General features: G+C 55.5%; 168 protein-coding genes, 1 tRNA gene and 1 pseudogene (1 of these 170 only partly in view). 73 read left to right on the forward strand and 97 right to left on the reverse strand.

The features are described from left to right. The 3 genes from H8B13_RS03175 to H8B13_RS03185 form a co-directional block, all read left to right on the forward strand. On the forward strand, window positions 1-662 hold the 3' portion of the coding sequence (locus tag H8B13_RS03175) for an NAD-dependent epimerase/dehydratase family protein (RefSeq protein WP_187309358.1). 13 nt of this gene lie to the left of the window's left edge; 662 of the gene's 675 nt are visible here — the last part of the coding sequence; its start codon lies beyond the left edge, outside the window; the stop codon is at window positions 660-662. Window positions 663-726: 64 nt separating this feature from the next. Then, entirely contained in the window at window positions 727-1,410 is a 684-nt protein-coding gene (locus H8B13_RS03180; RefSeq protein ID WP_187309359.1) for an HAD family hydrolase, read from the forward strand. A gap of 32 nt (window positions 1,411-1,442) precedes the next feature. Then, window positions 1,443-1,763, forward strand: coding sequence for a DUF6984 family protein (locus tag H8B13_RS03185; protein WP_187309360.1), 321 nt, complete (start codon window positions 1,443-1,445; stop codon window positions 1,761-1,763). A gap of 6 nt (window positions 1,764-1,769) precedes the next feature. Here H8B13_RS03185 and H8B13_RS03190 read toward each other — a convergent pair whose 3' ends face one another. Together H8B13_RS03190 and H8B13_RS03195 are read right to left on the reverse strand one after the other, a co-directional pair. Beyond that, entirely contained in the window at window positions 1,770-2,228 is a 459-nt protein-coding gene (locus H8B13_RS03190; RefSeq protein ID WP_187309361.1) for a nuclear transport factor 2 family protein, read from the reverse strand. Window positions 2,229-2,420: 192 nt separating this feature from the next. Next, a complete protein-coding gene (locus H8B13_RS03195; RefSeq protein WP_187309362.1) occupies window positions 2,421-3,773 on the reverse strand; it encodes a vanadium-dependent haloperoxidase in 1,353 nt (450 codons plus the stop codon). A 449-nt stretch (window positions 3,774-4,222) separates the two neighbouring features. Between H8B13_RS03195 and H8B13_RS03200 the strand changes: the two genes are divergently transcribed. From H8B13_RS03200 to H8B13_RS03215, 4 genes are all read left to right on the forward strand, one after another. Then, on the forward strand, window positions 4,223-4,396 hold the full coding sequence (locus H8B13_RS03200) for a DUF6728 family protein (RefSeq protein WP_165963537.1): 174 nt from the start codon (window positions 4,223-4,225) through the stop codon (window positions 4,394-4,396). Between the two features lie 7 nt (window positions 4,397-4,403). Next, a complete protein-coding gene (locus H8B13_RS03205; protein WP_187309363.1) occupies window positions 4,404-4,760 on the forward strand; it encodes an MmcQ/YjbR family DNA-binding protein in 357 nt (118 codons plus the stop codon). 209 nt (window positions 4,761-4,969) lie between these two features. Beyond that, complete coding sequence (locus H8B13_RS03210) at window positions 4,970-5,287, forward strand: hypothetical protein (RefSeq protein ID WP_187309364.1); 318 nt, start codon at window positions 4,970-4,972, stop codon at window positions 5,285-5,287. Further along, window positions 5,284-6,903: an FAD-binding protein gene (locus H8B13_RS03215; protein ID WP_187309365.1), complete on the forward strand. Its 1,620-nt coding sequence runs from the start codon at window positions 5,284-5,286 to the stop codon at window positions 6,901-6,903. Before H8B13_RS03210 ends, H8B13_RS03215 begins: the two co-directional genes overlap by 4 nt. 285 nt (window positions 6,904-7,188) lie before the next feature. On the opposite strand, the gene leuS is transcribed toward H8B13_RS03215, so the two are convergent. The 4 genes from leuS to H8B13_RS03235 form a co-directional block, all read right to left on the reverse strand. Continuing rightward, on the reverse strand, window positions 7,189-9,972 hold the full coding sequence (gene leuS, locus H8B13_RS03220; RefSeq protein ID WP_187309366.1) for a leucine--tRNA ligase: 2,784 nt from the start codon (window positions 9,970-9,972) through the stop codon (window positions 7,189-7,191). Between the two features lie 395 nt (window positions 9,973-10,367). Beyond that, complete coding sequence (locus tag H8B13_RS03225; RefSeq protein WP_187309367.1) at window positions 10,368-11,573, reverse strand: porin; 1,206 nt, start codon at window positions 11,571-11,573, stop codon at window positions 10,368-10,370. A gap of 56 nt (window positions 11,574-11,629) precedes the next feature. Further along, entirely contained in the window at window positions 11,630-12,343 is a 714-nt protein-coding gene (locus tag H8B13_RS03230) for a spheroidene monooxygenase (protein ID WP_261990207.1), read from the reverse strand. 360 nt (window positions 12,344-12,703) lie between these two features. After that, a complete protein-coding gene (locus tag H8B13_RS03235) occupies window positions 12,704-13,339 on the reverse strand; it encodes a pyridoxamine 5'-phosphate oxidase family protein (protein WP_261990208.1) in 636 nt (211 codons plus the stop codon). Here H8B13_RS03235 and H8B13_RS21490 point away from each other — a divergent pair. Beyond that, on the forward strand, window positions 13,322-13,936 hold the full coding sequence (locus tag H8B13_RS21490; RefSeq protein ID WP_187309368.1) for an ACP phosphodiesterase: 615 nt from the start codon (window positions 13,322-13,324) through the stop codon (window positions 13,934-13,936). The two genes, H8B13_RS03235 and H8B13_RS21490, sit on opposite strands and share 18 nt — an antisense overlap. Before the next feature lie 57 nt (window positions 13,937-13,993). Beyond that, on the forward strand, window positions 13,994-14,581 hold the full coding sequence (locus H8B13_RS03245) for a hypothetical protein (protein WP_187309369.1): 588 nt from the start codon (window positions 13,994-13,996) through the stop codon (window positions 14,579-14,581). Window positions 14,582-14,681: 100 nt separating this feature from the next. Here H8B13_RS03245 and H8B13_RS03250 read toward each other — a convergent pair whose 3' ends face one another. After that, complete coding sequence (locus H8B13_RS03250; RefSeq protein WP_187309370.1) at window positions 14,682-15,197, reverse strand: peptidylprolyl isomerase; 516 nt, start codon at window positions 15,195-15,197, stop codon at window positions 14,682-14,684. A gap of 224 nt (window positions 15,198-15,421) precedes the next feature. Here H8B13_RS03250 and H8B13_RS03255 point away from each other — a divergent pair, with 224 nt between their 5' ends. After that, window positions 15,422-16,561, forward strand: a complete 1,140-nt coding sequence (locus H8B13_RS03255; protein ID WP_187309371.1) for a hypothetical protein — start codon at window positions 15,422-15,424, stop codon at window positions 16,559-16,561. A gap of 56 nt (window positions 16,562-16,617) precedes the next feature. On the opposite strand, the gene H8B13_RS03260 is transcribed toward H8B13_RS03255, so the two are convergent. From H8B13_RS03260 to H8B13_RS03285, 6 genes are all read right to left on the reverse strand, one after another. Next, window positions 16,618-18,600: an AAA domain-containing protein gene (locus H8B13_RS03260; RefSeq protein WP_187309372.1), complete on the reverse strand. Its 1,983-nt coding sequence runs from the start codon at window positions 18,598-18,600 to the stop codon at window positions 16,618-16,620. A 125-nt stretch (window positions 18,601-18,725) separates the two neighbouring features. After that, window positions 18,726-21,137 carry a glycoside hydrolase family 2 TIM barrel-domain containing protein gene (locus tag H8B13_RS03265; protein ID WP_187309373.1) on the reverse strand — a complete coding sequence of 804 codons (2,412 nt, stop codon included), beginning with the start codon at window positions 21,135-21,137 and terminating at the stop codon, window positions 18,726-18,728. Window positions 21,138-21,205: 68 nt separating this feature from the next. After that, window positions 21,206-21,556 (reverse strand): hypothetical protein, encoded by a 351-nt coding sequence (locus tag H8B13_RS03270; protein ID WP_187309374.1) that lies wholly within the window; start codon window positions 21,554-21,556, stop codon window positions 21,206-21,208. A gap of 211 nt (window positions 21,557-21,767) precedes the next feature. Next, window positions 21,768-22,352 carry a hypothetical protein gene (locus tag H8B13_RS03275; protein WP_187309375.1) on the reverse strand — a complete coding sequence of 195 codons (585 nt, stop codon included), beginning with the start codon at window positions 22,350-22,352 and terminating at the stop codon, window positions 21,768-21,770. A 25-nt stretch (window positions 22,353-22,377) separates the two neighbouring features. Continuing rightward, window positions 22,378-22,968 (reverse strand): hypothetical protein, encoded by a 591-nt coding sequence (locus H8B13_RS03280; protein ID WP_187309376.1) that lies wholly within the window; start codon window positions 22,966-22,968, stop codon window positions 22,378-22,380. 101 nt (window positions 22,969-23,069) lie between these two features. After that, entirely contained in the window at window positions 23,070-25,370 is a 2,301-nt protein-coding gene (locus H8B13_RS03285; protein WP_187309377.1) for an efflux RND transporter permease subunit, read from the reverse strand. A gap of 154 nt (window positions 25,371-25,524) precedes the next feature. Between H8B13_RS03285 and H8B13_RS03290 the strand changes: the two genes are divergently transcribed. The 7 genes from H8B13_RS03290 (at window position 25,525) to H8B13_RS03320 (ending at window position 30,695) form a co-directional block, all read left to right on the forward strand. Beyond that, window positions 25,525-25,743 (forward strand): hypothetical protein, encoded by a 219-nt coding sequence (locus tag H8B13_RS03290; protein ID WP_166072391.1) that lies wholly within the window; start codon window positions 25,525-25,527, stop codon window positions 25,741-25,743. A gap of 96 nt (window positions 25,744-25,839) precedes the next feature. Beyond that, window positions 25,840-26,136: a TIGR03643 family protein gene (locus tag H8B13_RS03295; protein WP_187309378.1), complete on the forward strand. Its 297-nt coding sequence runs from the start codon at window positions 25,840-25,842 to the stop codon at window positions 26,134-26,136. A 118-nt stretch (window positions 26,137-26,254) separates the two neighbouring features. Further along, entirely contained in the window at window positions 26,255-27,373 is a 1,119-nt protein-coding gene (locus H8B13_RS03300) for a type I restriction endonuclease (RefSeq protein WP_187309379.1), read from the forward strand. A 247-nt stretch (window positions 27,374-27,620) separates the two neighbouring features. Beyond that, on the forward strand, window positions 27,621-28,481 hold the full coding sequence (locus H8B13_RS03305; protein WP_187309380.1) for a hypothetical protein: 861 nt from the start codon (window positions 27,621-27,623) through the stop codon (window positions 28,479-28,481). 187 nt (window positions 28,482-28,668) lie between these two features. Continuing rightward, complete coding sequence (locus H8B13_RS03310; protein WP_187309381.1) at window positions 28,669-29,463, forward strand: thymidylate synthase; 795 nt, start codon at window positions 28,669-28,671, stop codon at window positions 29,461-29,463. Window positions 29,464-29,724: 261 nt separating this feature from the next. Next, on the forward strand, window positions 29,725-30,315 hold the full coding sequence (locus H8B13_RS03315) for a hypothetical protein (RefSeq protein WP_187309382.1): 591 nt from the start codon (window positions 29,725-29,727) through the stop codon (window positions 30,313-30,315). A 158-nt stretch (window positions 30,316-30,473) separates the two neighbouring features. Next, window positions 30,474-30,695: a hypothetical protein gene (locus tag H8B13_RS03320; protein ID WP_187309383.1), complete on the forward strand. Its 222-nt coding sequence runs from the start codon at window positions 30,474-30,476 to the stop codon at window positions 30,693-30,695. On the opposite strand, the gene H8B13_RS03325 is transcribed toward H8B13_RS03320, so the two are convergent. The 3 genes from H8B13_RS03325 to H8B13_RS03335 form a co-directional block, all read right to left on the reverse strand. Beyond that, window positions 30,689-31,516, reverse strand: coding sequence for an aminotransferase class IV (locus tag H8B13_RS03325; RefSeq protein WP_187309384.1), 828 nt, complete (start codon window positions 31,514-31,516; stop codon window positions 30,689-30,691). The two genes, H8B13_RS03320 and H8B13_RS03325, sit on opposite strands and share 7 nt — an antisense overlap. Before the next feature lie 87 nt (window positions 31,517-31,603). Further along, on the reverse strand, window positions 31,604-32,725 hold the full coding sequence (gene dprA, locus H8B13_RS03330) for a DNA-processing protein DprA (protein WP_187309385.1): 1,122 nt from the start codon (window positions 32,723-32,725) through the stop codon (window positions 31,604-31,606). 220 nt (window positions 32,726-32,945) lie between these two features. Continuing rightward, complete coding sequence (locus H8B13_RS03335) at window positions 32,946-33,302, reverse strand: MerR family transcriptional regulator (RefSeq protein ID WP_187309386.1); 357 nt, start codon at window positions 33,300-33,302, stop codon at window positions 32,946-32,948. A 262-nt stretch (window positions 33,303-33,564) separates the two neighbouring features. Between H8B13_RS03335 and alaS the strand changes: the two genes are divergently transcribed. From alaS to H8B13_RS03355, 4 genes are all read left to right on the forward strand, one after another. Continuing rightward, window positions 33,565-36,249: an alanine--tRNA ligase gene (gene alaS, locus H8B13_RS03340; protein WP_187309387.1), complete on the forward strand. Its 2,685-nt coding sequence runs from the start codon at window positions 33,565-33,567 to the stop codon at window positions 36,247-36,249. Window positions 36,250-36,416: 167 nt separating this feature from the next. Further along, the gene (locus H8B13_RS03345) at window positions 36,417-37,160 is read left to right on the forward strand and encodes an energy transducer TonB (protein WP_187309388.1); all 744 of its coding nucleotides are present in this window, start codon (window positions 36,417-36,419) and stop codon (window positions 37,158-37,160) included. A 57-nt stretch (window positions 37,161-37,217) separates the two neighbouring features. Beyond that, window positions 37,218-38,681 (forward strand): Asp-tRNA(Asn)/Glu-tRNA(Gln) amidotransferase subunit GatB, encoded by a 1,464-nt coding sequence (gene gatB / locus H8B13_RS03350; RefSeq protein ID WP_187309389.1) that lies wholly within the window; start codon window positions 37,218-37,220, stop codon window positions 38,679-38,681. A gap of 202 nt (window positions 38,682-38,883) precedes the next feature. Next, window positions 38,884-40,044 carry a TlpA disulfide reductase family protein gene (locus H8B13_RS03355; RefSeq protein WP_187309390.1) on the forward strand — a complete coding sequence of 387 codons (1,161 nt, stop codon included), beginning with the start codon at window positions 38,884-38,886 and terminating at the stop codon, window positions 40,042-40,044. A gap of 269 nt (window positions 40,045-40,313) precedes the next feature. On the opposite strand, the gene H8B13_RS03360 is transcribed toward H8B13_RS03355, so the two are convergent. From H8B13_RS03360 to H8B13_RS03370, 3 genes are all read right to left on the reverse strand, one after another. Beyond that, window positions 40,314-41,087 (reverse strand): hypothetical protein, encoded by a 774-nt coding sequence (locus H8B13_RS03360; RefSeq protein WP_187309391.1) that lies wholly within the window; start codon window positions 41,085-41,087, stop codon window positions 40,314-40,316. A 100-nt stretch (window positions 41,088-41,187) separates the two neighbouring features. Then, window positions 41,188-41,706: an acyl-CoA thioesterase gene (locus H8B13_RS03365; protein WP_187309392.1), complete on the reverse strand. Its 519-nt coding sequence runs from the start codon at window positions 41,704-41,706 to the stop codon at window positions 41,188-41,190. 488 nt (window positions 41,707-42,194) lie between these two features. Then, window positions 42,195-42,851 carry a protein-L-isoaspartate(D-aspartate) O-methyltransferase gene (locus H8B13_RS03370; protein WP_187309393.1) on the reverse strand — a complete coding sequence of 219 codons (657 nt, stop codon included), beginning with the start codon at window positions 42,849-42,851 and terminating at the stop codon, window positions 42,195-42,197. A gap of 190 nt (window positions 42,852-43,041) precedes the next feature. Between H8B13_RS03370 and H8B13_RS03375 the strand changes: the two genes are divergently transcribed. Further along, window positions 43,042-44,460, forward strand: a complete 1,419-nt coding sequence (locus tag H8B13_RS03375; RefSeq protein ID WP_261990209.1) for a sugar transferase — start codon at window positions 43,042-43,044, stop codon at window positions 44,458-44,460. 2 nt (window positions 44,461-44,462) lie between these two features. Here H8B13_RS03375 and H8B13_RS03380 read toward each other — a convergent pair whose 3' ends face one another. The 5 genes from H8B13_RS03380 to H8B13_RS03400 form a co-directional block, all read right to left on the reverse strand. Then, a complete protein-coding gene (locus H8B13_RS03380; protein ID WP_187309394.1) occupies window positions 44,463-45,764 on the reverse strand; it encodes a cation:dicarboxylate symporter family transporter in 1,302 nt (433 codons plus the stop codon). 92 nt (window positions 45,765-45,856) lie between these two features. Beyond that, window positions 45,857-46,765: an AEC family transporter gene (locus H8B13_RS03385; RefSeq protein ID WP_187309395.1), complete on the reverse strand. Its 909-nt coding sequence runs from the start codon at window positions 46,763-46,765 to the stop codon at window positions 45,857-45,859. A 97-nt stretch (window positions 46,766-46,862) separates the two neighbouring features. Further along, entirely contained in the window at window positions 46,863-49,946 is a 3,084-nt protein-coding gene (locus tag H8B13_RS03390) for a TonB-dependent receptor domain-containing protein (protein ID WP_187309396.1), read from the reverse strand. A gap of 78 nt (window positions 49,947-50,024) precedes the next feature. Beyond that, window positions 50,025-51,140 (reverse strand): FecR family protein, encoded by a 1,116-nt coding sequence (locus H8B13_RS03395; protein ID WP_187309397.1) that lies wholly within the window; start codon window positions 51,138-51,140, stop codon window positions 50,025-50,027. Window positions 51,141-51,310: 170 nt separating this feature from the next. Continuing rightward, on the reverse strand, window positions 51,311-51,919 hold the full coding sequence (locus H8B13_RS03400; RefSeq protein ID WP_187309398.1) for a sigma-70 family RNA polymerase sigma factor: 609 nt from the start codon (window positions 51,917-51,919) through the stop codon (window positions 51,311-51,313). Between the two features lie 245 nt (window positions 51,920-52,164). Here H8B13_RS03400 and H8B13_RS03405 point away from each other — a divergent pair, with 245 nt between their 5' ends. Continuing rightward, complete coding sequence (locus tag H8B13_RS03405) at window positions 52,165-52,755, forward strand: riboflavin synthase (RefSeq protein WP_187309399.1); 591 nt, start codon at window positions 52,165-52,167, stop codon at window positions 52,753-52,755. A gap of 56 nt (window positions 52,756-52,811) precedes the next feature. On the opposite strand, the gene H8B13_RS03410 is transcribed toward H8B13_RS03405, so the two are convergent. After that, window positions 52,812-53,393: a phosphatase PAP2 family protein gene (locus tag H8B13_RS03410; RefSeq protein WP_187309400.1), complete on the reverse strand. Its 582-nt coding sequence runs from the start codon at window positions 53,391-53,393 to the stop codon at window positions 52,812-52,814. A 25-nt stretch (window positions 53,394-53,418) separates the two neighbouring features. Next, window positions 53,419-54,390, reverse strand: a complete 972-nt coding sequence (gene hemF / locus H8B13_RS03415; protein WP_187309401.1) for an oxygen-dependent coproporphyrinogen oxidase — start codon at window positions 54,388-54,390, stop codon at window positions 53,419-53,421. A gap of 224 nt (window positions 54,391-54,614) precedes the next feature. On the opposite strand from hemF, the gene H8B13_RS03420 reads away from it, so the two are divergent. After that, on the forward strand, window positions 54,615-56,741 hold the full coding sequence (locus H8B13_RS03420) for a thiamine pyrophosphate-dependent enzyme (RefSeq protein WP_187309402.1): 2,127 nt from the start codon (window positions 54,615-54,617) through the stop codon (window positions 56,739-56,741). Between the two features lie 100 nt (window positions 56,742-56,841). On the opposite strand, the gene H8B13_RS03425 is transcribed toward H8B13_RS03420, so the two are convergent. Continuing rightward, window positions 56,842-60,111: a T9SS type A sorting domain-containing protein gene (locus H8B13_RS03425; RefSeq protein ID WP_187309403.1), complete on the reverse strand. Its 3,270-nt coding sequence runs from the start codon at window positions 60,109-60,111 to the stop codon at window positions 56,842-56,844. 334 nt (window positions 60,112-60,445) lie between these two features. Beyond that, window positions 60,446-62,938: a BamA/TamA family outer membrane protein gene (locus H8B13_RS03430; protein ID WP_187309404.1), complete on the reverse strand. Its 2,493-nt coding sequence runs from the start codon at window positions 62,936-62,938 to the stop codon at window positions 60,446-60,448. Here H8B13_RS03430 and H8B13_RS03435 point away from each other — a divergent pair. After that, window positions 62,929-63,078, forward strand: coding sequence for a hypothetical protein (locus tag H8B13_RS03435; RefSeq protein WP_187309405.1), 150 nt, complete (start codon window positions 62,929-62,931; stop codon window positions 63,076-63,078). The two genes, H8B13_RS03430 and H8B13_RS03435, sit on opposite strands and share 10 nt — an antisense overlap. A gap of 275 nt (window positions 63,079-63,353) precedes the next feature. After that, complete coding sequence (locus tag H8B13_RS03440; protein WP_187309406.1) at window positions 63,354-63,863, forward strand: gluconokinase; 510 nt, start codon at window positions 63,354-63,356, stop codon at window positions 63,861-63,863. A gap of 50 nt (window positions 63,864-63,913) precedes the next feature. Here the strand turns inward: H8B13_RS03440 and H8B13_RS03445 are convergent, their stop codons facing one another. The 5 genes from H8B13_RS03445 to H8B13_RS03465 form a co-directional block, all read right to left on the reverse strand. Further along, window positions 63,914-65,014 carry a pepsin/retropepsin-like aspartic protease family protein gene (locus H8B13_RS03445; protein ID WP_187309407.1) on the reverse strand — a complete coding sequence of 367 codons (1,101 nt, stop codon included), beginning with the start codon at window positions 65,012-65,014 and terminating at the stop codon, window positions 63,914-63,916. A 535-nt stretch (window positions 65,015-65,549) separates the two neighbouring features. Beyond that, complete coding sequence (locus tag H8B13_RS03450) at window positions 65,550-65,963, reverse strand: LytR/AlgR family response regulator transcription factor (protein WP_187309408.1); 414 nt, start codon at window positions 65,961-65,963, stop codon at window positions 65,550-65,552. A 781-nt stretch (window positions 65,964-66,744) separates the two neighbouring features. Continuing rightward, window positions 66,745-67,236: a lipocalin family protein gene (locus H8B13_RS03455; protein WP_187309409.1), complete on the reverse strand. Its 492-nt coding sequence runs from the start codon at window positions 67,234-67,236 to the stop codon at window positions 66,745-66,747. Between the two features lie 156 nt (window positions 67,237-67,392). Further along, the gene (locus H8B13_RS03460; protein WP_187309410.1) at window positions 67,393-69,534 is read right to left on the reverse strand and encodes an ATP-binding protein; all 2,142 of its coding nucleotides are present in this window, start codon (window positions 69,532-69,534) and stop codon (window positions 67,393-67,395) included. Window positions 69,535-69,698: 164 nt separating this feature from the next. Next, a complete protein-coding gene (locus H8B13_RS03465) occupies window positions 69,699-70,520 on the reverse strand; it encodes a hypothetical protein (RefSeq protein ID WP_187309411.1) in 822 nt (273 codons plus the stop codon). Between the two features lie 175 nt (window positions 70,521-70,695). Here H8B13_RS03465 and H8B13_RS03470 point away from each other — a divergent pair, with 175 nt between their 5' ends. The 4 genes from H8B13_RS03470 (at window position 70,696) to H8B13_RS03485 (ending at window position 73,341) form a co-directional block, all read left to right on the forward strand. Then, window positions 70,696-71,094, forward strand: a complete 399-nt coding sequence (locus H8B13_RS03470) for a BLUF domain-containing protein (protein ID WP_187309412.1) — start codon at window positions 70,696-70,698, stop codon at window positions 71,092-71,094. 80 nt (window positions 71,095-71,174) lie between these two features. Next, entirely contained in the window at window positions 71,175-72,314 is a 1,140-nt protein-coding gene (locus tag H8B13_RS03475) for an alpha/beta hydrolase (protein ID WP_261990210.1), read from the forward strand. Between the two features lie 114 nt (window positions 72,315-72,428). Next, window positions 72,429-72,608 (forward strand): hypothetical protein, encoded by a 180-nt coding sequence (locus tag H8B13_RS03480; protein WP_187309413.1) that lies wholly within the window; start codon window positions 72,429-72,431, stop codon window positions 72,606-72,608. Further along, window positions 72,598-73,341, forward strand: a complete 744-nt coding sequence (locus H8B13_RS03485) for an RNA methyltransferase (RefSeq protein WP_187309414.1) — start codon at window positions 72,598-72,600, stop codon at window positions 73,339-73,341. The genes H8B13_RS03480 and H8B13_RS03485 overlap by 11 nt, the downstream gene beginning before the upstream one ends. Window positions 73,342-73,541: 200 nt before the next feature. Here H8B13_RS03485 and H8B13_RS03490 read toward each other — a convergent pair whose 3' ends face one another. Next, window positions 73,542-75,020: an FG-GAP-like repeat-containing protein gene (locus tag H8B13_RS03490; protein ID WP_187309415.1), complete on the reverse strand. Its 1,479-nt coding sequence runs from the start codon at window positions 75,018-75,020 to the stop codon at window positions 73,542-73,544. Window positions 75,021-75,995: 975 nt separating this feature from the next. Here H8B13_RS03490 and H8B13_RS03495 point away from each other — a divergent pair. After that, window positions 75,996-76,211, forward strand: coding sequence for a hypothetical protein (locus tag H8B13_RS03495; protein ID WP_187309416.1), 216 nt, complete (start codon window positions 75,996-75,998; stop codon window positions 76,209-76,211). Window positions 76,212-76,339: 128 nt separating this feature from the next. Here H8B13_RS03495 and H8B13_RS03500 read toward each other — a convergent pair whose 3' ends face one another. The 5 genes from H8B13_RS03500 to H8B13_RS03520 form a co-directional block, all read right to left on the reverse strand. Next, a complete protein-coding gene (locus tag H8B13_RS03500) occupies window positions 76,340-78,424 on the reverse strand; it encodes a glycoside hydrolase family 65 protein (RefSeq protein ID WP_261990211.1) in 2,085 nt (694 codons plus the stop codon). Window positions 78,425-78,477: 53 nt separating this feature from the next. Beyond that, entirely contained in the window at window positions 78,478-80,244 is a 1,767-nt protein-coding gene (locus tag H8B13_RS03505; RefSeq protein WP_187309417.1) for a glycoside hydrolase family 13 protein, read from the reverse strand. A 108-nt stretch (window positions 80,245-80,352) separates the two neighbouring features. Beyond that, entirely contained in the window at window positions 80,353-81,918 is a 1,566-nt protein-coding gene (locus H8B13_RS03510; RefSeq protein WP_187309418.1) for a RagB/SusD family nutrient uptake outer membrane protein, read from the reverse strand. 18 nt (window positions 81,919-81,936) lie between these two features. Continuing rightward, window positions 81,937-84,987, reverse strand: coding sequence for a SusC/RagA family TonB-linked outer membrane protein (locus H8B13_RS03515; protein WP_187309419.1), 3,051 nt, complete (start codon window positions 84,985-84,987; stop codon window positions 81,937-81,939). Window positions 84,988-86,025: 1,038 nt separating this feature from the next. After that, entirely contained in the window at window positions 86,026-86,331 is a 306-nt protein-coding gene (locus tag H8B13_RS03520; protein WP_187309420.1) for an NADPH-dependent F420 reductase, read from the reverse strand. 17 nt (window positions 86,332-86,348) lie between these two features. On the opposite strand from H8B13_RS03520, the pseudogene H8B13_RS03525 reads away from it, so the two are divergent. Beyond that, window positions 86,349-86,549: pseudogene (locus tag H8B13_RS03525) on the forward strand (TrmH family RNA methyltransferase); the annotation flags it as partial. 130 nt (window positions 86,550-86,679) lie between these two features. Here H8B13_RS03525 and H8B13_RS03530 read toward each other — a convergent pair. Both H8B13_RS03530 and H8B13_RS03535 read right to left on the reverse strand, forming a co-directional pair. After that, the gene (locus H8B13_RS03530; RefSeq protein ID WP_187309421.1) at window positions 86,680-88,323 is read right to left on the reverse strand and encodes a DUF4394 domain-containing protein; all 1,644 of its coding nucleotides are present in this window, start codon (window positions 88,321-88,323) and stop codon (window positions 86,680-86,682) included. 350 nt (window positions 88,324-88,673) lie between these two features. Beyond that, window positions 88,674-89,528, reverse strand: coding sequence for a universal stress protein (locus H8B13_RS03535; RefSeq protein WP_187309422.1), 855 nt, complete (start codon window positions 89,526-89,528; stop codon window positions 88,674-88,676). A gap of 340 nt (window positions 89,529-89,868) precedes the next feature. Between H8B13_RS03535 and H8B13_RS03540 the strand changes: the two genes are divergently transcribed. Then, window positions 89,869-90,870, forward strand: a complete 1,002-nt coding sequence (locus H8B13_RS03540) for a sodium:calcium antiporter (RefSeq protein ID WP_187309423.1) — start codon at window positions 89,869-89,871, stop codon at window positions 90,868-90,870. Here the strand turns inward: H8B13_RS03540 and H8B13_RS03545 are convergent. The 7 genes from H8B13_RS03545 to H8B13_RS03575 form a co-directional block, all read right to left on the reverse strand. Continuing rightward, a complete protein-coding gene (locus tag H8B13_RS03545) occupies window positions 90,867-93,557 on the reverse strand; it encodes a cation-translocating P-type ATPase (RefSeq protein ID WP_187309424.1) in 2,691 nt (896 codons plus the stop codon). The genes H8B13_RS03540 and H8B13_RS03545 overlap by 4 nt on opposite strands. A 174-nt stretch (window positions 93,558-93,731) precedes the next feature. Beyond that, complete coding sequence (locus H8B13_RS03550; RefSeq protein ID WP_187309425.1) at window positions 93,732-94,556, reverse strand: universal stress protein; 825 nt, start codon at window positions 94,554-94,556, stop codon at window positions 93,732-93,734. 38 nt (window positions 94,557-94,594) lie between these two features. Continuing rightward, window positions 94,595-95,419, reverse strand: a complete 825-nt coding sequence (locus H8B13_RS03555) for a universal stress protein (protein ID WP_187309426.1) — start codon at window positions 95,417-95,419, stop codon at window positions 94,595-94,597. A gap of 95 nt (window positions 95,420-95,514) precedes the next feature. After that, a complete protein-coding gene (locus H8B13_RS03560; protein ID WP_187309427.1) occupies window positions 95,515-95,955 on the reverse strand; it encodes a hypothetical protein in 441 nt (146 codons plus the stop codon). Window positions 95,956-96,255: 300 nt separating this feature from the next. Continuing rightward, window positions 96,256-97,761 carry an MBL fold metallo-hydrolase RNA specificity domain-containing protein gene (locus H8B13_RS03565; protein ID WP_187309428.1) on the reverse strand — a complete coding sequence of 502 codons (1,506 nt, stop codon included), beginning with the start codon at window positions 97,759-97,761 and terminating at the stop codon, window positions 96,256-96,258. Between the two features lie 354 nt (window positions 97,762-98,115). Continuing rightward, entirely contained in the window at window positions 98,116-98,979 is an 864-nt protein-coding gene (locus H8B13_RS03570) for a universal stress protein (protein ID WP_187309429.1), read from the reverse strand. Window positions 98,980-99,038: 59 nt separating this feature from the next. Further along, on the reverse strand, window positions 99,039-99,860 hold the full coding sequence (locus H8B13_RS03575; protein WP_187309430.1) for a universal stress protein: 822 nt from the start codon (window positions 99,858-99,860) through the stop codon (window positions 99,039-99,041). A gap of 381 nt (window positions 99,861-100,241) precedes the next feature. Between H8B13_RS03575 and H8B13_RS03580 the strand changes: the two genes are divergently transcribed. Continuing rightward, the gene (locus H8B13_RS03580) at window positions 100,242-100,985 is read left to right on the forward strand and encodes a TIGR00730 family Rossman fold protein (protein WP_187309431.1); all 744 of its coding nucleotides are present in this window, start codon (window positions 100,242-100,244) and stop codon (window positions 100,983-100,985) included. On the opposite strand, the gene H8B13_RS03585 is transcribed toward H8B13_RS03580, so the two are convergent. Further along, complete coding sequence (locus tag H8B13_RS03585) at window positions 100,986-101,816, reverse strand: DUF6544 family protein (protein WP_187309432.1); 831 nt, start codon at window positions 101,814-101,816, stop codon at window positions 100,986-100,988. Window positions 101,817-102,042: 226 nt separating this feature from the next. On the opposite strand from H8B13_RS03585, the gene H8B13_RS03590 reads away from it, so the two are divergent. Together H8B13_RS03590 and ppsA are read left to right on the forward strand one after the other, a co-directional pair. Beyond that, the gene (locus H8B13_RS03590) at window positions 102,043-102,861 is read left to right on the forward strand and encodes a universal stress protein (RefSeq protein WP_187309433.1); all 819 of its coding nucleotides are present in this window, start codon (window positions 102,043-102,045) and stop codon (window positions 102,859-102,861) included. A 289-nt stretch (window positions 102,862-103,150) separates the two neighbouring features. Continuing rightward, entirely contained in the window at window positions 103,151-105,553 is a 2,403-nt protein-coding gene (ppsA, locus tag H8B13_RS03595; RefSeq protein WP_187309434.1) for a phosphoenolpyruvate synthase, read from the forward strand. A gap of 116 nt (window positions 105,554-105,669) precedes the next feature. Here the strand turns inward: ppsA and H8B13_RS03600 are convergent, their stop codons facing one another. The 3 genes from H8B13_RS03600 to H8B13_RS03610 form a co-directional block, all read right to left on the reverse strand. After that, window positions 105,670-106,494: a universal stress protein gene (locus H8B13_RS03600; RefSeq protein ID WP_187309435.1), complete on the reverse strand. Its 825-nt coding sequence runs from the start codon at window positions 106,492-106,494 to the stop codon at window positions 105,670-105,672. 48 nt (window positions 106,495-106,542) lie between these two features. Next, on the reverse strand, window positions 106,543-107,001 hold the full coding sequence (locus tag H8B13_RS03605; protein WP_187309436.1) for an Hsp20/alpha crystallin family protein: 459 nt from the start codon (window positions 106,999-107,001) through the stop codon (window positions 106,543-106,545). A gap of 164 nt (window positions 107,002-107,165) precedes the next feature. Beyond that, window positions 107,166-107,375, reverse strand: a complete 210-nt coding sequence (locus H8B13_RS03610) for a DUF2892 domain-containing protein (protein WP_187309437.1) — start codon at window positions 107,373-107,375, stop codon at window positions 107,166-107,168. 497 nt (window positions 107,376-107,872) lie between these two features. On the opposite strand from H8B13_RS03610, the gene H8B13_RS03615 reads away from it, so the two are divergent. Beyond that, on the forward strand, window positions 107,873-109,315 hold the full coding sequence (locus H8B13_RS03615) for a Gfo/Idh/MocA family oxidoreductase (RefSeq protein WP_187309438.1): 1,443 nt from the start codon (window positions 107,873-107,875) through the stop codon (window positions 109,313-109,315). 136 nt (window positions 109,316-109,451) lie between these two features. On the opposite strand, the gene H8B13_RS03620 is transcribed toward H8B13_RS03615, so the two are convergent. From H8B13_RS03620 to mgrA, 9 genes are all read right to left on the reverse strand, one after another. Next, on the reverse strand, window positions 109,452-111,065 hold the full coding sequence (locus H8B13_RS03620) for a DUF4394 domain-containing protein (protein ID WP_187309439.1): 1,614 nt from the start codon (window positions 111,063-111,065) through the stop codon (window positions 109,452-109,454). A 306-nt stretch (window positions 111,066-111,371) separates the two neighbouring features. Next, entirely contained in the window at window positions 111,372-112,301 is a 930-nt protein-coding gene (locus H8B13_RS03625) for a DUF4394 domain-containing protein (protein ID WP_187309440.1), read from the reverse strand. A gap of 192 nt (window positions 112,302-112,493) precedes the next feature. Beyond that, window positions 112,494-113,630: an outer membrane beta-barrel protein gene (locus tag H8B13_RS03630; RefSeq protein ID WP_187309441.1), complete on the reverse strand. Its 1,137-nt coding sequence runs from the start codon at window positions 113,628-113,630 to the stop codon at window positions 112,494-112,496. A 13-nt stretch (window positions 113,631-113,643) separates the two neighbouring features. Then, entirely contained in the window at window positions 113,644-114,483 is an 840-nt protein-coding gene (locus H8B13_RS03635; RefSeq protein ID WP_187309442.1) for a hypothetical protein, read from the reverse strand. Next, window positions 114,464-115,042, reverse strand: coding sequence for an RNA polymerase sigma factor (locus H8B13_RS03640; protein WP_187309443.1), 579 nt, complete (start codon window positions 115,040-115,042; stop codon window positions 114,464-114,466). The genes H8B13_RS03635 and H8B13_RS03640 overlap by 20 nt, the downstream gene beginning before the upstream one ends. 191 nt (window positions 115,043-115,233) lie before the next feature. Further along, window positions 115,234-115,593: a CoA-binding protein gene (locus H8B13_RS03645; RefSeq protein WP_187309444.1), complete on the reverse strand. Its 360-nt coding sequence runs from the start codon at window positions 115,591-115,593 to the stop codon at window positions 115,234-115,236. A gap of 103 nt (window positions 115,594-115,696) precedes the next feature. Continuing rightward, on the reverse strand, window positions 115,697-117,268 hold the full coding sequence (locus H8B13_RS03650; RefSeq protein WP_187309445.1) for an NAD(P)/FAD-dependent oxidoreductase: 1,572 nt from the start codon (window positions 117,266-117,268) through the stop codon (window positions 115,697-115,699). A 303-nt stretch (window positions 117,269-117,571) separates the two neighbouring features. Further along, window positions 117,572-118,642, reverse strand: coding sequence for an NADH:flavin oxidoreductase/NADH oxidase (locus tag H8B13_RS03655; RefSeq protein WP_187309446.1), 1,071 nt, complete (start codon window positions 118,640-118,642; stop codon window positions 117,572-117,574). Between the two features lie 285 nt (window positions 118,643-118,927). Next, complete coding sequence (gene mgrA, locus H8B13_RS03660) at window positions 118,928-119,920, reverse strand: L-glyceraldehyde 3-phosphate reductase (RefSeq protein WP_187309447.1); 993 nt, start codon at window positions 119,918-119,920, stop codon at window positions 118,928-118,930. Window positions 119,921-120,232: 312 nt separating this feature from the next. On the opposite strand from mgrA, the gene H8B13_RS03665 reads away from it, so the two are divergent. Continuing rightward, a complete protein-coding gene (locus tag H8B13_RS03665) occupies window positions 120,233-120,802 on the forward strand; it encodes a DUF2911 domain-containing protein (protein WP_187309448.1) in 570 nt (189 codons plus the stop codon). A 95-nt stretch (window positions 120,803-120,897) separates the two neighbouring features. Here the strand turns inward: H8B13_RS03665 and H8B13_RS03670 are convergent, their stop codons facing one another. Then, window positions 120,898-121,881: a tryptophan 2,3-dioxygenase family protein gene (locus tag H8B13_RS03670; RefSeq protein WP_187309449.1), complete on the reverse strand. Its 984-nt coding sequence runs from the start codon at window positions 121,879-121,881 to the stop codon at window positions 120,898-120,900. A gap of 189 nt (window positions 121,882-122,070) precedes the next feature. On the opposite strand from H8B13_RS03670, the gene sdaAB reads away from it, so the two are divergent. The 4 genes from sdaAB to H8B13_RS03690 all read left to right on the forward strand — a co-directional run bounded on the left by sdaAB (window position 122,071) and on the right by H8B13_RS03690 (window position 127,289). Next, entirely contained in the window at window positions 122,071-122,751 is a 681-nt protein-coding gene (gene sdaAB, locus H8B13_RS03675; protein ID WP_187309450.1) for an L-serine ammonia-lyase, iron-sulfur-dependent subunit beta, read from the forward strand. A gap of 187 nt (window positions 122,752-122,938) precedes the next feature. Further along, a complete protein-coding gene (locus H8B13_RS03680; protein ID WP_187309451.1) occupies window positions 122,939-124,480 on the forward strand; it encodes a TolC family protein in 1,542 nt (513 codons plus the stop codon). 217 nt (window positions 124,481-124,697) lie between these two features. Then, a complete protein-coding gene (locus H8B13_RS03685) occupies window positions 124,698-126,107 on the forward strand; it encodes an efflux RND transporter periplasmic adaptor subunit (RefSeq protein WP_187309452.1) in 1,410 nt (469 codons plus the stop codon). 192 nt (window positions 126,108-126,299) lie between these two features. Continuing rightward, on the forward strand, window positions 126,300-127,289 hold the full coding sequence (locus H8B13_RS03690) for an NAD(P)H-dependent glycerol-3-phosphate dehydrogenase (RefSeq protein WP_315985101.1): 990 nt from the start codon (window positions 126,300-126,302) through the stop codon (window positions 127,287-127,289). Window positions 127,290-127,298: 9 nt separating this feature from the next. Here H8B13_RS03690 and H8B13_RS03695 read toward each other — a convergent pair whose 3' ends face one another. Beyond that, a complete protein-coding gene (locus H8B13_RS03695) occupies window positions 127,299-127,694 on the reverse strand; it encodes a DUF3592 domain-containing protein (protein ID WP_187309453.1) in 396 nt (131 codons plus the stop codon). Window positions 127,695-127,739: 45 nt separating this feature from the next. Here H8B13_RS03695 and H8B13_RS03700 point away from each other — a divergent pair, with 45 nt between their 5' ends. Next, window positions 127,740-128,135: a DUF4259 domain-containing protein gene (locus H8B13_RS03700; RefSeq protein WP_187309454.1), complete on the forward strand. Its 396-nt coding sequence runs from the start codon at window positions 127,740-127,742 to the stop codon at window positions 128,133-128,135. 10 nt (window positions 128,136-128,145) lie between these two features. Then, window positions 128,146-128,574, forward strand: a complete 429-nt coding sequence (locus tag H8B13_RS03705; RefSeq protein WP_187309455.1) for an EamA family transporter — start codon at window positions 128,146-128,148, stop codon at window positions 128,572-128,574. Between the two features lie 69 nt (window positions 128,575-128,643). Here the strand turns inward: H8B13_RS03705 and H8B13_RS03710 are convergent, their stop codons facing one another. Beyond that, entirely contained in the window at window positions 128,644-129,249 is a 606-nt protein-coding gene (locus H8B13_RS03710; RefSeq protein WP_187309456.1) for an HdeD family acid-resistance protein, read from the reverse strand. A 328-nt stretch (window positions 129,250-129,577) separates the two neighbouring features. Here H8B13_RS03710 and H8B13_RS03715 point away from each other — a divergent pair, with 328 nt between their 5' ends. After that, the gene (locus tag H8B13_RS03715; RefSeq protein ID WP_261990212.1) at window positions 129,578-130,252 is read left to right on the forward strand and encodes a flavin reductase family protein; all 675 of its coding nucleotides are present in this window, start codon (window positions 129,578-129,580) and stop codon (window positions 130,250-130,252) included. A gap of 18 nt (window positions 130,253-130,270) precedes the next feature. Here H8B13_RS03715 and H8B13_RS03720 read toward each other — a convergent pair whose 3' ends face one another. From H8B13_RS03720 to pdxH, 3 genes are all read right to left on the reverse strand, one after another. Beyond that, a complete protein-coding gene (locus H8B13_RS03720; RefSeq protein ID WP_187309457.1) occupies window positions 130,271-130,858 on the reverse strand; it encodes a Maf family nucleotide pyrophosphatase in 588 nt (195 codons plus the stop codon). Further along, window positions 130,855-132,159 carry a DUF1015 domain-containing protein gene (locus tag H8B13_RS03725; protein WP_187309458.1) on the reverse strand — a complete coding sequence of 435 codons (1,305 nt, stop codon included), beginning with the start codon at window positions 132,157-132,159 and terminating at the stop codon, window positions 130,855-130,857. The genes H8B13_RS03720 and H8B13_RS03725 overlap by 4 nt, the downstream gene beginning before the upstream one ends. A 77-nt stretch (window positions 132,160-132,236) precedes the next feature. Then, window positions 132,237-132,887 (reverse strand): pyridoxamine 5'-phosphate oxidase, encoded by a 651-nt coding sequence (gene pdxH, locus H8B13_RS03730; protein ID WP_187309459.1) that lies wholly within the window; start codon window positions 132,885-132,887, stop codon window positions 132,237-132,239. A 69-nt stretch (window positions 132,888-132,956) separates the two neighbouring features. Between pdxH and H8B13_RS03735 the strand changes: the two genes are divergently transcribed. The 9 genes from H8B13_RS03735 to H8B13_RS03775 all read left to right on the forward strand — a co-directional run bounded on the left by H8B13_RS03735 (window position 132,957) and on the right by H8B13_RS03775 (window position 141,707). Beyond that, complete coding sequence (locus H8B13_RS03735; RefSeq protein ID WP_187309460.1) at window positions 132,957-133,109, forward strand: hypothetical protein; 153 nt, start codon at window positions 132,957-132,959, stop codon at window positions 133,107-133,109. Between the two features lie 190 nt (window positions 133,110-133,299). Further along, entirely contained in the window at window positions 133,300-133,857 is a 558-nt protein-coding gene (locus H8B13_RS03740) for a YqgE/AlgH family protein (protein WP_187309461.1), read from the forward strand. 52 nt (window positions 133,858-133,909) lie between these two features. Further along, window positions 133,910-136,348, forward strand: a complete 2,439-nt coding sequence (locus H8B13_RS03745; protein ID WP_187309462.1) for a DUF349 domain-containing protein — start codon at window positions 133,910-133,912, stop codon at window positions 136,346-136,348. A 43-nt stretch (window positions 136,349-136,391) separates the two neighbouring features. Continuing rightward, window positions 136,392-136,464 (forward strand) — tRNA-Thr (locus H8B13_RS03750). Between the two features lie 112 nt (window positions 136,465-136,576). Then, the gene (locus H8B13_RS03755) at window positions 136,577-137,083 is read left to right on the forward strand and encodes a hypothetical protein (RefSeq protein ID WP_187309463.1); all 507 of its coding nucleotides are present in this window, start codon (window positions 136,577-136,579) and stop codon (window positions 137,081-137,083) included. Between the two features lie 473 nt (window positions 137,084-137,556). Continuing rightward, complete coding sequence (gene kaiC, locus H8B13_RS03760; protein ID WP_187309464.1) at window positions 137,557-139,302, forward strand: circadian clock protein KaiC; 1,746 nt, start codon at window positions 137,557-137,559, stop codon at window positions 139,300-139,302. Between the two features lie 15 nt (window positions 139,303-139,317). Beyond that, entirely contained in the window at window positions 139,318-139,650 is a 333-nt protein-coding gene (locus tag H8B13_RS03765; RefSeq protein ID WP_261990213.1) for a circadian clock KaiB family protein, read from the forward strand. Window position 139,651: 1 nt separating this feature from the next. Continuing rightward, window positions 139,652-139,987: a circadian clock KaiB family protein gene (locus tag H8B13_RS03770; protein ID WP_187309465.1), complete on the forward strand. Its 336-nt coding sequence runs from the start codon at window positions 139,652-139,654 to the stop codon at window positions 139,985-139,987. After that, window positions 139,980-141,707, forward strand: coding sequence for a sensor histidine kinase (locus H8B13_RS03775; protein ID WP_187309466.1), 1,728 nt, complete (start codon window positions 139,980-139,982; stop codon window positions 141,705-141,707). Before H8B13_RS03770 ends, H8B13_RS03775 begins: the two co-directional genes overlap by 8 nt. Window positions 141,708-141,823: 116 nt before the next feature. Here the strand turns inward: H8B13_RS03775 and H8B13_RS03780 are convergent, their stop codons facing one another. Both H8B13_RS03780 and H8B13_RS03785 read right to left on the reverse strand, forming a co-directional pair. Then, window positions 141,824-142,399 (reverse strand): fasciclin domain-containing protein, encoded by a 576-nt coding sequence (locus tag H8B13_RS03780; RefSeq protein WP_187309467.1) that lies wholly within the window; start codon window positions 142,397-142,399, stop codon window positions 141,824-141,826. A gap of 191 nt (window positions 142,400-142,590) precedes the next feature. Then, a complete protein-coding gene (locus H8B13_RS03785; RefSeq protein ID WP_187309468.1) occupies window positions 142,591-143,706 on the reverse strand; it encodes a porin in 1,116 nt (371 codons plus the stop codon). A 209-nt stretch (window positions 143,707-143,915) separates the two neighbouring features. Here H8B13_RS03785 and H8B13_RS03790 point away from each other — a divergent pair, with 209 nt between their 5' ends. After that, window positions 143,916-145,097, forward strand: coding sequence for a hypothetical protein (locus H8B13_RS03790; protein ID WP_187309469.1), 1,182 nt, complete (start codon window positions 143,916-143,918; stop codon window positions 145,095-145,097). Between the two features lie 79 nt (window positions 145,098-145,176). Here H8B13_RS03790 and H8B13_RS03795 read toward each other — a convergent pair whose 3' ends face one another. After that, complete coding sequence (locus H8B13_RS03795) at window positions 145,177-148,125, reverse strand: TonB-dependent receptor (protein WP_187309470.1); 2,949 nt, start codon at window positions 148,123-148,125, stop codon at window positions 145,177-145,179. Window positions 148,126-148,462: 337 nt separating this feature from the next. Between H8B13_RS03795 and H8B13_RS03800 the strand changes: the two genes are divergently transcribed. Further along, the gene (locus tag H8B13_RS03800) at window positions 148,463-149,263 is read left to right on the forward strand and encodes a DUF547 domain-containing protein (RefSeq protein WP_187309471.1); all 801 of its coding nucleotides are present in this window, start codon (window positions 148,463-148,465) and stop codon (window positions 149,261-149,263) included. Between the two features lie 225 nt (window positions 149,264-149,488). Beyond that, window positions 149,489-151,903 carry an endonuclease MutS2 gene (locus H8B13_RS03805; protein ID WP_187309472.1) on the forward strand — a complete coding sequence of 805 codons (2,415 nt, stop codon included), beginning with the start codon at window positions 149,489-149,491 and terminating at the stop codon, window positions 151,901-151,903. Between the two features lie 221 nt (window positions 151,904-152,124). Here H8B13_RS03805 and murB read toward each other — a convergent pair whose 3' ends face one another. Further along, the gene (gene murB / locus H8B13_RS03810) at window positions 152,125-153,159 is read right to left on the reverse strand and encodes a UDP-N-acetylmuramate dehydrogenase (RefSeq protein ID WP_187309473.1); all 1,035 of its coding nucleotides are present in this window, start codon (window positions 153,157-153,159) and stop codon (window positions 152,125-152,127) included. 87 nt (window positions 153,160-153,246) lie between these two features. Next, window positions 153,247-154,653: a sugar MFS transporter gene (locus H8B13_RS03815; RefSeq protein WP_187309474.1), complete on the reverse strand. Its 1,407-nt coding sequence runs from the start codon at window positions 154,651-154,653 to the stop codon at window positions 153,247-153,249. A gap of 175 nt (window positions 154,654-154,828) precedes the next feature. Between H8B13_RS03815 and H8B13_RS03820 the strand changes: the two genes are divergently transcribed. After that, window positions 154,829-156,013, forward strand: coding sequence for a class I SAM-dependent RNA methyltransferase (locus H8B13_RS03820; RefSeq protein WP_187309475.1), 1,185 nt, complete (start codon window positions 154,829-154,831; stop codon window positions 156,011-156,013). A 193-nt stretch (window positions 156,014-156,206) separates the two neighbouring features. Beyond that, entirely contained in the window at window positions 156,207-158,069 is a 1,863-nt protein-coding gene (locus H8B13_RS03825) for an alpha-amylase family glycosyl hydrolase (RefSeq protein WP_187309476.1), read from the forward strand. A gap of 120 nt (window positions 158,070-158,189) precedes the next feature. On the opposite strand, the gene H8B13_RS03830 is transcribed toward H8B13_RS03825, so the two are convergent. Beyond that, window positions 158,190-158,543: a four-helix bundle copper-binding protein gene (locus H8B13_RS03830; RefSeq protein WP_187309477.1), complete on the reverse strand. Its 354-nt coding sequence runs from the start codon at window positions 158,541-158,543 to the stop codon at window positions 158,190-158,192. Window positions 158,544-158,841: 298 nt separating this feature from the next. Between H8B13_RS03830 and recQ the strand changes: the two genes are divergently transcribed. Further along, the gene (recQ, locus tag H8B13_RS03835; RefSeq protein ID WP_187309478.1) at window positions 158,842-161,085 is read left to right on the forward strand and encodes a DNA helicase RecQ; all 2,244 of its coding nucleotides are present in this window, start codon (window positions 158,842-158,844) and stop codon (window positions 161,083-161,085) included. Window positions 161,086-161,312: 227 nt separating this feature from the next. Then, window positions 161,313-162,116, forward strand: a complete 804-nt coding sequence (locus tag H8B13_RS03840; RefSeq protein ID WP_187309479.1) for a LexA family transcriptional regulator — start codon at window positions 161,313-161,315, stop codon at window positions 162,114-162,116. A gap of 108 nt (window positions 162,117-162,224) precedes the next feature. Here the strand turns inward: H8B13_RS03840 and H8B13_RS03845 are convergent, their stop codons facing one another. After that, window positions 162,225-162,722 (reverse strand): peptide deformylase, encoded by a 498-nt coding sequence (locus H8B13_RS03845; RefSeq protein WP_187309480.1) that lies wholly within the window; start codon window positions 162,720-162,722, stop codon window positions 162,225-162,227. Between the two features lie 168 nt (window positions 162,723-162,890). On the opposite strand from H8B13_RS03845, the gene H8B13_RS03850 reads away from it, so the two are divergent. Next, window positions 162,891-163,610 carry a pirin family protein gene (locus H8B13_RS03850; RefSeq protein WP_187309481.1) on the forward strand — a complete coding sequence of 240 codons (720 nt, stop codon included), beginning with the start codon at window positions 162,891-162,893 and terminating at the stop codon, window positions 163,608-163,610. Between the two features lie 585 nt (window positions 163,611-164,195). Beyond that, a complete protein-coding gene (locus H8B13_RS03855; protein ID WP_261990215.1) occupies window positions 164,196-165,389 on the forward strand; it encodes an MFS transporter in 1,194 nt (397 codons plus the stop codon). 62 nt (window positions 165,390-165,451) lie between these two features. Here H8B13_RS03855 and H8B13_RS03860 read toward each other — a convergent pair whose 3' ends face one another. The 7 genes from H8B13_RS03860 to H8B13_RS03890 form a co-directional block, all read right to left on the reverse strand. After that, window positions 165,452-166,486: a Brp/Blh family beta-carotene 15,15'-dioxygenase gene (locus tag H8B13_RS03860; RefSeq protein WP_187309482.1), complete on the reverse strand. Its 1,035-nt coding sequence runs from the start codon at window positions 166,484-166,486 to the stop codon at window positions 165,452-165,454. Window positions 166,487-166,700: 214 nt separating this feature from the next. Then, the gene (locus tag H8B13_RS03865) at window positions 166,701-167,468 is read right to left on the reverse strand and encodes a bacteriorhodopsin (protein ID WP_187309483.1); all 768 of its coding nucleotides are present in this window, start codon (window positions 167,466-167,468) and stop codon (window positions 166,701-166,703) included. Between the two features lie 292 nt (window positions 167,469-167,760). Continuing rightward, complete coding sequence (locus H8B13_RS03870) at window positions 167,761-169,623, reverse strand: M2 family metallopeptidase (RefSeq protein WP_187309484.1); 1,863 nt, start codon at window positions 169,621-169,623, stop codon at window positions 167,761-167,763. A gap of 123 nt (window positions 169,624-169,746) precedes the next feature. Then, the gene (locus H8B13_RS03875; RefSeq protein WP_187309485.1) at window positions 169,747-170,691 is read right to left on the reverse strand and encodes a zinc-dependent peptidase; all 945 of its coding nucleotides are present in this window, start codon (window positions 170,689-170,691) and stop codon (window positions 169,747-169,749) included. A 146-nt stretch (window positions 170,692-170,837) separates the two neighbouring features. Then, entirely contained in the window at window positions 170,838-171,473 is a 636-nt protein-coding gene (locus H8B13_RS03880; RefSeq protein WP_187309486.1) for an NUDIX hydrolase, read from the reverse strand. Between the two features lie 68 nt (window positions 171,474-171,541). Continuing rightward, window positions 171,542-171,874: a low molecular weight protein tyrosine phosphatase family protein gene (locus tag H8B13_RS03885; protein WP_187309487.1), complete on the reverse strand. Its 333-nt coding sequence runs from the start codon at window positions 171,872-171,874 to the stop codon at window positions 171,542-171,544. Window positions 171,875-171,903: 29 nt separating this feature from the next. After that, on the reverse strand, window positions 171,904-173,286 hold the full coding sequence (locus tag H8B13_RS03890) for a DEAD/DEAH box helicase (RefSeq protein WP_187309488.1): 1,383 nt from the start codon (window positions 173,284-173,286) through the stop codon (window positions 171,904-171,906). Between the two features lie 189 nt (window positions 173,287-173,475). Between H8B13_RS03890 and H8B13_RS03895 the strand changes: the two genes are divergently transcribed. Further along, complete coding sequence (locus tag H8B13_RS03895) at window positions 173,476-174,705, forward strand: MFS transporter (protein WP_315985102.1); 1,230 nt, start codon at window positions 173,476-173,478, stop codon at window positions 174,703-174,705. Between the two features lie 9 nt (window positions 174,706-174,714). Here the strand turns inward: H8B13_RS03895 and H8B13_RS03900 are convergent, their stop codons facing one another. Further along, a complete protein-coding gene (locus tag H8B13_RS03900; RefSeq protein ID WP_187309489.1) occupies window positions 174,715-175,674 on the reverse strand; it encodes a YihY/virulence factor BrkB family protein in 960 nt (319 codons plus the stop codon). A gap of 236 nt (window positions 175,675-175,910) precedes the next feature. Here H8B13_RS03900 and H8B13_RS03905 point away from each other — a divergent pair, with 236 nt between their 5' ends. Next, a complete protein-coding gene (locus tag H8B13_RS03905; protein WP_187309490.1) occupies window positions 175,911-176,438 on the forward strand; it encodes a DUF2062 domain-containing protein in 528 nt (175 codons plus the stop codon). 10 nt (window positions 176,439-176,448) lie between these two features. On the opposite strand, the gene H8B13_RS03910 is transcribed toward H8B13_RS03905, so the two are convergent. The 5 genes from H8B13_RS03910 to H8B13_RS03930 all read right to left on the reverse strand — a co-directional run bounded on the left by H8B13_RS03910 (window position 176,449) and on the right by H8B13_RS03930 (window position 179,684). Further along, a complete protein-coding gene (locus tag H8B13_RS03910; protein ID WP_187309491.1) occupies window positions 176,449-177,381 on the reverse strand; it encodes an enhanced serine sensitivity protein SseB C-terminal domain-containing protein in 933 nt (310 codons plus the stop codon). A 172-nt stretch (window positions 177,382-177,553) separates the two neighbouring features. Beyond that, window positions 177,554-177,979: a c-type cytochrome gene (locus H8B13_RS03915; RefSeq protein WP_187309492.1), complete on the reverse strand. Its 426-nt coding sequence runs from the start codon at window positions 177,977-177,979 to the stop codon at window positions 177,554-177,556. Further along, window positions 177,976-178,674: an SCO family protein gene (locus tag H8B13_RS03920; protein WP_261990216.1), complete on the reverse strand. Its 699-nt coding sequence runs from the start codon at window positions 178,672-178,674 to the stop codon at window positions 177,976-177,978. The genes H8B13_RS03915 and H8B13_RS03920 overlap by 4 nt, the downstream gene beginning before the upstream one ends. Continuing rightward, a complete protein-coding gene (locus tag H8B13_RS03925; RefSeq protein ID WP_187309493.1) occupies window positions 178,671-179,108 on the reverse strand; it encodes a hypothetical protein in 438 nt (145 codons plus the stop codon). The genes H8B13_RS03920 and H8B13_RS03925 overlap by 4 nt, the downstream gene beginning before the upstream one ends. Window positions 179,109-179,186: 78 nt before the next feature. Beyond that, window positions 179,187-179,684: a DUF4112 domain-containing protein gene (locus tag H8B13_RS03930; RefSeq protein WP_187309494.1), complete on the reverse strand. Its 498-nt coding sequence runs from the start codon at window positions 179,682-179,684 to the stop codon at window positions 179,187-179,189. Between the two features lie 201 nt (window positions 179,685-179,885). Between H8B13_RS03930 and H8B13_RS03935 the strand changes: the two genes are divergently transcribed. Then, entirely contained in the window at window positions 179,886-180,875 is a 990-nt protein-coding gene (locus H8B13_RS03935) for an aldo/keto reductase (RefSeq protein ID WP_187309495.1), read from the forward strand. Window positions 180,876-181,136: 261 nt separating this feature from the next. On the opposite strand, the gene H8B13_RS03940 is transcribed toward H8B13_RS03935, so the two are convergent. After that, window positions 181,137-182,582 carry a diadenylate cyclase gene (locus H8B13_RS03940; RefSeq protein WP_187309496.1) on the reverse strand — a complete coding sequence of 482 codons (1,446 nt, stop codon included), beginning with the start codon at window positions 182,580-182,582 and terminating at the stop codon, window positions 181,137-181,139. Window positions 182,583-182,808: 226 nt separating this feature from the next. Here H8B13_RS03940 and H8B13_RS03945 point away from each other — a divergent pair, with 226 nt between their 5' ends. Beyond that, window positions 182,809-183,057 carry a hypothetical protein gene (locus tag H8B13_RS03945; RefSeq protein ID WP_187309497.1) on the forward strand — a complete coding sequence of 83 codons (249 nt, stop codon included), beginning with the start codon at window positions 182,809-182,811 and terminating at the stop codon, window positions 183,055-183,057. 12 nt (window positions 183,058-183,069) lie between these two features. On the opposite strand, the gene H8B13_RS03950 is transcribed toward H8B13_RS03945, so the two are convergent. Further along, window positions 183,070-184,299: an NAD(P)/FAD-dependent oxidoreductase gene (locus H8B13_RS03950; RefSeq protein ID WP_187309498.1), complete on the reverse strand. Its 1,230-nt coding sequence runs from the start codon at window positions 184,297-184,299 to the stop codon at window positions 183,070-183,072. 216 nt (window positions 184,300-184,515) lie between these two features. Here H8B13_RS03950 and H8B13_RS03955 point away from each other — a divergent pair, with 216 nt between their 5' ends. Then, window positions 184,516-185,703 carry a cation:proton antiporter gene (locus tag H8B13_RS03955; RefSeq protein WP_187309499.1) on the forward strand — a complete coding sequence of 396 codons (1,188 nt, stop codon included), beginning with the start codon at window positions 184,516-184,518 and terminating at the stop codon, window positions 185,701-185,703. A 58-nt stretch (window positions 185,704-185,761) separates the two neighbouring features. Here H8B13_RS03955 and H8B13_RS03960 read toward each other — a convergent pair whose 3' ends face one another. From H8B13_RS03960 to H8B13_RS03995, 8 genes are all read right to left on the reverse strand, one after another. Next, window positions 185,762-187,111 (reverse strand): DUF2254 domain-containing protein, encoded by a 1,350-nt coding sequence (locus H8B13_RS03960; protein WP_187309500.1) that lies wholly within the window; start codon window positions 187,109-187,111, stop codon window positions 185,762-185,764. 61 nt (window positions 187,112-187,172) lie between these two features. After that, the gene (locus tag H8B13_RS03965; RefSeq protein WP_187309501.1) at window positions 187,173-188,951 is read right to left on the reverse strand and encodes a chloride channel protein; all 1,779 of its coding nucleotides are present in this window, start codon (window positions 188,949-188,951) and stop codon (window positions 187,173-187,175) included. A 101-nt stretch (window positions 188,952-189,052) separates the two neighbouring features. After that, window positions 189,053-189,877 carry a mechanosensitive ion channel family protein gene (locus H8B13_RS03970; protein WP_187309502.1) on the reverse strand — a complete coding sequence of 275 codons (825 nt, stop codon included), beginning with the start codon at window positions 189,875-189,877 and terminating at the stop codon, window positions 189,053-189,055. Window positions 189,878-190,042: 165 nt separating this feature from the next. Further along, window positions 190,043-190,999, reverse strand: a complete 957-nt coding sequence (locus H8B13_RS03975) for a DUF5694 domain-containing protein (RefSeq protein ID WP_222841320.1) — start codon at window positions 190,997-190,999, stop codon at window positions 190,043-190,045. A 138-nt stretch (window positions 191,000-191,137) separates the two neighbouring features. Beyond that, on the reverse strand, window positions 191,138-191,515 hold the full coding sequence (locus tag H8B13_RS03980) for a hypothetical protein (protein WP_187309503.1): 378 nt from the start codon (window positions 191,513-191,515) through the stop codon (window positions 191,138-191,140). Window position 191,516: 1 nt separating this feature from the next. Further along, window positions 191,517-191,837, reverse strand: coding sequence for a hypothetical protein (locus tag H8B13_RS03985; RefSeq protein WP_187309504.1), 321 nt, complete (start codon window positions 191,835-191,837; stop codon window positions 191,517-191,519). Between the two features lie 121 nt (window positions 191,838-191,958). Continuing rightward, on the reverse strand, window positions 191,959-192,393 hold the full coding sequence (locus H8B13_RS03990) for a nucleoside deaminase (RefSeq protein WP_187309505.1): 435 nt from the start codon (window positions 192,391-192,393) through the stop codon (window positions 191,959-191,961). A gap of 90 nt (window positions 192,394-192,483) precedes the next feature. Next, window positions 192,484-195,504, reverse strand: a complete 3,021-nt coding sequence (locus H8B13_RS03995) for a PD-(D/E)XK nuclease family protein (RefSeq protein ID WP_187309506.1) — start codon at window positions 195,502-195,504, stop codon at window positions 192,484-192,486. A gap of 114 nt (window positions 195,505-195,618) precedes the next feature. Between H8B13_RS03995 and H8B13_RS04000 the strand changes: the two genes are divergently transcribed. From H8B13_RS04000 to H8B13_RS04020, 5 genes are all read left to right on the forward strand, one after another. Next, entirely contained in the window at window positions 195,619-196,131 is a 513-nt protein-coding gene (locus tag H8B13_RS04000) for a hypothetical protein (RefSeq protein ID WP_187309507.1), read from the forward strand. A 286-nt stretch (window positions 196,132-196,417) separates the two neighbouring features. Further along, window positions 196,418-197,023 carry a TetR/AcrR family transcriptional regulator gene (locus H8B13_RS04005; RefSeq protein ID WP_187309508.1) on the forward strand — a complete coding sequence of 202 codons (606 nt, stop codon included), beginning with the start codon at window positions 196,418-196,420 and terminating at the stop codon, window positions 197,021-197,023. A gap of 77 nt (window positions 197,024-197,100) precedes the next feature. Then, on the forward strand, window positions 197,101-198,486 hold the full coding sequence (locus H8B13_RS04010; RefSeq protein WP_187309509.1) for a TolC family protein: 1,386 nt from the start codon (window positions 197,101-197,103) through the stop codon (window positions 198,484-198,486). Window positions 198,487-198,599: 113 nt separating this feature from the next. Beyond that, window positions 198,600-199,754, forward strand: a complete 1,155-nt coding sequence (locus H8B13_RS04015; RefSeq protein WP_187309510.1) for an efflux RND transporter periplasmic adaptor subunit — start codon at window positions 198,600-198,602, stop codon at window positions 199,752-199,754. Window positions 199,755-199,965: 211 nt separating this feature from the next. Continuing rightward, entirely contained in the window at window positions 199,966-203,259 is a 3,294-nt protein-coding gene (locus H8B13_RS04020; RefSeq protein WP_187309511.1) for an efflux RND transporter permease subunit, read from the forward strand. The last annotated feature ends 91 nt before the right edge of the window (window positions 203,260-203,350 follow it).

Genomic DNA, 203,350 nt, shown 5'->3' on the forward strand with positions numbered 1-203,350 from the left:
CAATTATTACTGGGGTAACCGGCATGGTGGGAGAAGGTGTACTACACGAGTGCCTCAACGACCCCGACGTGGAGCAGGTGCTGTCCATTAGCCGCAAGCCCTACGGCCTGAACCACCCTAAGCTGCGCGAAATCGTGCACAGCGACTTCCACGATTTGTCGGCCATACAGGACCAGTTAACGGGCTACAATGCCTGCTTTTTCTGTCTGGGCGTGTCGTCGGTGGGGATGAAGGAACAGGAGTATCGCCGCATCACCCACGATCTGACCCTGCACTTTGCCCAAACCTTACTCACCCGCAATCCAGATCTTACGTTCTGTTATGTGTCGGGGGCAGGCACAGACGGCACCGAGCAAGGCAAGCTGATGTGGGCGCGGGTGAAAGGCCAGACCGAAAATGACTTGCTGAAGATGCCTTTTCAGAAAGCCTACATGTTTCGCCCCGGCTTTATGTACCCGACCAAAGGCCTGAAAAATACGTTGTCCTCTTACGCTTACATCTCTTGGCTTTATCCGGTGCTGCGGCCCCTGTTTCCCAAGTATGTTTCCACGTTGCAGGAAATGGGTTTGGCTATGATTAATGCGGTGCGCATCGGCTACCCGAAACGAGTGCTGGAAGTGCCGGATATAGTGGCGCTGGCCAAGCAGAAGGTGCGCGCGTAGTCTGGCTGTGGGGGGCAAATACCCGTAGAAGGCGTACTACATTTGTCCGACAACTGCCTTCTACATGATTAAAACCGTCATTTTCGATATGGACGGCGTGCTGGTTGACACCGAGCCGCTGCACCGCGACGCCTTTTTTCAGCACTTCGCCGAGCTAGGCGTAGAGCTAACTGCAGAGAAATACGCCACGTTTCTGGGCTCCTCTACCCGCAATATGTACCAGCAGTTCAAGGAGGAATTTAGCCTGACAGAGGATGTAGAAACGCTGATGAGCCGCAAGCGCGAGTTCTTCGGGAAAGCATTCGACGAATCGACCGACTTAGAGTTGCTGCCCGGTGCCCGCGAACTGGTCCTTGATCTGCACCATGCCGGCATGCCGCTTCAACTAGCCTCGTCGGCTTCCAAAGAAACGATTCACCGCGTGTTTAAGCGCTTCAAGCTGTATCCGTACTTTGATAACCTAGTTAGCGGGGAAGATTTCCCTCAGTCGAAGCCCAATCCGGCGCTTTTCCTGCACGCCGCCAAGCTGGCCGGAAAGCCCGTGCACGAGTGCCTGGTAATCGAGGATTCGGCCAACGGTGTGACGGCCGCTAAAGCCGCCGGCATGTACTGCATCGGCTTCAGTAGCCCGCACTCCGGCGGCCAGGACTTACACCATGCCGATCAGGTGGTGCCTGATCTGCGAGAGCTTAATGCTGAGTTGATTCTGAGACTTTCAACGCCGGTAAGTTTGCCAGCAAATACGTAAGTATCTGCTGGCCTTCGTAGTAGCTCGAAGAAATGGAGAAGCGTCTGTTAACCTTGCCGGAGCTGGGCTTGCTGATATGTATGTTGCGCGGCAAGCCGAACGTTGAAAAAATACTGGCCTTGCTACCTACCGCTGAGGTGCAAGAAATGGATGATGGCGGTATGGGCAGCCTACGTTTTGTGAGCAGCAAGCAGAATCGGCATCTTGGTCAGGTAGTAGCGGAACTCTGGTACAAAGATGAAGATGAAGTGCCGGTGCTGGCCTCACTCTACCTGGATACCGAAGGCGACCTGTATGAACTCGACAGTTGGAAAGCAGATTCTACGCCGTTGAGGCGCATCCCCGCTTTCTAACAGTGTCTACTTACACTTTTCCTTGCGGCGCGTGTCGATGATGTGCACGATTTTCCAGCCCTCGGCCAGCTTCACCAACTGAAACGAATTGTAGCCGCAGTGGCTGAAGGTGGTACCCACATAAAACTGGTACGGCGTCCAGACGCTGGCCAGATTGGCATCAATGAGTACTTGTTCGAAGGTGATGCGCTCATCGTACACTTCCTTGTGCGGCGTGCCCACGCTTTTCAGAAAACCTGCCACTTTCTCCGTCTGTACCTGCGTTTTGCCCTCGCGGTTGGCAATAACTTGGAATACCGCGCCCGGCGCCAACGTGCTTCGTACCATCGTACTGTCGCCGCGCCGCATGCCGTCGAAGAACGTGTTGATGGTTTGCTTAACGGCGGCAGTTTCGGTGGCGCTGGCTTGGGCGAAGGCCGCAAAATTGCCCCCCAGAAGGCAGGCAGCGAGGAGAAGTTTTTTCATGAAAGAGGGGTGCGGATACTGTCAACTGGATTACAACAGCAAAGACGCTACAAATTACCAGAAAGCTGCGCTGTAGGATTTGCGTCCTAAAAAAAGCCCCCCAGGCCAGTTTTTTACGCCCATGAAAAAAGGTGTTTGCCCTTTTCTAGGAGGACAAACACCTTTTTTCTGAAAAGTTCAGGCTTCAGATTATCAATTCGGTGTTAGGTTAAGGTCAGCGATTCTATTGCCTAGTTCTATGCCCATTTGTATGGAAGCCAGCTGTGTAAACCGGTAGTGTATGCCCGCGTAGATTCTGGAAAAAGCAGCCTCTTCTCTCATTGCCGAAATAGAAGGATACTGCCGGGCCGGTAAACCTCGCCAGGTATATGTGTTGTCGGTTACTGGAATGTCGCCAAATTCTCTTATCAGTACTTGCGTAACGGGCGCGTTGTGCCCAACAAGTCCAGAAGGATACTCAGGGTAAGGCGGATTGGGCAAATATGATTGCCAGGTAGGGTCAATTAGGCGCTGGATATAAGTAACCGGGCGCAATAGATTATACTGATACTTTCCTCTAAAGGTATTAATAGGGCCGTCCTTCATGGCAATGCCGGTTTTGGCATATACTTCCGCTGCTCGTCCTAGTCTGGCATTTTGACTCTTCAATAGCCCAGTTATGATATTCAGACCATGGTAGGGGGCCGGAACGCCTACGCCTACACCACCCGCATCAGCCCACCAGTTTGCTGTTGCTCTTTGTTCTGTGGTCAAGGCTTTGCCAATATCATACACTTCTTTCGCCTGCTTATAAAATTCGGAGGATGGATCTTCTGAATACGCAACTGGTAAAGGGGGCGCAGTAGCCGTTAAGCTGTGGGCTAGAAAAGGCCGTGAGTTCTGTAAAAAAGGTCCTTGCGGGGCGGCGAAAGCAGGCGGGGTAAGTACCCAGGATCCTGGAAATACCGGTAACACATAGCCTTGGCTGCCTGTATTGAAGTTGTCGGTGGCGGACCAGGCGTAGATGGCACTCGCCACGGCGCGCCCGTGGGCTTGCGAACGGGTTAAAACGGCATCGGCAGTACTTAAGCGGTAGCGGTTGTTGTAAGCATTTTCCAACGAATCCATCCGGGCTCTATCTGAGTCGGTTAGGCCCACTAACAGCTGCTTGTACATACTGGCCAGGGATGCATTAGCACTGGCCCCCCACAAATACTCCCGGCCTGGCTCCGGGGTCGGCATGGGGGGCATTTGGTAAAGTTTGGTGGATAAACTGACGGCTCCCCTTATGCCCGGACGCACGGTTTCGTAAAGGCCGACGCCAATGTAGCCGAAGGCTCGATTGTTCGCTAGAACATTTGGTTGTGGAGTTCTACGCAGTTCAATCTTTGCGATCAGATCATACCAGTCATATACGACGTTGGCACTTTCTTCCTGAGCTGTTTTGGATGGGTGGCGAATTATTTCCTCATACAGCTCATCGCAGCTATAGAAGAACATGGCGGACATAAAAAGCGCGAACAGCTGAGCCACTTTTCGGTGGCTGTTTAATAAAGGCAGTTTCATAGCGAAATTGGTTTGGTGGAAGAAGGCCTGTTGGGGAATCACAAGAGACTCAGGCAGGAATTGTCTATCGATTGGACATCCTGATTCTCAAGTGAAATAAACGAGGGAACGGCTTCTATTGCTTTATATGCGCATAGAGTAGCTCAAAGCCATTGGCACAGTGCTGCGATTCCGAAGGGCTCATCTTCGGGCGAATCCGGATCTAAGGGGTAGAAGTTATCTACTCATATAATTTAATAAAATATTAATAAAACTCAAAATTTTATTTGATTAATTATAATAAAACAAAATCTTATAACGAGCTTGATAGTCATTAAAACAGCGTTTTTGAGGTTTTAGACAGCTTTTCCAAATTTATTGGGGGCCATCATTTTCTGTATTTATTTTACCTTGCAATCAAATCATTCCGGGCTTCCGGATGTTCTTAATACATACCAAAAGCCACTGTAATGAAAGGTCGTAACCTGTTTAATTTCGGTCCTGCCCTCGGTTATTTCTTCCGTAAGAACGACCCGAACCGGCATACCAACTTCAACCTGCGTACCATGCATTTTATCAATAAGCTCTCCATGGCTATGTTCTTGGTTTGCTTGCTGGTAATGCTGTTCCGCTACGTTCTCTAGTCTTAAAATGAACATCGAAGATTACCGCGACTATTGCCTCTTAAAGTCCGGCGTGACCGAGGAAACTCCTTTCGATGATGACACGCTGGTATTCAAGGTGGGGGGCAAAATTTTCGCCCTCACCAGCATCAGTCAGTATGGTAGCGTTAATCTTAAATGTGACCCTGAGCGTGCCGTGCAACTCCGCGAGGAGTTTGACTACGTGCTACCGGGGTACCATATGAATAAGAAACACTGGAACACCGTTGTCATTGGTAGCGGTGTTTCTGCTTCTCAGCTCCGCGAGTGGACCGATCATTCGTACGATCTGGTACGAGCGTCGCTACCACGCGCCATACGCGAAGAACTCGCTAAAGACTGCTAAGTAGCTCTTCATAATACTGCTTTATTACAAGGCCATGTTGCCCGAACCACGACAGGTTTGGGTAACATGGCCTCTTTTATTCGGATAGCTTGTGTTTAGAATATTTTATATATAAATTATGAATATACTTACTATTCAAACCTGCTATGAGTCGATATGTACCTACTATACTAGTGTTAGGAATGGTGAGCAGTGTCTTATCAGGCTGTATGACTACGCGCATTGCTACGGTGTATGACTGCGATTCAGTCGTGAATGACCCGAACAATACAAAGGTGGTCACCTCATATTTCTGGGGTCTAAAGCAGCCTGCCGACATAAAGCCGCCCTGCGATTCGCGCTTTAACCATCTGAACAGCGTTACGGTAAACACCAATTTCGGCTACTTCCTGCTTTCTCTGGTCACGGTAGGTGTCGTGACAAAGCAGCGCGTAAGCTGGTGCTGTGCGCCCTACACACCCGCTGTTGACACGCTGGGCCTTGGACCCGTAACCAAGCCCGAACTCCGGTTATCCGTCCGACCATGAGCCTGCCCAACGGAATTGAGGCGCTCCCCATGGCGGAGTGGACCAATCGCCACGAAAACTTCACGCAGCGCTTGCAAGCCAGCGCTTGCTTCAAGCTGCGCATTCCCAATCTGCCCACCAGCCAGGCGCAGTACCGACAGACGACGGCTAACTTCCAGTGGCTGATCCGCTACGGCATCGAGCACAACGTGCGGATGCGGGCCATAGCCAAAGGCTGGTCGTTTTCGGAAGTTGCTGTGACCGATGGCGGCTTGGTAGACACATTGGCCCTGCGACAGTCGTTTGCCTTGCAGCCGAGCATGGTCGCGCCGGCTTACCAGACTGCCGGGCGTACAGCCGACAATCTGTTTTTTACGGAGTGCGGCATGAGCATCATCGGCTTAGAGCAGCAACTGGAGTCCCGGCAAAAGTCGGTACGGGCTTCCGGGGCCAGCAATGGGCAAAGTATTGTGGGCGCGTTATCCACCGGAACGCACGGAGGGGCTTTTCGCTTCGGTTCGATTCAGGAAACGGTGGTGGGTTTGCATATTGTCACGGGCCCCGACCGGCACGTGTGGCTGGAGCGAGCGTCGTACCCAGTGGCCGCACCCAAATTCACGGACTGGCTGGGCGTAACGGACGTGTTTCGCGACGATGACCTATTCAACGCGGCCTTGGTGAGCTTCGGTAGCTTCGGCTTTATCCATGGTGTACTGCTGGAAACAGAGCCGTTGTTTTTGCTCGAAGAATCCAGCTCGCCGCGCGTGCCCTACCGCGAAGGGGTAAAGCGGCTCATGACCGACCTCGACCTGACGGGCCTGAAACCGTGGCTGCAACTCCCACTCAACGACCCCACGCGCCAGCCCTACCACCTCACCATCATCATCAACCCCCACCAGTTCGACCCTACAGGTGCTGATCCGAACCGGGGCGTGTTTGTGCAACTGCTGTTTAAGGCGCCCTACCGATTGGTGTACCCGCGCCGGCCGGCACCCGCCGCGGGCTTTATCTACGGTGATAGTTCATTGGGCCTGATTTCGACAGTGCTCGACCATCTGGGTAATGCCGGCGTGGCGTTGGTACCTACGCTCGTGAATCGGCTGTACCCGCTAGCCTTGGAGCGCAACAACGGCACGGCCGGCACCATGAGTGAGACCTTCGACAACACCAACATTCGAGGCAAAGCGGCCAGCGCCGCCATCGGCATCGATAACCGCGACGTGCTGCGCGTGCTGGCCGAAGTTCATTCGCTCAACCAACAAACGCCCTTTCCTGGTGTGCTGGGCTTGCGATTTGTAAAAGGCACCAAAGCCACCCTAGGCTTCACGCGCTTCCCGGTTACGGCCGTGCTGGAATTCGACGGCGTCGAGGCCCGAGTTACGCGCCGGTTTCTTGAGATGATCTGGGCCCGCTTGGAAATCCTGAACATCGCGTACACGCTGCATTGGGGAAAAATTAACTTTAACCTAACCGAACCTCGCCTCCTTAAAATGTACGGCGACACCGCCGTAAACCAGTGGCTTGCCAGCCGCCACCGCCTGCTTGACGCCCCCACACGTTGGGTATTTACAAACCCCTTCATGGAGCGCTGCGGCCTCGATAAAGCACCTGCGCGTGTGCCCGGCCCGGTAGTGTAGCCTCACGATTGGCCTCACCCCCCGGCCCCCTCTCCCAAAAAGAGGGGGAGCCTGACGCTAGTTGTTCTTCGTCGCACCTTCGGCTCTCGCCTCAGGCACGACTACCGAGTCGTATCCATAAAAAAGCCCCCCAGAAATGTTTCTGGGGGGCTTTTTTTACTTTGCCATTGCGAATGTCAAGCTGATAGCGGTTGCGAAGGCGCGAGCCGACGCAGCCGCGTAGGCCGGGCGTCAGGCTCCCCCTCTTTTTGGGAGTGGGGGCCGGGGGGTGAGGCCTATGTGAGCCTACACTACCACATTCACCATTCGGCCAGGTACGACGATTACCTTTTTCGCCGCTTTGCCTTCGCTGAACTTCTCGAATATCTCCGAGGCCAACACTTCCTTTTCAATATCAGCGGCAACAGCAGCGGCGGCGAAGGTCATTTTGCCGCGCATCTTGCCGTTGAAGGAAATGGGGTAGTCGATGCTGGCTTCTTCGAGGTATTTCTCCTCGAATACCGGAAATTGGGCCGTAGTAATGCTGCCGGGCTCGTGACCTAGCTCCGCCCATAGCTCCTCCGCCAAGTGAGGCGCGTAGGGCGAAATAATAACTGTGAGCGGCTCCAGAATAGCGCGCTTGTGGCAATTCAGGGCCGTCAGCTCGTTCACGGCAATCATGAAGGTGCTGACGGACGTGTTGAACGAGAACCGCTCAATGTCTTCTTGCGCCTTTTTGATGGCTTTGTGCAGAGCCTTCAACTCGGCGGGCGTCGCGGCCTCATCGGTAACGGCTAGCTGGCCATCTTCGGGATGGAAGAGACGCCAGAGCTTCTTGAGGAAGCTGCTCACGCCGCTCATGCCACTAGTATTCCAAGGCTTGAACTGCTCCAGCGGCCCCAAGAACATCTCGTAAAGGCGCAAAGTATCAGCACCGTAACGACTAATTAACTCATCGGGATTAGCTACGTTGAAGCGGTTTTTCGACATCTTCTCAACTTCCCAACCGCAGAGGTAGCGTCCATCATCTTCGGTGATAAATTCTGCATCCGCGAAGTCAGGACGCCACCGACGAAATGCTTCCATATTCATGAAATCATTCTCCACGATGCTGATATCTACGTGCAAAGCAGTGGTTTCGTACTGATCCTTTTTACCTAATGAAACGAATGTATTCGTGCCATTAATCCGATACACGAAGTTCGACCGCCCCAAAATCATCCCCTGATTAATCAGCTTCTGGAAAGGCTCGTTGCCGCTGACGAGGCCCAGATCCTTCAAAAACAGATACCAGAAACGGGCATACAGCAAGTGGCCAGTGGCGTGCTCAGCGCCGCCCATGTAGAGGTCAACAGTTTGCCAGTACTGCTCGGCTTCCTCGCTCACAAACCGCTCGTCGTTGTGCGGGTCCATGTAGCGGAGGTAGTACCAGCTAGAGCCGGCCCAGCCGGGCATAGTGCTTAGCTCGAAGTCGAACTTGCCGCGGTACTTCCAGTCCTGCGCGCGGCCCAGGGGCGGCTCGCCGGTTTCGGTGGGCTTGTACTCGTCGATTTCAGGCAGCACAATGGGCAAATCGGCTTCGGCCACGCCGTAGGCCACGCCTTCCTTGTAATAAATCGGGAGAGGCTCACCCCAGTAGCGCTGACGGCCAAAAATGGCGTCGCGCAGGCGGAAGTTTACCTTTCCTTTGCCCAAATTATGCTCTTCCAGCCAGGCAATGAGCTTGTCGTTGGCTTCTTTGAAGGTGAGGCCGTTGATGAGCTCAGAGTTGATGTAGCGACCTTCTTTCGTAGGGTCGGCTTGCTGATCGAGGTTCTGCTGGGCATCGGTGACGGCGATGATAGGCAGGTTGAAGTGCTTGGCGAAGAGGTAGTCGCGCTGGTCGCCGCTAGGCACGGCCATCACGGCGCCAGTGCCGTAGCCAGCCAGCACGTAGTCGGCCAACCACACCGGCACTGGCTCGCCACTCACCGGATTGGTAGCATAGCTGCCGGTAAATACCCCCGATACGGTCTTGGTGTCGGCCATCCGGTCGCGCTCCGAGCGGCGCTTGCTGGCCAGCACGTAGGCGTCTACGGCTTCTTTCTGCTCGGGCATGGTGAGTTGGGCGGCCAACTCATGCTCAGGCGCTAACACCATAAACGTCGCCCCATAAATTGTGTCGACGCGGGTGGTGTACACCTTGATACCCTGCTGGGGGGCATTTTGGAGCGGAAACATCACCTCGGCGCCCACTGAGCGGCCTATCCAGTTGCGCTGCATTTCCTTCACCGGCTCGGGCCAGTCAATGGTATCGAGACCCTGAAGCAAACGGTCGGCGTAGGCGGTGATGCGCAGGTTCCACTGGGGCATGAGGCGACGCTCGACGGGGTAGCCGCCGCGCTCCGAGAGGCCATCTTTCACCTCGTCATTGCTGAGCACTGTGCCCAGCGCCGCGCACCAGTTCACGTACGTATCCGACTGATACGCCAGACGGTAGGGGTGAACTGCGTCGATGCGCTGCTTCTCGGTCATCATTTGCCACTGCCCGGCCGTGAAGTCGTGGCGCTCGTCGGTGTCGCCAGCAGCGCGCACTCCGGCGCTGCCTTGGGTGCCGAAAATATCCTGCAACGTGCGGATGTTCTCGGCGCGGTTGGTGTCGAGGTTATACCAGGAGTTGAACAGCTTCAGGAAAATCCACTGCGTCCATTTGTAGTAGCTGGCGTCGGAGGTGCGGATTTCGCGGCTCCAGTCGTAGCTAAAACCCAGCGACGAGAGCTGCTCTATGTAGCGCTGAATGTTCTCGCGGGTCGTTTTTTCGGGGTGCTGACCGGTCTGGATGGCGTACTGCTCGGCGGGCAAGCCAAACGAGTCGAAACCCATGGGATGCAGCACGTTGAAGCCCTGCAAGCGCTTGAAGCGCGACACAATATCGGAGGCAATGTAGCCTAGCGGGTGCCCTACGTGCAGGCCCGCGCCGCTGGGGTACGGGAACATATCCAGCACGTAGTACTTGGGCTTGTCGGAGCTGTTGCTGACCTCAAACGTTTTATGCGTTTTCCAGTGGGCTTGCCACTTTTTTTCAATTTCCTCGGGACGATACGCGGGCATTAGCAGGAGTTTAGGCTGTTCTGAACAGGCGAAATTACGCAAAAAGCCGCGCGGCGCCTTGATAAATAGCCTAGCTTGACCACAAGGCACGCTTCGCCGGCTCTGGGGGGCTTTTTAAGCGGCTGGTTGGGATTTTTGGTTTGGTCTTGCTGAATCTAGAACTTGCTTATCAAAGTATCTCTACCGCTCCGCCACTCTTATCTCTTCCGTTTGTCATCCTGAGCAGAGCGAAGGACCTTCTCACCGAAGAACGACTAGCTTAACAACGACTTGTTCAACTGTTATAAGGTCCTTCGCTCTGCTCAGGATGACAAATAGTATGGGGTAGGTGATGACAGACGTTTTAAGCGCACTTTGCTTTGCTCGGTACGACCTGCAGCGAGGTTATTGTGTGCTTAAATACCTAGCTCAAACTGAAATACGCCGCCCCAGCGGTTGCCGGGAGCATCGAGGTCCCAGTTGCCGCGCGCGGGCTGGTAGCTGGCATTCAGCTGGGCTTTCACACGGTGCTTGCGTAGGTATTTAGTCAGGCCCACTTCCAGCACTTCCTGCTGATCAACTTGCTCTCGAATCACTTGGTCGGGCTGTAGCCAGGAGTAACGCAATGCTGGCTCCCAGCCCGAGGGGAAATAATAGGAAAGCTGCTGGTTAACGCCCCGGCCCACAAAAGCATAGCGCGGATCGTCGGTAGAATTGTAGGTAAACGGATCGGGGCTGTGCCGCTGCATGTACTCGGCCAGATACGCCCAGCCTTGGTATTTCACCATGGCATCGGAAATGAATGTTCCCAGGTCGACGGGGCTATATAAGTCAATGCCGAGCTGCCCGCCAGTGTTTGTGGTCCTTCGGTTGTAGCTGTAGCCCGCCGCCACCGATACTTTGGGGGTCGGCTCGCGGGCTAAGTCGCCCTCTGAGTAGTCGCCGCCGTCTTGGAATGCGCCAAAGGGTAGGTACTCCACGCGGCCTGTGTACGCCAATCCGGGGTCAGAACCGTTGGCACTCCGACCTTCGCCGGTAGTGATGGCGCCTTTCAGTGAGTACAGAGCCACCGGCCCGATGGGGTGAGTGAAATACACTTTGACACCAAAGTCACGGTCGATAGTCAGGGCCGAATTGACAATGGAGCGCTCCGCAAACTGCAACTGTCCCGACGACGTAACTCGCTGCCGGTTGCCGGGCAGTTTGTTGAGCCCAAATGCCACGTAGAAATTGGGGCTAAAGTTGTAGAAAATTACCGCGTCCCGCACAATGTTGGCAATGCCGGAAGCTTCAAAATCCTGGTCAGCGCGCGAGAAAGCAAGTTGTAAGCTATAGCCCAGCCGTTCGCGTAATACATAGCCATCAGCCCGCAAGCGCAACCGGCGCACTCGCGCATCGTACTCCCTTACGCCAAGATCAGTGCCTGAGCGGGTGACGAAGCCCGCCCGGTTTTGCATCCGAAAGCGGAAGTTAATAAAGAAGAGGGAGTCGGGGGAACGGAACTCCATGCCATTAAAGCGCACAGGCTTTTCATCCGCCTCGCCCTGGGCATACACCCGCTGATTCAGGCCCAATAAAAGCCCCCCGCTCAAGCCAGCGGCTACTAGTAAACGTCGCATCATAAGGCCGCAAGTACGGAAATCAGGCGCGGTCAGTTGGCACCCGCCGCCCCACAATATTATTGGAATACAGAGTGAAGAGGATTTTTGCCCCCCCAGGTGCCTTCGCTGCTCAGTACCCGAAACCGCGCAAACAGCTCCTCTACGTACCATTTTTCCTGCCGCGTCAGCCGAATAACTTCCTTATGCTTCTCGTCGCGGTAGGCGTACTGCTGCATGGCCTGGGCCGACTCCCAGATGCTGAATGTAGCCTGCCGCACCACCGGTAGTTCACCCAGCCCCACGGCGGCTAATACACCCTGCGCGCCTGCAATAGCGGCGCTGGTAGGCGCCACAAACTTCCAGAAGCGCGGCGTTTTCCACCAGCGAATGGAAGCGCGGGTAAGCACGGCTATCGGCCCGTCGCTGGGGGGCATTTCTGCGGCGTAGTCAAACGGATTAGTGCCATCCCAAAGCCCATGCGCTTTGATCGGAGCCAGATGCGCCGTCCAGACTTCCCGACTGCGCCGCTGATACTCCGCCCAAAGCGGGTGCGCCGCAAAAAAGGTCGCTGCCGCCGCTTCAGATTCCCAGACCGCCATCATCCCATACAGATGCAGATTCGGTCGCAGTCCGAACCCGTTATCGGCCCCGCTACCCAGCAGCTTGAAAAACCGCAGCCCCGCTACCTTGCGCAGCGGAGCCTGAGAAGTGCCCATCTGGGCTAAACCCCAGCGCGCCTGGCCCGGCGCTAAGCCGAATAATGAAATGGTAGTGAGTGGGGTAGGGGTCAAGGAAGCAGTGTTCAAAATCGAAAGTAAAGATGCACAACTATAACACCATCAGGCCGTCATGCTGAGCTTGCCGAAGCATCTCGCGTGCTGATGAGAGGTTAGTAATCCATTTCAAAAGGCGGTCATGCTGAGCTTGCCGAAGCATCTCTCCTGCTTCGTTGCAATAACGTTGATTATACTTACTAGTAGAGATGCTTCAACAAGCTCAGCATGACAGTTAGTGTGGCAACATCAGCATGCGAGATGCTTCGCTTTCGCTCTGCATGACGGTCAAAGAAATTGTGTAGCCGTGAAACTAGTTAGCAACAAAAAAGGGCCGGAATTGCTTCCGGCCCTCTCGCATGGCTCAGAAAAGCACGTTTAGGGATTTACTTTCGTATGCTCGTCGCCGGTAGGCTGGTACCGCTCGCCGGTAGTCACCGCTTTTACGTAGCCGAACGCGCGCACCAGCACGTTGCTGGGCTGGTCCCAATACTCACCACGCTCAATATCAACTTTGAGCAGGGAAATATTTGGATCATCAGAGCCCTTTGGAAACCAGGCGCGCAGGCCTTCAGACCACAAGTCTTTGATTTTTTGACGGTCGTTTACCACGCTGGCAATACCGGAAATAGACACGTACAGGTTGTCGTCGGGCTTGGAATAGCCTAGGTTGATATGACGATCCTGCTGCACCTCGTCGATTTTGGCGGAGTCGCGCTCGGTGAAAAACCACAGCGTGCCATCCTCATCGGGCTGCTGCGTGTACATTGGGCGACTGTGCAGCGTGCCGTTAGGCTCGGCTGTGGTCATCATCGCTATCCGGATGTTTTTGATACGCTCAATCAGCTTGCTTACGTCGTTACTTACGGCTACTTGCTCGGCCATGATTTCTAGGGTTTTGGTGGTGTTAAGATCAGTGCTTAGAAATACGGCCGGTGCTCTCGAAGGTTCAGAGCCGTCGAGCTTTTCCCGGTTCGTAGCGTACTTTAGCCCCCCGTGAACTTTCTCGCTCATTTACTGCTGTCCGGCTCACCCGGCTCACCCGATTACGCCGATATTGTGGTTGGCAACTTCGCGGCCGAAGCTGTGCGCGGACAGGCTGGCGTGCTGGCTTATCCGCCCGCCGTGCAGCGCGGCATCCGTCTGCACCGCTTCATCGACTCGTTTACCGATGCGCACCCGCTTGTGCGCCGCACCACCGCCCGCCTGCGTGAAGCTGGTCTGGGCAAGTGGGCCGGCGTCGTCTCCGACGTTGGCTTCGACCACCTGCTGGCCCGCGACTTCGCCCATTACCACCTCGACGACCCCACGGAGCCATTATCCGCCTTCGCTCAGCGCCATTACACCCTGCTGCACGCCCGCCGCACAGAGCTGCCCGAGCGCCTCCAACATCTTCTCCACTACATGCGCCGCGACGACTGGCTCACTGGCTATGCTCGCCCCCAAGGCCTGGAACGCGCCCTGCTCGGCCTGAGCCGCCGCGTACCCAGCGCTGAAATTCTAGCTACCGGAGCCGCCGCGTTTCTGGCAGAGCTGCCTGCGTATGAAGCCGATTTCCGGGAGTTCTGGCCGGAACTGCGAGGGGCTGTAGGGAATGTTATGCTAGAGTAATACTGTCTATTGTTAATTTACTTGGCCACATTATAAAAAGAGCATAATAACCAAAGTATGGATATCACAAGCTTGCCAACAGACAGTTTCTATAAGTTCTTAGCTATTGCAGGCCTCATTATAATGTTTGGTGGGCCAATTTATATTGAAGACCAAATATATGAAGTAGAGAAAACTCTAATTGAACTAGAAGGAGACTCAAAAATTCTGGAAGTGAAGGATAGAAGAATAAAGCAAAGGATGATAAAGGATAGCACTGAGTTTTCGGAAGGTGTGAAAGCTATGGAAGAACTTTCTAAAGATCTGCCCTTATCCCAAATAGCAATGAGCGAACACAAGAGAGATACTATTATAGCTAGAATTCAATCCAACTTGAGAATCGCAGATAGTATTTTACAGTATCAGCGTATGTTAGATGAAAAGCGGTATGATGAGATGATGGTTTCGAGTATTGAAGTAGTAAAATACAGCACTAAAGTAGATTTGATGGCTTTAAATGCAGAGAAAGTATTCACTTACAGAATCTTTGAGGGACTTTTAGTAAGCATAGGATTTGTACTCACTCTATTTGGATTTAAAAAATGGTATGAAATTCAGCAGTATCTAGATAGAATAGTAATCGAACAGGTTATAAAAAGAGAATAAACCCTTCTATAGGCTTCCCTGAAATGGGACCATTTAAAATTAGTATTATAAAAAACGGGGCCCTAAAGCCCCGTTTCTCATTCAAAACAAAAAGTAATCCTTAATGCTGATGCCCACCTTCGCCATGCACGTGGCCGTGGGCTAGCTCTTCCTGTGTCGCGTCGCGGACGGCGGCTACTTGGCCGTCGAAGTGCATGACCATACCGGCCAGGGGATGGTTGAAGTCCATTTGTACTTCTGTGTCGCCGATGGACACCACTTTGCCTTGCATCTGGTGGCCTTCGTTGTCGGACATGGGTAGGAAGTTTCCTTCCTGAAGCATTTCCTCGTCTATCTGGCCATCAACTTCGAATACCTGCTTGGGGATGCTTACCACGGCTTGCTGATCGTAGTCGCCGTAGGCTTGCTCGGGAGTGAGGGAGAAGTTGAACGAGTCGCCGGCCTGCTTGCCATCCAGCTGGTTCTCAAACTCTTCGGGCAAGCCGCTTTTGCCGAATAGAAACACCATGGGGCTATCCGCCTCCGCTGATTCGACCAATACTTTTTCGTTGTTTTCGTCCGTCACGCTCAGGTCGTAGGTGATGGTAACGACTTTGTTTTCGCTGATTTGAGCCATACTGCAAGGGGACTTGTGCGTCCTGGAATGTGGGTTGGAAATGGGTTTCGAGCGGCTAGTTACGGAAATGACTCCTAATGCCCGCGCTCCATAGGTGATACTGCAACCCAGCCGGAGAGGTTTTGGGTAAGTAAAAATTTGCCCCCCCACACAAACGAGTTTGTTAGTAGGCCGTTAGTCTTGTCAGTAATCTTATCCGAAGCCAACCGCCTCAACTGACCACTATGAAAACCAATCTGCTTACAGTGCTGCTCGCCAGCGGCACTTTACTGGCCAGCTGCCAATCTAACACTAGCAGCACCGACTCAGAAAGAACCTCCGCAACTCCAAACGACTCTGCCGCCACCGCGCCCGCAGTAGCCGATACTGTCGCTAAAGTGGGTAATCCCAAGCTGCTGCACACCCTCGACGAAGCCCACAACACCCCCGACGGCATGGCTTTGGCCCCCAACGGCAGCATTATCCTCTCGGTGCCCAACCTGGCCAACAACTACTACCCAGCCGTGCTGATGGAAATGACGGATACCAGTATTCAGCCCTACCTGACCACTTTGCCCCCCGAGCCCACCACCAAGAAAGCGGCCCCCATGGACCTGGCCTTTGGGCCCGATGGCAACCTTTACTACGCCGAAAATCAGTACGAAAATAGCAAGAACTTCAAATCGCGGCTGATGCGGGTGGTGGTGGAAAACGGCAAGCCCGGCGCCGTGGAAACGGTGGTCGACAACTTTGCCCTAGCCAATGCCGTGGTCTGGAATGGCAACAAGATTTATGTGACCGATAGCCAGTGGGACATGCCCAACGACAACAAAGGCAGCGCCGTGCTGGTCTTCACACTCGATGAGCTAAACAAGGGCGTCGTGCACCTGAAGCCCAAAACCATGGACCCGCACGTGCTGGCCACCTTTACCACCAAAGTCAACGAAACCGGCGTGGACAATGGTGCCGATGGCCTCGACTACGACAGCCGCGGCGACTTCTACACCGGCTCCTTCGGCGACGGCACTATGTATAAAATGACGCTAAAGCCCGATGGTACGCTGGCCAAGAAAGAAGCTATGCAGCTTAAAGGTGAGAAAATTACCTGCGTCGATGGCCTCGTCATCGACCGTGCTACTGACAAAATATACGTCTGCAACTCCCGCGAAAACGCTATTCAAGTCATTAACCTGAAAAACAACTCCGTAACTACTCTGGCTAAAAATGGCGATACCAACGGCGCCAATGGTCTCCTCGACCAACCCGCCGAAGTGCTCCTCAACGGCAAGCGCCTTTACGTGACCAACTTCGATAAACCGGAGAAGAACTTCGTGAACACGAAGTCAGACGCTCCGCACACTATGTCGGTGATTGACTTGCAGTAGGGGCCTCACCCCCCGGCCCCCTCGCCCTTAGGAGAGGGGGCCGGGGGGTGAGGCCCCTACTGCATTTCCCAGGCCGTCCGGTACGCGCCAATACTCTCCACATAATCTAGAAAGTCCTTATAGAACGGGTGCCGCCCCAGCGTACTGGAATCGCCCACGATGAGGAGCTTGCGGCGGGCGCGGGTCATGCCCACGTTCATACGGCGGATGTCGGAGAGGAAGCCGATGTCGCCGGCCGAGTTGGAGCGCGTCATCGATACGCAGATGATGTCGCGCTCCTGGCCTTGGAAAGCATCCACGGTGCCTACGGTAAGCAGGCGGTGAGTGGTCATCTCGGCTAGCTCAGGGGTTTCTTCCACCTTATCCTTCAAGTAGTTAATCTGGGAGCGATAGGGGGCAATTACGCCTACCGTGAGCAAATCTTCCAGGTGATCATCGGGCACGTAGGCAGCCAGCAACTCAGTCAGGCGACGTAAGAGTAGGTCGGCTTCTTCGGGGTTGGCTACGGAGCGGCTTTCGGCGATGCCCATTTCCTGGAAGCCAAAACCAGCCGTGTCCAGAAACTCCACGGCCATGTCGGGGGCGAAGCGGAGGTCATAGTCGGGCAGGTCGGCGTGGCGGACGGTGGAGTGCGCTACCAGCTTGTTGTCGTAGAACTGGGCCGAGCTAAAGGCCATAATCTGCTCGTGCATACGGTATTGCACTTCCAGCATGCGAGCCACGTCGGGCTGGCGCTGAATGCACTTCTCGAACAGGGTTTCACGCAGACCATCGCGGGCAGCTTGCTCACTTTTTACCGTGGGGGGCAATTGGCAGTGGTCGCCGGCCAGCACCACGCGATTGGCGCGGGTAATCGGAATCCAGCAGCCGGGCTCCAACGCCTGAGCAGCTTCGTCGATAAAGACGGTTTCGTAGGTGAGGTGGCGGATGGCGCGGTTGCCGGCGCCCACCAGTGTACAAGTGATTACCTGCACTTTGTCCAGCAAATCCTCCGTGATGTAGCGCTCCAGCTGATCCGACTCCTGCAACAACTGGTGGGCCTGCTCTTTCAGCATGCGGCGCTGCTCGCGCTCTTCCCAACCGAAATGCCGCTTGAACTTGCCAGCCATCTCGCGGTATTGCTCGGCTGTCTGCCGCATCGATTTTAGCTCCGAATAGCTCTTGTGATTCATAATCTGAGCATCGAGCGTATGCTCCAACAGCAAATCGGACACGCGCGAGGGGTTACCCATGCGAATGACGTTTACGCCGCGTTCAGCCAGCTTTTCAGTGAGCAAATCCACGGCCGTATTGGAGGGGGCGCACACCAGCACCCGCCGCTCGCGCCGGATGGTTTCGATGATGGCCTGCACCAACGTAGTGGTTTTACCGGTGCCGGGAGGCCCGTGAATAATCGCCACATCCTGAGCAGCCAGCACATGCCGCACGGCGGCCAGCTGCGACTCGTTCAACGGACTCGGATAGTACAGCGTAGCTTCGGCATCGGGCTTGAAGCGGGCTAATTTGCCCCCCAGCAGCACATCGCGCAGCTCCGCCAAGCGGTTCTCGTAAGCGCCCATGACTTTGCCTAGGGCGTAGTCCATTTCGCGGTAGCTGACCTCGTCAAAGGTCAGATCCACGCCCAGCTTACCTTCGTCAACCCAGTCGGGTAGGTCTTCTTTGGTAGTGGCCAGCAGGATTTTGTTGCGGCGCACGGCCGTAATCACGCCGTTGAGCGTGGGGCGGTCGGAGCCGGAACGGTTAGGAATATTGCCGAAGAGGGCGGCGTTGCGGCCCACCTGAAATAAGTGCAGGCTGCTCTGGCTGGCCGGACGCTCCAGCTCCAGCACCAGCTTGCCGCCAAAGCCAATTTCTTCCTTGGTTATAGTAACTGGATACCACGTGAGGCCACGGTGCTGGCGCTCGGCGATGGTCGTTTTGGCACTCTTGATTTTGAATTGCTCCAGGTCTTCCTGCTGCTCCAGCTTCAGCAGGGCCTGCACCTTGCGCAGCTCTTTTTCCAGCGCGTAAGGGTCGGTGAGGATATGTTGTTCAGACAAAGGAATCGGGATTGGATAGATCGTTGGTAACAACGAAAACGGAGAAATGGTGGCTGAAGATGGAAAGGATTTTTAAGGGTAATTAATATGCGCTAAACATGAGTTAGCGCCAGCAAACAAAGAAGTTACTCCGCTGCAATAGTTACCTCCGCCGTCGGCAAACCATCAGCAATAGCCCGCAGCGTAATCTTCCCAGCCTGCTCGCTTGATTTAACAATAACCAAAGCCCGTCCTTGGCAGGCGTTGCGCTGGGGGCGCTGGTAGCTTTCTACACTGACAGGATTGGCGTTTCCGACTCCGACAATAGTACCAGGACCGCTTAGCTTAAACTTCAGTGCATTCTCTGTTTTGGGGTGCCGAACACCTCTGCCGTCTACTAGCTCTACAGTAATGTAGCTCAGATCCTGGCCGTTGGCTTTGATTGTTTGGCGGTCAGGAGTGAGGGTGAGCCGAACGGGTTTGTCGGCCGATTTTAGCGTGGCCGTACTTCCTTCCTTATTGCCAGTGCGGCCGATGGCTTTTAGCTCACCAGGCTGATACGGCACGCTCCAGGTGGCCACAAACTTGGTGGCGCGGGTGGTGGGCTTCACGCCGAGGCTCTTGTCATTCAGGAATAGCTCGACCTGCTCACATGATGAATACACCTCCACGGTCAGCGGCTTGTTTTCCTGGCCGGGCCACGTCCAGTCGGCTAACACGTCGTGCCATTCCCACTTGCTCCACTCTTCTTTTTGGTTTGGATTCAAAGGGAAAGAGGGCGTGGGGGGCTTTACAAAAAGCGACACCTGATTCTCTTTCCATAGCGCGTCGCGGTAATATGATTGAGGCCGTTTCCAGCCGCAAATGTCGATGTCGCCGCAGAAGGCCAGGTTCCAAGGGTAGAAGCTTTGGTATTGCCAGTAGCCCAGCCAGCCGATACTAGCCTCGCCGATATAATCGACGGCGGTCCAGACGAAGTCGCCGACCACGTACGGGTGATCTAGCACATCCATCCAGCTGCCAAAGGCTTCTAGCGGATAGGACTCCGAGCCATACATCACGCGCTTGGGGAGGCGTGCGTGGTCGTCGGCATAGATAGCTGCTTTATGGTGGTCGCCGCCAGCAGCGTAGTTGTAGCCGGCCACATCGAGGGCGGCAAAGTAGGGGTCTTTGTCGGGGCTGAGGCCATTGACACCCGCCGTTATAAGCCGGGTAGTATCCATGGTACGAATGTAATCGGCTAGTTGGCGGGCGGTTTTTACGCCTTCCGCCGTGCCGCGCTCCGGTATTTCATTGCCAAGGCTCCACAGAATAATGGATGGGTGGTTGCGGTCGCGCTGCACCATACTAGCCACATCTTTTTGCCACCACTGGTCGAAATACAGGTGATAATCGTAGGGGTTTTTGCCGTGGCGCCACATGTCAAACGCTTCGTCGATGACGAGCATGCCCAGCCGGTCGCAGGCGTCGAGCAGGGCAGGTGAGGGCGGATTGTGAGAGCAGCGAATGGCGTTGTAACCGCTCGCTTTCAGCAACTCAATTTTGCGTTCCTCGGCCCGGTCGTAGGCGCGGGCGCCCAGGGGGCCATTATCGTGGTGAATGCAGCCGCCTTTAAGCTTCAGCGTCTGCCCGTTGAGGCGGAAGCCATGTTGGGCATCAAACGAAATGGAGCGAATACCAAACGGTGTTTCTGCCTGATCTATCAGTTGCTGGCCCTGGTAAATTTCCGTCAGGGCGGTGTAAAGGGCTGGCTTCTCGACCGCCCACCTTTCCGGAGACTTCACAGCCAATGACTGTACAATAGTAGCTGTAGCACCAGCCGCCACGCTTTGCTTCGATTCGGTGCGGGCTACTTCCTTGCCTTGGGGGTTGCGCAGATAAGTAATCAGCCTTATTTGGGCAGATTGGCCACTTTCGTTCGCTACTTTGGTCTGGGCTTTTACCTGGGCATCTGTCGTCGTTATTTTCGGGGTGGTAATGTATGTGCCCCATTGACCTACGTGTACCGGGGGCTGCACCGTAAGCCAGACGTGACGATAAATACCAGATCCTGAGTACCATCGGCTGTTCTCGCCCTCGTTTCTTACCTGTACGGCCAGTATGTTATCGGCCCCAAACTGCACTTTATCGGTCACGTCGTACCAAAAGCTGGTGTAGCCATACGGGTGGGAGCCCAAAAGCTTGCCGTTCAGCCAAACCTGGGAGTTCATGTACACGCCATCAAACTGAAGCTGAATGCGTTGGCCTTTTTGAGTAGCTGGCAGCACGAAGGTTTTGCGATACCAGCCGGTGCCGCCCATAGTGAAGCCGCCATTGGCTTGACTGATGGCATTGGGGTTGAAGGGCGAGGCAGTGCCCGGCACATCTTCGATGCTCCAGTCGTGGGGCAGGTCGAGGGTACGCCACTGTTTGTCGTCGAAACTGGGCTTTTCGGCACCTTGCGCGCCGCCGCGATGAAAGCGCCAGCCAGTATCAAACAGAGTAGTTTTGGCGGGGCGCGTTTGCGCGTGCAAAGTCATAGAAAGCAGTAGCGAAAGCAGGGTCAGGGTTAACTTCATAGAGCAGGCAAAATGATCGGGCCTTCCGGCAATACTCGTGTATTTATCGCGACCAACCAGCATTTAAATTATCCCGAAAATTCCTTTCCACACTCCTCACACGAGTAGAGCTTTGTGCCCGCATAAAACAGCCGTTTCCACCAAGCCAGCCGGAGCACAGGCATGGTACTAATGGAGCCGCAGCGCGAACACCGAAGTGGAGTCGGCATCGCGCGCCGCTGTTCAAAGGATACTACAATTTGGTGGGCGGCGAGGGCATCGTCTTCCTCGATCAATAGTTGATAGTACAATCCTTCGCCGAAGGGTAGAGAAGGCGGCCCGCAGGATTTGACTAGCGCCCCTATGTCTGCCTCCCTGAACTGATTATACAGCTCCACGGCTTCGGCGTACGTCAGGTATTGCGCAGCCGGAATAAGCATATTAGAGCCGCTGGGGGGCTTTTTTAAATTGAATAATTGAAATATTGAGACGTCTATTCGCTTCTGATTAGTAGAAAACTAACCGTTGTCATCCTGACGAAGGACCTTATCACTCCTAACCATGTCGTTCGTGGGTGATAAGGTCCTTCCTTCGTCAGGATGACAGGAGGAATAACGGGCACCACGGCTGCCGCGAATACTAGGGGCAAATCTAGCGGCGGGCGCGACGGGCGGGAATGCGCTGGCGCAGGCGGAAAATGTAGAAGAGGAGACCAGCGCTGAGCAGAGCCAAGGCTACAGCCAGCATTTCTCGGCTGGTGCGGTCTTGTTCGGCTTCTTTGGCGGCGGCTTGCGCATCAAGGAGCTTCTTTTCGCGTTGCTTGTCGCGCATCTCCAGGTTTTGAATCTGGTTTTCTAGGTCGTAAAAACGCTGCTGGGTGCTCGATTGGTCGGTTTTGGCAACGGTGATCTGCTGTTGCGCCTGCTGCTTTTCGGCCACGATGTTGGCGGTGCGGCGCAGGGCATCGTTCTTCACGGCCTGCACGATTTCGGTGTCCTTGCGGATGATGCCTTTCAAGGCTTCTACTACTTCCTGTAGGTCTTTTTTGGATGGTTGATTACCGAATAAGCTATTGCGCCGCGCGTTGGCTTCTTCATACTGGCGCACCAGCAGCTCCCGCTCCTGAATCAGGCGGGTAACTGGGCTGGGCTCCGCAACCTGAACAGATTCAGGCGTTTGAGCCGTGGCAAAGAAGGTAGTCAGCAGGAAAAATCCGGAAAGCAAGCGTAGTTTCATACGGCAAAGTAACAACAGCTTCTTGTTACTCAATTAGCGGCCGGCTACGGTGCTGAAACGGAACGGGCAACGGATGAATCTGACTCCGACGGCGCCGCTGCCACAGTATGTAGCCGAGTAGTCCCGCGCAGAGTAATGCTAAGCCGATGGCTATCATCTCGTGTCTGGTGCGAACCTGCTCGGCTTCGGCGGCAGCGGCCTGGGCAATCAGCAGGCGGGTTTCACGCTCTACTTCCAGCTTCTCGCGCGCCATCTCCCTGATTTGCAGCTCCTCAATCTGGTTCTCCAGGGCCTTATACTGCCCATTATTAGCCTCTACGGCCTTCGTTTCGGCCTTAACGCGGGCCACCTCAACCTGCGCTAGTTTGGGCAGGGTGCGCTGTTTCACGGCCTTCAGAATCTCAGTGTCTTTGCGAATAATCCGGCGTAGGGCCGCATTTACTTGGTTGAGGTCTTTTTTGGAGGCTTTTTTTCCAAACAGCCCATTGCGCTGGGCGCTGGTTTGCTCGTAAGCGCGCATCAGTTGCTCCCGTTCCCGAATCTCGCGCAGCAATGGGTCATTGGCGGCAGTGCCTTGCTGGGCTAGCGCGACAGGTACGCCAACAAACACCAACATTATTAAGAAAAATAAAGACCTTCTCATACTCATATGCCACTTTAACGGCGAAATGCGCCGTCTAGTTTGTAAGGCCAATAGCTTCCGTTATTATGCCCAAATTAGCCCCCCAGCGCCGCCACTGGCTGCCTGATTTCCTTGGGCCGATGCTTGTAGAAGTACAGAATCAGCAGGGGCAGCAGGGTTAGCTCGGCCACAACCCCGAAGAGCAGCGTCAGGCCGATGAGCAAGCCCACGTAAAAGGTGCCGTCGAAGGAGGAGAAAATCAGCGTAGAAAAGCCCCCCACCAGGATTGTGGAAGTGACAATTACGGCTTTGCCGGCCATCAGATACGTGCGGCGCACCGCCCTAAACAGGTTAGGCTCTTGCTGTAATGTTAGCTTTAACTTGCTGATAAAGTGAATAGTATCATCGACGGCAATACCAAAGGCAATGGTGAAAATGATGCTGGTGCTCACCTTCATATTCACTCCGGCAAGCCCCATCACGCCCGCTACCACGATGATGGGAACGAGGTTGGGCACCAGCACCACGGCCGTCATGCGCAGACTGCGAAACAGCGCCAGCACAATCAGCGTGACCATGACCACGTCAATGCTCATGCCCACAATCATGTCGCGGGTGAGGTTTTCGTTGTTTTTGTCGATGAGGTTGGCCGAGCCAGTGAGGCGGGTTTGAAGGATATTAGAGTCGATATTCTGGGCCAGAAAGGTGCGCAGCTTAGCATTGGCCGCGTCGGCGCGAATACTGCCGATGTCAGACATGCGGCCTGTGAGGCGGCCTTCGCTAGCGTCGGGCTGTACCAGAGAGCGAAACTCTGGCTTCTTGCGAAACAGCTTCACTTTGGCCACAATGCGGCGCAGTTCTGCTTCCGATTCGGGCAAACGATACTCCGCCACGTCGCCGCCGTTCAGCGCCTTGCGCACCGATTTTACAATCGTGACAGGTGAGGCCACGAAGTTTAAGCCATAGTCCTGATGCAAATAGGTTTCGACGCGCTCAATCTGGCGCAGCACGGCCAAGTCGTAAATAGTACCGCCGTTCGCCGGTTTAAGATCCAGCTCGAAAGGCCGCACCCCGGCGAAGTTTTGCTCGAAAAATCCGAAGTCCTGACGCACTGGGTCGCCTTCTGATAAATCATCGAGCAATGCCGAATTGATGCGCACCTGCATGGCTGAGGCGATGGAGCCGGCAATAATTAGCCCCCCAAGAGACAACACCAGCCGCCGCCGCACCAGCACCCAGCGAAACAGGCGGCCCAGCACACCATCCCAGTCGTGGCCGTGCTGGCGCGGTACGCGCAACTGAGGCTTGCGCAACAGCAGGAGCAGGGCCGGCAACAGCGTGAAAGTCAGTACAAAAGCCAGCAACACCGAAATACCCGTGAACAGCCCAAAGTTGTGAATGGGCCGAATAGAGCTGGTCATCAGCGTAAAAAAACCGATGCTGGTGGTCAGCGCCGAGAGGCCCGAGCCAAAGCCTGACTCGCGGATGGTAGTGCGCAGGGCGTTGTTCTTGGTGGCTCCGTAACCCAGCTCCGTCACGTAGCGCGTGATAAAGTGAATGGTATCGGACATGCCCACCGTGAACATGATAACCGGCAGTAGGGCTGTCATCAAATCGATGCTCACCCCGCAGGCCGACATTAGCCCCAGGCCCCACAAAATGGCCCCCAGCACTACTACCAGCGGCAGTACCACGCCCCACCACGTCCGAAACGTGAACCACAGCAGCCCCGTGACCAACAACACCGACAGGCTCATAAACAGGATCATCTCCCGCTGCAACCGATCCACAAACACCGATTGGGCTACCAGCTTACCGGCCATATGATAATCGCTTTCGGCGAAGCCTAGCTGGGCAAGCCGGGTCGTGAGGCTGGTCATCAGCGAATCGCCAGGGGGCTTTTTTAGGTCGGGCGCAGTCTGAAGCATTACTGTGACAGCCTTACCATTGGCGGCAAATAGGTTGCCTACGAGGCCCGGCGTCTGATAAATAATGGCTGAATCGGCAGGCAGGCGCGTTGGCTCATCGAGGTGTAGATACGGAATATTGAACACCCCCAGGCCTTCCACCACCGGGTTAGTGAGGGTAGTAGGGGAGGTGACCTGCTCCACGTAGCGCTGGCGCTGGGCAAAGCGCGTAAACGAATCGACGCGGGCCAGAAACAGCGCGTTGAACACGCTCCCGTCGGCCGGTGCTTCCAAGCCGATGAGCACGTAGTCGTTGTCGTTGCCGAAGCGCTTGGAGTACTGCTCGTAGTAGTCCAGGTCGGGGTCGCCGGCGGGGTAGAAGTCGTTAAAATTGTAGTTAAAGCGCAGCTGGGCCACGTAATACACGCTCAGGGCTGATATAAGGGTCAGCACCAGCAGCGTGAGGTAACTTATTTTGCGAAGGGGCATTCGAAGGAAATAGTCTAAACGGCGCAGCAGCGCACTTGGCACATTCAGCCACCATGCGTACATTCGAAGCGGCGAGCAATTGATAGTAAGGCGTAGCCAAGCCAACCATGCCCCGCCAGGTTTTGTTTCCTCACTTTTTGCTTCTTCCCCGAATATGAAAAACGCCCTGCTGGCCCTCGCCCTATTTGCTTTCGTTGGAACTGCTACTGCCCACGAGGGCAAAGACGAGAAGAAGTCTAAGAAAAGTGCCGCCAAAACCTGCAACATGCCCGAGAAAGGCACCGCCGCCTGCTGCATGAAGAAAGACACAAAAACCGCCGCCGTAAAAGCTGCTCCAGCGCCAGCCGCCGCCCCAGTTACGAAGTCGCTGTAGAAACTAGTTTAAATCAACAAAGCCTCGCCCACAAGCGGGGCTTTGTTGTTGTTAGAGTGCTTAGCTACTAGAATCTAATGGAGCCAAGTATTCCTTATGAAAAACGAAGAAAAAGCCCCCCAAGCCCTCACCGCCGCCGACGTGGACCGCATTATTGAAATGGGCTGGGAAGACCGGACACCTTTCGAAGCCATCGAAGCGCAGTTTGGCTTGGCGGAGAAAGATGTAATTGCCCTGATGCGAAAGACGATGAAGCTCTCATCGTTCAAAATGTGGCGCAAACGAATGGCTGGCCGCAGCACCAAGCATCTCGCGCTTCGGGCCGATGATATGGACGGGTTCAAGAGTAATCAGCAACGCTCTATTTCAATGAATAAGATTAGCAAGCGGTAGCCATTTTGCTTGGGGTCAATGGCTTCGAAAAACACAATGGTCACCTTTGCGAGGATATTATTGTGTTTCTATATATAGCGGTTACATTTAGGAACCTTATATCTACTAATCCCCATCTATGGAGCTTATTGACCAACTTACCAATCTGGCGTCTCGGGCGCAAAAGCAAATCAGTCATATTCAGACAGAAGAAGCAACGAAAAACGCGCTGATAATGCCGTTTATTAATGCTCTTGGCTACAATGTATTCGACCCTACAGAAGTAGTGCCTGAGTTTATCTGTGATATCGGCACTAAAAAGGGTGAGAAGATTGATTATGCCATCATGCGTGACGGTAAGCCAATTATTTTATTTGAGTGCAAACATGCTGGCAGCGATTTAAGCATCAATCATGCAAGCCAACTGTTTCGGTATTTCCATGTAACGGAAGCACGTATCGCAGTGCTCACGAACGGAATTACTTATCGGCTATTCACTGATTTGGAGCAGGCCAATAAGATGGATGAGCGGCCCTTCATGGAATTTGATTTATTCAACTTTCAGGAAAATGATGTCGCCGAACTCAAAAAGCTGAGCAAATCATCGTTCAATCTTGAGGACATGCTTTTTGCTGCGTACAATCTCAAGTACATGCGGGCTTTCAAAAAGTATTTTGACGAGCAGTTCACTCAGCCTTCTAACGACTTTATTCACTTCGTATCAAAGCAAGTGTACGATGGTGTATTAACGCCTAAGCTCAAGGAGCAATTTGCGGCGCTAGTGCATCGTTCATTTCATCAGTTTTTGAACGACAAAATCACGATGCGGCTGCGCTCAGCTATGGTCGATACTAGCGGCCAGAGCTTGTTGACGCCAGAGGTACCAGCTGCACCGTTGCCAACAGTAACTATGGATCCAATGAGTGTTGAGCCTGTTGATAAAGGCATTGATACCACAATGGAAGAAGCAGAAGGCTTCATGATCGTACGAGCTATTCTGCGCAAAACGATACCTGTAAATCGGGTAATAATGCGGGACGTACAATCTTACTGCGGTATTCTGTTAGACGATAATAACCGGAAGCCAATTTGTCGCTTGCATTTCAACGGCAGTAAGAAATACGTCACGCTTTTCGATGTAGAAGGAGGAGAGCGAGTCGATATTAGCTCACTGGATGATCTATACGGTTTGGCATCCCGCATCCGTGTTGCCGTTCAACGGTATGAGACGAAGCCTCAAGAAGCGTCTGCGGTTTAATACAGCATATTCGAATTTTGAAAGCAGAAAAGCCGCCCCAAACCGGGTGGCTTTTCTCGTTATAGGCCCGCTATAATTATACAAGCCTGAAACGACTGCAAATGCCTATAAATCAAGCACAAAAGTAAAATTAAAGTACATCTCGTTTGCAGAATAGAAGGATGTTTACAATTTTTTATATTAGAAAAGTTATAATAAATATTGTATATTTACTAATAATCAATTCATCTACTAAACTTATGAAATTATGGCTGCCATAGACCCAAAACCACACGTTGCTCCGGCTTCCGCGGAGTTGCTGTCTACTGCGATTCCTATCATAGGACGGATATCCGTCCGTAAGTCTAAGTGGGCTTTCCGCTTTACCCTGTTTCTCACAGCGGGTATCTTTCTCCAAGCCTGTGAAGAAGACACCGGCATCCCCGGATTCCCCTCACCGGCTCTAATCGTTAACGAGGCGACGCCACAGGGCTGGGCCTATGAGACCATGGGAAATACTACAACAGTAATGTTTACTACGGGACCAGCTACGCCTATCCTAGGTAATGGAAGCGCCCGGTATACAACCTCGGCTACCCATAACCACAGTTTTAACTTTTCCCGCCTGCGCAATACCCAGTATGCCGGCACCTTGTTATCGAGTATTACAGAGTTATCCTATTCCACCTTTGTCGAACGTCGCGATACGATTGTCGATACTCCCTTCTTTGTGTTACACGTGGACAACAACGGCGATGGCACTGCCGATGATATCCTCAACTTTTCACCCTGGTATCAAACCGGACGGTTTATAAGGGCCGCGGGAATATCAGTACCGGAGCAGTGGGTAAGCCGCAACAATACATGGCAAACCTGGGACGTTTTGCACGGCGGATTTTTTATTGTGACTGATGTGCTTAGTGATCCGGATAATAATGGCCGCCTGATTACGCTAGCTTCCTATATTCAGAAGTATCCGCAGGCCACGATTCGCAACTTGAGTGGCGGCCGTGGGGGCATTCGGGTAGGGCTAGGTGGGCCGACCTTTGCCAATAACTTTATTGGCTATGTCGATAATGTCAAGATTGGCATTGCCGGGCAGACGACCACTTATAACTTCGAAAACTGAATAGGGTAGTGCGCAATGATTGCTTTTCATATTTCACGATAAAAATGGAAGCCCAGCAGTAGGAAGATGCGATATTCATATCTAGGCTAATAGAAAAAGCCCCCAAACCGGGCGGCTTTTTCTATTTTTGACAACTTGACCTATCCGCACCTCATTCAAGCCAGCTTCGGCGGGCGCTATTCTTCTCATGCAGCAGTACCTCGACCTCGTTCGCCATATCCTCGACCACGGCACCACCAAAACCGACCGCACCGGCACCGGCACGCTCTCGGTATTTGGCTATCAGATGCGGTTCGATCTGGCCCAGGGCTTCCCACTCGTTACCACCAAAAAAGTCCACCTCAAGAGCATCATCCACGAGCTGCTGTGGTTTCTGCGCGGCGACACCAGCAACAAGTCGCTGGAAGACGTGGGCGTGAGCATCTGGCGGGAGTGGGCCGATGCCGACGGCAACCTGGGGCCAATTTATGGCAAACAGTGGCGCAGCTGGACGGCTCCCGACGGCCAGAGCATCGACCAAATAGCCGAAATGGTGCGCCTGCTGCGTACGCAGCCCGATTCGCGGCGCATGGTGGTATCGGCCTGGAACGTGGCCGACCTGCCGCTGATGCGCCTGACGCCTTGCCACGCCCTGTTTCAGTTTTACGTGGCTGACGGCAAGCTCTCCTGCCAGCTCTACCAGCGCTCCGCCGACGTGTTTTTGGGCGTGCCCTTTAACATCGCTTCCTACGCCATGCTCACGCTGATGATGGCCCAGGTAACCGGTCTGCAGCCCGGTGAGTTTATCTGGACCGGCGGCGACACGCATCTGTACTCCAACCACTTGGAGCAGGCGCATTTGCAACTTACGCGGGCTCCGCGCCCGCTGCCGCAGCTTCGTCTGAACCCCGCTGTAACCGATATATTCGGCTTTCAGTATGAGGACTTTACCCTCGAAAATTACGAGCCGCACCCAGCCATCAAGGCACCCGTAGCCGTATAGTTGCTGCCGCTGGTTTGGCAAGGCACCGATTGTAAAAGACGCTAAGGCTGAATACCACGAAGCAGCCCACGAACGAATATTGTGTTTGTAATCGTGGGCGAGCCTACGGGTTAGGTGCAACCATTTAGCTGGTGACTATCCTCAAATAAGAGGCTGCTTGACGTTCAGCAACGGGGAATTTATTTGCCGGGCCAAACGTAGCATAACAAGCCGAGAAAAATTTGCCCTCCAGCATTCGTTAACTCACAAGTAGTAAGTACTATGAAGCCTAGCGCCGCGACTCCCGCCAGCTTGAAGCACACCGGATTACTGCTGCTCATCGGGTGCTTGCTGCTGGCCTGCGTGGCGGCACCCGCTGCCCGTGCGCAAGGCAGCTATAACCGCTGGACGGCCCAGCCGCCCGCGGCTATTGAGCCCTTACAAAAGAAGCAGCGGGCAGCTAAGCTGCAGCCAACCGTGGTGCCCGATACCACTGAGCAACCGCGCGTGGCCCAATCCAAGCTGCTGAAGCGCGGGCTGGGCAGTCGCATGCGCCAGGGGCAGTCGTTGCCAGAAGACAGTATTTCGATGGTATTCTTCTCCCAGAATAGTCGCTACCCATCGGCGGCGGTGCAGGCCCGCGCTGAAGCTAAGGTAGTTATTAGGCTGCAGGTAGCGCCGAATGGTCGGGTGAGCCGCACTTCGGTTGTCACCCTGACGCCGGCACCCAACCCGTATCGTGATGGGCCCGTGCCGGCTCCGGCCCTTCAAGCACTCGCCGATGAAGCGCAACGCGTATTTCGGATGCTGCGTTTTGAGCCCGGCCCCCAGACCTCGGAAGAAGATTTGAGCGCAAACTTCTCTATTCAATAAAGTTTAGACGGCCGTTTCTTATATTGCATTTAATATTATAAACCCCGCTAACTAAGGCTTAACTAATTAGCTATACATTATTAAGTGTAATTATTTTTATAATAATAAAATTATCTGAAGTCCAAATCCGAACCGTTAAGTTTTTCGTAGCTGCCCGCGTGATACCTCGCGACTACTTTTCCATCTACGTTACCGAATCAGAGCAAAGTGTGCTGACGCGTCAGCACCGTGCATGGGTAGCATTGTATGCGCTGCACGCCGGGCAAGGCCCCCGTGCGAACGTATTACGCACGAATGATGTAACCGAAGCTGATCTGCTGGAGTTTGAAGACAGCTGGCGCAAGCTGCGTCGGCGAAATCTTCCGCAACTGCATCAATAGCTTGCTTCCCAGTGTAGTAGCTGGGTAACCAAAGGATGAGGTTCGGGGGAAAAGCTATTTTCCCCCACTTGCCAAACGGGCCGCACCGTTGCCACATTTGCCGTAAACACGGCCTCCGCTGCAAGTAGCTCTTTCACTGGATAAAGCCCCTCCTCGGTAGGGAAGCCATACGCCTGGGCCGTGTGCAGCAGGTGAGCCCGGCGGACGCCCGCCACGCACCCCGTACTGATGGCGGGCGTGTACAGGCAGTTATTCTTCACCCAAAAAATTGCCGCTGCGCCCGCTTCGGCTACGTGCCCTACGCTATCCAGCAGCAGTACCTCGTCGAGGCCGCGGGAGGCGCGCTCATGTGCGGCCATGACGTAGGTAAGGGCATTAGAGCCTTTGCAGAAGCTGAAAGGGGAGAAGTGCGTGCGTAGGTGCTGACTGAAATCGGCGCGGGCGCCAGTGGGTACGGCCGGTTCATAGGCCGCAGCCGTGAGCAAATAGTCTGTTGTTGTAGTGGCAGGCGTGTACAAGCCCGCGCCCGATCTCCATAGCTGGAGGCGCAGACGGGCCATTGTCAGCCCTTGAGCAGCTACTAATTGGTCAAAAAAGCCCCCCAGACCATCTAGCGTGCTTAACTCGGCAGGCAGAGTCAGGTGCAAAGCACTAGCGGCGGCCTGCATCCGGTGCAGGTGATAGGAGAGGAGGCGCACCCCGCCATCAGCCCAGATCAGCGTCTCAAAAAAACCGTCGTTATAGAACAGGCCTCGATTGGGTAAAACCAGTTTGAAGGTGGCCTCCTCCATCAGCTGGCCGTTGTAGATGAGGTAGGACAAAACAGGAGCAAATAATGTGAAAGAAGAGAGCTGAGGAACTGAGTGGTGCTACGACACAAAAGTCGTGGTATAACCCAACAACCTTGTTTATAACAGCGCAAACCGCTTGCCGGGCAACGCTTTTACCACGCCCCGAAACTCCAGACCCAGCAGCAAGCTAGCCGCCTGATTAACGGGTAATTGGGCTTTCCAGCTAAGATTATCCAGTAATTCTTCCTGTAAAGCCAGCACCTGAATAAGCTGAAATTCCTCGGTCGAGAAATCATCGGCGTCGTAGGTGGCTGGGGGGCGTTTTTTGCCGGTTTGGTGCAGAGCCGCGTCCCAGTTGAGTACTTCCTCCAAGTCGCGGGGTTCGGCGTACATGGAGGCTTTGTTGCTTTTAATCAGATGGTTGCAGCCTTCGGAGGTGTCGGTACCGAGGTTGCCGGGTACGGCCAGCACGTCGCGGTTGTAGCTCAGTGCAATTTCGGCCGTGATGAGGGCACCGCCTTTGCGCGCCGCTTCCACCACTACAGTGCCGTCGGAAAGACCGGCTATGATGCGGTTGCGGGCCGGAAAGTTGTAGCGGTCGGGCTGGGTACCGAAGGCAAACTCGGTGAGCAAACCGCCCTGGGTGAGCATTTTCTCGGCCGTTTTGCGGTGTGCGGCGGGGTAGATAATGTCGAGGCCGGTAGCCATTACTCCAATAGTTTCCAGGCCTTCCTGCAAAGCAGCGCGGTGAGCAGCAATGTCAATGCCATACGCCAAGCCGCTGACGACAAGTGGATTGTGTGTCACCAAACCCTGTACAATACGCTCGGTTTGCTCGCGGCCGTAATCGGTGGCTTTCCGGGTGCCTACCAGCGCTACGGTTTTGGGATGGTTGAGGTCGGCGGTGCCCTGGTAATAGAGCAGGGCCGGCGCGTCGGGAATGGTTTTGAGGCGGCCGGGATACTTTTTGCTGGTATAAAACAGCAATTGCACACCCTCTTTTTCCGCCCGGCGCAGACTTGTTTCAGCAAAATTTAATGCTTTGGCGCGCTCCCCGCCAGTGAGGGTGGCCACGGTGGTAGCGCCCACGCCGGGAATCTTACGGAGCTTGCCGGGGGGCAAATGCAGCACGTTTTTGGCCGAGCCCCCGTAGCTCATCAGCTGGCGCGTAAGCTGGGGACCAATGCCGGGAAAAAGAGTAAGAGCGACTTCGTGAAGTAACGTATCGTCGGCGGGCATGAACAGGAAAGCGAAGTAAAGACGAATAGAGAAGCTAGGCTTTCCGGCCAGTCAAATAGTACGCCACGACTTGAATTCAGACATTAGCACTAAGTCTCAAAAGAACGTCATGCAGAGCGCAGCGAAGCATCTCGCTCGCGCCATTAGATTACTACTCCTGCGTCAGCACGCGAGATGCTTCGCTGCGCTCTGCATGACGTTCTGATTAGAAGTTTAATCCCTATTGCGCTTTGCTGATAGCCTCTAGCTCTTTCTTCATGGTTACCATGAATTTGCGCACTTTCTCCAGACTCTGAATCACGTCGATTTTCTCCTTGAGCTGGGGGCCTTTTTGCTTCATCAAATCCCGCGCGCCGGGGATGGTGTAGCCGCGCTCCTTCACCAAGTGGTAGATGGTGCGAAAAATATCAATGTCCTGGGGCGTGTAGAGGCGGTTGCCCTTCTTGCTTTTGCGGGGGCGCAATTCCTCAAACTCCGTTTCCCAAAAGCGAATCAGGGAGGGCGCGACGTTGAACTGCGCGGCCACCTCGCCGATGGTGAAGTATTGCTTTTCGATGTCGCGTTCTTTGTAGGGCATTCGGTAGCGCGATGTAGCGCGAACTTTTAGTTCGCGTTTCGTTGATAGATATGCTCCGGGGGGCTTTTTTGCAACGACTGCAACGAAACGCGAGCGGAAAGTTCGCGCTACTATCAAAGTCGGCTAACTTTGCTGCCGGTGCCATTGAGTATAATGGCGAAAAATAGCCAAAATCCTGGCCGCTGCCAACTTTTGAGCGGCGCGGCCGGCTTCGTTCCACGATTCTAACCTATTCCCCAGACTCTGGTTTGGGGCTCCTGCCATGTCACTTCCTTCGGCCCACCACGTCCGCCAGCAATTCCTCGATTTCTTCGCTTCCAAAGGTCACCACATTGTGCCCTCGGCGCCCATTGTGGTGAAGGACGACCCTACGCTGCTGTTCATCAACTCGGGCATGGCCCCGTTCAAGGATTATTTCCTCGGCAACAAGCCCGCGCCCTTCAAGCGCATCGCCGATACGCAGAAGTGTCTGCGCGTATCGGGCAAGCACAACGACCTGGAAGAGGTAGGCTACGACACCTACCACCACACCATGTTTGAGATGCTCGGCAACTGGTCATTTGGCGATTATTTTAAGAAAGACGCCATTGCCTGGGCCTGGGAGTTGCTCACGGAAGTATACAAGCTGCCTAAAGACCGCCTTTACGTCACCTACTTTGAGGGCGACCAGGGCGACGGCCTCGGCGCCGATACCGAAACTCAGGAACTGTGGCGCCAGTACGTGGCCGAGGAGCGCATCATGCCCGGCAACAAGAAGGATAACTTCTGGGAAATGGGCGACACCGGTCCCTGCGGCCCCTGCACCGAAATCCACATCGACCTGCGCGACGAGGCCGAAGTAGCCCAAAAATCGGGGCGGGAGCTGGTGAATAACGACCACCCGCAAGTGGTGGAAATCTGGAATAATGTATTCATGGAATTCCAGCGCCTGGCCGACAAGAGTCTGGTGAAGCTGCCGGCTCAGCACGTCGATACGGGCATGGGCTTCGAGCGCCTGATGATGGCCGTGTCGGGCGTAAAGTCGAACTACGACACCGACGTTTTCCAGCCGCTGATTCAATTTATTGCCGCCGAAGTGGGCTTGGAATACCACGGCACGGCCCCGGCCACCGTGAATGACCAGCCCACCACCGAGAACGAGAAAACGGATATTGCCATCCGCGTAATTGCCGACCACATCCGCACTATTAGCTTCACCATTGCCGATGGGCAACTGCCCAGCAACGTGAAGGCCGGCTACGTGATTCGCCGCATTTTGCGTCGGGCTGTGCGCTACGCTTTCTCGTCGCTGAATCAGAAGCAGCCCTTTTTGTACAAGCTGGTGCCCGTGTTGGCTGACCAGATGCGCAGCATTTTCCCTGAGCTGAAGCAGCAACAGCAGTTCGTGCAACGCGTGATTGAAGAGGAGGAAATTGCCTTCCTAAAAACCCTGGAAAATGGTCTGCGCCGCTTGGATGCCTTGGAAGCAACGGCCAAAGCCAACGGCAACCGCATCGACGGTGCTACGGCGTTTGAACTGTCGGATACGTTCGGTTTCCCGCTTGATCTGACCGCTCTCATCGCCCGCGAAAAGGGTCTGACTGTGGACGAAGAAGGTTTTAAGAAGGAATTAGAAGCGCAGAAAAGCCGCTCGCGCAACGCCCAAGAGGCCGAGCAAAGCGACTGGACCATCGTTACCGAATCGGAGGAGCAGCCGGCCTTTGTCGGCTACGACTTGGAGGAAGCGCCGGCCCGCATTCTGCGCTACCGCCGCACTGACCGCAAAGGTAAAACTGAATATCAGGTTGTATTGGACCAAACGCCATTTTACGCCGAGTCTGGGGGGCAAATTGGCGATACGGGCTACCTGGAGTCGGACTTGTCGAAGGTTCGCGTAATTGACACGAAAAAGGAAAATGACCTGATAGTGCACACCGTCCTGGATTTGCCCGAAGACTTGGAGGCCAGCTTCATCAGCCGCATCGACCACGCCCGCCGCGACCAGATTCGGCGCAACCACACGGCTACGCACTTGCTGCAAGCCGCGCTGCGCGAAATAGTTGGCGGCCACGTTGCCCAAAAAGGCTCATTGGTCAACGAAAAGCTGCTGCGCTTTGACTTCAGCCACTTCACCAAAGTAACCGACGACCAGTTGCGTCAGGTGGAAACGCTAGTGAATGAGCGCATCCGCCAGCAAATTCCGCTGGATGAGCGCCGCAACGTGCCCATTGCCGAGGCGAAAGAGTTGGGTGCTACGGCTCTGTTCGGGGAGAAATACGGCGACTTCGTGCGCGTCATCACCTTCGACCGCGACTTCTCCGTGGAGCTCTGCGGCGGTACCCACGTGCGCACCACCGGCGATATCGGCTTCTTCAAAATTACCTCTGAATCGGCGGTAGGTGCTGGCGTACGCCGCATCGAAGCCGTAACGGCCGAGGCTGCCGAAGCTTACGTGAATCAGCAGCTCGACTTGCTGCAGCAGGTACGCGAGGCGCTGGGCAACCCCCAGCATCTGCTGACCAGCATCGAGAAGCAAACCGAAGAAATTGCTGGCCTGCGCAAGCAGATCGAGCAGTTTGCTTTGCAAAGCATCAATCAGCAGAAGGACCAGCTTGCCGCACAAGTAAAGCCGTTGAATGGCGTAAACTTCCTAGCTGCCCAAGTGCAGGTCAATTCGGCCGACGGATTAAAGACGTTGGCTTTCAACCTGCGCCAAGCTGTGCCTAACCTCGTGCTGGTGCTCGGTGCTGAAATTGACGGTAAGCCCCAACTAGCAGTGATGCTGGCTGACGAACTAGCTGCGGGGGGCAAATTGAACGCTTCCACGCTGGTGCGCGAGTTGGCTAAGGAAATTCAGGGCGGCGGCGGCGGTCAGCCGTTCTTCGCTACGGCGGGGGGCAAAAATGTGGCTGGGCTAAGTGCGGCTATTGGGAAGGCGGAGGAGTTGGTGGGGAAGAGGGTAGTGTAACGTTCTACTACTTGCCATTAGCCATTGTTGAGATTGCTAAAAACGTAGTATGAAATGACGCTGTGAAATTATGAGATTCACTCATGTTCATGGCATCATTCTTAAATACCCGAATCAGACATTGAGTTAAACTACGAAATCTTAAATAGCTGATAGAACGGTTAGATATGCGCATTTGTATTCTCTTCGTGTCGAGTTTTTTATTCGCCATTAGCGCCATTTGTACATCAGCCCAGAGCCTGAATTCAGTTTATAAGTCACAGGGCAAGACTGATATTTTTGGCTTCGGGAGAGGTGTTTTATTTCGTTCGGATACGGTATCAGCTGACGGAGTACGGGGCACTGTAACACGCTATTTCCCGGCCGGTGAGAAGTATGAAGAAGTACACTATAGCGATCTGAAAAAAGGGGAGTTACAGGGTAATCACACGCGCTGGTTTGAAAATGGACAAGTAGAAGTAAGTGAGGAGTATGTAGCCAATAAACGTCATGGCTCACTTGCAACCTATTATCCAAACGGAAGCATCCGTAGACGCGAGCAATATCAAAATGGCGGCCTTTTAAAAGGCGAGTGCTTTGCTCCTGATGGAAAGCCCGTTAAGCACTTCGAGTATGTCGTGTTTCCGGAGTATCCGGGTGGGGTAGGGAGGTTGTCAAGAACATTACAGTCTAATATTCAATACCCTAAGGAGGCTCTCAAAAAGGAGATTGAGGGTAAAGTATATGTTCGTTTTATTGTTAATAAAACGGGCACTGTTACAAATGCATATGTCTCGAGAAGCCTTGAAGCGTCCTTGGACGCTGAAGCACTTCGCGCGGTAAACAAGCTGCAAAGTTGGACGCCTGGACAGCTGGATGGCGAAGCAATAGATACGTTGTTCACGTTACCGGTTACCTTCGCAATAGAATAAGGCTCTTACTAATCTAATAGGGCAATCAGCTGTTAAGGCAGCGTAAATCTGCGATTCATGGACGAAGCAATAAAATCAAAATACCAGCCTGTTATTGGTCTGGAAGTGCACGCACAGCTGCTCACGCACAGCAAAATGTACTCGTCGGACGAGAATGAGTACGGCGCGTTGCCCAATCATAACCTTTCGGTAATTACGCTTGGTCACCCCGGCACGCTGCCAAAGGTGAACTACACAGCCGTGGAGTTTGCCATGAAAATGGGCCTGGCGACCAACTGCCATATTACCCGCGACAACTTGTTTGCGCGCAAAAACTACTTCTACCCCGACCTTCCCAAAGGCTACCAAATTACCCAGGATAAAACGCCGATCTGCACCCAGGGCCACGTCCCAATTCGGCTGAGCGACGGCACCACGCGGGAAATCGGCGTGACGCGCATTCACATGGAGGAAGACGCGGGCAAATCCATGCACTTGGCGGGCGAGGTAGAAACGCTGGTGGATTTGAACCGCGCCGGTGTGCCGCTGATTGAGATTGTGTCAGAGCCCGACATTCGCAACGCGGAGGAAGCCTACGCTTACCTAGCCGAAATCAAAAAGCTGGTGGTGTATCTGGGCGTGTGCGACGGCAACATGGAGGAAGGCTCCCTGCGTTGCGACGCCAATATTTCGGTCATGCTCAAAGGCGCCGACAAGTTCGGTACCAAGGTGGAAGTGAAGAACATGAACTCCTTCCGCAACGTGCAGCGCGCCATTGAGCACGAGATTGAGCGGCAAATTGCTATTCTGGAAGCTGGCGAAACCATCGACAGCGAAACGCGCGGCTTCGACGCGGCGTCGGGTACTACCAGCGGGCAGCGCAGCAAGGAGACGATGAACGACTACCGCTACTTCCCGGAGCCTGATTTGCCCCCCGTAGTCATTGATGATGCTTGGCTGCACCGCGTGCAGGCTGAATTGCCGGCCTTGCCCCAGCAGCTTTACGCCCGCTTCACCGGCGAGCTAGGTTTGTCGGATTACGACGCCTCGGTGCTCACTGACCAGAAGGAAGTGGCCTTGTACTTCGACGAGCTGACTCGCCAGACAACCAATGCCAAAGCCGCTGCCAACTGGGTGATGGGGCCGGTGAAGTCGTATTTGAATGAGCGCGCATTGCCGATGGCTGAGTTCCCGCTTACCACCCAGCATCTAGCGGATATCATTCAACTTATCGACGAGAACAAGATTAGCCATTCGGTTGCGTCCAAGCAGCTATTCCCGTATTTGCTCGAAAACCCAAGTAAAACTGCCCCCCATGCCGCGCAGGAGCAGAATCTGCTCCAGGAGTCGGACGAGGCAGGCTTGCTGGCAATGGTTGAGCAGGTGCTGGCCGCAAACCCCGGCAAAGTAGCCGAGTATCGCGCCGGTAAAAAAGCCCTGACCGGCATGTTTATGGGCGAGCTGATGAAGCTGACCGGCGGTAAAGCCGACCCAAAAGTGGCCAACCAGCTGCTGCGTCAGAAGCTGGACGCCAGCGTGTAATTCAATCCCAGGGGCGTGCTTTGCCAAGCGCCCCCTGGGGTTATAAGTTAGGTCAGACGCAGGTTGTGGAACCTCATGAACCGAATCGGGTTTAAGTAAGCGTCCCCATATGGCTGCCGGTTTACGCGATAATCGGCAACTTGCGGCCCCAAATCGGGTCTGTACTTAACCTTAGCTGCCCCGACTTGGCATATCAACCGAGATGATGAAGAAAATGAAGAGCATTCTGCTATTTGCCGCCGTGCTGGGCATGGCTAATGCCTGTAACCGGGCTACGGCTCCCACGTCGGATACCGCTAGTGCCACTGCCGGCGAGGGTTATCAGGTGACAGGTCAGTTGACCAACGCTCCGGCCGGAACAAAGGTGTATCTGGCAGAACTGGGCGAAACCCAGTTCATCTCCCGCGATACAGCTACTGTGGACGAGAAAGGTGCGTTTACCCTGAAAGGTAGTGTGCCGGAAGCCGGGCTGTATCAGTTAAAAACAGACGACGCCAACCAAGTGCTGCTGGCCCTCAACAATGGCAGCCAGGTGCAGCTAAGCGGCGATGCTACCCAACTCGGCACCAGCTATACGGTGAAAGGCTCACCCGATTCGGAGCTATTGCAGCGCCTGATGCGCGAGATGGACAAAACAAAAAAGACGGTGGAAAGCTTGGGCGAGCGCTACAACCAGGCGGCGCAAGCTGGCCGCGAGGATACTATGCGCTCTATCAGAGAACGCTTCACGACGGTGCAGGCCCGCAATATTGCTGGCATCAAGCAGCTGGTGCGCCAGAACCCGAATTCAGTTGTGTCGGCTTTTGTGGTGGGCAACGTGCTGAATCCGGACGAGCAGTTTCCGTTTGCTGATTCCATGGCCACGCTGTTCAAGAAAACTCTGCCCGACTCGCGCTACACGCAGTCGTTGGTGACGCGGCTGGATGTGCTGCGCCCCACGGCCGTAGGCGTGGTTGCTCCTGAGATTCAACTGGCCTCGCCGGCCGGTGCGCCCGTGGCGCTGAGCAGCCTGCGGGGCAAGTACGTGCTCATCGATTTCTGGGCTTCGTGGTGCGGCCCCTGCCGTCAGGAAAACCCGAATGTGGTGCGCATGTACAACAAGTACAAAAGTAAAGGCTTCGAGATTTATGGTGTTTCCTTCGATCAGGATAAAACCAAATGGGAGAAAGCCATTGCCAAAGACGGGCTTACCTGGACCCACGTTTCGGACCTGAAAGGTTGGGAAAGCGCCGCCGGCCAAACCTACGGCGTAAAGTCTATTCCGCAGACTATCCTTCTGGACCCACAGGGCCGCATCATCGCAAAAAATCTGCGCGGCGAAGAGTTGGAAGAAAAGCTAAAGTTAGTGCTGGCAGTCAACTAAGGCTCAAATTTCCTAAGACCAAAAAAGCCCCCCAGAAAGATTCTGGGGGGCTTTTTTATTTTTCCGTTTGTCATCCTTGATCTAGCCTCCGGCACGAAGGACTTTATAGCAGTTGCACGACTTGTTTCCATATGAGAAGCTCCTTCGTGCCGGAGGCTAGATCAAGGATGACAATTACTTTAGGCGATAACAGTGACAACGACTGCGAGCGAGATGCTTCGCGCTGCGCTGCATGACATTCTAGTGTACTTATGCTTCTGTATTTTCGGCTAACTCAAAAACATACGCTGCATAGCTTGCCAAAGCAGCTTTTTGCGGCTGTTATCTTCCTCCAGTAACTCGATTTCGGCGGCGGGCAGGTAGGCCACATCGTTTACCAAAAGCACCGGCTCGTACAGCTGCGTTTTGTACACGGCTACATCAAGCAGGTTTTTGCCGAAGCCAATGATTTGCTTGGCCGCCAGTTTTTGCCGTAAGGTGCTCAGAGCCACAGGCAAGTGGGACTCTATGTTGATGAGTACTACGTCCTCCACAATCAGGCGGATGGCCTTGAGCAGATTGTTGAGGAAGACGTTTTTGGGCAGTCGCTGAAACCGTACTGGATCCATACGCACCAGGATAACAAGGCCATTTGCATTGCTGCCGAGCGTAGAATAAGGCGTTTCGGTAAGCGGCGGAGCCGTCCGCTGCGGCGGGTCTGACACGGGTGGGGCAGCGGGAGCAGGTGCGGGGCTTACCGGAGCTGAAACTGCCGGTGTGGGGGGCAAATTCAGGCCAGCCAAGGAAGGTAGCTTCGCGGGTGCGACGGGTTTTACCGCTACGGGAGGAACTGGTACAGGCGGTACCGGTGCCGCGGGTGTTGGTGGCTGAGGAGTAGCAGCGGGTGCAGCAGCAACGAAGTTAGGCACCGCCGCCACGGGCGCCGCCGGAGCAACTAGTGCGGCGGCGGGCAACTGGGGGGCATTTTCATCTGCCTCCGCCACCACGTACAGCGATACGTTGGTGTAGAAATTCTGAAAAAAAGCCAGCGAAGCCTCGTGCATATAGAATTGATGGTTAAATGGTTGGAGGGTAGATGGCTAATCGCTCGCGGGTCTTGTTGGAGAACGAGCCGTTTACCCTTTAGCAATTTAACTATTCACCTTAATCTAAATCGAAAAGGGCTTTTAGCTCCGAAGCTTCTTCGGGCTTCATGCGGCCACCGAGCACTAGGCGCAGCTGCCGCCGCCGCAAAGCGCCGTCGTACAGACGAATTTCCTCTTCGGTTTCGGCCACGGCTTCCGGCACATCAATCGGGCGGCCCGACTGATCGACGGCCACAAACGTGAAGAAGGCCTCGTTGGATTTTACTTTGGTACCGGTTGGGATATCCTCGGCCCACACGTCGATGTGCACTTCCATCGACGAGCTGAACGAGCGCGTCACCTGGGCCTGCAAGGTCACCACGTTGCCGAGGCGAATGCCGGCGCTAAACGACACGTTATCCACGGAAGCCGTGACAACGATGCGGTTGGAGTGTTTCTGGGCCGAAATGGCGGCGGCGATGTCCATCAGGTGCATCATGCGGCCGCCCATTAGGTTGTTGAGCGTATTGGTATCGTTGGGCAGCACCAGCTCGGTCATATTTACGAACGAGTCTTTGACGGGCTTCTGTTTGCGCATTGGGGTAGAAGGTTGGAATCAATAAAGGTCGAGCAAAGGTAGGATGGCTGAAGATATTGAGTTCAGCTAAGTAGAAATGTTCTACTAGTGATCGAAGCCCGTCTCTGCCCATTGATAAAAACCAATAATCCAAAGGCCCAGCACAAGTATCGCAAATAGACGACTGCTTAAGTGGAGTATATTATTTGACTTTCTTTTATATGATAGTATAATGAGACACAGCCCTAGTGAAGCCACCAGAAACATTAAACAATTTAACTTAAGATATTGCCATTGCCAATAAGGCTGACTGGTATCCAAGTGATGAACTAGAATGTAACCGCTAGGGTCATCTAGGAATTGGTAGGCATCAACTGGCGTAATAAGTACGATAAGCAAACATAGTACTCCCACAGTCGGCGTGGCAACCCGGTCACTGAGGGTTGAAATAAGTTTCATTAAAAAGGCCATAATAGGAAAGCCGGTTAGAGAGATGTTGCCTGAACCACTCAGGGCGTACCCCACCCAGCTCGGCCCAGCAGCGGCACAAACCGAAACTCCTCGAAAATCTCCCGCGAAAACTCGTCCTCGCTCTCGCGCACTACACGCATCATGCGCTGCACCTGCGCATCACCGACCGGGATGACCAAGGCGCCGCCAATGCGCAGCTGGCGCAGCAAGGGCCGCGGAATATTAGGTGAGCCGGCCGTCACCAGAATCTTGTCGAAGGGTGCCTGCTCGGGCAAGCCCAGCGAGCCGTCGCCGCAGACGAGGTGAGCCTGCTGGTGCAGGGCAGCCAGGCGCTTGCGGGTACCTTCAAACAGCACGGGATTGTACTCGATGCTGTAAACGTGGGGCGTAATTTGGAGCAGCACGCAGCACTGATACCCTGAGCCGGTACCTATTTCGAGCACTTTATCATCGGGCGTTAGCCGGAGCAACTCTGTTTGGTAAGCTACCGTGTAAGGTTGCGAAATCGTCTGGCCTTCGCCAATCGGAAAAGCCTTGTCCTGATAGGCGTGAGCCTGAAAAGCAGGTGCGAAGAAAAGGTGGCGCGGCACGGTGCCTATGGCCGCCAGTACCTTCTCATCGCGAATACCTTTGCGGCGAAGCTCTTCCACAAGAGCGCGGCGTAGGCCGCGGTGTCGGTAGCTGTTTGCGTCCATGAGATGAATACGGAGTGGTAGGGGCAGGAGGCCGGAAAATTCCGCTTTAATGCTCTACCTTTGGCTACTCCGAAAGGAAGCAAAATTGCCCCCCAACGTAGTTCTGACGGCGAAATTACGCTTTCGTTGTCATTGCCACCCCACCACCTACTTGTTGCCGGTCCGAAAGGTCCGGCTTGTTTGTCCGCCCTTGATCCGTACCATCCAAAAGCTGAAGCTGATAGGCGCCGACTTCAGTGCGGCCCTCCTGGCTTGGATATGTTTTTTTCTGCTGCGCAAATACTTGCTTAGCGAGATCAATGAAGGCTACGTTTTCACCGAAAGCGTGATGTTTTCGCTTACGGGTTCGGCCGTTGTCATCGCTTCTTTCTGGCTGATTCTCTACGCGCTGATAGGGGAGTATCGCGATATTTTTCGCAAATCCCGTCTGGCCGAAATCATTGGGCTGGCGCGGGTATCAGTGATTGGGGCGATTGTGATTTTCTTCGCTTTTCTGCTCGATGACGAAGGCGTAAGCAGCTATCAACTCTACTATAAAACCATTTCGGCGTACTTCCTGCTGCATTTCTTTATCACGGCGGTGCTGCGTACCTGGGCCGTAAGCAGCATACAGAAACTGGTGCGCGGTGGCGTGATTTCGTTTAATACGCTGCTCGTCGGCTCCAATTCTCTGGCCCACGACACCTATCATGAACTGGTGCGCACTAGCCGCCATCTGGGCCTCAAGCTCGTCGGGTTTACGCCCGTGGGCGACACCGTAGATGAAGCGCTGGCCGAAGCACTGCCACGCCACGAAGGTTACCAGCGACTGCCGACCCTCATCCGCACGCTGGACATTGAGCAAGTAGTAATTGCCATTGAGCCCAGCGAGCACCGCATGATTCAGGAACTGCTCGCCCTGCTGGAAGGCACGACTGCCCGCGTCAGTGTGCTGCCCGACCTTTACCAGATGCTGCTAGGCTCGGTGAAGGTTAACCACCTGTTTGGCACGCCGCTCATCGAGATAAAGCAGGACCTGCTGCCGCTGTGGCAAAAGATTCTGAAGCGACTGATTGATGTACTGGGCTCGGGCTCGTTTTTGCTGCTGTGCTGGCCGGTGTATGCCTTTACGGCCGTTATGGTTAAGATGTCATCACCGGGGCCTATATTCTACGCACAGGAGCGCATCGGGCGCCACGGTGTGCCCTTCCGGATCTATAAGTTTCGCTCCATGTATGTGGATGCCGAGGACTGCGGCCCCGCGCTCAGCTCCGACCGCGACCCGCGCATTACGCCCTGGGGCCGCTTTATGCGTAAGGTTCGCCTCGACGAGCTGCCTCAGTTCTGGAACGTGATTAAGGGCGATATGAGCATTGTCGGCCCGCGCCCGGAGCGGCAGTTTTTTATCAACCAGATCACCAAAATTGCCCCCCACTACCGGCATCTGCACCGCGTACGCCCCGGCCTCACTTCGCTGGGCCAGGTGAAGTATGGCTACGCCGAAACCGTTCCGCAGATGGTTGAGCGCCTTAAATTTGACATTCTCTATATCGAGAATATGAGTTTGGCCATGGACTTTCGGGTGCTCCTCTACACGCTCAAAATTATTATTGAGGGTCGGGGAAAGTAAGGTTACCAGACCTTCTTTTGGGGCGTAGGGGGCTCTACTGGCAAGTTTGGTAGGGAAGGATTATACTGTTCAATTGCTTCCTCTACTGTCGTTACGGTGGTATGGCCGCTCAGCATGCGCTCGGCCTGGGCGTGGTCGAGGGCGCCTTCATTGTGAGCCAGAAAAATGGTAGCCACCCCGTTGCCAATGAAGTTGGTGATAGAGCGCGCCTCCGACATAAAACGGTCGACGCCCAGGAGCAGGGCTAGGCCTTCTACCGGAATTACTTTAATGGCCGTGAGCGTGCTGGCCAGCACCACAAACCCCGAGCCTGTGACGCCGGCCGCGCCTTTGCTGGTCACCATCAGAATGCCGATTACCGTCAGAATTTGCCCCCCGGTCAGCGTAACGTTATATACCTGAGCCAGAAACAGTGTGGCCAGCGAAAGGTAGATAGTGGTGCCATCTAAGTTAAAGGAATAGCCAGCCGGCACCACCAAGCCCACCACTGGTTTGGCGCAGCCCATGCGTTCCAGCTTCTCCATCAGGCCCGGTAAGCCAGCCTCAGAGGAAGAAGTGCCCAGCACAATCAGCAACTCCTCTTTGATATAGCCCAGAAACGATAGCAGCTTCAGGCGGCAATAGCGCATTATGGCCCCCAGCACCAGAAAAACAAACAGCGCCATCGTGATGTACACGGTCACCATGAGCTTGCCCAGCGGAATAAGCGTCTCGACGCCGTACTTGCCAATGGTGAACGCCATGCCGCCAAACGCACCGATGGGCGCGAAGCGCATTACCCAATGCAGCCCCAGAAACACGTAGCGCGAGGCCCACGTTAGCCGGTCGATGATGGGCTGACGCCGGGCGTAGCGACTCAGAAAAATGCCCCCCACGATGGATATAATCAGGACTTGGAGCGTCAGGTTGTCGGCCAGAAACTGTAGCCAGGAGAATTCGCCCGCCTTCTGCGTGTACTGATTAATGCTCGCGCTGTCAGCGCTTTGCGGTACTACGCCCGCGCCCGGCTGAATGAGGTAGGCCACGCCAATACCAATGAGCAAGGCTAGCGTAGTCACGACTTCGAAGTAAATCAGCGCCTTCCCGCCAATCCGGCCCACCTTCTTCAAATCGCCCATGCTGCTGATGCCCAGCGTGATAGTAAGAAAGATGATGGGGTTAATAAAGAGCTTGACGACGTTGATAAAAGCCTTGCCCAGCACGTCCATCTTCACGGCCGTATCCGGCGCGAAGTGGCCCAGCAACGCCCCAGCAATGATGGCGGTCAGCACCCAGAAGGTAAGGTTGGTGACGATCTTTTTCATGAAATCAACCTGTATAAGAAGTTAGTACAGAAGGCGGAAAGTAAAGCCGTGCAGAGGTTCGGGGGGCTTTTTTGCAATAAAATCGGGTGATTTTACCGCGTAAACCACCAACCCAGCATCGCCAGCAACGGCAAAGAAAGCGGAATCCCAAGTCCCACCATTTGAGCGGCCAGCGGCGGGTCGAGGCCATAGCGCTCCGCCACCACTGCCGCTGTATTCATGGGGCCAATAGCGGCTCCCAATATGCAAAGATCCACCACGCGGCCGTGCTGGTGAGCCACCGCTTGATAGAGGCCATAAATGAGTAGTGGAGCCAAAAGCAGCTTGTACGATAAGCCTAATATTAGCGGGCGGGCCTGCGCTGGCGGAACTCTTAGATTCATCTGCAGGCCTACCGAAAGCAGCGCAATAACTGGAAATGGTCCACTTATTTTTTCCAGCACCCCGCGCACCAGTTCCGGGTGCTGGTAGTCAGCTGCGTTGGCTATCATCGCCAGCACAAAAGCCAGAAACGGCGGAAACCGCAGCACATTTTGCAACATGTTTTTCCACGACGGCTCGGCGGCTCCATACCAGGAAGATACCGCCACGCCCAGCGTGACTACCACCAGAAACGACCCGGCCTGACTCATTATGATGCCTAGTTCTAGCCCTTCGCGCCCATACAACAGCTCGAAAATCGGGAAGCCGACAAATGAGGTGCTGCTAATTCCTCCCGTCAGAATCAGGGCGCCGATGGTTGCCCGCGAAAGCTTCATGCGCCGACCAACCAGTTCAAAAAACACGTAAGCGGCCCCAAAGATCAACCATGGCGCCAGCACCGGCAGCAGAAAGTGACTATCGAGCCGGGCGACCGCCAGATGCAGGAACGTAAGGGCCGGCATGAACACCATCACCAGCAGCTGATTGAGCACCGCCGGCGCACCCACGGGCACCAACCGCCACCGCCGCAACGCCGCGCCCACGCCCAAGCACAGCAGCAGCACAGTCAGGTTGGTCATTGATTTGAGGAAGAGTGGCCCCTTAAAACTGCATTTAAAAATCAACTCTCATCCGGAGTTGACGGAGGATTTTTGCTAACTCCGGATGAGAGTTGATTTAAAATGTTAGGGTGATATTGGAGTAATAATAAGCGCCATTGAAGCCAAACTGCGCGACGTTGCGGGAGTAAGGAATTTCGCCGTAGGAGTAGCTGGCGAAGCGGGCGGCATCCACCTTGTCGGGGTAAACGTTGGTGATATTGTTGGCGCCCACGGTCACCGACACTGCTTTTACCGGATTGTACACCAGGGCCAGATCGAGCAGCGTTTTGCCGTCGAATTCCTGGCTGATGTGCGGCACATAGCGGGGGGCTGGCGTAGTGATATTAGCTGGTTTTTCATAGGCCGTTACTGGGCCGAAATAGGATGCGCGGGGTGTAATGCTGAATTTGCCCACCTGATACGTCAGCGAGAATAGTACTTTCTGGCGCGGCTGGGCCCGCTCAATCAGACCGATGCTAACTGTGTCGATGAGCAAAATGCGGTTGGTAGTGCCGGCTTGCAAGGCGGCCGGTGTATCGCCGGTGCGCACGATTTCCGTGGCGTTAAAAGTCAGAGCCAGGCTAGTACTCAGGCGGCTACGGTCACTAATATCATACTTGTAGGTCGTAACCAGGTCGATGCCACGGGTGCGGGTATCGATGGCGTTTGTAAAAAAACGGATTTCGCTGATATTGGCGAAATCAGGAGTTTGCAAAGCCCGAATGTCGCTTTTGACTAGTCGCTCACTGTTAATGATACGATCCTCAATATCGATTTGGTAAGCATCAACGGTGAAGAGCAAGTCTTCCGTGAGTTTGGCGGCCACACCCAGACTATAATTCCAGGAGGTTTCTGCCTTGGGGTCAGTTACGCCCAGCGGCACTAGGCGGGGATCGTTATTGCGCAGCTGCTTGGTTTGGACGATAGCGCCGGCCTGCACCGTGGAGGTAGATACGCTATTAAAAGTCTGCTGAAGAGAAGGCGCTCGGAAGCCACGATTGATGGAGCCGCGCAACGCAACGCCGTCCGTCAGCTTCATGCGCGAAGCCAGCTTGCCCGATATGTTGGAGCCAAAGTCAGAGTAGTTTTCGTAGCGTAGCGCCGTTGTTACCAGCAAACGCTCAGTGATGTCGCTTTCCACGTCCACGTACACGCCTATGTTGCGACGGGTCTCGTCGGTTTCGTCGTCGGGTGCAATGCCGGGCCGGCCGCTGGAGCCTGGAGCTTTTGCTGTACGGGCTGGTACGGGTGGGGGCCCGGGCTGGGCGGGCGCGGCTAGCGCCAACGGACCAACGAAGTAGGATTCAGGGCTGCCTTTTTCCAACTGGAAGCGGTCTATCCGGAACTGGCTGCCGAGAGCCAGGTTGAATGACTTAGTACCAAATAAACCCACGTAGTTGCGCGACACATTTACCTCGCTCGTGCTCTGCCCGAAGGCGCTGCGACCCACATAGAAATCGGTGGGGGAGTCGGCGCCCATAGAAGGATTGGCGGTTTTGTTGGCATTAAGGTCGAGGTAATTGTAGCCGTAGCCGGTGCTGAAATCAAGGTTCCAGCCGCCGGCCAGCTTGCGGTTAAGGCCTATCACAGCTGAGTAGTCGTCGCTGCGGCCGGGCAATTCGGGCAAGTAGCCATCAGGGTGTACAGGGCTGTAATTGACATTATTAGGCTGGGCATTGCGAAAAAAGCCGTAGGCCAGAATGTCTTTGCGCGAGTACCCTCCAAAGCTGTACACCGACCAGCCGGCGCTACCCACTGGTATGCCTAAGTTGTAGAAACCTTGGTAGATATCAGCTTGGTTGCTACCATATACGCCTACTTTGAATGGCTCCCCAACCGGCGGATATACGCCTCGCTCAGCCCGGATGCGGTTTTCGTTGGTAATCTGCGCAGCTGTGGGTGTCGGATTAGCAGCAGTAAGGGCTGGAAAGGCCGTATAAATGCCCCCCAGGTAGTTATCGGAGCGGTCGGTTTGGTTCTGGCGCTGGTATTGAAGTGTTAGGTTGAGGTAGCCTGGGTTGGTTTTGCCCAGCTTAATGCCGTAGTTGGCCCCGGCTAAATACTGCGCCCCATCACCTTCCTGCGTGACGCCAAATTGGGTTCTGACCGTAGCCACGCCCGTACTTTTGTTAAGTCCGAGGTTAATTACGCCGGCAATAGCATCGGAGCCGTACTGGGCCGCCGCGCCGTCGCGCAGCACTTCGATGCGCTCAATGGCCAAAGAAGGCACCGCGTTCAGGTCAGTTACTACGGTGCCGCTACCTACGGTTACGTTGAGGTTGAGGGCCGAAAACTGGTGGCGGCGCTTGCCATCCACGAGCACGAGCACTTGGTCGGGGGAGAGGCCGCGCAGAGTGGCTGGATCGGCGTAGTTGGCCACACCGTTTACCCCGGTTTTGGCTGAGTTAAACGAAGGAGAATTAAACTGCACCTGTTGGCCCAGATCTACCTGCCCGGTGGCTTGCAATTCCTTTGCATTGAGTACATCAACCGGGGCCGGGCGCTCTACATCGGTGCGGGGCAGGCCGCGCGAGCCCACTACCGTTACCTGGCCCAGCTCCGTGGTGCTGGCTTGCAGGCGCACATCCAGCGTGGTGCGGTCGCCCACGGCAAGCTGCTGACTTTTGAAGCCAATAGCCGACACAACCAAAGTTGCTCCCGGCTTGACGCTAATAGAAAAGCGCCCGTCGCCGTCGGTGCTGATGCCGTTTGTAGTGCCTAGTTCCAGTACGGTAGCCCCAGGAATGGCTTCCCCACCTTCGCTCGTTACGCGGCCGGTGACAGTGGCATCGACTGGCGCTTTGGGCAGAGATAGGGGGGCTAGCAGAATACCGCTGTTCACGACTTCATACGTGATTTGTAATGGGCCAAATAGGGACTGCAACACGCCACTCAACGGCGTATCAACTGCCTGTACCGTCACTTTGCGGTTGGCTCCAATAAGCTGCGGGCTATACAAAAAGCGCGTATGCACCTGATTTTCGAGGCTAGCGAGAGCTGTGAGCACGGGCTGCTCTTGCAGCTGCAGGGTCACGTGCTGTTCCAGTACACTTTGTTCGGTTCGATCTGTCACCGAAATGGGGGAAGCCAGCCCGATAAACGGCACCAGCGCCAGCAGCAGTTGCCGGAAAAGGTGAGCGAAGGGTAGAGGTGATTTCATGAGGTGGGAATGGGTTTGGTGGGATTTGAATGAGTAGAACTAGGAGAGAAGAAATGAGCAGCCCAGTTGAGCCTAAAATCAGGTATCAAGAGTGGGCTGGGGGGCTTTTTTGTGCTTGTCGGCGGGCAGAGGGTCGGAGGGTCGGATTTTGATGCCACAGCCTTTGCTGTGAAAAATGACTTTCGTGCCAGCCCGCTCGTAGGAAGCGCCTAGCGCTTTGCACAGCAGATCCAGCTTTTCAAACATTGGCTCATCCTTAAAAATGAGGCGCACTGTGCAGCCCGTTAGCGCTGCTTCGTCGTAGATGATGGGCACTCCATACGCATGCTCTAAGGCTTGAATTACTTCCGTCACTGGACGGTCGTCAAAGGTGAATGGGCGGGGGATAAGCAGGGCCGGACGCTCTACCAACTCCTTGCGCATTTCCAGCACTTCGGGCGAGTATGCTACTTGCTGATTAGGAATAAGCTCCAGCGGCGAGGGCACTCGCCTGGCTTCGCTGTCCTCGCCAGTTGGCCTTGGGCTTACCCGCACCCGGCCAGTACGCACCATCACCAGCGCCTGGGCCTGCTCGGGGTAGGCGCGCACGGTGAAGCTGGTGCCGAGTACCGTGGTCACCACTTTATCAGTTACGACCAGAAAGGGCTTAACCGGATTGCGCGCTACTTCAAAAAAGGCTTCGCCTTGTAGGAATACTTCCCGCTTCGCATCAGTGAAATGTTGGGGATAGCGCAGCGTACTACGTGGTTGCAAACGCACGGTGCTGCCGTCGGCCAGCGCGAGGCGAGCTACCTGAGAAGTAACGTTCGTATGCGTAATCCACTGGTTGACGCTCAATCCTGGCATAGTACGAGGTGTAGCCAGTCGGACCGCTGTTACCGGTGCCCGCCGGGGCTGCAACAGCAGCATCGCGCTCAAGCCTAAGCCTAGAATTACGAAGGCTGCTACCGCCCAGCGAAGTGGTGCTAATTGCCACATCGGAACTGGTTCGCTGTCTGAGGTTGGAACTTGAATCTGGTCCTCGATCCGACTCCAAAGCTTTGCTTTCAAACGGGCACTATCAACAGGATGTAGCTCTGCAATGGAGGCAACATCTAGGTCCTTGTACCATTGTTCCACCCGCTTTGCCTCCTCTGGGGGGCTTTCTCCGCGGAGGTAGCGCTGCAATACAGCCTCATGGTTTTCTGGCTTCATCCTCGATAGTAATAAGTAGGACTTCTTTATCAGGTCGGGCTTAGCGCGCTCATCCCTTGCCTAAGCGTGAAATATTTTTTGGTACAGATCAGAGGAAACATAAAAAAGCCCTAGCGCGCAACAAGTGCAGGCTAGAGCTTTTAGGATATAAGATATTGTAATTCAGTTTTTTATGTCGAGAATAGAATAGCGAACACCAGAAATTCCTTGAGGCGATTTCGCAAAAATCGGAGGGAACGGGTGAGATGATACTCCACCGTTTTGGGCGCTAAATTTAGCTGCAACGCAATTTCCGGTACTGATTGGTATTCCTCCCGGCTTAAACGAAATACAGCCTGCGAATTGATAGGCAAACTGCCCACACTCGCTGCCAGGGCTGCCGATAGGTCGGTGGCACCTATTGTATCTTCGGTCGTTCGATCCACAGTAGCGAAGCGCGGGGTTGCAAAGGCTACGTAGTTATCGTGCCCCACGCGGACCCGGATGCAGTCGATTATTTTATATTTGACAGCTGTAAATAGGTATACATTCAGCTTGCCAATGCGGGTCGTGGCGCGCTTCTGCCAGAGGGCCACAAATAGGTCTTGCACTACCTCCTCGGCATCGGCTGCGGAGCCGAGTTTGCGTTGCGCCAGCACGTAGACCCGTTGCCAGTAGCGCTCATATATTTCGGTGAAAGCTTTTGTGTCGTCGGCTTCCAGTGCTGTTACTAGTGCATCGTCGTCCCAGGCGGAATATGGCCATGGGGTTTTGGAAGCAATAGCAGAATGCACCCTCATAAATACATGAAAACCATCTTACAATGGCCTCTACAATTTATAATAATTTATCGATTAAAGTACATTTATATAGAAGAGCTCTAAACCGAGCCAGTGTACCCGGTGGCGGATTAACTTTTGACATTGTTGATAATGCAGATCAACACTTGGAAATCATTTCCTCGCCCCGCGTTGTTTGCAACGCTACACCTTTTGATCCCAACAGCAGCAGTACATTCGTACTTCAATAATTAGCGCAGCAACACGTGTTTACAGGAATCATAGAATCGCTCGGCACTATCACGGATGTGCAAACTGAAGGCACTAACCGCCATTTTACGGTGGCCACGCCCTTTGCCCACGAATTACAGATTGATCAAAGCGTCGCCCACGACGGCGTCTGCCTGACGGTGGTGGCCGTGGATGCGGCCGCTGGTACACACACCGTTACGGCCATTGATGAAACGCTGCAAAAAACCAACCTGGGTAAGTGGCGGCCCGGCCGACGCGTGAATCTGGAGCGGTGCCTGTCGGCCAATGGCCGCTTCGATGGCCACATCGTGCAGGGCCACGTCGACCTGACGGCTACTTGCGAGAGCGTAACCGACCAGAATGGCTCCTGGGTGTACCGCTTCCGCCACGAGCCCGGCCCCGGCCGGGTAACGGTGGAAAAGGGCTCTATCAGCATCAACGGCACCAGCCTCACCTGCTTCGACAGCACCGACGACGGCTTCAGTGTGGCCATTATTCCCTACACCTATGAACACACCACATTCCAGGACCTGCGCCCCGGCGACCTGGTAAATCTGGAGTTTGATATTGTCGGGAAGTACGTGGCCAAACTACTAGGCAAGTAAACTGTTCAGCCAAAAAAGCCCCCAGCAGGTATTTTCCTGTCTGGGGGGCTTTTTGGTTAAACTGCTGGCACGCTGGGCCACCACCGCCTTTCCCCAATCTTGTATAATTCGGCGCATCCCCAGGCGGCTAGGCAGCCCAGCAGGGTGCCGGCCGCTACGTCGGAAGGATAATGCGCGCCCAGATAAATGCGGCTATACGAGACAATTACGGCCCAGAGCAGCACTACAATCTTGACCAGCCAAAATCGTTGAGGCAGCACCAGAATCAGAAAGACGGCCAGCGAAAAGGCGTTGGCCGCGTGCGACGACAGGAACCCAAATTGCCCCCCACAGCCGTGCACCAGGTTCAGCGTCTCCGATAAGTCGGGGTCGTGGCAGGGGCGAAGGCGCGCAAAAAAAGGTTTGAAGATGCGGCTGGAAACCGTATCGGAGAGCAGTATGCTTAGGCCCAGCATAGGCAGCAGCAACAGGGCGCGGCGCTTAAATAAATAGCCCAGCACAAGGGCCATCACAAAGTAGGCGGGGAACCACACGAAGCGGTCGGTGAAAAAGACCATCCACTTATCCATCCGAGACGAGTGGCTATCGTTTGCGGCTATCAGCAGCCAGCGGTCCAGGGCTTGAAGTCGTTCGATCAATGAGAGGGTGAATAAGCGGGCAGGATCAGGACTTGGGGGGCATTTCAGCCCATAAAACGCCTTTGCGCAGCCAGGCCAGGGTGGCTGCCTCAGGCGAATGGGGCTCGGGTTGCTGGTCGTAATGCCACTCGCAGCGGGGCGGCAGGCTCATCAGAATGCTCTCGGTGCGCCCGCCCGTTTCCAGCCCAAATCGTGTGCCACGGTCGAAGGCCAGGTTGAACTCCGCGTAGCGCGACCGGCGCAGCATCTGCCAGCTTTCCTCCCGTGGGCCATACGGCAGGGGGGCATTCTGGCGCATCAGTTCCGTATAGGTAGGGCCGAAAACATCGCCTACTTCCTGCACAAAAGCAAAAAGCTTTTCGGCTGAGCCATGCTGCCCCACGGTCAGGCGGTCGAAGAAAATGCCCCCCACGCCTCGGGTTTCCTGGCGGTGAGGCAGGTAAAAGTAGTCGTCGGCCGTCTCGCGAAAGCGCGAGTAATACGTGGCGTCGTGACGGTCGCAGGCAGTTTTCAGGGCTTGGTGAAACCAACTGGCTTGCGCCTCATCCACGTAAATTGGGGTCAGGTCGATGCCGCCGCCGAACCACGCCTCACCGTTGCCAGCCTCAAAATAGCGCACATTCATGTGAATAATGGGCACGCGCGGACTGCGCGGATGCATCACCACCGATACGCCCGTGGCGAAAAAACGCGGGTCGGGCATGAGCAATACCTTGGCCGCCTGGGCGCTCATCTCGCCGTGCACCGCTGAAAAGCCCACGCCGCCCTTTTCCAGGATGGCCCCATTCTCCAGCACCCTTGAAACACCGCCACCGCCACCGGGGCGCTCCCACGAATCGGTGCGAAAAGCAGCGCCACCATCGGCCGCCTCCAGCTGGGCGCACAGGCGCGTTTGAAACGCCCGCATCCAGTCCTCAACAGCAGCGCGTAGCGTGCCGGCCGGCGTAGCAGCAGCAGTTGTTTCTTCCAGATGTTGGCTGATGGGCGTTGAACTCATAAGGTAGATAAGCTGGTCAAATAGGTGGTCATGCAGAGGCGGAGCCGAAGCTTCTCGCGTGCTGATGAGAGGTTACTAATCCCACTAAACACGCAAGATGCTTCGCTACCGCTCTGCATGACAGTCTGATCAAGGTTAGCAGGCCAAAATTACGCAGAAAACATGCTGCCTCACCAATTCTGCCCCCGATGCTGTAATTTCGCCTTCCCACTTTCCCGCCGTTCATGCTGAACTCGACCGCCCCCGCGCCCGATACCGAATTTGCCGCCCACGCACCCACTGTTGCCGCCACCAATCCCACCCGCGAAACGCTGTTGCGGGCCTACCGCCTCATGCGCACGGCCGACGAAATGGCGCGTCTTTACGAAGATAACAAAGCCGTAACGGCCAAATACGTGCACGCCACGGCCCGGGGTCACGAGGCCATTCAGCTGGCCGCCGCTTTCCACCTGCTGCCCACCGACTACGCCGCGCCTTATTACCGCGACGATGCCATGATGCTCGGCATGGGCATCACGCCCTACGAGCTCATGCTTCAGCTGATGGCCAAGCGGGACGACCCGTTCAGCGGCGGACGGACGTATTATTGTCATCCCTCGTTGCGCCGGGCTGGTTTCCCGACTATTCCTCACCAAAGCTCCGCCACTGGCATGCAAGCCATTCCGGCTACGGGTATGGCGCACGGAATCAAGTATTTGGAAGGTCAAAAATTGCAAAAATCGACAACTGATTCTGCGCCCGTTGTATTGTGCTCAATAGGTGACGGAGCCATGACGGAGGGAGAAGTGTCGGAAGCGCTGCAAATGGCTGTTTTGCATCAATTGCCCATTATTTATCTGGTGCAGGATAATGATTGGGGAATTTCGGCTACCGGGCGGGAGATGCGCGCCATGGACGCCTACGAATTTGCGGCGGGCTTCAAAGGGCTGCACCGCCTGCGGGTGGATGGTGCTGATTTTTCGGCTTCGTATTCTGTTATGAGTGAGGCGTTTGCTTACGTACGTCATACCCGCGGCCCGGTATTGGTACACGCCAAATGTCCGCTGCTCGGCCACCACACCAGCGGCGTGCGCCGCGAATGGTACCGCGGCGACAACCTGGCCCAGCACACCCCCCAGGACCCATTGCCCCGCCTGCACCAGCAATTGCTCCTGCGTAGCTTTACCAAAAGAGAGCTGGAGCAGGCGGCCACCGAAGCCACCGCCCTTGTGCGCGCCGATTATGGGCGTGCCCTCCTCGCGCCCTCACCCGACCCCGCCACCTTCGCCGACCACGAATTTGCCCCCCAGGCCATAACCGAAGAAGCTGGCGAGCGCACACCCGCTGGCGCCGACAAAGCGCTGATGGTAGATGCTGCCCTGCACGCCGTCGATGACATTCTGCGTGAATTTCCCGAGGCGCTATTCTACGGCCAGGACGTGGGCGGCGAACTGGGGGGCGTTTTTCGCGAAGCTGCGCTGCTGGCCAAGAAATACGGCGATACGCGCGTATTCAATACCCCAATTCAGGAAGCGTACATTGTGGGCAGCACGGCTGGTATGAGCGCCGTGGGGGCGAAGGCTATTGTTGAGATTCAATTTGCCGACTATATCTGGCCGGCTCTCAACCAGTTGGTGGAAGAACTATCGAAGTCATGTTACCTGTCGAATGGGCAGTTTCCGGTGCAGGCGCTTATCCGGGTGCCCATTGGCGCGTACGGTGGGGGCGGACCCTATCATTCGGGCTCTATTGAGAGCACCCTGCTCACTATTCGGGGCATTAAAGTGGTGTATCCCAGCAACGCTGCCGATATGAAGGGCTTACTGCGCGCCGCCTTCCTCGACCCCAATCCAGTGGTGGTGCTGGAGCATAAAGGCCTGTATTGGAGCAAAGTATTCGGCACCGAAGACGCCAAAACTATAGAGCCGGCCGCAGGCTACGTGCTGCCCTTAGGCAAAGCCGGCATTGCCCAAGTCGCCGACGCTGAGCGGCTGCGCCGGGGCAATACCTGCGTGGTTGTTACCTACGGCATGGGCGTGCATTGGGCCAAAACAGCCAGCCGGCAGTTTCCCGGACAAGTGGAAGTGCTGGACCTGCGCACCCTGAACCCCTTGGATTTCGAAGCCGTGGAAGCAGCCGTGATTCGTCATAGCAAAGTGCTGGTACTCACCGAGGAACCGCTCATGAACTCTTTCGCCGAGTCCTTGGCGGGACGTATTCAGCGCACCTGCTTCCAGCAACTCGATGCGCCCGTATTCACATTAGGTGCTGCTAATTTGCCCGCCATTGCGTTGAACGTGGATTTGGAGCGGCAGATGCTGCCTAGCGCCGCCAAGGTAGCTGCGGCCTTGCAAGAGCTGCTGGAGTACTAAAGCTCAGCTTTGCCAATAAAACCGAAAAGGCAACCAGTTTAAGAACACAAAAAAGCCCCCCAGACAACCTCTGGGGGGCTTTTTTGTGTTTTGCCAGCGGCTAATTCTTGACCAGCTTTAGCAACTGATGGAAATTGCGGTTCGCCACCCGAATCATATAAGTGCCCACCGGATAAGTTGCTGTTGCTAAGCGGAAAGGAGCGCCACCAGCCGCCTCAAAGCGGGCAAGCATTCGTCCGTCGGCCCCATGAATCTCTATGGTATAGCTTACCTGCGGCAGTCCCGACAGATCAATGTTAGTGTAGTCAGTAGCGGGATTGGGGTAAAGTGTAAGCAGCGCGGCAGGTTGGGTGATGAAGGTAACGGGCTTTACCTCGCTTAGCGTTACTTTATCATCCGTATCTACCTGGCGCAGACGATAATACACCGTGCCGGGCGTGGCCCCCACGTTTTTATCGCGGAAATCATAGTCCTGGCGTTGGGTGGTCGAGCCGCTTCCCAGCCGCTGGCCTATCACGGTAAATTCCTGCCCGTCGAGGGAGCGCTCAATGTCAAAGCGAGCATTGGTTTGCTCCTGAGCCGTGGCCCAGGAAAGAAGTGCATCGCGCCCGGCAGCATGGGCCTGAAAATCAATGAGTACCACGGGCAGCGGTGCTATCGGCATCGGGCCCTTCTCGGGCGCTGCAATCTTCACTGGCTGAGGTACAAAGCGGAAATCGGCATCGGCTTGGGCCGCGTCGCGGCGGGGAGCGGTAGAGGGCGTTCCACCATAGGCAGGGTCGAAAAGATCAACCAGGCCATTGGCATTGTCGTCGTGATAATGCGCGTTGCCTGGATCGAGGAAGTTGGGAATCTCATCGCCATCCGCATCTTCCAGCCATGCCGGAACATTGCCAGCAGACGCATAATAAGCCGCTTTGATTGGGTTGGCTACAGCGAATTTTGCCCCCCGAGCTAGCAAATCGTCAATGCTGCTGTTGTTCCGATTGTCATCAAAGCCTTCCTGCCAATCAACCAACGCATCATTGTCAGAGTTCGAGTCGAGCATGTCGACTACGTTGTCAAGGTCGGTGTTTGCAATGGTCGCAGCGCTTACTTCTGCGCCAGGTACAGCTGCTTTTCCTGTAGCTGGATCGACACCGGGGGCTGAATCATAGGCATTATCTAAACCATCGTGGTCGAAGTCCAAGCCCGAGGGGGCGCGATAGGTGGCAGTGGTTTGAGCTTCGCGATTATCCAGAATACCATCGTTGTCGGAGTCCAGATCGAGCATGTTGCGTACGCCATCGTTATCATTGTCTGCGTTGGCAAAAACTGTCTGCCGGCTACCCACGCTGAGCTGAGCAGCCAAAGGCATTCCCAATGCATCAACTGCGCCGCCAATTCGGCCCGAACCCAACTGATACTGGGCAGGCATGGCGTAATTATTGGCCTCCAGTGCATCTGTGATGCCATCGCCATCCGAGTCTGCGTCCTGATGGTTGGGGGTGCCGTCCAGGTCCAGGTCAAAGAGGTCGTTTATGCCATCGCCATTCACATCGCGAAAGCCCCCCACGCCCTGCACCACGAAGGAGCCAGCCAAATAGCGCGGCGTGCCATTCACCAGCACATCGGGGTCAATGCCAAAGCTTTCGGTTAAGTCCGTGATGCCGTCGTTGTCGTCGTCAATATCGGCCAAATCATCTACGCCATCCTGGTCAAAATCGCAGCTGTAGGCATAGGTATAGATCGATTCGCTGGGGGCCGAAATAAAACCGTAGGTCCAGGTGTTGATTGTGTAGTCGTTGCCGGCTTCGTTGCTGTTGTCACCCCAGCGGTGCACTCCCTGGTAGGCGGCAGTGCTGGAAATAACGCCATCGGTGCGCACGCTGGCCATGTCAGGGGCGGGGCGGGTTTCGGGGAAGAACTGCGGTTTGGCCGCCGTAAGCCGCGAGTCATCCCAGTAGAGGCGGTCGTAGTACGTATTGCCCCCCACCGACGGGCGGATATTCTGCACCCGTAGCCCACTAGAATTGCCCTCCACATCATACACAGGGAAGTTTACTGGTGCTCCTTGGCTTGTGAAGGAAAGCTTAATAGGCAAGCCGGCGGCTACTAACTTGCCCGCACGATCCAGGCCATTCCACACCAGCGTATTGGCTCCGGGTACCACCGCTTGTTCCAACAGCACATCGTCGCCATCCTGTACGCCGTTGCTGTTTAAGTCAATCAGAATAGCCACGGTGCCTGTTTCGTCGGAAACGGTGGTAAAGGCGACCTTGCCAAGACCACCCTCGCAGAAACCGCGCTGAGAGGTTACGAAGCGCGGCGCAGGCGCGCTGGGCCACAATTCTTTATCTGGGTTGTTTACGAAGTTCGGGTATTCAGGGTAGCCCGTATTGCCAGCCTGGCTGCGGCGCCGCTCCGCGAAAGTAGTGCCGGTGGCCGCGCTGGCCCGTGAGCCATTAGCGTTCGAAACAAAGTAAAACACGAGCGGCCGGATTCCGGCCAGTTCAATCTGCTTCACGTAGTACTGGCCCCGATGCTGGGGGCTTTCTATCAAAGGAAAAAGCGCAAAGTTGGCCGACAGCCGATTCTCATAGCCTGTGCCGCCCGACGTAGTGGTCGTAAATGACCATAGCTTGCTGAACAGGCGGCCTGGCTTTTCCTGTCCGGCGGCGTCACGCACGGTGAAGTCCCAGAAGTCGTACTCCGAGCGCACGGCGCTCATAAAATTGGGGTTGCGGGCGCCTAAGTCATTGAAGCCCGGCTGAGTACCCTTGTTGGTAAACTCGCCTTCCTGTGTGAACTCCACGTAGAAATCGTGGGTGGCACCGGTGGTGTTCGTGTAGGTCAGGGGCTCGTAGCCGCCGTCGCCGGCAGTTACGGACGGTCCTATTTCGTGCTGAGCAGTGTTGGCTATTACGCCCGCCTGATTGGTCAGCAAGCCCGCCTGGCTTGGGGTGGCCGGGTCACGCAGCAGCTTGTTTTGGCTGACAATAGTGCCCGCGCCAGCTCCGTAGCGGAGAGTAAGCAGCAGGTTGGCGTGCGTGCCGCCTCCAATTCGCGCTACACGGTGTACTCCGTAGTTGAGGGTTTCACCCGCCTTGAGCCGAATGTGCAGGCGGTAATCTTCGAGAAAAGGAACGTCGCTGGTGCCCCAGGCGAGTGGTTTCAGGAAGCCCAAGGACAAATTTAGCCCCCCAGTAGCGGCGTTGACATCGTGGGTTAAAAAGCCAGCCCGATCGTTTCGCGGGTCGGTGAGCGGGTAGGGTAGGTTGGTGGCAGGGTTAACGGCTCGGTTTGGGGTAAGCTGACGGGAGCCTTCTGCTAATAGCAGGGAAGGGGCCAGTGCTAAAACTGATACTATAGCGCGTAAAAGTATTTTCATACGATAGAACTAGGCGATAGGAGAAGCAGACCAGAGCCTACCCAGCGCGGCCCGGATGAGGAAGCCTGCGCTGCCCCACGCCCAGACCTAGGCAGGAGAAACACAATTAACAGGAAGAATAGAAGCGAATCAGGGTGCCCCTAAAGTAGAAATATATCTACGTCTCACAGCTAGTTGCGTGAGACCTTGAATAGCAAAATTATAGCCATAATACGCCTATATAAGCATTTTACGCGCTTAATATTGGTAAAAGCATACTTGGTTTTGGAGCCCTTATTGAAGATTTTTATAACTTAAATAATAAAAGCTTTAATAAATTTAACTTAGCAAAATCCTAGAATGGGTAGCCGATGCCCAGATTGAAGGCAGTCTGATCCTCGCTTTTGCCTAGGAATTTGAAATTGCGGATGGCCCATTTCTCCCCATCAGGCGCCGTGGGGTCGTATACTTTAGTGGCTACGTCGAGGCGCAGAATCAGGAAGGAAAAGTCGAGCCGGATGCCCACGCCGGAGCCCACCGCAAACTGCTTCCAAAACTGATCGGGCTTGAACTGAGCATTTGAGCGCGGATCGCTTTGCAACGTCCAGACGTTGCCGGCATCCGTGAAAACGGCTCCATTGATGAAGCTATACACCGGGAAACGGTACTCCACGTTGGCCTCCAGCAGCAACTCGCCGGGTTGTTCCAGGTTATAGTCGCGCACTATTGTGCCATCATCCTCAAGGCGGTTGGTGGTGTAAGCACCGGGACCCAGGCGGCGAGGCTTCCAGGCCCGGACGCTGGAGCTGCCCCCAGCAAACAAATACTTGTCGTAGGGAATAATCAGCTGGCTGCCCGTAACGTTGCCGTCGGCGTCCTCCACATCGGTGCGGGTGAGCGCGCGGGCAATACCGCCGTTGAAGCGGTACACGAAGAAGGTTTTGGGCCCCAGCTTATGATAGCGTCGGTAGTCGGCCGTGAACTTGGCGAAGTCGTACACGTTCAGGTTGATACGGTCCTCGTACAGCGTGCGCGTAAGGCCGCCAACCTCCGCAAACAGGCGTAGAAAAGTAGCATCACGCGTCTGGTTGAAATCGTTGGAGTTGAACAACGACGTGGCATTGATACTAGGTACGTACAACTGCGTGAAGCTGCGAAACAGCGGCGAACCTTCGCTCGATAGCCGATCAAGGCGCTCCCGAAATTGTGGGCTGATATTCGTAGCATTGATAATGCTTACGTCGATGGGGGTGAGCACCCACTGATGGTATAAAGAACGTTGCCAGATGTAGTCGAAAGTGCCCTCCAGGTTGGTGCGCGTATACTCGGGGCGCTGCACATAGGTATAGGTTAGATTGAGGCGGGTGCGAGGGTTGTAGCGCGAAAGAATACGTCCCGAGCGCCAGGGCAGAATAAACTGCGGAATAACCAGGTTAATATTGCCCCCCAGCTGCGTGGTAAGCACGGTTTCGGGAATGTCGCTGCCTGTTACACGGTTGTATTGCCCCTCAAAACCAGCCCGCACACCAAACTCCAGCACCTCGGCCCCACCAAACACATTCCGGACTTTCAAACGGGCGTTGACGAAAGGACCCACTTGCTCGGCCACGTAGGTGGCACCAAACTCGGTTAGCTCCTGAAAGCGTTTGTGCGGCGAGGCATTTACTACGGCATCGAGCTGGTAGGTAGTGTCGGCACCGATGGCGGGCTCTACCTTTATGTAGTTGACGTTGTTGAAGCGAAATACATCGAGGTCAGCTAGTTGGCGCTGGGTAAGCTGGGTATTCGCCAGACTGTAGCGCTGCTCGGGGCGCACTGTCAGTTTGCGGTCGAGCACGCGGGTGCTGAAGCGGTGACGAAAAGCCAGATAGTACACGGAGTCGCGCAGGATAGTGTCGCGCTTCACTCCAAAACGTATGGCTCCGGCGTCGGTCAGAAAATTTACGTGACGAATAGAGTACACATGATGCCCGGTGCCCGGTGCGGGATTGGCGATGAGTGTGCGAAGCTGAACTGTATTGGGGGCAAAGCTCGTGTCGGCCTCAAGGGTAATGTATTGTTGACGGAAATCGTAATAGCCCTCGTTTTTGAGCAGGGTTTCCAGACGAGCGCGTTCCTGCCCGATCAAGGTTTCATTATAGCGTTGGCCTAGCTGTAGCAGCGACGCTTTCTGGTTGGCCCGCACCACGCGCGCCACACCCGAATCGGGGATAATATATTCGAGCTTGGCATATGTGAAGGGCGTGTTTTCGGTGATGTGATAGGTCACTGTCACCATACGCTTGTGGACAGTATCGGTAGCCGTGACGCGACTGCGAAAAAAGCCCTGCGACTTCAGATAAATACTGAGCTGCTCCACCGTCTGCTGGGTCAGAGTAGAGTCGTAAACTACGGGTGCTTCGCCCAGACGCATTACAGCGTTGCCTTTGTCCAGAGCCAGTTGGTGGCGGCGCAGGTGCTGGTCACGCTTTACGAGCAGCTTGCCCACCTTCACCGAGTCGGGGCGGGCAGCCTGAATACGCTTGCGGTAGTCGAGGCGCTCATCCTCGAGGCGCTTCTGCACCTTTTCGCGGTTGTAGAAAGTACTGCCCAGCTGGTAAATGGCCAGCTTTGGCAACGGAAAGCGGGAGTTGGGCTCCTGCTGATACAGCGCTTCCAGGCTAAGCGCGTCGGCCTGCTCTACGCCCTTGAGCTTGTTGGTGCGCAGCAAATTGCGGCCGGGCGGCAGCAGGCGCGTGGGCGTGCAGCAGTCCAGCAGCCCAATGAGCAGAACTGCCAGCCAGACAACGCGGTTTTTCTCCTTAAAAAAGCCCCCCAGCGGGCCCAGCAACGGCGTATATGGTTTCAAAAGCGGTAGCGAAATACATGCACGTATGGCACCTGAAAAAGCATCGGCTCCGGCACGCTGCCTTCCTGCGTGAGGAAAGCAAAACGGTGTTGGAGCTGCTAAATTCCACCTTTTTACTGGAATACGCTGGAATCGGTTAGCTCAACCAAATAGGATGCTGTGTTCAGGTAGCAAAGCTGGTAATGCAGCCCAAGCTAATTCAATCAGTTTCGCGCTTTGAAGGCATGGCAAAAAGCTGCTTTACGAATGTGATAACAGCAGTGATGTAGCCGCATATGCTTTAATTTGTGGTAAAGCCATTTATCTCAGGCTGTCGGCGCACTCAGGAATAGAATTGGAGGTTTTGGAGCTGAAGCATAGCTAAGGCTGCAAGTCCGAAACCTCCACGAGTGCATTCTCCTTACTCCTTTTTAGTATGATTTGTATCGTCATGGGCGTTTCGGGCAGTGGCAAAACCACCGTTGGCCGCGAATTGGCCCAGGCCCTGAGCCTGCCCTTTTATGATGCCGACGATTTTCATTCGGTGACCAACGTGGAGAAAATGCGCCAGGGCACCCCGCTGACTGATGAAGACCGGCACGACTGGCTAGCGGCCATGGCCGCAGGCATTACGGAGTGGGAAAAGACGGGCGGCGCGGTGCTGGCCTGCTCGGCGCTGAAAGAAAAGTATCGGGCCGTATTGCAGGCAGCCGCAGCGCACGCTGTTCTCTGGGTGGTGCTGGAAGGAACTAAGGAACTGCTGGTGTCTCGGATGCGGGGGCGGTCAGGCCACTACATGAAGGAGCAGATGCTTAATTCCCAACTGGCTGACTATGAATCGCCAACCTATGGGCTACACCTTAATATTGAGGCATCGCCTGAGGAGCTGGTGCGGCAAGCCGCAGAGTATTTGGGAGAACAAAAAGGTGATAAATCTCCCGACTGACTCTATCTAACTGCGCCTTTGCGCACTCAGGCAAAAAGCGGCTGGCTGAGCTACAACGATGCCTGCTCGAATTGCTCTCGGTGGTTACTATTAGGCCGCAGCAGCAGCCGGTTATGAGGATAGTCGATAATTAGATCGAAGCGACGCAGCACATCGAAGCCGAGCGTTCCACTGCGGGCCACCGTCACGCGGTCAACCAGATTGTGGGGGTCGGGGAAGGCCGTCAGCAGGGAGCGGAGCTGATAAGCGCCTAGCTGCAACAGTGCAATCGGACCCAGATAGCCCTGAATCAGACCGCTGAAGCCATAGCCCAGGTTAGCACGTTGGCGCTCGGGGGGCAAAGACAGACGCGAATCGGAGGCGGTTTCCAGTGAGAGGGCGTGATTGGCTCCCGTATCCAGCATCAGCCGTAAGGGTATCGCCTGTGAGCCGGTTACGGAAATGTTGGTTGTGATGTATGGCCTGGAGTCATCCAGCTCGATGGGCAGGCTGCTCCAACTGTCGTCTGTTATGGGGCGCGGAGCAGTGGGCTCAGTAAATGTAATTTGACCCAACGTGGGGTGGATGGAGACAATAAAGCTGCGAAACAGATCATAGCCCAAAATGCCATGAATTTGTATTCCTAACAGCGCCTCGAATGCTACGACCTGTTTTGTGACGATAATAAAGTTGATGGACGGCGCTTCGATGCCCGCAAATTCCACCCGCACGGAGTTCGTTCTATGCGCCAGAACAGGCGCTTTCTTTCCTACTCCTGATAAGTTGTAGGCTTTGGTTGTCTGTACGCCTAGCTGTCGGCCTAGTTTGGGGTTGGTAATGAGGGAAGTAGCAATGCCGGTATCGAGCAGAAAATTATACGGCCCTTTGCCGTTGAGAAAAACCGGAATGATGAGCAGGTTGCCGTGGGCTTTATACTCCATCGAAACCTGTTGCTGGCTTGCCTGTTTGAAGCGAAACGGCGAATCGATAAAAACCTCTGCATCTGGGGGCGCCGCAGTGGCAAACGCCGGCCAGGCAGCCAGCAAAAAAAGCCCCCCAAGTAATCCGCAGACACTACGGCGAGCTCCCAGGCTAATGCAGGAGGAAAGGAATTGCTGGAAGGTGGCTATCGGCGCTTCGAATGAGCGCAGCCAAGGCGAGATAGTAGCCATAGAGGCAGGTGGCTCGGTGCCGCCGACACCCCCGTGGTGCCCCTTGCCCGAAATCCGCCCCTATACACTCACTTTCAGACGGCTGCTTCAATGCTTATTCTTTGAGGTGCCCGATTCAGCCTGTAAGCTGCCCGTTTTGACGCCAGAAAGAAGCGCCAAAGTAGCACTAGCGAGCAGCTCTCTGCCACACAAAAAAAACGGCCTAACCGTTATGGATAGGCCGTTTTTGTGCATATTCTGACGGCAGTTGAAAGCCGTCAGAAAAGCAGAAAAGGACACGGCGAGGCGTCCAGCTTTTGCTGGGGCAGGCGTGGAAATTCACTCACCATTTTTCCATGTCTGCCGGGGAGTTGCAGCTCCCTGCCTCGCCGTGTCCTTTTCTGCTGCTGCCCTGGGGCAGCTATCGATTCCAGTAGGTGTATTTGCCTGAGTATAAATATAAGCCCAGCCTGCGTGGTGGCTCAAACAATGCCTGCTGCAAGGCGCTGGGGGGCTTTTTTAGTCAATATTTTTTGCTGTTTTGCAAGGGCTATAGCTACTTGTTTCTGGTGATGAACGCCTTCACATTATCGCGGTAAAAACGGGTCCATTTGAGCGTGTGGCCGCCGGTAAGCTTCACCAGGTATTCCCCGTTGAAATAGCCCTCCAGCTCTTCTACATAATTCAGGTTGATCAGATAGGAGCGGTGGATGCGCGCAAAGTCCGTCGGATCGAGGCGCTGGGCCAGCTGGGTCAGGCTCTCGTACAGCACGTAGGAGCGCTGTAGCGTGTGCAGGGTAATGTAGCTGCCGTCGGCATCGAAGTAAAGAATATCATCGACCTTAATAAAAAACAGTTTATGCTGCTCCTTGACCAGCAGACGCTTTAATGGGGGGCGCGGTCCTGGCAACTCCTCACCGGGCCTGCCCCCTTCTGGCGAGGGCTGGGATTGGGTTACGTTGGCTTTCATAGGATAAAGCAGTTAACAATTCAGAGCTTATTATTTGAGGATAAAATCAGGCGTTCCGAAAGGAAGCCCAGCATCGCGCCGGCAATTGGGTGGCGCTAGCTTTTTCGTGCCAACACCCGACCCGTCAGGGGCGGCGCTTCATTCTGCTTTTCAGGGGCACCTTTTGTTTCGGCACCGCCCGACAAGACCGTGTTCCTGCTTTATTCCTCCGCCTGAGGAGTAAATATGTGCTGTCGTGGTTCGTTCGTAAGTGAAAGACCAACAGTGTGTAAAGAGGCTGCATGCCTGATACGAATAAATTCGTACTATCTGTTCAGCTTCTTAATTTGCCCCCCACCAGCCGAATAACCGATTGTTTGCCGCGTGTGTGATTATCTGCTGCTCTTTGCATTCAGATAGGGGCGGAGCATATGCGTCTGCCGGGGATACCGACCAAAGTGGCAAACGTTACAGAAAACCCCGTTTTTATTTGCCTACGGCTTTCTGGGGGCGGCACTGCGGGAGAAATAACGGGAAATGTACATAGCAGCTTCGTTGGTTTCAGGGAACATACAGGCCGCGGTAGCGCCCAGATATCCACCTGTTTACTATGTGTTCAGAAAGATGGTGCCAGCTATGTAACTTTCTTGTAATCAGTAACATCGCGAAGACGCAGCGTTATTGTAATCCCTCTCTGTTCGGTTTCGATACACCCATTGTCCGGTTATGATACGCTTGGGCCAGCCACCAAAAAAGCCGCTTCGGGAAGAAAGCGGCTTTCTGATATAGGTAGGATAGGGGCTTACTGGGCCGTGAAAGTGGTACGGGTGACGGTGGTTACGCCACTTACTGTTTCCGTGTCCACGAGGATAAGCCGGGTCTCGTTCAGTTCCTCAATCGTGCCGGTCAACTCAACATCGTAGACAAAGCCCGGAGCGGCGGTGAAGGTAACGGCGCCCGAAAGTGTCTGGTCGTTGTTGGACAGGCTCCATTGGCCCGTCAGGGTTTGAGGGCTGGCGCTGAAGCACTTGGTTTTGCCCTCATCCACAACAAACGCATTGCTGGCCTGAAACTTATACAAGTTGTCTTTAAAGCAGGCATCTTCGCTGGTAAAGATATCTACGGCCGCCTTGGTGCCTTCCTTTTCCGTGACGGCGGTCACCATCCAGGTTTTGGCCATGAGCTTCTCGCTGGCCGTCTGGTTTGTGGGTTGAGGATCGTTGTTGTCGTCGCCGCAGCTAACGAGGGTCCCAGTCAGGGCCAGAGATAAAGCGAAGGAGAAGAGCTTGTTCATAAAAGGCAAACGAGATAAAAGGAATAAAATTACTGGCAGACAAACCTAGCCATACTACGCGTTGAGACTGCACTATTTTGCCCCCCAGCGGCAAATCAAATGCCAGCAAGCCCGGCTTATGGATAGAAGGATAATTAAGGTTCAGCAACGGAGGATCTATATAATACCGGCACCTTTTTTCGCCACGGCACGCACCTTTGCTTGGCTGAGAGGCAAGGTGATCAGAATATCAGTGCCTTCTCCTTCCCGCGATTCAAAGGTGAGGGTGCCGCCATGCCCTTTGGTGATAATGTCGTAGCTAAGGGAGAGGCCCAGTCCGGTGCCTTCGCCGGGGGGCTTGGTCGTGAAAAAGGGTTGGAATACCTTCTTTGCAACGTCCGCGGGCATGCCCATGCCGTTGTCGCGCACGCGCAGCTCTACCTGCCCGTTGCTTTGGCGGGTGCTCACCTGCACTTGCGGCTGGTAGTCTGGATCAGTAACCGCGGCTTTCTGCTGCACGGCATAAAAAGCGTTGGTATATAGGTTTAGAAGTACCCGCCCGATATCTGGCGGCACCAGCGCTACGGGCTCCAAGCCAGCTTCAAAGTCGGTAACCAACTCGACTTCAAATGCGGGAGCTTTGGCGCGCAAGCTTTCGTAGGCCAGATTTAGGTACTCTGTGGCCAGGGCGTTCAGGTTGGTGGGTTGACGCTCACTAGTGCTGGGCCGCGCATGTTCCAGCATGCCTTTAATAATAGCGGAGGCCCGGTGCCCGTGTTGGGTGATTTTGCTCAGATTCTGTTCCAGCTCGGCAGCCAGCTCTTCCACCTCCTGAAATTTTCCCGCGCGGGCTTCGCTCTGTAACTCCTGGCTGATGTCGGCCGACACGTCGGCGAAATTGGTGACGAAGTTTAGTGGGTTCTGAATTTCGTGGGCAATACCGGCCGTCAGCTCGCCTAGCGCCGCCAGCTTTTCTGCTTGCACCAGTTGCGCCTGTGTGGCTCTCAGTTCTTCCTGCTGGCGCTGAAGCTGGGCATTGGACCGCTGTTTTTGCTGATTGTTGAGCCAGAGCAGAACGCTTAGTCCGGCTACTATTACCAGGGCCGCCAACGAGCCCAGCAGGAGCAGGCGCTGCTGACTATTTTGCTGGCGAATAAGCTGTTGGTTGTGCGTCAGCAGCTGAATCTGCGACTGCTTTTTTTCCAACGCATACTGGTACTGGAGCGCGGCCGTCCGGCGGGTCACCTCCTGATTGTCGAGGCTGTCGCGGTAGGCTATGAACATGGCGAGGTAGCGATACGCATCGTCGAAGCGGCCACGCGCGGAGCTGGCTTGGGCTAGCACATCACTAGCATCACGAATCGTGCTTTTGTTGCCGGTGCGCTGGCCCGCGAGCAGAGCCTCGCGCCCGTACACCCAGGCGCTGTCGGGCTGCTCCGTATCGAGGTAGGCGCGGGCCAGAATAAGCTGCACCAGGGGTATTCTGCCTACATCATCTAGTTGCTTCATGCGTTGCAGAGCCCGAAAAGCTGCGGAAAAAGCCGCCCGGTGATTTCCTAGCCGCTCGTCCATATCAGCAATATTATAAAGGCTCATGGTGATGCCGCCTTGGTTATTAAGCTCTTTCGCCAGCACGGCGCCCTGCTCAAAATAGCTCCGCGCCTGCGCCCACTGGCCCTGAATGCGGCACAGCTCGCCCAGCCCAGATACGCAATGGGCAATGCCATCCTGATCGCCTACGCCCCGCGCTAGCTTTAAGCCCCGCACAAAGTGCTGCCGGGCCTTCTGATACTCACCCAGCGCGATGCTCGTATTGCCAAGCTGGCTGTTGAGCAGCGTCAGCCACTTCTGGCTGGGTATTGCATCAGCCAGCTTCAGGCCCTCAAAGCTATAAGCCATAGCCTGGGCATAGTTGCCCTGCCCGGCAGCGGTGTACGAGAGGTTATACAAGCACGCAATCTGATGCAGGCGGTCATTCAGCTGAGCAAATAGCTTTCGAGCCTGTTCGGTGTACTTCAGGGAGAGGTCATACTCATTGCGGAAGCGGTAATAAAAAGCTAAACCCAGCAAAGCCCGGGCCTCGCCAAACTTATAACCAATCTCACGGGATAGCTCTAAGGCTTCTTCATAAGCCGCTTTGGTTTGCTGGGGGGCATTTGCGCGCTGCACGAAGGCCAGCGAATTAAGCCTATTTACCCGGCCCGTATCACGCTGCGGATGCGCCTTCACCGCAGCTTGCCAGCGCCTGCCCACGGAGTCTTGCGTCCTTGCTTCGAAAGACAGGAAACTTAGTAAGCACAGCAGCAAGAGCGTTTTCATACTAATGCATGCGTTCTGGAATAACCAAGTAATAAGGTATTAATTCGAACTGATTTAGCAAAGACGGTGGACGTGATTCAGGGCAAAATAGTCCTACTGTATCTTGCTTTTAAACCAAAGCGCTCCATCACTTGCGGTAAAACAGCCAATGAACGTGAGGGTAGCTATTGCGGACGCACCCGCCGCACCCGGACTTGGTTAGCAGTATTATATTCCAGCAGCCATAAATCCCCATTAGAAGCCACCAGTCCGCTGGAAGCCGTCCACGGGGCACTGGAGCGGGCAACCGTCGTAATGTGCCCGTTAGGACTCAGGCGCTGCACTTTTCGCTGATTGGTGACAGCGACGTAGATATTGCCTTGCCGATCAGAGAAAATGCCCCCCAGATTATGATTAACCTTGGCCGTGGAGGGTGGCGCTTCGTCCAGATCACTTTTAACGCGCTTAATTGTGCCATCGGCGGCCAGTACATACAAGGCATCATCATCGACAAAGTAAAACTGGCCGGTTGGGGTAACGTGCTGCCAGCGCACGTCTTTAAATCGACCAGTAGCCAGCAGCTTTATGTTTCCATTCGGTAGCATTTTCAGGAAACGGCAGGGTGCGCCGCGCTCTACCCAATACATGGCGCCCGTCTGGTCTCTGGTAAAACTGTAGTTGGTCAGAAAGCCCGGCGTATTAGGAACGACTTTGCTTATTTGCCCCCCAGCGCTGAGCCGCCACACATAGTGTCCCCATTTGTTGGTGGCCTCGCCCTCATACCAGACGTGTTCGCCGTAGAGGTTGCCTTGGGGATCGAGGTAAAGCTCGTGGGTGTGCACGCGGGCCACTACGATGCGCTGCTGGCCATTGGGTGCGCGCTTCCACACGTTTTCCAGGTCAGTGAAGTACACATTGCCCTGGGCATCCTGTACGATGCCCACGCCCGGATGCGCTGTTCCCTTGATGGCCAACAGCAGCAGAATGCCAAGGAGCAAAGGTTTCATAGGGTGAACGGGTTGATAGACTTAAGGTACAACGCTTTATGCTATGTTTTTGACCGCCGACAAACGAATAACCGGGCCATGATGCGCGACAAAGTGGCTTTGCTTTCGTATCTTCTCTTTCTCAGCGCAACCCTGCCGTGGTCGTGGCAAAGATCTAGTGTGCTGGGGGGCAATTATGCTGTACCAACTGTGCTACGTTAGTCGGGCCGTAACGCCGCTGAGCTATCCGGAGCTGCGCGCCCTGGTGGCCCAGGCCCGCACCTATAATGCTGCCCACAACATCACCGGCATCTTATTTTATGGCGAAGGCAATTTTGCCCAAGTGCTGGAAGGCGAGCAGGTAGAGGTAGAGCGCCTGTTTGAACGCATTCAGCATGATGCCCGGCACTACGACGTGACGGTAATTACGCGCGTGACCCGCCCCCAGCGCACCTATCCGCAGTGGGGCATGGCGGGCCATCGGTTGGCAGAAGCACAGTTTGCTGAACTGGTTAAATACCTGCCCGAAGAAGCAGACGCGCAGCCCTTAGAAGCTCGTCTGGAAGCATTTGTCTGTAACAGTGAGCAATTGTAGGCTTTGCTTACTGCGCCTCAACTACCTAGCTCTACTGTACGTAAGGGGATGACCAATCCTTACACCTAACACCCCCTCTTATGAACTATTCTTTCCTTCGCCCGGCCGGTCTGGCTGGACTGATGGCTCCTGCCTTGGCGAGCTGTCTGCTGTTAAGCAGCTGTGATACCAAGCCGAAAGCCACCGAAACCGACACCCAGGCCACAGCGGCCGATAGCACTGCCACCGCAGCGGCCGGTGAAGTGAAGCCCACCGGCGCCAAACCGGCGTGGGGGCCAAATTTGAAGCCCGAGATGCAGGCAGTCATTGAGCAGCTGATTAGCTTTAACAATAAGCCCCTGCCTGAGCTAACCGCCGCAGAGGCCCGCAAGCAGCCGAGCCCTGCCGACGCGGCCATGAAGCAGATGCAGGCCAGCAACATTACGCCCTCACCCATGCAGGTGGATACGGCCAGCCAAACGCTGATGCCCGGCGTGAAGGCGCGCATTTATACGCCCAAAGCTGGCACAGCTCCTTTTCCAGTGATTGTGTATTATCACGGCGGCGGCTGGGTAATTGCCACCATCGACACGTATCATGCTTCCGCGCAGGCATTGGCCGAGCAAACCGGGGCCGTGGTAGTATCGGTGGAGTATCGTAAGGGGCCTGAGCATAAGTTCCCGACGGCCCACGACGACGCGTTTGCCGCTTATCAATGGGCGCTGAAAAATGCTGCCAGCATTAAAGGCGATCCGAACAAAGTAGCGGTGGCGGGCGAAAGCGCCGGCGGTGGTTTAGCGTGCGCCGTGAGCATGCAGGCTCGCGACAAGAAGGTCGCGCTGCCCAAGCATCAGCTCTTGGTGTACCCCATTGCGGGCTCCGACACCAATACGCCTTCTTACCAAAAGAACACGGAAACCGCGCCGCTTAATAAAGCAGGCATGGAGTGGTTCTTCAAGAACTATCTGCGTACTCCCGCTGACGGAAAGGACCCACGCATCAACCTAGTGGCCGCGAATCTGAAAGGCTTGCCGCCGACCACCATCATCGCCGCTGAGTATGACCCGCTGACGAGCGAAGGCAAGACCCTCGCCGATAAGCTCACTGCCGCCGGCGTGAAAGTGAATTATAAGCTCTACGATGGCACCACGCACGAATTCTTCGGGATGGCGGCTGTAGTACCCGAGGCCAAGCAGGCCCAGGGTGTGGCAGTCGCGGATCTGAAGGGCGCGCTGAAGTAAATCTAGCTGTCTTTGTAAAAAGCCCCCCGCTGGTTGAAGTGGGGGGCTTCTTTGCGATGTGTAAAAGCCGCCACAGGCTACTACAATCGTGCGGCCGGCGTTCTTCTTACTCTCATGAACATCGGCGGTTGGGTTGGGCTAAAAGGTCAGATTGCCTTCGTTAGCTTTGTGGCGTGGCCGAGCGGCAGTTCGCAAGGCCGTGGTCGGGGTATATTTTCAGACTTGACAGAGAAAAACAAGGGCATCATCCCCGACAGAGCAACAGGCATCAGCACCGTTTCCTATGGTCAGTAAAGCGTTAAAAACCCGCGTAGAGCAGCTCAAACAAAAGAAATACCGCAAGCGGTTGGGGCTGTTTCTGGTGGAGGGCGGCAAAAGCGTGCTGGAACTGCTGGCTTCTGACCTGGTAACAGAACGCGTGTTTATGACGGCTGAGTACGGCACCAAAATTCCGCCGCTACCTGCTGCGGTGCCTTTCGAGCTGGTGTCGGAAGATGAGCTGACTCGCCTCGGTACGCTGGCTACCAATACCACGGCGCTGGCCATTGCTCACCTGCCTGATGAGCCGCCACTTTTGCCCCCCACAACTACCTTATTGCTTGCGTTGGACCAAGTGCGCGACCCTGGCAACATGGGCACGCTCATTCGCTTGGCCGACTGGTACGGACTGCAAGGCGTGGTGTGCTCCGATACATGCGCCGACCCGTGGGCGCCCAAAACCGTGGCCGCTACCATGGGCTCCTTCGCCCGCGTGCCCGTCTGGCAGCGCGATTTGCCCCAGTGGCTCGACAATTTGCCCCCCAGCGTACCCCGCTACGGCGCTCACCTCGAAGGCAACAATGTGCACCGCCTCACGCTGCGCCCGGCGGGCGTGCTCATCATGGGCAGCGAGTCGCACGGCCCGCGGCCGGAGGTGCTCGCGTGCCTCACGCAGCGGCTCTATATTCCGGGCGCTGGTGGCGCGGAAAGCTTAAACGTGGCTATATCGGCGGCAATTCTGCTGGATAACTTTCATCGGGAACTGTAGAAATTAACGGCAGCTATTTTTAAATGCTCAAGGCTTTTGGCTAGTTCTTATAAACTTTGAGTAGCTGATAATAAACTAAGAAGCCCTAGCGCATTCGCTGGGGCTTCTTTCATTTAAATGAATATGAGCTAGTTTGCTGCTCAAACCTAGAGTAAAGCCGTTGCCTTTTGCACCAATTTTTTAACCGAGCACCACGCACGTCACTGGTTGAAAACGATGCGGAGAAGGGGGGAAGCGACTTCTGCGCCCGCCACGAAATCCACGTCCTGATCGCCATCCAAGTCGCCAATTGCCAGCCCGTAAATATTCCTTCCCAACGCCACATCCGACCCGCCGGCAAACGTGCCTGCGGTATTAAATCGCACACTGACGTTGCCGCCATACAAATTGCCGGTGAGCAGGTCTAAGTCGCCATCGCTGTCCAAGTCGGCTAAGCGCAGCTGCTCAGGGTAGTTCCCGACCGTAACGGAAGAGCCCGTGGCGGCAAACTGTCCTTGTCCGTTGTTGAGACGAGTTTCGACGGTATTGCTGCCGGCGCAGCCTGCCAGCAGGTCCAGGTCGCCATCCCGGTCTAGGTCGGCCAGCGCCACCGCGGCGGGATTGTTGGGCATGAGGGTAGGAGCCGGAGGGCCGAAGGTACCGTTGCCCTGGTTCCGGCAGGTATAGATGTAGCCCGACGAAAAACCCGTGGTGAGCAGGTCCAGGTCGCCATCACTGTCCACATCGCCCAGGGTCAGGGCGCCCGTGCCGCCGGGAACTGCCACCTCTGAGCCACTACCAAAAGTCCCGTTGCCTTGGTTGAGCCGAACGCTCGCCACAGTCTGTCCGTTGCTGTTCGTATGTACAACCAGGTCGAGGTCGCCGTCGCCATCCAAATCGGCCGTGGCCAGGTAATAGGCGGTAACCAGGACGGGCACCTCAGAGCCTCCCCCAAAATTGCCGCGCCCATCGTTGAGGCGCACACTCACCGCGTTGCTCCCGCCGCCCGCCGCCAGCAGGTCGAGGTCCCCATCACTGTCCAGGTCGGCCGTCGCTACCGCCCAGTCGCCTCCGCTATTCCCGACACGCACGGCCGTGCTGCCACTATAAGTACCCCGCCCGTCGTTGAGGCGCACCGCCACTTGGTTCGAGGAGACACCCAGACTGCCGCCCAAGGGAAACAGCAGGTCGAGGTCGCCGTCATTGTCAATGTCGGCGAGTGAGTGGCGCCCTGAACCGTAATTCCGGGCGACACTGCTTCCCGTAATAAAGGTGCCCCGTCCCGGACCGGTGACCGCCGTAGTAAACTGCAGCACCTGCGGTTGTACCGCCCGCTTGTTGGTGCCGCGCACGCTGGCCGGAACGCTCACGCTTACGGGCTCACCGGCAAAAAGCCCTCCGGCCACCGCCAGCGACACCGTGCGGCCCGCGACGGTAGCCGTTGTTGCGCGCAATCCCCGGAGCTGGGTCCCGAATACCTTGATGGCACTCGCGGTGGTAGGGTCGATTGCGGAGGAAAAAGTAAGGGGCAGCGTACTGGTGCGCGGGACCGACGGCGCGTTGCGTAAGGGCGTAGCCGGCAGCAGGTACGGGGCCGGAGTATCCTTGGGTGGTTGAATGTAGTCATCCAGAAAGTCACAGGAGGGGAGCAGAAGGATACTACTGGATAAGAATAGCAGTGAGTGGAGTAACCGTTTCATAGACATAATGAGTTAACGTTCAGTTGAGGAAATATTAAATATGTGGCCGATGACTACTGCCGGAACGAGCAGCCAGCGCAGTTTCTTTACCGACTCCGGCAGTTGCTTGGCTGCTACTTCGCCCCCGCCTGGATACTCGAGAAGCCGTTTAGGTTTAGGCTCACGGCCATGGGCTACGGCGGGGCTTCAGCGCGGGCAGTGGGCGCAGTTAATGTGATTAGCAGCCCGGACCAGCTGAGCGGGCGCCTTATTCGATGGGGCAGAGTACGGAAGAAAAGGGATAGTCTTCGCAAGCCAAAGCGTTAAACTAACAAACCGACGGGCGGGGAATAAACCGGAGCCAATACTCTATTACTAGAATAATATACAGAAAATATATAATCAAAACTAGTGGGATGCCGCTTGGCCTGAATTCTTTAGTGGATGGTTAGAACCCTATGGCGTTTGCTAAAGTGGAGCTGGATCGGATGAAATGGATCAGGTAATGGTAGCGCTATCACCATAAGCTCTTGTTACGGTGAAGTAAAGCGGAAATACTTCTTCAGGTTGCAAGTCATAGCAGCTACTTACGTGACCTGAGCGGCTCCTTCGCCAATTTATTTGCTAATGTGCCGTGCTGGAAGCGGCACCCGAACCGCATCGTGCGGCCAGCCCTCGGCATGCTGGAGCGTGTAGTCAGGAGTGTCAGCAGCCAGCTTATTTGTTCTTTGCAGCCGGCCAGGTAGTGCAATCAACTGATAATCTGATTTTCGCCATTTCACTTCACCCGAAGGACAGCTTTCTTCACCGTCTCAAAGGGGGCACTGCCTGCAGGCACAACTCAGATCACAAATCCGCCCGGGTTGCTTAGCTGCCAGCCCTGACGACCGACCACCCGAGGCCTTGGTTCTAAGGAAAGGCCGTGCGCTATGCCTGCCCCAGCCGAAGCAATGATGTTGACCGTGACCCTTGCCATTCACCTTACTCTTTATGCTCATGCTCCACCTTCTTGCTCGCTGCCTATTGGCAGCCAGCGGCCTGCTACTGTTGGGGCTGCCCGGCCATGCCCTAGGCCAAACCAGGCTGCTACCCACTGGCCTGGCCTTGGAGGAGCCGCTTGTCATGCCGGCTCTGCAAGTCGCTTTTAGTGCTTCACTAAACAGGGCTAGCGCTATGCGGGAAATAGAGGGTAAGTGCCGTACCGTAGCTTAACAGGTTGTGGACCGACAGCTCAATGTCTAACAAAGTACAGGCCCTCAGTTATCAAATTCTGCTTGTCTGAGCGTGGTACAGGAACTGGCTTGTCAGGCTGGCTGTGGCGTTCGGGCCGTTGAGTGGCCTTAGCGGCCTACAGAGTACGTTTTCCGCTGCACGCCTACGCCCGTAATCTTGACGGCCTGCCAGCCCGTGGGCAAGGTGGTCTTGCTTTGGGTAATGCCGGTGGGCGTAATATTAAGCCCCCCAAACCCCATCAATACGGCCTGCAAAACGCCCCCCGCGCCGGTGGCGAAGTAAGGGTTGGTACCGCCCTTGGTTTCGGCGATGACCCGAAAGGGTGGCAATAGATTAGGCTCGTAGGCGTCTTTGAACCACAGCTTGGCCTTGTCGGCGTCGCCGAGGCGAGCGTAGAGCAACGCGAAAATGCCCTGGGTCATGGCGGGCGTGCCTTCGTTGGGAACGCGGGTTTCGTAGTAAGCCAAATCTTTTCGAATCTGGGCAGGAGCCGTAATCAGGTTCAGCGGGTAAGCCAGCAGGTTCACGTCGCCCTGCTTGATGCCTTCGCCCTTGTAAGTAGCGTGCTCCTGGGTCACGCCGTCCGCCATTTTCAGGATCGGGATATTCTGGGCCACGTGCAGCCAATCAGCGTTGGCTTTGAACCCGAGCAGCTTGGCGGCGGCCGTGGCATTGCGCAGGTTTACTTGGGCGGCACCGTTAGTAAAAGCGTCGTTGTCCACGTTTTCGGCCCATTCGTCGGCGGCCACTACGTTCTTGATATCGTAGCGACCGGGGCCATTGCGCTCTACCCGGCTGGCCCAAAAGTCGGCGGTGGCGGACAGAATCGGCCAGCCTTTCTCGCGCAGCCACTCCTTGTCCTGGGTTACGCAGTAATACTGCCAAGCGGCCAAGGCTACGCAGGCCGAAATATGGTGTTCAAAGGGTCCACTCAGGGCCCAGACTGGGGTTTCCTCCACGCCCGTATCGGCGCTTTCCCACGGGTACATGGCGCCTTTGTAGCCGTGGGCGAAGGCGTTGCGCCGGGCCGCCTCCAGACGCCGGAAACGATACTCGATCAAGGATTTCGCGATTTCCGGATGCATGACCGCCAGCACCGGAAACATCCATACATCGGTATCCCAGAAGACGTGGCCATTATAGCCCAGCCCCGACAAGCCCATGGGCGAGGGCGACAAATCGGTGCCGGCCCGCGAAAAGCTATACAGGTGGTAGAGCATGCTGCGCACGTCCTGCTGGGCCTGTGGGTCGCCATCAATCTGGATGTCACTCTGCCAGAGCTCGTTCCAGGCTTTAGTGTGGAAGTCCAGCAGCCGAGCTTTGCCTTCGAGGCGGGCAAAGATGGTCAGGCGCTCGGCCTCATTCAGCGGGTCGGCGTGGTGGGCGGAGGTGATAGACGAGCCGGCTACGGCGTAGGTGTAGGTTTGCCCGGCTGGCAGCTTTTTGCTGAATTTCATCAGGTGCATGTTGTTGTCCCACATCTCGTGGATCACCCGGGGCTCCTGCCCGTGCGCCTCATTAAACAAAAAGCTGTTGGAAGCGCAGAGTTGCAGCTTGCCCGTGGGGCTTTGGGCCGAGGAAGTAAGCAGGCTGAGCGTGACGTGGGGCCGGTCAATCTCGTTGTAGTAGTTCTGGGCATCGCGCAGCGCATCCGGGGTTTCCATCACGCTGGCCGCCGTCAGGGCGAGGTCTTTTTTGGCGACGATACTTACATCTAGCAGTACGGTAAAGGGCAAGTGGCGCAGGGCGTAGTAGGTGTAGCTGATGGTGGCTTTGTCCTGGTAGTCGAAGGTGGTGGTGAGGGCGGCGCGGCGCATGTCCAGTTCCTGACGAAAGTTGCTCGCATCCTGGGGCCCCAGCCGCCGGCCGTCCACTTCCAGGTACATATTCAGCAGGTTGAAGCTGTTCAAGAAGTTGCTCACCCGCCCCCGACCGTACTGGTCGTAGGCCCCGGCCAGCACCACATTTTTAACCTGAAACGGCGCCGGCGACGACACGATGCCAATCATACCGTTGGCCACCGTTACACCGTAGTACTTACTGGGGTCAATTTTATCAGCGGCAATGCGCCACGGATCGGGCTGGGCCAGTGTGGGGGGTAAAAAAAATAGGCAAAGCAGCACGACCATACTCCAGGCAGCTGAGGACCTGCGGGGGGCAATATTTGGTTTCTGGGGGGCTTTTTTTAACATTAGGGAAGGGGCAAGAGGGGGGCGGGAAATGAATTGCCTAAGTAAACCAACGCTTAGCGCAGGGGCAGCACGAGGGCCTGCCAGGGCAGTAGCGCCAGGGTAGCGGCTGGCGCGAAGGTAGGGTAGTTGTTGAGCCAGGGCTGGCCACCCAATTTTATAGTATCGGGCAGCGTCCAGTTGCGCTGGTCAGAGGAGAAGTTGAGCAACACCAGTACCCGTTCCTGATTCAGGGTCCGGGTGTAGGCGTAGATGTGCGGATTAGCCGCATCGAGCAACTGGTAGCGGCCGTACACCAGCACCTTGTGCTGGCGGCGCATAGCCGTGGCCCGGCGGAAATAGTTGAGCACCGAGTTCGGATCTTTTTCCTGGGCCGCCACATTCACCTGCCGGTAGTTGGGGTTGACTTGCAGCCAAGGTCGGCCGGTCGTGAAGCCCGCGTTCGGGGAGGCGTCCCACTGGAAGGGCGTGCGGCAGTTGTCGCGGGCCGTGCGCTTGGCCGTGGCCAAAAAGGCCCCCAGGTCGCCGCCCCGGTTTTTTACCTGCTGATAACCGTTCAGGGTAGCCACGTCGCGGTAGTCCTCAATGCGGTCAAAGCGGATGTTGGTCATGCCCAGCTCGTCGCCGTTATAGCAATAGGGCGTGCCTCGCATGGTAAGAATAAAGGTATTGAGCAGCTTAGCCGAGGCCGCCCGAAACGCGGGCCGGTCGTCGCCGAACTTGCTGACCATGCGCGGCACGTCGTGGTTGGCCAGGAAAATGGAGAGCCAGCCTTTCAGAGCAAACGCGCTGTCCCAGCGGGTGTACACCTGCTTGAAATCAGTGAGCTTGTAGCCTTCCGGCCCGTTGCCGATGTCCATTCCCTCGAAGTGGTAGGCCATGTTCAGCTCCCGGCGGGCGGGGTCAACGAACTTCATAGCCGCGGTAGGCGAGTCACCCGCGCCCTCGGCCACGGTCATTACGGGGTACTTGCTGAGCACCTCGCGATTCATTTCCTGAAGGTAGGCGTGCAGGTTGGGGCCGCTGCTGTAGTACTTCACAATCTGCTTTTCATAGCCGGGCGGAAATGCTGGAAAGGTCGTGTCTTTAGCTACGTACTGAAAGGCGTCCATGCGAAAGCCGTCGATGCCCTTGTCCAGCCAGAAGCGCATAATGTCGTACACCTCCTGGCGCAGCTTGGAGTTTTCCCAGTTCAGGTCGGGCTGCTTGCGCGAAAAGTAGTGCAGGTAGTAGGCGTTGGTGAGCGAGTCGTACTTCCAGGCGTCGCTGTTCACATCAAAAAAGCTGTAGCGCGGCGTGGGCTTCCCCTTCTCGGCGGGCCACCAGTGGTAGTAGTCGCGGTAAGGACTCTGGCGCGAGCTACGAGACTGTTTGAACCACTCATGCTCGTCGCTGCTGTGATTTACCACCAAGTCCATCACCAGTTTCAGGCCGCGCTGGTGCAAGCCTTTAAGCAGCGCGTCGAAGTCCTGCATCGTGCCAAACTCGGGCTGAATCCGGCGGTAGTCGGAGATGTCGTAGCCGTTATCGTCGTTGGGCGAGGCGTAAATCGGGTTCAGCCAGACCGTCTCCACGCCCAGACTTTTGAGGTAATCAAGTCGGGAGATGATGCCCCGCAAATCGCCCACGCCGTCGCCGTTGCTATCCTGAAAGCTGCGCGGATAAATCTGATACACCACCGTTTCCTTCCACCAGGTTTCCTGCTGGTTTTGAGACTTCGGTTGGGAGGCTGGGGGGCTTTTTACCCGGCTCTCCTGGGCTTGGTTACAGCCCACAAAGGTTAGCAGCAGCACGACGAACAGCGTTGTCGATAGGCTTCTCATAAGCACTGGGGTGGGAAAATAATGGGGTGGGAAGAAGACAGACACAACTCGGCCGCTGGCTGCTGCCGTTCAGCAGTAACCAACGGCCGGTTTGTGTGCTACCAAAGGCTAGTACCCTGGGTTCTGCGTGATGTTACGGTTCACATCTACCTGGGTCTGCGGCACGGGATAGATCAGGTATTTCGGGTCGCTCTGGGGCTTGTCTTTGCGCGCCAGCAGAAACTTGCCAAACCGAATCATATCCTGCCGCCGCCACGACTCGCTGTACAGTTCCCGGCCCCGCTCAGCGAGCAGCCCGTCGAGGTTAAGCGAAGTAAGAGCACTGGCTCCGCGCGAAGGGTGAGTGCGTACCGAGTTAACGATGGCTAGCGCCGTACCCCCAAATCCCCCGGCGCTGGTAGGCGTGCCGCCCCGCAGGATGGCTTCGGCCTTCATCAGCAGCACGTCGGCTAGGCGGAAGGTTACATGGTCGTTTTCAGCTCCGTTGCCCCCTTTTGCCTCGCTTGGATAATCCACGGGATATTTAATGGGCCGGATGCCCTTCGCTTCGAGGTCAGCGCCAGTTTCGAAAAGGTTGATATCCTTGGTGAAAGCCAGCGGCGCTCCGCCCCGAGTAGTAAGGGGAGCATCGGTAGCCAAATTGTACTGCTGACCAATTAGGAAGCCCACGTTGATCCGCCGACCGGGGTTGGCGGGCCCGCCTGCTATGTCGTAGGCCACGCCGCGGCGCTTGTCGGTCGCCTCAAACAGGTCGTAGAGCTCCGCTGGGGCTGCCGGACCGTTGTAGCCGTCCACAGGCCGCATGTTGTAGTGCGACACGAACTTCCATAAGTCGCGCACGGGACCGCTATTGCCGAAGGTATTAGCCTGAGTGAAGATATTCTCCCGGCCAATAGCCCCGTTGTTGGGCGCGAAGTTGTCGAAGTAGTTGGGCGTAAACGAGTACTTGCCGGTGTTGATGATCTCGTCGGCCAGCCTAATTACCTGATTCATATCGGCCGCCGCGAAGGTTGGGGACTGCCTATTGGCGTACACGCCCTTGTTAAGGTAGCACTTCATCAGCAGCACCTTGGTCGCGTCCTTGGTAGCGCGACTAACGGGGGCATCGGGCAGGTTGGCTTGAATAGCGTTCAGCTCGCTTACGATGTAGTCGAGCGCCTCAGTGCCCTTGCGCACCCGCGCCAGTTCGCTCAGGTTCTCACCGGGCTCCCGATAAAGCACTTGATCGTAAAGGTCGAGCACCAGAAACATCGCCCAGGCCCGCAGAAAACGGGACTCAGCTTCCTGCTGTGGAGAAGGGGAGAAGCGCAGCAAGTCAGTGGAGGCGTAGATGATGCCATTGAGCTGGGTGTATGTTTCGCGTACCCGCTCATTATTGGCATCCCAAGTATGGTTGTAGAGGGCGCGCCACTTACCATTGTCGTCCCAGTCTGGCCCGCGGGTGGGCATGATGCGGGAATCGGTGGACACTTCCTGAAGGGCAAACACACTTACGTGGCCCTGAATGGGTTCGCGCTGGGCATTATACACGCCCTGAAGCAGGGAGGTAAGCTCACCGCGCCGAACCTGGCTTTCGGTAAGCTGACCTTCCAGCGTTTCGTCAATTTCACAACTAGTAGCCGCCTGTAATAAGGCCAGAACGGCAGCCGCACAGGCAATCTTAGAATATCTCATGGTGGGAAAAAGCAGAGGTTACAGATTGAAATTAACGCCGAACGTGAAGGTGCGGGCGCTGGGATAGGGTAGGTAATCGATTCCAACCGAAGGCACTTGGTTGGCTCCGCGCTTCACCGTGTTTACTTCCGGATCAAACCCATCGTAGTCGGTAAGCACGAACAGATTCTGACCCGTGACATACACCCGAGCACCCTTCATGAATGTGCTCACGTCGCCGATGGCATAGGAAAGCGTCAGGTTAGACATTTTTAGAAAATCTCCCTTTTCCAAGTAGCGCGTAGTGGCCGCCGACGGGTTGCCAGTTGCTTCTTTAATCGGGTTCTCAAACGTGGAGAGGGCAATATTTTTGCCGGCCCCAATCTGGCCCACGTTGCCCACTGCGTTGACCGTGTTATTGTAAACGTACTGGCCGAATACCCCCGTCATGTTCGCAATTAGGGAGAGTTTGCCGTAGCGGGCGTTGGCGCTCAGACCCAGCAGCGTGCGCGGGTTAGGGCTGCCCGAATAAGCTATTGCCCCGAACTCATTCGACAGGCCATTTTCGTTGAGGCCGTTGTACTGAGGCAGGAAGAAGGCGTTGATAGGGTAGCCGTTGGTAATGAGCTGCGACAATGCCCCCGACAGGCCTTGACCATTAATGGCTCCGGTCGGAATGGCGGCCCCCACCAAGTCCGATACTTCGTTGCGAATGAAGGTAGCGTTGACGTTGAGGCCTACTTCTACCTGCTCGTTAGTAACCAGTGTGGTTCCCAAGGCCATCTCTACGCCTTTGTTTACAATCTTAGCGTCGAGGTTGTCCCAGCGAATGGCCGCGACGGAGGGCCGGGGCTCGCCGGGGGTAGTCGGGAACAGAATGTCGGTGGTGGTTTTATTGAAGTAATCCGCCGAGAAGGTGAGGCGGTTGTTGAAGGCTCCAATATCAATGCCCACATTAAACTGAGCGTCAGCCTGCCACTTCAAATCGTCATTCGCGTCATTGAGCGGTGACTGGGCGCCGTTATTGTCGAGGGTGTAGCGAAACTGAGCCGCGCCGGCCGGAAACTCCTGGTTGCCGGTGAGGCCATAGCCGGCCCGCAGCTTGAGTTGGGTAAGCCGGTCAGCTGGGAAGAAAGCTTCCTGGCTCAGATCCCAGGCCGCGGCAAACGAAGGAAAGTAACCCACCCGATTGTTCGGGCCAAACTTGGTGCTCTCATCCCGGCGCAGCGTACCAGTCAGTACGTAGCGGTCTTTATAGCTGAAGACGGCTCGGCCAAACACCGATTGCAGCTCCGACGATGGGTCGAAGAATGATGACACCTGGCGGTTGCCGGCGGCCGAATACTGAATGTAGTTGGTGTAATCGAGGCCAAAATTGCCGAAGCCGCCTTCATCCCGATTACCAAACGCATTCACGTTGGAGCCCGAATTACTAAACTTCGTGTACTCATAGCCCAGCACTGCGTTCAGATTCAGGTCAGTAGCTATTGGTCGGTTGAAATTCAGGGTGTGAACGATCTGCTGTGTTACAAGCTCGTTGTTGCTGATGGCGGCAAAGCCCTGCCCTTCAATGCCGGGATAGTTTATCAAACGCTGATCAATAGAGGTGCGCCGCTCGCCGCTATTGTAGTTTACGCTCAGCAACATCCGGTACTCGAGCCAGTCGGTAAACTTGTATGAAGGCGCGATGCTAGCCAAGATAGTGTTTACCCGCGAGTCGTCGTTGTAAAGCTCCTGGGCTGCCAGGGGGTTCACCACGTCGCCAGCCTGAATAAAGAGCGAACCGTCTTGGTTGCGCAGGGGCTGGGTGGGGTTCCACTGCAACGCCTGCCCGATAAGGCTACCCCGGAAGCCGGCGTCAGTGGTAATGTTGGCCAACTGTTCTTGGAACTGGCTGGTCGCGATGTTTACGTCGACGCCCAGCTTCTTGCTTTCTAGAAATTGCAGATTGGTGGAGAGGTTGGCGCTGTACTTCTTAAAGCCGGTTTTGCGCACGATGCCATCCTGGTCGAGGTAGCCCAGCGAGATGCGGTAGCGGCCGGTTTCCCCACCGCCGCTCATAGCCACGTTATAATTTTGTAAGTAGCCGGTGCGCAGAATCTCCTCCAGCGCGTCCACGTCGCCGCCCTTGTCGTTGCTGGCCGGTGCTCCGTAGTAAGTTAAGGCCTCCCGATACTGGCCGGCGTCGAGGAACTCGGGCCGGCGCAGCAGCGTCGAGAAGCCTGTAGATGCTCCCACGCTGAGGATGGGGGCGCCCGTGCGGCCTTTTTTAGTGGTAATAAGTACTACCCCGTAGGCGGCCCTTGAGCCGTAAATAGCCGTAGCCGAGGCATCTTTGAGCACGGTGAAGGTCTCGATGTCGTCGGGGTTCAGAAAGTTAAGCGGATTGCTGTCGGCTCCGCTTCCAACGTCAGCGGAAGCCACCAGACCGGGCCGGGCCGTGCGACCATCAAGCGGCACGCCGTCTATCACGTACAGGGGCTGGCCAGTACCAGTCACGGCGGAGTTGCCCCGAATGCGGATAGTGGACGGCCCGCCGGGCTGCCCGCTGTTATTGCTCACCTGCACCCCCGACACGCGGCCCTGAAGCAGTTGGTCCGGAGAGGTGAAGGTACCTTTGTTAAATTCTTTCTCGCCAATGACCGCCACTGCGCCGGTCAGATCTTGTTTTCGCGTTGTGCCGTAGCCCGTTACGACTACCTCGTTCAGCTTCTGGGTATCCTCCCGCATGGCAACCTGCACCGTCGATTTGCCTGCAATATCAACCTGTTGGGAGGTATAGCCAATAGACGAGAAGGAAAGCGTCGTCGTACCCTCGGGCACGGTCAGTTGAAAGGTGCCGTCCGCGCCGGTGCTGGTTCCCGTGGTAGTTCCCGGAATGATAACCGTTACGCCCGGCAGGCCAGCGGATTGCGCGTCAACCACTTTGCCGGAAACGGACCGAGTCGCTTGCGCCTGACTCAGGAGGGGAAAGAGCAGGAGCAGGAAGCCTACTATCAGCACCTGCAGTCCGGTCGGCCGTTTGCCGCGAGCCGGAACGAATTCCGCTGGCTCCTTCACGGTGTACTGTTTGTACAAGTTGTTGTTCATAAGTAAAAAAGTGAAATGGTGGGAATTTTTACTGGACCGGGTGCTGAAAAGAGGCTGCATCAACCGCGACGAAACCCGGGGAAAGAGCTCGGTAACATAATGCTGGCCATGCTGCCCAGGGCTCATCAAAAGGCAACTGGGTGTCACGCTAGCAGCCTGAAGCAACCCCAAGGCGGTACTTGGGTCGAACGGGGTGCTACCCGAAAAAAGGTGTCAGTGCCCCCGGGCCGGTCGGCGGGAGAGTAGTGGCGTCAGACCCGTAAACGGGCATGCTAGGAAGAAGCGAAGGGAAAGAGTTTGTCATGTGGGGGGCTTTTTTAGGGATACAAAGAGCAGCTAGTCGGTGGGGGAGGAAGCGAAAGCGTCAGTAGTCATAGTGTGAGCCTGGGCAGGGGCGCTGGAAAAGTTACGCACGATGTTTCCGTCAACCAAACAATGGGCTTGGTAAAGCGTAGGCGAAAAATAGGAAGCAAGGACCCTTTCTCCGCTCCGAAAAAGTGCCGGGTCGCGTACCGGGAACCCATGGTGGTACCTATGCTCGTGCCCAACAGGTAGGCTATCCGGACTTGAGCGAAGGGCCCGTTAAGGATGCAAAGGAAACTTAAGACGCCAGCCCCGCCCGCGCTCAGGGCTAGGTCGATGCAAAGCCGGGATGAAAGGAATTGCCCTCCGAGCATAAGGGCGCTAGTCAGCAGCACAACAAGCCAGAGCAAAACATGCATGTAGAACGTTTTTTTCATATGCCTGAATTGATAAACATAATTTTACTAACAGCTGGCTATGCTGCCTAATGCAGCGACCATTAAGTATATGATTTTCTTTTGTATATATCTTCTTATTGTATTATAATGTTTTGGAATAGTTCATAACCTTGTGCTCCATGCACGGCAGAGAACGGGTAAAGCGGGACAGAACAGGGGCTTTCCTTATTACCCCCTGACTACTTCTGCTTCGTAAAGGCCCGCAAAAAGCCCCCCGACAAGGATTGGGGCGAATAGGTTGGTTTCCTGGGCTTGACGACGGGTTTTCGGCCCGGACTTAGACATAAACAAACTGGATAGCGTGGTCCCAGGTGTTGTATTTCAGTCCGTAGCGTACCCACAGCAGTACCAGCGGCCCGGCCATGCGGGCTTCGGCAATGCCGCCCAAATCAGTGACACGGCGCCAGCCCAGTTCGAGCAGCAGCTGGGTGGTTTGGTCCTTTGCCCCGGCATTGTTGCCGCACACAAACATGTCGGGCTCCCCACCTTTAAAGGGCGGGTTAATCATCTGATGCACGCTGACCATGTTCAGGGTTTTTACCACGTGCGCCTGCGGCAGGGCCCGCTGCACCTGCTCGCCCAAGGAGAGTCGGCGCTCACCTCGAAGGCGACAATGTGCATCGCCTCACGTTGCGCCCGGCGGGCGTGCTCATCATGGGCAGCGAGTCGCACGGCCCGCGGCCGGAGGTGCTCGCGTGCCTCACCCAGCGGCTCTATATTCCGGGTGCTGGCGGCGCCGAAAGCTTAAACGTGGCTATATCGGCGGCGATTTTGCTGGATAACTTTCATCGGGAGCTGTAGAGAGTAACAGCTGCTACTTTTTAGATAGGCTCAAAGTTTTTGGCTGGCTCTTATAGACTTTGATTCATTTGAATGAAGAAGCCCTGGCGCATTGCGCCAGGGCTTCTTCATTCAAATGAATGCGAGGAAATTAGAAACCTAAGCCCAGGCTAAAGCCGAATACTTGATACTCTCCTCGGTCTGATAAGCTAATAAAGTCTATTTCCCCAATGGCCGTGGCGGCACCCGTCGCCAGATTAATCGTGTAAAGCTGGGTCGGGCCCGGCCGAGTAGCAGTCTGAGTAGCTGGATTAAATACACCTCGGGGAGTAGAGACAAAGTAAGCCGTGTTGCTAATGCCGCCGATGTCCAAATGAATGTCGTCACCTACGTTAACGCCGAGGCTGCCAATTTCGATTATGTTGCCTGTGTTGGGCTGATTAACTTGGTAGAGTTTGTCGGTATTATAGTCAACCACATACAACTTGGTTGTACTCGCGCCAGCATAGTTATTATCATATGCAGCGGCTTGAATAAAGGTGGAGCCTGGATTTAGCGTCACGTCTTGAATGACGGCCGCGCTGACCGGATTGATACGATAATTTTCTCCCCCCCCGGCCACAATGTGGCGCATAACATCCGTGACGGGATCGAAGTCGAATCCGGCAACGACACCTGGTACAAAAGTGGTGAAGGCGTTCATTAACGTGGCTGCCCCGGTAGTCAGATTTATGGTGTAAATCCCCCCCATCCCGCCCACAGCATAAAGCTGGGACGTGGCGGGCCGGAAATCGATGCCTCGAAACAGTTCGTTACGTAAGCCGGTAATAGGCTTGCTTGTAAAGCCCGCGGCGGGATTAGTTGGGTTGAACGTGACTAGATCCGTGACGCAACCCCTAGCGCGGGAGCATGAAACAACAGCAGCATACGCTACGGGCTGGGTAGGGATGGCAATTGCCGAGTAACCTGAGTTGGTATTATACTGGGCTAACGGCCGCGCAGTCCCCGTTGAGAGGTCCACCGAGAAAAGTGTCGGATTGCCACTTACGGAATACAGGCCTAAGGCGGTACCAGTCTTAGCATCAATATCAAAGCCGCCATCGCCGGTGACATTGAGGCTGAGCGCTCCTACTGGAACCAAAGTGCCATTATTGGGTGGGTTGATTACATATAGTTGCTTGTCAACTGTGTTAATCGCATACAAAACAGTGGTTGTCGCGCCAGCTGTATTGTTGGTGTATGCTGCTCCCGTCAATAGTGCGCTTCCTGGTGCTCCAGTAAGAGGGCCATCGGTCGCCGCTACGGTGCCCGTTTCGGGGTTCAGACGCAGGTTCTGCCCGGTGGAAGTTACCAGCCGTATCCGATCCACGGTCGGGTTAAAGTCGAAGCCAACTAATTCCCCCATTATAGTAGGCATGAAAGCTCCACTGCCCATGGCACGAGCTACGCCGGTGTTCTGGTTGATCACATACAGGCGGCTGCTACTGCCGACCCCATAGAGCTGCCCCGTAGCCGGGCGGAAGTCCATTGCAAGGATACGCTCGCCACTCTGAAGGCCGGTAATAGCCACTGAACTTGTTCTTGTGGATGGATCCTTCGTCGAATAACCATCGAGCCGGGTACCGTCCGTCAAAGCGTAGAAGGGAATGTCGAGCCCCAGATTGGGGAAAGTAGGAATAGCAGGCGGTGGAGTAGGCTTAGGGAAGTACTGCTCCAGAATGTCTTCGCAGCTCGTAAGCGAGGATAATAAAAGGGCAGCCACGCCCCATTTGGCGAGGGAAGAGGTTTTTAGCATAAACGCAAGAGGATAGGATGGAATAAAGAATTAATTGAATTCGTATGATTCCCCCTTACGCAGTCTTTGTGTATTTAGATACTGGTATTTTACAGATTTTTGCCAGTCGAATATTTCAGATTAATGAAATGATACACAGTTCATAATCGAGCTTAAGCTGCTAGCTATTCAGTACTTACAGCAGCAGCAACCAACTGCTGGTCAGAACCTTCAAACTGGCGCAAGGTTAAAAAAGCCCCCCCGGTAGGTTCTGCGGAAGCTACTGCCCATTGGTGCGCGCAGATACAGCTACGCGACTGAGTGCGCAACGGATCATCTTGCCTTAGCAAAGTGGCCGCGCGTCGGGCGCCTTAGCCATCGATGGCCGGCACTACCAGCACGGGCACCGGGCTGCGCATCAGCAGCTGATTGGTGATGCTACGGTGAAAAAAGCCCCCCAGCACACTGCGCCGCCGGGCCAGCAAAATAAGACAGTCGGCATTCGTGGAAGCTAGCGCTTCCAGTATGCCTAAATCGGGGTGAATAGCATAATAGCCTTCCACCGATAGGCGGGGCCCGTCGGTGGGCAGCAGGCCGCTGTTGCCCACATAGTGTAGCGCCGAGGCACAGGCCATGTCATTTTGCATAGCGGCTACCGTGATAACCGTTGTGCGTGGGGGCCGCAGCTTGTGCAGAATATGGGGTGCCAGCGCATGAGGTGGCAGCGCAAAGGCCTCGGCATCAGCGGCAATTGCCACGTGCTGCGGAGCGGCAGGCCCCGTGTAGGATTGGGGCACCAACAGCAGCGGCAGCTCCACATTGCGAAGTACATCCAGCGTTGCGGCTCCCAAATCGAAGTCGGCGCGCTCCGCATGGGGGCGACCCAGTACAAACAGCGCCGGATGGTAGCGCTGGGCCAAGTCGTTGATGACAGTGGGAAAAAGATCGGTGGCTAACTCGATAGTGGTCGGCGACCCCAGTCCGGCAGCCATTTCCTGCAACGCTTGCTCCAAGTATACGGTGGATTGCTGTTCTGCCAGAGCTTTGCTGGTTTTCCGCAGCAGGCCCCGATGATTGGAGTGCAGCAGCACCAGCCGGGCCCCGAGAGGCGCGGCCAGCTCGGCCGCAAACTGCACCGCCCGCCTGCCTTCAGGGAAAAAGCTCGTCAGCACAATGAAGGTGATAGTAGTGCTGTCAGGTGCCGTCGCCTCGGGGAGAGTGTGCATGATGAGAAGCTGTTAGCCGTGTCGGAGGCCGTATCTTGGGAGAAGTGGGCCTTCAGTGCGGAGCGTGAAGCATAAATATACCCGCCACCTGCCATGCGGTGTCTAGTATTAAGTATAAGCAAAGCTGACCATAAATAGAGAGGTGGTGCCATGATCCCACTCAGGCAGTGAGATGAGGTAAGTCATGGCAGATTTCTGTGGTCACAGCGATGTTTACGGACCGGGATGGCCGGCTGGCGCCGACATGCTCTTGGGGGGCTTTTTGGGGAGGCTGAAGCCCTGAGAAGCCGGAAATAATCCTGATTTGCTTCTGTTCCTTTTTTCTTCAATAGCTGCCCACATGCTGAATCTGGCCACTGATATTCTGGGTTTTCTGGTTTGCACCGGCATCATTGTCATAAGCGGTACGAAGCTGTCCAAATATGGCGATCAGCTGGCTGCCCTTACAGGTATCAGTCGGGCGTGGCTGGGCCTAGTGTTGCTGGCATCGGTTACGTCGTTGCCGGAACTGCTCACCAGCATTAGCGCGGTAGCCATCGTTGGTGCGCCCGACCTGGCCATGGGCAACATTCTGGGCAGCTGCGCCTTCAATATTCTGATTCTGGCCTGGGTATATTTAATTGCCCCTCAGCAGGCGCTGAGGTTGCCGGTGAGTGCGGAGCACACACTTTCCGCCTCCCTGGGCGTACTGATGCTGAGCGTGGTAGGAGTGGGCTTTCTGGCCCCGGAAGCCTTCGGAACCCTGGGCTGGATGGGTGGGTACAGCGTGGTGCTGGCGCTTCTGTATTTCTTGTCGATGTACAGCATTTTTCGATACGGCAACACCACCCCACCCGCATCGGAAGCAGGCCCCGCCGTATTTAAAGCCGACAACAGGCTGCAACCGGTGGTACTTCAACTGCTTTTGCACGCTGGATTGGTGGTGCTCGGCGCGCTGGCGCTCCCTTATTTCAGTGAGCATCTGGCCGTGGCCAGCGGTTTGGGCGAAAGCTTCTTCGGGTCGTTTTTTCTGGCCATTACCACTTCCCTGCCCGAAATTGTCGTGTCGCTGGCGGCTGTACGCCTGGGCAGCATCGATATGGCGCTGGGTAACTTATTTGGCAGCAACTTATTCAATCTATTTGTGCTGAGCCTGAGTGATATGGCCTTTCTGCGTGGCCCAATTATCGCGCACGTGAACACCAGCCATCTGCTCACGGTGATGGGGGGCATTATCCTGACGGCTCTCGGCATTATGAGTTTGTTGCCGCGCCCTGGTCAGGTTCTGCGGTTGTCACCCGCGGCCCTCAGTATCGTGCTCGTCTATGGCTTACTGACCCTGCTGCTTTACCACAATCGCTAATGTTCGCGGGCAGGTTGGCTGGGCAATTTCCCCGCATTTTTTCCCCTATGTAGCAGCCATCCAAGTAGTTGGCCCAGTATCAGTACCAGCACGGCCGGGGCCAGAATCAGTATAAGCAGGGCGGCATTTAGGGGCTGAATGCCCAGCAGGTTTCGCAGCAGCGGCAGGAAGTAAGTCAGCAGCAGCAGACCTGTACAGAGGGCCAGGGCCAGCCATACGTAGCGGTTGCGCAACACGTCGTTGTGTCTCAATGGCGTACCGATACCGGCCATATTGAACACGTGTAGCAGCTGCGCCCCGGCCAGGCCATAAAACAGAAGATTGTTGCCCACTTCTTCTGATACCCCATAGTACTGACGGGCAATGAAATAGCTTCCCAACAAAACCACGGTCATCATAGCCGCATAGGCAACAGCTAGGCGCCAGTCGCCGGGGCGCATGATGGGCGCTTGCGGATCGCGCGGCGGATGCTGCATTACTCGCGAGCTACCTTTGCCCACGCCCAGCGCTAGGGCCGGAAATACGTCGGTGAGAAGGTTTAAAAATAGGATTTGCAGAGGCAGTAGGCCCAAGCCGGCCCCCAGCAAGCCGGCCGCCGTTACCACCAGGATTTCGCTCAGATTGCAGGAAACCAGATACAGCACAAACCGCCGTATGTTAGTGAAAATGATTCGCCCCTGCTCCACTGCTGCCACAATGGACGCGAAAGAATCATCACGTAAAACAAGGGCGGCCGCCTCACTGGCTACCTGCGTGCCCCGCAGGCCCATGGCCACGCCGATATCCGCTTTTTTAAGCGCCGGAGCGTCATTTACGCCGTCGCCGGTCATGGCTACAATGTGCCCGTGCTGCTGATACAGGCTGATCAGATCCAGCTTTTGCGCGGGGCTTACGCGGGCAAATACGGCGGTGTGCGCCAGTCGGCCTCCCTCACCATCGGGGTCCGAAAATAAGCTGGGTAGCTCCGCGCCGGTAATAGCAATAGCTTCCTTGTCGGTAGTCAGGCCCACCTGATGGGCAACGGTGAGAGCGGTGGCCGGGTGGTCGCCGGTTACCATAATTACCCGGATACCCGCTTGTTGGCAGGATGCCAGCGCCGGAATAACTTCCGGGCGGGGCGGGTCCAGAAAGGCTACTATTCCTAGCCACACCAGCTCATTGGTCCAGTCGGATTGGTGCTCGTCGGGCAACAGGCGGTAAGCGAAGGCCAGCGTCCGCAGTCCACTTCCGGCCAGTTCTTCAGCGTGGAGCAGGTATTGAGCCCGCTGTTCCGCGCTCAGAGGCTGAGGGCCGTTGGGGGGCATTTCTAAGTAGGTACAGCTGCGCAATACTTCTTCAGCAGCCCCTTTTACGGCCACCCACACCTGCCCATCAGGGTGCTCATGCACCGTGGCCATCAGGCGGGTATCGGAGTTGAAGGGCTGCTCCGCTAAGCGGTTGGCGGTGGCCTGCGCGCCGGGTATATCGAAGCGGCTGGTGTGGGCAAGCGTCAGCAGGGCCACTTCCAGCGGGTCGCCGAGGGCCATGTCCGGATTGGTGTGCGAGTAAGTGGCATTATTGCAAAGCGCAGCCACACGCAGCAGCTTCTGAAATGTGTCGCTGCTGAGCAGTGCCGGTTCAATCTCGGTGGCTTCGGGCTTCACTTCCACGCGGCCTTCAGGCAGCCAGATGGTGTGCACGGCCATCTGATTTTGGGTGAGCGTGCCGGTTTTGTCCGTGAAAATGACGTCGGTGCCGCCGAGCGTTTCGACAGCGGCCAGCCGCTTCACCAGCACTTTGCGCTCGGCCAAGCGCAGCATTCCATAGGCGAGCGCCAGCGTAGCCACAATGGACATGCCTTCCGGAATAGCCGCCACGGCCAGCACAATGGCCGTTTTGAACAGCACGTAAGCCGATTTTCCTTCCAGCAGCCCCCCCACTACAAACAGCGTAGCCAGCCCAAAAGTGATAAAAACCAGCTGGCGGGCCAGCTTATTAAGCTTGTCCTCCAGCGGCGTGGCGGTGTGCTGGGCCTCCTGCACCAGCTGGGCGATGGTGCCCAGCTGCGTTTTGCCCCCCACACCAGTTACAAAGGCCCGGCCAGTGCCATTGACCACGGCGGTGCCCTTGAACAAGTGGTTGGTCTGGTCGGAGAGGTGCGCCGCCGGGTCGGTGGGGTCCAACTGCTTGCTGACCGGCATCGATTCGCCAGTGAGGGCCGACTCGTTGACTTGCAGTTGCTGGGAGTCGAAAAGCTGGGCGTCGGCGGCTACTACCTCGCCGGCCTCTACCAGCAGCACATCGCCCATCGTAATGTCATCAGCCGGAATGGCGCGCACCTGCCCATCGCGCAGCACCCGGGCACTAGTCGCGCCCATGTGGCGCAGAGCTATCATAGAAGATTGGGCATTCCATTCCAGCCAGAAGCCAATCAGGGCGTTGATGAGAATAACGGCCAGGATGGCGTAGCCTTCGGCAAAGTCCTGAAATGCAAAGGAAAAGACAGCCGCGCCACCCAACACGGCCACAATCATACTTTTAAACTGGCGCAGCAGCACACGCGCCCAGCTTTCCTGTACGGCCGTTTCTACGGTGTTGGGGCCATAAATACTCAACCGCCGCCGGGCTTCCGCCTCTGTGAGGCCGGTAGCCGGCGACGGGGCGGAGTCAGGAAGGGGCGGAGCGGTGTTAATGGTAGCTTGCTGCATAGAGTAGAGCGTAAGCGACGAGCACAGTGGAACCCCCTGGTCCGAAGCGTACTCCAATCTAGCTAAAAAGCAGCTTTTGAGAACTGTCGTTCGAGCTTTAACGGATAGCAGTTGACTCTAGAAATTGCCCTGTCAATCACACCGTTATAATGCTGGTTGGCGCGAAACCACCGGCTAGTTTACGGGCAACACCAGCACCGGCACCGGGCTGCGGGCAATGACGTGGGCTGTGACGCTGTGGTGAAAAAGCCCCCCAAGGTAGTTGCGCGACCGCGACAGCACCACCACTAAGTCAGGGCTGACTTGCGTGATGGCTTCGAGCACGCCCACCGCCGGATCGGAGTGGAGAAAGCCGCGTAAGTCCACCGATCGAACGCCCTTTGTCAGGCCGCTTCCCTGCACGTGCATCAGGGCTCGGGCGCAGCCGGCATCGTCTTCCAGCGCAGTTACGTGCACGACTGTTACCTCGGCTTTTATGTTTTGGAGCAGCTCGATGACGGCACCGGCGTTGGCGAGCACAAAGTTTTCCTGATCTACGGCTACCATCACGCGGCGGGGCTGGGCGGCGGCCGGGGTAGCATCGGGCACGACCAGCACCGGAAACTGCGCCGCCCGCAGCAGGTCGAGGGTGGTGGCGCTCAACTGCTCAGGCGAGGCGTGATCGGCCGCCGGTAAGCCTACCACGAACAGGCCTGACTGATAGCGGGTCACCAGATCCTGCGCTACTTCTGGCAGCAGATCGGTGGCCAGCTCCACGGTAGCCGGGGTGTGCAGCTGCGTGGCCAACCGATCCAGCAAAGTCGCCGTATCGGCATCCCGGTCAAGCTCCTGACGCCGCCAGCCTTCCCCGGCGAACATATAGAGGTCGTACAGGGAAGAGCGGTTTACGTGCAGCAGTACCAGTCGGCCGCCCTGGGCACAAGCCAATGCATCGGCATAGTGCAGGGCCCGCAGGGCGGCCGGGTAAAAATTGGTGAGCACAATCAGGGAAATGCCCATGGCAGTACCGGTTGTTAAGGGCGTGAATGCGGAGTGGGCTAGTCCATAGCCGGAATCAGCAGAACCGGAATAGGGCTTTCGCCGATAATCTGGGCCGTAACGCTGCGATGAAACAGGCCGCCGAGCAGACTATGACGCCGCGCAATCACGACCAGCAGATCGGCCTCCAGCTCGGCCGCGCTCTGCAAAATTCCCTCCGCCGGGCTGGTGTGATACACGATGCGAACAGGGTCGGTTTCTTTCACCGATAACAGGCCACTTTTTCGTACACTATGAATGGCTTCGTGTCCGGCGGCCGCACCGGGGTCCTTATTATCCGATACGTGTACGATGGTGAGCGTGGCCTGCAACGATAGCAAGAGGTGCTGCAGGATATCCTGGTTTTCATACAGCATAAAATCCTCACCATCAACGGCTAACAGCAAGCGGCGCGGTGGGAAAGTGTCCCAGCCCACGGTGGGCACCGTGAGCAGCGGGTGGGGCACATGGCGCAGCAAGTCCATGGCCGCATTGACGATGCCTTCGGCCGGCATAACCGCTGTGCCCGGCCGCCCCAGCACCAGCAGCTGCGGGTGATGGTGGCGCACGGCCTCCGTCACGGCATCGGGCAGGTAGCCTTCCGATATTTCCACTTGCGTAGGCACGGGTTGGCTGCTGGCCAGCTTCGTCAGCGCCTCAAGTGTTTCGCGCTCGTTGTGGTGAGCTCCACGGTTGGTGTATTCCTCGGGCGAGAGTAGCCCGTCGTGGCGCACGTGCAGCAGCACCAACTGTGATTGCAAGGGCAACGCCAAACCAGCGGCGTAGGAAAGAGCGCGGTTGGAAACGGCGAAAAAATCGGTCAGAACAACAATGGGAGATGTCATGGTGGCGTGCTGATAGACGTGACAGACAGGTTTAAAAACAGCTTAAAATAACTCTGGGGGGCTTTTTTGGGACAAATACGCGACGTGCGGCGAACCTAGGCGGCCGCCAGTTCTTTCGTCGTGTTGTTGTCATGCGTTATATAGCCATCCCGATAGCAATGCTGTTGAGCCAGCTGCCAGTGCGCGAGCATGGTGGCCAGATTGAGCACGTGGCCCTGGGCAGCGGTGGCTTCGGGCCCCTCAAAATTCCGGTCGAAAGTATTTTTTAGCAGCCGGCACCAGCGCTCATACAGCGGGCCGGTGTAAGGAAGCACATGGGTGGCTCGAAGCGGCCGGCCCTGATAACATTCACCCGCCAGCGCCGAGTCCCACCACGCCTGCTGCTCCTGTTGGGCCGCGGTGCGGCTGTAGGCATTCATGGGGTTGCCAAAAACCGAGCTTAGCACTTCATCGTTGGCCAGGCGATCCATAAATTGGCTGACGAGCTGCTGGCGCCGGGCAGGCGTGTCCAAGTCGGGGAGGGAGTGCATATCCATAGTGCAAGTGCTGAAAAGCAAGCCGTTAGCCCGCCGTGGAAGAATCGTGCGAAACCTGCCGCTGGTGCCAGACGATGCCGGTCAGCGTGAGGAAGAGGAGCCAGAACCAAAAAGCGGGTGTGATCATAGCGCTGAATTTAGGCAGTGAATACTTCGCTGTTAGAGGCGATTACCAGGGTAAAAGTCGGGGTTAGGTAGGCTACATGGAATGGCGTTCGTCACCTGAAGCCTTGATTTTAATCATGCTAAATTTTATTGGAAAAAGCATATTTTAGTACGAGTTCAATCTGCACACAGCGCTTAAATCCCGGTGAACAGCTTGGCCGATTCCCGGTATTCGGGTACAATTACCGAGGGCCACTTCAACTCGTGGCGCATGGCCTGAGCCAGGGTGTCGGCCGCTACGGGCTCGCCGTGAACCACGAAAGCGCGCTTGGGGGGCTTTTTAAAATTGCGCAGCCAGCGCAGCAGCTCCGAGCGGTCGGCGTGGGCCGAGAAGCCGTCGAGCTCGGCTACGTGGCAGTGCACGGGCACCCATTGCCCAAACATCTTGATCTGCGGAGCGCCGTCTTGCAGGTCGCGGCCCCGGGTTCCTTCGGCCTGGTAGCCCACCAGCAAAAGCGTGTCCTGAGGCCGGGGCAGCCGATGATACAGGTGGTGAATAATGCGCCCGCCCGTGAGCATCCCGCTGGACGAGATGATGATGGCCGGACCCGTAAGCTGATTCAGGGCTTTCGACTGCTGCTGCTCGCTCACAAACGTCAGGTTCTCGAAATTAAACGGGTTGTTCTCGCCCAGCCGGTGCGCCCCGGCATGGTGCTGAAAAAGCGACGTGACGCGGATGCCCATGGGGCTGTCGACGTAGATGGGCACCGCGGGCACGCGGCCTTCCTGCCGGAGTTTTTTGAGGTAGTAAAGCAGGGTTTGGGTGCGGCCCACGGCAAAAGCCGCAATGAGCAGCACGCCGCCGCGCCCCAGCGCCTCATTCACCAGCCGGGCCAGCTCCTGCTCGGGGTCCTGAATGCGGGTGTCCCGGTCGCCGTACGTCGATTCTACCAGCAGTACATCGGCCGTTTCAATGGGCGTTGGGTCGAATAATACGGGGTTGTCGTAGCGTCCTATGTCTCCGGAAAAAACCAGCTTTTTAGATTGCTGTAGCCCTTTTACTGTCATCTCGGCAATAGCGGAGCCCAGAATATGACCCGCGTCGCGGAACACTACCTGCACCTGATCGGTCACCTCCACGGGCAAATCGTAGGGCACCGAACGCAGGAGAGTAAGCACTTGCCGGGCGTCGGCGATGGTGTACAGCGGCACGGCGGGGTGGTGCTTGGAGTAGCCTTTGGCGTTGGCGTACAAGGCCTCTTCTTCCTGAAGTTTGGCGGAGTCGAGCAGCATTATCTCAAGCAGATCGGCGGTGGCATCGGTGCAGAAAATTGCCCCCCGGAACCCATCACGCACCAGCCTGGGCAGGTAACCGCTATGATCGATGTGCGCGTGCGTAAGCACCACGGCCTCCAGATCGGGAACGGGCAGCGGCAGCGGCTCCCAGTTCCGCAGACGCAGCTCTTTCAGCCCCTGAAACAGCCCACAATCTATCATCAGCTGCCGCCGCTTGGGTCCTTTATCCAGGGTTAGCAGGTATTTGGAGCCCGTAACGCAATGCGCAGCGCCCAGAAAAGTAAGGCTTACATCGAGCAGCGAATCCTCAAAGGGAATCCATGGCTCCACAATCGACTCAGCGGAGGGCGCTTCCGGCGTATCCGGGCGGGCTACCTGCGCCTTTCCACTGGAAGCAGACGGCATCAGCCAGGGTTCAAAAGAGGGAAGCGGACGAATGGGACGTACCTGGCGCATGGCATCTGAAAAAAAGAGTGGCTGCGAATTGGTGAGTAGAGGAGATAAGATTCTCCTGACAACATCGCTTTTACAATATATTGAAGGTTGAAACCAGAGTCTATGATCTAAATCATCTACTCAGGAAATCATTGTCATATACTTCCCGCTACTGAATAAGTAACGTCTTCCAGATCAGACTACCACAAAAAAAGCCCCCCAGACACATGGCTGGGGGGCTTTTTTTAGATAGTGCGTGTCTTGATAAGGAAGTCAGGTAAGCGGCCAAACCCGGCCGGACTTAAAGTCTGCGAGCCAACATTTTCAGGTCAGGCGCGCCATCCAGCTTGGTGTATTTGGGCCTTGTGCGGGGAGCAGCAATACCGGTATCCGGCTCTGTCGCAGCACCTGGGCCGTGACGCTGCGGTGAAATAACTTCCCTAGAAAGCTATGCGGCCGGACTATTAGCACCAGCAAATCGGCCTGGATATCTGTCACGGCCTGCATAATGCCTTCGGCGGGCGGAATTTTTACTTCCTCATACAGTTCCGGTTCCGTATTTGGCGGAAGCAGATGGCTCAGGCGCACATTTGCCAGGGCCCGCTGGCCCGGAAATGCCTGCTGCTCGTTCGAAGTTTCGGCGTGTAATACGATATACGTTGCCTGCCACGACGCCAGCAGCGGCGCCAGGGCCTGACTGGCTGGGTTCGGCGTAAATGGGTTAGCATCTACTGCCAAGGCTATGCGCCGCGGAACGCGGGGCGTGGGGGCAGCTTCCGGAATTACCAGCACGGGCCAATGCGTGTCGCGCAGCACGGGCAGCGCCTTATTTTGCCACAGCTGGTCCAGCAGGCTATTATCGGTGTTCATACCCATCACCAGCAGGAGCGGGTGGTAGCGTTCCACGGCCTCCGTTACCATCTCTACCTCCGCCCGGGTGGAGGCCAACACCTGCGTGGAAGCTGGCAGTTGCCGCGTCATATTCTGCAAGGCGGCGGCCATCTCGGCCTGACTGCGGTAGATTTTCGTGGCGGTCATGCTCACCAGCTCGGGGTCGGGAGCCACCTCGCGGTAATGATGCAGCAGCAGCAAGCGCGCCTGAAGTGGCTCGCTCAGCACAGCGGCATACTGGACGGCATATTCCGACGTCGCCGTCAGGTTAGCTAACACAACGATAGACGGGCTCATATCAGGTATATACGGCAGTAAGCGACAAGGAGCCGAAATCAGAAACGGGATTGACTGTCTTAATCTTTAGCGGGCAAAATCAGCAGCGGAATCGGGCTTTCCTCAATCAGCTGAGCGGTGATGCTGGAATGAAACAAACCGCCTAACAGACTGTGACGCCGCGCTACTACCACCAGCAGATCGGCTCTTTGCTGGTTGGCCTCCTGCAAAATGCCCTTCGCAATAGAAGGATGATAGCGCTCATGCACTTTAATTTCAGGTAAAAAAGGCAGTAGGTCGGTATCCTGCATAGTGCGCCGAATAGTCGCATTATCCGGTCTCATGTGGTCGTCGTCGGTTACGTGCACCACATCCAGCGTGCCTTGAAAAGCGAGCAGCAGCCGACGCATCACATCCTGATTCTCAAACAAGTGAAAAGGCTCCCCATCGACGGCCATGACTATGCGGCGCGGTGGCATCGTATCCACCCCAATCTCCGGCACAATTAGCAGGGGATAGGGTGCGTGGCGCTGCAAATCCATGGCGGTGCTGGTCACAATTTCCTGCGGCAGAGAGGCCGGAGCCGGCCGGCCCAACACCAACAGAAGGGGATGATGGCGCTTCACCATTTCCTGCACCGCATCGGGCAGAAAATCATCGGAGATAGCTACCTCCGTAGGCACCGGCTGCTTGGCGGCCAACTGCTGGAGTTTGTGGGTGGTTTGCTGCTCCGCCTTCCGAGTATGACGGTTGCGGTACTCATCTGGCGAAAGCGGCTCATCCTGACGCAGGTGAAGAAGCACCAAATGCGCCTCCAGAGGCATTGCTAGCCCCGCCGCATACGTGAGTGCCCGATTTGAGAGGTCAAAAAAATCGGTTAAAACAACGAGTGAAGTATTCATGACGGGCAGATAGTAAGAAGGATTAGCACAGCGAATCTGGGGGGCATTTTGTCAACGCTACGTAGCGCTAGCGATTAGGCCGAAGTTTTATGACTGCCGCGCAGGTAAGAGCTCGTCAGGGCCAGGACTGTAAGGAGAAAAATGGGCAGGATGAGAATGAAAGCGTTCATGATGGTAGCGAAAGTGGGGCGCAGTAAGCTGGCCCCGGGTGGGAAAAACTATACTATAAACTTCCACTTTTAGAAAGCATAAAGCCATGATGTAGATTAACTTAATGGCTGATTTATATCATGTTTGCCTTTCTCCCGCACACTCGTACAATGAAGCTGAGGAAGGGAGCACAACGCCGTGTTAGACACCGCCAACTTTAACTTCTCACCCATGTCATCCCACACCACTTCTGCCAAGTCTGCTGGGCGGGCCGAGCGACGCTTTTTGGCTGGCCCCCGGAGCCGCCGCAGCGAGCTGCGCTTTATGTGGACGGTGGTGCGGGAGTTCGTGCGCGGCTTTCGGGTTCTGCACTTCGTGGGGCCGTGCGTATCCGTGTTTGGCTCAGCCAGAGTAGCCGATGGCTCGCCGTTTTATGCGTTGGCCCGGGAGTTGGGCGCGGGCCTTAGCCAGCAAGGGTTTACGGTGCTTACGGGTGGTGGGCCGGGCATTATGGAAGCAGCTAATAGGGGTGCCCGTGATGTGGGCGGGCCCTCCGTGGGTTGTAACATTGAGCTGCCCGAGGAGCAGCATCATAATCCCTACCTAGATACGTGGCTGAGTTGTCGTTACTTTTTTGTGCGCAAAGTGCTGCTGGTCAAATACTCCTACGCCTTTGTGATCATGCCCGGCGGCCTCGGCACCCTCGATGAGCTGTTTGAAGCCCTGACGCTTATCCAAAACAAGAAGATCCTTGATTTTCCGGTGGTAGTAGTAGGCCGTGACTACTGGCAACCCCTGCTGGAGCTGCTGGCCCAAATGGAGGAGCATGGCATGATAGCGCCCGCCGATATGCGGCTGCTCACCTTCACCGACTCGGTGGAGGAAGCCTTGGCCCACATTGAGCATCACGCCGTCGTGAAATTCAAGCTGTTGCCCAGCCGCGAGCCCCGGCGCTGGTGGTGGTTTGGCGAGTAGCTAGTAGGAATCCATCGAATTATAATCCAGCTCCTGAAGCTGGAATTTGGCGTAGGGCCGCGGCTGTCCATCTACTATCCAGCTCGCTTCCGCCTGCGTAGGCACCCGCACGCCGTGTATGGTTTGATACTCAGCAAAACGCCCCACCCAGGGCAAACGGACGGTGTCGCTCTGATAGCGTTCGGCTTCGCATTGTACTAGCTCATTGCGCTCATTGAAGCGCACCAGGTACGAAATTGCCTGCCGCTGATACGTGAAAGTTAACGTAGCGGAGTACTCATCTTGGGCCGTCCAGCTAACCCGCTCGCTGGGTAGCAGGGCAGTGGGCAGCCAGGCAATTTCGCCCAGCCAGCGCAGCAGTTCTGCCTGATCGTAGCGCGGGCCGCGGCCGTACACTATAGGTACTAACCCAAACAAACGGACCAGAAGCTGGCCGCGACCGGCCACATATTCATCGCGGGCGGAAAACAGAGAGGTGGTGCCCTGCCAGATGAAGGCCGGCGGATCGGCAATAATGTATTCTTGCCCGGAAATTGCCCCCCAGTCACCATCCAAAGAGGTTTTGAACTGGCCAGTATGCCTCAGCCGGACGGAGCGAAGGTAGGGCTGGCCTTCGTGCAGCACGTGGCGGAAGTAGCGCTGCACCGGCGCCGGCAAATCAGCCAGCTGGGTTTCGCGGTAGATGCTGCTGGTAACGTCGGTGGAAGTGCGCAGAAGACGCCGCGCATCCTGGCGTAATTGGCGACCTACCAGGGCCCGCCCAACGCCAAACCCAGCAGCAGCGGCTACCAGAACTCCTGAGGCCAGCAACCACGGCTTTTTATCGTTCATGCTCATAACTGATCGTATTTATAAGAATGGGCTTATTTGGAAAGAGTTACTGAAAATTAGCCAAGAATATGTTCGTAAAATTATATATATTACTCTCTCAGGTACATGACGACTATGGTGGTCATCGCATGATAAAAATCAAGAGCCCAGGCAAATGCGGCGCATAGCGATGCTGCCGGCCTGCCGATTTCTTGCCAGTAGCTTTACCCTCTAGCCGCTCCTGCTCATGGTTCCTTCCCTGCTCATTCTGACCGACTTCTTTCAGGCAGCCAACCGGGCGCTGGACTACGCCACCAATCTGGCCGATCCGCTTGGGGCCCGGCTGGTGCTGCTGCACGTGCGCCGCAACTCGGTGCTGGACCCGGAAATGATGAGAGGAGAGTTGTCGAATCTTAGTCGGGAGGCTATTTCACTGGCTATGAGTAGTGTAGCGCGTCAGCTAGCCGTTCCGGTAGTGGCGGAGGTAGGCTATGGGCGCGTGGCTGCTGCCGTGGCGGATGCCGTAAGTCGGCACCATCCCGAACTAATTGTGCTGGGCCGGCCCGATTACTCCACTACCCCCGCCGAAATGGTGGAAACCACGTCTCTGGATATTCTGCGGGCCGCCCCTTACCCCATGCTGCTGGTGCCCCACACTGTTCTGAGCAGCGCGCCGCCTTCGCGCCTGCTGCTGGCGGTTGATGGTCATGCTTTCGATTTAGGAGAACATGCTGGCGTTGTACACCGGCTGCTGGCCGAACTAAGGGCTTCGCTCACCGTGCTGTACGTAGCCGCCCAATCCGATTACGACAAAAAGCCCCCCACGACCCTGGAATCGGTGGTGCGCACCGGCCTGAAGCTGGAAGCGACGCCGATTGAAATTCGCAGCATCAGTAACCGTAACCCTGAACAAGGCATTTTGCAGGAAGCCAATCCGAAGGAGTTTGACATGATTGTGGTCATCTCTCGGCGGCGCAACTTTCTGGGGCAGCTGTTTCACCGCAGCGTCACGGCTCAGGTGCTGATGCACAGTGAGTTGCCGGTGCTTGTGCTGCCCGCTCTCTGATAAAGTGCTCACTACCCGCAACCCAAAAGCCTGGGCTGGGCAAGAAGTGATGAAGATCATGAATGGCTATGTTATTTCTCATTTTTATCAGGTGCCAGATCTAGCATTTTTGAGCTAGAAACAAGGCTTCGTAGCGTCCTGCCGGTCAGCGAAAAAGCCCCCCAGACGTGCTGCATGATCTCTGGATACCTATCTGATTTAGAATGATATGGCTAATAAATTCGTGAGGGAAGCCAGTTTTGCCTGCCGGAAGCTCAGCGAGGTTTTACCCATTTAGTACTCTATCACTATGGCACAGGAAGCATACACGCGGTTCTTTCGAGAGCTGACCAACCAAAACGTGGCGCTGGTAGGGGGGAAAAACGCCTCCCTGGGCGAGCTTTTCAACCAGCTGACGCCGAAAGGAATTAATGTGCCCAATGGGTTTGCCACAACGGCCGCCGCCTATTGGCTGTTTCTGGATGAAAATCAACTGCGCCAGCCACTTACCGCACTGCTGGCAAGCCTTGACGAGAAAGAACTGACAAACCTGCCGGCGGTAGGCACCCAGGCGCGGGCGTTGATAACGCAGGCCAAAATGCCCCCCAGCGTGGCGGAGGCCATCCGGCAGGCGTACCGCGAGCTTTCGGCGGGCCACGCTGACGGCGGTATACAGGTAGCCGTGCGCAGCAGTGCCACGGCCGAAGATCTGCCCACGGCCAGCTTTGCCGGGCAGCACGATTCATTTCTGAATGTGCAAGGCGAAGAGGCTGTGTTGCAGGCTTGTCAGAGGTGCTTTGTGTCGCTTTTCAACGACCGGGCAATCAAGTACCGGCTGCAAAATGGCTTTGATCATCTGCGCGTGGCTTTATCGGTGGGCGTGCAGACCATGGTGCGTTCTGATGTGGGCTCGGCCGGCGTGGCTTTCACCATCGAGCCGGAAACCGGCCACGCCAACCTTATCTACCTCACCGGCAGCTGGGGCCTGGGCGAAAACGTGGTGCAGGGGGCCGTGAATCCTGACGAGTTTTACCTGTTCAAACCTTCTTTGCGAAGCGGATATCGGGCCCTGGTAACCCGCAAGCTTGGCGACAAAGCCAAGACCATGCGCTACGCCCAAACCGGCATTGAAAACTCTGACACCCCGCCCGAGAAGCGCGCTGTTTTCGTGCTGTCCGATGCCGAGGCGCAAGAACTCGGGCGCTGGTGTCTGCTCATCGAAGACCACTATGGCATGCCTATGGATATTGAGTGGGCAAAAGATGGCCTGACCAATATGCTCTACATCGTGCAGGCCCGGCCCGAAACCATTCATCATGGTAGTAAAGCGTTGCGCTTGCATGAGTACCACCTGACCCAGAAAGGGCCAGTGCTGGCGACGGGCAAGGCTGTCGGCAACCAGATTGCCACGGGCGTGGCGCGCATTATCGCCTCGCCGGCCGACGGACATCGCCTGCAGCCGGGCGAAATCCTAATTACCGACATTACCAGCCCCGACTGGAACGCTGTGCTTCGCAAGGCGGCGGTCATTGTCACGAATAAAGGCGGGCGCACCAGTCACGCCGCTATTGTGGCGCGGGAGTTGGGTTTGTCGGCTGTGGTAGGCACGCTGAATGCCACGGAAAAAGTGCAGGATGGGCAGCTCATCACGGTTTCCTGCGCCGAGGGTGATGAAGGCCAGGTGTTTGCCGGCCAGCTAACTTGGCAGGAAACCGACATCGACCTGGAGCAGGTGGAAATTCCCCACACTAAGCCCCTACTTATTCTGGCTGATCCGGACCGTGCCCTGCAACTTGCCCGCTATCCCAGCCAGGGCGTGGGGCTGATGCGGATGGAGTTTGTGATTAATAGCGCTATCCGCATTCACCCCATGGCGCTGGTCGATTTTGATAAGCTGCAAGACGCGCCGGCCCGTCAGGAAATTGAGCAGCTCACCGCTCATTATGCCAGCAAGCCGGAGTACTTCGTGGATAAGCTGGCCCAGGCCATCGGGTTTGTGGCGGCCGCTTTCTACCCGCGCCAGGTGATTGTGCGCCTCAGCGACTTCAAGACCAACGAGTACGCCAACCTGCTTGGCGGCCGTCAGTTTGAGCCGGAAGAAGAAAACCCCATGCTGGGTTTCCGGGGCGCCTCGCGCTACTACAGCGCGCAGTACCGCGAAGGGTTCCGGCTGGAGTGCGAAGCGCTGCGGCGCGTGCGCCTCGATTGGGGTCTGACCAACGTGAAGGTGATGGTGCCTTTCTGCCGCACCGTGGCCGAAGGCAGGCAGGTAGTGGCGCTGATGGAGAAGTTCGGTCTGAAGCGGGGCGAGCAGGGGCTGGAGGTGTACGTGATGGCTGAAATTCCCAGCAATGTTATTCTGGCTGAAGATTTTGCCGCTGTCTTTGATGGGTTCTCCATCGGCTCCAACGACCTCACCCAGCTTACCTTGGGCATCGACCGCGACTCGGCCATCGTGAGCCATCTGTTCGACGAAAACAACGAGGCCGTAACCCGCATGCTCGCTCTGGTTATTCGTGCGGCCAAAGCCTGCGGCCGCCCCATCGGGCTGTGCGGGCAGGCCCCCAGCGACTACCCCGCGTTTGCCCAGTTCCTCGTGGAGCAAGGCATTGACAGCATCTCCTTTACCCCCGATGCCCTGCTGAAGGGAATGAGCAATATGGTGCAGGCCGAGCAAGCCCTGCGCCACCCCGTACCGGAAGTAGGGGCGTAGGTGCCGGCTTAATGGGTCTGGGGGGCTTTTTTCAGCGCCGAAAGCAAAGAAGCGAGTCGAAGGTTCTGGCGCAAGTGCCGGAACCTTCGACTCGCTTCTTTGCCCTGAATATAGCCTTAAGCCGTGGTGGGCAGCACCAGCACCGGCACCGGACTACGACGCAGAATATCGGCCGTGACGCTATGGTGAAAAAGCCCCCCAAGGAAGGTGTGCGGCCGCGCCAACATCACGATAAGCTGGGCCTGCAACTCAGCGGCCGCGTGCAGAATACCGTCAGCGGGCGCTTCTTCGCACACTTCGTACAGGCTGTTATCGGTTAGATGGCCAAACATCCCCGTGCGCGACGCGGAGGCCAGACCCACATCGGCGCGCGAAGGGCCTGCCTCTTCAGCTACGTGTACGACAGTGGTAGTGGGTTTCAGAGACGCCATTAGCTCCGTGAGGGCTAGCGAAGGCGCACTCAGCCAGAACGCTTTATCATCGGTGGCAACCAACACGCGCTGGGGTAGGTCGGTATCCTTCCACACTTCGGGCACTACCAGCAGCGGATGTTGGGCCTGCTGCAAAAAGGGCAGCGCCCAATTGCCCATCATCCGGTCCAGCAGATTGAAGGGCTCCTCCCGCCCGAACGCCAGCAGCACGGGCTTGTGGCGTTTTACCACATCGGCTAAGGCGGGGCTTAGCATATCCAACACTATTTCGGCCTCGGCTGGAACAGGTAGCTCCTGTGCTCGTTGTACCATGTACGCCATCGTCTCCTTGCGGCTGGTCACCGTAATGGGCGAGGCCATGGCGGCAGCCTCCGGCGCCAGCATCGGGTCGAGGTACACGTGGAGCAGTACCATCCGTCCATGGATGAGTTGGGCTAGGCGGGTGGTATACGTCAGGGCCACCTCGGCAGCAGCTGACATATCGGTTAAGACAACGAAGGTAGGCTGCATATACTATAGATTGCTGGTTGTGACAGGCAGGGCCAGTAAGTGCGCAGACTACTTGCCGTTCGCGCCGCTGCGAACGGGAATCTGGTGCTGGGCGACTTTAGTTTTGTTCTTGGGTACGTGCACGTGCAGCACGCCATTATCGAAGGAAGCCTCGATCTGGCCCGGCTCAGTTGCCTCGGGCAGGCGGAAGGCCCGCTGAAACGAGCCATAGGAGCTTTCCACCACATGATACTGGCGCTCCTTGCGCTCCTTCTCAAACTTGCGCTCCCCGGCAATGGTCAGCACCCCCTGCTCGAAATTGACCTTCACGTCTTCCTGCTTGAGGCCCGGCAGCGCCGCTTCAATATCGTAGCTATTCTCTGTCTCGTAAGTATCGACCTTGGGCGAGAAGGTGCTGAGCTGGCCCCGGGCCGTCACCGTGTCGTCGAAGAAGCGGTCGAGCATGCTGCTGAAGCGGCTGGGCATCATATCCGTAAACGGATCCTGGTACTGCTGAAGGGTTGTCATGGCTGTGAGATTTTAAAAGAGTAAATGGTAAAAAATAGTCCTGAAGACATCGAAAATAAAAGCTGGGTCAACGCCCCTAATTCCACGAATCTCACCCCTGGGGAGCTTTTTCTGGCCTTAAGGCCAGAAAGCCAACGCCAGTCAGACGGGACTTCACGGCGAAGTCAGGTCCGCGATTGATGATGCGTGGCAATACCCAGTAGAGCATAGATTGGGCAATAGCCAGCGATGCCCGTCAGCAACAGCGTGAGCGGAATGAGCAGCCAGGCGAGAAGTACAGGAGTACTGAATCCTTGCCGCACCAAATAGCCGGTGAGGAAGGTGGCCAGGAGAATGCGAATCACCCGGTCGTAAGAACTCAAATTCCGACGCATGATTGATAAGCAGTTAAGTGAAAATAGGAGTGACAGCGAGGGCCAGCTTTTCCCGGTTTACTTCTCCAACTGGCCTAAGGGAAGCAACTGGGCAGGTGACCCGGCCATCAGAAGGCTTTCTGAATAACGTCGGGCTCCCACCTCATCTGGTGACGGCTTTAAAAAGCCGCGCGATAGTGTTTTACTAAAATGTAGGTCATAGAGTATGCGTAAAAATCATCATTATTAGGTAACCCTAATATGATGGTAATCAAGATGCTAAATGACTTTTATCAAGTCCCTCAGGTATACCAGACGCTGACTTCACAACCCTCTGCGTTGGCCCGGTGCGTATCGCTTTTCCTGTATCCCGATCGGGTCGATGAAGGATCTTTCCAACGTTAAAGAGGACGAATACTGAACAGCCAGCCAGCTATTGGTACCCGAACCTTCGTAGAGCTTGTCTATACTTCTTTTCACGTTCTATTCTACCATTCCAATCTCACAACCAGTACGCTATGTCGCTTATTAACAGCCTACTAAACACAGTCCTGAGTCAGGCCGGCCAGGAAGTATCACGTAAAGAATTCCTGACTATGGCCGGGCGGGGTCTGGCCGTAGGAGTGGCCGCCAGCACCTTTGCCAGCTGCCAAGATAAGTCGGGCGGGGAAGCGGCAAAGGCGGCTACACCTACCACTGGCACACCTGCTTCGGAGGTAACCGCTTCCACCGTGTATACTGGCCCCGGTGGGCAGCAAGTGCCCTCATCGGAAGCCGTGTCGCCGCCCGCGAAAGTGCCTGCGGGCGTAGATAAACCCATTGAGCTGGAAGCTTGGAAGTCAGACGTAGACCCCAAATCGGGCCCCACGCCCACGCCTTTGCCCCCGGAGCAGCGGGTGGGCTATGCGCTGGTCGGGTTGGGCCACTTGACCCTGGAAGAACTGCTGCCCGCTTTCGGCGAGTGCAAAAAATCCAGGCCGGTAGCCTTAGTCAGCGGCTCGCCGGAAAAGCTCAAGAAAGTGGCTAAGCAATACGGGATCAAGCCCGAAAGCTGCTACAGCTACGAAGATTACGACAAGCTCAAAGACAATGCGGAGGTGCAGGTTATTTACATCGTGCTACCCAACTCCATGCACGCCGAGTATACCATTCGCGGGGCGCAGGCGGGCAAGCATATCCTCTGCGAAAAGCCCATGGCTAACTCCGCCGCCGAGTGCGAAGCCATGATTGCGGCCTGCAAAAAAGCCAACCGCAAGCTGATGATAGCCTACCGGATACAGTACGAGCCCTACAACCGCCTGGTGCGCAGCATGGTGCGGGAAAACAAGTGGGGCAAGACCAAATACATTCAGGCTCAAAACAGCCAAAGCTCCGCCAACCCCGACCACTGGCGCCACAAGAAAGCCCTGGCCGGCGGCGGCGCCCTCCCCGATATCGGTCTGTACTGCCTGAACACCTCACGCTTCCTGCTAGGCAGCGAGCCGACGGAAGTTTTTGCTTACTCCTACAGCACGCCCGGTAATCCGCTGTTCAAGGAAGTCGAGGAAGCCATGTCGTGGCAGATGCGCTTTCCGGGGGGCATTTTGGTCGACAGCATCACGCACTACAACACCCACGACTCACGCTTCTACCGCGTGAATGGTGAGAAAGGCTGGATGCACCTGAACAACGCCTATGCTTACACCGGTCAGCAGCTGCAAACCTCGCACGCCGAAGGGCCGGCCAAAATGCAGAACCAGATTACCATCAGCCCAGCGAATCAGTTTGCAGCCGAAATGGACCACTTTTCCGCCTGCGTGCTGGAAGACAAGCAGCCCCACACGCCCGGCGAAGAAGGCTTGCAGGATCAGCGCATTATGGAAGCCATCTACCAGTCGGCCCGCGAAGGCCGGCCGGTAAAATTGCCTCCCGTGTCGGGTACGGACGTGTTTCGCGGGCCGGAGCCGAAGGAGAATGCCTGAGCCGTTATATGAATAGAGAATAAAGGTTTCATCCGCCGTGTTGGTTTCTGAGTCAACAAAATTGAATCAATACAAAAAGCCCTTGCTGACGAGCAAGGGCTTTTTGTTAAAATGTACGAAGTGAAAACAGGTCGCCTTAGAAACCTAAACCTAAAGCGAATCCACTAGGTAATTCGTTACTCTGATCGAGACCGGGAATATTAAGCGTCCGAGCGAACGTGCGCTCCCCGGTTGAAAGGTTCAGTGTGTTAAGCTGAAGCACGTTATTAACGACGTTAACAAGAATATAGGCGGTGTTGCTGGTGCCTCCAATATCCATGTGGCGCACGTCAGCGGTTACATTACCAATCTCCTTTAGATTACCAGGAACAATGGGAGTAACTTGATATAGTTTACTAACAAGATTAATCGAGACATCAGTACCATAAAGGTTACTTGTTGTCGCACCAACAAAGTTATTATCGTGGGCAAGTGTTTTCACACCGGGTCGATTGATTCCCACAGGAATACCAATGGGGGAATCCTCCGTGGTGAAGCCAGTAGTTGGGTCCACGCGCAAGTTCTGGCCAGAGACGCCCACTACCCGAATCATATCTGTAACAGGATCAAAGTCGAAGCTCCCAGTGAATATCACACGTATATTCATTACAGCCACAAATGTAGCTGTGCCAGTGCCAAGGTCAATGGTATACAAATTACTACTGCCTAGAGAACCCTTGTTTATAATTGTGTATAGCTGACCTGTAGCCGGCCTAAAGTCTAGGCCAATGGCGCTTCCGCCTCCGATACCAGTAACGTTCTTTGTCGAGACACTGTTTGAGTCTGTTGGATCAATAATAGACAATGTTGTAAAGTCTCCTGCTACATTAGTGGCAATGTAAGCGACAGGTCTTGTAGGAATAGCTAAACCAGTGTAGTTTAAACTTGTGCTGTAGCTAGCCAATGTGCGAGCGGCACCCGTAGTCAGGTCCACGGTAAAAAGTGTGGGGCTGCCATTAACCGAATACAAACCTAAGGCGGTACCAGTTTTGGCATCAATATCGAAGCCGCCATCGCCGCTTACGGGCAGGTTCAGACTGCCCACGGATACGAGCGTACCGTTGTTAGGCGGATTGACGAGGTAAAGCTGCTGATTCTGCGTGTTGATGGCATAAAGTGAAGTCGCGGCAGCGCCGGCTACATTGTTGGTATAAGCCACGCCCGCCACAGTAGCTCCTGTTGCTCCATTGATACTGCCATCAGTAGCGGCTACCGTTGCAGTTTCGGGATGGAGGCGTAGGTTCTGGCCCGTACTCGTCACTAGCCGAATCCGGTCGACGGTTGGGTTGAAGTCAAAACTCACCACATTGCCCCCCAACGCCGGCGTAAACGCTCCCGAACCAATAGCATGTGCTCTGCCCGTGTTTTGATTAATTACATAAATACGGCTGCCGCTGCTGACCCCATAGAGTTGCCCAGTGCCTGGGCGGAAGTCCATAGCCAGGATTCGTTCGCCACTTTGTAAGCCGGTTATAGAAACCGAGGCCGTACGAGTTGCCGGATCCTTCGTGGAGTAAGCATCCAACTTGGTACCGCCCGACAAAGCATAGAATGGGATATCTAATCCTAGGGGCGGAAAGGTGGGGGTAGTAGGCGGCGGAGTGGGGTTGGGTTTAGGGAAATACTGCTCCAGAATGTCTTCGCAGCTGCTCAGCGACGACAATAACAGCACCGCCACACCCCATTTGGCGAGGGATAATGGTTTTAGCATACAGTTGAGATTATAAAATGAAAGAAAGAATAAATTGAATGATTCTCTTTAATCACTACGGTGCACTACGATTATAAGATGCTGGGTTATCAGAATAAAATCTAAGTTTTCAGTCTGTTCGCGATAGTGGCTTTTCTCTCCTCTCAAGCCAGCATGTCAAATGTGTAAGAATGCTGCAAGGGCCAGTAGATATCATTGCGAATAGCTCGCAAGTATTTACTCTTCTGCTGAGCAGCTTGAGCCCCTGAGCAAGAAAAAGCCCCCTGCACTTAAGCGGGGGGCTTTTTCTTGTTGTAAGGAAAGTAATTACAGGCCTAACCCGAGCGTAAACCCTGTGATGAATGGCGCGAAGACGAACCCTGGCGTGGGCGACGGCCTAATAGGTGGAAAGCCGAAGTCGCCCAATTCTGTGGCCGCGCCGGTTGTTAAATTGATCGAGTATAAACGCCCGTTATTCGGGCCGCTCATAGCCGCGTAAGCCTTCTTGCTAGTGGCGCCAATATCGAAACTGCCACCGGAGAGGAAGTTGATGTTCAAGGGACCAACTTCTGTGATCGTCCCGGCATTGGGTGGGTTCATTAAGTAAAGCTTACCCTCCGTGAAATCTAGCGCGTACAAGTTAGTGGAGGTAGCGCCAGCCACGTTATTATCGTAGGCTAAGCCTACCACTCTATTGGCGTTGCCTCCATTAATACGCCCATCTTCAATTGCTACGCCATCGGCCGGATTCACCCGTAGGTTCTGACCTGAGTTGGTCACAATCCGAATCCGATCCACGACGGGGTTAAAATCGAATCCCAAGGTAAGCGACCCACTGAGGGGAATGCTGACTGCTGCGACAAGCGTAGCAGCTCCGGTGGCGGGGTTAATAGTATACAGGCGTCCATCGGTTGCACTGGTCGTGGCAACCAGAGCATAGAGTTGACCGGTGGCGGGGCGTATGTCGAGCCCAAAGATGCGGTCGGTTACAGCGCTCAAGCCCGTAATCGGCATTTCCTGGATTTTCGCCAGTGTAATAGGATTGAAAATAATTAACCCATTCTTCCACGCACCATCTCCGGATCCTGGTGCGACAGATTCAGCATAGGTAGTGTATGCCACCGTCTGGGTAGGACTAGTAGGTAGGGTAGGTGTGGGCTTGGGGAAATACTGCTCTATGATGTCTTCGCAACTACTCAACGAGGACAATAAGAGAACAGCCACGCCCCATTTGGCGAGGGAAGAGGATTTTAGCATAGAAATGAGAAGATAGGATGGAAAGAAGAATGAATATGATTCATGTAATTTACCTTACGTAACTCGACAATTCGTAGCTACTTATAGATCTATGATTATTCATATACTAAGGGTGTAAGAGAACGTACAATAGACAAAAAGCCCCCCAGATATGTCTGGAGAGCTTTTATTTACTTATAATGTCGGGCAAACTTAGATACCGCCGAGGGTGATGCCGAAGCTGAGGGTCTGGGCCTGGGGGCCGCGGCCGTCTTTGAATAGCTCATTGAGATTGTACTTGACGAATAAGTCCAAGCCGCCGATTCCGACTAAGCCTTGTAGGCCATAATTGAAATCTTCGAGGTTGAAGCTACCGCGGTCCTTGTCTTTGCGGTCGCGGTCGTTGTTGTCATACTTGATCTTGGTGCGACTGCCCAAGCGATAGCCCGCGAAGCCACCAGCACCCAACCGGAATCCATCGTCGTTGCCTTTCTTGTTTTTAGTGTTGAGCACCAGCATAAGCGGCAGATTGATAGTGGTGGTAGCGAGCTTGCTTTTATCTAAATCAAGGTTGGGCTCGTTCTGAATTACCGTCGTACCGGTGGACGTCGTGAAGAGGCGGGCGTTGTTATCAAACATATAATTGTTGAAGGACAGCTCTGGGCCAGTGAGCAAGCGCACGGGGCTGCCTTGAGGACCAAGGCGATACAAATAGTGCCAGTTGAGGCTGATGTAGCGGGAACCGAAGGGGCGCAAATCGAAGTCTTCGGCCGTGGTGGCGTTCCGATTAACCAAGGCATTCAGGCCGATGTCGATGCCGAAGTCGCTGTGGCCGGGGCGGGCAGCGCGCTCTTGGCGTTTGGCTTCTTTTTGGGCGTTGCGGGTGGAGTCGTCGATGGCGGAAGTACCTACTTTGATGGAAACGTGGTCATCGTCGCCATTCTCTACAACCGATACCCCAAAGGCGCGGCCCAGCACTACATCTACCCGCTCGGTGTCGCTCTTTTTGCCTTCGTCGGTACGCACCGTCACCCGGATTTGCTCGGGCACCTGCTTGCCGGGCTGGTCTTTGGCGGGATAAAACTCCATCGTTACCGTCTCCGTCTTGGAGGTTTTGCCGGCGGCTTCGGCCTGGGTGATGTAGGTGTCCAGCAAGATCATGAGCGAGTCGAGCTTGTAGTTGCGGAGCTCGCGCAGCTGGGCTTTATTCTTGACAAACAGCGTCATGGTGGCCTGGTTGGGCAATTTTACCACAATGGTGTCGTCGGGAGCAGGGGCGGAGGCTTGAGTGCGGCAAGGCGCGGCCAGGGCTAGCAGCACTACTGCCAGCAGGGTGTAGAAGCGGTTCATAATGTAGGAGAAATTAAAGTTGGATGACGAGGGCGTGGTTGGCGCCCGGAGGCCGAACCGTTACGGTTACGTCCTCGGGTAAGCGGGGTAAAGTCACTGGTTCGCCGCGCAGGGCATTGCTCACTTGGCGCATCACCTGCCCACCTAAGCGACCCCGGCGAGGTGCCTGCTGAGTAGCTGCCAGCGCTGCCGTCGCCGAAGAGTGACGTACTTCCACTTCTATTGGTCCCGTGGGTACAGATGGGGCAATAGCGGAGGCAGTAGCTACAGTTGGGAGCTGCTGGGGGGCATTTGGCTGCGTTTCCTCCGTCACGGGGCGCTCCGGTTGCGCTTTGGTGGGAGTGAGAGTAGCTACCATGGTGTTCTGCGCAGGCTTGGCAATGAGTGTTTTGGGTGATGATGAACGGGGTACTGCTGTAGCGCGAGCCAGTTGGCGAGTAGCAGCTGGCTTGGAGCGAAGCGGCTGGGCTGGTTGCGCATCCAACTCAGGCTGCTTCGTAGGAGCCGTTGCTACGGCGGCTTCTGATAGGGTAGATGGCTGGGCGGCGGGAAGGGTTGCCTGAGAAGATGAATTTTTCGAAGAAACCGCTTCTGGCGTTTTAGTAGCCGGCTGCGTAGCAACTTTGGCTACCGTACCCACGGCTGGGTCCAAATTTGCCCCCCGCCATAGCCACGCGCCACCAGCTAGCATAAGCAGCGTAATCACAGCGGCAGAAGCGTAGAGCCACATAATGGGGCGCTTGCGGGCGGGCTGCAACTCGGCTTCGAGCTGAGCCCAGAGGTAGTCGGGCGGCGGGGGCGCGTGGCGCTCCAGCTTTTCCCGAAACAGCTTATCAATATCTTCCGGTTGCATAATATTCTTTGGGTGAGGTGGTGGCAGCGGGGGCAGTGCCGGCACCGCCTAAGCGGCGCTGGAGCATTGCCCGAGCCTTACTCAGCTGCGATTTACTGGTGCCCTCCGTAATGCCCAGCAGCTCGGCAATTTCGGGGTGAGTGTAGCCCTCTACGGCGTAGAGGTTAAATACGGTACGATAACCGGCGGGCAACTGGGTAAGCATGTGCATTAAATCAGCCGCGTTCAGATCACTTTCCGCATCGGCCGCCGTGATGGCTACGTGTACGGGGTAATCGTCGATGGCGAGGTGGAGCGGTTCTTTGCGGCGGAGTTGGCCCAGGGCCTCATTCACCATAATCTTCCGAATCCAACCTTCAAAACTCCCCTCGTGGCGGTATTGATCCAAAGCTTTAAACACTTTAACAAAACCCATAAGCATCACTTCTTCAGCATCTTCGCGGTGGCGCAGGTAGCGCGAACACACCGAGAGCATCAGGCCCGCAAACCGCTCGTAGAGCTGTTTTTGAGCACGGCTGTTACCTTGTCGGCAAGCAGCTATGAGGTCGGCGTCAGTCACAAGAAATACGAAGTAGAAAAGAACAATAAGCTGGGTCTTTGGAGGGGTAGATGCAACCTTTGAGGAAGCGGTTGCCTCTGGGGGGCTTTTTTTGTTAAAAAAAGTTAGGTTGAATTCGTATCAAAGCTATTTTTCACAAAAAAAGCCCCCCAGAAATATTCCTGGGGGGCTTTTTTTAGTTCATCAATGTACTAGTAATTCCCGACTGACAGCATCACTAAGGTGCAGGCTTCTTCGGTTTGAATACCGCGCTCATGGGCCATGCGCTCCAGCTCCGGGTTTTCGGTGCCGGGATTGAAAATGATGCGCTTGGGCTTCAAATCCAAAATGTAATCGTACCAGGTATGCTGATTTTGCGGCCCGACGTACAGCGTTACCGTATCTATTTCGGAGTCGGTGGGGCGGTCGGTGTGGATGTCGATGCCGGCAATCTGGCCTTTGCGCAAGCCTACGGGCACTACATCATGGCCGTGGCGCTTCAGGGAGTGAACAGCTTTATAGGCGTAGCGGGCAGGGTTATCGCTGGCGCCGAGTACGAGAGTCTTTTTCATATAGTGGGAACCGCGTAGCGCGGCCGTTTAATGAGATAGGTAGAACTAAACAGCGGAGCTGTTATTCTGATTTATACGGTAAAAGCTGAGCTGGGGGGCATTTTTAAGCTAACACCGCCAGCACAGCCTCCGCGCACCGCTCCCCATCCATAGCCGCCGACACGATGCCACCCGCAAAGCCCGCACCTTCACCACAGGGAAACAGGCCCGTAATTTCCGGGTGCTGCAAGGTAGCTGGGTCGCGGGGGATGCGAACAGGAGCGGAGGTGCGGCTTTCCACACCCACGATCTGGGCTGCGTTGGTAGCGTAGCCGGGAATCTTCTGCCCAAACGCCTTAAAGCCCTGACGCAAACGGTCGGTAAGACCAATACCAAGCACTTGGCTCATCGGCACCGATACCAAACCCGGTTGGTAAGAAGTTTCCAGCAATTCGGGTGAAAGCTTGTCTTTCAGAAAATCGCCCAAGCGCTGGGCTGGGGCAGCCTGCGAATTGCCCCCCAGTGCACAAGCGCGCTGCTCAATTTCCTGCTGCAAGCGCAAACCAGCCAGCGCACCGTGCCGCTTCAGATCCATTTCTTCCAGCTCCACGGCTACCACAATACCCGAATTGGCAAAGCGCGAGTCGCGGCGGCTCGGCGACATGCCGTTCACGACCACCTCGCCGGGAGCCGTAGCAGCAGGCACAATAAAGCCCCCCGGACACATACAAAACGAAAACACACCCCGCTGCTGTCCGCGCCACTGGGTTTGGTGCACCAATGAATACGACGCTGCCGGCAGCGGCCCACGGTCCTGCCGGCGGTACTGAGCCTGGTCGATGAGGGCCTGCGGATGTTCCACCCGCACGCCCAGCGCGAAAGGCTTAGCCTCCACGCGCACACCGCGGCGGTGCAAAAGCTCGTAAATATCGCGGGCCGAGTGGCCGGTGGCTAGAATAACCGCGTCGGCCTCCACTGCTTCACCCGTGGCCGTAATAACCCCGCGTAGGTGGTTTTTCTCTAAGATTAAATCGTCCACCCGCGTTTCGAAGCGTACTTCGCCGCCAGCTTGGATAACGGAGTCGCGCAAGGCGGCTACTACCTGGGGCAGCTTGTTGGTGCCGATGTGGGGGTGAGCGTCTACCAGAATATCCGGGGTGGCGCCATGCTGCACCAGCAGCCGGAGGATACGGCCTACGTCGCCGCGCTTGGTGGCGCGGGTGTAGAGCTTGCCATCCGAGTAAGTACCCGCGCCGCCCTCGCCGAAGCAGTAGTTGGAGTCGGGATTCACAACGTGGTCCTTGTTCAACGCGGCCAAATCGCGGCGGCGGGTGCGCACATCCTTGCCGCGCTCCAGCACGATGGGCTTGATTCCCAGCTCAATGGCTCGCAAAGCGGCAAATAAGCCGGCCGGACCAGCCCCGACAATAATAACCGAGCGGCGGGCCTGACTTACATCAGAATACGTAAACCAGGGGCCAAAAATGTCGGCGGGTGGTGGCTGAAACCACACATCGGCCCGCAGGCGCACGAGGGGCTGGCGGCCGCGCGCATCAATAGAGCGCTTGCGCAGATGCACAAAATCGGCTTCGCCAGGCTGGGCGCCTACTGCATTAAGCAGGGCGCGGTAGCGGGCAAATTCGTCGTAGGCTACTTCGGGCGGAAGCAGCACTTCTATCTCTTTTTTGTCGAACATAAGGGCGAAAGGGAGTTAACCTTTAAACCAATTAGTGATGTGTGCCTGACAGCGAAGCGCCCAAATGCGTTCAATGTTAGGTGCGGAGCGAACGGTTTAGGCTCCACTAGATGAGGCAAAGGTAAAGTGGTGAAAGGAAGTTGTGGTTAACGAACTGCCCAACGTTATTTTTTTATAAGTGGAAGTAATTGATAAGGATTGGATACCAATAGTTCAGGCCGCGCACAGCATGAACCATTGGTGTTTTTGATCTGCGCTTAAACAGTGCACTTTCACAGATAGTGACAGGAGGTGAATCAAACACTACTTCCGTTTGGCGCGCTCATATTGCACTGGCCAAGACAAATCCACGTCAAGTTTCTGAGCCGCGTGCAGTGGGAAATAAGGGTCGCGCAGAAACTCGCGGGCCAGCAGCACCAGATCGGCTTGGCCGCTGGCCAGAATTTCCTCTGCCTGCTCGGCCGTGGTAATAATGCCCACAGAACCCGTAGGCATGCCGGTTTCCTGACGAATGCGCCCAGCAAACTCTACCTGGTAGCCAGGTCCGGCCGGAATCTTGGCATCTGGCACGTTGCCCCCAGTTGAGGCATCAATTAGGTCCACGCCGTAATTTTTCAGCTCGCGGGCCAGCGCCACGGAATCATCGATAGTCCAGCCGCCCTCGACCCAATCGGTAGCCGAAATGCGAACAAAAAGTGGGTACTCTGCGGGCCAGGTTTCGCGGACGGCCGCCGTTACTTCCAGGAGCAGCCTGATACGATTCTCAAAAGAGTCGCCGTAATTATCGGTGCGCTGGTTGCTCAGGGGCGAGAAAAATTCGTGCAGCAAATAGCCGTGGGCCCCGTGAATTTCGATAACCTTAAAACCAGCAGTAAGCGCCCGCCGGGTAGCAGCCCGAAAGTCGTCTATCACTTTCTGCAAACCAGCCTCATCCAGGGCGAGCGGCGTGGGGTCGGTGGGGCGGAAGGGGAGAGCGCTGGGCGCCACCGTCTGCCAGCCGCCTTCGGTAGCTGGAACCGGCTGGTTGCCCTTCCAGGGGCTGCTGATGCTGGCTTTGCGGCCGGCATGAGCCAGTTGCACACCCGGTACGGCGCCATGCGCGGTGATAAACGATGTGATGCGCTGCAAGCCAGCAATGTGCTCGTCTTTCCAAAGGCCCAGATCATCAGGCGTAATGCGGCCCTCGGGCGATACGGCTGTGGCTTCAAATATGATCAGGCCAGCGCCACCCACGGCCCGGCTGCCGAGGTGGACCAGGTGCCAGTCGTTTGCAAACCCATCCTCAGAGGAGTACTGACACATGGGCGACACCGCAATGCGGTTTTTCAACTCAACTTCCCGCAAACGGAGCGGGCTAAAAAGGGTAGCAGCCATAGAATATTGTCAAATGAATTTGTAAGAAATGCCCCCCAGAACGTCATGCCGAGGCGGAGCCAAAGCATCTCGCGTGCTGATGTGGGAGTACTATTCAGCATAATAGAACGTCATGCTGAGCGGAGTCAAAGTATCCCTACCGCTTCGTTGAGTTTACTAGTCAGTAGAGATGCTTCGACAGGCTCAGCATGACCGCCATTGCATTGCAACGACTGCACGCGAGATGCTTTGGCTCCGCCTCGGCATGACGTTCTAAAACGCCGCGAATAAAAATTGGGGGCTTTTTTACCCCAATATTTCCTCAATCGTGCGTAGCTGCTCCGTGCTGAACTCGGGGCTGTGCAGGCACTGCAACGAGTCCTGGAGCTGGGCGGGGCGGCTGGCGCCGATGAGCACCGATGTTACGCGCGGATCTTTCAGCACCCAGGCCAGGGCCATTTGCGCCAGACTTTGGTTGCGCTGCTGGGCCAGCTGGTGCAGGCGGCGGATCTGGTCGAGGCGCTCGGGCGTGAGCTGGTCTTCCTTGAGTGAGGGGCCTCCCCGCCCGGCCCGCGAATCGGCTGGGATGCCGTGCAGGTATTTGTTTGTCAGCAGTCCCTGGGCCAGGGGCGAAAACGGGATGCAGCCTACGCCTTCTGTTTCCAGCAAATCCAGCAAACCGTCTTCTACCCAGCGCTCAAACATGGAGTATTTGGGCTGATGAATCAGGCAGGGCGTGCCCAATTCGCGCAGGAGCTTGATAGCCTGGGCTGCTTCGGTGGGCTGGTAGTTGGAAATGCCCACGTACAAAGCTTTACCCTGACGCACAATCAGGTCGAGGGCGGCTATGGTTTCTTCCAGGGGCGTGTCGGGGTCGGGGCGGTGGTGGTAAAAAATGTCCACGTAATCCAGCTTCATGCGCTTTAGACTTTGGTCGAGGCTGGAAACAAGATACTTCTTGGAGCCCCAGTCGCCGTAGGGGCCATCCCACATGGTGTAGCCGGCTTTGGTGGAGATGATCAGCTCGTCGCGGTAAGCCCGGAAATCTTCCTTCAGAATGCGGCCAAAGTTGGTTTCGGCCGTACCGGGCGGCGGACCGTAGTTATTAGCCAGATCGAAGTGGGTCACGCCGTGGTCGAAGGCCAGGCGCAGGGTTGCCCGGAAGTTGTCGAGCACATCTACGTCGCCGAAGTTCTGCCACAAGCCCAACGACACGGCCGGCAGCTTGAGCCCGCTGCGGCCGCAGCGTCGGTATTGCATGGTGGACGTGTAGCGGTCCGGTTTAGCGACGTAGGTCATACAGAAAAGTTAAAAATGAGTAAGAATACCAGCTCCAGAGTGGGAAGGTAGCTGGTTTGCGGTTTCGATGGAATACGGCCAATAAGCTCAAAAAAGCCCCCCAGCCTCCCAACGATACGCTTGATTATGCTTTTGGGCTACAGATACCATTCGGGTAAGCAAGAATTTAGGTGTCTTCGACGACAACCTGTTGACGAATAACGCGTCCTTCCGCTTACTCATCCATACCCTAACAATCAGGGCTTCGTTTAAAACAAAGCCTGCTGAGTTGGTTGTGTAGGCACAGTATTCACCCTAACCACTTAAAACCGTATGAAAACCTCCCCTCCCAAATTTCTGCTCCTCTTTGTGTGGGTCATGCTGCTGTTTGCGGGCAGCGCTGTTGCCCAGACTACCACCAAAAAAGCCCCGGAAGACAAAAGCAAGCGTCCCAGTCCGCCCGCTACTGTATCTACTACCGTCGGCGACGCTAAAATCACTATCAACTACAGCCGCCCTTCCATGAAGGGGCGCAAGATTTTTGGGGAGTTGGAGCCCTACGGCAAAGTGTGGCGCACGGGTGCCAACGAAGCCACCACGTTTGAAACCTCCAAAGCTGTCACCATCAATGGTCAGGCGCTGCTCGCCGGCAAATACGCCCTGTTCACCATCCCCACCGAGCAGGAGTGGACCATTATCTTCAACAAAACCGCTGATCAGTGGGGCGCCTTCAAGTACGACGAAAAGCAGGATGCCCTGCGCGTAAAAGTGAAGCCCACTAAGACCGCTCAACCTGTGGAGCAGTTCACCATCAAGGCTGATAAAGCCGGCACTGTAACGATGGCCTGGGAAAATACGCAGGCTGCTTTTAAAGTAGGCAGCGGCGCGAAGGCTCAGTTGTAGTATTTGCTAAAAAACGAATCGGCCGCCGTTCTTGCTCAGGAAGCAAGAACGGCGGCCGATTCGTTTTCTATAATGCGAGATCCTAAGATTCATCTTTATACCCTTTCCTCTCCCAACACTTCCTCCACCCATGCCTTGCCCCATTCTTCTAACTCCTGCTCCGTCCAAAGCTGCGGATAAAAGATGCGGCGCTGGAACTTGGGGGGCAAATATTTCTTCCAGTTGGTGCCGCCCGTAGCGGCAATGGCGGTGGGGTCGCGCTCCAGGTAGCGCACGGCCGATTTGTAGTGCATCAGGGGCCAGTTCACGTTTACGTTGGCGTCGAGCTGGCGCAATGCGCGCACCAGCCGCGGGTGGCGCTGATCTTCGGCGGGCAGGCGCTCCAACACGGTCCACACGTTGCGGGTGCGGTAGTGGGCAGCGTGGTCGTGGAGGGTTTGGGTGTACTTTTCCTCGAACTGAATCAGCGTCAGGGCTTTGGCGCCCGACTCTTCGATGGTGGCACCGGCTTTCCAGTAAATGCAGCCCATCAGCTCGTCGTGGGCGGCGGCTTCGCCCAGCAGGCGGCGTTTCTCCTTATCTACCAAATTATCAAGCGAAGTGGAGGCCAACTCAATCATGCGGTACTGCACGCTTTGGAAGCCGGAGGCCGGCATCAGGGCCATGCGGAACTGCAGAAACTGCTGCTTGTCCATACCGTCCACCATCACGTCGAACGAGTCGATCAGATTTTCGAAGTAGCGGTTGATGCGGTTGATACGCAGCACCAACTCGCCCACGGTGGGCTGCTGCAATTCACCGATCTGCTCGTACTCGCAGAGGCAGAGTTTGAAGTACAACTCTGTGATCTGGTGATACATGATGAAAATACGCTCGTCCGGAATCTGGGTGAGCGGGCGCTGTAAGCTCAGCAGCGTATCGAGCTCGATGTAGTCCCAGTAGTTAACGTAATCCGCATAATAGAGGCCTTCGAGGTAGGAGGCGAGGTCCTGGCCGTCGGCGGCATATTTGGTTTGCAGGCGTCGGAGCTGTTCCAGCACCTGAGGTGTGAATTCGGACTGATTGGGGGGCGTTTCCATGGGAGGGAGAGAGGCGGTAAGCATTGCAAAGAACGAAAAAGCTATTGAAAGCTGGCAGGGCAGGCAACTCTTCGGCTCTTACTGGTATCTATATCCATAAGACCTAAAAAAGCCCCCCGGCCAGCTCCACCGTGCCGGGGCAAACCAACCGTTGTTTTCCCGACCGAAACATCTACTTTTACCGCTATTATGGCCGAGAAAAGCAGCATTTTTGATATGATTGGACCAGTGATGATTGGGCCCAGCAGCTCGCACACGGCCGGAGTAGTGCGCATCGCGGGTGCCGCAATTCGCATTCTGGGGTCGTTGCCCACGCACGCTACCATCACCTTCTACAACTCCTTCGCCCGCACCTACGAAGGTCACGGCTCCGACCGCGCCATCGTGGCCGGCTTGCTGGGTTACGCCACCGACGACAAGCGCATTCGTGATGCCTTCGACCACGCCAAGGAAGCAGGCTTGCAATACACGTTTCAGAGTGTTGGCAATGCCTCAACGATGCACCCCAACACAATAAAGGTGCAGCTGCGCGATGAGCGCACCGGCCACTCCACCGAAGTAATTGGCCAGAGCAGGGGCGGGGGTGTCATTCGCATAGTAGAGGTCGATGGTTTTCCGGCCGACTTCTCTGCCTCTCTGCATACGCTCATCGTGGACGCCGACGACCGGCAGGGCTCCATTGCTTTTATCGCCTCCGTCATTGCTCACGACGACTGCAACATCGCTACCATGTTCGTTTCGCGCAAAGGCCGCAACGATCTGGCCCGCCAGTTCATCGAAATGGACTCGGGCATTAAGCCAATTACCCTCGAATACCTTCGCCAGCTAAGCTGGGTTCATCAGGTTACCTACATTCCCACCGTGGAATAAGCGGTATTTGGGGCTAAAAAAGCCCCCCCGAAAAGCGATAACCATATTTTAACAGATACTAACATCGGTACTTTGTGTTGCATAGTACCTTTTATTATATTGGGGCCCAGATCGCGCGCATATTCACCTTTAGGCGAAGCCTAATGTACTAGTTGGCAAACTCTTACGTCATCAAGACCAAAAACACATGAAACGAACTCGTACTCCGCTCTTCTATCGGGTGGCTGCCGTGGGGGCAAGCACTTGGTTGTTGCTGGCCGTACCAGGGCTGGCTCAAACGACTACACCCGCTCAGCCGCCCGCCGGCACGATGGCAGCATCTGTGCCTAGCGGCCCTTGGACGCTACAACGCGCCGTGGATTACGCCGTGCAGAACAACTTGAATGTGCGCCAAAGCACGCTTTCGTCCCAGCTTTCGGATGCTGATCTGCGCCAGAGCCGGGCAGCCATACTGCCCACCGCCAATGCCAGTGGTACCCAGGTTTGGAACTATGGCACCAGCGTTAACCCACTGACCTTCGAGTTTCAAAATCAGACAACGCGGGCCAATAATTTCTCGGCCAACTCGCAGATCACGGTGTTTTCGGGGTTTCAGATTCGCAATACAATCAAGCGTAATGTACTTAACTATCAAGCCAGCCTAGCCGATATCGAGCAGGCGCGCAATGACTTGTCGCTGGACGTAGCGGCAGCGTTTCTGCAACTGGTGCTCAACCAGGAGCTAGTGCGCACCAACGAGCTGCGCGTAAACACCACCCAGCAGCAGGTAGATCGTACCAAGAAGTTGCTCGCCGCAGGTAGCGTAGCCGAAAGCAACCTGCTCGACTCGCAAGCCCAGCTGGCTTCCGATGAGCTGAACTTGGTGACAGCGCAAAATCAGCGCGATATCTCACGCTTGCAATTGGCTATTTTACTCAACCTGGACCCAAGCGCCGCTGCAACTTTGCAAATCGAAGCCCCCAATCTACCCGATCCCGATGAAGAGGAGCAGCTCACCCTCGATCCGGTAGCTGTGTACCAAACGGCGCAGGGCTTTCTGCCTCAAGTAAAAGCGGCCGACCTGCGCGTGCAAAGCTCTATTCGCGGTGTTGAAGTGGCCCGGGGGGCTTATTACCCGCGTTTGTTCTTTAGCGCCAGCATCTTCTCTGGTTTCTCCTCGGCACGCCAGTCACGCGTACTCACCGGCGACTCTACGGAGGCAGGTCGATTGCCCGTATTCCAGTTTGATCCTCTGACTGGGCAGCCCCAACTCACCAATTTCGCGGTGCTCACACCCCGGCAGCCCAACTTTGATATTCTGGCTTCGTCCTTCAGCAATCAGTTGAAAGACAACTTGGGACGGGCACTTCAGTTTTCACTGCAAATCCCCATTCTTAACGGTTTGCAGGTCCGGACCAACGTGCAGCGCTCCCAGATTGCGGTGAAGCAGGCCGAGCTACGAGCAGCCCAGACGCGCTTGCAGCTACAGCAAACCATTCAGCAGGCCTACGCCGATGCGTTGGCAGCCCAGCGCCGGTTTGCCTCGGCCAGCCGTCAGGTTCAAGCCCTGACCACCGCCTACCGCAATGCTGAAATTCGCTTCAATAACGGCTTACTGAACGGCACGGAGTTCAACATCGCCAAGAACAACCTCAACGGAGCCGAGTCGAGCATGATTCAGGCGAAGTATGAGTTTATATTCCGTCGGAAGGTGTTAGACTTTTATCAAGGCAACCCACTGACTTTATAAGCAAGTTGGAGTTCGCGCTTAGGCTGCAAAGCAATGGGGCAAAAAAAGCCCCCCAGCCGTCGGAAAGCCCTCAGCGCGGGTGAAATAGATGGAAAAAAAGGCCGTGCGAAGCTCCAGCGTAAGACAGCCATAGAAAACCAACTACAGGGTCGCCCTTTCTTTAGTATTAATTGATTTATTTGCCTTCTCTTTCCCTACGCTGGACTTCTTTTCGAACATGAAAAACAACCGCTTACTATACATTCTGCTGGGAGTACTGGTGTTATTAATAGCCGGGTACATGGTGGCCAAGAAGCAGGGATGGATAGGCCAGCCTGCTGGTACCGAAGTCATTACGGCTAAAGCTGGGCTAGCTACTATCGTAGAAAAGGTAAGTGCCTCGGGCAAAGTGCAGCCCGAAACAGAAGTAAAAATCTCGCCCGACGTATCGGGTGAAATCACGGAGCTGTATGTGGCCGAAGGCGACTCAGTGAAAAAAGGCCAGCTCCTGCTACGTATCCGGCCCGATAACTACCAGGCCATGGTAAACATGCAGTCGGCGACCGTAAACACCCAGCGGGCCAATGTTGGCCAGACCCGGGCGCGGCTTCAGCAGCTGATGGCGAATGCCAAGCAAACGGAACTGGCTTATCGTCGGAACGCTTCGCTCTACAAGCAGAAAGTGATTTCTCAGGCCGATTACGAGGCCAGCAAAGCGGCCTACGATGCCAGCCAGGAAGAAATAAACAGCGCCCGCCAGAGCATACGCGGCGCGCAATCTGGGGTCGCCAGTGCGCAGGCATCGCTGGATGAGGCCCGCCGCAACTTGGAGAAAACCACCATTTACGCTCCCGTAAGCGGCACCGTCAGCAAGCTGAACGTGGAGCGCGGTGAGCGGGTGGTAGGCACGTCGCAAATGGCCGGTACCGAAATAATGCGCATCGCCGACCTCAACTCCATGGAGGTTCGGGTAAACGTAAACGAAAACCAAATCATCGACGTGAACCTGGGCGACTCGGTAAATGTGGATGTAGACTCATACGCCAACAAGGACGAGAAATTCCGGGGCATCGTGACCAGCGTGGCCAACACGGCCAAAGACGCGCTGACGGCCGAAGCCGTTACCGAATTTGAGGTACGTATCCGTCTGGTGCCCGAATCCTATCAGCACCTGGTGCGCAATGTTGGTGGCCGTACTATCGTCCCGTTCCGCCCCGGTATGACTGCTTCCGTCGATATTATCACCGACCGCAAAAGCAATGTATTAAGTGTGCCGCTCAACGCCGTAACCACCAAAACGGACAGCTCTGCCATTGCCGGCCCCGAAAAAGAAGATGGTCCGAAGGTGCGTGTAGGCCGTGGTGGTGGGGGCAATGCAGAAGAAACTGCCAAGGCTGCGCCGACCGATGTACAGGAAGTGGTATTCGTAATTCGTGATGGTAAGGCCGTCATGGTGCCCGTAAAAACCGGAATCAGCGACATCACAAATATCGAAATTCTTAGCGGCCTGAAAGCCGGCGATGAAGTAGCCAGCGGCCCCTATGCTACTGTGCATAAGAAGCTGAAAGACGGCGCAGTAGTGGTCGTGAAAGATGCCAAGTCCATCAACAAGGCGGCCCTGAAAGAAGAAGTAGCCGATGCTGATTAAGCAACCTTAAAAGGCTATATTAGTAAGCAAATGAGAGGCTGGGGGGCTTTTTTACCCCAGCCTCTCATTTTTTTTGTCTAAACTCGTCCTTGCGACAAGGTTTGCCGCTGCTGCACCTGTGTTTGGATGCAAGGTCGGTTTAGGTCGTTTAACTAAAGAAGGCGCTACCGCGCTTTCCAACACGTTTGTTTGGTGGAAAAAATAGCCATGATCGGCGGCGGCTCCTGGGCCACTGCTTTAACGAAAATACTTTCTGAGAATGGGGCCCAAGTGGGCTGGTGGCTGCGCTCGAAAGACGATGTACAACACCTGCTGCGCACTCGTCACAACCCGCGTTACTTATCGTCGGTGGCCTTTGATCTAAACCGTGTTTTCCCCTCCACCGATTTGAAGGAAGTAGTGGACGATGCCGATTGGCTGGTGCTAGCGGTGCCCGCCGCCTTCGTGCAGAGTGCCCTCGACAAGCTAGACCGCGACTCCCTTCGCGACAAGCGTGTTATCTCCGCCATTAAGGGCATGATTCCGGGCAAAAACGTGCTGGTGACTGACTATGTGGTCGAGCGTTTTCGGCTTGATGTGGAGCAGTTGGGCGTGGTAGCCGGCCCTTGCCACGCGGAGGAAGTTGCCCTCGAAAAGCAAAGCTACCTTACCATCGGCGGCCCCGATCTGGAGCTGGCTGAAGACTTCTGCCAGCTATTGCGCAACCGCTATGTGAAGGCGCATCCTGCCATCGACCTCGATGGTATAGAGTACTGCGCCGTGATGAAAAACATCATTGCTTTGACCTGCGGTATTGCCCACGGCCTTGGCTACGGCGACAACTTTCAAGCGGTATTGGTAAGTAATGCGGTGCAGGAAATCCGTCGGTTTCTCTACGCCCTCAGCCCCAACCAGCGCGACCTGAGCGCCAGCGCCTACCTCGGCGACCTGCTCGTAACGGCTTACTCCCAATTCTCCCGCAACCGCACGTTCGGCAACATGGTGGGCCGCGGGTACTCAGTGAAGTCGGCGCAGATGGAGATGAACATGGTGGCCGAGGGCTACTATGCCGTCAAGAGTATTTATGAATTGAATAAAAAGCTAAAGGTAAGCATGCCGATTACCAATGCGGCGTATCACATCCTTTACGAGAAAATTTCGCCGGCCGTGGAGCTGGAGATTCTGAAGGAGAAGTTTAAGTAAATCTTACACTCATTGCGTGACATAGTAACCAATAAAAATGGCAACCATTATCACAATTAAGATGATCATCAGATAGGGGGAAGACCGCTCAAACTCTGAATCTAAAGCGAAATTTTTGGGATTATCGGCTTCATAGTAAATAGTAACCTTTTCGCCTTTACGCTGTAGAGGAATAGCAATTCCTGTGTGCCCTTCTACCTCAACGACCTCACCTATTTGGGTTATAAACTGAATGCGTGGGTGTACAGTAGTTGTTCTACCCCAGCGTGTTTTAAAGCCTACAACTGTTCCTAAAGCTTTAAGCCCTTCATTTCTCAGCTTGGTTGCATTACGAATATGCTTAACCATTCTGTAAATAAATAGGGCAAAAACACCACCGATCCAGATAACAAAAAAGAAGTCCATGCGGTAAATCTACCGTGCAGGCTATTAATTTTAACTAGATACAACATGGGAACCTGGGGCTACTACAACTTCGACAACGACGCGGCGGCCGACTTCGCCGAAGACTTCCGCGATAATCATAATGAGGCCAAACTGCTCGAAGCGTTAGTCGCCGTAGCTGAGGAGGAAGATCATATTGACGGTGATGCAGCCAGCGAAGCCTTGGCAGCGGCCGAAATTGTGGCTGCCATTCTAGGCAAGCCCTCCCGCGATTTCCCTGCTGATTTAATCCCGGTAATAAAGAAGCTGGACGCCAGCGAAAGCGCCGACCTACGTGAGATGGCGCAGCAAGCCGTGCAGGCCGTGGCCAAAAAATCGGAGCTACAGGAGATGTGGTCTAAAAATGAGGCCGCCGAAGACTGGCAGCATACTCAGAAAGACTTATTACACCGCTTGACCTAAGCCAGCATTCATGAATTGGCTTCTGCTGGCTGTCATCACGGCTTTCTGCCTGGGGCTTTACAACTTCTTCATTAAGCTAGCCTCTGGTAGTATCCATCAGGTGGCTGGCGCCGTGCTGCTCCAACTTGTGGCGGCGGCGGTGGGGGGCTTTTTATTGCTTTATATCAAGTCTACGAGGCAAGTAGTGAGTATTTCCCACACTGGTGTGCTGTATTCCTGCCTGGCCGGATTGAGTGTGGGCATCGCCGAGATTCTGACGTTTTACGTGTTTACCAAAGGGGCTCCGGCCTCGGTGGGGACGCCCATCATTGTAGGTGGCTCCGTAGCGGTTGCCGCTTTGCTAGGCTGGTTGGTGCTGCGGGAGCAGATTACGCTGGGCCAGGTGCTAGGCGTCGGATTGATAGTGGCGGGGGTAGTGCTGCTGGCCAGAGGGCATTAATAAAAAGCACAACTAGGCATCAGTTTGCTATATGCCTAGTTGTGCTCTCACCTTAAAAAAAGCCCCCCGCTACACGGCTGTAGGGGAGGCGGAAGAAGAGGGAGGAGTTGAAGTTGTCGTTGTTTGGCGTGCTTGCTGCTTTCGTAGGCGAAAGGCTAGAATGCAGAGAATAATACCGTACACGAAAGCAAAAGCGCCAATCCACCACGTGATGACCAAGGCGCCGGATACGGGCGCAAACACCAACAGCAAACCAAAAGCGACGGAGAGCAAGCCGCCCAAAATCAGCATCCACTCGCCGGTTAGCTGCTTGCGCAAGCGAATAGCCGTAAATACTTGCAGAATGCCCGTAGCTATAGACCAAAATGCCACAAAATAAAGTAAGGCCAGGGAAGTAATGCCGGGCCAAATCAACGTCGCCAAGCCAGCTAGCATACTGATAAACCCTTCCAGAATGAGAGTCCACCAGTGACGTTCTGTGTTGCGACGCCGAATCCCGGAAGCAATGGCTAACACTCCATTGAAAAGGCAAAACACGCCAAACATGGTTATCAGCACTAAAAGCGTGATGCCCGGTAGCAGAAATGTGAGCAACCCAAACACAACCGCACCGAGGCCGCGCAGGGCCACCAGCCACCAATTGGATTGCAATGTGGAAAGAGATAAAGTGACCATCGTTGTAAAATAAGTAGTGGGATGGAAACCTCAGAATGTAGTTATAATACAGCTTTTCTAAAGCCGTAGTTCGCTTTTGTACGCTGCTGGGGGGCAAAATCCGTAGTTGATCCGGCGACCCTTCCGTAGAAAAAACGCCGCTTGATAATCTACTTACGAATGAGCCGCACTGTACCTGTTTTCACGCAATGGGATAGTCAGCTCAGTTGAGCCGCCATAACTTTCTGGTAAATACTTGGCCCATGGTATCCATCACTTTGGCGGTGACTAGAACTTTGAATGGCTGCCGCGGTTAAAGGCAATTCTGTGGCTGTAGTTAGCTTACATTATGCACTACGGAGGCAACACGATAACTTTTATAAAGGACAACATGAAGCGCATTCAAGCCCAGGATATTGAGGCGATGGAAAAGATTTTCCGTCTCAATTTGATTAACTCCATCACTGGCTACAAGCCCGCTAACCTTGTCGGGACGGCGGCGCCTGATGGCCGTACCAATCTGGCTATGTACAGTTCCGTGGTGCATCTGGGCTCTAATCCGCCTTACATCGGCATTTTTACCCGCCCTACAAGCGTGGCGCGCCACACCTACGACAACATCAAGGCCAGCGGCTGCTACACCATCAACCACGTGCACGCCGACTTTGCGGCGGCCGCTCACTACACGTCGGCACCTTTTCCGGAAGACGAATCGGAGTTTGAAAAGTGCGGACTGGGGGCTGAATTTCTGGACAACTTTCCGGCGCCATACGTCCGCGAAAGCCAGATAAAAATGGGGCTGCGGCTGGTGGAGGAAATACCCATAAAAGCCACCGGAACCACCTTGCTCGTGGGCAAAGTAGAAGAAATCTATCTGCCCGCTGAGTTGCTGGCCCCTGACGGCACGCTCAATCTGGGCGAGGCTGGCACTGCCTGCGTCTCCGGCCTCGATACCTATCATACAGCCCAGGAAATAGGAGCGTATGCCTATGCTCGCGTAGGCGAGGGGCCGCAGCCAAAGTAAGCCTGCACCTTAGGAAAATCAAACAGAAACCAACCCCAGTTTGGCCAGCTCTTCCCACACCCGATGCACGGGCAGGCCCATTACATTGAAATAGGAGCCTTCCAGACGCGTCACGCCTACCATACCCACCCAATCCTGGGCGCCGTAAGCGCCGGCTTTGTCGAGGGGGCTAAAGTTGCGCACGTAAAACTCGATTTCGGCAGGAGAGAGGGCGCGAAAATGAACGCGGGTCTGGTCGGAGAAAACGGTGCGCTGGCCGTTGCCGCTGAGCAAACAGACGCCCGTAAATACGTCGTGGGCGCGGCCTTGCAGGCGGGTGAGCATGTGTTTGGCTTCGGCCTCATCGGCGGGCTTGTTGAGTACATCATCTTCCAGACACACAATGGTATCGGCGGTGAGCACAACCTCATGGGGGGCTAAATCGGGAGCGTAAGCGGCGGCTTTGTGAGCCGCTAAGTATTCAGCAATCTCGGCGCGGCGCAGATGCGGCGGGTAGCTTTCATCTACCTCCTGCAGGCGGATTTCGTAGTTCAGGCCCAGATCGGTAAGCAGCTGGCGGCGGCGCGGCGAGTTGGACGCCAGCACTAATTTGGTGACTACACTCATATCTGAAACGGGTGGTCGGCTTCCTCATCGTGGATGGAAGTGAACAGGAAACCACCGATGGTTTTGGGATAAAAGAAGGTGGACTTGGGGGGCATTACGGCTCCGCTATGGCACACGCGCTCCACCTCGGCCATCGTTACTTCGTTGGTAATGAAGGCTGCACGCGCCTCGCCGCGGTCGACGCGGGTAAGGCACTCGGTGAAGTTGCGCACGTAAGCAATGCCCGGCCACGAGCGTTGCGCATCGGGCCCTACGATACCCAGCACGCGCTCCAGCACGAAGTAGTGCAATACGGTCAGGTCCAGGGCTTTTACTTCAGGCGTAGTATCCCACGCGAGTTGCGAATGCACTTCGGGCCGTAGCCGGATTTTGTAAGAATTGCCCCCCAGATACAGGCCAAAGGCCCACGGCTTACCCGCAATTATTTCGGGCAAATCGTAGGCGTCGTCCTTGGGCAAAACGGTGAAATAGGGTTCGAGTCGGGTCATGAACTCCTCGTTGCTGAGGCCGTTGGGCATCTCGAGCAGCAAGCGGTGAGTGGGCAGAATGCGCAGGTCGTTGGCCGCCGAGTTGGTCAAGTACATCAGATGGTAATTCCAGGGCTCTTTTCCCGTGGCCTGCGGATCGGCGGCCAGGCGTGCCTGCCGGTAGGCCAGACTGCCTTCATAGCGGTGGTGACCATCAGCCAGAATTACTTGTCGGGGTTCCAGAATTTCCTGAAAGCGCCGAATAATAGCCGCATCCTGAATGACCGCCAGCACGTCGCGGGCACCCTGGTAATCTTCCTCGGTTTGGTACAGCGGGTCGCGCATGGCCTCGTCGAGGTAGCGCTCCAACTCAAAATCTTCGTCGCGGTAAAGCCCGTGGGTGGCGCTGGTTTGGAACTCGGTGCGGGCCAGCAGCTCGGCGCGGTCATTTACGGAGGCAGGCAAGGTGTTTTCGTGGCGCAATACTACCTCATCACTCCAATCATAGGCCCGGATGTGGCACATGAATCCTTTGCGGCAATACTCCTGGCTGTTGCCGGGCAACCGGAAATACTGATAATAGGCATAAATACCCGGCAGCTCATCTTGGCACAACACGCCCTTGGCCTTCCACACTGCCAACCGTCGCTCCGCTTCAGTAGCGGCATCCTCACCGCGTGGCACTGATAAATGGATGCTGTTTAACGGGTTGCGGTACAGCGCCTCCCGCTGCTTGGCCGAGACTACATCGAACAATGGTGACACATAATCATCGATATGCTGACTTAACTCTGAATTATAACGCCAGCCGCGCACGGGTTGAATTTCAGCCACTCGGAAAGGATAAATATGGATGCGTAAGGGTAGTAGGCGCGGTTTGACCGGCTAATTTTACTTGGTATGATGCTCACTCAGGGAGCCAAACGGCTGCGCTTCCACTCGTTGCCAACCCGCTCGTACAAAATGCGGTCGTGGAGGCGGCTGGGGCGGCCCTGCCAGAACTCCACGCGGTGTGGGCGCAGTATAAAGCCCCCCCAATGTGGCGGGCGCGGCAACGGGTTTTCATTTGTAAAGCGCTGCTCTATTTCACGCTCTCGCTGCTCCAATTCCTCCCGGCTCTCTATTACCTGACTTTGCGGGGAAGCCCAGGCACCCACCTGACTTTCACGCGGCCGGCTCTGAAAATACTGGTCCGATAGCTCCTGGGGAGCTTTTTCGACGCGTCCTTCCACTCGCACTTGGCGCTCTAAGCCAGGCCAGAAAAAGTTAAGCGCCGCCTGTGGGTGGGCGGCTAATTCGTGCCCTTTGCGACTGTCGTAATTGGTGTAAAACAGAAACCCAACGTCGTCGGGGAGGCCTTTGAGGAGCACTACGCGCGTGGTAGGCTGGCCGTCCGCACCGACAGTGGCCAGCGTCATGGCGGTGGGCTCATCTAGGTGGGCTGCGATGGCCTCATTAAGCCAGGTTCGAAACTGGTGCACGGCGTCGGGCAGCACATCAGCCTCATTGAGTGTGTGTTGAGCGTACGATTTGCGCAGGTCGGCCAGTTGCTGGTCAGTCATGAAATGCGGATTTAGAATGCGTTAATGGCCTTTTGGGTATCAGGCATAAAGCGACCAAGTGACTTGCCTATGCAGCAGTTGCAAATTTCGCTCGCGAAAAAGCCGGCGCTGCGTTCAAATATGGCCAGCTTTTCGGGCTTGGTTGCAGTTGATAACGGGCGCAAATTATTCAGAAATTTGTTCAGGCACCTTCAACATTTATATGCCACCGCGCCGTTGTAATGTTCACCGGGGGCACTAGGGTATTCTGCGCGGCCGGTTTATTTCCGGGAACCTTAGCCTATTCCCCCGACGTACCAATAATATATACCTGTAATTGAGGCAGACCACAGAATTGTAGCGGAAGATCAGTGTTAGCGGTCTGTAAGGTTAGGCTGATTAAATTAACGTATTCTAAAAAGAAGCTTGACCTATGAAAGCTGGAAGCCTATTAATTTCGCAGCCCTTCCTGGGCGATCCTAATTTTGAGCGCAGCGTAGTGCTGCTGTGCCGCCACACCGATGAGGAGGGCTCATTTGGCTTAGTGCTTAATCGGGACACCAACCTGCTGCTGGGCGATGTGCTGGAGCTGCCCGGTGGCGATGTGCTGCCCGCCGCCCGCCTGCCGCTGGGCCTGGGCGGACCCGTGCAGCCCGATACACTCCATTATCTTCACCGCCGCGCCGATGTGCCGGGTGCTGTAGCGCTGGGGCACGATGTGTATTGGGGCGGCGACTTTGAAGTGCTGCTGGGCTTGCTGCTCAGTGGCGAGGTTGGGGAAGAAGATGTGCGCCTGTACGCTGGCTATTCGGGCTGGACGGCCGACCAATTGGCGGAGGAGGTGCGCGAAAATGTTTGGATAGTGCATCCCAATGCTGCCGAGAAAGTCTTTACTTTGACTACTGATGCCTTTTGGCAGTCTATTCTGCGCGAAAAAGGCGGTCGGTACCGGATTTTATCTAACTATCCCACAGATCCACGCCTGAATTAGCCCCCCACTGCCGCGCCAATTTTTTTTCGGGGCCGGCCTTTTCCTTTGAACTATGCTACCTGACAACCATACCACCGACCCCCTACACTCCGACGAAGCATCGGAGTCGCCGATGAGCATTCTGGAGCGCCGTCTGGCCGAGATTCGTGCCAAGGAAGATCCTGCTGCGGAGCCTGTGCTTCCCACAGAGGTGCCTGACCCCGCGGCTAACATCCCGGCCGAAACAACCGCTACGGCACCTTCTACTACCACCGACGAAATCACGGAACGTCCCTCACAAGGTACGCCACCCATCGAAAATGCCCCCCAGGGAGCCGGCACAGCCGAAGCACCCGCTGCCGAGGTAGCACCAGAGACTTCGAGCCACGCAACGCCCGATGCGCCCTCAACTCAGGAGCCAATCTCTGAACCGCTGGCCCGGGCCGAAGCACATTATGGGCTCCAGAATCCCGGTGTGGAAACGGCCACGCAAGCTGCCGCGCCTATTACCCCTGAGCCGGAGGCTATGCCAGCCAGCGTAGGAAGTGCGGCTGATGACTTATCAAGCCAAAAAGCCCCCCAGGCAGCCATAACGCCCGAGCCAGAGGCTTTAACTGGGCAAACCACGGCCCCTGAGGAGCCGGAATCGGAAGCGGCGCCAGTTATTGCGCTTCGCACGGCCCAAGACCTGGAAAATGCTCCTGACGTGGTTGCTTCCTTGCCTACTTCCGCTACGGCATCAGCCGCCGTCGCGCACGAAGCAGCAACTGCCCACGAAGGCGAAGAAGAGGAGGAGCTAGTGGCCGAAACCCACGGCCCCGATTTTGGTCAGCTTGATTTGGCAGCGCAAGCGTCATTCCTCCTGAATATGGTGCATCGACCTGATGCCCAGCGCAACCGCAAGCAGATTACGGATTTCTATCGTCAATACGAAACCGCTTTAGCTGCTGATCGTCAGCGGGTGGAAGCGGCCGCCGCACCCGATGCGGAAGCGACGTATCACGGTCCGGCTGGTCATGCCGAGTTGGTGAAGGCCATGCAGGAATTCCGCGAAAGCCGTGCCCGCGACGCCCGTGCCGAAGACGAGCAGCGAGCCAAAAACCTGGCGCACAAGCAGGAGTTGCTGGCCCAGCTGCGGCTGCTGGTTGAGTCAGCCGAAACCAAGGATAGCTCAGCCAAGATCAAGACCCTGCAAAACGACTGGAAGTCAACTGGTCCGGTGCCACAGAAGGATGCCCAGGAACTGTGGAACAGCTACCACGCGCTGCTGGACATTTATTATAATAACCGCGGCCTTTTCTTCGAAATGAAGGAACTGGACCGCCGCCGCAACCTGGAGGCAAAAGAGGCGCTGTTGCGCCGTGCCGAAGCGCTCAGTGAGCAGCCCAGCATTAATAAGGCGTTGCAAGAGCTGCGGCAGCTTCATGAGGAGTGGAAGCACATTGGTCCGGTGCCTAATGAGCAGCGCGACGCTATCTGGCAGCGCTTTCTGCAAGCTTCTGAGCAGGTACACGACCGCAAGAAAAGCTTCCTCGATACGCGCTCAACCCAGGAAAACGAGAACCTGACCCGTAAAACGGCGCTGCTGGAGCAAATCAAATCGTTTGGTGAATTCCAGACCGAGCGGGTAAACGAGTGGCGCAGCAAAACCGACGAGCTACAAAAACTGAAAGAAGATTGGGATGCTGCCGGCCTCGTGCCGCGCGAAAAAGCCGATCAGCTTAACAAGCAGTTCTGGGGGGCTTATAAGGGCTTTTTCCAGCGCAAAAATCAGTTTTTTAAAGCCCTCGACGAAGAGAAAGGCCAGAACCTCAAGCGTAAGCTGGAGCTATGCGATCAGGCCGAGGCGGCACTTGAGAATCCTAATTGGGAGGAGGGCCGCGAAATTGTTATTCGTCTGCAAAAAGAGTGGAAGCTGATCGGTCGTGTGCCTGAAAAGCAGTCTGATAAAGTCTGGAACCGCTTTCGCACCGCTTGTGATGCCTTCTTTGATCGCAAAAATCAGGAAGCCAAGCAGCGCGAGGTCAAGGCCCAAATCGTATCGCAGGAGCAAGCTGCCCACCTCGACCGTGTGGCCGACACCGTAGCCGCCCTTACTGCCGATAACCCCGGAACCATCGAGGGCTTTCGGGAACTCGTAGCAGAGTGGCGCGCCTCAGTTGCTTCGGGTGGGCCACGAGCGGAGGAGAAATTCCAGACGCTGATGGGCAAATACCTCGACACGGTGCCGGGCCTTGCCTATGCCGAACGGGGCGATTTGCTGTTTCAACTGCAAGTTGAGCGCCTCAAATCGGGTCCTGATGCGCAGCAGGCTCTTTACAAAAAGGAGCAAGGCTTGCGTCGCGACATCAACGAGCTGGAAAACGACATCGCTACGTTACAGACTAACCTTGAGTTCTTTGCGCGCTCTAAAAACGCCAATCAACTGCGCGAAGAGTACCAAGGCCGCATCGACGAAGCCAAACTGCGCATCGACGCGCTGAAAAAACAATTAAAAATTGTGCGCTCATAGTTTGCAAAATGGTCGCAAGGCACTAGTTTTGCGCCACCATTTCGCCTCCTTAGCTCAGCTGGTAGAGCAACTGACTTGTAATCAGTAGGTCGCTGGTTCGATCCCGGCAGGAGGCTCAAATGCTGCTTCAACCCCACCCATCTCGGGTGGGGTTGTTTGTTTTTTAGACCTTTGCAACCTTTCAGGCGCGCTGCGAATCCTACTCCTGAATAATAAATTGAATGGAGTATGAAACGTGTTCTTTATAGCGTATTTGCCAGTCTTATTCTTTTAGGCGGAGCATGTACGCCGGAATCGGTGGAGCCTCAACCTGAGTTCTTCGTTAAGGCCAACAAAGACGGAACCGCTTGGCTTGTGCCCGGCTCTGGTGTCTACAATAAAGCGCAAGGCGAATTTTATGTGTTTGGGGAGCAAAGAGATGGGAGCGTTAGGCAAGCGTATCTGCGGCTGGGGTTCAATGTGCCCTCGGAGCAGCCGCTCCCCACGGTTGCTCAGGCACCAAGTCTAGCACTACTGCCATCTACGTTGATGGTGGTGGTCGGCGGCGATGTGCTTGTTGATGGCTACACGGCCGATTCCCTGTCAGGAACGCAACTGCTGATAACCCGGCTGGATACGATCCAGAAAGTTGTAGAGGGCACGTTTACTACTTCGTTGCGGCGCGATGCCCGCTGGTCTCAGCAAGGAGAAATAATTCGCTTTACCGAAGGCTCTTTTCGGGTTCGCTATCGATAGAGCCAATTCAGAATAAGTAATTGTAGTTAATAATGTACAAGAAGCCCCCCAGCATCATATTGGGGGGCTTTTTTGTACGCCGTGGTGATAAGTGCATTGGGGTACAGGCAACCGCTTGATCTAAAGGCGTCTTTCGCTGTTTACTACTTGAGTTAAAAGAGAATTCAACTCAAACTGGTAGAATATACGGCCTCATAGATCAAATGCTAAGTAGAACTATCAGCAGCTCGTCAATGGCGCATTGAATTTAAAGATTCATCTTTGAGCATGAGGCGCACTATTTGTAATGCCAAACTCAACTATTATTTGCTCAATCAGTAATAAGAAATTCTGCTAGGTATGGCAGTAGATTCTGACTACCTCCTTTATTACGTATTTGCTAATTGTATAGCCTCTAGGCACACTTTTACGAATTTAAGGACTGAGAAAAAGTCTTCGTAAGCGTCGCTCGATTCTGGTAAACTTTTGATTTCATGCAATACAAAAAGACATCTTCTGCTGCTGCAGTACCCACCTTACCCAAAGCGCCGACCGGAATTGAGGGCTTAGATGAAATTACGGAAGGTGGCTTGCCCAAAGGCCGCCCGACGCTGATTTGTGGCAGCGCCGGCTGTGGCAAAACCCTGATGGGGATTGAGTTTTTGGTGAGGGGCGCGCTAGAGTTCGGCGAGCCGGGTGTGCTGATGGCTTTTGAAGAAACAGCCGAAGAACTGACGGCCAATGTTACTTCCTTAGGCTTTGATCTGCCGGCGCTTCAGGAGCAGAAACTACTGCGTGTTGACCATGTGCACGTAGACCGCTCGGAGATTGAGGAAACCGGCGAGTACGATCTGGAAGGCTTATTTATCCGGTTGGGATACGCTATTGACTCTATTGGGGCCAAGCGCGTCGTGCTGGATACGATTGAGTCTTTATTTGGTGGTTTTCCTAATGAAGCCGTTCTGCGGTCGGAAATCCGTCGGTTGTTCCGCTGGCTCAAGGATAAGGGTGTAACCACCATTATTACTGCTGAGCGGGGCGATGGCACGCTTACCCGGCAAGGGCTGGAAGAGTATGTGTCAGACTGTGTAATTCTGCTCGACAACCGCGTTATCGATCAGATTACAACTAGGCGCTTACGCGTGGTAAAGTACCGCGGCAGCACTCACGGCACGAATGAATATCCGTATTTGATCAGTGAGGACGGCATTTCCGTGCTGCCCGTTACTTCCCTCAAACTGGAGCATGAGGTGTCGGATGAGATTGTTTCCTCTGGCGTTCCGGCTCTCGATGAGATGTTTGGTCGCAGAGGGTTCTATCAAGGAAGCAGTATCCTGCTGACGGGCACCGCCGGCACGGCCAAAACCACGCTGGCGGCTGCTTTTGCCAACCAGATTGCCAGCCAGAATAAGCGCTGTCTTTATTTTGCCTTCGAAGAGTCGCCGCAGCAGCTAGTGCGGAATATGCGCTCTGTTGGTGTGGATTTAACTCCGTGGATAGAGCAAGGATTGCTGCACATTGAAGCATCGCGACCCACGTTGAATGGGTTGGAGCGCCACTTGGTTGTTATTCATAAGCTGGTGAAGGAGCTCAAGCCCGACGCGGTCGTGATTGACCCAATCAGCAATCTGATCAACGTTGGTAATATTAATGAGGTGCGCAGCATGCTCACGCGCCTCATCGACTTCCTGAAAGTAAACAACATCACGGCTCTGTTTACGGCTCTTATCAGCGGCCGAACCAACCAGCTGGACGCGACCGAAGAGGGCGTGTCGTCGTTAGTCGATACGTGGATTAGTGTGCGGGATCTGGAAGGCGTAGGGGAGCGCAACCGCGGCCTTAGCATTCTGAAATCGCGGGGCATGTCGCACTCCAATCAGGTGCGCGAGTTCGTGGTTACCGACCACGGAATTCAGCTCCTCGACGTTGTAATCGGGCCAACAGGCATTGTAACTGGGGCTAGCCGCCTTACCCAACAGCTTCAGGAGCAGGCCCAAGAACTGGCATACCGCCAGGAACTGGAGCGCAAAGACCGGGAGTTGGAGCGTCGGCGTCGGGTGTTGGAAGCTACAATTGCTAATTTGCGCACGGAGTTTGAATCAGTCGAAGAAGAGCTGCGGCAAATTAATAGTGAGGAGCTAACCCGTCACCAGACTTTCACCGAAGGCAGAACAGCCGCAGTCAGTGAAATGTCGGGTCGGCGAGCTCCGGACCACAATACCAAATCAAATAATCAATAATCCTCTTATCCTGTAATGGACACGAACCCGGACACGACGACTGAGGACATGGATAAGGAGTATTGGGAGTTGCGACTATACGTGGCCGGTCAGACTCCCAAATCGGTGGCTGCCATAGCCAACCTGAAAAAGTACTGCGAACAGCACTTGCTGGGGCGCTATAAATTAGAGGTAATCGACTTGCTGCAACATCCACAGTTAGCCGAGGGCGACCAGATACTAGCTATTCCTACGCTGGTGCGGAAAGTGCCCGTGCCTATTCGCAAAATTATTGGTGACCTTTCTAACGAAGAGCGCGTGTTGGTGGGCCTTGACATCCGGCCTATAGAAAGCAAACTAACCCGATAGAATGGAGGCAGAAGGAAGTTTGGAACTAGAGCCGGAAGCGGCCGAGTACGTATTGCATCTGTATATTACCGGAGCTACTCCTAATTCGACGCGGGCGGTGCGTAATATCAAGGAAATCTGTGAGTTGTATCTGCAAGGCCGATACGAGTTAATTATCGTTGATATCTACCAGCAGCCCGAGCTAGCCCAGCAAGAGCAGCTTATTGGCGTACCTACCTTAGTTAAAAAGCGCCCTGGCCTGATTCGTCGGCTGGTGGGCGACCTCTCAAATCGGGAACGAGTGCTGGCCGCGCTGGGGCTGACACTACCATCTGACAGCAACAGCACGAATGGCTGAACCTCTGCCGCCCATATCGACTGACTTAGCCCGTGAAAACGAGGAACTGCGTTATCAGCTACAGGAAGCTGAGGAACTCATTTCCGCTATCCGGTCGGGGTCGGTAGATGCGCTGGCGGTGCAGGGAACCGATGGCCCGCGTATTTACACCCTGCAAGGCGCCGACCAGGTTTACCGAACCTTGATTGAGCAGATGAGTGAAGGCGCGCTGCTGCTCAGCCAGGATGCCATGATTCTCTATTGCAACGCCAGTCTGGCCCGGTTGCTCGATTGCGCACTGGAGGAGTTGATGGGGGGCTTTTTTAACGACTTTGTCCCCGCTGACTTTCGCGCCTATTGGGATGCTTTGCTGGTAGCGGGTTGGGCGGGCAAAAGCAAGGGCGAGCTGCCCCTACAAACTCAGGCTGGCGTGCTGGCGCCCTTCTCTTTGTCGATGAACGTGCTGGAATTCAACGATGCGCCAGCCCTGGCCGTGATTGTAACCAACCTGTCGGCGCAGCGGGAAATAAAAGCCATCCGGGCGCAGGTAGCTGAGCAAAACGAGGTAATTGACCGCAAAAATGAAGAGCTGAAGCGGCAGGAAGCCGCCCGCCTCGTAATGGAGCAAGCTGCCGCCGAAGCAAACCGGATGCTGGAAGGGATTCCGCAGATTGCCTGGACGGCTAATGTTGAGGGCAAAAACACCTACCTCAACCGACGCTGGTTTGATTTTATTGGTAAGCCCATTCAACTCAACTTGAATGAGGGATTTGAAACCCGCTTGCATCCGGATGATGCGGGCCCGGCAGGGGCGCGATGGCAGCACTGCTTGCGCACCGGAGAGGCATTTGAGATTGAATACCGCTTCCGCGACGGCGCCGATAATTACCGCTGGATGCTGGGCCGGGCGCTACCTTCCTACAATGAGCGAGGGGAAATTATGCAGTGGATTGGCACTTTCACTGATATTCACGAGCACAAGCTGGCACTGGAGCGCATCGATCAGGCCCAGCGCCAGTTGCACGAAAATAACGACCAGCTGACGCGTGCCAACGTGGATCTGGACAACTTCATCTACACAGCTTCCCACGACTTAAAAGCGCCCATCAGCAATATCGAAGGATTGTTGCAGGCCTTGCTGGTAGAAATACCGAATGGTGCTTCTGACAGTCAGCAGGCTGACCAGGTGCAGCCCATCATGGCCATGATGCAGGACTCGGTGGAGCGATTTAAGCGCACCATCGAACACCTGACGGAGGTAACCAAGCTGCAAAAAGAACAGGTGCAGCCCCTGGGGCTTGTGGAGCTGGAGCCCATTATTGAGGATGTGCGGCTGGATCTGGAGCCGATGCTGCGCGAGGCGGGGGGCATTTTGGAGGTAAATGTGGCCAATTGTCCGGCCGTCTCCTTTGCCGAAAAAAACCTGCGTAGCGTCATCTATAACCTACTCAGCAATTCTATTAAATATCGTTCGCCGGAGCGGGCACCGCATGTGCGACTGCACTGCCGCGAAGCGGATGGCTACGCGGTGCTCACCGTGCAGGATAATGGCTTGGGTTTTAACCTGGCCAATAATGAAAAACGACTCTTTGGCATGTTTCAACGCCTTCACGACCACGTCGATGGCAGCGGTATTGGTCTGTACATGGTTAAGAAGATGGTAGAGAATGTGGGGGGCAAAATTGAGGTAGAAAGTGAAGTAGGCGTAGGCTCTAGCTTCACCGTGTACTTCAAACGATAGGTTCTACTACACAGACTGAGCGTACGCGCAGCGGAATTTTGACAAATAAAAAGGGCCTTTCCGCATATGGAAAGGCCCTTTTTATTTGCTGTAAATCAGTGCAATGCAATAGAAGCTTACTTGGGCAGCATCACTTTGTCGATGACGTGAATTACGCCATTGCTTTGCATCACATCGTAGGTAGAGATGGTGGACGTATTGCCCGATTCGTCCATCAGGACTACGTTCTTGGGACCATTCATCGTGGCTTTCAACGTGCCACCGCTTACCGTTTTGAGCGTCGCGGTGCCTTTGCCCGCCTTGATAGCCGCCATTATTTTGTCGGCGGTCATGTTGCCGGCTACCACGTGGTAGGTCAGTACCTTGCTTAGCTGAGCTTTGTTCTCTGGCTTCAGCAGAGTTTCAACAGTACCGGCGGGGAGGTTTTCGAAGGCATCATTCACCGGGGCAAACACCGTGAAAGGACCTTTGCCTTGCAGCGTTTCAACCAATCCGGCAGCTTTTACAGCGGCTACGAGCGTGGTGTGATCGGCAGAATTTAGAGCGTTTGCAACAATGTTTTTGCTGGGAAGCATAGCCTGACCGCCTACCATTACGTTGGCCATAGTCATCTGAGCTTGGGCGTGAGCCGATTGTACAGTTGCGGCACCAAGCAGGCAAATGAGGGCGATAGAAAGCGTTTTGCGTTTCATTCTTTAGGATGAATTGAAGGTGGGTTTTTGAAGTTGATAGCATTTACGCCTCAGCTATACCAACCGGATTTACCCGACGCAGAAATATTTTGCTTCACCTATCTACTTTCTTCCAATTCGTTCGAAAAGAATCTATGTTGGCTTTGGTGTAACTGCGCACCCAAGCACTTCGCACGCTTGCAACCGCCCAGCTAAAAGGAAATGGCAATGGAGGAAGTCAGATTCGCATACCCGCTGACCAGGCGTTTGGAGGAGCGCGAAAAGGTTGGATCGGCGGCGTGGAGCGTGCGGCCTTCCAACCGAACCAGCACCTGAGGGCTGGGCGCATAATCCAGATTGAGTGAGCCCCCAGCCACCAGAATATCAGGATCAGTGGGAGCCGGCGCGCTGGACGCAATAATAACTCCGTGAGCGGCGGCATAGTATTCGGCTCGGGCACCCACGGCCCAGGCTTCGTTGAGTTCGTAGCGCGCCAGCAGCGCCGCCGTGTGCCAGGTGTCGCGGCCGGTGCGCTGGGGGGCTTTTTTCTGTTTGCCCACATCAAAAACGACCGCTAAGCTAACTTGTGAAGTAGGAGTGTAACGTAGGTAAAAATCATGGAAGAAACGAGGACGGCGCACGGAGTCGGTAGGCTGCTCATTGCCAAAAAAGGCGCTAGAATTCAGCAATAGCTTATCGGTAATTTGCCACTGAACCTGAGTGCCTAACGCTTTGCTACGGTTGTTTTCGCGGATGTTCTGCCACCCGTTGAGCACCAGGCCGGTGAGCGTAAGCTGGGGGGCAAATTCGTAAGTGAAACGCACGCCGGCCTCATAGTAAGGTGAGTTTTCGGCCATAAGCGAGCGGGTCAGCGTCCAGTTATCCTTGCTCACGGCCGATTCGAAGCCCAGGTGCGACGTAAAAATCCCGGCGTCAATCCAGGCGCGGTCAAAAGGCCGAAATCCGGCGTAGGCCTCGTAGATATGCCTGAGCACAGGATCTTCGGCGGCGTAGTTGGCCGGTACATACGTGCCCGCGTGCAAGCCAATTGCCCCCCGAACCTGAAGGTTTTGGAAGCGCATGCCGAGCAGGGCGTTATTTACTGCAAACTCATTTTGCCGGTCGTGTGAGTAAAGAAAAGAAGGTCGGTCGGAGGTAGGTGGTTGAGGAAAATCGTAGCCATAATATGCGTCTATGAACCCGTAGAATGTGAGCGGGTTAGACGCTGGAGCCTCGGCTGAATCAGGAGCAGCTACTGACGTTTGAGCCAGCGCCAGCCTCATGGGTAGCAGGCACAATAAGCCAAGGAGCAGAAGCCGAAATTTCATGGCGAAGCGAAAACGTAGGATAATCCGTGGTGAATGCAACGGGAGTTATAATAAAGTAGGTCTCTACGGATGAATGGCTTTTTACGCTTGAGTTCGAGTAGGAAACAAATTGTGATATTGGCTCTTCCGAAACAATGTTGCCCGGAGGAGCTAAATTTGACACCTTCGTGCTATTCCAAAAGTAGCTCCTCACTTCAATTTCTAACTCCTTGACTGCTCCGCTACACCTCATTGAAGTTTCGACGCCCGAGCACGCCCGCGAGTTTCGGGAGTTTCCGGTGCGCCTCTACCGCTCCGACCCCAACTACATTCGCCCCCTCGACAAGGATATTGAACAGGTATTTGACACCAAGAAAAACAAGTATTTCCGGGCCGGCGAGCTTACGCGCTGGCTGTTACAGGATGCTCAGGGCCAGACTGTTGGGCGCGTAGCGGCCTTTATCAATAAGCGCACGGCCAAGACTTTCGAGCAGCCCACCGGCGGCATGGGCTTTTTTGAGTGCATTGACGATCAGACGGCGGCCAACACGCTATTCGATGCCTGCCGCACCTGGCTCGCTGAGCGGGGCATGGAAGCCATGGACGGCCCCATCAACTTCGGCGACCGTGACCAGTGGTGGGGCCTGCTCATCGATAATTTTGGCGCGCCGCTCTACGGGCAGAACTATAATCCGCCGTACTATCGTCGCCTATTGGAGACCTACGGCTTTCAGGTGTATTTCGAGCAGTTTACATATTTCCGAAAGGTAGGCGATCCGCTCACGCCAGAATATCAGGAAAAGGCCCAGCGAATGCTGCTGCATAACTCAAAGTATAGCTTTGAGCATCTTCGGTTAAAAGAGCTAGAGAAGTACGCCGAGGACTTTCGAATCGTGTACAACCAGGCGTGGGTGAAGCACGATGGCGTGAAAGAAATGCGTCCCGAGCAGTCGCGCAGCATTATGAATAAGTTGCGCCCTGTAATTGATGAAAAAGGTTGTTGGTTTGCGTATTACGAAGGCCAGCCAGTGGGCTTTTTTATTGCTTTGCCTGAATTGAATGAGCTTTTTCAGCACGTAAACGGCAACCTGAATTGGTGGGGCAAGCTCAAATTCGCCTACCACCGCTGGCGCGGCTCGGTGCGCACGCTCACTGGCATCGCCTTTGGTATTGCCCCCGCCCATCAGCGCCGCGGCGTAGAGGCCGCGATGGTGCTGGCCGTGGCCAAAGTAGTGCAGGACCGCAGCAAAGTGCAGTACGAAGACTTTGTGATGAACTGGATAGGTGACTTCAATCCACGCATGATGGCTGTAGCCGAGCAAATCGGCGGCCGAATCTGGCGCACGCACGCCACATTCCGGTACCTCTTCGACCGGGAAAAAGAGTTCAAGCGTGCCCCGATTATTAGATAAGCTGCAGCAAAGCTTTCGCCATAAAAAATGCCCCCCAGATTCGTCTGGGGGCATTTTTATGGCGAGTCAGTTTCTTTATTTAAAAAACATATCCTACACTAGCCGTGATATTTCGGGGCAGGATGGGGCGAACCAGATTGTAGCTATTTTCGGCGCGGGTGCGGCCGTTGGCTTCTACCGTTTCCAGCAGCTCTTTGGAGAGGTTTTCGCCATTGCGGGCTGCCGCATCGCCGAAGCCTAAGGTATTCAGGAGGTTGGATGCTTGAACGCGCAGCTGTACGCCTTGCAGAGTGCCCCCAAAGTTGTAGCCTAGGCCGGCAAATAATACACCGTAAGAAGGCAGTTGAATGGTGTTGCGCTTGTTGGCGTACCGCTCGCCAAACCAGCGGTAATTAGCAAATACATCGAAGCCCTTAAACGAATAGTCCGCGCCGCCCTCCAGCAGCAAATCTGGCGTGTCTTCTAAGCGGTTGCCTTCGAAGTTGATGACCTCATCATCGGTAAGATTCGCGCTTGTACCCTTGTTGTCAACGAAGTTGAAATCGACAAAGCGGGGGCGCTGCACCGTGCCAATACCGCGCAAGGTCAGGCCGACGACAGGTGAGTAGGTGCCCTCCAACTCTACGCCCAGGTTATTTACTTTGCCCCGATCCTGAGTGAGCGTAAAGCCGCCATCGGGGTTGGAAAGCTGGATGGTGAAGGGGATGTTGTTGTTTTCGCTGTAGAAGGGCACTACGGACAAGCTTACTTTGTTAGCGGCCACTTTCACACCTGCCTCGGCCTGAACGACGCGCTGTACGCCACCACGCAAGGTGCTGTTGCCGGTCGCGTCGCTGGGGTCAGAGCCGTAGGCAAACTGGTCGTTGGAGGGCGCTACGCCGGAGTTGCTAAAGCGGGCAAACGTGGCTAGCTGGTCGGAGAACTTATAATTGCCCCCCAGCGAGTAATTCAGCGTGCTGAAGCGAAAGCTCCACTCGCGCAGCTCACTTGTATTCTGCAAAAAACGGTTGTCGTAGAAGGTGCGATACTGCCCATCCAGGCCGCCGTTGGAACCACCAAAGCGATTTGCGGCCGAAGGGGCACCCAGGAAAGGCGTGAAGCGAGTATCCGCGTTGTTAAGAATAGCGGTTTTAGGAGAGCTACCATCGGCATGGGTAGTTTCGAGGCGCAGGCCGCCATCCAGTCTGAGCTTGTCATTGATCTTCCACTCGTCGCCAGCGTAGTAGCTCAACACTTGGGTAGTGTTGGTGGAGTTGAACAGAATGCCATCGGCGAAGCTGTAAAACAGGAAGCCATTGTTGGTCACTTCAATAGGCTGACCGCCAAATAGCGGCCCGGCCGTGGGAAAGCTCAGGTTCAGCAAACGGGGCCGGTCGGCTACTTCCTGCACCACTAGGTTGTAGCTCAGGCGCTCCTTAATGGTGTAGCGGCTGGCGTAGAAACCAGCGGTGAGCTGATGCTGCCCGGCCGTTTTCTGCAAGCGCAGATTATTTATGGCGTTAGTGGCGGGCTTATCGTCGGGGAAAATGCCGGCGATGTTAACCAGGCCGTTGCCGTTCAAACTGGCAATGTCGATGGACGTATTGGTAGGGTCGTCGGCGTAGGAGAAGCGCGGCGAGTTTACCTGCACTCCAAAAGGAGCCAAGCCGCGGTATTGGGCCGCGAAGGAAGTGCCCAGCACCGGCGGCTGGATGTCGTACACGCCATCCGTGCTCAGGTTTGCGTCGAGCAGGCGGGCGTTGTCGGTGAGTGTGAAGCCGTTGCCCAGATCAAAGAATACTTCCGAGCTAATGGCCTTGTAACGTGTGTGCTGGCCATTCGCCAAGTCACGCTCGAGGCGACCAGCGCCGTTGTTGAATGGATTTGGGATGCTGGTGCGGCGCTGATACTCCGAATACATCGTACCGCGACGCAAATCGGGGCCGCCGGTGATGCGCTGCGGGTCGTTGAGGTTTTGGTAAGGAATGCTGGTGTAGTAGGCTACTTTATCATTTAAATACTTCCCGTAAAGCCGCACGTAGCCGTTTTTCAGGTTGTAGGTCACGTTGGCTTTTACCCCGCCGCCTACGTTGGCCGGGAAGCCCGCGTACTTCACGCCTACATCGTAGCGGTAAAATCCTCCGATGTTGAACTTGAAAGGCGTGCCGGCAATAGGGCCGCCTACATTCGCATCCAAGCGTTGCAGGCCGCCAAGCTGGGCCAGCCCCGAGCGGTCGGAGTAGAAGCCCTGGTCGCCGCCGGTAAGGCGCACGATGCCACCAATTTTGTCTCCGGTACCGGTCTTGCTCAGGAAGTTGACGATACCACCCGGTGCGTTATTGGCAAAAATGCCTGCCGAGCCACCTCGCACTACTTCTAGCCGGTCAATGGTTTCATCGACCCGGAAGTGGATGTCGGTTTTGGCAAATGTTAGCGAGCCAGCTTCTAGAATGGGCAAACCATCCTCCATCAATTGTAAAAAGCCAAAACCCGCCTCTGCATTGGAAGGTAGGCCCCGCGGCGACACGCTGTTGGCCGCCTCGCCACCATCGGAGTTCACCCGAAAGCCGGGTACGGCCATGAGCAGGTCGGCGGTGCCGCGCGACACGCGGTTTTGAATCTGAAGATTAGTAAGCGTAGTCACGGCTACCGAGCTTTCCAGCTTGGTTTGGGGATTGAAAGTACCCGTCACCACTACATCGTTCAGATTCAGGGCGTCGGCGGCCAGCGTGGCATTCATTACCACTGCCTGGGTACCATCCAGAGTAACTGTTTGGGTGGCGGCGCGGTAACCCAGAAAAGTAGCCGTGAGCGTGTAAGTGCCCGCCGGTACGCCCGTCAGCTCAAACTGGCCTTGGGCATCGGTGGCCGTGTTTTTACCCGACGGCTGAAGTACGACGGTAGCGCCGGGAAGCGGCTGGCCGCTGGCATCACGAATCTGGCCGCTCACACGGCCAGCTACATCCTGCGCCAGGGTAGGCGCCACGGCTAGGCATACCAAAGCGGCTCCCGGAAGCAAGCGCTGGTAGAAAGTAGAAGTTAGGTGCATAAAAAGGAAGGGGAAAATGTGCTTGAAAAGCGACAGATGGGCGAAATACGCAGTTTTAACACGAATGGATTGACTAGGAGGAAACTGTGTGCCACACCCATCGACTTACGGTAGAGCTATATTGTTGTTGGGCACTATGCATTTCTGTATAAACCAGCCGAGAAACAATGAAGGAGAAGTGTAGTGAGTGAGGACCTACGTTTTGCTTAGCCCAGCCGTACTCAATTCGCTGTTTCCTTGAATTTGTCGATTACTTTGCACCCCTCAACCCAACAGAGGGGCATTTTGCGTAAATCTTGCCCAACCTTGAATCTGTCTTGTTTTCATTCCTCCTTACATGAGAATCCTCTTTCGCGCGGCCGTATTCGGTCTCCTTCTATTCACCTCAGCTTGCCAAAGTGGCTGCGCTTATGTGCGCTACTTTACCCCGCTCAATCCTACTTCCAAAGACAGCCGCCCGGTGAGCCACGAGCCGTGGGACGCGTTGCTGAAAAAGCACGTAAATGAGCAGGGTATGGTTGACTACACTGGCTTTCAAGCTGATAGCGCTACACTTAATACTTATCTGACGGCACTCAGCGACAACTTGCCCAACAACAACTGGAGCGAGCCGGAGCGCCTGGCGTACTGGCTGAATGCCTATAATGCATTCACGATTCAGCGCGTCATTCGGGCCTATCCGCTCAAGAGCATTCGGGATTTGGGGGGCGACAAAACGCTGGTGAATACTGTTTGGGATCAGCCCTTTATTCGCCTTGGCGACGACAAGCACACCCTCAACGACATTGAGCAGCGCATCATCCGCAAGAAATTTGATGAGCCGCGTATTCATTTTGCGCTGGTGTGCGCCGCCATGTCGTGCCCCAAGCTGCGCAACGAAGCCTACGTAGCTGCCCGCCTCAACGAACAGCTTGAGGAGCAAGCTACTACCTTCATCAACGACCCCACCAAGAATAAGCTTACCCCCGCCGACAAGCCCGAGGTCTCAAGCATCTTCAATTTCTACCCCAAGGATTTCGCGAAGGATGATAACACCATTCAAAAGACTATCAACCGCTACGCAACCCAGAAAATCAACCCCGACGCAACCCTGAATTATATGACTTACGACTGGTCGGTGAACGAGCAAAAGAAGTGAGCCACGACTGCAGGTTACGTTTTATAAAAAGCCCCCCAGTACACTCCTGGGGGGCTTTTTTGTGTTTTGCTCCTTGCCATTTAAAGCGCACAGTATGAGTAGGTAGTTAGAATAGCAGCTTGCATTTCAATCTCTATAATTCATTGGACGAATCTTTCTGCCGTCCGCTGATGTTTATCTTCGCAACCTACTCTTACCTTATAGACAGCAGCCGCTGAATTTTCTTTGCTTTTACCTTCCAATTTCGAACATAAAATAGGTTTCTCGCAGTTGCGTGACATGCTGGATTCCTTGTGTTTGAGCGCCCTGGGCCGACATTTTGTCGCTAAGATGCAGTTCCAGACCAAGCACGACCAGCTTCAGAAGCTGCTGCTCCAAACCGACGAGTTCCGCGTCCTGCTCCAGTCGGGCGCCGACTTCCCCAGCCAGCACTACCACGATGTGCACCCGCACCTGGTGCGCGCCAGCATACCCGGCGCCTACCTAGAGGTGACGGCCTTTTTTGCCGTCAAGATGAGCCTGCGCACGATTCGACAGGCCCTTACTTTCTTCACCCACGCCGAAGAAACGCTGTATCCGACTTTGCGCTTGTTGGGTATTGGCGTACAAGTAGACCGCAACTTGCTGCTGGCGCTGGATAAAGTGGTGGACGACGAAGGCCAGGTGCGCGACAACGCTTCGCCGCTACTGATGCAGCTCAAGCAGGAGCTGATTGCCCGCCAGGGCCAGCTGCGCAAACAGATTGCCGGCATTCTGCGCCACGCCAAAACCGAAGGCTGGATACCCGGCGACGCCGAGCCTACAATCCGTGGGGGGCGTTTGGTGCTACCCGTTATTGCCGAGCACAAGCGCCGCGTCAAAGGCTTGATTCATGATGAGTCGGCCTCGGGCCAGACGGTGTTCATTGAGCCGGAAGCCGTTTTTGAGTTGAATAATGATATCAAAGACCTCGAAAACGCCTACCAGCGCGAGCTTATCCGTATTCTCACTCAACTCACTGATCAGCTCCGGCCCCACATCCCAGACTTACGCAAAGCGTATCAGTACCTGGGCTTGCTAGATTTTATTCGGGCTAAAGCCTTGCTGGCTAGTCGTCTGGAAGCGTCTTTGCCAACCTTGCACCCGCGCCCGCTAATTAAGTGGCAGAAGGTGCGCCATCCGCTGCTGTACCTCACATTTCGGGAGCAGCCTAAGGAAACACGCCGCGAGGTGGTGCCGCTAAACATTGAACTTCATCCTGAGCAGCGCATCCTGCTGATTTCGGGACCGAACGCGGGGGGCAAATCCGTGGCCATGAAGACCGTGGGTCTGGTGCAGTACATGCTGCAATGCGGCCTGCTCATCCCGGCCGGCGACGGCTCTGAAGCGGGTGTATTTGAGGATATTTTCCTGGATATCGGCGACGAGCAAAGTCTTGATAATGACTTGAGTACCTACTCGTCGCACCTGCTGAACATGAAGCAGTTTCTGCTGTTTGCGGGCAAGAAAAGCTTGGTGCTCATCGACGAGTTTGGTACCGGCACCGAGCCCGCTCTGGGCGGCGCCATTGCCGAAGCCGTACTTGATCAGCTCAACCGGGCCCGCAGCTACGGCGTGATTACTACTCACTACACTAACCTAAAGAACTACGCCGAGCGCTCGCCGGGCATCGTGAACGGCGCCATGCGCTACGATCCGGAGCGTTTGCAGCCGCTATATCGGCTGGAAATTGGCAAGCCAGGTTCTTCATTTGCTATTGAAATTGCCCGCAAGATTGGTTTGCCGGCCCAACTCGTAGAGCGGGCTACCCAACTCGTAGGCAAGGACAAAATCCGCTACGATCGTTTGCTGGAAGGTCTGGAAAAGGAAAAAGCCGACCTCGAACAGCGCTCTGCCGAAGCGGAAAAGCAAGAGCGCCGCCTCAAAAAAGCTGCTCAGGAATACCAGGATCTCAAGCGCCACCTGGAGGAAACTCGCCTCGATGTATTGCGTGACGCGAAAGCCAAAGCCAAGCTGCTGCTCAAGGATACGAACCAGCAAATTGAGGCTACTATACAAGAAATCCGCACCGCGCAAGCCGACAAGGAGCAAACTAAGCAGGCGCGCCAGAAGCTGGACGACTACGTGAAAAAGGAGCTGCAAATCGAGCCGCTCAAAGCCCGCGCGACCCGCGAAACCGCCGACGCCGCCACTCTCAAGTCCGGCGACAAAGTGGCCCTTATCGGGCAGGATGGCTACGGCGAAATCATGAGTGTGAAAGGCAAGACGGCGGAGGTATCCTTTGGCGGTATGAAAACCATCGTCAAGATCTCGCAGCTCGAAAAGCTGGGTCGCGCCGAAATCAAGGAGCGGGAGAAGAAAGCCGAGCGAAATGCCCCCCAGAGCTCCGGCATGGACATGACCGGCCGCATGGCCAACTTCAGTCCCAACCTCGACCTGCGCGGCGAGCGGGCCGAAGATGCCCTGCAAAAAGTAATGGCCTTCGTGGACGACGCGGTGATGCTCGGCATTCCCGAAATCAAGTTTGTGCACGGCCGCGGCAACGGCGTCCTGCGCCAGATAACCCGCGACTACCTGCGCTCCGTGCGCTCCGTGGCCAGCGTAGCCGACGAGCACGCCGAACGCGGCGGCGATGGGGCCACGGTGGCGGTGCTGAAGTAGCCGGAATTATAGCTGTGTGTGTATAGTCAATCCTGTCTCATTAGGCGGTCATGCAGAACGCAGTGAAGCATCTCGCGTGCTGATGCTGGATTAGTAATCTGACTACCGCGTGCGAGATGCTTCGCGCCGCTCTGCATGACCGCCTTTTTGCTTTTAGATTTTTACTCAACATAAAAAAGCCCCTTGGTTTAAACCAGGGGGCTTTTTACAGCAAAACGACCTTACATAATATTTACTTCCGGGTGTAGCTCCACGCCGAACTTTTCTCGCACCGAAGCAATAATCTCGTGGGCCAGATCCCGGATATTTGCCCCCTGAGCGCCGCCGTGGTTCACCAGTACCAATGCTTGATTCTCGTGCACGCCGTGGGGGCCAAATCGGCGGCCTTTCCAGCCGCACTGCTCGATCAGCCAGGCGGCGGGCACTTTTACGCCGCCGGGAACGGGGTAGCCGGGCAGGTCGGGGTAGTGGGCTTTCAGCTCGTCGAAGCGGTGCTGGGAGATTTCTGGGTTTTTAAAAAAGCTGCCGGCATTACCGATTTGGGCAGGGTCGGGAAGCTTGCTGCGGCGAATGCGGATTACGGCCTCGCTCACGTCCTGGGGTGTGGGGTCAGATTCGATGCCCATATCGGCGAGGGTAGTGCGCAGGGCGCCGTAGCTGATATTGAGCCGGTGCTGACGTTGCAGCCGCAGCACCACGCTGGTCACGATAAACTGGTTTTTGAGCGGGCCTTTAAACACGCTTTCGCGGTAGCCGAAGCCGCATTCCTCGCGCGTAAACGTGCGCAGGCGGCCGGTGCTGATTTCCAAGGCTTCAAGGTGGTCAAAAGTATCCTGTAATTCCGCCCCGTACGCGCCAATATTCTGCAAGGGCGCCGCGCCCACCGTCCCTGGAATTAGAGACAGATTTTCGATGCCACTTAGGTTCTGCTGCAAGGCGTACTGCACCATGCCATGCCACGATTCGCCGGCGCCTGCGCGCACCAGCGCGGTATCCGCGTCGTCGTCCTGGGCAATAACTTCGAGGCCCGCTATCTCATTTTTAAGTACTACACCGCCGAAATCTTGCGTGAAGAGCAGGTTGCTGCCGCCACCGAGAATAAGTTTTTCGGCCTGCTGTACTTCCGGCAAAGCCAGCAAAGCGCGCAACTCGTCTACACTACGAAAGCGGGCAAACAAGCGCGCCTTGACGTCGATGCCGAAGGTATTGTAAGGGCGGAGTGAAACGTCGTGTTCGAGAAGAGAGGCCGAAGACATAGGGAAAGCAAAAAGGTAATGCTGCGGTAAAAGTAGCGCCGCGGCCGCGAAAAAAGCCCCCCAGCAGCGATTTACGCCCCCAAATAACTACCGCACCCGGTAGCCGCTTACAGCGTAGTACAGCAGATACGCGTAGCAGAGCGCAGGCACGACGAAGGCAACGCGCAATCCGCCACCGTCGGTAGCGAGCCATCCCATCAGGGGCGGAATTATAGCCCCGCCCACGATAGCCATGATAAGGTAAGACGAGCCTTGCTTGGTGAATTGGCCTAATCCTTTGATTGCCAAGGGGAAAACGACTGGCCACATGATGGAGTTGCAAAGTCCGCAGAGTACGATCAACCACAAAGCGGCTTCGCCAGTGGTTAGGATAGAAGCAACTACCAATGCCACGCCCGCCGCACACACAGCTATCAGCATGCCACGGTTGTTGAAGCGCAGTAGCAGTGGAATTCCCACCAGCCGCCCCACCAACGAGCCAAACCAGTAAGAAGACACTAGGACGGCGCCCACGGCTTTCGTAAAGCCCCCCGAAGTGTCGATAGGAGCAGGCTCTTTCCCAAAAAATACCAAGGCATAATTAGTAGCAACATTCAGCCCCTGCACTAGGCTTTGGGTGAAATCGCTCAATTGCTGGATGCCCTGCGACTCGCCGTAGCGAATCAGAAACGAGCCCAAACCAACTTCCACACCCACGTACACAAAGATAGCCACAACGCCCAGCACCAAGTGCGGAAAGCTTAGTGCACTGGTGCGGGTGGTTGCTTGTCCGTCAGCGCTTTGCGCCGCGTCTTCGGCGGGCAGGCTTTCGATTTCAGGTAGTTTTAACAAGAAGAAAACGCCAGCTAGTACTACCAGAAAAGCGGCCAGACCCAGGTAAGGGCCTTTTACCAATTGAGCCTCCTGATCAAGACGTTGAGCGACTGGCAGAGCGGCCAACTGAGCTTTGAGCGCCACTGAGCCACCAAACAAAATCAACCCGCCAACCAGCGGTGACAAGGCGCCCCCGAAGTTGTTGGCTACCCCTACAATGCTCACTCGCGCCGCCGCATTGCGCGCTGGCCCCAGTACCGAAACGTACGGGTTAGCCGCCACTTGCAGCAACGTGATACCAGCTCCTAGTAGTCCTAAAGCGGTGAGGAACAGCGCAAACGTGCGCGAATTGGCCGCCGGCACAAACAGCAGCGCCCCGCAGGCCATCACCAGCAAACCCAGCACAATCCCATTCTTATAACCCAGACGCTTGAGCACAAAGCCGGCTGGCAGCGACATCAGAAAATAAGCCCCAAAAAAGGCCGATTGCACTAACGACGACTGCAAATCCGTGAGCTGGCACACGTCCTTGAGATAGGGCATGAGCACGTCGTTGAAATTGGTGACGGCCCCGAAGAGAAAAAATAGGGCCGTCATGGCCATCATGGGCACGACGAAGTTGCGGGTAGTGTCGGCCGCGCCGGTGGCAGCGGGAGAGGAGGAAGTAGTAGGAGCAGCCATTGCGGGCAGGAAGGGGAAAGTTGTGGGCCTTAAAGATAGAAATAGTGGGCGAAGCTTGTGGGAATAATGGCAAGTGGTCAGAACGACAACTCCCTTCCTCGTCGGAGGAGGGGAGTTGTCGTTCTGACGGCGCTTTTCCCGACCTTTGCCCTTCACCACCTAAAAAAAGCCCCCCATGGCCGAAAACCGCCGCGACGAACCCTTTTTCATGACGGCTACCACGCAGTTTGGCCTCGAAGATGTGCTGACCCAGGAGTTGGAGCAGCTAGGGGCCAAAATTGAGCAGGTGCACAGCCGCGCCATCGAGTTTATGGGCAACAAGCAGCTGCTCTACGAAGCGAATCTGTGGTGCCGCACGGCCATGCGCATTCTTAAGCCCTTCGCCGCCTTTTACGCCCCCGACGAAAAAGCGCTGTACCGCGAAGTCGGCCGCGTCGATTGGAGCCGCTACATCCAGCCTGATCAAACCTTTGCCATTACGGCCGTGGTGAACAAATCCACGTTCGAGCACTCCCTGTTTGTGGCCCAGTTGACCAAAGACGCCATTGTGGACCAGTTTCGCGACCGGACCGGTTCGCGGCCCAGCGTAGACGTGAACAAGCCTGATATTCGGCTGCATCTGCACATGCTGGATAACGAGGTAACCTTGTCGCTCGACGCCTCGGGCGAGTCGCTACACCGGCGCGGGTACCGGCAGCAAACCAACGCGGCCCCGCTCAATGAGGTGCTGGCGGCTGGCTTGTTGTTGCTCACGGGCTGGGATGGCAAAAAGACGCTCATTGACCCTATGTGCGGCTCGGGCACCATCCTGACCGAAGCGGCACTTATTGCCCAGCGCATCGCGCCCGGCCTATACCATCAGGGTAAGTTCGGCTTCGAAAACTGGCCCGACTTCGACCTTGCCCTCTGGGAATCGGTGCAGCTCGATGCCCGCAATGCCCAGATTGAGGAGCCGCAAGCCTACATCGGCGGCTCCGATATTTCGTCCGAGTTTTTGGAACTGGCCCGCCAGAACGTAGAAGCCGCTGGCCTGGAAGACTATATACGGCTGGCCGTGCGCGACATGCGCGAAGCCAAAGCGCCCAAAGGCGACCCCGGCCTCGTGATAATGAATCCGCCCTACGGGGAGCGAATAGGAGAAGAGGAGCAAATGGCCGAGCTCTACAAGATGATAGGCGACACGCTCAAATCGAACTTCCAAGGCTACGACGCCTATATCTTCACCGGCAATCTGGATGCAGCCAAGCGCGTGGGCCTGAAAGCCTCCCGCCGCGTCCCACTATTCAACGGCCCCATCGACTGCCGTTTGCTGAAGTATGAGCTGTACCAGGGTTCCCGCCGCGTGGCTCGCCCGGAGTAATTATACAAAGGGATTTAAAAACGTCATGCAGAGCGAAGCGAAGCATCTCGCATGTTTGGTTGAGTTACACTACTCTCACGACTGCACGCGAGATGTTTCGCTCCGCTCTGCATGACGGTCTACTATTTTAAATTGACATTGTTATTTAGCACATTTCACTTTGATCACTCCCGCTTAAATCCCACCGTCAAACATGAAAAAAATCTATTTAAACTTGCTCTTGCTGGTGCTGCTACTACCGATGTGGGCAGCGGCGCAAACACCGGCTATCCAACGCGTGAACCCCACCAACTGGTGGGTGGGCATGAAGGAGCCGAAACTACAGTTGCTTGTGTACGGCCCCAATGCTGGTACTTTGACCTACACGATAACCCATCCGGGCGTGAAGCTGGTGAAAACCAACACCGTTGAGAACCCGAATTACGCGTTTCTGGATCTGACTATTGCGGGTAACGCTAAGCCCGGAACAGTGCAGATCGTCGGCAAAAAAGGCTCCCAGACCGTTACGCAGACCTGGGAACTGAAGGCCCGCGACAATTCGCCGAAAGGCCAGGGCGTAACGCAGGCGGACTTTATTTACCTGGCTATGCCCGACCGCTTCGCCAACGGCGACCCGAGCAACGACAAGTTCGCCGACATGCGCGACCCCAACCACGACCGGAGCAACGGGTTCCTACGTCACGGTGGCGATCTTGCGGGTGCTGCGCAGCGCCTGCCGTATCTCAAAGATCTGGGTGTCACGGCGGTGTGGTTTACGCCCGTCATCGAAAACAACCAGCCCCTGACCAATGAGGGTGGCACCATGCGTGCCTCTTATCATGGCTACGGCTTCACCGACCATTACAATGTGGACCGCCGCCTGGGGGGCAATTCTGCCTACAAAGAATTTGTGAATAAGGCCCACGCGGCCGGCATGAAAGTGGTGCAAGATGCTGTATATAACCATATTGGCAACACCCATTGGTTTATCCAAGACCTGCCGATGAAAAGCTGGCTCCACCAGTGGCCGAGCTACACCAACACTTCCTACCGTCAGCAGCCCATCACCGACCCGTATTCTTCCCAGATTGACCGGAAAGTAACGCTCGATGGCTGGTTTGTGCCCTTCCTACCCGATTTGAACCAGGAAAACCCTTACGTAGCCAACTTCCTGATTCAGCACGCTATCTGGTCAGTAGAAAACTTCGGGGTGGATGCCTGGCGCATTGATACGTATATGTATAATGACCAGCCGTTTATGAACCGCTGCAACGCAGCTCTGCTCGCCGAATACCCTCGCATTCACATCTTCGGAGAGTCATCGGTAAATAACGTGGTCGATCAGGCATACTACGTGCGCAACAACATCGATTTCAAGTTCAAGTCGAACCAACCAGGCGCGCTTGACTTTGTGTTGGAAGGCGCCATGGTGGAAGGACTAAAGCACGATGGTAGCCCCCAGCGTATGTACGAAGCGCTGGCCCAAGACGCAATCTATAAGGACCCAACCAAGTTTGTGACCTTCCTCGACAACCATGACCACGACCGGTTTCTGTCGGTGGTAGGCGAAGATTACGACAAGTATAAATTGGGCCTGACTTGGCTGCTTACTACCCGCGGAATACCCAGCATGTACTATGGCACTGAGATCCTGATGAAGAACCTTAAAAACCCCACCGACGCAGAAGTACGCAAGGATTTTCCCGGCGGCTGGCCCGGCGATAAGCAGGATAAATTCACGGCCGCTGGCCGCACGGCCAAGGAAAATGAAGCCTTCCAATTCGTGCGCGCCCTGGCTACCTACCGCCGCGACCACCCCGTGCTGCACTCCGGCAAACTCATGCAGTATCTGCCCCAGGATGGCCTCTACGTATACTTCCGCTACGACGACAAGGGCACAGTAATGGTTGCCACTAACGCCACTGATAAGCCCATTACCATGCCCACGGCCCGCTTTTCAGAACGTATGAGCGGATTTACCAAGGCCCGTAATGTGCTTACCAATGCGACTTTAAGTAGTGTAACAACAGTGCAGGTGCCAGCCAAAACTGCTATGGTATTGGAGCTAATGCGATAGTTAGGTTCTCTTATCATCCTGACGCAGGAAGGACCTTAGCAAGCTAAAACGATTATCGTGACAACGACTCGTTCTAGCTTGCTAAGGTCCTTCCTGCGTTAGAATGACAACACTATAAAATTACTGCTGGTAGCTCCGGCAGGCCTCCACGCAGGCTTTGCAGGCCGCAGCACACTTCTGGCAATGGTCATGATCATGTTTACCGCACTCATCGGCGCACTTCTGGCAGATTTCGATGCACTCGCGCAGCACGTGCTGGGCATGATCAGAGCCTCGGGCAATGAAGGCGGCGGTGAGGTGGCAGATATCGGCGCAGTCGCGGTCGAGGCGAATACAGGGTACCATCATTTGAACGTGTTCCTCGCTCAGGCAAGCATCGGCGCACATCTCACAGGCGGCAATGCAACGGTTAAGGGCGTCGAGAACTTGTTGGGCGTTCTGGTTTTGGGTGGCGTAGGTGCGTGACTGGTTCATATTTAATATGTTTTAGATGATTGAGTAATATCTATATGTCTACGGCATCTATTCTGAATGAGGTAATATAGAATTGTGATTCAGGTGTATACAATTTGGTTTTGGCAAGCGGAAAATGCCCCCCAGCTAATTCCTCCTGCTCTTGTAGGAAGAAGCGGCACTTTGCCTAAGCCTCCGATTGTTGGAACACTTACTTCCCTTGCTGGCCCGAAAGCGCAGGTATCACGACGCGCTACCTGTGGTGCTTTATCCGGCTTTTTACCTTTCAACTACCGCTTAGCTAGCGTATTTTTACCGAATGTTATTTGCCCCCCAGACCTATTCGCCGACCTTAGAATCTGCTCGACAAGCCTTAAAGCAGTACTACGGCTATGATTCGTTTCGCCCTATGCAAGAAGAGATTATCTCTTCTATTCTAAGCGGGCGCGATACGGTAGTGCTCATGCCTACGGGGGGCGGCAAGTCGGTTTGCTTTCAGGTGCCGGCCGTAGTAAGTGAAGGGGTGTGCGTGGTGGTGTCGCCGCTGATTGCGTTAATGAAAGACCAGGTGGAAGCGCTCAAGGCCAACGGCATTGCGGCGGCAGGCATCAACAGCAGCATCGGGCAGAGTGAGCAGAATAACATCGGAGCGGCCTGCATGAGTGGTTACCTCAAGCTGCTGTATGTGAGCCCCGAGAAGCTGCTCTCGCCGGGCTTCCTGCAATTCTTACAGCGCCTTAAGATCAGCATGTTTGCCATCGACGAGGCGCACTGTATCTCGTCCTGGGGCCACGATTTCCGGCCCGAGTATACCCAGTTGCGTCTACTGCGCGAGCAGTTTCCGCAGGTGCCTATCATTGCACTTACCGCTACCGCCGACCGTCTCACCCAGCGCGATATTCAGCAGCAGCTGCGCCTGAGTGAGCCCCAGGTATTCACGGCCAGCTTCGATAGGCCCAATCTCAACCTCATTGTGCGGCCCGGCCAAGACCGCGTGGGGGGTATTTTGGAGTTCCTGGACCGCCATCCCGACCAGCCGGGCATTATTTATTGCCTCTCGCGCAAGCAGTGTGAAACCCTCTCGCAGAAGCTCATTGCCAAAGGATACCGCGCCGGCCACTACCACGCCGGCATGACGCCCAACCAGCGTTCGGCGGTGCAGGAAGGCTTTTTGAAGGACGATTTGCAGGTGATTATCGCCACCATTGCCTTCGGTATGGGCATTGATAAGAGCAATGTGCGCTGGGTGATTCACTACAATCTGCCCAAAAACATTGAGGGCTACTACCAGGAAATAGGCCGCGCTGGCCGCGACGGTACGGATGCTACCGCGGTGCTTTTCTACAGCTTCAGCGACGTGATGAGCTTGCGGGAAATGCTCACCAAGGACAATCCGAACCTTACCCAGCTTAACCTGACCAAGCTAGAGCGCATGCAGCAGTTTGCGGAAGCAGCCAGCTGCCGCCGCAAGATTCTGCTCAACTATTTCGGCGAAACCCTGGCCACCGACTGCGGCAACTGCGACATCTGCCGCAACCCGCCCACAACCTTCGACGGCACGCTTATCGCTCAAAAAGCGTTGTCGGCGGTGGTCAGGATGCGGGAGCGGGCCAGCATCGGTCTGCTCATCGACGTGCTGCGCGGCATGCGCAACCAGGCGGTGCTCAGCGGCGGTTACGACCAGATAAAGACATATGGTGCCGGTGCCGATTTACCTTATCTGGACTGGTACAGCTACGTGCATCAAATGCTCAATGACGGCCTGCTCTACATTGCTTATGAGGAAGGCTACGCGCTGAAAATCACAGAGCTGGGCAAGGAAGTGCTGCAAGGCCAGCGCCAATTGCCGCTCAAGCAATTTAAGCCCGCTGAAAAAGCCGAAAAGACCACTCGCGCCAGTCGTAAAGCCGCCCAGACCGCCACGAAGCCTGCCGATGCGACGGCCAAGCTCTACGAGCGTCTGCGGCAGCTGCGCAAGCGCATTGCCGATGAGCAGAACGTGCCGCCCTACGTGGTATTTACGGATGCGACGCTGGAGGAAATGGCCGCCGAGAAGCCCGTTTCACGGGTGGCCATGCTGGCTATTTCGGGCGTAGGCATGAAGAAGTTCGAAACCTACGGCGAGGCCTTCATCAAAGAAATTCTGGAGCACCGGGGCGGCGGGGCGCCCGATGCTAGCAATACAACGTACGCGGATATTCCGGAGGGCCTGGAAGAAATGCCCCCCACGCCCGTCCCGCGCAAGCGGGAAGTCGGTGATACTCACGAAACAACGTTTCAGCTGCACCGCGTGGGGTTAAGCGTGGAAGCCATTGCCGAGCAGCGCAACCTGAGCAGGGGCACCGTGCGCGCCCACATCGAGACCCTCTATGCCAAGGGCTACCAGATTCGGCTGGAGGAGTTTCTGACGATGGATGAATTTGCCGAAATCCAGACCGCCCGCGACCAGCTCGGCGGCGAGCCGCTGCTGCGTGACCTGTTTGACCACCTGCGCGAGAAGCACGACTATTTTAAGCTGCGCCTGGCCGTGCATTATCAGAAGCGGTTGCGTGGAGAAGGATAAAGTCTGAAAAAGCTCCCCAGAGTGGTTCTTGGCGCTTTTTATGCCTGCTAATATCTCTGAGTGAACGTAGAAATAAAATGGCTGATCTGGCCCCGCTTACTATGTTAGCAGACATACCATTTATCAAAAAATAATAGCTAATTGAATTAGTAAAGCTGCTTGCTTGTTGCTAATTTCACGAGCCGGTAATGTTTTGATGTCGAAGCCTTTCCCGACTCTTTTTAGCGATGATCAACACGAACTTAAAATTCTGGCGCCGTGAGCTGGGCCTCACCCAGGCGCAAATGGCCGAGAAGCTAAGCATAAAACGTTCATTGGTAGGTGCCTACGAAGAAGGCCGCGCCGAACCTAAGCTCACGACCCTGGTGAACATGGCGCGCTTGTTCGGCATTACGCTGGACGCGCTTGTCACTACCGACTTTAGCAAAAAGAGCGTGGCTAAGGCAGCTCTGCGCCACCTGGAGCCTTCTCTGCAAACGCCTGAGCCGCCCCGCCCCGCCGACCGTCTGCGCGTACTGGCGCTTACCGTCGATAAAGACCAAAACGAGAACATCGAGCTGGTGCCGTTGAAGGCCAGCGCCGGTTATCTTAATGGCTACGCTGATGCTGAGTTCATTGAGGAGCTGCCGAAGTTCCGTCTGCCTATGCTGGGCTCGGGTGGTACGTACCGCGCCTTTGAGATCGAAGGCGACTCTATGCTGCCGATTGCTTCGGGTACCGTTATCGTGGGCCGCTACGTAGACGACTGGCTAACGCTGAAAGACGGTACGCCCTGCGTAGTGGTGAGCAATAAGGAAGGCATTGTGTTTAAGCGCGTATTCAACCGTCTCAAGCAGGGTGCTATGCTGACTTTGCACTCCGATAACCCCGTGTACTCCCCTTATGAGATTGATGTGGAAGATGTGCTCGAAATTTGGGAGGCCAAAGCCTACATCAGCAGCACGTTCCCCATTGCCGACCTCTCGCTAAACCGCCTGGCCAGCATTGTGCTGGACCTACAGCAGCAGATGACGACGTTGAAGAAAGCGTAAGTTCAACTGAACACTTAGTTACAAAAAGGCCCGAACCAAGTTGGTTCGGGCCTTTTTCGTTGCTGAATCTTAAGTATTATTAACTCAGTAGCTGTGGGAGGCAAAATTCTAAGCAGGAGTGGGGCGCCAGCGGAATGACTGCGGATCGATAGCGCGCATAGTGCAGAGAATGCCGTCGAGGTGGTCGCATTCATGCTGGAGCAACTCGGAGATGCCATCCTGCACGGTCCAGGTTTGGGGCTGCCAGTATTCATCGCGGTAGCGCACCGTCACCTGCTGGTGGCGTTGTACGCGCACCAGCAGGTTGGGAAAGCTCATGCAGTCGTCCCACAGCTCAAACGTGGCAGAACTCAAGTCTACTAGCTCTGGATTCAGAAGCACTCGGGGCTGTCCGTCGAGGTGCAGGTACACGAGGCGCTTCATCACCCCAATCTGCGGCGCGGCAATGCCACGGCCAAAGTGGTAAGTAGCCCGGATGTCTTCCATAACCGCGTGCAGGTCAGCTACCCAACCGGCTACTAGAGGTAATTCTTCCTCCACTACCGGAGCGCAATGCTCATAAAGCCGCGGGTCACCTAATAACACAATGTCAGCTATGGTTTTCATACCTCTAAGAAAGGGATAAGTTGCTTACTCTTGATTAATGCTTCTGGTAGCTGCTGGGAGGCTTTTATGAATAAAAAAGCCTCCCAGCAGCTACCAGAAGCTGGGGCGCTAACTTACAACCACTTGCTCGCGTATTGCTAAGCATTGGCCATCAATCCAACAAGCCCTATGCTTAAGTATATCCCCGCTACCCAGCGCCACCACGCCGCACCCGTGCAGTGGCTCAGCAGTTACTTCCTGTTCTCCTTCGCTGATTATCACGACAAGGATAATATGCAGTTTGGTCCTTTGCGCGTGTTCAACGATGATACTATCGCGCCCAACTCTGGCTTTCCGCAGCACCCGCATTCCGATATGGAAATTATCACCCTGGTGCTGGACGGTGAAGTAACCCACGAGGATACGATGGGCAACCGCGCCGTAATTAAGAAGGGCGAAGTGCAGCGCATGACGGCCGGCACCGGCTTGGCGCACGGGGAGCGCAACGAAACGGACGAAGAGTTGCGGATTTATCAGCTTTGGTTTATCCCGAATCAGAAAGGCCTGAGCCCCAGCTATGAGCAGAAGGATGTTGACTTTCTGGATAGCAAAAATGAGCTGATTCCGTTGGTATCGGGGCAGAAAGTGCTGGAAGATGTGGTGTACATGAACTCCAACTCGACTGTGTATTGGGCTAATCTGAACGCCGAAAAAACTATTACTTTCAAGACCTTTCCCATTCGCAATACCTTTATTTATGTGCGGCAGGGCACTATCTACGTCAATGGCTCCGAAATCGGCCCCAGCGACCAGGCCCGCCTGACCGATGAGCACGTGGTGGAGATTCGGGCTGAGAAGGACGCGCAGTTTATCCTGATTGATTTGCCCGCAAACGAGGCGAATTACTAAAGTTAACAGACTTGAAACCGTAAGCCGGGCTACATTCTAGCTCGGCTTTTTTGTGCGCTTAAAACTGCAAATAAACCGCCTTCCACTGAACTGTTGAAGTTTAGAAAACCTGCGTTTTACAAGCGCCACAGCAACATTGCGACCTCGATAAAAGTAACAATCCTTGATTTGACAGGGTATTTTCTCCATAGAACGTCATGAAAGTACCATGCTCCAATAGATGATTATTCGCAGCTACGGTGCTTTTGTGCTTGCTGGTGATGGGTTTTGAAAACTACTTAACTACCTCCAGACAGTCCGCCTCATCAAGTTTCACGTCCGAAAGCGCTAGGCTGGGGCATTGCACCCGCTGAACACCCCGTGAAAGGCAACCAGCCGCCAGATTTATATCCATTCGGGACATAAAGCAAGCCGCACCACACTGCAAAGTGCAGACTATCTGTTAATCTTTTTTTTGGCCGCTGGCAGATTTTGCTGGTCAGTTGTCAGTCGAGGGTGAATCCGGCTTATATTTAATGCTTTAGCCTCTGGTTGCTTGCGGTGTGCCTTTCTGGGGGGCATTTTGCGGCTCATTTGGCGCCAAAAATGTATGCGCTGATGGGCCGTTTCCCGTATATCACCCGCGCCGTCTGGCTGCTCTCGCTTATCAGCCTCTTCACCGATCTGGCCAGCGAGATGCTTTACCCGATTATGCCGCTTTATCTGCAGTCAATAGGGTTTTCGGTGTTTTTTATTGGGTTGCTCGAAGGGGTGGCCGAAGCCACGGCGGGCCTTAGCAAAGGCTATTTCGGGCAATGGTCTGATCGACTGGGCCGGCGGGTGCCGTTTGTGCAGTGGGGCTACGGGCTGAGTGCCCTCTCCAAGCCCATGCTGGCAATATTAGCCACGCCAGTGTGGGTACTGTTCGCCCGCACCCTCGACCGATTGGGCAAAGGCCTACGCACCGGAGCCCGCGACGCCCTCTTGTCCGACGAAACCACACCCGACAACAAAGGCAAGGTTTTCGGATTTCATCGGTCAATGGATACGCTGGGGGCCGTTTTTGGTCCTACTGTGGCCCTTCTATGGCTGGCCGCACGGCCCGGCGAGTTTCGCCCCTTATTCCTGATTGCTTTTTTGCCTGGTCTGCTGGCCATCGGTATTGCCTTTTTGCTTAAGGAGCGGCAAACCGTGCCCTCAAACCGTCCGGTTCAGCCGTTTTGGGCCTCATTTAGCTATTGGCGGGTAGCCTCGCCCGCGTATCGGCAAGTGGTAGGTGCGCTGGTACTCTTCGCCTTATTTAACAGCTCTGATGCCTTTCTGCTGTTGCTCGCCCGACAACGCGGCCTCTCCGATGCCACGGTAGTGGGCCTTTATATCTGGTACAACGCGGTGTACGTGCTCAGCGCCTGGCCTCTCGGTCACCTCGCCGATAAGCTGGGGCCGCGCCGGCTGTTGGTAGCTGGGCTTCTGGTCTTTGCCCTGGTGTACGGCGGTGTAGCGGTAGCGCAATCCACCTGGGCCTTCGCCGCCATGTTTGGCCTTTATGGTGTGTATGCCGCTGCCACGGAAGGGGTGGGCAAAGCCTGGGTAAGCAACCTCTGCCGCAAAACCGATGCCGGGGCCGCTCTGGGTACCTTCTCCGGTCTCAGCAGCCTAGCTGCGCTGGGCGCCAGCGTCGGTGCTGGCTTGCTGTGGCAGGGGGGCGGACCAAGCCTTACGTTCGGAGTTACAGCCGTGGTGGCCCTTGGCGTGGCCGGTTACTTAGCCTTAGTACGGCTTCGTGAACAGGCCACGTGAAGATGTGTATTCGCGTCCCATTATTGAGGAACCAGATTGGCTCTTTATAAGCGCTTGATAAGTTAATATCTCAAGCTTGTCTGCCGTTTGCGCTGAATTATAGTAGAGCGCCAGCGTACGGTGTCCATACCCAGGGTTACAAGTAGTGCGTGCGGCAGGGTCACGATTGAAGCCACGAGTAGCGCCAGGCTCACTAAGACAGATTCGGTAGCCGCTTGCCACCATGCTATTCCGTAAAGTATTGCCAGCCCGGTTAGGCTGAGGGCTAACAAGGGCGCTGAGCGCCTAAGAAAAAAGCCTAGCTCAGGTCCCAAAAGTAACCGGCGGCTGAGCAAATGGCGGCCCATGAGCTGGTTCATCCGCAGTACATGGTGCAAGCTATGCCAAAACACGAAGTACACCCCCGCTGACAGAAGGGGAGGAAGCACCACGAGCAAGGCAATGAGCAGACCTGCTTCCAGCATATCCATGCGAGCCGTTGCGTGGTGGCCATAGCGGAAGTAGCTGGCCCAAAGCAACAGGTGCCCGCCCGCCACGAGAGTGCCCAGCACTAATGAGAGTTGAAAAATGGCAGTCGCGCTGACAGGGCTGGCGCCCCCAAGACTCAGTAAGCCGTTTATAATTTCGCGCGTTTCGTCCGCCCAGTATAGTAGCGGCACCGCAAATAGTAAACCACCCCGCAAGAGGCTGTGTGCTATCCAGTAGCGTGGGTGGGCGGCCAGGATTGGGGCATCCGCTGAGCCCCAGTGCCAAGCGGTCAGTCCAAAGAAAAGGCCCACCGTTGCTGCCGGCTGCCACCACCATAAAAGGCCAACTAGCGCGGCCAGCCCCAGATAGCCAACTAAAAAGCACGCCCAGTAGCGTAGCTGGCTTTGCGACAGTGCGGGATGTGTAGCAGGCATCACGAATTGGTCGCAGGCGCCGTGGGCGACGCCCAACAACAGCGCTCCAACCAGCAGTAGGGGCGTCAGCAGCCAGAGCGCCAGGCTGGGTATCAGCAGCCACGTGGCCACCGTCGCTAGCACAATCAGGTAGGAAGCGCGGCGCGGTACCGCGCTGCTCCCCAAAGGCAAAGTGACTGAATCAGGCAGTGACATACTCTTTCGTACTAAGATTTCTGTATGCGTATTCACATCGTGGGTGCCAGAAAGTAAGCACCTCCAACTTGTTAAAACCTTACTTCCACCTTCTGCAAAGCATTGGTAGAAGTGGAAATAAGGTTTTAACAGTCGCAGGTGATTCACTACAACGCTGGGCGTTTAGCATGGCGCTTTTGCCAAGCGTGGCTGTTGCCAGCGTTGAAGCCAGCGGCTAAGCGGTGGGAGCTAGCTCACGCACGGCTGCTGCGCTCTTACCAGACGCGGCGATGCCATACACCACTAGGCCAAACCCGATTTTGTTGATGGCATCGGCGATGTTATAAAACAAGTCAACGTTGGCCGCCTGCCACCCTAAGCCCGTGTTTAGCCAGCCTCCCGGCATGCACATGTAGCCAATAGGATAGATAGCCCACCCCACCAATACAAACCAGGCCAGCGCTCGGATGCCTTTAATAACAATCACGTCCCCGGTTTTGCTGGCCAACTGCGCCACTTCCCCAAACCAGGCAGTATACAGGATGTATACGTATCCCAACGTTGACAGAGACCCCCACAACACCGAATGCCCCGTAGTGCCATCCGTGAAGGCCTCGCCGATATACCCCGTTACCAGCATAAAAACGGAGGCTGCGACAAGCTTCCACAGCAAGCTAATGCGAGCCCCCGCCGCTTTCGTCAGCAGGTAGAACTCCACGCACATCAACGGCACCGTAAGCGTCCAGTCGATGTAGCGCAGGGCCGTGGGCGTTTTACCCGTTGCCAGGTAATAGTCCCGCATGTAGTAATAGTGGATGGCAGCAATGCCCGTAATGAGCCCGGAAACGAGCAGCGAAAGCTTCCATTTACCTTCTACGCTCCCGCGCTCCGCGAAGAAAAAAACAGAGGCGGCCAGCATAGCCATGTAGCCTGTAAAGAAAGTAAATGCAATCGGGTCATCAACCCGAATGTCTACCAGCCCGAACAGTGAAGTTGTGTACATTTTGTTTAGGTTTTGGAGTTGAAAAGTTAAACAATATACATATATAATTAACAATTGTTTATATCATGGTTAAGTAAATATTTGGGCCTAAATACCTGAGCGCTCACATGACAAAAGTTGCCATGAAGGGGCTTGCTTCCCAACATTGCAACAGGGCAAATAGCAGCGAATAATAGTTGGACCTAGCTAATGAAACGGAGGAATGCTTAGACAAAAAAGCCCCCCAGAGTTATTCCGGGGGGCTTTTTTGCAACATCCTTTCAAGCAGGTGGTCAGAGGCGGTATCGCGGTGCTACATCGTGTACTTACGCCCTTTATTCTGTTCCTTCAGATACGCCATCAGCGGCTGAAAATAATCGACCATGGCGCGGGCGGATAAATCTTCGTCAGTTTTCTCCTTCAGCACGGTGCGCCAATCTTTGCTGGCACCCGGGCGCATGATGTCATTCAGAAACGCGCCTACTTCCTTACTGCCGTAGTAGTTGGTGGCGTGCGGATCTTGCTTCAGAATCTTCTTGGCGATGTGGTCGTGGAGCTGAAACAGGATGACGTAAGAGAGGGCGTAATCGTAATACTGCGCCGGGTCGTCGTTAATATGGGTTTTTGTGGCCGGGTCGAGGAAGTTTTCACCGCGAGTAGTAGGCGGTGTAATGCCCTGATACTTTTTCACCAGCTCCCACCACTTCGCATTCAGCTGATCGGGGGGCAAATTCTCGGCATAAAAGCTGTTTTCCCATTCGCTCATCACCCCCGAAGCAAACGGCAGGAAAGTCACGTAATTCAGCGCTTCCTTAAGCAAAGTTTGGGTCTGATCGGTTTTGGCCGAGGCCGGCACCAAGTCCAGACCCACCAGAAAGGGCTTTTGCGTAGCCGCCAAACCCATCAGGCTGCCCATGGCCTCGTGGTAGGCGCGATTGGCCCCGCTCCGCAGCAACACCGGCACTTCGGGGTTGGTGTAGCTCATGTAATAGTAGATGTGGCCCAGCTCGTGGTGAGTTGTTTCATACCACTCCGTGTTGGGCTCCACGCTCATCAGGCTGCGCACGTCATTCTCCAAGTCCATGTGCCAGGCCGAGGCGTGGTTGTTCTTCTTGTAGTTGGCGCCAGCGGGCAATGGGTACAGGCTGCTCTTTTCGTAGAAGCTGGAGGGCAAAGCGGCGAAGCCCAGGCTTTGGTAGAAGCGCTCGGCTTGCTTTACCTGCCACTCCGCGCCCTTTTTGGCTAATACGGCGTCGAGATTCAGGCCTTTCACGTCCACCATCGCGCTCCAGTCCTGGCCCCAGCGGTTGGGCAGCCAGTGGGCGGGCAAGTAGTCGGGCACCTGCTTCTGGCCGTATTTCTTGGCTAGCTCATAGCGGGCGTATGTGTGCAGCTCGCGGTACAGAGGCCGCAGTTCGTCGTTAATCTGACGTACCAGCTGCATCATCTCCTCCCGCGTAAGACCGTAATCGGAGGCTTGGTAGGTGAAATAATCAGGGTAGCCGAGGGCCTTGACCGTTTCGTTGCGCAGACCGCGCAAGTTCAGCAAGCCTTCCTTGAGCGTAGGGCCGATGGCTTTGCTGGCCTCCCAGGCTGCCTGGCGCTTGGTCGGGTTTTTCTCCTTGCGCAGTACCTCATCAATATCATTGGTCGTTACCGACTTACCCTGATATTTATAGTCGAAGCCGTAAAGCTTTTCTACCTGCGCCGTTTCGGCCTTGATGCGGCGCGTGACAACGTCAGCAATAGTTTGGGGCGAGTTGGCGGCGTTGTAAAGGGCGGCTTTCAACTGCTTGACCTGCAATTCGCTCAGGTCTGCCTGGTGTTCCAGAAGCTCCCGCAAACGGGTAATATTCTCGGTGCTGCCAGTGAAGGCGGCCATTGCCTGATTAGCGCGGGCCGTGGCGGCGGCATTGGTCGTGTCGCCGGGCACGATGTGGGTATTCGAGCGCCACTCCGCTTCCGCCGACTGCGTGTAAAGGCGCTGGTATTGAGTGGAATACTGCTGGAGGAAAGCATCGGCCTGAGTGCGCCAGTCGGGTGCGGCCGGCTGCGTTGCCGCGGGTGTTTCGGTGGTGGTATTGGCTGTGGGGGGCGTTTTTGCGGTGGGCGCACACGACCATATCGCACTGCCAAGGGCAACGCCGGCCATTCCGGTAAGGAACGTCTTTTTCATAAGTGCTGAAATAGGGAAAGAGGTAGGTGGAGTTTCGTCCTCTAAAGTAACGACTTGCCGACAAGTGCCAGCAGCACCTTCACTTTGCCTAATTCAAAGTCATACCTATCGCTAGGCAGAAGCTTAAGCTGCCGCCTGCTCCTGTAGTAAATGGCAGTCCTTGTACTTCTTGCCACTCCCGCACGGACACGGAGAATTGCGGCCGAACCTGCGCCGACTCCGCAATGTTTTAAGCCATTCGCGCGGGTCGATAGCCGAACGCAGAAAACGCTTCTTGGGGTTTTGGCGCAGCGCACGGCTAAGCAGCTGATAAAGCTCCGGGTGGTTTTCCTGAAGCTTCTCGGGCTTCTCGAAAAAGTACTCCGTCACGACCGCAAAAAACTCGGCTTCGTTGGTGCCGGCGTAAGAGTTGATGTCGGACTTACCGTCGCGGATGGCCTCTATTTCGCGCTGCATCACCTCGGCCCAGGGCTGAAGCAATTCGGGGGGCAAAGCCATGGATGGCACGCCATCAATCACGCCGTCGGCCTGGTCGAGCAGGTGAGCGAACTCATGGATACCTACGTTTTGCTTGTCCAAGGAATCCTTAAAGCCTTGCTCTAATGAGGACTTGGAAAGATGCATGTAATGAGACGTTTGGAAATTACGGACGCTGCCTAGTAGCTGGCCTTGTAGGGGCGTCATTTCCTTGTTTGGGTCGCGGGCCTCGCGCCAAGCATCGGGTACAATAAGCACTTCGCTTAGGTTTCCATATTCCCAGTCAGGGAAGCCAAAAACCGGAATAATCGCAGAGGCTGCCACCAATACGCGCGTCGTATCATCTACATCAGTCTGAACGCCAGTGATGAGCGTTTGGGCCAGGAAAACCTGTACCGATTTCTCAAACCGCTGCTTTTCGTTTTTGGTAAGCGACAGATAGAAAGCCACGCGTTCCATCAGAATTCGCCGCCACTCCACAGGAAATTCTTCGGCCAAAGCCTCCGTCCGCACGCGCGAATCGCGGGTGATGTAGCGGTAGAAGAGAAAGATCAGGCCGCCAATAATGGCCAGGAAAATAGCGTAGCTCATGAGGGTTCAAATCAATAAACAGGCCTCGTGTACGCACTTATGGCGTTAATAGCTGAGCTGGGGGGCTTTTTTATTCATACTCTTGGATAGACTCTCATAAAAAGACCGTGCAGACAGCCTCAGACTGCTTAACCTATGCCTACTCGTTAGTCGCAGAAGGCTGGTAAATCGGGGTTTTGGGCGAAGTCCAGCATCTGTTCCAACTGAGACAGCGTAACCCGATCGGTGGATAAGTCTAGGTGGGGCAGCTCCGTGCGGTGGACCCAGCGTACGCCTGTCGTTTCGGGGGTGTCCGCTTGCAAGCTGCCGCCTACTATATCGCAGAGAACGAACGCTTTGTATACGTACCAGGGCTGCGGCGGGTGCGGGTGTTGCTTTTTGTCGAAGAGGGCCAAAAGGCGTACAGCTTGGGTTTCAAGGCCTGTTTCTTCCCAGGCTTCCTTTACCGCGACCTCGAAGGGTGTGTAGCCTACATCGGCCCAGCCGCCGGGCAGCGACCAGCGGTTATCGTCTATCTTTTCCTGCATCATCAGGATTTCGTCGGTACCTCGAAATACCACCGCCCGCACGTCCACTTTGGGAGTAGGGTAGCCCGCCTCGTTGGCAAACAAGGTATTCAGCTTTGCAATGGGCTCATTGGTCAGGCTGGCCATCATTTGGAGACTGAGCGCCTGTATTTCCTCATAGCGCTCGGTGTCATAGGTACTTAGCGAATAAGTCAGGCCCGCCTGGGCCAGCGCCTGTAAGCGTTGAGCAACGGTCAGCCAGTCGGTAGCGGTCATTTAATTGTGATTTTGATCTAACTACAAATTACCTCCAGCCACTGCCCAAACAGGGTGAAGGCGTCGCCCTAAAGCTCCGGCAAGAAAGGTTGCAGCCGCTTCCGTAGCAACACCTGAAGCACTGGATCCTGAAACTGATAATCGTCGGGGATGCGCAAGCAGATAACGAGTTTGCCGGCCAGCTGGGGGGCAAATTTGGCGCGCAGCCGGTCAGCATGGCGGCGCTCCATCACAAAAATCACATCGGCCCAACCCAAATGTCCAGCCGTGACGCGCACTCTTGCGCCCGGCTCAGTACCAGCTGAGCGCGTTTCGTAGTGTGCATGATCGTCGAACAGGCGTTCGGCTGTAAGACTGCGCCAGCGGTTTTGGCTACAGATGAAAAGGAGTTGGCGCGCCATTCAATGGAAAATTAATATGCCGCCGAGCGCTACAGCACCACCGACACCCGAATCTTGCGGCCTTTCACCTTAGCGCCCGTTACGCGCTGGGCTACGTCCTGAGCAAACTGACGCGGTACGGCCACGTAGCTGTAGTGGTCGAATACCTCGATGTGGCCTATAGCTTCGCGCTCTAGGCCGCCATGCGCCACAAACGTACCTACCAAGTCGTGGGCACTGACTTTGTCCTTGCGGCCGGCAGATACGTGTAGGGTCACGTTTTCGGGGCGCGGGGCTTTAGGTGCGGCGGGGGGCAAAGCCGGCGCATGCATGGTTTTCCACTTGATACTTTCCGCTACGGGCCACTTCTGTACGTGGTTTTGCTCGTGGGGCGTGGCCAGAATGTGAGCCGTACCGACGGCCCCCGCGCGGGCCGTACGACCAGCGCGGTGCTGGAAAGAGTCGGCCTTGTCGGGGGCGTCGTACTGGATGACGGTGTCGAGGGCCGTTACGTCGAGGCCGCGGGCGGCTACATCGGTGGCAACTAGCGCCTGCGCTGAGCCGTTGCGCAGCTTCATCAGGGCTTTGTCGCGCTCGGGCTGGGGCATTTTGCCGTGTAATACTTCGGCGGCCACGCCCCGGCCAACCAGGAAACGGGAAAGCTCCACGCACCGGTCGCGGGTGTTACAGAAAATAAGGGCGCGGCCGGTTTCGGGCTGATGCAGCAGGTGCAGCAGGGCGGCGGGCTTTTTCTCAATAGGCCCTACCTGTCCCAGCAACGTCAGGTTTTCGGGCAGCTCATCCGTATCCTCGCCGGCGTTTACCACCCGCGGCCGGGTCAGGTTGGCCCGAATCAGATTCAACACTTTATCCGACATCGTGGCCGAAAACAGCATAGTCTGCCGACGGCGGGGCAGGCGCTTAATTATTTCGACCAGCTCATCCTGAAAACCTAGCTCCAGCAGCTTGTCGGCTTCATCCAAAATCAGCGTTTTAAGTTGATTGGGAATAATTGTGCGTCGCTCCAGGTGGTCGAGCAGACGGCCCGGTGTGGCCACAATTACGTGAGGAGTTTGTTTCAACGATGCTGTTTCCTCGCGCATGGCGTGACCACCATAAAAGGCTGTTACGCGTAGGTTGGGAATGTATTTGCCTAGTTTTTTAAGCGCGTCGCGCACCTGCAGAGCCAGCTCGCGGGCGGGTACCAGCACCAGAATCTGCATGGTATCCTGAGTGACATCGATGTGCTGGAGTACGGAAAGACCGTAGGCGGCCGTTTTGCCTGAGCCAGTGGGTGCCTGGCCCGCCACATCCTGGCCGGCCAGGGCCATCGGAATTACTTCCATCTGCACGGGCGTAGGAGCGGTAAAATTCAGCTCTTCGAGGGCTTGGAGCAGCGAGGGCGCGAGGCCGAGGTCGGAAAAAGAAGTCATAGAAAGCACAAAAGGATACTACAAAGGTAGGCAGCCCGGCGGCAGCAGCCGCAACCCTTTGTGCGGTACCCCGTACCTGCGCTCCGTACCTTTGTACCGGCAGAACCAAAAGCTGCCAACAAAAAAGCCCCCCAGTCGCTTTAAAGGTCTGTTGAACAGAGGCAGCGAGCCTGGATCTACCCGCGCAGCGTGAAGAATGAAGTTGTGATTACTCAAAATAGAACCCAACACCCCACCGCCATATTACCTCAAATTCAGGCTCCGCTCACAAGCGGGCTCGTGTGGCTGATGGCCATTACCTGCGGCCTGGTGGTGGCCAATATTTACTACAACCAACCGCTGCTGGTCGAGATTGGCCGCACATTTCAGGTGTCGGATAGCCGGGTAAGCTGGGTTGCTACCATCACGCAGGTGGGCTATACGCTGGGGCTGCTATTTGCCGTGCCGCTGGGCGATAAAGTAGAGCGCAAAGGCTTGATTCTGTTGCTGCTATTGTGCGCGGCGGCATGTCTGGCCGGCGCAGCGCTGGCACCATCCTGCGTCGTACTGGTGGCAGCCAGCCTCTTAATCGGCATTTTTTCAGCCGTGCCTCAGCTACTGGTGCCTATGGCTGCATCTTTGGCCACCGACGCCGAGCGGGGCAAAGTGGTGGGTAAAATAATGAGCGGTTTGCTGATCGGAATTCTGCTCTCGCGCACCCTGAGCGGCTACGTGGGAGCACATTTTGGCTGGCGCACCATGTTTGGCGGCGGCGCGCTGATGATGTTGGTGCTGGTGGCTATTCTGGCGCTGCGTCTGCCCCGCAACCAACCGTCGTTCAAAGGCACTTACGGCAGCCTGATGAAGTCTTTGCTGACGCTAACGCGCGATTTGCCCACGCTACGCAGGTCCTCACTGGTCGGCGCGTGTATGTTTGGCGGCCTCACTGTTTTCTGGACTACGCTGGTGTTTTTCCTAGAGGGCGCACCTTATTTTTATAAAAGCGACGTGGTAGGCTTTTTCGGGGTAATTGGTGCTTGTGGAGCATTGGCCGCGCCTTTAGCAGGCAAGCTGGCCGATGAGCGCGGCTCCGATTACGCCCTAAGTATGGGGATTCTGCTGGCGCTGGGAGCTTACCTGTTGCTGGGCCTAACTGGCGTGTACTTGGTAGGTCTTATTCTCGGGGTTATCATTCTGGACGTGGGCCAGCAGGTGACGCACATCTCCAACCAGTCGCGGATTTTCTCCTTGATACCGGAAGCCCGGAGCCGCCTGAATACGGTGTACATGACCAGTTCTTTTATTGGCGGGTCGTTAGGGTCGCTGGCTGGTGGCTTTGCGTGGGCGCATTGGCAATGGCCAGGCGTGTGCGCCACGGGCCTGGTTTTCGTAATAGCGGCGTTTCTGATTAACCGATTTTATGGCCGCGCCGGTAGCTAGGGGGCTTTTTTATCCTTTAATTCGTCGTACGCCATCCTCGCTGACATCCACCAATCGGTAGCGCACTGCCGACTTCTTGGGTCGAATATCTATGCCGGCATAATGGGCATACACCTTCGTGAAGCAGGCGCCGAAGTAGAAGATCATGGCCGAATAGAATACAAACAGCAGCACGAGTACAATGCTGGAAGCGGGCCCATAGATGGGACCTAAGTTGCGCGGTACCAGCAGATAGCCGAGAATCAGCTCGCCGATGTCGATGCAGACGGCCGTCAGAATTGCCCCCCGAAGCACGGCCCGCCAGGGTACATACGCACTGCTCAGGTTGCGAAACGTGACGGCAAACCAGGTGGATAGAATCAGCAGGGACGTCAGTAAACTCAGGCCCTGAAACAGGTAGTAGCCAAAGGTGGCGTCGAAGTCGCGGGTGTAATCGGCTAAGAAGGCCAGCACGGCATCGGTCAGGAAGGCCAGCAGCGTAAGCAGGGCCGTGGCCAGCAGTACGCCCAGCGAGCGGACCCGCTCGTGCAGCACTTTGTGAAATTGACCCTCCGTACGCTGGGGGCGAACCTTCCAAAGCTGGTTTAGCGAATGCTGAATAACGACGAAAAGCGTAGTGGCGATAAAAACCAAAAAGGCAGACCCCAGCCATGTCATCAGGCGGCTGCGCTCTATATTGCTCACGTTTTGCAGAATTTGCTCTACCAGTCCGGCCGCCGGATAGCCCAGCAGATTCGAGATTTTTTGCAGCAGCAGCCCGCGCACCGTGGAGGCTGAATAAATGCCCCCCAGCACTTGAATGAGGATAATAAGGATGGGCGGGAGGGCAAACGTGGCAAAAAAAGCAGTAGCCGCGCCCAAACGCAACGGGTCGTTGGCGCCCAGCTCGCGGGCGGCACGCCGGAGCAGGACAAAAAAATCAGTCCAGACTTTGTGCCGGGGCTGACCCGGCTCGCGTACTTTTGCCATGTGCCTCATCTTGTCAGTGTGCGGCTACACTATATACGCTCTCTACGGCGCCCATTGAGAATGCTAGCGATTCAAATAGTAAAACAACTCGCCTGCGCTGGCTCCGGCTTTGAATATGAAATAAGCGGCAAGAGTGCACAAAATAACCTTCGCGGGCTTCTTTTCCAGCAAATGAGCGTAGCTACTGAGGTCTTTCCGTAGCTACTGAGGTCTTTCATTGTCTGTTGTCGTGATGTATGAGTGAGCAAATAATTCCGCAGACATCACCTCCAGACACGTCTACCACGCCGCCCCGAATCAGTTGGCTGCGCCGCCGGATACTCATGCCGCTGCTGGACTTGTTGCAGCAAGGACTTTCTCCAACGCAGCTGGCCCTAACGGTAGCCTTAGGAGTAGTGTTTGGGCTGATTCCAGTCCTGGGAGTCACGACGCTGCTCAGCACATTTGCGGCCGTAAGGCTGCGTCTGAACGTAGCGGCATTATTACTCATCAGTCACTTGATGAGCCCTTTCCAGTTGCTGTTGCTCATTCCACTGCTCCAACTCGGAGCCCGCGTGGTGGGCGACGGGACGGATACTGAATTAACCCTGATGCAGTTGCAGCACCTGCTCAGCACCGACTGGATGGAAGCGGCCCGTTTGCTTTGGCGCGCCAGTCTGGGGGGCTTTTTGCTGTGGCTGCTGGCGTCCGTGGTGTTGGTGCCCGGGTTGTTCTACGGTTTGCGGCCCGTGTTCGACCGCGTAGCACGCCAGAAGGCAAAGTAACCCTTTCGGGCTACTCGCTGCGCTTATAAATAGGCTCGTTCTGATAGAAATAGTGGCTTAGCGGCTCCTCCGACTCAGGGCTAATAAGCACAATATCAACGAACTGATGGCTGGCATCGAGGTGGTGCTGAATGACGGCACCAATTTCCTGTAGGAACGAGGTATCATCGCCTTCTACCTCAAAGCCTAGCAGCAAACGAGCCGGCTCCGGGTTGTCGGGGAGCTGCAGTTCAGCCAGATAAATAGCCCGAATAAGCGGCTGATCAGCGGCATAGGTGCTGAGCGATTCTATCAGGGCCGTGGGCACCTCCGCGGGTTGACCCAGGAGTACCTGCGTGTCGGGCGGAATCTGGTGGGCGGGAGCTTGAAACAGATGGCCGGCCAATAAATCTTCTAGCTCGTTGGCCATCAGTAGCTTGCCCAGGCTGGAAAATGGGTTCAGAGCACAATCGGCCCCTTTGACCATCTGAAACAGATCAAAGCCCGACAACCGCAGGTAGGGCACTTCCTCCTTTACGACGCTGCTATCAAAAATGCGCCCTGGCGACGTGAAAACTGGGATTTTGCCATCGTGCAATACCTGTAGCTGCACTTCCATGTTCTCCGTCACGGGTATTTCGCCCCCTGGCTGGCCTTCCTTGGGCTGAGTCAGCACCAATACATCTTCCTGCAGCAAAGCCTGATAGAAACCGTGGCGTGCATCGGGGTCGGCGGCGGCGTGCAGCAGCATCTCTTCGAGGCGATTAACGGGCTCGAAGGCGGGCATGGGAGGAGGTGGGGGCGGCAGTACCGGCGCGGGCGGTGGAGGCGCTACGGGCGAGGTAAAGTTGGCGCCCTTATAGCGAGGACCAGTAGCTGGCGTAGCGCTGGCAGGAGCAGGATCGGCTGGCGCCGGGGTTTGAACAGGTTGTTTTTTGGATTTCAGAAAGTCGAACAGACCCATAACACTACAGTAAATTGAGATGGCAAGCTAAGGAGGAAAGCTGAGGATAATCGTGAAAAACAGGGGCAATTACAGGCGTAAAGAATACAATATTGGGTATCAAACTTATAAATCAGCAAGTTGAAGTGGTGCAGGCTCAGGTAGTGCCCTGCATCATCGGAGCCAACTCCTACTACTGTCCGTCGCTGCCGGCACAGCCCTGGAGCTTCTCCGACACCTCCCGAATCGTGAACGGCTTGCCTTTATTACCCCAAGACGACTGCACAAAGTTCAGCAGGTTAGTGATTTCCGAATCGGTCAGATCTTCGTGGCCGGGCATTATCTGGTTGAAGGTGATGCCATTGACGACCATTGGCCCATTCACCCCGCGGCGCACCAGGCAGGCCAGAAAGTTGCGGTTTTCGGCCACGTAGTCGGCGCCGGCTAGGGGCGGAATGAGGCGTTTCAACCCTTGGCCTTCATCGCCGTGGCAGTGGGCGCAGTGCTGCGCGTAGAGACGTGCGCCGGCATTCTGACGATCCGTGAAGCAGCCGGCAGCCAGTATCCCGGCCGCCAAAAAGCCCCCCAATCGCAACAAATCTGCTGCGCGCCACCTCATAATTTAGCCTGGGAAGCATTTTCGGCTTCTTCTTTCAGCAGCACCGGCAAATCCTCGATGAGGCGAGCGACTTCATCCGGGTTCATGCCATCGTAGAGGCCCCGCACGCGGCGCTTGGAGTCAACGAGGGTAAACGCTCCGCTGTGCGCAAAGCCTCCTTCGACTGTCGAGTCCTTTTGGGCGGGCACGTAATAGGCACGAGCAAGGCTGAAAATAGTGTCGTGGGAAGCGGTGGCGAAGTGCCAGCGGCTGGCGTTCTGAATACCCAGGCGCTGGGCATAATCGCGCAGCACGGCTACCGAATCGTGGGCCGGATCGATGGTGTGAGAGAGAAAAAGTACCCGCGGATCATCCTTGAACTTCTCGTATACACGCAGCATTTCACTCTGCATTTTGGGACAGATGCTGGGGCAGGTGGCAAAGAAGAAATCGGCCACATACACCTTGTTTTTGAAGGTGTCGTTGGTAATGGTGGCGCTATCCTGGTTGGTGAGCGTAAAGCTGGGAATGGTGGCATAAAGCGTATCGGCCGGGCCGCCATCAGCACGCGGCACTACCTCACGCTCACCCAGATACGGCAGGCGGTCAACAGCAGTAGTATCGGGTTGGCTCTGGCAGGCGGTGAGCAGGAGCAGGGCGCTACCGCCCACTAAGATGCCGGCCCGGCGGGCGCGGGTGAATAGAGAAGTCATCATTTGGTGGACGAATTAGAGGAACTGCCTGCCTTCGTACCAAGTACCAGGCGGGCCGAATCGATACTGTTGCGCATCAGGCGACCCACGGAATCGATTTTGTGCTCCTGAGAGGCAAAATAAGCCATTACCTGCTCGTGTGTCACCGTGTCGGCGGGGCGGCGGTACTGGTGCATCCAGCCCATCATGGCCGCATCAGCGCGGAGCAAGGAGCGCCGCCGCCGACCAGCTTCCGTAGTATCGGGCAGGGTGGCGCGCTGAAGCTGCTGGCGCAGCGTATACAGCTGATCCATCTGGGCCATAAACTCATCGTGCTTGGCCATTACAGCTTTTTCAACGGCTTCGGCCTGCTGCTCCTCGCTTTGCAGCGACAGACAGGAAGTCAGCAATAAAACGCCCAACAGGGAGCCAAAGGAGATTGATTGGAAGGATTTCACGGGGCAAAAGTACGGCGCGAATGCTTGCGCTACGCCTATTTACCTTACTAACAAGTCAACCACCAAAAACTCTCCCGGCTACCACCAGTTTTGCCCCCCATACGTCCACAGCCATTCCACCGCTTCCCAGAGCCCCCAGGCCAACAGGCCAAAAATGACAAGCATGAATACCAGCACCACCGCCAGCAGCCCCTTACCGCTGCCTTGGTATTTGCCCTCGGCATAATGGCGGCGCAGCAGGCGCACGTTGCGGTCGTTGGCTTTATAGGCGAAGTCAAAAATGTTGCCTAGCACCGGAATGGCCCCAATAATAGTATCAAGCAAGATGTTGAGTACCATGCGAATAACCAGGCTGCCGCTGGCTCCGTGCCGCATCATCGTCAGCACCAGTGCCCCCGATACGGCCATACTCGTCAGGTTGCCCACCACTGGCAGCAGGCTCAAAATAGGATCGAGGCCGAAGCGAAAACGCGTGCCGGGCAGGGTAAACTGGCTGTCCATGAGGTGAGCGATACTCTGTACCCAGCGCAAGCGTTCGTCATTTTCGAAGGTCGGATCAACCGGTCTGGGGGGCATTTTGGGTTGCATAGGGAAAGGGCTTTGCTCGTTAAACGAAAGAACGGCGCGGGTGGGTGCGTTCAGCGAGCTTAGGTCGTTGACCAGGTTAAGTAGCGGTGAGAAAACCAAATTTTGTGTTCGCCAAACACAGCCTCCGTTGCCTTTCTCTGCGTTAAGAATGCAGCTACTCTTAATTAATTCTTACTTACTAGAAACGATATGCAAACGCGCACACTAGGCCGCTCAGGCTTAACGGTTTCAGCCATCGGTTTGGGCTGTATGGGTATGTCAGATTTTTATGGAAAGCGCGATGATGAGCAGAGTGCGCGCACTATTCATCGTGCTCTGGAACTGGGTGTTACCTTCTTTGATACGGCCGATATGTATGGGCCGTACACCAATGAAGAACTGGTGGGCAGGGCCCTGCTCGACCGACGCAACCAAGCCGTTATTGCCACCAAGTTCGGTATTCAGCGCGACCCGAACGACCCCACTAAGCGCGGTATTAATGGTCGCCCCGAGTACGTGCGCCAGGCCTGCGAAGGAAGCCTGCGCCGCCTAGGCACCGACTATATCGACCTATACTATCAGCACCGCGTCGATCCGAGTACGCCCATTGAGGACACGGTGGGCGCTATGAGTCGCTTGGTGGAAGAGGGCAAAGTGCGCCATCTGGGCCTTTCGGAAGCCTCTGCCGAAACGGTGCGGCGCGCCAATGCAGTGCATCCCATCGCGGCTCTGCAAAGCGAATACTCACTCTGGAGTCGTGACCCCGAAGATGGTGTACTGGCTGCTTGCCGCGAGTTGGGCGTCAGTCTGGTGGCCTATAGCCCGTTAGGCCGGGGTTTTCTGACAGGCCAGATTCAGCGCTTTGATGATCTGGATGCGGATGACTACCGTCGCAACACGCCCCGTTTTCAGGGCGAAAACTTTCAGCGCAACCTTGATGTGGTAGCGCGCATTAAGGAAATGGCAACGCAGAAAAATTGCACTCCAGGTCAGCTGGCACTCGCGTGGGTTCTGGCTCAGGGTGATGACATCGTACCGATCCCCGGCACCAAGCGCATCAAATATCTGGAAGAAAATCTGGGTGCCCTGGAGGTGCAGCTATCGGCCGCCGAACTGGCGCAAATAGATGAAATTGCCCCCCAGAGCGCTATCGCCGGACTGCGCTATCCGGAGGCAATGATGGGTAGTGTAAATGGTTGATAATTGGTATGCTACGGATTGTCAATAAAAGTTTTGGTTGATGATAGTTTGCTCTCGCCTTCCCTCAGATATTTATGCAGTGCCTTTGCCATAAGGTATAGCACATATACACCGAAAACTTGCAGCAAAAGAGATAAAAGCTGAGCTAGTAACATTATGTAGTAACCGAATTCTGAGAAAAGTGAAAGCATAACTTACATGTGTTAGATGAGTAGGATAAATAGTAATCTAAAGTTATCTAAAAAATCGAGTCTGAGCTACTTAACTCACCGGCGGCAGCAGGTCAATCAGGCCGTCTTCGCTGACCACTACGGCTAGTACGGGGTATTGGCTGCTTTCCACGTAGCGTAGGGCAGAATTGTAACGGGAGCCGCGTGAGGAGTCGCCTTTGGCAGTGGCAAGGCCGTCGAGGATAGCGCCAATGGCATGGCATATACCGTGTTGGTCTACGAGTACGGCTCCATCGATATTCGTAACTAGGCGCAGAATGGCGGGTGTCATCAAGCGGGGCACTACCCGGAAGCACTGGCGGGTGAGGCGTTGGGCTTCCTGCGCCGCACCCGCCGAAATCACCAGAATAGTGCCGGTCGACTGGATGCTGGCTTCCTGCGTGAGCCGCCAGAGATACGAAATACCGGCATCGAGCAGTTCGGGCCACTGCTTGCGCACGGCATGCGCGAAATTATCGGCATCGACGCGGCCCTGGGGCAGGCGGGGGGAATTCGACACCACCTTCATCATGATATGATCGGCGTGCGTCAGCTCCCAGCTATAGTGCTTGGTAAAGTGCACCATAAATAATGGCTCGTAGCTGGGGTGCGTTTCCTCCACCAAATAGCCCAGACCAAAGACATGCGTAGCGTCTGTTATCAGCGCCGTATTGTCTTCGCTCAACTCCAAAAGCTTCCGAATGGAACGGTGGTCGCGCAGGGTAATAGGTGTTTCGAGGGTCAGCACGGGCACGATGGCGGGGTGGTGGCGGCGCGCCACAATCATCAGCCCGATACCATCGTCGCCTTCGTGCCGAAGCGCGGCCACGCCGTTGCAGGCATCATACAGGCCGTGGGTGCCGGCCGCCGCCCGGAGCATAAAGCGCCGACCAGCGGCACGCAGCATCTCATTGTAGTCGCGGTCGAGGACGGGGTGGGCGTCGTCAGAATCGGATTCACGCAGGGCGCGGGCACAATCCTGCAAAAACTCCTGCACCGCCGCGGCCAGCAAGGAGTTGGCGCGGGCCACAATCTTGTCGGGGAGGGCATAATAGCCGTGGTAGGCCTCGGACGAGAGCTGCAACACTACCAACACCATATAGCCATTAAAGCTGACCGGCAGTGAGCAGAAGGAAATCCGCGGCATCGGCTCGGGGGGCATTTCATTCAGCGTTAGCTCCGTAGCCTGACGGAGCAACTCGTACCAGCGTTGTTTCTCGAAGCGGTCCTGGTCGGTGGGATGCAAATGATACACGACCTCGCGGGGCCCTTCTGCCGATTCCAGCGTAGCGGCACGCGTCTTTACTTCCGTGAACTCTGAGCTGGGGTAGCGGTGATTGGCAGGCTCAATTACGACAGCCTGCGGCTCGTCGGGTTCTTTCGCGGAGGCCAGACCAAGTAAAAAAACTTCGGGCTTTAAATTTCTATCCAGTAGATTAAAAACGCCTTCGGCAAACAACTGAGCTGAGACGCGAAACAGACTTTGGTGCTCCCACATAGGGTAATTTGGGCGGTCAGAAGAAGGGAAGGGGCGGAAAACATTAAGGCGTACGCGAAAAAGCCCCCCAGGGTGGTGTAACAAGGCGGCAACATTCCGGCCAGATTAAGGCAACATCCAGCCGCCAACATAGTTATAGCCATTATACGGAGGATTGGTCAGCGTTGGGAAACTCTCGCGAATCGATTATCTTCACAATACCGCTCATCCCATAGCCGCCACCGCCATGTTTGTTGATTTACTGCTGGGCTTTTTGTGCGCTATGTCGTTCCTGCCCCTCACCACCGGGTACTGTGCCCACAGCTATGGGCGGTCGTTCTGGCTGTGGTTTGCGTTGGGCTGGGTGTTGCCGATTGTGTCGTTCTTTCTGCTTTTCGCGCTGATCTGCCGCAAGCAGCTGAACCCCGGCGAGTGCCTTCTGGACGAAGCTAAAGCCATTCTGGCCGACGCTGAGCAGAAGGCTATTAATAAGTAGTAAATCGCGTTTCTACGCCAGCCGTTTTGTAATGGCATTGGCTACCCAGGCGCCCATGCTAAAGCAGCCTTGCAGCAAATAGCCGCCCGTAGGCGCTTCCCAGTCTAGCATTTCGCCGGCCACAAAGGTGCCGGGTCGCCGGCGCAGCATCAGGTTTTCATCCAGCTCTTCCCACGCTACGCCGCCCGCCGTGCTGATAGCCTCATCCAGCGGCCGCAGCCCACTCACGGGCAAAGGCAGCTGCTGAAGCAGTTGGGCCAGACTTTCGGGTGAGTTGGTAAGGGTTTCGGGCGGCGCTACCTCGCGCAATAGGGTAGGTATGGGCGGTCCTAAGTGTAAGGTTTGCTGCAAAAAAGCCCCCCAGGATTTGCTGCCACGGGGTTTACTGAGTTTATGGACGAGCTGGTCATGCGTCAGGTCTGGCTTGAGGTTGAGCCAGAGCGTTGTCGACTTTTCGCGGCTGAGCGCCGCGCGTAAGGCCGGCGTGAGGGCGTACACTGGCGTGCCTTCTACGCCGTAGTCGGTTAGCATCAGCTCGCCGCGCATGGTTTGGCCCTCGCAGGTCAGGGCAATGTTTTTGAGCGGAGCGCGAGCCACCTTCTCCTTAAAAAAAGCCCCCCAGGCTATTTCAGCACCACAGTTGGAGGGAGCGAAGGGCGTGCAGCGCACACCTATTTCTGAGAAGGCTGAGGTCCAGCCGCCATCGGAGCCAGTTTTAGCCCAGCTAGCCCCGCCTAGCGCCAGCACCACCGCCGGGGGGCAAATTTCGAATTCTTCGCCGGTCTGCTCATTGCGCACAAGCAAACCGTTGGGTGAGTCGGGCACGAAGCCCAGCCAGCGGTGCCGCGTTTTGATAACCACGCCCAGTGCGGCCAGGCGCGTCAGCCAGGCGCGTAGTAGTTGGGCCGGCTTGTAGTCAGCCGTGGGAAAAATGCGGCCGCTGCTGCCTATAAATGTTTCTACGCCCAAGTCGGCGGCCCAGGCGCGAAGGTGTTCGGGGCTAAAATGAGTGAGAAACGCGGCAAACTGCTCGTGGTGAGCGCCATAGCGCTTGCCAAAGGTAGGCAGCGGCTCGCTGTGCGTCAGGTTGAAGCCGCCGTGTCCGGCTACGAGAAACTTGCGCCCCACGGTAGCTTGCGCCTCATACACCGTCACGCGGTGGCCAGCTTCCGCCAAGTGCTGAGCGGCCAGCAAGCCCGCCGGGCCGCCCCCGATAATGGCGATGCTGGGATGATCAGACATAAAAGCAAGATGGAAAGTAACGGCCGGCAAGATACAACCGCACGACGCGGCCTGTGCAGGCAACGTGTATATCAAATCCTCCGCATTTTATGCCATGTGATTGTACATCTTGAGTTCCATACAAAATGCATAACGCTTTAATTTAGCAGCGTTGCGATATATTAATTTACAAGCGCCGCCGTATAGAAAGTAGTCCTGTCCACGAATTTTTCCAATATGGGTCCCTATACCATCTTGATTGGCCTGAGCTTGGCCGTTGTCTTATCTTACTTGTTTGATCTTGCCGCAAGGGCCACCAAAGTGCCGTCGGTGCTGATGCTGCTCTTCACGGGTATCGCGCTAAAACAGGCTGCCGATTACGGCGACATAGGGGTGTTGATACCCAAAGTAGTGCTAGAGATATTTGGCATTATCGGTCTAATACTCATTGTCTTGGAAGGGGCCCTGGATTTGAAGATTAGTCGTGATAAAGCCCCATTGATTCGGCGCTCATTCGCGGCGGCCGCGCTTATTCTGGTGGTGCAGGCACTTATTATTGCCGAGTTGCTACAGCTTTATCTGGGAGTGCCATTTCAGACATGTTTGATTAATGCCGTGCCGCTGGCTGTCATCAGTTCGGCCATAGCTATTCCGAGTGTATCCAATCTGGGTGGCGAGAAGCAGGAATTTATTGTTTACGAAAGTACTTTTTCGGACATCCTCGGCATCATGCTTTTCAACTTTGCTTTGCAGGATAACTTCGCCCAGGGAATATCCATCGTCACGTTCTTGCGAGATGTGGTAGCGGTGTCCGTTTTAGCTGTTATCAGTACCGCTGTACTGGCTTTTATGCTCGACCGAATCAGGCTCCACATCAAGTTCTTCCTGATTTTTGCCTTCCTGGTCCTGATTTATAGCTTGGCCAAAAAGCTGCATTTATCATCCCTGCTGCTGGTGCTGGCCTTCGGACTGGCCGTAAACAACGCAGAATTATTCCTGCGGGGGCCTTTGCGTCGTTTGCTGCACCCCGAGCGCCTGGCTGAGGAACTGCATCAATTTAAGAGCATTACGGCCGAGTCAGCGTTCCTCATCCGCACCTTCTTCTTTTTGCTGTTTGGCTACTCTATTACCCTCACCAATCTCATCAGCGTTACGCTCCTGTGGCAAGGACTGCTGATTGTGGCGGTGCTCACGGTTATCCGCTTTTTCTACCTGCGCTATATCGCCAAATCGGACCTGATACCTGAGCTGTTTATTGCCCCCAAAGGCCTGATTTCCATTCTATTGTTTTATAGCATCCCCGATAATCATCTTATTGGGCAAGTCAGCGAAAACATCTTGTTTGTCGTAATTCTACTGACGGGGCTGCTCATGATGGTTGGCCTGATGCTGGCCCGCAAAGAGCCGGAGCTAGGCGAGTATTAATGTTATATAGTAAACTGAACTAAGCTGCGACCGTTCGTGCAGGCTTTATTATTCGCTGCTACCTTTCGGAAACCCAAATTGGTTCTTCCTGGCTCGAAGGCCCAAGCTCGGCTATGCGCTCCCGCACCTGGGTGCGCTCGTATTCTGTGTGAAGCGTACGCTCAGCCGCCTCACCGATCAGGCCTCGTTGGCGGCTTAACACTAGTGTGCGCCTAGGATCCTTAGTGCGCTGCCCGATAATGGAAAGTGCCGTAAGCAGGCGCAGATAAACGGCCACATTGCCGTCAGCACAGACACGGATCTGGTCGAAAGCGGTGGTTACGAACTTCTCAAACGACGGGCGCACTGCTACTACGCGCACCCGATTGTTGTCAGTGCGCAGGGGACTGGCCAACCGGCGGTCGGCTAGCTGCGCTACTAAGGAGCCGAGGTGGTCAATGCAGATAATGGCCGTTGTGGTGTCGTTGACGCCCGGCGAGAGGGCCTTCAGGGCAATATCCACGATTTGCCGCAGGCCGAAGCCAGCATCCTGTTCGATGGTGCGCTGGCTGCCCAAGCCAAACCTAGCATTAAGCCGCCCGGTTAGTTTGTCTTCAAGCACGGGTGCTTCACCTTGATATACTGCCACCGATGCCAGCGCCGCGCCGCGCGCTACAAAATCGCCGATACCATGCTCCATGCGTATGACGCCTTGCAGGCTGCGCGCTAAGTCCAGCAGGCCATCCTCATCCACGCTCTGCACATACCCGTTCGTTTGCGAAGGAACAGTCTTCCAGGTGAGCTGGCCGGCCTGACGCAGTAGTTTCTGCGCTTCGTCGGCATCTGCTTCTTGTCCAAGCTGGTCGGGAAACAGGCGTTTGATGGCGGCTTCCGTTTCCTCAGTGGCGTTGCGGACAATGTTGGATGCCTGAATGGAATTGGCAATGTGGTGGATAAAGAAAATAAGCACCCCAATACTGACCAGGGCCAGCACCAAACCCATCAGTACCGCTAGGGAGGGAATAAAGCTGCCTTCGTCGCCGCCCCGGATGGTTCGCAGCACAATGAGGCAGTACACGAAAATGCTGACAAAGAAGCCCAGCACCATCTGATTGGCCCGGTCGCTCATAAAGTTGCGCAGCACCCGCGGGGTGTATTGGCTGGATACCTGCGCCAGCGTGCTCAGCGTAAGCGAGAAAATCAGGCCGGCCACCGTAATCATGGAGCCGGCAATGGCCGTGAGCACGCCGCGCGCGCCGTCGGAGCCGGCTCCAAACAGCAATGGGTATTCCTCCAGCCAGTCGTGCTCAATGCGTAAATCAATGAATACCAAAGCGAAAGCCAGCAAAATGGCCCCCGCAACCATTAAAGTTGGGATAAACCATAAGCTGGCATCCAGATTCAGCCAAAGAGCGCGGAGTCGGTTCATACCCTGGTAGGTACTGCCGAGTATGCGCTAGGGTTGTTGCTTGCTACGAAGTGGAAGGCTGTTACTCGATTTCCTTTAGCAGCTGCCGTCGATAGTTGGCCAGAATGGTAGATTTTAGCAGAAAGCCCAGATACAGGCCATTGCGAACCACGGGTAAGGCCCAGGCATCATGGTGCTCCATCTCACTGAGCGTGTCGAGCAGGCTATCTTCCGGTTGGACTACTGCCACCGGCGGTGTCATCAGGTCGCTGACGTAGGTGGTGGTGTAGTGCTCATCATCGAAAAGGGCGTCGCGCACCGTATCGAGCGAGACGATGCCCACGAGTTTGTTGTCCGCATCAACTACCGGAAACAGGTTGCGGGTAGCATGCCGGAAAATATCTACTAGCTCGCCCAAGGTAGTTTCAGGATGGACTGGTACGAAATCGTTCTGTACCAGGGAAAGCGGCTCCAGCTGCGCGAGCAGGCCCCGGTCGCGGTCGGCGTGCATATGTACGCCGCGCTGCACCAGCTTGCGGGTGTACACTGAATAAGGCTCGAAGTATTTGGTAATCAGATAGGAGCTGGAAGTAACCACCATCAGGGGCACAAACAAAGCGTAGCCGCCGGTAATTTCAGCAATCAAGAAGATAGCGGTAAGCGGAGCGTGTACCACGCCAGCCAGCGTGCCCGCCATGCCCAGCACCACAAAATGCACCTCCGACACCGGGTACCAGCCGCTCATATTGATTAAACGGGCCAGCAAAAAGCCCCCCAGCGCCCCCGTAAACAAGGATGAGCCGAACATACCGCCATTTCCTCCCGACCCGATGGTGACGCAGGTAGCAAACACTTTCAGCAGCATACTGCTGGCTACTACCAGCAGCAGCAGCCACACGTTCTCGTCGCGGTACACGGCGAAAATGGAGCCTTCCACAAGTCCTTCCGGCCGCCCTTGAAGCAGCATCTCTACAATGTTGTAGCCTTCGCCGTAAAGCGGCGGAAACAAAAACACCATGATGCCCAGTGTGAAACCGCCAAACACCACCTTGCGAAAAGTGCCCGGAAACCGCTCGAAGTACTTGTCAGAAGCAAAATAAATGCGAATCATGTACACCGATAGGAGCGCGGTGAACAGGCCCAGCATCAGGTAGGAGGGCACGGCTTCTACTGGCCAGGTAGTGGTAATCAGCACGAAGGGCTGACCCGCGTACAGGGCCTTGGAAACCACCGTGGCTGTAGCAGAGGAAATAAGCAGCGGGATAAAAAACGGGGCCGACAGCTCCGATAGAATTACTTCTACTGCAAACAAAACCCCCGCAATAGGGCTGTTAAAAATAGCCGCCACGCCAGCCGCCGCGCCACAGCCCACCAGCAGGCGCCGCTCGCGGCGACCCACACGCAAAATGCGCCCGATATTAGAACCCAGGGCCGAACCCGTAACGGAAATAGGTGCCTCCAGACCCGCCGACCCGCCAAAAGTGACCGTTAGAAAAGAGGAAATAGCTTGCGAATACAGCTTGCTGCGCGGCACCACGCTGCCTTGGCGGGCAATATTGTACAGAATGGGCCCAATGCCCCGACTCAGCGTGCCGCCCAGCGCGTAGCGCGTAAACAGCACCGTGAGCCCGATGCCCAGCATGGGATAAAGGAAGAGAGCAAATACCCGATTTTCTTCGGGCACCCAGGAGTACAGCAGATTCTGGGCCGCGTGGACGGAGCTTTTGAGCGCCACCGCCGCTAATCCCGCACCAATTCCGACCAGCACGCTCACCAGAATCAGGTAGACCCGGTCGTTGACGTGGCGTAGTCGCCACAGCAACAAAGGGCCTATTAAACGGTGAAAGGAACTCTTCGGCATGGCAAACGACAACTACAAGCAGCGCTCGATCCGCAAGAAACCGGCCACTAATACAAGGTACAAGCAATAAAACGAATAAGCAGCCTAGTATTGAGTAAGTATTAATTCGCCCCCGAAACGACGTAGCCTTCAGCCACTAGCATCGCTTTGCTGCCCTTCAGCAAGTCACTTTTCAGCTCCAAGGTGCCGCGCCGGTACTCTTCGGAATAGGCCCAGAGATAAATGCGCAAGTCGGTGGAGGTAGTCCCCATTTTTTCGACGATAATGTAGGGCGTATGTGGGTCGCGGGTTTCAACGCCTTTGTGGCTGCTCACATACTTGAGCAACATCGCTTCGATGCGGTCGGAAGTGGTTTCAGTGCCCATATCAACGCTTATCATGAAGTCCTGCCGGATGAAGCCGTCGCGGGTATAGTTGGTCAGCGGCTCGCGCAGCACGAGGGCATTGGGCAGGAAGATGTGCTTGCCATCGAAGGTCTTGATGAGAGTCGTGCGCAAATTCAGGGCTTCTACCTCGCCCATCAGGTCCCTTATCTGTACGGTGTCGTGGATGCGAAATGGGCGGTTGAAGGCCAGCACCACACCGGCCAGAAAGTTCTCGGCAATGTCTTTCAGGGCAAAACCCACAATGAAAGCCGAAAGCCCGGCACCCGCGAGCATCCCGCTCGCTATTCCCGACAGCCCAAGTACGTGCATGGCCAGCAATACTCCCATCAGCAGCAGGGCCCAGCGAGTAAAATTGGTCAGAAAATTGGCCAGCAGCGCGTCGTGGGAGCGTTTTCGGAGTCTGTTTCCCAGCAGCTGGCTTACGTGGTTGGCGATGGCTAACCCGATGGCCAGCACTATCAGGGCAATAAAGAACTTGGGCAATAGGTGCAAAAACTGGTGCCAATAATCGAGCAGCACCTGATTCAATTCGTCAAACATAGAGAAGTAGAAAACAAAATGTGCCCCCCAACTGGCGCTGGGGGGCATTTTTATAAAACCAAACACTAACAGTACGGGGGTAACCAACCCAAAGGTTAGAATTAGCCCCCAGCAGCTTGGTTCAGTCGAGGCAAAGCCCGTCGGGAGCCTTGCTTCCCTAGCAATTTAGGAAGCGGGAGTGGCGGCTGCTTTTTTAGGCTTGAGGTATTTCGTAGCCTTCGTTTTCAGGTAGGTAGAGGCGGGTACCACATGGTAGTTAGGATTGACTGCAAACAGCTCCTGCTGCACGCCCACGTGGTTTTGACCCAAAATAACCATCACGCGCTTGGCCTGCGTTTTGTGCTGGGCCCGCAGAATATTGGAGTAGATTTTCAGGTTGCGGTTATAAAACAAGCTGATATAGTGTGCGCCAATGTAGGCCGTGTCCACCTTTCCCAGATCATTCGTGTTCGTGCCCGTGGCAGAAAAGGAGCCGTTGGTTACCATCGCGGGGTTATTGAAGATCACGCGGTGACTCATGGCTACCAAGTCGGGGCGGTTGGCCAGGGCGATGTAGTCGTATACCGATAAGCTATCGTGCTGGGCCAGGCGATGCAGGGGGCGGGTGGTGACCTGCATTTCCTTCAGGCCTTTGTTGAAATAGTCGATGCCATCGCCGGTGCTGAGCAGCGACTGGGAAGTAGAAGCATAGTAATCAATGCAGGAGGGGCTAGGCAGGTTGAGTTGTTTGGCCATCGCAAATGCTGCCTGGTATCGCTCGCTGCGCCCGGTGCCCGAAGGCAGCGTAGACAAATCAAGCTTGCCGTCGCGGTACAGAGCGTACAAGCTATCTATCCGGCCTTGTTCCGACGGCTCGGCTTCTATCATAATGGCATCGGGCCGGAACTTGAGCAGGTGCTCTCGCAGCTTGGCTATTTCCGCCTGCTTCTTAGGGTTGAACACGTCCGACTGGGGCTTCTTGTTATAAATCCCTGCTAAGTGGACAAAGCCAACGACCATAATTTCGGTCTGATCTTTCTTACCGTTCTGAGCAATGGCTCCAGTAGATAGCAGTAATAAGATGAGGCTGAGCAAACCAATAAACTTCTTAGAAATACGGCTTTGCAGTTGATACAGTAGCATAGAATAGAGGAGCGGTTAAGGTTCGCAACAAATAAAATATACAGTACCTTGTAAAACAAGCTACCTGATTATAAATATTTGAAAAACTACATAATGTGTGATTTACTAGGGCTCAGCAACTTCAGAAGTATACCCAAATCAGGTAGCTAAGGCCGGCTTGTTGAGCCAAAGCCGAAAAGCCACGGTTCCTACAGCGTAGGCTAACGCATCAATTGGATCGGCGACGGCAGTGGCGGAAAAGTAGGGAAGGATGCCTTCAAACCACAGTGATACATAGACCCAGGCCGCAACCAGCCAGGTATTGGGGAAAATAAAGGCGCGGGTGTGGGCCACGAAGCGTCGCTGCGCAGCTAAAGCCAGGGTCAGCATTACGGGCATGGCGGCCAGGTCGCCTAAGTAAGAGGTGAGCAAGGTAGGCAGGGGCCAATGCACCAAGTAGCGGTTGAGAAGATAGCCTGCATACAGAAATACGGCGACGATAAACAGTGGATGTCTGAATTCGGGCCAGCGCTTCATATCAACCTGCGACTACCGTGACGACCCACACTATGAACGAGAGGATGGCGGCGAAAGCCAGCTGCCCACCCCGAACGATGGTTTTAAAAAAGCGCGTCACACCCTTATCCTCCGGCTTTATTTCCATCAGAATAAGCGAGGACGTCTTCTGATTTTCCAGCTCCGCGCGCTCAACAGCGCTTTGCTGGGCCCGCGGGTCGAGCAGCTCGCCGCAGTGTTCACAGCGGTCCTCCGGATTGTGTTGCCAAGCGGACCACTGCTGGCAGTTCGGACACTTTTTGGAAGCAAGTAAAGGAGTATCACCCATCTGTGGAGTACGCATGAATTAGGCGAAGAGGTTGCATAAAATGCAAAAAGACCAAAGCTCCGCTTGAGTAGAGCTTTGGTCTTTTAAACCTAGTTTAACCGGTTTTTAACCTGAATAAGGGTTGATGGCTCCTTGTCTACAACTCCATAATGTCCTCATTCCAGAGGGTTGGCTCGGCCTCGATAAACTCCTGCATCATCGCCACGCACTCGTCCAGATCTACAATCTCGACCTCCACGCCGTGCGACTCCAGAAACTCCCGCGACTCACCGAACGTGCGCGACTCGCCCACGACTACTTTCGGGATTTTGAACTGCACAATGGTGCCCGCGCACATAAAGCAGGGCATCAGCGTAGTATATAGCACGGTGTCGCGGTAGGTGCGCTGCCGGCCGGCGTTGAAGAGGCAGTCCATTTCGCCGTGCTTGATGGGGTTGTTTTCCTGCACTCGTTTGTTGCGCCCCCGGGCCACAATTTGCCCCCCACGCACCAGCACCGAGCCAATTGGAATGCCGCCTTCTTGGCGGCCTTGTCGCGCCTCGTCGATGGCGGCTTGCATGAATTCGTCCATAAGTAAGATCAGTAAGAACGCGCCACAGCGCATTCAGTCATTGATTAATGTTCAGTTGGAGAAAGCAAAGAACGAGTATTTGGCGCGGACCTACCGCGCGCAAATGCCTTTGTAAGGGCAATACTGACACCGCACTAGGTCATCCGTTTTGCGAATGGGTTCGGCGGGGTCCAGAATGCGGTGCACGAAATTGGTCAGTAGCTCTTGGCCTTTATCGAGGAAGGAAGTGCCGTCTTCCGTCAGAAAGCCCATTTCGGCTGTCATGGGGCCAGCGCTGAGATTGCGCAGCGAAATGATAGCGGCATCGGCGGCGGGACGGCCCGATCGTTCCAGCATAAAGCGGTAGAGCCAGAGCTGCCGCACTTTATCAGCGGAGGGCGTGGCGTCGGTGAGCAGGCGCTGGGTGGCGGCGGCCGCGTCTTCGCCGCGCTTTTGCAGGCGCAGCTCGTGCGCTTGGACGAGGCCGGTTTTGTAGTCTACTACGCGCAGGCGGCCGTCGGGCAGCTCGTCGAGGCGGTCCGCTATGCCGTAGAGGCGCAGCGGCAGGGTGTCGCCACTGGGTAAGGTGATGGGGATATCGGTTTGCAGAATTTCTTCTAACCCGCTGACTTGCAGCGGTAAGGCGCCGGCTTGCTCCGGTAGGCCTTCAAGGTAGCGGCGCACGAGTTGAGCGGCTACCTGGCCGAGCACGTGGTTCAGGCCTTCATCGGGGCGGGCGTGGCGCTCGTCTTCTTCCTGGCGCATGGCTTTAGCTACCTCGGCGGGCACTTGCTGGAGCAAAGCAGGCAGGTCGGCGGCCGTCAGGGGGCTTTTTTCCTGGGCGAAAGGCCGCAACAGGTTTTCTAGTACCTCGTGCACTACTGTTCCGAAGCCATCGGCCCCCAGCTTTTCCTCTACTTCCTCGGCTTCCTGAAACTTGGCCAAGCGGGCGAAATAAAACTGAAGGGAACAGTTCAAAAACTGATTAAGCGCCGAAGGCGAAAGACCACGAATAAGCACGCCGCGCAGAGCAGTGAGCATGTCAAAGTCCTTCTCCAGCACCAAATCACCGACGGACGTTTGGGTAATTGTGTCGCCTTCTGATGCTTCTGGCTCATTATCGGAACTGTCAGCCATAACCGTGGCCACTACATCGCGCAGTACCAATCCTGGATTCTGGGGGGCTAAATCGTTCTCAATCTGAAGCAAAAAGCGGCTTCGCTCACCCGTTCGCGTGCCTTCGGCGCCCGGCAGCACGTGCAGCAGATCTACCTTCCGGGCGCGTTGGAGCAGGCGCCAGAACTGGTGGGCGGTGGCGGCTTCGTGGTCGGCGTAGGTGGGCAGGTTGAACTCGCGCAGCACGTCGTAGGGAAAGAGCGAATTGCTGCGCTTGGGCGCGGGCAGCACGTTCTCGTTGCAGCTTAGAATGATGACGTGGTCAAAGTCGATGGCGCGCGTTTCGAGCAAACCCATGACTTGTACATCAGCAATGGGCTCGCCGCTGAATGGCAGGCGGGTGCGGGCCATTTGCTCGTACAAAAACCGCCGAAATGAGCGCACCGACAGGCGCTGCTCCCGGCAATCGAACACTGAATCGAGCCGCTTGACCAGGGTGAAAAACAGGTACAGGTATTCCGCTTCGATGGCCGAATGCTGATCCTGGTACGCCTTTTTAAGCAGATCAATGAGGGTGTAACAGGCCGCTATAATGTCGTCGCAGGTGTCCCAGGTTGCGAATAGGGCTTCCACGAGTGGGTGTTGCTTGCCCAGATGCAGCAACTCGCTGGCGGGCAGGAGCACGGCATTGCGCTTCACAATCTGGTTGCACACGTGTTCGAGCAAGCCGTGGTACTGGGGGGCGTTTTCCTGCTTGTCCAGCCACTGCTGGTAACGCCGCAGAAACGGATGCTGCAACAGCTTCGTGACGGCCAGATGATGATAGCGCGGCACGCCGTAGCCCGTCTCGGGTGAGCCCTCCCGTATGCCTGTCAAATGCACTTCAAACAGTAAATCGACGAGGTTGAACAGGGGCGTGCTCTGAAAGCTCAAACCCATAGTCACGTTGTACTCGGGCACTGCCTCGGGGGGCAACCCGTGCAGCACGGGCAACAAAAGAGTTTCGTCGGGAAGCACGATGGCAACCTTGGCTTGCGGGTTTTGCAGGCGTGACGCCGCTAGCAGCTGGCCGGCTACTTTGCCTTGCATACTCGCATTGGCCACGCCCACAAACTGAATTTCGCGGGACAAGGTGCGCAATAAGTCGGGGAGGGCGCCAGTGGTGCTGGCGAAGCTCTCGGGGGGCAAATCCCACTGGGTGCGGTAGCGGCGCAGGTGCTGGCCGGCGCGGTTGGGCGAGTCCTGCTCCAAGTAAAACGCGTCGCCGTCGAAGCGGACTTCGGCCCGGCCTTGCTTGAGGAGCAGGCGAATAAGCTTTTCTTCGGCTTTGGACAAAGAGCCCAAGCCCAAAAACACGTGCTGGGGGGCTTTTTGGCCGTTATCCAACATGTTTTGGACGTGCTCTACGGCCAAACGGTAAGCCAGGCCGGGGTAGGCTACGCCCTGCTGCTCCATGCGTTTGCGCAGGCGCCAGTATACTTTTTCCAGGTCGTCCCAGAAGCGGAAATAGGCTACGGTGGTGCTGGCGGGCGTGGGCATCTGCTCCAGCGCCCAGCGCTCCAGAGCTTTGGCCTCGGTGAGGTAATCGAAGACTTTGGCGGGGAAAGCCAGGTTTTGGTCGAGGTTGGAAAAGTCCTGCAACAAAAGTCCCGACCAACCCACAAACTGGTCGAAATCCAGCTTCTTATCAATATCGCGCAGAATATCGAACAGCATGAGCTGCAGGGCAATCGGCTCCTCTACCTGCACGCCGGCCAGCTCCACCATGTAGTCTTCCATGGCCGCGATGCGCGGGCTCCACAGGGCTGTGCCTATTTCCGTGGCCAGCGCCAGTTCGTTTTTTAAGTACACCACGGCCCGCCGCGTGGGCACTACCACCACCACATCCGACAGCTCGGAGCCCGGAAAGCTACCCACCAAGTCACGTGCTGCTTGGGTTAGGAAAGCCACAGGAGCGGCATCGGTAGCAGCAGGCGAAGGGTAAGCGGCAAGAGCAGGAGAGGAGGTAAAAGACATGGAAGTAGAAAATGATAAATGCCCGTCCGCTGCTTATCCTAATGAGGAGCTTGCGTGCGGAGGCACGAAATATGCTGTTAGTCCGATAAAGTACAATTATTGAACACTCCGATTATGCGTCCGGTTCGTTGCTTACTGCTCATTATCCTTATTCTAGCTGCTTTTAATGGCTACGCCCAAATGGGCCGGCTGGGAGCAACCAAGTCCGTTGAGGAGTTTAAATTTAAATCCATTTTTGGTGCGCCCAAGAAAGATAGTACCCTTGCGTACTGTCTGCTGGGAACGGGCTTTTTCAAGAGTCGGCAGGCGCAGGGTGCCGACACGCTGATTGCCAGATGGATAAAGCAACACCCCGCGGCGCGTGTAGTACCCATATCAACTATTCAATCAACCATGATCGGCGCGGCTAACTCCAGCATGACCTACTGCTGGATGGTTGATAAGGAGGAAAATCTGAACGTGTACCTGATCCGGAACGGCTACTTTCCGGGGGGCACCATGCTGAAGCCCAAAACCAACGTGAAGACCTACGTTAGCAAAAAGGACTATGAGGAGTTTATGCGTCAAATCCGACTGGCTGAACTGTACGCCCAGAAAAAGAAGCTTGGCGTGTGGGTAAAGCAATAAGGAATGACAATGGCTAGTGCATTTGTCATGATCACCCTGAGAATACCTTAGCTAATACATTAAGAGTAAAAAAGGCTCGCTGGGCTAAGTTCGCATACACTGTGAGCTTGGCCCAGCGAGCCTTTTTTATACAGAATTGATGAAAAATTAATCAAACATTTAAAACATTAACATAAAACACAGGTTTAAGTCTCTAATTCCATCAGTGAAACCATGAAGCTGTAAGCTTTTTGGTTTGGAAAAGTGGCTGCCAGACTTGGCGAAATATATACTCACCGATTCATCTATGTCCGACGAAAACCCGCAGTGCACCGAACAAAAAATTAAGGAAGCGGCGCGCAAGGTGTTTATAGAGAAGGGGTTCGACGGCACTACTACCCGCGATATTGCCGAGGTAGCCGGTATCAATCAAGCTCTGACGAACTATTATTTCCGTAGCAAGGAAAAGCTATTCCGATTGATTTTTGAGGATATATACCGGGAATACTTTCAGGAGATCTTCAGCATCATGGCCCAGCCCTTAGAACTGCGTGTCAAGATTCCGCAGCTGGTAGAGGCACACTTCAGCTTGTTTCACCAGAACCCGGATTTGCCCCTGTTTCTGCTCTCCGAGATGCGCCGTCACCCCGACTTGCTGACGCCACCCAGTAAGGATAGGCCAGTGTTCTTTTTCCTGCGCCAACTCCAGCAAGCCGCCGCCGAAGGTCAGATTCGGCCGGTGGCGCCCATGCACGTGTTGCAGCTGGTAATGGCCAACATTCAGTTTATGTATTTGTCGCGGCCCATCACCATGGAAATTTCGGATCTGGATGAGGCAGCCCACGCCGATTTCACGCGTCGTCATAAGGACATCGTTATTGATATGCTGATGAGCTATCTCTTTATAGTTTAAAAAAGCCCCCGAGCCGCAGGTGTTGGTGTAGCCAGCGCTGCGGTCGTTGCCTTTTTAGTTTGAATACTGATTACAAGATGAAGCATCTATTTGCCCCCCAGTGGTTTGCAGGCCGTGCGTTTGTGCTAAGTGTAGCGTTAGTGTGTAGTTCGCTGCTTGGTTGGGCTCAATCCGGAAGACCGGGCGCGCCGGCGGCGTTGCCCGCCAACGCCACCTTGGAAGAGTGCGTGCAGTTTGCCCTGCGCAATCAGCCGTTGGTGCGGCAAGCGACGATTGATGAGGCCATTGGTGAGCGACAAATCCGCATTGGCTTGTCTGATTGGCTGCCACAGGTGCAGGGCGTGGGCTCGTATACCCGCAACCTGATTCTGCCCACTACCGTGCTGCCCAACTTTCAGGACCCCACGGCCGGGCAGCAGTTAGTACGCATCGGCCTGAAGAACACATCAACCATAGGTTTGCAAGGCACGCAGCTCTTATACAGCAATGACGTGTTGCTGGCGGCCCGCTCCATGCGCTTTGTACGGCTGAATAACAGCCAGAATACCACCGCCTTCAAGATTGACGTGGTAACCAACGTGAGCAAGGCTTTCTATGATATTCTGCTGACCCAGGAGCAGCTGCGCATTCTGGATGAGGCGATTGTGCGCCAGGAAAAACAGCTCAAAGATGCTTTCGCGCAGTATGAAGTAGGTATCACCGACAAGATTGACTACAAGCGAGCGTCCATTTCGGTGAAGAATGCCCGCGCCCAGCGCAAGACCACGGCCGAATCGTTGAAGGGTAAATACGCTACCCTCAAGCAGCTCATGGGCTACGCGCCCGAAAACAACCTGGCGCTGGCCTACGATACGGCCCAAATGATTCGGCAGACCCGCCTGGATACCACCCAGCAGCTGACCTTCGAGAACCGCATTGAAGTGCAGCAGCTATTGACGCAGAAGAAGTTGCAGCGCATCAACATCGACTATTACCGACTGGGATTTCTGCCTTCGCTTTCGGGCTTCGTCAACTACAACCGCGTTTATCAGAACAATGACTTCTCGGTCCTCTACGACCGGGCGTTTCCTAATTCCCAGGCTGGTTTGCAGCTGGCTCTGCCCATTTTTACGGGCACCCGCCGGACTCAAAATCTGAGAATCGCGGAGCTACAGGATGAGCGCTTAGACCTGGACTTGTTCGACACTAAAAACCAGATCAATTCAGAATACGAGCAGGCACTGGCCACGTATAAAAGCGCCCTCAACGACCTGGCTACGCAGCAGGAAAACGCCCGCGACGCCCAGGAAATCTACGGCATCGTGAAGCTGCAATACGACGAAGGCATCAAAACCTACCTGGAAGTAATTGTGGCCGAAACCGATTTACGGACTTCACAGCTTAATTATTACAACTCGCTTTTTGCCGTGTTAGCCAGCAAGCTCGACGTGGAGCGGGCCTTAGGCACCATAGCGTTAAACTAACCTAAAACCACGGTAGCGACGCGTCTTCGCGTGGTTTCAGTGATTGGAATACTGAATCAAAAATGCCCCCCAGGGTGTTTAAAATGGCTTATTACTTTACAAACATCTACCCCATGAAGTGGAATTTAGTCCGGCTGTTACCCTTTGTTATCAGCTCGGTGGCAGCTACTGCCTGCGGCGCGAAGAAAGAGGAAGCTGCGCAAAACGCGGCCCCAGCGGCCGTGCCCGTGACGGTATATAAAGTGACCGAGGAAAGCGTGGTTGGCATCGATACGTATCCCGGCACGGTGGTGCCACTCCAGGAGGTAGAACTGCGAGCAGAAGTGAGTGGCTACCTTACCAAAAGCTACGTGCAGGATGGGCAGCGGGTAACCAAGGGCCAGAAGCTCTACGAGATAGATCAGAGTCGCTATGCGGCGGCGCATCAGTCGGCGCAGGCGCAGCTGCGCATCACGCAGGCTAACTATGAGAAGGCCGCCAAGGATGCTGAACGCTACAACCGCCTGGCCGAGCAGGACGCCATTGCCCGCCAGCGCGTCGACTACGCCACTACTGACGTAGCCAATGCGCGGGCGCAGATAAGTGCTGCCCAAGCCAATCTCGCCAACGCCGCCACTGATCTGCGCCGCTCTGTGCTTATTGCGCCCTTCACGGGCACTATCGGCTTGGCCCAAGTGAAACTAGGCTCGCTCGTTACGCCCGGCACGACGTTATTAAACACGATTTCCTCTGACAACCCGATTGCCGTTGACTTCCCAATAAATGAACAACTGATTCCGCGCTTTGCGAAATTCCAGCGGCCATCGGGGGGTAATTCTGACTCATTGTTTACGCTAGTGTTAGCAGGGGAGGAAGTGTACCCAGCCCCCGGCAAAATCAACACCATCGACCGAGCCGTGGACCCGCAAACTGGTACCATCACGGTACGGCTGCAATTCCCGAACACCGACCGAACCTTGCGGGCCGGCATGAACGCCACCGTGCGCGTGCTGAACGAGGACACGGGCCGCCAGCTTGTTATTCCCAGCAAAGCAGTAACCGAGCAAATGGGCGAATTCTTCGTGTACGTTGTCGGCGACAGCAGCAAAGTAAACCAGCGCAAAGTGCTGACCGGCACACGGGTAAAAGACAAAGTAGTAGTGCGTCAAGGCCTAAAAGCCAATGAAGTAATTGTAAGCGAAGGCATGCAGAATCTGCGCGAAGGTGCAGTAGTAAAAATCGACGAGCCCACCGCCCCTGTAGCGCAAGGAACAGCAGCAGCTAAGTAATGAAGAGTAAGTACAACACAAGGCGGTCGTCATGCAGAGCGGCAGCGAAGCATCTCGCGTGTTTATCAGGATTACTAACCCAGCGTCAGCACGTGAGATGCTTCGCTGCCGCTCTGCATGACCGCCTTTAGAAATGGAAGGCAGAATGACCGCAACGATTCACCAACTGAATTACAGCTAAGCTGACGCTTGGTGTTATAATTTTTAGAGTATGATATCTGACGTTTTTATTCGGCGACCGGTCACGGCCATCGTCATTTCGATAGTGATTGTGCTGCTGGGGGTACTTTCTATCCTGAACCTGCCCGTCAGCCAGTACCCCAATATTTCGCCGCCGGTCGTGCAGGTGGCGGGCAGCTTCACCGGGGCCGACGCCCAAACGGTGGAGCAAACCGTGGTGACGCCCATCGAAACCCAGATCAACGGGACGCCGGGCATGGCCTACATGCAGTCCAACGCCACCAACGACGGCCGCATGAGTACCAACGTTACTTTCGACATTGGTACCAACATCGACATTGCCACCCTCGACGTGCAAAACCGCGTGAGCGTGGCTCAGCCTACCTTGCCTGATGAGGTAAAGCGCCTAGGCCTGACGGTGAAAAAGCGTAACCCGACGATTCTGATGGTGCTGGCCATTTACTCGCCCAAGCGCACCCACAGCACCGCCTTTCTCGATAACTACACCAACGTATACGTGCGCGACGCCCTGCTGCGCGTGCCCGGCGTAGGCGACGTAACGGCGCTAGGTCAGGACTTTAGTATGCGCGTCTGGCTGCAGCCCGACAAGATGGCCCAGCTCGGGCTGAGCGTAACGGAGGTGACCAATGCCCTGCGCGAGCAGAACGTGCAGGTAGCGGCCGGCTCGGTGGGCACGGCCCCGCAATTCAGCTCCCAGGCGTTTCAGTACACCATTTTCGTGAATGGCCGCCTGAATCAGGTAGAGGAATTTGAGGAAATTGTGGTGCGTACCAACCCCGAAGACGGCTCGGTAGTACAGCTTAAAGACGTGGCGCGCGTGCAGCTCGGCCAGTTCGACTACTCTCGCTACAACACCACGAATGGTATCCCAACCACGCTGCTACTAGTCAACCAGACACCCGGAGGTAACGCCCTGCAAACGGCCGACGGCATCTACGCGGCCATGGATGCACTGCAAGAAAAATTCCCGCCGGACGTAACCTATCAGGCGGCGTTTGAGTCGGTTACGGTAGTGCGCGTATCCATTCGGGAAGTGCTCCAAACCTTGGGCGAAGCGCTGTTGCTGGTGACGCTCGTCGTGTTTTTGTTTCTGCAAAGCTGGCGCGCCACGCTCATCCCGATTCTCGCTATTCCGGTGGCTATCATCGGTACGTTTATCTTCTTTATTCCGCTCGGCTTCACCATTAACACGCTGACGCTCTTTGGTTTCGTGCTGGCTATTGGTATTGTAGTCGATGACGCGATTGTGGTGGTGGAAGCCGTGCAGCATTACATCGACAACGAGAAGATTTCGGCCCGCGAAGCCACCATGAAGGCCATGAAGGACATCACGGCCCCGGTTATTGCCATTGCTCTGATTCTGGCGGCCGTGTTCGTGCCGGTGGGCTTTATTCCGGGTATCGTGGGTAAGCTCTACCAGCAGTTTGCCATTACCATCGCTATTTCAGTGGTGCTGTCGGCCTTTATCGCCCTTACGCTAACGCCGGCCTTGTGCGCCCTGCTCATGCGTCCTACCGAGCAAAACGCCGATTCCAAAGGCCTGAACAAGCTGTTTTACCGGTTCAATATGTGGTTTGGCCGCACCACCGAATCGTACTCGAACGGCGTGCGCAAAGCGCTGCGTTTTGCACCCTTTGTCATGATTATACTGGCCTGTATTTATGCGGGTACCGTGGGCCTTTTTACCGCTAAGCCAACAGGCTTTATCCCGACGGAGGACGAAGGCCGACTGTTTGTATCGGTGGAGTTGCCGCAGGGGGCTTCCAGTGCCCGCACCAAGCAGGTGCTCGATCAGATGTCGGAGATAATGCGCACGAAAGCGCCCGCCCTGCGCACGTATACGGCTGTGGGGGGCTTAAATGCCCTGAACTTCTCTTTCAAACCCAGCAGCGGTACCTTCTTTATTCAGCTCAAGCCCTGGGATGAGCGCAAGGACGAATCCTTACAGCTGGCGGCCGTTATTGCCGGTCTGCAAAAGGAGTTTTCGGTCATTAAGGGAGCCAACATTGTGGTGGTACCGCCGCCCGCTATTCCAGGTCTGGGCAATACGGGCGGCTTCAGCTTTCAGCTGGAGCAGCGCGAAGGCTCTACTGACATCAAAGCGTTTGAAGCTACCGTCAACAAGTTTGTGGCGGCCGCCAACCAACGTCCGGAAATCGGCCGCGCCTTTACCTTCTTTACAGCCAAAACGCCTGGTTATCAAGTAACCGTAGATCGGGAAAAAGCAAAGAAGCTGGGCGTGTCGCTATCAAACGTGTTCACCACCATGTCGACCTACATGGGCTCGGCTTATATCAACGACTTCACGAAGTACGGCCGCAACTTCCGCGTCGTGGCCCAGGCCGATACCTTCTACCGCAAGGATATTGAGAACCTGGGGGGCTATTATGTGATGAATCAGCAGGGGCAGAACATCCCGCTACGCTCCATCATCACGACCAAAGTAGTGGAAAATGCCCCCCTGATTTCCCACTACAACCTCTTCCGCTCGGCGGAGATAAACGGCGACGCGGCGCCTGGCTACAGCTCTGGCCAGGCCATTAAAGCCCTAGAAGAAGTGGCCGCCGATGTATTGCCTGCCGGTTATGGCTACGACTTCTCGGGTTTGAGCCGGGAGGAAATAAGCTCGGGCAACAGCACAATTATCATTTTCGGCCTCTCGATTATGTTCGTGTTCTTGCTGCTGGCGGCATTGTACGAAAGCTGGTCGGTGCCGTTTTCGGTGCTGCTGTCTGTGCCGCTGGGCGCATTTGGCGCTATGGTGGCGTTGATCTTCCTACCCAAGCTTACCAACAACGTGTACGCCCAGATTGGCTTGATTACACTTATCGGTTTGGCGGCCAAAAATGCCATTCTGATTGTAGAATTCGCCAAGGAGCGCGTCGATACTGGCATGAACCTCATCGAAGCCACCATTGACGCCGTGAAGCTGCGCCTACGTCCGATTATCATGACGTCGCTGGCCTTTATTCTGGGTGTGCTGCCGTTGGCCTTCGCCTCAGGTGCCGGCGCCGTATCGCGCCAAACCATTGGCTGGACGGTAACAGGTGGTATGCTGGCAGCTACCTTCTTGGCTATCTTCATCGTGCCGGTTCTCTACGTGCTCATTACCAAGTTTGCCTACGGTAAAACCCGGCTGGCCGAACTGGAAGCTAGCTACGACCCAGCAGCCCACGGTCATGAGCAGCACGGCTCAAAAGAGCCAAATACGCCCCCCACAGGTCCGGCTGGGCCCAGCAGCAACGGCCACGACAGCGAGGAGCGGAAGCGTAAGAAGCAGACGCCTCCCGAAATTGGAACCTAAGCTTTTGGCAGGTTCGGTATGGCAGTTGTAAGCTGACAATTATAGAGAAGCCCGACCACAAAAGCGACAAAGTTGCATTTGAGGTGGGGCT

This window comes from Hymenobacter sp. BT188 (genome assembly GCF_014333585.1).
Lineage (GTDB): Bacteria > Bacteroidota > Bacteroidia > Cytophagales > Hymenobacteraceae > Hymenobacter.

Excerpts from the sequence above, each read along its gene's own strand:
- H8B13_RS03180 (WP_187309359.1), top strand. The coding sequence starts at position 727 with ATGATTAAAACCGTCATTTTCGATATGGACGGCGTGCTGGTTGACACC.
- H8B13_RS03185 (WP_187309360.1), top strand. The coding sequence starts at position 1,443 with ATGGAGAAGCGTCTGTTAACCTTGCCGGAGCTGGGCTTGCTGATATGT.
- H8B13_RS03190 (WP_187309361.1), bottom strand. The coding sequence starts at position 2,228 with ATGAAAAAACTTCTCCTCGCTGCCTGCCTTCTGGGGGGCAATTTTGCG.
- H8B13_RS03195 (WP_187309362.1), bottom strand. The coding sequence starts at position 3,773 with ATGAAACTGCCTTTATTAAACAGCCACCGAAAAGTGGCTCAGCTGTTC.
- H8B13_RS03200 (WP_165963537.1), top strand. The coding sequence starts at position 4,223 with ATGAAAGGTCGTAACCTGTTTAATTTCGGTCCTGCCCTCGGTTATTTC.
- H8B13_RS03205 (WP_187309363.1), top strand. The coding sequence starts at position 4,404 with ATGAACATCGAAGATTACCGCGACTATTGCCTCTTAAAGTCCGGCGTG.
- H8B13_RS03210 (WP_187309364.1), top strand. The coding sequence starts at position 4,970 with ATGACTACGCGCATTGCTACGGTGTATGACTGCGATTCAGTCGTGAAT.
- H8B13_RS03215 (WP_187309365.1), top strand. The coding sequence starts at position 5,284 with ATGAGCCTGCCCAACGGAATTGAGGCGCTCCCCATGGCGGAGTGGACC.
- leuS (WP_187309366.1), bottom strand. The coding sequence starts at position 9,972 with ATGCCCGCGTATCGTCCCGAGGAAATTGAAAAAAAGTGGCAAGCCCAC.
- H8B13_RS03225 (WP_187309367.1), bottom strand. The coding sequence starts at position 11,573 with ATGATGCGACGTTTACTAGTAGCCGCTGGCTTGAGCGGGGGGCTTTTA.
- H8B13_RS03235 (WP_261990208.1), bottom strand. The coding sequence starts at position 13,339 with ATGAGCGAGAAAGTTCACGGGGGGCTAAAGTACGCTACGAACCGGGAA.
- H8B13_RS03245 (WP_187309369.1), top strand. The coding sequence starts at position 13,994 with ATGGATATCACAAGCTTGCCAACAGACAGTTTCTATAAGTTCTTAGCT.
- H8B13_RS03250 (WP_187309370.1), bottom strand. The coding sequence starts at position 15,197 with ATGGCTCAAATCAGCGAAAACAAAGTCGTTACCATCACCTACGACCTG.
- H8B13_RS03255 (WP_187309371.1), top strand. The coding sequence starts at position 15,422 with ATGAAAACCAATCTGCTTACAGTGCTGCTCGCCAGCGGCACTTTACTG.
- H8B13_RS03265 (WP_187309373.1), bottom strand. The coding sequence starts at position 21,137 with ATGAAGTTAACCCTGACCCTGCTTTCGCTACTGCTTTCTATGACTTTG.
- H8B13_RS03270 (WP_187309374.1), bottom strand. The coding sequence starts at position 21,556 with ATGCTTATTCCGGCTGCGCAATACCTGACGTACGCCGAAGCCGTGGAG.
- H8B13_RS03275 (WP_187309375.1), bottom strand. The coding sequence starts at position 22,352 with ATGAAACTACGCTTGCTTTCCGGATTTTTCCTGCTGACTACCTTCTTT.
- H8B13_RS03280 (WP_187309376.1), bottom strand. The coding sequence starts at position 22,968 with ATGTTGGTGTTTGTTGGCGTACCTGTCGCGCTAGCCCAGCAAGGCACT.
- H8B13_RS03285 (WP_187309377.1), bottom strand. The coding sequence starts at position 25,370 with ATGCCCCTTCGCAAAATAAGTTACCTCACGCTGCTGGTGCTGACCCTT.
- H8B13_RS03290 (WP_166072391.1), top strand. The coding sequence starts at position 25,525 with ATGAAAAACGCCCTGCTGGCCCTCGCCCTATTTGCTTTCGTTGGAACT.
- H8B13_RS03295 (WP_187309378.1), top strand. The coding sequence starts at position 25,840 with ATGAAAAACGAAGAAAAAGCCCCCCAAGCCCTCACCGCCGCCGACGTG.
- H8B13_RS03300 (WP_187309379.1), top strand. The coding sequence starts at position 26,255 with ATGGAGCTTATTGACCAACTTACCAATCTGGCGTCTCGGGCGCAAAAG.
- H8B13_RS03305 (WP_187309380.1), top strand. The coding sequence starts at position 27,621 with ATGGCTGCCATAGACCCAAAACCACACGTTGCTCCGGCTTCCGCGGAG.
- H8B13_RS03310 (WP_187309381.1), top strand. The coding sequence starts at position 28,669 with ATGCAGCAGTACCTCGACCTCGTTCGCCATATCCTCGACCACGGCACC.
- H8B13_RS03315 (WP_187309382.1), top strand. The coding sequence starts at position 29,725 with ATGAAGCCTAGCGCCGCGACTCCCGCCAGCTTGAAGCACACCGGATTA.
- dprA (WP_187309385.1), bottom strand. The coding sequence starts at position 32,725 with ATGCCCGCCGACGATACGTTACTTCACGAAGTCGCTCTTACTCTTTTT.
- H8B13_RS03335 (WP_187309386.1), bottom strand. The coding sequence starts at position 33,302 with ATGCCCTACAAAGAACGCGACATCGAAAAGCAATACTTCACCATCGGC.
- alaS (WP_187309387.1), top strand. The coding sequence starts at position 33,565 with ATGTCACTTCCTTCGGCCCACCACGTCCGCCAGCAATTCCTCGATTTC.
- H8B13_RS03345 (WP_187309388.1), top strand. The coding sequence starts at position 36,417 with ATGCGCATTTGTATTCTCTTCGTGTCGAGTTTTTTATTCGCCATTAGC.
- gatB (WP_187309389.1), top strand. The coding sequence starts at position 37,218 with ATGGACGAAGCAATAAAATCAAAATACCAGCCTGTTATTGGTCTGGAA.
- H8B13_RS03355 (WP_187309390.1), top strand. The coding sequence starts at position 38,884 with ATGATGAAGAAAATGAAGAGCATTCTGCTATTTGCCGCCGTGCTGGGC.
- H8B13_RS03360 (WP_187309391.1), bottom strand. The coding sequence starts at position 41,087 with ATGCACGAGGCTTCGCTGGCTTTTTTTCAGAATTTCTACACCAACGTA.
- H8B13_RS03365 (WP_187309392.1), bottom strand. The coding sequence starts at position 41,706 with ATGCGCAAACAGAAGCCCGTCAAAGACTCGTTCGTAAATATGACCGAG.
- H8B13_RS03370 (WP_187309393.1), bottom strand. The coding sequence starts at position 42,851 with ATGGACGCAAACAGCTACCGACACCGCGGCCTACGCCGCGCTCTTGTG.
- H8B13_RS03380 (WP_187309394.1), bottom strand. The coding sequence starts at position 45,764 with ATGAAAAAGATCGTCACCAACCTTACCTTCTGGGTGCTGACCGCCATC.
- H8B13_RS03385 (WP_187309395.1), bottom strand. The coding sequence starts at position 46,765 with ATGACCAACCTGACTGTGCTGCTGCTGTGCTTGGGCGTGGGCGCGGCG.
- H8B13_RS03390 (WP_187309396.1), bottom strand. The coding sequence starts at position 49,946 with ATGAAATCACCTCTACCCTTCGCTCACCTTTTCCGGCAACTGCTGCTG.
- H8B13_RS03395 (WP_187309397.1), bottom strand. The coding sequence starts at position 51,140 with ATGAAGCCAGAAAACCATGAGGCTGTATTGCAGCGCTACCTCCGCGGA.
- H8B13_RS03400 (WP_187309398.1), bottom strand. The coding sequence starts at position 51,919 with ATGAGGGTGCATTCTGCTATTGCTTCCAAAACCCCATGGCCATATTCC.
- hemF (WP_187309401.1), bottom strand. The coding sequence starts at position 54,390 with ATGAGTTCAACGCCCATCAGCCAACATCTGGAAGAAACAACTGCTGCT.
- H8B13_RS03420 (WP_187309402.1), top strand. The coding sequence starts at position 54,615 with ATGCTGAACTCGACCGCCCCCGCGCCCGATACCGAATTTGCCGCCCAC.
- H8B13_RS03425 (WP_187309403.1), bottom strand. The coding sequence starts at position 60,111 with ATGAAAATACTTTTACGCGCTATAGTATCAGTTTTAGCACTGGCCCCT.
- H8B13_RS03435 (WP_187309405.1), top strand. The coding sequence starts at position 62,929 with ATGGTTTCAAAAGCGGTAGCGAAATACATGCACGTATGGCACCTGAAA.
- H8B13_RS03440 (WP_187309406.1), top strand. The coding sequence starts at position 63,354 with ATGATTTGTATCGTCATGGGCGTTTCGGGCAGTGGCAAAACCACCGTT.
- H8B13_RS03445 (WP_187309407.1), bottom strand. The coding sequence starts at position 65,014 with ATGGCTACTATCTCGCCTTGGCTGCGCTCATTCGAAGCGCCGATAGCC.
- H8B13_RS03450 (WP_187309408.1), bottom strand. The coding sequence starts at position 65,963 with ATGAAAGCCAACGTAACCCAATCCCAGCCCTCGCCAGAAGGGGGCAGG.
- H8B13_RS03455 (WP_187309409.1), bottom strand. The coding sequence starts at position 67,236 with ATGAACAAGCTCTTCTCCTTCGCTTTATCTCTGGCCCTGACTGGGACC.
- H8B13_RS03460 (WP_187309410.1), bottom strand. The coding sequence starts at position 69,534 with ATGAAAACGCTCTTGCTGCTGTGCTTACTAAGTTTCCTGTCTTTCGAA.
- H8B13_RS03465 (WP_187309411.1), bottom strand. The coding sequence starts at position 70,520 with ATGAAACCTTTGCTCCTTGGCATTCTGCTGCTGTTGGCCATCAAGGGA.
- H8B13_RS03470 (WP_187309412.1), top strand. The coding sequence starts at position 70,696 with ATGCTGTACCAACTGTGCTACGTTAGTCGGGCCGTAACGCCGCTGAGC.
- H8B13_RS03475 (WP_261990210.1), top strand. The coding sequence starts at position 71,175 with ATGAACTATTCTTTCCTTCGCCCGGCCGGTCTGGCTGGACTGATGGCT.
- H8B13_RS03480 (WP_187309413.1), top strand. The coding sequence starts at position 72,429 with ATGAACATCGGCGGTTGGGTTGGGCTAAAAGGTCAGATTGCCTTCGTT.
- H8B13_RS03485 (WP_187309414.1), top strand. The coding sequence starts at position 72,598 with ATGGTCAGTAAAGCGTTAAAAACCCGCGTAGAGCAGCTCAAACAAAAG.
- H8B13_RS03490 (WP_187309415.1), bottom strand. The coding sequence starts at position 75,020 with ATGAAACGGTTACTCCACTCACTGCTATTCTTATCCAGTAGTATCCTT.
- H8B13_RS03495 (WP_187309416.1), top strand. The coding sequence starts at position 75,996 with ATGCTCCACCTTCTTGCTCGCTGCCTATTGGCAGCCAGCGGCCTGCTA.
- H8B13_RS03500 (WP_261990211.1), bottom strand. The coding sequence starts at position 78,424 with ATGTTAAAAAAAGCCCCCCAGAAACCAAATATTGCCCCCCGCAGGTCC.
- H8B13_RS03505 (WP_187309417.1), bottom strand. The coding sequence starts at position 80,244 with ATGAGAAGCCTATCGACAACGCTGTTCGTCGTGCTGCTGCTAACCTTT.
- H8B13_RS03510 (WP_187309418.1), bottom strand. The coding sequence starts at position 81,918 with ATGAGATATTCTAAGATTGCCTGTGCGGCTGCCGTTCTGGCCTTATTA.
- H8B13_RS03515 (WP_187309419.1), bottom strand. The coding sequence starts at position 84,987 with ATGAACAACAACTTGTACAAACAGTACACCGTGAAGGAGCCAGCGGAA.
- H8B13_RS03530 (WP_187309421.1), bottom strand. The coding sequence starts at position 88,323 with ATGCTAAAAACCTCTTCCCTCGCCAAATGGGGCGTGGCTGCCCTTTTA.
- H8B13_RS03535 (WP_187309422.1), bottom strand. The coding sequence starts at position 89,528 with ATGCACACTCTCCCCGAGGCGACGGCACCTGACAGCACTACTATCACC.
- H8B13_RS03540 (WP_187309423.1), top strand. The coding sequence starts at position 89,869 with ATGCTGAATCTGGCCACTGATATTCTGGGTTTTCTGGTTTGCACCGGC.
- H8B13_RS03545 (WP_187309424.1), bottom strand. The coding sequence starts at position 93,557 with ATGCAGCAAGCTACCATTAACACCGCTCCGCCCCTTCCTGACTCCGCC.
- H8B13_RS03550 (WP_187309425.1), bottom strand. The coding sequence starts at position 94,556 with ATGGGCATTTCCCTGATTGTGCTCACCAATTTTTACCCGGCCGCCCTG.
- H8B13_RS03555 (WP_187309426.1), bottom strand. The coding sequence starts at position 95,419 with ATGACATCTCCCATTGTTGTTCTGACCGATTTTTTCGCCGTTTCCAAC.
- H8B13_RS03560 (WP_187309427.1), bottom strand. The coding sequence starts at position 95,955 with ATGGATATGCACTCCCTCCCCGACTTGGACACGCCTGCCCGGCGCCAG.
- H8B13_RS03565 (WP_187309428.1), bottom strand. The coding sequence starts at position 97,761 with ATGCCGTCTGCTTCCAGTGGAAAGGCGCAGGTAGCCCGCCCGGATACG.
- H8B13_RS03570 (WP_187309429.1), bottom strand. The coding sequence starts at position 98,979 with ATGAGCCCGTCTATCGTTGTGTTAGCTAACCTGACGGCGACGTCGGAA.
- H8B13_RS03575 (WP_187309430.1), bottom strand. The coding sequence starts at position 99,860 with ATGAATACTTCACTCGTTGTTTTAACCGATTTTTTTGACCTCTCAAAT.
- H8B13_RS03580 (WP_187309431.1), top strand. The coding sequence starts at position 100,242 with ATGTCATCCCACACCACTTCTGCCAAGTCTGCTGGGCGGGCCGAGCGA.
- H8B13_RS03585 (WP_187309432.1), bottom strand. The coding sequence starts at position 101,816 with ATGAACGATAAAAAGCCGTGGTTGCTGGCCTCAGGAGTTCTGGTAGCC.
- H8B13_RS03590 (WP_187309433.1), top strand. The coding sequence starts at position 102,043 with ATGGTTCCTTCCCTGCTCATTCTGACCGACTTCTTTCAGGCAGCCAAC.
- ppsA (WP_187309434.1), top strand. The coding sequence starts at position 103,151 with ATGGCACAGGAAGCATACACGCGGTTCTTTCGAGAGCTGACCAACCAA.
- H8B13_RS03600 (WP_187309435.1), bottom strand. The coding sequence starts at position 106,494 with ATGCAGCCTACCTTCGTTGTCTTAACCGATATGTCAGCTGCTGCCGAG.
- H8B13_RS03605 (WP_187309436.1), bottom strand. The coding sequence starts at position 107,001 with ATGACAACCCTTCAGCAGTACCAGGATCCGTTTACGGATATGATGCCC.
- H8B13_RS03610 (WP_187309437.1), bottom strand. The coding sequence starts at position 107,375 with ATGCGTCGGAATTTGAGTTCTTACGACCGGGTGATTCGCATTCTCCTG.
- H8B13_RS03615 (WP_187309438.1), top strand. The coding sequence starts at position 107,873 with ATGTCGCTTATTAACAGCCTACTAAACACAGTCCTGAGTCAGGCCGGC.
- H8B13_RS03620 (WP_187309439.1), bottom strand. The coding sequence starts at position 111,065 with ATGCTAAAACCATTATCCCTCGCCAAATGGGGTGTGGCGGTGCTGTTA.
- H8B13_RS03625 (WP_187309440.1), bottom strand. The coding sequence starts at position 112,301 with ATGCTAAAATCCTCTTCCCTCGCCAAATGGGGCGTGGCTGTTCTCTTA.
- H8B13_RS03630 (WP_187309441.1), bottom strand. The coding sequence starts at position 113,630 with ATGAACCGCTTCTACACCCTGCTGGCAGTAGTGCTGCTAGCCCTGGCC.
- H8B13_RS03635 (WP_187309442.1), bottom strand. The coding sequence starts at position 114,483 with ATGCAACCGGAAGATATTGATAAGCTGTTTCGGGAAAAGCTGGAGCGC.
- H8B13_RS03645 (WP_187309444.1), bottom strand. The coding sequence starts at position 115,593 with ATGAAAAAGACTCTCGTACTCGGCGCCAGCGATAACCCTGCCCGCTAC.
- H8B13_RS03650 (WP_187309445.1), bottom strand. The coding sequence starts at position 117,268 with ATGTTCGACAAAAAAGAGATAGAAGTGCTGCTTCCGCCCGAAGTAGCC.
- H8B13_RS03655 (WP_187309446.1), bottom strand. The coding sequence starts at position 118,642 with ATGGCTGCTACCCTTTTTAGCCCGCTCCGTTTGCGGGAAGTTGAGTTG.
- mgrA (WP_187309447.1), bottom strand. The coding sequence starts at position 119,920 with ATGACCTACGTCGCTAAACCGGACCGCTACACGTCCACCATGCAATAC.
- H8B13_RS03665 (WP_187309448.1), top strand. The coding sequence starts at position 120,233 with ATGAAAACCTCCCCTCCCAAATTTCTGCTCCTCTTTGTGTGGGTCATG.
- H8B13_RS03670 (WP_187309449.1), bottom strand. The coding sequence starts at position 121,881 with ATGGAAACGCCCCCCAATCAGTCCGAATTCACACCTCAGGTGCTGGAA.
- sdaAB (WP_187309450.1), top strand. The coding sequence starts at position 122,071 with ATGGCCGAGAAAAGCAGCATTTTTGATATGATTGGACCAGTGATGATT.
- H8B13_RS03680 (WP_187309451.1), top strand. The coding sequence starts at position 122,939 with ATGAAACGAACTCGTACTCCGCTCTTCTATCGGGTGGCTGCCGTGGGG.
- H8B13_RS03685 (WP_187309452.1), top strand. The coding sequence starts at position 124,698 with ATGAAAAACAACCGCTTACTATACATTCTGCTGGGAGTACTGGTGTTA.
- H8B13_RS03695 (WP_187309453.1), bottom strand. The coding sequence starts at position 127,694 with ATGGACTTCTTTTTTGTTATCTGGATCGGTGGTGTTTTTGCCCTATTT.
- H8B13_RS03700 (WP_187309454.1), top strand. The coding sequence starts at position 127,740 with ATGGGAACCTGGGGCTACTACAACTTCGACAACGACGCGGCGGCCGAC.
- H8B13_RS03705 (WP_187309455.1), top strand. The coding sequence starts at position 128,146 with ATGAATTGGCTTCTGCTGGCTGTCATCACGGCTTTCTGCCTGGGGCTT.
- H8B13_RS03710 (WP_187309456.1), bottom strand. The coding sequence starts at position 129,249 with ATGGTCACTTTATCTCTTTCCACATTGCAATCCAATTGGTGGCTGGTG.
- H8B13_RS03715 (WP_261990212.1), top strand. The coding sequence starts at position 129,578 with ATGCACTACGGAGGCAACACGATAACTTTTATAAAGGACAACATGAAG.
- H8B13_RS03720 (WP_187309457.1), bottom strand. The coding sequence starts at position 130,858 with ATGAGTGTAGTCACCAAATTAGTGCTGGCGTCCAACTCGCCGCGCCGC.
- pdxH (WP_187309459.1), bottom strand. The coding sequence starts at position 132,887 with ATGACTGACCAGCAACTGGCCGACCTGCGCAAATCGTACGCTCAACAC.
- H8B13_RS03735 (WP_187309460.1), top strand. The coding sequence starts at position 132,957 with ATGCAGCAGTTGCAAATTTCGCTCGCGAAAAAGCCGGCGCTGCGTTCA.
- H8B13_RS03740 (WP_187309461.1), top strand. The coding sequence starts at position 133,300 with ATGAAAGCTGGAAGCCTATTAATTTCGCAGCCCTTCCTGGGCGATCCT.
- H8B13_RS03745 (WP_187309462.1), top strand. The coding sequence starts at position 133,910 with ATGCTACCTGACAACCATACCACCGACCCCCTACACTCCGACGAAGCA.
- H8B13_RS03755 (WP_187309463.1), top strand. The coding sequence starts at position 136,577 with ATGAAACGTGTTCTTTATAGCGTATTTGCCAGTCTTATTCTTTTAGGC.
- kaiC (WP_187309464.1), top strand. The coding sequence starts at position 137,557 with ATGCAATACAAAAAGACATCTTCTGCTGCTGCAGTACCCACCTTACCC.
- H8B13_RS03765 (WP_261990213.1), top strand. The coding sequence starts at position 139,318 with ATGGACACGAACCCGGACACGACGACTGAGGACATGGATAAGGAGTAT.
- H8B13_RS03770 (WP_187309465.1), top strand. The coding sequence starts at position 139,652 with ATGGAGGCAGAAGGAAGTTTGGAACTAGAGCCGGAAGCGGCCGAGTAC.
- H8B13_RS03775 (WP_187309466.1), top strand. The coding sequence starts at position 139,980 with ATGGCTGAACCTCTGCCGCCCATATCGACTGACTTAGCCCGTGAAAAC.
- H8B13_RS03780 (WP_187309467.1), bottom strand. The coding sequence starts at position 142,399 with ATGAAACGCAAAACGCTTTCTATCGCCCTCATTTGCCTGCTTGGTGCC.
- H8B13_RS03785 (WP_187309468.1), bottom strand. The coding sequence starts at position 143,706 with ATGAAATTTCGGCTTCTGCTCCTTGGCTTATTGTGCCTGCTACCCATG.
- H8B13_RS03795 (WP_187309470.1), bottom strand. The coding sequence starts at position 148,125 with ATGCACCTAACTTCTACTTTCTACCAGCGCTTGCTTCCGGGAGCCGCT.
- H8B13_RS03800 (WP_187309471.1), top strand. The coding sequence starts at position 148,463 with ATGAGAATCCTCTTTCGCGCGGCCGTATTCGGTCTCCTTCTATTCACC.
- murB (WP_187309473.1), bottom strand. The coding sequence starts at position 153,159 with ATGTCTTCGGCCTCTCTTCTCGAACACGACGTTTCACTCCGCCCTTAC.
- H8B13_RS03815 (WP_187309474.1), bottom strand. The coding sequence starts at position 154,653 with ATGGCTGCTCCTACTACTTCCTCCTCTCCCGCTGCCACCGGCGCGGCC.
- H8B13_RS03820 (WP_187309475.1), top strand. The coding sequence starts at position 154,829 with ATGGCCGAAAACCGCCGCGACGAACCCTTTTTCATGACGGCTACCACG.
- H8B13_RS03825 (WP_187309476.1), top strand. The coding sequence starts at position 156,207 with ATGAAAAAAATCTATTTAAACTTGCTCTTGCTGGTGCTGCTACTACCG.
- H8B13_RS03830 (WP_187309477.1), bottom strand. The coding sequence starts at position 158,543 with ATGAACCAGTCACGCACCTACGCCACCCAAAACCAGAACGCCCAACAA.
- recQ (WP_187309478.1), top strand. The coding sequence starts at position 158,842 with ATGTTATTTGCCCCCCAGACCTATTCGCCGACCTTAGAATCTGCTCGA.
- H8B13_RS03840 (WP_187309479.1), top strand. The coding sequence starts at position 161,313 with ATGATCAACACGAACTTAAAATTCTGGCGCCGTGAGCTGGGCCTCACC.
- H8B13_RS03845 (WP_187309480.1), bottom strand. The coding sequence starts at position 162,722 with ATGAAAACCATAGCTGACATTGTGTTATTAGGTGACCCGCGGCTTTAT.
- H8B13_RS03850 (WP_187309481.1), top strand. The coding sequence starts at position 162,891 with ATGCTTAAGTATATCCCCGCTACCCAGCGCCACCACGCCGCACCCGTG.
- H8B13_RS03855 (WP_261990215.1), top strand. The coding sequence starts at position 164,196 with ATGTATGCGCTGATGGGCCGTTTCCCGTATATCACCCGCGCCGTCTGG.
- H8B13_RS03860 (WP_187309482.1), bottom strand. The coding sequence starts at position 166,486 with ATGTCACTGCCTGATTCAGTCACTTTGCCTTTGGGGAGCAGCGCGGTA.
- H8B13_RS03865 (WP_187309483.1), bottom strand. The coding sequence starts at position 167,468 with ATGTACACAACTTCACTGTTCGGGCTGGTAGACATTCGGGTTGATGAC.
- H8B13_RS03870 (WP_187309484.1), bottom strand. The coding sequence starts at position 169,623 with ATGAAAAAGACGTTCCTTACCGGAATGGCCGGCGTTGCCCTTGGCAGT.
- H8B13_RS03875 (WP_187309485.1), bottom strand. The coding sequence starts at position 170,691 with ATGAGCTACGCTATTTTCCTGGCCATTATTGGCGGCCTGATCTTTCTC.
- H8B13_RS03880 (WP_187309486.1), bottom strand. The coding sequence starts at position 171,473 with ATGACCGCTACCGACTGGCTGACCGTTGCTCAACGCTTACAGGCGCTG.
- H8B13_RS03885 (WP_187309487.1), bottom strand. The coding sequence starts at position 171,874 with ATGGCGCGCCAACTCCTTTTCATCTGTAGCCAAAACCGCTGGCGCAGT.
- H8B13_RS03890 (WP_187309488.1), bottom strand. The coding sequence starts at position 173,286 with ATGACTTCTTTTTCCGACCTCGGCCTCGCGCCCTCGCTGCTCCAAGCC.
- H8B13_RS03900 (WP_187309489.1), bottom strand. The coding sequence starts at position 175,674 with ATGGCAAAAGTACGCGAGCCGGGTCAGCCCCGGCACAAAGTCTGGACT.
- H8B13_RS03905 (WP_187309490.1), top strand. The coding sequence starts at position 175,911 with ATGAGTGAGCAAATAATTCCGCAGACATCACCTCCAGACACGTCTACC.
- H8B13_RS03910 (WP_187309491.1), bottom strand. The coding sequence starts at position 177,381 with ATGGGTCTGTTCGACTTTCTGAAATCCAAAAAACAACCTGTTCAAACC.
- H8B13_RS03915 (WP_187309492.1), bottom strand. The coding sequence starts at position 177,979 with ATGAGGTGGCGCGCAGCAGATTTGTTGCGATTGGGGGGCTTTTTGGCG.
- H8B13_RS03920 (WP_261990216.1), bottom strand. The coding sequence starts at position 178,674 with ATGATGACTTCTCTATTCACCCGCGCCCGCCGGGCCGGCATCTTAGTG.
- H8B13_RS03930 (WP_187309494.1), bottom strand. The coding sequence starts at position 179,684 with ATGCCCCCCAGACCGGTTGATCCGACCTTCGAAAATGACGAACGCTTG.
- H8B13_RS03935 (WP_187309495.1), top strand. The coding sequence starts at position 179,886 with ATGCAAACGCGCACACTAGGCCGCTCAGGCTTAACGGTTTCAGCCATC.
- H8B13_RS03940 (WP_187309496.1), bottom strand. The coding sequence starts at position 182,582 with ATGTGGGAGCACCAAAGTCTGTTTCGCGTCTCAGCTCAGTTGTTTGCC.
- H8B13_RS03945 (WP_187309497.1), top strand. The coding sequence starts at position 182,809 with ATGTTTGTTGATTTACTGCTGGGCTTTTTGTGCGCTATGTCGTTCCTG.
- H8B13_RS03950 (WP_187309498.1), bottom strand. The coding sequence starts at position 184,299 with ATGTCTGATCATCCCAGCATCGCCATTATCGGGGGCGGCCCGGCGGGC.
- H8B13_RS03955 (WP_187309499.1), top strand. The coding sequence starts at position 184,516 with ATGGGTCCCTATACCATCTTGATTGGCCTGAGCTTGGCCGTTGTCTTA.
- H8B13_RS03960 (WP_187309500.1), bottom strand. The coding sequence starts at position 187,111 with ATGAACCGACTCCGCGCTCTTTGGCTGAATCTGGATGCCAGCTTATGG.
- H8B13_RS03965 (WP_187309501.1), bottom strand. The coding sequence starts at position 188,951 with ATGCCGAAGAGTTCCTTTCACCGTTTAATAGGCCCTTTGTTGCTGTGG.
- H8B13_RS03970 (WP_187309502.1), bottom strand. The coding sequence starts at position 189,877 with ATGTTTGACGAATTGAATCAGGTGCTGCTCGATTATTGGCACCAGTTT.
- H8B13_RS03975 (WP_222841320.1), bottom strand. The coding sequence starts at position 190,999 with ATGCTACTGTATCAACTGCAAAGCCGTATTTCTAAGAAGTTTATTGGT.
- H8B13_RS03980 (WP_187309503.1), bottom strand. The coding sequence starts at position 191,515 with ATGAAGCGCTGGCCCGAATTCAGACATCCACTGTTTATCGTCGCCGTA.
- H8B13_RS03985 (WP_187309504.1), bottom strand. The coding sequence starts at position 191,837 with ATGCGTACTCCACAGATGGGTGATACTCCTTTACTTGCTTCCAAAAAG.
- H8B13_RS03990 (WP_187309505.1), bottom strand. The coding sequence starts at position 192,393 with ATGGACGAATTCATGCAAGCCGCCATCGACGAGGCGCGACAAGGCCGC.
- H8B13_RS03995 (WP_187309506.1), bottom strand. The coding sequence starts at position 195,504 with ATGTCTTTTACCTCCTCTCCTGCTCTTGCCGCTTACCCTTCGCCTGCT.
- H8B13_RS04000 (WP_187309507.1), top strand. The coding sequence starts at position 195,619 with ATGCGTCCGGTTCGTTGCTTACTGCTCATTATCCTTATTCTAGCTGCT.
- H8B13_RS04005 (WP_187309508.1), top strand. The coding sequence starts at position 196,418 with ATGTCCGACGAAAACCCGCAGTGCACCGAACAAAAAATTAAGGAAGCG.
- H8B13_RS04010 (WP_187309509.1), top strand. The coding sequence starts at position 197,101 with ATGAAGCATCTATTTGCCCCCCAGTGGTTTGCAGGCCGTGCGTTTGTG.
- H8B13_RS04015 (WP_187309510.1), top strand. The coding sequence starts at position 198,600 with ATGAAGTGGAATTTAGTCCGGCTGTTACCCTTTGTTATCAGCTCGGTG.
- H8B13_RS04020 (WP_187309511.1), top strand. The coding sequence starts at position 199,966 with ATGATATCTGACGTTTTTATTCGGCGACCGGTCACGGCCATCGTCATT.